The organism is Pseudomonas fluvialis (assembly GCF_014207935.1).
GTDB classification, from domain to species: domain Bacteria; phylum Pseudomonadota; class Gammaproteobacteria; order Pseudomonadales; family Pseudomonadaceae; genus Aquipseudomonas; species Aquipseudomonas fluvialis_A.
Genome location: NZ_JACHLL010000002.1, coordinates 532239 through 756953 on the forward strand (window position 1 = coordinate 532239; position 224715 = coordinate 756953).

General features: G+C 63.2%; 227 protein-coding genes and 1 other RNA gene (2 of these 228 running past the window's edge). 78 read left to right on the forward strand and 150 right to left on the reverse strand.

Annotation, left to right across the window (positions count from 1 at the left end; translation table 11 throughout):
• The 3 genes from HNP49_RS07530 to HNP49_RS07540 form a co-directional block, all read right to left on the reverse strand.
• Positions 1-569 carry the start of a bifunctional diguanylate cyclase/phosphodiesterase gene (locus HNP49_RS07530; RefSeq protein ID WP_184681992.1) on the reverse strand. Its footprint begins 1321 nt before the window's first position, so 569 of the gene's 1890 nt are visible here — the first part of the coding sequence; it begins with the start codon at positions 567-569; its stop codon lies off the left edge, out of view.
• Positions 570-719: 150 nt separating this feature from the next.
• Positions 720-2378, reverse strand: coding sequence for a cation acetate symporter (locus tag HNP49_RS07535; RefSeq protein WP_184681993.1), 1659 nt, complete (start codon positions 2376-2378; stop codon positions 720-722).
• Positions 2375-2686, reverse strand: a complete 312-nt coding sequence (locus HNP49_RS07540) for a DUF485 domain-containing protein (RefSeq protein ID WP_184681995.1) — start codon at positions 2684-2686, stop codon at positions 2375-2377. Before HNP49_RS07540 ends, HNP49_RS07535 begins: the two co-directional genes overlap by 4 nt.
• Positions 2687-2953: 267 nt before the next feature.
• Between HNP49_RS07540 and HNP49_RS07545 the strand changes: the two genes are divergently transcribed.
• Genes HNP49_RS07545 through HNP49_RS07570 form a run of 6 tightly spaced genes read left to right on the forward strand, consistent with a single transcriptional unit; the run spans position 2954 to position 8432 of the window.
• A complete protein-coding gene (locus HNP49_RS07545; protein WP_095939421.1) occupies positions 2954-3178 on the forward strand; it encodes a DUF2061 domain-containing protein in 225 nt (74 codons plus the stop codon).
• 54 nt (positions 3179-3232) lie between these two features.
• On the forward strand, positions 3233-4786 hold the full coding sequence (locus HNP49_RS07550) for a glycosyl hydrolase family 17 protein (protein WP_184681997.1): 1554 nt from the start codon (positions 3233-3235) through the stop codon (positions 4784-4786).
• A gap of 37 nt (positions 4787-4823) precedes the next feature.
• Positions 4824-5708 (forward strand): hypothetical protein, encoded by an 885-nt coding sequence (locus HNP49_RS07555; RefSeq protein ID WP_184681998.1) that lies wholly within the window; start codon positions 4824-4826, stop codon positions 5706-5708.
• Between the two features lie 39 nt (positions 5709-5747).
• Positions 5748-6755, forward strand: a complete 1008-nt coding sequence (gene yejK, locus HNP49_RS07560) for a nucleoid-associated protein YejK (RefSeq protein ID WP_184682000.1) — start codon at positions 5748-5750, stop codon at positions 6753-6755.
• Positions 6756-6786: 31 nt separating this feature from the next.
• Positions 6787-7605: a hypothetical protein gene (locus HNP49_RS07565; RefSeq protein WP_184682523.1), complete on the forward strand. Its 819-nt coding sequence runs from the start codon at positions 6787-6789 to the stop codon at positions 7603-7605.
• Positions 7602-8432 carry a DUF4344 domain-containing metallopeptidase gene (locus tag HNP49_RS07570; protein WP_184682001.1) on the forward strand — a complete coding sequence of 277 codons (831 nt, stop codon included), beginning with the start codon at positions 7602-7604 and terminating at the stop codon, positions 8430-8432. The genes HNP49_RS07565 and HNP49_RS07570 overlap by 4 nt, the downstream gene beginning before the upstream one ends.
• Here HNP49_RS07570 and HNP49_RS07575 read toward each other — a convergent pair whose 3' ends face one another.
• From HNP49_RS07575 to HNP49_RS07585, 3 genes are all read right to left on the reverse strand, one after another.
• Positions 8433-9368 (reverse strand): glutathione S-transferase family protein, encoded by a 936-nt coding sequence (locus HNP49_RS07575; protein ID WP_184682003.1) that lies wholly within the window; start codon positions 9366-9368, stop codon positions 8433-8435. It abuts the gene before it with no gap.
• Between the two features lie 71 nt (positions 9369-9439).
• Positions 9440-9757 carry a GIY-YIG nuclease family protein gene (locus HNP49_RS07580; RefSeq protein WP_184682004.1) on the reverse strand — a complete coding sequence of 106 codons (318 nt, stop codon included), beginning with the start codon at positions 9755-9757 and terminating at the stop codon, positions 9440-9442.
• A 118-nt stretch (positions 9758-9875) separates the two neighbouring features.
• Positions 9876-10352, reverse strand: a complete 477-nt coding sequence (locus HNP49_RS07585) for a nuclear transport factor 2 family protein (protein WP_184682006.1) — start codon at positions 10350-10352, stop codon at positions 9876-9878.
• A gap of 76 nt (positions 10353-10428) precedes the next feature.
• Here HNP49_RS07585 and HNP49_RS07590 point away from each other — a divergent pair, with 76 nt between their 5' ends.
• Positions 10429-11415 (forward strand): helix-turn-helix domain-containing protein, encoded by a 987-nt coding sequence (locus HNP49_RS07590; RefSeq protein WP_311772086.1) that lies wholly within the window; start codon positions 10429-10431, stop codon positions 11413-11415.
• Positions 11416-11480: 65 nt separating this feature from the next.
• Here the strand turns inward: HNP49_RS07590 and thrC are convergent, their stop codons facing one another.
• From thrC to xerD, 4 genes are all read right to left on the reverse strand, one after another.
• Positions 11481-12890: a threonine synthase gene (gene thrC / locus HNP49_RS07595; RefSeq protein ID WP_184682007.1), complete on the reverse strand. Its 1410-nt coding sequence runs from the start codon at positions 12888-12890 to the stop codon at positions 11481-11483.
• Between the two features lie 14 nt (positions 12891-12904).
• A complete protein-coding gene (locus tag HNP49_RS07600) occupies positions 12905-14209 on the reverse strand; it encodes a homoserine dehydrogenase (RefSeq protein ID WP_184682009.1) in 1305 nt (434 codons plus the stop codon).
• Between the two features lie 114 nt (positions 14210-14323).
• Positions 14324-15058, reverse strand: a complete 735-nt coding sequence (locus HNP49_RS07605) for a DsbC family protein (protein WP_184682011.1) — start codon at positions 15056-15058, stop codon at positions 14324-14326.
• Between the two features lie 93 nt (positions 15059-15151).
• Positions 15152-16048, reverse strand: coding sequence for a site-specific tyrosine recombinase XerD (xerD, locus tag HNP49_RS07610; RefSeq protein WP_184682013.1), 897 nt, complete (start codon positions 16046-16048; stop codon positions 15152-15154).
• Positions 16049-16292: 244 nt separating this feature from the next.
• Between xerD and HNP49_RS07615 the strand changes: the two genes are divergently transcribed.
• Entirely contained in the window at positions 16293-16970 is a 678-nt protein-coding gene (locus HNP49_RS07615) for a hypothetical protein (protein ID WP_184682014.1), read from the forward strand.
• 47 nt (positions 16971-17017) lie between these two features.
• Here the strand turns inward: HNP49_RS07615 and HNP49_RS07620 are convergent, their stop codons facing one another.
• The 6 genes from HNP49_RS07620 to ffh form a co-directional block, all read right to left on the reverse strand.
• On the reverse strand, positions 17018-17452 hold the full coding sequence (locus HNP49_RS07620) for an acyl-CoA thioesterase (protein ID WP_184682016.1): 435 nt from the start codon (positions 17450-17452) through the stop codon (positions 17018-17020).
• A 147-nt stretch (positions 17453-17599) separates the two neighbouring features.
• The gene (gene rplS, locus HNP49_RS07625) at positions 17600-17950 is read right to left on the reverse strand and encodes a 50S ribosomal protein L19 (protein WP_095939436.1); all 351 of its coding nucleotides are present in this window, start codon (positions 17948-17950) and stop codon (positions 17600-17602) included.
• A gap of 41 nt (positions 17951-17991) precedes the next feature.
• A complete protein-coding gene (trmD, locus tag HNP49_RS07630) occupies positions 17992-18735 on the reverse strand; it encodes a tRNA (guanosine(37)-N1)-methyltransferase TrmD (protein ID WP_184682018.1) in 744 nt (247 codons plus the stop codon).
• A gap of 5 nt (positions 18736-18740) precedes the next feature.
• The gene (rimM, locus tag HNP49_RS07635; RefSeq protein WP_184682020.1) at positions 18741-19277 is read right to left on the reverse strand and encodes a ribosome maturation factor RimM; all 537 of its coding nucleotides are present in this window, start codon (positions 19275-19277) and stop codon (positions 18741-18743) included.
• Between the two features lie 3 nt (positions 19278-19280).
• A complete protein-coding gene (rpsP, locus tag HNP49_RS07640) occupies positions 19281-19526 on the reverse strand; it encodes a 30S ribosomal protein S16 (RefSeq protein ID WP_184682022.1) in 246 nt (81 codons plus the stop codon).
• A gap of 161 nt (positions 19527-19687) precedes the next feature.
• Entirely contained in the window at positions 19688-21064 is a 1377-nt protein-coding gene (gene ffh / locus HNP49_RS07645; RefSeq protein ID WP_095939440.1) for a signal recognition particle protein, read from the reverse strand.
• 141 nt (positions 21065-21205) lie between these two features.
• Between ffh and HNP49_RS07650 the strand changes: the two genes are divergently transcribed.
• Complete coding sequence (locus HNP49_RS07650) at positions 21206-22006, forward strand: inner membrane protein YpjD (RefSeq protein WP_184682032.1); 801 nt, start codon at positions 21206-21208, stop codon at positions 22004-22006.
• Between the two features lie 12 nt (positions 22007-22018).
• On the opposite strand, the gene HNP49_RS07655 is transcribed toward HNP49_RS07650, so the two are convergent.
• From HNP49_RS07655 to HNP49_RS07675, 5 genes are read right to left on the reverse strand one after another with little or no spacing between them, the layout of a single operon-like run.
• Positions 22019-22759 (reverse strand): SGNH/GDSL hydrolase family protein, encoded by a 741-nt coding sequence (locus HNP49_RS07655; RefSeq protein ID WP_184682034.1) that lies wholly within the window; start codon positions 22757-22759, stop codon positions 22019-22021.
• Entirely contained in the window at positions 22756-23937 is a 1182-nt protein-coding gene (gene purT / locus HNP49_RS07660) for a formate-dependent phosphoribosylglycinamide formyltransferase (RefSeq protein ID WP_184682035.1), read from the reverse strand. Before purT ends, HNP49_RS07655 begins: the two co-directional genes overlap by 4 nt.
• Positions 23938-23967: 30 nt before the next feature.
• Positions 23968-24162 (reverse strand): DUF1289 domain-containing protein, encoded by a 195-nt coding sequence (locus HNP49_RS07665; protein ID WP_184682526.1) that lies wholly within the window; start codon positions 24160-24162, stop codon positions 23968-23970.
• Entirely contained in the window at positions 24162-24683 is a 522-nt protein-coding gene (locus HNP49_RS07670; RefSeq protein WP_184682036.1) for a gamma carbonic anhydrase family protein, read from the reverse strand. The genes HNP49_RS07665 and HNP49_RS07670 overlap by 1 nt, the downstream gene beginning before the upstream one ends.
• 22 nt (positions 24684-24705) lie before the next feature.
• Complete coding sequence (locus tag HNP49_RS07675; RefSeq protein ID WP_184682037.1) at positions 24706-25308, reverse strand: CoA pyrophosphatase; 603 nt, start codon at positions 25306-25308, stop codon at positions 24706-24708.
• Positions 25309-25465: 157 nt separating this feature from the next.
• On the opposite strand from HNP49_RS07675, the gene HNP49_RS07680 reads away from it, so the two are divergent.
• The 3 genes from HNP49_RS07680 (at position 25466) to HNP49_RS07690 (ending at position 26910) form a co-directional block, all read left to right on the forward strand.
• Positions 25466-25738 carry a hypothetical protein gene (locus tag HNP49_RS07680; RefSeq protein ID WP_184682038.1) on the forward strand — a complete coding sequence of 91 codons (273 nt, stop codon included), beginning with the start codon at positions 25466-25468 and terminating at the stop codon, positions 25736-25738.
• Positions 25739-25817: 79 nt separating this feature from the next.
• On the forward strand, positions 25818-26372 hold the full coding sequence (locus tag HNP49_RS07685) for an NUDIX hydrolase (protein WP_184682039.1): 555 nt from the start codon (positions 25818-25820) through the stop codon (positions 26370-26372).
• 34 nt (positions 26373-26406) lie between these two features.
• A complete protein-coding gene (locus HNP49_RS07690; RefSeq protein WP_184682040.1) occupies positions 26407-26910 on the forward strand; it encodes a murein L,D-transpeptidase family protein in 504 nt (167 codons plus the stop codon).
• A gap of 59 nt (positions 26911-26969) precedes the next feature.
• On the opposite strand, the gene HNP49_RS07695 is transcribed toward HNP49_RS07690, so the two are convergent.
• The 3 genes from HNP49_RS07695 to purL form a co-directional block, all read right to left on the reverse strand.
• A complete protein-coding gene (locus HNP49_RS07695; RefSeq protein ID WP_184682041.1) occupies positions 26970-27287 on the reverse strand; it encodes a YqfO family protein in 318 nt (105 codons plus the stop codon).
• A 157-nt stretch (positions 27288-27444) separates the two neighbouring features.
• Positions 27445-27810, reverse strand: a complete 366-nt coding sequence (locus HNP49_RS18970; RefSeq protein WP_184682042.1) for a CDGSH iron-sulfur domain-containing protein — start codon at positions 27808-27810, stop codon at positions 27445-27447.
• The gene (purL, locus tag HNP49_RS07705) at positions 27746-31642 is read right to left on the reverse strand and encodes a phosphoribosylformylglycinamidine synthase (protein WP_184682044.1); all 3897 of its coding nucleotides are present in this window, start codon (positions 31640-31642) and stop codon (positions 27746-27748) included. Before purL ends, HNP49_RS18970 begins: the two co-directional genes overlap by 65 nt.
• Before the next feature lie 215 nt (positions 31643-31857).
• On the opposite strand from purL, the gene mltF reads away from it, so the two are divergent.
• Entirely contained in the window at positions 31858-33312 is a 1455-nt protein-coding gene (mltF, locus tag HNP49_RS07710; RefSeq protein WP_184682045.1) for a membrane-bound lytic murein transglycosylase MltF, read from the forward strand.
• A gap of 11 nt (positions 33313-33323) precedes the next feature.
• Here mltF and HNP49_RS07715 read toward each other — a convergent pair whose 3' ends face one another.
• Complete coding sequence (locus HNP49_RS07715) at positions 33324-34097, reverse strand: enoyl-CoA hydratase (RefSeq protein WP_184682047.1); 774 nt, start codon at positions 34095-34097, stop codon at positions 33324-33326.
• A complete protein-coding gene (locus HNP49_RS07720) occupies positions 34094-35044 on the reverse strand; it encodes an iron-sulfur-binding ferredoxin reductase (protein ID WP_184682048.1) in 951 nt (316 codons plus the stop codon). Before HNP49_RS07720 ends, HNP49_RS07715 begins: the two co-directional genes overlap by 4 nt.
• 183 nt (positions 35045-35227) lie before the next feature.
• Here HNP49_RS07720 and HNP49_RS07725 point away from each other — a divergent pair, with 183 nt between their 5' ends.
• The gene (locus HNP49_RS07725; protein WP_184682050.1) at positions 35228-36751 is read left to right on the forward strand and encodes a fumarate hydratase; all 1524 of its coding nucleotides are present in this window, start codon (positions 35228-35230) and stop codon (positions 36749-36751) included.
• Positions 36752-36863: 112 nt separating this feature from the next.
• On the opposite strand, the gene rpoS is transcribed toward HNP49_RS07725, so the two are convergent.
• From rpoS to HNP49_RS07765, 8 genes are all read right to left on the reverse strand, one after another.
• Positions 36864-37865, reverse strand: a complete 1002-nt coding sequence (gene rpoS, locus HNP49_RS07730) for an RNA polymerase sigma factor RpoS (RefSeq protein ID WP_184682051.1) — start codon at positions 37863-37865, stop codon at positions 36864-36866.
• Positions 37866-37965: 100 nt separating this feature from the next.
• Complete coding sequence (locus HNP49_RS07735) at positions 37966-38808, reverse strand: peptidoglycan DD-metalloendopeptidase family protein (RefSeq protein ID WP_184682527.1); 843 nt, start codon at positions 38806-38808, stop codon at positions 37966-37968.
• Positions 38809-38885: 77 nt separating this feature from the next.
• Entirely contained in the window at positions 38886-39521 is a 636-nt protein-coding gene (locus HNP49_RS07740; protein WP_184682528.1) for a protein-L-isoaspartate(D-aspartate) O-methyltransferase, read from the reverse strand.
• A gap of 38 nt (positions 39522-39559) precedes the next feature.
• Positions 39560-40309, reverse strand: a complete 750-nt coding sequence (surE, locus tag HNP49_RS07745; protein WP_184682053.1) for a 5'/3'-nucleotidase SurE — start codon at positions 40307-40309, stop codon at positions 39560-39562.
• Positions 40297-41355 carry a tRNA pseudouridine(13) synthase TruD gene (truD, locus tag HNP49_RS07750; protein WP_184682054.1) on the reverse strand — a complete coding sequence of 353 codons (1059 nt, stop codon included), beginning with the start codon at positions 41353-41355 and terminating at the stop codon, positions 40297-40299. The genes surE and truD overlap by 13 nt, the downstream gene beginning before the upstream one ends.
• Entirely contained in the window at positions 41352-41825 is a 474-nt protein-coding gene (ispF, locus tag HNP49_RS07755) for a 2-C-methyl-D-erythritol 2,4-cyclodiphosphate synthase (protein ID WP_184682529.1), read from the reverse strand. The genes truD and ispF overlap by 4 nt, the downstream gene beginning before the upstream one ends.
• 58 nt (positions 41826-41883) lie before the next feature.
• Positions 41884-42729 (reverse strand): S-formylglutathione hydrolase, encoded by an 846-nt coding sequence (gene fghA, locus HNP49_RS07760; RefSeq protein ID WP_184682056.1) that lies wholly within the window; start codon positions 42727-42729, stop codon positions 41884-41886.
• Between the two features lie 9 nt (positions 42730-42738).
• Positions 42739-43851 (reverse strand): S-(hydroxymethyl)glutathione dehydrogenase/class III alcohol dehydrogenase, encoded by a 1113-nt coding sequence (locus tag HNP49_RS07765; RefSeq protein WP_184682057.1) that lies wholly within the window; start codon positions 43849-43851, stop codon positions 42739-42741.
• Positions 43852-43956: 105 nt separating this feature from the next.
• Here HNP49_RS07765 and HNP49_RS07770 point away from each other — a divergent pair, with 105 nt between their 5' ends.
• Positions 43957-44850: a LysR family transcriptional regulator gene (locus tag HNP49_RS07770; RefSeq protein WP_184682059.1), complete on the forward strand. Its 894-nt coding sequence runs from the start codon at positions 43957-43959 to the stop codon at positions 44848-44850.
• A gap of 2 nt (positions 44851-44852) precedes the next feature.
• On the opposite strand, the gene ispD is transcribed toward HNP49_RS07770, so the two are convergent.
• The 23 genes from ispD to rpsB all read right to left on the reverse strand — a co-directional run bounded on the left by ispD (position 44853) and on the right by rpsB (position 70314).
• Positions 44853-45563 carry a 2-C-methyl-D-erythritol 4-phosphate cytidylyltransferase gene (gene ispD, locus HNP49_RS07775; RefSeq protein WP_184682061.1) on the reverse strand — a complete coding sequence of 237 codons (711 nt, stop codon included), beginning with the start codon at positions 45561-45563 and terminating at the stop codon, positions 44853-44855.
• A complete protein-coding gene (ftsB, locus tag HNP49_RS07780; protein WP_095939465.1) occupies positions 45560-45841 on the reverse strand; it encodes a cell division protein FtsB in 282 nt (93 codons plus the stop codon). Before ftsB ends, ispD begins: the two co-directional genes overlap by 4 nt.
• A 60-nt stretch (positions 45842-45901) precedes the next feature.
• Positions 45902-47191, reverse strand: a complete 1290-nt coding sequence (eno, locus tag HNP49_RS07785) for a phosphopyruvate hydratase (protein WP_184682063.1) — start codon at positions 47189-47191, stop codon at positions 45902-45904.
• Between the two features lie 43 nt (positions 47192-47234).
• On the reverse strand, positions 47235-48080 hold the full coding sequence (gene kdsA, locus HNP49_RS07790; protein ID WP_184682064.1) for a 3-deoxy-8-phosphooctulonate synthase: 846 nt from the start codon (positions 48078-48080) through the stop codon (positions 47235-47237).
• A gap of 10 nt (positions 48081-48090) precedes the next feature.
• On the reverse strand, positions 48091-49719 hold the full coding sequence (locus HNP49_RS07795) for a CTP synthase (RefSeq protein WP_184682066.1): 1629 nt from the start codon (positions 49717-49719) through the stop codon (positions 48091-48093).
• Between the two features lie 156 nt (positions 49720-49875).
• Positions 49876-51195: a tRNA lysidine(34) synthetase TilS gene (gene tilS / locus HNP49_RS07800; protein WP_184682076.1), complete on the reverse strand. Its 1320-nt coding sequence runs from the start codon at positions 51193-51195 to the stop codon at positions 49876-49878.
• A gap of 58 nt (positions 51196-51253) precedes the next feature.
• Positions 51254-52204 (reverse strand): acetyl-CoA carboxylase carboxyltransferase subunit alpha, encoded by a 951-nt coding sequence (locus tag HNP49_RS07805; RefSeq protein ID WP_184682079.1) that lies wholly within the window; start codon positions 52202-52204, stop codon positions 51254-51256.
• Positions 52205-52322: 118 nt separating this feature from the next.
• Entirely contained in the window at positions 52323-55844 is a 3522-nt protein-coding gene (gene dnaE / locus HNP49_RS07810) for a DNA polymerase III subunit alpha (protein ID WP_184682083.1), read from the reverse strand.
• Between the two features lie 69 nt (positions 55845-55913).
• A complete protein-coding gene (rnhB, locus tag HNP49_RS07815; protein WP_184682084.1) occupies positions 55914-56516 on the reverse strand; it encodes a ribonuclease HII in 603 nt (200 codons plus the stop codon).
• Positions 56516-57643 (reverse strand): lipid-A-disaccharide synthase, encoded by a 1128-nt coding sequence (gene lpxB / locus HNP49_RS07820; RefSeq protein WP_184682086.1) that lies wholly within the window; start codon positions 57641-57643, stop codon positions 56516-56518. Before lpxB ends, rnhB begins: the two co-directional genes overlap by 1 nt.
• Before the next feature lie 7 nt (positions 57644-57650).
• A complete protein-coding gene (gene lpxA / locus HNP49_RS07825) occupies positions 57651-58427 on the reverse strand; it encodes an acyl-ACP--UDP-N-acetylglucosamine O-acyltransferase (RefSeq protein WP_184682087.1) in 777 nt (258 codons plus the stop codon).
• The gene (gene fabZ / locus HNP49_RS07830; protein ID WP_184682089.1) at positions 58424-58864 is read right to left on the reverse strand and encodes a 3-hydroxyacyl-ACP dehydratase FabZ; all 441 of its coding nucleotides are present in this window, start codon (positions 58862-58864) and stop codon (positions 58424-58426) included. The genes lpxA and fabZ overlap by 4 nt, the downstream gene beginning before the upstream one ends.
• Positions 58865-58910: 46 nt before the next feature.
• Entirely contained in the window at positions 58911-59969 is a 1059-nt protein-coding gene (lpxD, locus tag HNP49_RS07835; protein WP_221445130.1) for a UDP-3-O-(3-hydroxymyristoyl)glucosamine N-acyltransferase, read from the reverse strand.
• A 2-nt stretch (positions 59970-59971) separates the two neighbouring features.
• On the reverse strand, positions 59972-60475 hold the full coding sequence (locus tag HNP49_RS07840; RefSeq protein WP_184682091.1) for an OmpH family outer membrane protein: 504 nt from the start codon (positions 60473-60475) through the stop codon (positions 59972-59974).
• A gap of 45 nt (positions 60476-60520) precedes the next feature.
• Positions 60521-62884 (reverse strand): outer membrane protein assembly factor BamA, encoded by a 2364-nt coding sequence (gene bamA / locus HNP49_RS07845; protein WP_184682093.1) that lies wholly within the window; start codon positions 62882-62884, stop codon positions 60521-60523.
• A gap of 76 nt (positions 62885-62960) precedes the next feature.
• Positions 62961-64313, reverse strand: coding sequence for an RIP metalloprotease RseP (gene rseP, locus HNP49_RS07850; protein ID WP_184682095.1), 1353 nt, complete (start codon positions 64311-64313; stop codon positions 62961-62963).
• Between the two features lie 14 nt (positions 64314-64327).
• On the reverse strand, positions 64328-65515 hold the full coding sequence (ispC, locus tag HNP49_RS07855) for a 1-deoxy-D-xylulose-5-phosphate reductoisomerase (protein WP_184682096.1): 1188 nt from the start codon (positions 65513-65515) through the stop codon (positions 64328-64330).
• Complete coding sequence (locus tag HNP49_RS07860) at positions 65512-66327, reverse strand: phosphatidate cytidylyltransferase (protein ID WP_184682098.1); 816 nt, start codon at positions 66325-66327, stop codon at positions 65512-65514. Before HNP49_RS07860 ends, ispC begins: the two co-directional genes overlap by 4 nt.
• Complete coding sequence (uppS, locus tag HNP49_RS07865; RefSeq protein ID WP_184682099.1) at positions 66321-67082, reverse strand: polyprenyl diphosphate synthase; 762 nt, start codon at positions 67080-67082, stop codon at positions 66321-66323. The genes HNP49_RS07860 and uppS overlap by 7 nt, the downstream gene beginning before the upstream one ends.
• Before the next feature lie 14 nt (positions 67083-67096).
• On the reverse strand, positions 67097-67654 hold the full coding sequence (gene frr / locus HNP49_RS07870; protein ID WP_184682100.1) for a ribosome recycling factor: 558 nt from the start codon (positions 67652-67654) through the stop codon (positions 67097-67099).
• Positions 67651-68394, reverse strand: coding sequence for a UMP kinase (pyrH, locus tag HNP49_RS07875; protein ID WP_184682101.1), 744 nt, complete (start codon positions 68392-68394; stop codon positions 67651-67653). The genes frr and pyrH overlap by 4 nt, the downstream gene beginning before the upstream one ends.
• 180 nt (positions 68395-68574) lie before the next feature.
• Complete coding sequence (gene tsf, locus HNP49_RS07880) at positions 68575-69444, reverse strand: translation elongation factor Ts (RefSeq protein WP_184682102.1); 870 nt, start codon at positions 69442-69444, stop codon at positions 68575-68577.
• A 129-nt stretch (positions 69445-69573) separates the two neighbouring features.
• Positions 69574-70314, reverse strand: coding sequence for a 30S ribosomal protein S2 (gene rpsB, locus HNP49_RS07885; RefSeq protein WP_184682103.1), 741 nt, complete (start codon positions 70312-70314; stop codon positions 69574-69576).
• Between the two features lie 165 nt (positions 70315-70479).
• On the opposite strand from rpsB, the gene map reads away from it, so the two are divergent.
• The 7 genes from map (at position 70480) to HNP49_RS07920 (ending at position 78433) form a co-directional block, all read left to right on the forward strand.
• Entirely contained in the window at positions 70480-71373 is an 894-nt protein-coding gene (gene map / locus HNP49_RS07890; protein WP_184682104.1) for a type I methionyl aminopeptidase, read from the forward strand.
• A gap of 9 nt (positions 71374-71382) precedes the next feature.
• Positions 71383-74082 carry a [protein-PII] uridylyltransferase gene (locus HNP49_RS07895; protein ID WP_184682106.1) on the forward strand — a complete coding sequence of 900 codons (2700 nt, stop codon included), beginning with the start codon at positions 71383-71385 and terminating at the stop codon, positions 74080-74082.
• 21 nt (positions 74083-74103) lie between these two features.
• Positions 74104-75306, forward strand: a complete 1203-nt coding sequence (gene dapC / locus HNP49_RS07900) for a succinyldiaminopimelate transaminase (protein ID WP_184682108.1) — start codon at positions 74104-74106, stop codon at positions 75304-75306.
• Positions 75303-75650: an ArsC family reductase gene (locus HNP49_RS07905; RefSeq protein ID WP_184682110.1), complete on the forward strand. Its 348-nt coding sequence runs from the start codon at positions 75303-75305 to the stop codon at positions 75648-75650. The genes dapC and HNP49_RS07905 overlap by 4 nt, the downstream gene beginning before the upstream one ends.
• A gap of 28 nt (positions 75651-75678) precedes the next feature.
• On the forward strand, positions 75679-76716 hold the full coding sequence (gene dapD / locus HNP49_RS07910) for a 2,3,4,5-tetrahydropyridine-2,6-dicarboxylate N-succinyltransferase (protein ID WP_184682112.1): 1038 nt from the start codon (positions 75679-75681) through the stop codon (positions 76714-76716).
• 110 nt (positions 76717-76826) lie between these two features.
• The gene (locus HNP49_RS07915) at positions 76827-78032 is read left to right on the forward strand and encodes an aminotransferase class V-fold PLP-dependent enzyme (RefSeq protein WP_184682114.1); all 1206 of its coding nucleotides are present in this window, start codon (positions 76827-76829) and stop codon (positions 78030-78032) included.
• Positions 78029-78433 (forward strand): SufE family protein, encoded by a 405-nt coding sequence (locus HNP49_RS07920; RefSeq protein WP_184682116.1) that lies wholly within the window; start codon positions 78029-78031, stop codon positions 78431-78433. The genes HNP49_RS07915 and HNP49_RS07920 overlap by 4 nt, the downstream gene beginning before the upstream one ends.
• Here the strand turns inward: HNP49_RS07920 and tcdA are convergent.
• Complete coding sequence (gene tcdA / locus HNP49_RS07925; protein WP_184682119.1) at positions 78430-79239, reverse strand: tRNA cyclic N6-threonylcarbamoyladenosine(37) synthase TcdA; 810 nt, start codon at positions 79237-79239, stop codon at positions 78430-78432. The two genes, HNP49_RS07920 and tcdA, sit on opposite strands and share 4 nt — an antisense overlap.
• A gap of 117 nt (positions 79240-79356) precedes the next feature.
• Here tcdA and HNP49_RS07930 point away from each other — a divergent pair, with 117 nt between their 5' ends.
• The 5 genes from HNP49_RS07930 (at position 79357) to HNP49_RS07950 (ending at position 85648) form a co-directional block, all read left to right on the forward strand.
• Complete coding sequence (locus HNP49_RS07930) at positions 79357-80511, forward strand: iron-containing alcohol dehydrogenase (protein ID WP_184682121.1); 1155 nt, start codon at positions 79357-79359, stop codon at positions 80509-80511.
• A gap of 119 nt (positions 80512-80630) precedes the next feature.
• Positions 80631-83204: a glycosyltransferase gene (locus HNP49_RS07935; protein ID WP_184682123.1), complete on the forward strand. Its 2574-nt coding sequence runs from the start codon at positions 80631-80633 to the stop codon at positions 83202-83204.
• Positions 83205-83297: 93 nt separating this feature from the next.
• Positions 83298-84452, forward strand: coding sequence for a succinyl-diaminopimelate desuccinylase (dapE, locus tag HNP49_RS07940; RefSeq protein WP_184682126.1), 1155 nt, complete (start codon positions 83298-83300; stop codon positions 84450-84452).
• Positions 84449-85273: a putative RNA methyltransferase gene (locus HNP49_RS07945; RefSeq protein ID WP_184682128.1), complete on the forward strand. Its 825-nt coding sequence runs from the start codon at positions 84449-84451 to the stop codon at positions 85271-85273. Before dapE ends, HNP49_RS07945 begins: the two co-directional genes overlap by 4 nt.
• 3 nt (positions 85274-85276) lie before the next feature.
• Positions 85277-85648 carry a hypothetical protein gene (locus HNP49_RS07950; RefSeq protein WP_184682130.1) on the forward strand — a complete coding sequence of 124 codons (372 nt, stop codon included), beginning with the start codon at positions 85277-85279 and terminating at the stop codon, positions 85646-85648.
• A gap of 67 nt (positions 85649-85715) precedes the next feature.
• Here HNP49_RS07950 and HNP49_RS07955 read toward each other — a convergent pair whose 3' ends face one another.
• From HNP49_RS07955 to HNP49_RS07975, 5 genes are all read right to left on the reverse strand, one after another.
• Positions 85716-85925 carry a cold-shock protein gene (locus tag HNP49_RS07955; protein WP_184682132.1) on the reverse strand — a complete coding sequence of 70 codons (210 nt, stop codon included), beginning with the start codon at positions 85923-85925 and terminating at the stop codon, positions 85716-85718.
• A gap of 276 nt (positions 85926-86201) precedes the next feature.
• On the reverse strand, positions 86202-87227 hold the full coding sequence (locus tag HNP49_RS07960) for a sensor domain-containing diguanylate cyclase (RefSeq protein WP_184682134.1): 1026 nt from the start codon (positions 87225-87227) through the stop codon (positions 86202-86204).
• Between the two features lie 135 nt (positions 87228-87362).
• Positions 87363-89192 carry a Gldg family protein gene (locus HNP49_RS07965; RefSeq protein WP_184682136.1) on the reverse strand — a complete coding sequence of 610 codons (1830 nt, stop codon included), beginning with the start codon at positions 89190-89192 and terminating at the stop codon, positions 87363-87365.
• A gap of 2 nt (positions 89193-89194) precedes the next feature.
• Positions 89195-89929: an ABC transporter permease subunit gene (locus HNP49_RS07970; RefSeq protein WP_184682138.1), complete on the reverse strand. Its 735-nt coding sequence runs from the start codon at positions 89927-89929 to the stop codon at positions 89195-89197.
• Positions 89926-90849, reverse strand: a complete 924-nt coding sequence (locus HNP49_RS07975; protein WP_184682140.1) for an ABC transporter ATP-binding protein — start codon at positions 90847-90849, stop codon at positions 89926-89928. The genes HNP49_RS07970 and HNP49_RS07975 overlap by 4 nt, the downstream gene beginning before the upstream one ends.
• A gap of 231 nt (positions 90850-91080) precedes the next feature.
• Here HNP49_RS07975 and plsB point away from each other — a divergent pair, with 231 nt between their 5' ends.
• Genes plsB through HNP49_RS07990 form a run of 3 tightly spaced genes read left to right on the forward strand, consistent with a single transcriptional unit; the run spans position 91081 to position 94742 of the window.
• A complete protein-coding gene (gene plsB / locus HNP49_RS07980) occupies positions 91081-93570 on the forward strand; it encodes a glycerol-3-phosphate 1-O-acyltransferase PlsB (RefSeq protein WP_184682148.1) in 2490 nt (829 codons plus the stop codon).
• A gap of 60 nt (positions 93571-93630) precedes the next feature.
• The gene (locus tag HNP49_RS07985) at positions 93631-94035 is read left to right on the forward strand and encodes a YbaY family lipoprotein (protein WP_184682150.1); all 405 of its coding nucleotides are present in this window, start codon (positions 93631-93633) and stop codon (positions 94033-94035) included.
• Between the two features lie 29 nt (positions 94036-94064).
• Positions 94065-94742: a DUF4197 domain-containing protein gene (locus tag HNP49_RS07990; RefSeq protein ID WP_184682152.1), complete on the forward strand. Its 678-nt coding sequence runs from the start codon at positions 94065-94067 to the stop codon at positions 94740-94742.
• A 57-nt stretch (positions 94743-94799) separates the two neighbouring features.
• Here the strand turns inward: HNP49_RS07990 and HNP49_RS07995 are convergent, their stop codons facing one another.
• From HNP49_RS07995 to HNP49_RS08005, 3 genes are read right to left on the reverse strand one after another with little or no spacing between them, the layout of a single operon-like run.
• Positions 94800-95096: a hypothetical protein gene (locus tag HNP49_RS07995; protein ID WP_184682154.1), complete on the reverse strand. Its 297-nt coding sequence runs from the start codon at positions 95094-95096 to the stop codon at positions 94800-94802.
• Positions 95097-95125: 29 nt separating this feature from the next.
• Entirely contained in the window at positions 95126-98188 is a 3063-nt protein-coding gene (locus HNP49_RS08000) for an efflux RND transporter permease subunit (RefSeq protein WP_184682156.1), read from the reverse strand.
• A gap of 5 nt (positions 98189-98193) precedes the next feature.
• The gene (locus HNP49_RS08005) at positions 98194-99297 is read right to left on the reverse strand and encodes an efflux RND transporter periplasmic adaptor subunit (RefSeq protein ID WP_184682158.1); all 1104 of its coding nucleotides are present in this window, start codon (positions 99295-99297) and stop codon (positions 98194-98196) included.
• Between the two features lie 92 nt (positions 99298-99389).
• Between HNP49_RS08005 and HNP49_RS08010 the strand changes: the two genes are divergently transcribed.
• Complete coding sequence (locus tag HNP49_RS08010) at positions 99390-100031, forward strand: TetR/AcrR family transcriptional regulator (protein ID WP_184682160.1); 642 nt, start codon at positions 99390-99392, stop codon at positions 100029-100031.
• On the opposite strand, the gene HNP49_RS08015 is transcribed toward HNP49_RS08010, so the two are convergent.
• Positions 100032-100778 (reverse strand): class I SAM-dependent methyltransferase, encoded by a 747-nt coding sequence (locus HNP49_RS08015; protein WP_409372535.1) that lies wholly within the window; start codon positions 100776-100778, stop codon positions 100032-100034. It lies immediately after the preceding gene.
• Between the two features lie 132 nt (positions 100779-100910).
• Here HNP49_RS08015 and HNP49_RS08020 point away from each other — a divergent pair, with 132 nt between their 5' ends.
• The gene (locus tag HNP49_RS08020; protein ID WP_184682164.1) at positions 100911-101687 is read left to right on the forward strand and encodes a hypothetical protein; all 777 of its coding nucleotides are present in this window, start codon (positions 100911-100913) and stop codon (positions 101685-101687) included.
• 18 nt (positions 101688-101705) lie between these two features.
• Here HNP49_RS08020 and HNP49_RS08025 read toward each other — a convergent pair whose 3' ends face one another.
• The 5 genes from HNP49_RS08025 to ppc form a co-directional block, all read right to left on the reverse strand.
• On the reverse strand, positions 101706-102563 hold the full coding sequence (locus tag HNP49_RS08025; RefSeq protein ID WP_184682166.1) for a DUF72 domain-containing protein: 858 nt from the start codon (positions 102561-102563) through the stop codon (positions 101706-101708).
• Positions 102563-102904 carry a hypothetical protein gene (locus tag HNP49_RS08030; RefSeq protein WP_184682168.1) on the reverse strand — a complete coding sequence of 114 codons (342 nt, stop codon included), beginning with the start codon at positions 102902-102904 and terminating at the stop codon, positions 102563-102565. Before HNP49_RS08030 ends, HNP49_RS08025 begins: the two co-directional genes overlap by 1 nt.
• A 93-nt stretch (positions 102905-102997) precedes the next feature.
• A complete protein-coding gene (gene tsaB / locus HNP49_RS08035) occupies positions 102998-103681 on the reverse strand; it encodes a tRNA (adenosine(37)-N6)-threonylcarbamoyltransferase complex dimerization subunit type 1 TsaB (protein ID WP_184682174.1) in 684 nt (227 codons plus the stop codon).
• Positions 103682-103821: 140 nt separating this feature from the next.
• Positions 103822-104469, reverse strand: a complete 648-nt coding sequence (gene adk / locus HNP49_RS08040) for an adenylate kinase (RefSeq protein ID WP_184682176.1) — start codon at positions 104467-104469, stop codon at positions 103822-103824.
• A 163-nt stretch (positions 104470-104632) separates the two neighbouring features.
• The gene (gene ppc / locus HNP49_RS08045; RefSeq protein ID WP_184682178.1) at positions 104633-107269 is read right to left on the reverse strand and encodes a phosphoenolpyruvate carboxylase; all 2637 of its coding nucleotides are present in this window, start codon (positions 107267-107269) and stop codon (positions 104633-104635) included.
• A gap of 139 nt (positions 107270-107408) precedes the next feature.
• Between ppc and HNP49_RS08050 the strand changes: the two genes are divergently transcribed.
• On the forward strand, positions 107409-107741 hold the full coding sequence (locus tag HNP49_RS08050; RefSeq protein WP_184682180.1) for a pilin assembly protein: 333 nt from the start codon (positions 107409-107411) through the stop codon (positions 107739-107741).
• Positions 107742-107889: 148 nt separating this feature from the next.
• Here the strand turns inward: HNP49_RS08050 and HNP49_RS08055 are convergent, their stop codons facing one another.
• The 9 genes from HNP49_RS08055 to prfB form a co-directional block, all read right to left on the reverse strand.
• Positions 107890-108219: a hypothetical protein gene (locus HNP49_RS08055; RefSeq protein ID WP_184682181.1), complete on the reverse strand. Its 330-nt coding sequence runs from the start codon at positions 108217-108219 to the stop codon at positions 107890-107892.
• Positions 108220-108247: 28 nt separating this feature from the next.
• A complete protein-coding gene (locus HNP49_RS08060) occupies positions 108248-109123 on the reverse strand; it encodes an alpha/beta hydrolase (protein WP_184682183.1) in 876 nt (291 codons plus the stop codon).
• Positions 109123-109869, reverse strand: coding sequence for a TIGR00266 family protein (locus HNP49_RS08065; RefSeq protein WP_184682184.1), 747 nt, complete (start codon positions 109867-109869; stop codon positions 109123-109125). The genes HNP49_RS08060 and HNP49_RS08065 overlap by 1 nt, the downstream gene beginning before the upstream one ends.
• Before the next feature lie 47 nt (positions 109870-109916).
• Positions 109917-110315 carry a GFA family protein gene (locus tag HNP49_RS08070; RefSeq protein WP_184682185.1) on the reverse strand — a complete coding sequence of 133 codons (399 nt, stop codon included), beginning with the start codon at positions 110313-110315 and terminating at the stop codon, positions 109917-109919.
• 25 nt (positions 110316-110340) lie between these two features.
• The gene (locus HNP49_RS08075) at positions 110341-111630 is read right to left on the reverse strand and encodes a flavohemoglobin expression-modulating QEGLA motif protein (RefSeq protein ID WP_184682186.1); all 1290 of its coding nucleotides are present in this window, start codon (positions 111628-111630) and stop codon (positions 110341-110343) included.
• Positions 111631-111637: 7 nt separating this feature from the next.
• A complete protein-coding gene (locus HNP49_RS08080) occupies positions 111638-112189 on the reverse strand; it encodes a hypothetical protein (protein WP_184682187.1) in 552 nt (183 codons plus the stop codon).
• A 102-nt stretch (positions 112190-112291) separates the two neighbouring features.
• Positions 112292-112996, reverse strand: a complete 705-nt coding sequence (locus HNP49_RS08085; RefSeq protein WP_184682531.1) for a TetR/AcrR family transcriptional regulator — start codon at positions 112994-112996, stop codon at positions 112292-112294.
• A gap of 150 nt (positions 112997-113146) precedes the next feature.
• The gene (gene lysS, locus HNP49_RS08090; RefSeq protein WP_184682188.1) at positions 113147-114649 is read right to left on the reverse strand and encodes a lysine--tRNA ligase; all 1503 of its coding nucleotides are present in this window, start codon (positions 114647-114649) and stop codon (positions 113147-113149) included.
• Between the two features lie 78 nt (positions 114650-114727).
• A protein-coding gene (gene prfB, locus HNP49_RS08095; protein ID WP_184682189.1) for a peptide chain release factor 2 occupies positions 114728-115823 on the reverse strand; the annotation gives its coding sequence in 2 pieces (ribosomal slippage) (positions 114728-115750 and positions 115752-115823; 1095 coding nt in all).
• 274 nt (positions 115824-116097) lie between these two features.
• Here prfB and HNP49_RS08100 point away from each other — a divergent pair.
• The gene (locus tag HNP49_RS08100) at positions 116098-116796 is read left to right on the forward strand and encodes a transglutaminase-like cysteine peptidase (RefSeq protein ID WP_184682190.1); all 699 of its coding nucleotides are present in this window, start codon (positions 116098-116100) and stop codon (positions 116794-116796) included.
• 62 nt (positions 116797-116858) lie between these two features.
• On the opposite strand, the gene HNP49_RS08105 is transcribed toward HNP49_RS08100, so the two are convergent.
• The 3 genes from HNP49_RS08105 to HNP49_RS08115 form a co-directional block, all read right to left on the reverse strand.
• A complete protein-coding gene (locus HNP49_RS08105; RefSeq protein ID WP_184682192.1) occupies positions 116859-117452 on the reverse strand; it encodes a PEP-CTERM sorting domain-containing protein in 594 nt (197 codons plus the stop codon).
• A gap of 219 nt (positions 117453-117671) precedes the next feature.
• Positions 117672-119387, reverse strand: coding sequence for a single-stranded-DNA-specific exonuclease RecJ (gene recJ / locus HNP49_RS08110; RefSeq protein ID WP_184682194.1), 1716 nt, complete (start codon positions 119385-119387; stop codon positions 117672-117674).
• 77 nt (positions 119388-119464) lie between these two features.
• Positions 119465-120004 (reverse strand): YaeQ family protein, encoded by a 540-nt coding sequence (locus HNP49_RS08115; RefSeq protein ID WP_184682196.1) that lies wholly within the window; start codon positions 120002-120004, stop codon positions 119465-119467.
• 85 nt (positions 120005-120089) lie between these two features.
• Between HNP49_RS08115 and HNP49_RS08120 the strand changes: the two genes are divergently transcribed.
• Positions 120090-121301 carry a CaiB/BaiF CoA transferase family protein gene (locus HNP49_RS08120; RefSeq protein ID WP_409372528.1) on the forward strand — a complete coding sequence of 404 codons (1212 nt, stop codon included), beginning with the start codon at positions 120090-120092 and terminating at the stop codon, positions 121299-121301.
• 12 nt (positions 121302-121313) lie between these two features.
• Here HNP49_RS08120 and moaE read toward each other — a convergent pair whose 3' ends face one another.
• The 6 genes from moaE to dmeF all read right to left on the reverse strand — a co-directional run bounded on the left by moaE (position 121314) and on the right by dmeF (position 125567).
• Positions 121314-121769, reverse strand: coding sequence for a molybdopterin synthase catalytic subunit MoaE (moaE, locus tag HNP49_RS08125; protein WP_184682200.1), 456 nt, complete (start codon positions 121767-121769; stop codon positions 121314-121316).
• A gap of 6 nt (positions 121770-121775) precedes the next feature.
• A non-coding RNA gene (locus HNP49_RS08130) (sX9 sRNA) lies at positions 121776-121851 on the reverse strand.
• Between the two features lie 121 nt (positions 121852-121972).
• Entirely contained in the window at positions 121973-122221 is a 249-nt protein-coding gene (locus tag HNP49_RS08135; RefSeq protein WP_184682202.1) for a MoaD/ThiS family protein, read from the reverse strand.
• Positions 122218-122694 carry a cyclic pyranopterin monophosphate synthase MoaC gene (moaC, locus tag HNP49_RS08140; protein ID WP_184682204.1) on the reverse strand — a complete coding sequence of 159 codons (477 nt, stop codon included), beginning with the start codon at positions 122692-122694 and terminating at the stop codon, positions 122218-122220. Before moaC ends, HNP49_RS08135 begins: the two co-directional genes overlap by 4 nt.
• A gap of 121 nt (positions 122695-122815) precedes the next feature.
• Positions 122816-124207, reverse strand: coding sequence for a PhoH family protein (locus HNP49_RS08145; RefSeq protein WP_184682206.1), 1392 nt, complete (start codon positions 124205-124207; stop codon positions 122816-122818).
• A gap of 349 nt (positions 124208-124556) precedes the next feature.
• Positions 124557-125567 carry a CDF family Co(II)/Ni(II) efflux transporter DmeF gene (gene dmeF, locus HNP49_RS08150; protein WP_184682214.1) on the reverse strand — a complete coding sequence of 337 codons (1011 nt, stop codon included), beginning with the start codon at positions 125565-125567 and terminating at the stop codon, positions 124557-124559.
• 143 nt (positions 125568-125710) lie between these two features.
• Between dmeF and yaaA the strand changes: the two genes are divergently transcribed.
• From yaaA to HNP49_RS08165, 3 genes are all read left to right on the forward strand, one after another.
• Positions 125711-126490: a peroxide stress protein YaaA gene (gene yaaA / locus HNP49_RS08155; protein ID WP_184682216.1), complete on the forward strand. Its 780-nt coding sequence runs from the start codon at positions 125711-125713 to the stop codon at positions 126488-126490.
• A 98-nt stretch (positions 126491-126588) separates the two neighbouring features.
• Complete coding sequence (locus HNP49_RS08160) at positions 126589-127425, forward strand: SDR family oxidoreductase (RefSeq protein ID WP_184682218.1); 837 nt, start codon at positions 126589-126591, stop codon at positions 127423-127425.
• Positions 127422-127808 (forward strand): ABZJ_00895 family protein, encoded by a 387-nt coding sequence (locus tag HNP49_RS08165; protein ID WP_184682220.1) that lies wholly within the window; start codon positions 127422-127424, stop codon positions 127806-127808. Before HNP49_RS08160 ends, HNP49_RS08165 begins: the two co-directional genes overlap by 4 nt.
• On the opposite strand, the gene HNP49_RS08170 is transcribed toward HNP49_RS08165, so the two are convergent.
• On the reverse strand, positions 127805-128704 hold the full coding sequence (locus tag HNP49_RS08170; RefSeq protein WP_184682222.1) for a DMT family transporter: 900 nt from the start codon (positions 128702-128704) through the stop codon (positions 127805-127807). The two genes, HNP49_RS08165 and HNP49_RS08170, sit on opposite strands and share 4 nt — an antisense overlap.
• 139 nt (positions 128705-128843) lie before the next feature.
• Here HNP49_RS08170 and HNP49_RS08175 point away from each other — a divergent pair, with 139 nt between their 5' ends.
• Entirely contained in the window at positions 128844-129716 is an 873-nt protein-coding gene (locus HNP49_RS08175) for a helix-turn-helix domain-containing protein (protein ID WP_184682224.1), read from the forward strand.
• Positions 129717-129727: 11 nt separating this feature from the next.
• Here the strand turns inward: HNP49_RS08175 and HNP49_RS08180 are convergent, their stop codons facing one another.
• Both HNP49_RS08180 and HNP49_RS08185 read right to left on the reverse strand, forming a co-directional pair.
• Positions 129728-130216, reverse strand: coding sequence for a glutathione peroxidase (locus HNP49_RS08180; RefSeq protein ID WP_184682225.1), 489 nt, complete (start codon positions 130214-130216; stop codon positions 129728-129730).
• Positions 130217-130299: 83 nt separating this feature from the next.
• Positions 130300-130785 (reverse strand): peptidylprolyl isomerase, encoded by a 486-nt coding sequence (locus HNP49_RS08185; RefSeq protein ID WP_184682227.1) that lies wholly within the window; start codon positions 130783-130785, stop codon positions 130300-130302.
• A gap of 11 nt (positions 130786-130796) precedes the next feature.
• Between HNP49_RS08185 and HNP49_RS08190 the strand changes: the two genes are divergently transcribed.
• The 4 genes from HNP49_RS08190 to HNP49_RS08205 all read left to right on the forward strand — a co-directional run bounded on the left by HNP49_RS08190 (position 130797) and on the right by HNP49_RS08205 (position 135397).
• Entirely contained in the window at positions 130797-131072 is a 276-nt protein-coding gene (locus HNP49_RS08190) for a DUF3565 domain-containing protein (protein WP_409372529.1), read from the forward strand.
• Positions 131072-132259 (forward strand): acetate kinase, encoded by a 1188-nt coding sequence (locus HNP49_RS08195; protein ID WP_184682231.1) that lies wholly within the window; start codon positions 131072-131074, stop codon positions 132257-132259. The genes HNP49_RS08190 and HNP49_RS08195 overlap by 1 nt, the downstream gene beginning before the upstream one ends.
• A 17-nt stretch (positions 132260-132276) precedes the next feature.
• On the forward strand, positions 132277-134367 hold the full coding sequence (gene pta, locus HNP49_RS08200) for a phosphate acetyltransferase (RefSeq protein ID WP_184682233.1): 2091 nt from the start codon (positions 132277-132279) through the stop codon (positions 134365-134367).
• Positions 134368-134491: 124 nt separating this feature from the next.
• Entirely contained in the window at positions 134492-135397 is a 906-nt protein-coding gene (locus tag HNP49_RS08205; protein WP_184682235.1) for an acyltransferase, read from the forward strand.
• 405 nt (positions 135398-135802) lie between these two features.
• Here HNP49_RS08205 and HNP49_RS08210 read toward each other — a convergent pair whose 3' ends face one another.
• From HNP49_RS08210 to HNP49_RS08220, 3 genes are all read right to left on the reverse strand, one after another.
• Positions 135803-137170 carry a DUF1329 domain-containing protein gene (locus tag HNP49_RS08210; RefSeq protein WP_184682237.1) on the reverse strand — a complete coding sequence of 456 codons (1368 nt, stop codon included), beginning with the start codon at positions 137168-137170 and terminating at the stop codon, positions 135803-135805.
• 36 nt (positions 137171-137206) lie between these two features.
• Entirely contained in the window at positions 137207-138982 is a 1776-nt protein-coding gene (locus tag HNP49_RS08215) for a DUF1302 domain-containing protein (RefSeq protein WP_184682239.1), read from the reverse strand.
• A gap of 230 nt (positions 138983-139212) precedes the next feature.
• The gene (locus tag HNP49_RS08220; RefSeq protein ID WP_184682241.1) at positions 139213-140895 is read right to left on the reverse strand and encodes a fatty acid--CoA ligase; all 1683 of its coding nucleotides are present in this window, start codon (positions 140893-140895) and stop codon (positions 139213-139215) included.
• 195 nt (positions 140896-141090) lie between these two features.
• Between HNP49_RS08220 and HNP49_RS08225 the strand changes: the two genes are divergently transcribed.
• Entirely contained in the window at positions 141091-142266 is a 1176-nt protein-coding gene (locus HNP49_RS08225) for an acetyl-CoA C-acyltransferase (protein ID WP_184682243.1), read from the forward strand.
• Between the two features lie 58 nt (positions 142267-142324).
• Here the strand turns inward: HNP49_RS08225 and HNP49_RS08230 are convergent, their stop codons facing one another.
• Together HNP49_RS08230 and upp are read right to left on the reverse strand one after the other, a co-directional pair.
• Complete coding sequence (locus tag HNP49_RS08230) at positions 142325-143581, reverse strand: uracil-xanthine permease family protein (protein WP_184682245.1); 1257 nt, start codon at positions 143579-143581, stop codon at positions 142325-142327.
• Between the two features lies 1 nt (position 143582).
• Entirely contained in the window at positions 143583-144221 is a 639-nt protein-coding gene (gene upp / locus HNP49_RS08235) for a uracil phosphoribosyltransferase (protein ID WP_184682246.1), read from the reverse strand.
• 228 nt (positions 144222-144449) lie between these two features.
• On the opposite strand from upp, the gene HNP49_RS08240 reads away from it, so the two are divergent.
• Entirely contained in the window at positions 144450-145007 is a 558-nt protein-coding gene (locus HNP49_RS08240) for a hypoxanthine-guanine phosphoribosyltransferase (protein ID WP_184682248.1), read from the forward strand.
• A complete protein-coding gene (locus tag HNP49_RS08245; protein WP_184682250.1) occupies positions 145008-145496 on the forward strand; it encodes a WbuC family cupin fold metalloprotein in 489 nt (162 codons plus the stop codon). It begins immediately after the preceding gene.
• 19 nt (positions 145497-145515) lie between these two features.
• On the opposite strand, the gene dauA is transcribed toward HNP49_RS08245, so the two are convergent.
• Positions 145516-147228 (reverse strand): C4-dicarboxylic acid transporter DauA, encoded by a 1713-nt coding sequence (gene dauA / locus HNP49_RS08250; RefSeq protein ID WP_184682532.1) that lies wholly within the window; start codon positions 147226-147228, stop codon positions 145516-145518.
• Between the two features lie 165 nt (positions 147229-147393).
• Between dauA and HNP49_RS08255 the strand changes: the two genes are divergently transcribed.
• The 3 genes from HNP49_RS08255 (at position 147394) to HNP49_RS08265 (ending at position 150590) form a co-directional block, all read left to right on the forward strand.
• Positions 147394-147681: a PA4642 family protein gene (locus tag HNP49_RS08255; RefSeq protein ID WP_184682252.1), complete on the forward strand. Its 288-nt coding sequence runs from the start codon at positions 147394-147396 to the stop codon at positions 147679-147681.
• Between the two features lie 168 nt (positions 147682-147849).
• Positions 147850-149844, forward strand: a complete 1995-nt coding sequence (locus HNP49_RS08260) for an LTA synthase family protein (RefSeq protein ID WP_184682253.1) — start codon at positions 147850-147852, stop codon at positions 149842-149844.
• Complete coding sequence (locus HNP49_RS08265) at positions 149841-150590, forward strand: phosphatase PAP2 family protein (protein WP_184682255.1); 750 nt, start codon at positions 149841-149843, stop codon at positions 150588-150590. Before HNP49_RS08260 ends, HNP49_RS08265 begins: the two co-directional genes overlap by 4 nt.
• A gap of 86 nt (positions 150591-150676) precedes the next feature.
• On the opposite strand, the gene groL is transcribed toward HNP49_RS08265, so the two are convergent.
• From groL to HNP49_RS08285, 4 genes are all read right to left on the reverse strand, one after another.
• Positions 150677-152317, reverse strand: a complete 1641-nt coding sequence (groL, locus tag HNP49_RS08270; RefSeq protein ID WP_184682257.1) for a chaperonin GroEL — start codon at positions 152315-152317, stop codon at positions 150677-150679.
• 43 nt (positions 152318-152360) lie between these two features.
• Positions 152361-152654, reverse strand: coding sequence for a co-chaperone GroES (locus tag HNP49_RS08275; protein ID WP_095939555.1), 294 nt, complete (start codon positions 152652-152654; stop codon positions 152361-152363).
• Positions 152655-152854: 200 nt separating this feature from the next.
• Positions 152855-153307: an FxsA family protein gene (locus HNP49_RS08280; RefSeq protein ID WP_184682258.1), complete on the reverse strand. Its 453-nt coding sequence runs from the start codon at positions 153305-153307 to the stop codon at positions 152855-152857.
• A 63-nt stretch (positions 153308-153370) separates the two neighbouring features.
• Positions 153371-154102, reverse strand: a complete 732-nt coding sequence (locus HNP49_RS08285) for a HugZ family protein (protein ID WP_184682260.1) — start codon at positions 154100-154102, stop codon at positions 153371-153373.
• A gap of 104 nt (positions 154103-154206) precedes the next feature.
• Between HNP49_RS08285 and HNP49_RS08290 the strand changes: the two genes are divergently transcribed.
• On the forward strand, positions 154207-154965 hold the full coding sequence (locus HNP49_RS08290; protein WP_184682261.1) for an SDR family oxidoreductase: 759 nt from the start codon (positions 154207-154209) through the stop codon (positions 154963-154965).
• 74 nt (positions 154966-155039) lie between these two features.
• Here the strand turns inward: HNP49_RS08290 and HNP49_RS08295 are convergent, their stop codons facing one another.
• The gene (locus tag HNP49_RS08295) at positions 155040-156032 is read right to left on the reverse strand and encodes a DUF481 domain-containing protein (protein WP_184682263.1); all 993 of its coding nucleotides are present in this window, start codon (positions 156030-156032) and stop codon (positions 155040-155042) included.
• Between HNP49_RS08295 and HNP49_RS08300 the strand changes: the two genes are divergently transcribed.
• Positions 156031-156405, forward strand: coding sequence for an MGMT family protein (locus HNP49_RS08300; protein WP_184682264.1), 375 nt, complete (start codon positions 156031-156033; stop codon positions 156403-156405). The genes HNP49_RS08295 and HNP49_RS08300 overlap by 2 nt on opposite strands.
• 53 nt (positions 156406-156458) lie before the next feature.
• A complete protein-coding gene (locus HNP49_RS08305) occupies positions 156459-158237 on the forward strand; it encodes an AmpG family muropeptide MFS transporter (RefSeq protein WP_184682266.1) in 1779 nt (592 codons plus the stop codon).
• Positions 158238-158252: 15 nt separating this feature from the next.
• Here HNP49_RS08305 and hemH read toward each other — a convergent pair whose 3' ends face one another.
• Complete coding sequence (gene hemH / locus HNP49_RS08310) at positions 158253-159278, reverse strand: ferrochelatase (protein ID WP_184682267.1); 1026 nt, start codon at positions 159276-159278, stop codon at positions 158253-158255.
• Between the two features lie 13 nt (positions 159279-159291).
• Positions 159292-160194, reverse strand: a complete 903-nt coding sequence (locus HNP49_RS08315) for a TIGR01777 family oxidoreductase (protein ID WP_184682268.1) — start codon at positions 160192-160194, stop codon at positions 159292-159294.
• Between the two features lie 186 nt (positions 160195-160380).
• On the opposite strand from HNP49_RS08315, the gene HNP49_RS08320 reads away from it, so the two are divergent.
• Together HNP49_RS08320 and HNP49_RS08325 are read left to right on the forward strand one after the other, a co-directional pair.
• Positions 160381-161364 carry an NAD(P)/FAD-dependent oxidoreductase gene (locus HNP49_RS08320; protein ID WP_184682269.1) on the forward strand — a complete coding sequence of 328 codons (984 nt, stop codon included), beginning with the start codon at positions 160381-160383 and terminating at the stop codon, positions 161362-161364.
• Complete coding sequence (locus HNP49_RS08325) at positions 161361-161588, forward strand: TIGR02450 family Trp-rich protein (RefSeq protein WP_184682270.1); 228 nt, start codon at positions 161361-161363, stop codon at positions 161586-161588. The genes HNP49_RS08320 and HNP49_RS08325 overlap by 4 nt, the downstream gene beginning before the upstream one ends.
• Here the strand turns inward: HNP49_RS08325 and HNP49_RS08330 are convergent, their stop codons facing one another.
• Genes HNP49_RS08330 through purU form a run of 3 tightly spaced genes read right to left on the reverse strand, consistent with a single transcriptional unit; the run spans position 161589 to position 163090 of the window.
• Entirely contained in the window at positions 161589-161780 is a 192-nt protein-coding gene (locus tag HNP49_RS08330; RefSeq protein WP_184682271.1) for a hypothetical protein, read from the reverse strand.
• Entirely contained in the window at positions 161780-162208 is a 429-nt protein-coding gene (locus HNP49_RS08335; RefSeq protein ID WP_184682272.1) for a CBS domain-containing protein, read from the reverse strand. Before HNP49_RS08335 ends, HNP49_RS08330 begins: the two co-directional genes overlap by 1 nt.
• Positions 162209-162238: 30 nt before the next feature.
• Positions 162239-163090 (reverse strand): formyltetrahydrofolate deformylase, encoded by an 852-nt coding sequence (purU, locus tag HNP49_RS08340; protein WP_184682273.1) that lies wholly within the window; start codon positions 163088-163090, stop codon positions 162239-162241.
• Between the two features lie 253 nt (positions 163091-163343).
• On the opposite strand from purU, the gene mvaT reads away from it, so the two are divergent.
• Positions 163344-163718, forward strand: coding sequence for a histone-like nucleoid-structuring protein MvaT (mvaT, locus tag HNP49_RS08345; RefSeq protein WP_184682274.1), 375 nt, complete (start codon positions 163344-163346; stop codon positions 163716-163718).
• A gap of 57 nt (positions 163719-163775) precedes the next feature.
• On the opposite strand, the gene sbcB is transcribed toward mvaT, so the two are convergent.
• Positions 163776-165197 carry an exodeoxyribonuclease I gene (gene sbcB / locus HNP49_RS08350; RefSeq protein ID WP_184682276.1) on the reverse strand — a complete coding sequence of 474 codons (1422 nt, stop codon included), beginning with the start codon at positions 165195-165197 and terminating at the stop codon, positions 163776-163778.
• Positions 165198-165361: 164 nt separating this feature from the next.
• Between sbcB and HNP49_RS08355 the strand changes: the two genes are divergently transcribed.
• The 7 genes from HNP49_RS08355 to HNP49_RS08385 all read left to right on the forward strand — a co-directional run bounded on the left by HNP49_RS08355 (position 165362) and on the right by HNP49_RS08385 (position 173178).
• Positions 165362-166126, forward strand: a complete 765-nt coding sequence (locus HNP49_RS08355) for a hypothetical protein (RefSeq protein WP_184682278.1) — start codon at positions 165362-165364, stop codon at positions 166124-166126.
• 78 nt (positions 166127-166204) lie between these two features.
• Positions 166205-166924 carry an RDD family protein gene (locus HNP49_RS08360; RefSeq protein WP_184682279.1) on the forward strand — a complete coding sequence of 240 codons (720 nt, stop codon included), beginning with the start codon at positions 166205-166207 and terminating at the stop codon, positions 166922-166924.
• A complete protein-coding gene (locus HNP49_RS08365) occupies positions 166921-167898 on the forward strand; it encodes a stage II sporulation protein M (RefSeq protein ID WP_184682281.1) in 978 nt (325 codons plus the stop codon). The genes HNP49_RS08360 and HNP49_RS08365 overlap by 4 nt, the downstream gene beginning before the upstream one ends.
• On the forward strand, positions 167885-169468 hold the full coding sequence (locus HNP49_RS08370) for a DUF4129 domain-containing protein (protein WP_184682282.1): 1584 nt from the start codon (positions 167885-167887) through the stop codon (positions 169466-169468). Before HNP49_RS08365 ends, HNP49_RS08370 begins: the two co-directional genes overlap by 14 nt.
• Positions 169465-170733 (forward strand): DUF4350 domain-containing protein, encoded by a 1269-nt coding sequence (locus HNP49_RS08375; RefSeq protein ID WP_184682284.1) that lies wholly within the window; start codon positions 169465-169467, stop codon positions 170731-170733. Before HNP49_RS08370 ends, HNP49_RS08375 begins: the two co-directional genes overlap by 4 nt.
• Complete coding sequence (locus HNP49_RS08380; RefSeq protein WP_184682285.1) at positions 170730-171839, forward strand: MoxR family ATPase; 1110 nt, start codon at positions 170730-170732, stop codon at positions 171837-171839. Before HNP49_RS08375 ends, HNP49_RS08380 begins: the two co-directional genes overlap by 4 nt.
• A 7-nt stretch (positions 171840-171846) precedes the next feature.
• Complete coding sequence (locus tag HNP49_RS08385) at positions 171847-173178, forward strand: DUF58 domain-containing protein (RefSeq protein WP_184682287.1); 1332 nt, start codon at positions 171847-171849, stop codon at positions 173176-173178.
• Positions 173179-173203: 25 nt separating this feature from the next.
• Here the strand turns inward: HNP49_RS08385 and HNP49_RS08390 are convergent, their stop codons facing one another.
• Together HNP49_RS08390 and HNP49_RS08395 are read right to left on the reverse strand one after the other, a co-directional pair.
• Positions 173204-173464 (reverse strand): putative signal transducing protein, encoded by a 261-nt coding sequence (locus tag HNP49_RS08390; protein ID WP_184682289.1) that lies wholly within the window; start codon positions 173462-173464, stop codon positions 173204-173206.
• Positions 173464-173646, reverse strand: a complete 183-nt coding sequence (locus HNP49_RS08395; RefSeq protein WP_095939576.1) for a CPXCG motif-containing cysteine-rich protein — start codon at positions 173644-173646, stop codon at positions 173464-173466. Before HNP49_RS08395 ends, HNP49_RS08390 begins: the two co-directional genes overlap by 1 nt.
• Positions 173647-173784: 138 nt before the next feature.
• Here HNP49_RS08395 and HNP49_RS08400 point away from each other — a divergent pair, with 138 nt between their 5' ends.
• Positions 173785-174939, forward strand: a complete 1155-nt coding sequence (locus HNP49_RS08400) for a 1-acyl-sn-glycerol-3-phosphate acyltransferase (protein WP_184682290.1) — start codon at positions 173785-173787, stop codon at positions 174937-174939.
• An 85-nt stretch (positions 174940-175024) separates the two neighbouring features.
• Here the strand turns inward: HNP49_RS08400 and HNP49_RS08405 are convergent, their stop codons facing one another.
• Together HNP49_RS08405 and HNP49_RS08410 are read right to left on the reverse strand one after the other, a co-directional pair.
• Complete coding sequence (locus HNP49_RS08405) at positions 175025-175309, reverse strand: hypothetical protein (RefSeq protein WP_184682291.1); 285 nt, start codon at positions 175307-175309, stop codon at positions 175025-175027.
• 137 nt (positions 175310-175446) lie between these two features.
• A complete protein-coding gene (locus HNP49_RS08410) occupies positions 175447-176073 on the reverse strand; it encodes a LysE family transporter (protein ID WP_184682293.1) in 627 nt (208 codons plus the stop codon).
• A gap of 95 nt (positions 176074-176168) precedes the next feature.
• On the opposite strand from HNP49_RS08410, the gene HNP49_RS08415 reads away from it, so the two are divergent.
• The 4 genes from HNP49_RS08415 (at position 176169) to HNP49_RS08430 (ending at position 179537) form a co-directional block, all read left to right on the forward strand.
• Positions 176169-177137 (forward strand): 2-hydroxyacid dehydrogenase, encoded by a 969-nt coding sequence (locus HNP49_RS08415; protein WP_184682294.1) that lies wholly within the window; start codon positions 176169-176171, stop codon positions 177135-177137.
• A gap of 35 nt (positions 177138-177172) precedes the next feature.
• A complete protein-coding gene (locus tag HNP49_RS08420) occupies positions 177173-178171 on the forward strand; it encodes a class I SAM-dependent methyltransferase (protein ID WP_184682296.1) in 999 nt (332 codons plus the stop codon).
• Positions 178172-178412: 241 nt separating this feature from the next.
• Positions 178413-178994, forward strand: coding sequence for a TMEM165/GDT1 family protein (locus tag HNP49_RS08425; protein WP_184682298.1), 582 nt, complete (start codon positions 178413-178415; stop codon positions 178992-178994).
• 99 nt (positions 178995-179093) lie between these two features.
• Positions 179094-179537, forward strand: a complete 444-nt coding sequence (locus HNP49_RS08430; RefSeq protein WP_184682299.1) for a ketosteroid isomerase-related protein — start codon at positions 179094-179096, stop codon at positions 179535-179537.
• 34 nt (positions 179538-179571) lie between these two features.
• Here HNP49_RS08430 and HNP49_RS08435 read toward each other — a convergent pair whose 3' ends face one another.
• The gene (locus HNP49_RS08435; RefSeq protein WP_184682301.1) at positions 179572-180381 is read right to left on the reverse strand and encodes a M48 family metallopeptidase; all 810 of its coding nucleotides are present in this window, start codon (positions 180379-180381) and stop codon (positions 179572-179574) included.
• 173 nt (positions 180382-180554) lie between these two features.
• Between HNP49_RS08435 and HNP49_RS08440 the strand changes: the two genes are divergently transcribed.
• Positions 180555-182678 carry a methyl-accepting chemotaxis protein gene (locus HNP49_RS08440; protein ID WP_184682303.1) on the forward strand — a complete coding sequence of 708 codons (2124 nt, stop codon included), beginning with the start codon at positions 180555-180557 and terminating at the stop codon, positions 182676-182678.
• A gap of 61 nt (positions 182679-182739) precedes the next feature.
• Here HNP49_RS08440 and HNP49_RS08445 read toward each other — a convergent pair whose 3' ends face one another.
• The 3 genes from HNP49_RS08445 to HNP49_RS08455 all read right to left on the reverse strand — a co-directional run bounded on the left by HNP49_RS08445 (position 182740) and on the right by HNP49_RS08455 (position 184014).
• Positions 182740-183096 carry a PilZ domain-containing protein gene (locus HNP49_RS08445; protein ID WP_184682304.1) on the reverse strand — a complete coding sequence of 119 codons (357 nt, stop codon included), beginning with the start codon at positions 183094-183096 and terminating at the stop codon, positions 182740-182742.
• Between the two features lie 59 nt (positions 183097-183155).
• On the reverse strand, positions 183156-183578 hold the full coding sequence (locus HNP49_RS08450) for a DUF4124 domain-containing protein (RefSeq protein ID WP_184682306.1): 423 nt from the start codon (positions 183576-183578) through the stop codon (positions 183156-183158).
• A 64-nt stretch (positions 183579-183642) separates the two neighbouring features.
• Positions 183643-184014: a tol-pal system YbgF family protein gene (locus tag HNP49_RS08455; RefSeq protein WP_184682308.1), complete on the reverse strand. Its 372-nt coding sequence runs from the start codon at positions 184012-184014 to the stop codon at positions 183643-183645.
• A 173-nt stretch (positions 184015-184187) separates the two neighbouring features.
• Between HNP49_RS08455 and HNP49_RS08460 the strand changes: the two genes are divergently transcribed.
• From HNP49_RS08460 to HNP49_RS08475, 4 genes are all read left to right on the forward strand, one after another.
• On the forward strand, positions 184188-184982 hold the full coding sequence (locus HNP49_RS08460) for a tetratricopeptide repeat protein (RefSeq protein WP_184682310.1): 795 nt from the start codon (positions 184188-184190) through the stop codon (positions 184980-184982).
• Between the two features lie 116 nt (positions 184983-185098).
• Positions 185099-186016: a universal stress protein gene (locus HNP49_RS08465; RefSeq protein ID WP_184682312.1), complete on the forward strand. Its 918-nt coding sequence runs from the start codon at positions 185099-185101 to the stop codon at positions 186014-186016.
• Positions 186017-186095: 79 nt separating this feature from the next.
• A complete protein-coding gene (pyk, locus tag HNP49_RS08470) occupies positions 186096-187547 on the forward strand; it encodes a pyruvate kinase (protein WP_184682314.1) in 1452 nt (483 codons plus the stop codon).
• Positions 187548-187743: 196 nt separating this feature from the next.
• Positions 187744-187920, forward strand: coding sequence for a hypothetical protein (locus HNP49_RS08475; protein WP_184682316.1), 177 nt, complete (start codon positions 187744-187746; stop codon positions 187918-187920).
• Positions 187921-187923: 3 nt separating this feature from the next.
• On the opposite strand, the gene tadA is transcribed toward HNP49_RS08475, so the two are convergent.
• The 7 genes from tadA to HNP49_RS08510 all read right to left on the reverse strand — a co-directional run bounded on the left by tadA (position 187924) and on the right by HNP49_RS08510 (position 195220).
• Positions 187924-188406, reverse strand: coding sequence for a tRNA adenosine(34) deaminase TadA (gene tadA, locus HNP49_RS08480; RefSeq protein ID WP_184682318.1), 483 nt, complete (start codon positions 188404-188406; stop codon positions 187924-187926).
• Positions 188406-189776 (reverse strand): multicopper oxidase family protein, encoded by a 1371-nt coding sequence (locus HNP49_RS08485; protein WP_184682320.1) that lies wholly within the window; start codon positions 189774-189776, stop codon positions 188406-188408. The genes tadA and HNP49_RS08485 overlap by 1 nt, the downstream gene beginning before the upstream one ends.
• Positions 189777-189904: 128 nt before the next feature.
• Entirely contained in the window at positions 189905-190657 is a 753-nt protein-coding gene (locus HNP49_RS08490) for a DUF2182 domain-containing protein (RefSeq protein ID WP_184682322.1), read from the reverse strand.
• Positions 190638-191276 (reverse strand): DUF1326 domain-containing protein, encoded by a 639-nt coding sequence (locus HNP49_RS08495; RefSeq protein WP_184682324.1) that lies wholly within the window; start codon positions 191274-191276, stop codon positions 190638-190640. Before HNP49_RS08495 ends, HNP49_RS08490 begins: the two co-directional genes overlap by 20 nt.
• 166 nt (positions 191277-191442) lie before the next feature.
• The gene (gene guaA, locus HNP49_RS08500) at positions 191443-193023 is read right to left on the reverse strand and encodes a glutamine-hydrolyzing GMP synthase (RefSeq protein ID WP_184682326.1); all 1581 of its coding nucleotides are present in this window, start codon (positions 193021-193023) and stop codon (positions 191443-191445) included.
• A gap of 75 nt (positions 193024-193098) precedes the next feature.
• Positions 193099-194568 (reverse strand): IMP dehydrogenase, encoded by a 1470-nt coding sequence (guaB, locus tag HNP49_RS08505; RefSeq protein WP_184682328.1) that lies wholly within the window; start codon positions 194566-194568, stop codon positions 193099-193101.
• 100 nt (positions 194569-194668) lie between these two features.
• Positions 194669-195220: a sugar ABC transporter ATPase gene (locus tag HNP49_RS08510; protein WP_184682330.1), complete on the reverse strand. Its 552-nt coding sequence runs from the start codon at positions 195218-195220 to the stop codon at positions 194669-194671.
• Between the two features lie 100 nt (positions 195221-195320).
• On the opposite strand from HNP49_RS08510, the gene xseA reads away from it, so the two are divergent.
• Positions 195321-196700 carry an exodeoxyribonuclease VII large subunit gene (xseA, locus tag HNP49_RS08515; RefSeq protein ID WP_184682332.1) on the forward strand — a complete coding sequence of 460 codons (1380 nt, stop codon included), beginning with the start codon at positions 195321-195323 and terminating at the stop codon, positions 196698-196700.
• A 16-nt stretch (positions 196701-196716) separates the two neighbouring features.
• A complete protein-coding gene (locus tag HNP49_RS08520; RefSeq protein ID WP_184682334.1) occupies positions 196717-197538 on the forward strand; it encodes a peptidoglycan DD-metalloendopeptidase family protein in 822 nt (273 codons plus the stop codon).
• 201 nt (positions 197539-197739) lie between these two features.
• Here the strand turns inward: HNP49_RS08520 and HNP49_RS08525 are convergent, their stop codons facing one another.
• Both HNP49_RS08525 and HNP49_RS08530 read right to left on the reverse strand, forming a co-directional pair.
• Complete coding sequence (locus tag HNP49_RS08525; RefSeq protein WP_184682336.1) at positions 197740-200022, reverse strand: TonB-dependent receptor; 2283 nt, start codon at positions 200020-200022, stop codon at positions 197740-197742.
• 61 nt (positions 200023-200083) lie between these two features.
• Positions 200084-200449 (reverse strand): DUF2946 family protein, encoded by a 366-nt coding sequence (locus HNP49_RS08530; protein WP_184682338.1) that lies wholly within the window; start codon positions 200447-200449, stop codon positions 200084-200086.
• 297 nt (positions 200450-200746) lie between these two features.
• Here HNP49_RS08530 and leuA point away from each other — a divergent pair, with 297 nt between their 5' ends.
• Positions 200747-202417: a 2-isopropylmalate synthase gene (leuA, locus tag HNP49_RS08535; protein ID WP_184682340.1), complete on the forward strand. Its 1671-nt coding sequence runs from the start codon at positions 200747-200749 to the stop codon at positions 202415-202417.
• Positions 202418-202539: 122 nt separating this feature from the next.
• Complete coding sequence (locus tag HNP49_RS08540; protein ID WP_184682342.1) at positions 202540-203289, forward strand: ABC transporter substrate-binding protein; 750 nt, start codon at positions 202540-202542, stop codon at positions 203287-203289.
• Here the strand turns inward: HNP49_RS08540 and HNP49_RS08545 are convergent.
• Complete coding sequence (locus HNP49_RS08545) at positions 203279-203650, reverse strand: helix-turn-helix domain-containing protein (RefSeq protein WP_184682344.1); 372 nt, start codon at positions 203648-203650, stop codon at positions 203279-203281. The two genes, HNP49_RS08540 and HNP49_RS08545, sit on opposite strands and share 11 nt — an antisense overlap.
• Before the next feature lie 103 nt (positions 203651-203753).
• Here HNP49_RS08545 and HNP49_RS08550 point away from each other — a divergent pair, with 103 nt between their 5' ends.
• A complete protein-coding gene (locus HNP49_RS08550) occupies positions 203754-204854 on the forward strand; it encodes an alkene reductase (RefSeq protein WP_184682346.1) in 1101 nt (366 codons plus the stop codon).
• 54 nt (positions 204855-204908) lie between these two features.
• On the opposite strand, the gene HNP49_RS08555 is transcribed toward HNP49_RS08550, so the two are convergent.
• From HNP49_RS08555 to trmJ, 22 genes are all read right to left on the reverse strand, one after another.
• A complete protein-coding gene (locus HNP49_RS08555) occupies positions 204909-205367 on the reverse strand; it encodes a hypothetical protein (RefSeq protein ID WP_184682348.1) in 459 nt (152 codons plus the stop codon).
• Positions 205368-205386: 19 nt separating this feature from the next.
• The gene (locus HNP49_RS08560; RefSeq protein ID WP_184682349.1) at positions 205387-206181 is read right to left on the reverse strand and encodes an amidohydrolase; all 795 of its coding nucleotides are present in this window, start codon (positions 206179-206181) and stop codon (positions 205387-205389) included.
• Positions 206169-207317, reverse strand: a complete 1149-nt coding sequence (locus tag HNP49_RS08565) for a pyridoxal phosphate-dependent aminotransferase (RefSeq protein WP_184682351.1) — start codon at positions 207315-207317, stop codon at positions 206169-206171. Before HNP49_RS08565 ends, HNP49_RS08560 begins: the two co-directional genes overlap by 13 nt.
• 132 nt (positions 207318-207449) lie before the next feature.
• Positions 207450-208931 carry a ribosome biogenesis GTPase Der gene (der, locus tag HNP49_RS08570; protein WP_184682353.1) on the reverse strand — a complete coding sequence of 494 codons (1482 nt, stop codon included), beginning with the start codon at positions 208929-208931 and terminating at the stop codon, positions 207450-207452.
• Between the two features lie 73 nt (positions 208932-209004).
• Positions 209005-210144, reverse strand: coding sequence for an outer membrane protein assembly factor BamB (bamB, locus tag HNP49_RS08575; protein ID WP_184682533.1), 1140 nt, complete (start codon positions 210142-210144; stop codon positions 209005-209007).
• A 4-nt stretch (positions 210145-210148) separates the two neighbouring features.
• Positions 210149-210787 (reverse strand): tetratricopeptide repeat protein, encoded by a 639-nt coding sequence (locus tag HNP49_RS08580; protein WP_221445168.1) that lies wholly within the window; start codon positions 210785-210787, stop codon positions 210149-210151.
• A 30-nt stretch (positions 210788-210817) separates the two neighbouring features.
• Positions 210818-212107 carry a histidine--tRNA ligase gene (gene hisS, locus HNP49_RS08585; RefSeq protein WP_184682357.1) on the reverse strand — a complete coding sequence of 430 codons (1290 nt, stop codon included), beginning with the start codon at positions 212105-212107 and terminating at the stop codon, positions 210818-210820.
• Between the two features lie 15 nt (positions 212108-212122).
• The gene (gene ispG / locus HNP49_RS08590; RefSeq protein WP_184682359.1) at positions 212123-213235 is read right to left on the reverse strand and encodes a flavodoxin-dependent (E)-4-hydroxy-3-methylbut-2-enyl-diphosphate synthase; all 1113 of its coding nucleotides are present in this window, start codon (positions 213233-213235) and stop codon (positions 212123-212125) included.
• 9 nt (positions 213236-213244) lie between these two features.
• Entirely contained in the window at positions 213245-214276 is a 1032-nt protein-coding gene (locus HNP49_RS08595) for a RodZ family helix-turn-helix domain-containing protein (protein ID WP_184682361.1), read from the reverse strand.
• A complete protein-coding gene (pilW, locus tag HNP49_RS08600; protein WP_184682362.1) occupies positions 214276-215040 on the reverse strand; it encodes a type IV pilus biogenesis/stability protein PilW in 765 nt (254 codons plus the stop codon). Before pilW ends, HNP49_RS08595 begins: the two co-directional genes overlap by 1 nt.
• A gap of 10 nt (positions 215041-215050) precedes the next feature.
• On the reverse strand, positions 215051-216196 hold the full coding sequence (gene rlmN, locus HNP49_RS08605) for a 23S rRNA (adenine(2503)-C(2))-methyltransferase RlmN (protein ID WP_184682363.1): 1146 nt from the start codon (positions 216194-216196) through the stop codon (positions 215051-215053).
• A 24-nt stretch (positions 216197-216220) separates the two neighbouring features.
• Entirely contained in the window at positions 216221-216652 is a 432-nt protein-coding gene (gene ndk, locus HNP49_RS08610) for a nucleoside-diphosphate kinase (protein WP_184682364.1), read from the reverse strand.
• Between the two features lie 91 nt (positions 216653-216743).
• Complete coding sequence (gene iscX, locus HNP49_RS08615; RefSeq protein ID WP_184682365.1) at positions 216744-216944, reverse strand: Fe-S cluster assembly protein IscX; 201 nt, start codon at positions 216942-216944, stop codon at positions 216744-216746.
• 14 nt (positions 216945-216958) lie between these two features.
• Positions 216959-217300, reverse strand: a complete 342-nt coding sequence (fdx, locus tag HNP49_RS08620) for an ISC system 2Fe-2S type ferredoxin (protein ID WP_184682366.1) — start codon at positions 217298-217300, stop codon at positions 216959-216961.
• A complete protein-coding gene (gene hscA, locus HNP49_RS08625) occupies positions 217300-219162 on the reverse strand; it encodes a Fe-S protein assembly chaperone HscA (protein ID WP_184682367.1) in 1863 nt (620 codons plus the stop codon). Before hscA ends, fdx begins: the two co-directional genes overlap by 1 nt.
• Positions 219163-219199: 37 nt before the next feature.
• Positions 219200-219721 carry a co-chaperone HscB gene (gene hscB, locus HNP49_RS08630; protein ID WP_184682368.1) on the reverse strand — a complete coding sequence of 174 codons (522 nt, stop codon included), beginning with the start codon at positions 219719-219721 and terminating at the stop codon, positions 219200-219202.
• Positions 219722-219733: 12 nt separating this feature from the next.
• Positions 219734-220057: an iron-sulfur cluster assembly protein IscA gene (iscA, locus tag HNP49_RS08635; RefSeq protein WP_095941558.1), complete on the reverse strand. Its 324-nt coding sequence runs from the start codon at positions 220055-220057 to the stop codon at positions 219734-219736.
• A gap of 9 nt (positions 220058-220066) precedes the next feature.
• Positions 220067-220453, reverse strand: a complete 387-nt coding sequence (gene iscU / locus HNP49_RS08640) for a Fe-S cluster assembly scaffold IscU (RefSeq protein ID WP_095941559.1) — start codon at positions 220451-220453, stop codon at positions 220067-220069.
• A 22-nt stretch (positions 220454-220475) separates the two neighbouring features.
• Positions 220476-221690: an IscS subfamily cysteine desulfurase gene (locus tag HNP49_RS08645; protein ID WP_184682370.1), complete on the reverse strand. Its 1215-nt coding sequence runs from the start codon at positions 221688-221690 to the stop codon at positions 220476-220478.
• A 47-nt stretch (positions 221691-221737) separates the two neighbouring features.
• Positions 221738-222229, reverse strand: a complete 492-nt coding sequence (iscR, locus tag HNP49_RS08650) for a Fe-S cluster assembly transcriptional regulator IscR (RefSeq protein WP_184682372.1) — start codon at positions 222227-222229, stop codon at positions 221738-221740.
• Positions 222230-222365: 136 nt separating this feature from the next.
• Complete coding sequence (gene cysE, locus HNP49_RS08655) at positions 222366-223142, reverse strand: serine O-acetyltransferase (protein ID WP_184682374.1); 777 nt, start codon at positions 223140-223142, stop codon at positions 222366-222368.
• Entirely contained in the window at positions 223142-223915 is a 774-nt protein-coding gene (gene trmJ, locus HNP49_RS08660; protein ID WP_184682375.1) for a tRNA (cytosine(32)/uridine(32)-2'-O)-methyltransferase TrmJ, read from the reverse strand. Before trmJ ends, cysE begins: the two co-directional genes overlap by 1 nt.
• 142 nt (positions 223916-224057) lie before the next feature.
• On the opposite strand from trmJ, the gene suhB reads away from it, so the two are divergent.
• Positions 224058-224715: the 5' portion of an inositol-phosphate phosphatase gene (gene suhB, locus HNP49_RS08665; protein ID WP_184682377.1), read on the forward strand. The gene runs 158 nt beyond the window's last position; 658 of the gene's 816 nt are visible here — the first part of the coding sequence; the start codon lies at positions 224058-224060; its stop codon lies off the right edge, out of view.

Genomic DNA, 224715 nt, shown 5'->3' on the forward strand with positions numbered 1-224715 from the left:
TGCCTGACCCGCTGGTTTTCCTGATCCAGACGCAACAGGGCGCGGCGCAGATCATTGGCCAGCAACCAGGCCGTGGCGGCCACCAGCCCCAGCAGCACCGCGATATTGACGAAGCGCCGCAGCCCCAGCGGTTTGGCGTCAAAGCTCTGCCAGCCGGCCACCGCGGCGTAATTGAACAGGCCCTGAACCAGCACCATCAGCACCAGCAGTACCAGCAGCACTCGTGGCTTGGCCAGCAGCGCCGCCATCACCAGGATCGCCGCATAGCCGAGCATGGCGCCGTTATACGGGCCCTGATCGAACCACATGGCCAGTGAAAGGATGACGAACAGCGCCACCAGCAGAATCTGCTTAGCCAGCTCGTGCCGACCACGGCGACTGAGCAGCCAGGTGGCACCGGCCAGGCACCAGCCAGCGGCGATCATCAGCAGCACCAGGCCGCGCCCGGGAAACAGGTTGGTCGCCGCCATCGCCGGGAGGCCGGCCAGAAGCAACAGGCAGAGCTGCTCGATCCGGCGATTCTCGCCGCGTTGCAGGTCTGTCGTGGGCTCCACCGGTTCAGGCGCCATGCAGGGTTCTCCGCCGCGACAGCAGGTCAAGGAAAGAGTGTCGCAAGCAGAGCAAGACTAGCCGAACGCCACCACCGACGGCGACCCGCAGATGCGCGCATAAAAAAAGGCCGCCCGAAGGCGGCCTGAAAGTTCGGAGTCAGCGGTGGTTCAGTGGGCTACTGCACCACTGGCACCCAAACCCGTCTGCGAACGGACGAACTGCGGCAGGAAGCGGGCACGTTCTTCAGCAGCCGATGCGGAGGTATCGGTGATGGAGAAGAACCAGATGCCGGCAAAGGCAATCGCCATGGAGAACAGCGCCGGGTACTCGTACGGGAACACCGCCTGGGCATTGCCCAGTACCTGCACCCACACGGTCGGGCCAAGGATCATCAGGCCGACGGCGGTGATCAGGCCCAGCGAGCCGCCGATCAGCGCACCGCGGGTGGTCAGCTTCTTCCAGTACATGCTGAGGAAGAGCACCGGGAAGTTGCAGCTGGCCGCGATGGAGAAGGCCAGACCGACCATGAAGGCGATGTTCTGCTTCTCGAACAGGATGCCCAGACCGATGGCCAGCACACCCAGGCACACGGTGGTGATCTTCGACACGCGCAGCTCATCCTTGTCGTTGGCCTTGCCTTTCTTGAACACGCTGGCATACAGGTCGTGGGACACCGCCGAAGCACCGGCCAGGGTCAGACCGGAAACCACCGCGAGAATGGTGGCGAAGGCCACAGCCGAGATGAAGCCGAGGAACAGGCTGCCGCCGACGGCATTGGCCAGGTGGATGGCCGCCATGTTGTTGCCGCCCAGCAGGGCACCGGTACCGTCCTTGAACGCCGGGTTGGTGCTGACCAGCAGGATCGCGCCGAAACCGATGATGAAGGTCAGGATGTAGAAGTAGCCGATGAAGCCGGTGGCGTAGAACACCGATTTACGGGCTTCCTTGGCATCCGAGACAGTGAAGAAGCGCATCAGGATATGCGGCAGGCCGGCAGTACCGAACATCAGCGCCAGACCCAGGGAGATCGCCGAGATCGGGTCTTTCACCAGGCCGCCGGGACTCATGATGGCTTCGCCTTTCGGGTGAACCTTGATGGCTTCGCTGAACAGGGTGGCAAAGTCGAAGTTGACGTGCTTCATCACCATCAGCGCCATGAACGAGGCGCCGGAGAGCAGCAGCACGGCCTTGATGATCTGCACCCAGGTGGTGGCCAGCATGCCGCCGAACAGCACGTAGCAGACCATCAGGATACCGACCAGGACCACCGCCACATGGTAGTTGAGGCCGAACAGCAGCTCGATCAGCTTCCCGGCACCAACCATCTGCGCGATCAGGTAGAAGGCCACCACCACCAGCGAGCCACAGGCCGACAGGGTGCGGATTTCCTTCTGCTTGAGGCGATAGCTGGCCACATCGGCAAAGGTGAACTTGCCCAGGTTGCGCAGGCGCTCGGCGATCAGGAAGAGAATCACCGGCCAGCCGACCAGGAAGCCGATCGAGTAGATCAGGCCATCGTAGCCAGAGGTGAACACCAGGGCGGAAATACCCAGGAAGGACGCCGCCGACATATAGTCACCGGCAATCGCCAGGCCGTTCTGGAAGCCGGTGATGCTGCCGCCGGCGGTGTAGTAGTCGGCCGCCGAGGTGTTGCGCTTGGAGGCCCAGTAGGTGATGTACAGGGTGGCGCCGACGAAGGCGACGAACATCAGGATGGCGGAAATGTTCAGCGGCTGGCGCTGTACATCGCCTTCCAGGGCACCGGCGGCCCAGAGGGCCGGCGCCACGGCCATCAGGCCGAGGGTAGTAAGCAGGCGGGCGATCATTGCTGTACCTCCTCCAGGATGCTCTTGTTGAGGGCGTCGAACTCGCCGTTGGCGCGCTTGACGTAGATGCCGGTCAGAACAAAAGCAGACAGAATCAGCCCCACGCCCAGCGGAATGCCCCAGGTGGTCGGGCTGTCCGGATTGATGCGAGTGCCGAGCAGCTGCGGCTCGAAGGCGATCAGGATGATGAAGGCCAGATACAGGCCGAGCATGATGATCGACAGCAGCCAGGCGAAACGCTCGCGTTTGGCCACCAGTTCCTGGAAGCGCGGATTGGCTTGTATCCGCTCGTAGATGGGGTCGTTCATTGTTAGAGTCCTCCGCAGCGCAAGTGCTGTGAGTCCACTCTAGAACCACCAGTAAATGGCGACAGACGACCTTAGTCGTAGATTCCCGCCCGCCTCGACCAAAGTCGCAGAGCCCGCCAGCCGTGGTCTTGCGCCTATCCGACAAGGGCCGTCACGGCGCGTGATTGGCGCCGGCTATGGCGCCGATGGACAACGCCGATTTCTCCGGCAGCAGCGCCTTGACTAGGCTTGCCCATACGCAATGATTCTTGCTGGAGGCACGCCATCATGCTCAAGACCATCACCTTCACCGTCATGCACTTCTGCATCGCCTTCGGTGTGGCCTACGCCCTGACCGGCAGCGTGACCGTGGGCGGCCTGGTGGCCGCGGTCGAGCCGCTGTGCAACTCAGTGGCCTTCTTCTTCCACGAAAAGATCTGGCAGCGCGTGGAGCGCAAGAAGCAGCAGGCCAGTCAGATTCCCCGCCACGCCTGGCTGCATCATCACGCCTGAGCGGCGGGAAATCCGCTAAGATGCGCGGCCTCGTTGGACTGACGCCTAGCCGCCATGACTCAGACTCGCCGCTTCCCCCTGCTTCCCTACCTGTTCAGCACCCTGCTGGCCCTGCTCGCCCTTGCCGGCCTGTGGCTGTGGATCGGTCAACCGGTGCACCTGGCCGACGCGGCGACACCGACGCACAAGCTGCAATGCGCCTCCTACAGCCCGTTCGACAAGGACCAGTCGCCCTTCGACCAGCCCTTCGTGCTGCGTCCCGAGCGCATGGACGCCGACCTCGCCCTGCTGGCCACCCGCTTCGAGTGTGTACGTACCTACTCCATGACCGGGTTGGAGGCCATCCCCGAGCTGGCCCGCAAGCACGGCCTGAAGCTGATGCTCGGCGCCTGGGTCAGCAGCAACCCGATCGATACCCAGCTGGAAATCGACGCTCTGATCAAGGCCGCCAAGGCCAACCCCGACGTGGTCACCTCGGTGATCGTCGGCAACGAGGCGCTGCTGCGCAAGGAAGTCACCGGCGCCCAGTTGGTCACCCTGATCGAGCAGGTCAAGGCCGGTGTCGAGCAACCAGTGACCTACGCCGATGTCTGGGAGTTCTGGCTGCAGTACCCGGAAGTCGCCCCGGCCGTGGACTTCCTCACCATCCACCTGCTGCCCTACTGGGAAGATGATCCGCGCGGCATCGATGCCGCCCTCGCCCACGTGGCGCAGATCCGTCAGGTCTTCGGCAGCAAGTTTGCTCCCAAGGACATCTTCATCGGCGAAACCGGCTGGCCCAGCGAAGGCCGCCAGCGCGAAACCGCCCTGCCCAGCCGGGTCAACGAAGCCCGCTTCATCCGTGGTTTCGTCCATATCGCCGAGCAGAACGGCTGGAACTACAACCTGATCGAGGCCTTCGACCAGCCGTGGAAGCGCGAAAGCGAAGGCGCGGTCGGCGGTTACTGGGGCCTGTTCGACGCGGATCGCCAGGACAAGGGAGTGCTCGCAGGGCCGGTGTCCAACCTGCCGCACTGGCCGCAATGGCTGGCTCTGTCGCTGGCGCTGTTCGGCGCCAGCCTGCTGCTGGCCGGCAACCCAGGCAGCACCCGCAACGCTCTGCTGCTGCCGGTGACGGCTGCCCTGGGTGCCGCCTGCAGCGGGCTGTGGCTGGAGCTGGCCGGCATCACCAGCCGCTTCGTCGGCGAATGGCTGTGGGCCGCGCTGCTGGTTGTTCTAAACCTGCTGGTGCTGGCCCATGCGGCACTGGGCCTGGGCAATCGTCAGGGCTGGCGCGCCGCCGCCCATGCCTGGCTGCAGGCCCGTGGTCACTGGTGGCTGCTGGCCGCCGGTTTTGCCGGTGCCGTGCTGATGCTGGGCCTGGTGTTCGATGCCCGCTACCGCAGCTTTCCCAGCGCCGCCCTGCTGCTGCCGGCCGTGGTCTACCTGTTCGCCCCGGTGCGCGCATCACGCCGCGAAGTGAGCCTGCTGGCCGCCCTGATCGGCGCCGGCATCGCGCCCCAGCTGTATCAGGAAACCCTGAGCAACTGGCAGGCCATCGGCTGGGCCATCACCAGCACCCTGTTGCTGCTGGCCCTGCTGCGCAGCCTGCGCAGAAGTCGCGTGTAGTTCGCCAGACAAACACCCTCACTCAAGGATGATGCGAATGCGCCACTGGTTCTGGATAGGATTGCTCGGCAGCGGACTTAACACTGCTACTGCGGCAACTGACGAGCAACTGGCCATGGCGCTGCTGCTGTTTCCGCAGGCCCGTGAGTGGCAAGCTATTTCCAGCCTTCCAGTAGTCGATGACAACTGGCTGGACAACAACGGCTGGCTGCTGCGCAAACATCTGCTCGAGCAAGTGCCGGCCGCGGACAGCCTCGAATCGCCCGATTGCTCCTTTATCAACCGGGCCCTGCTGGAGGAGCATCCTCGGGCAACCATCAGACGCCTTGATTTGGACACCGACGGCACAGCCGACCTGCTCTACAGTGGCTCGGCTTACTGTCGCGAGGGCGAGCTAACCGTGTTCTGGAAGAGCGACCCCCGAGGTTTTCCCAACGGGCTGGTTACCCAACGGGCAGATGAGCTGCTGTTCGCGAAACCGGCAAAAGCCCCGCAGCTGCTCACGTTGCGCAGCGGTTGCTGCGGCGACCCAATGGATCGCTATGAACTGGCCCATGAGCAGGCCTGGGTGCCCAAACACCTGCAGGATGGCGGTGACCCGTTGCCTGTGCGACCCTCGATAACCGCCTTCGGACATCTGGCCCTGAGGCTTGCTCCACAGCTAGACAACCCCTACAACCCCGATCTCAGCCAGTTCTATAACGCAGCCGCCTTCGGCAACATCAGCAGACTGTACATGCCCGGAGCGCAAGTATTCCCGCTGAAAAGCCTGCGAGACGCTCAGGGCCAAGAGTGGCAACTGATCCGGGTCGAGGAAGGCAGTGCGTCCCTGAGCGTCCATGCACCCCTGCCAGCCAACGTCGGCTGGGTTGAGGCCCGTTGCCTGACCGAGCAGTGCCCCCCACCAGCGCTGACGCCCTGATAAACTGCCGGCTTTACGAATGAACACTGCGAGCCGCCCATGCCGATCCGCCACTGCATCGTCCACCTGATCGACAAGAAGCCCGACGGCACTCCCGCCGTGCTGCATGCCCGCGACTCCGAGCTGGCCACCAGCCAGGCCATGGAAAACCTTCTGGCCGACCTCAACGAGAGCTACAACGCCAAGCAGGGCAAGGCCTGGGGTCTGTTCCACGAGGAATCCGGTGCCTACCCGTTCAGCGGCTGGCTGAAGAGCTACCTGGCTGCCGAGCAGGACTTCACCGCTTTCAGCCGGCAGGCCGTGGCCCAGCTGCAGAAGCTGATGGAGGAATCCAACCTGTCCACCGGTGGTCATGTGCTGTTTGCCCATTACCAACAGGGCATGACGGACTACCTGGCCATCGCCCTGCTCCACCACAGCGAAGGGGTGACGGTCACCGAGGCGCTGGACGTGGCGCCGGCCAAGCACCTGGACCTGTCGCAGCTGCACCTGGCGGCACGCATCAACCTGTCGGAGTGGCAGAACAACCCCAACTCCAAGCAGTACATCTCCTTCATCCGGGGCAAGAACGGCAAGAAGGTCTCGGACTACTTCCGCGACTTCATCGGCTGCCAGGAAGGCGTCGACGCGCCGAGCGAGACCCGCACCCTGCTCAAGGCCTTCAGCGATTTCGTCGAGAGCGAGGACCTGGCCGAAGAACAGGCCCGCGCCAAGACCGAAGCCCTGGTCGACTACGCCACCAGCCAGGCCAAGCTGGGCGAGCCGATTACCCTCGACGAGCTGTCCGGGCTGATCGACGAAGACCGTCCGCGCGCCTTCTTTGAGCACATCCGCAACAAGGATTACGGCATGGCCCCGGAGTTCCCGGCGGACAAGCGCACCCTGAACCAGTTCCGCCGTTTCACCGGGCGCGCCGAAGGCCTGTCGATCAGCTTCGAGGCGCACCTGCTAGGCTCGAAGATCGAGTATGACGAAGCGCGCGACATGCTGATCATTCGCCAGGTGCCGACCCAGTTGAAGGATCAGCTCAAGCGCCGCAAGGACTGAGCGCCTGTCAACCGAGGGGAGAACGCTGATGCTGCGCCTGGCCGATGACCTGCTCGACGACTGCCTGTGCCAGCCGCAGGCCCCCTTCGGCAAGAGCCCCTCGCGCTACCTGATCGACGACAAGCATGCCGCCAAGGCCCAACTGGCTGCCCTCAAGCCCTGGCTGGCCGAGCAGCAGACCATGCTCTGGGCCAATCGCCGCGATGCCGTGCTCCTACTCCTGCAGGGCCCGGACTGCTCCGGCAAGGACGGCGTGATCCGCCGGGTGCTCAGTGCCTGCAACCCGCAGGCATTGCAGATCAGCAGCTTCCAGGAGCCTGATGCCGCGGAGAATCGCCGCGACTTTCTCGCCCGCTACCAGGCGCACCTGCCCGCACCGGGACTGCTGGGCGTATTCAACCGCAGCTACTACGAGGGACTGACCAGCGACCTGCGTGACGGTCTGTGCAGCCTTGCGGATCTGCCCGGGCGCGAGCAGCGCATTGCCGAACTGGAACAGCAGCTGGCCGGGCAGCGCATCCACCTGCTCAAGTGCTACCTGCATATTTCCCACGAAGAACAGACCCTGCGCCTGCGCAGACGTCTGGAGCTGCCCAGCAAGCGCTGGAAACTCAAAGCCAGCGACCTCACGGCCTGGCAGCAGTTCCAGGAACGCCAGCAGGAATGGACCGAGGTACTGCAGCGCAGCCACAGCGACGCGGCCCCCTGGTACGTGATTCCCGCCGAACACCGCTGGCAGCGCGATCTGCTGCTGGCGAGCCTCCTGGCCCGCGAGTTCGAACGCCTGCAGCTGGCCTGGCCGCAGCGTCCGGCGCCCTTTACTGCTCAGGACCTGGAGTTGGGGGCATGAAACGGACCTGGCTCCTGGCACTGCTGCTGGTCAGCGGCTTGAGCGCGGCCAGCCATCCCGAATTGAACGACGAGGAACTGCGCTTCATCAGCGCCAACTCCGAGTTCACCCTGCTCCATGAAATGGGCCACCTGCTGATCAGCGAGCTCAAACTGCCCGTGCTCGGCCGCGAGGAAGATGCGGCCGACCAGCTCGGCTTCATGGGCCTGTTTCTGCTGTACGAGCGCCAGCGCGATGCCGACTTCTACGCCAAGCTGGTGGACGTCGCCGACTACTGGCGCCTGGAATGGCAACGGCCCAAACAGCCCGGCGAAGAAGTACCGGCCTGGGACAGTCACGGTCTGGATGAACAACGCTTCTACAACATCGCCTGCCTGGCCTACGGCAGCGATCCCAAACAGCTGGAGTGGATCATCGAGGCCACCGGCCTGCCCGAGGAACGGGCCTTCTACTGCCCCGAGGAATACCAGCAGGCCCACCATGCCGTGACCTGGCTGATCCGGCACTTTCGCAAGCCGCAGGATCAACCGGTGCGTCATCGCATTCAGGTGATCTACGAAGCGCCCTCGGACAGCGTGGAGAACGGCGCACAGATGCTCGCCAGCATCAAGGCCACCGGCGAGCTGGAGGCGGTGGCGGCCAAGGCCAGCCACGACTTTGACCTACCCCGCGATGTGACCCTGCGCATGACCAGCTGCGGCTCGCCCGATGCTTGGTACAACGCCATCAGCGGCGAGCTGACACTGTGCTACGAGCGCCTCAGCTATTTCCGCGAGCTGGCCCGGCAACTGCCGGCCTTGCGCCGGCAGCAGCTCGAACGCCCCTGATCAGCGCACTTCGATCTTGAAGCCCAGACGCGGGAAGTGCACGTGCACACGCCCGGCACGCTCATCATCACGGGCCACGATCAGCTCCTCACCACCCGCGAAGAGCAACTCGCCCTCCACCGGATCGACACCATAGTCGGTGGCCGACACTGCCACCCGCTGGCCCGGCTGCAGGCCATTGGCGTCGGCGAAGGCTTCATCCGGCAACGCTGCCGGAGTGGCCGCGCGGGCAATCTCGATGGCCTCGGCCGCGCTCATCGCGCTGCTCGAACCGTGACCAAAGGCCAGTACCCGCCCCAGCCAGGCCGCCACCGCCGGATAGTCATCCACCAGCGGCGCCGTCACCGGCGTGCCCTTGAGGAACCACAACGGATGAGCCAGAGCAAAGTCGGCGATGGACGCATTGCCGAACAGGAACTCGCCCTCCTCGCGCTGCAGTTGCAGCTCCAGCCGCTGCATCAGCCCCGGCCAGTTGTGCTGTGCCTGCTCGGCAGGCAAACGGCTGGCCGAACCGCCGGAGAACAATCCGGCGCGATCGGCCATAAAGGCCTTGATTACCTCGGCGGGCAGCTTGCCCAGGCGCACGGCCATGGACTCGGGCTGGAACACCAGGCTCACGGCATGCTGGAACACGACCGAGTCCGCCCACTGGGCAAAACTGGCCACCACAAACTCCTGCCCCTCTGGAAACAGGCTGGGCGTGGCCTTTTCGGCCTCCAGGCGGCGGGCAATCAGCGCAGTGTCGCAATAGATATCGGCACCGACCTGCAGCACCGGGGTCTTGCGGTAGCCACCGGTCAACGCCATCAGATCCGGTTTGGGCATCATTCGCGGGATATCCACCGAGCGCCACGACAGCTGCTTGAAACCGAGCATCAGGCGCGCCTTCTCGGCGAAGGGCGAGGCGTCGTAGTGGTGCAGTATCAGTTCGTGCATGACAGGCTCCGTGTCGGTCAGGGAAAAGCGGAGCTTACCCTCAGTCCTGACCCAGGCCTACCGCCAGGGCATCAGCCTGATGACGCGCCATCAGCCGGCTGCATGCAGCCCTGCACCAGCAACTCCTTGGCCGGCTTGGCCAGACGCTTGATCGCCCGCTCGCGACGCAGCGCCGCGCCCTTGCCGGCACAGGACTCGACATACACCAGAGCCTGCGCAGGGCTGGAGTGAAAGAAACGGGCACCCTTACCACTCTGGTGCTGACGGAAGCGCCGCTGCGGGTCATCGCTGATACCGCAGTACAGCGCGCCATTGGCGGCACGCACCAGATAGACGTACCAGGGTTTGGCCTCTGACGGCTCGACAACAGGGCAATTGGCAACGGACACGAGGACTCACCTGCAAGAAGAGGCCGCCACGGTAGACCATCGGCGCCTCGCACTCCAGCCCTCACAGGCTGTTGAAGAACTACCTGCGTTGCCATCGCCAGCGTTTTTTAACGGCCTGCTAGCCCTGCTGCGCGCGCTGCCAGGCAGCCAGCCCCTGACGTGCCTGCCGGTGCACCGCGCCCTGCACGGCGGGCAGCCAGCCCAGCAACAGGCCCTTGAAGCCAAGCGCCTGGCGGGTCCAGCGCCACAAGTCGAAGTGGTCATAGTGCCTGGCAATCAGCCCGTCGCGGAAAACGAACTCGGCGTGGATATCGTTGACCACCGTGCGCCCTGTCTGGGTAAAGGTGTAGGTCGCCACCCAGTGCGCCTTACCGCGCTGGTCATCTGCGGTGATGCCATCGAAGGTCAGCGAGAAATCCTTGGCCCGCTGGCACAGCATGCGCCACATGTCAGCGGCCTCACGCCCGTGCAGCTCACCGAAAGCCGGGTCACGGAAGTGCACATCCTCCGCATAGCAGGCTGCCATGGACTCGGCATCCAGCTGTTGGAAGGCCGTGTAGAAACGGCGAATCAGTTCGGCATTGGCGTGGTTCATGGCTGGCTCCTGTGCGGTGTGAGCAGCAGTATGGTCGATGCCGCCCGGCGCCTCGATTGGCGATAAAGACAACTTTGTGTTGATATTCGCCAATTACTTTCTTCAGGTAGCCGCCGTGCTGCATATCAGCCTGTATGTGTGCCCGCAGACCGTGGTGTCCAGCCTCAGCCAGGCCCACGACTGCTTCGGCCTGGCCAATCACCTGGCCGGCAAACCTCTGTTTCGCCTCAGCCGCTGCAGCCGCGATGGCCAGGCGGTTCAGCTGCCCTACGCACGCATCGACGTGGACGGCGACCTGGTTCTGGCCGAGAGCGCCGACCTGCTGCTACCGGCCACCGGCAGCGATATCGCCCGCACACTGGCCGACAACCAGACGCTGCTCGACTGGCTGGCCCGGCGCCCTGCCAGCCAGACCCTGGCGAGCCTCTGCAGCAGCGCCTTCCTCCTGGCCGAAGCCGGGCAGCTCGACGGCGGCCCGGCCACCACCCATTGGGCCCTGGCAAGTCAGTTTCGGCAGCGTTATCCCAGAGTGCGCCTGCAAGTGCAGCACCTGCATTGCCAGCACCAGCAACGCTTCACCTCTGGTGGCGCGCAGGCCGGGCTTGATCTGTGCCTGCACCTGATCAGCCTGCATGCCGGCCCCTGGCTGGCCGAGCAGGTCGCTGCGGCGCTGGTGGTGGACCGGCAGCGTGGCGAGCAGACGCGCTTCCAGCCCCTGCTGCCCACCCCACGTCAGGATGATCCCGCGCTGCTCGACCTGCTGCGCTGGCTGCAACGCCGGCATGCCAGCAGCATCGACCTGGAGATGCTGGCCAGCCGCCTGCACTGCTCGACCCGCACCCTACTGCGGCGCTTCAAGGCAGCCACCGGGCTGACGCCCAACGACTACCTGCAACGCCTGCGCATCGTCGCGGCGCAGAGCGCCCTGCGCCAGCCGCAGCAATCACTGGAGCAGATCGCGCTGAACGTGGGCTATCAGGACCGCGCCACCTTCGCCCGCCTGTTCAAGCAACTCTGCGGGGAAACGCCCGGCGCCTACCGTCGCCGCGTACTGACGCCCTGATCCATCCCAAAACAAAAAGGCCAGTCACCTGACGGGGACTGGCCTTTTTGGCATTGCCTTACGACTTACAGCGGCTTGCCACGGTTGCCGTGGGCGGCGACGAACTGCTGCACGGTCTTCAGGTCGTTGGCCAGCACGGTGCAGCGCTCTTCGCGCTGGAACAGGTCGGCCAGGTGCGGCGGCAGCGCCGGCACCGCGTCGATGCCGGCCTTCTCCACCGCTTCCGGGAACTTGACCGGGTGCGCGGTGCCCAGGGTCACCATGGGGATGGCCAGGCTGCGGCGGCATTCGCGCGCGGCACGTACACCGATGGCGGTGTGCGGATCGAGCAGCTCGCCGCACTCCTTGTACACCTCGGCGATGGTCTCGCAGGTCTGTTCATCGCTGACGGCCAGCGAATCGAACAGCTTGCGTGCTTCGGTCCAGCGGTCTTCCTCGACGCTGAAGCCGCCACCCTGCTTGAAGGTGTCCATCAGGCCGGCGATGGCGGCGCCGTTGCGGCCGTGCAGGTCGAACAGCAGGCGCTCGAAGTTGGACGAGACCATGATGTCCATGGACGGCGACAGGGTCGGGTGCAGGGTGTCCTTGACGTACTGATTGCCGCTCATGAAGCGGTGCAGGATGTCGTTGCGGTTGGTGGCGACGATCAGCTGGCTGATCGGCAGGCCCATATTGCGCGCCAGGTAGCCGGCGAAGATGTCGCCGAAGTTGCCGGTCGGAACCGAGAACGCCACGGAGCGTGCCGGGCCGCCCAGCTGCAGGGCCGCGTGGAAGTAGTAGACGATCTGGGCCATGATCCGCGCCCAGTTGATCGAGTTGACGGCTACCAGACGGGTGCCCTTGAGGAAACCCTGGTCGGCGAAGCTGGCCTTGACCATCTCCTGGCAGTCATCGAAGTTGCCTTCGATGGCAATGTTGTGGATGTTGTCGCCGAGGATAGTGGTCATCTGCCGGCGCTGCACCTCGGACACGCGGTTGTGCGGGTGCATGATGAAAATGTCAACGTTGTCGCAGGCCTTGCAGCCTTCGATGGCGGCCGAGCCGGTGTCGCCACTGGTGGCGCCCATGATCACCACGCGCTCGTTGCGCTTGGCCAGTACATGGTCGAGCAGGCGACCCAGCAGTTGCAGGGCGAAGTCCTTGAACGCCAGGGTCGGGCCGTGGAACAGCTCCAGCACCCACTCGTTGGTGTCCAGCTGGCGCAGCGGCGCTGCCGCCTTATGGGCGAACACGCCGTAGGTTTCTTCGAGAATCTTCTTAAAATCGGCATCGGCGATGGAGCCCGCCACGAACGGGCGCATCACCCGGAAGGCCAGCTCGTGATACGGCAGATCGGCCCAGGAGGCGATCTCTTCGACCGTGAAGCGCGGCAGGTTTTCCGGCACGTAGAGGCCGCCGTCGCTGGCGAGGCCAGCCAGCAGCACGTCTTCAAAGTTCAGGGCCGGCGCCTGACCGCGGGTACTGATATAACGCATGGTGCTCGCCCTTCTTAATTCAGGTGCTCGACGCGGATACGCATGACCGGGCCGGACACATCGGCCAGGGCTTCCAGCGCGCTGATCGCGTCGTTCATGGATTGTTCGGTCACGCGGTGGGTGAGGAGAATCAACGGCACCAGGCCGTCCTGCTCCTCAGCTTCCTTCTGCATGATCGACTCGATGTTGATGCCACGCTCGGAGAGGATGGTCGCGACCTTGGCCAGCACACCCGGACGGTCCTGAACCTGAATGCGCAGGTAGTAGGCGCTCTGGCACTCGGCGATCGGCAGGATCGGGTGATCGGACAACAGGTCGGCCTGGAAGGCCAGGTGCGGCACGCGGTTCTGCGGATCGGTGGTCAGCGCACGAACCACATCGATCACATCGGCCACCACGGCAGAAGCGGTCGGTTCCATGCCAGCGCCGGCGCCGTAGTACAGGGTGCTGCCGACGGCATCGCCATTGACCATCACCGCATTCATCACGCCGTTGACGTTGGCGATCAGGCGGTCGGCCGGGATCAGGGTCGGGTGCACGCGCAGCTCGATGCCGGCCTCGGTGCGGCGAGCCACGCCAAGGTGCTTGATGCGGTAGCCCAGCGCTTCGGCGTAGTTGACGTCGGCACTGGTGAGCTTGGTGATGCCCTCAGTGTAGGCCTTGTCGAACTGCAGCGGAATACCGAAGGCGATGGACGCCAGGATGGTCAGCTTGTGCGCGGCATCAATGCCTTCGACGTCAAAGGTCGGATCGGCTTCGGCATAGCCCAGCGCCTGCGCTTCTTTCAGCACATCGGCGAAGGCACGGCCCTTCTCACGCATCTCGGTGAGGATGAAGTTACCGGTGCCGTTGATGATGCCGGCCAGCCAGTTGATGCGGTTGGCCGCCAGGCCCTCGCGGATCGCCTTGATCACCGGGATACCGCCAGCCACGGCCGCTTCAAAGGCGACGATGACGCCCTTCTCGCGAGCCTTGGCGAAGATCTCGTTGCCGTGCACGGCAATCAGCGCCTTGTTGGCGGTGACCACATGCTTGCCGTTCTCGATGGCCTTCATCACCAGATCACGGGCGATGGTATAGCCACCGATCAGCTCGATGATGATGTCGATTTCCGGGTTGTTCACCAGATCGAAGACGTCGGCGGTAATGGGGGTACCGCTGGTATCGCACTTCGGGTTGGTGTCACGCGCGGCAATCTGGGCGACTTCAATGCCACGCCCGGCACGGCGGGCAATCTCCTCGGCATTGCGTTTGAGTACATTGAAGGTACCGCCACCGACGGTACCAAGCCCACAGATGCCTACTTTGACCGGTTTCACGCTGAAACTCCCCATCATCTCTGCACGAAGCGGCCGGGCAATGCCCGGCCGATTAAAAGGACTGCACATTACGAAGCCGGCCATTTTACTGTCAAATGACCGCTTCGGCGCGGCTTATTTAGCGCTGGCTTCGATCGCCAGCTTGGCCAGCTGCGGAGCAGGCTGATAGCCCGGAATCAACTGTCCGTTGGCCAGCACGATCGATGGTGTACCGGTAACCCCGATTGCCTGCCCCAGCGCATACAGTTTCATGACAGGGTTATCGCAAGTGGTAGCCGGTACTTCCTTGCGCGCCTTGGCCAGATTCATCGCCGCCTGACGATCCTTGGCACACCAGACGCTGACCAGGGTCTTATGACCATGACTACCTTCACCCTGGCGCGGGAACGCCATATAACGAACTTCTATGCCTAGACGATTGAGTTCCGGCATTTCCGAGTGCAATTTCTGACAGTAACCGCAATCGGTATCGGTAAACACCGTAATGTGCGCCTTGGTCTCGCCCTTGGCAGGGAACACCACCATGTCGCTGACTGGCACCTTGGCCAGCAGGGCTGCAATCTCCTTGCTGGCATGCTGCTCTGTCAGGTTCTGCGCCTTGCCATCACGCACACGATACAGGTCGCCCTGCAGGATGAACTGCCCGTCCGGACTGGCATAAAGCAGACGCCCCCCCTTGAGCTGAACTTGGTACAGCCCCGGCATGGCACTCTCGGCAATCGCCTCGATCGGCAGATCGGGCTGAATGGACTGCAGGGTCTTGCGAATGGCCTGATCCGGATCGGCGGCCTGGGCAACGGCAGCGGCCAGAGCAAGGGTCAGGCCGGCAAACAGACGAGATACGCGCATGAAACACTCCTTGGATTGACGCCGCAGCCTACCACAGAAGCCCGCCGCGCTTGATGCTGCGGGCCGAGCGGATGTTTGCAACTGATGACAGGTTCAACCGCGGGGATGATGCTGCGCGTGTAGCGCCTGCAGACGCGCCTTGGCCACGTGGGTATAGATTTGCGTGGTCGAGAGGTCGCTATGCCCCAGCAGCATCTGCACCACGCGAAGATCGGCACCATGATTGAGCAGATGAGTGGCAAAGGCATGGCGCAAGGTATGTGGCGACAGGGGGGCCTGGATCATCGCCGCGCGTGCATGCAGCTTGATACGGTGCCAGAAGGTCTGCCGGGTCATCTGCTCACCCCGCAGACTGGGAAACAGCACAGCGCTGGGCGCCCCCTTTAGCAGCAAGGGTCGCGCTTCTTGCAGATAGCGCTCCAGCCACAACAGCGCCTCCTCGCCCAACGGCACCAGACGCTCCTTGCTGCCCTTGCCGAAGACCCTCAGCACGCCCTGGCGCGGATTGAGCTGTTCGAGGGTCAGCGACACCAGCTCGGTAACACGCAAGCCGCAGGCATACAACACCTCGAGCATGCAGCGATCGCGCAAGCCCAGCGGCTCGGCAATGTCAGGCGCCGACAACAGCGCTTCGACATCAGCCTCGGACAACGACTTAGGCAAGGGTCGACCGACCTTTGGCATCGCCACCTGCAAGGTCGGATCTTCAACAATCCGCCCCTGCCGCAGCAGATAGCGATAAAAACCACGCAGTGCCGAAAGGAAACGAGCTGTGGAACGCGCCTGGTAACCTGCCTGCAGGCGCCACGAAAGGTGATCAAGCAACACATCGCGCCCCGCCTGAGCGAGATCGATGCCTTGCTCATGCAGCCAGCCATGCAACTGCTCAAGATCGCTGCGGTAAGCGTTCCGACTGTGTACCGACAAGCCCTTTTCCAGCCACAGGCTGTCGAGGTACTCATCGATCAGGGGGTGTTCGCAGGCACTCATGGCAACTCTTCAGCTGAACCGATTGCGCAAAGTTTTCCACAGCCACGCCCACCGCCACCAGCGATTATCCTCGGCATCGTCGGCACCAGCCGACACACCCAGTCCAACGACGTTACCGCCAGTCATGCACATCGCGAATAAACGTGACAGTCGCGACTGACCACCTATCCTAGGTTGGGTGACACTTCTCGCCGATACAGCCATGATTTCACTCTGCCACCATCCAGCCTGCGGTCAATTGATCATGTCCAATCAGCAGCACTCGCGCCTCGGTCAGATTCTGATCAACAAGAACCTGATCACCTCCAAGCAACTGGATGCCGCCATCCAGCTGCAGCTGACCAGCAAGAAGCGCCTCGGTGAAATCCTTATCGAGCAAGGACTGGTCACCGAGAAACAGCTGCACAAAGCCCTGCGCAAACAGACCAACCTGCGCCTGGTCACCACGCTGGTGGCCGCCATGATGATGCCTTTCCAGCCACTACTGGCCAGCCAGCGCTCCGACGTCGATATTGTCGCCAGCCAGCGCATCGACAGCCTGGGCATGCAGCCGCTGTCGGAGCTGGAAATGGGTGATGTGCATGCCCAGGGCCTGGACGACACCCTGCAGCAACTGGTGCTGACCGCCAAGGATGGAGACGGCCTGGGCACCATGCAGAAACTGGCCAAGCTGGTGATACCGGTACTCGACAATCTCGAGTCAGAGTACAGCGCCCACGATGTGGTCTATGACCCCAAACAGATGACCTCGACCATCAACCCCGACGGCTCGATCAATGTGCGCCTGCCCAGCTCCATCGGCGAGATGCGCTTCGACAATATCCGCGTCGCCGGAGCACCGACCACCCAGAGCTTCGGCAGCTTGAGCATCCAGGACATCGACCTATCCCAGGCCTCGCTGACCATCAAGGTTCGTCCCTGAAAAGCATCACCCCATGAAAAGGCGCCCGCAGGCGCCTTTTCTCTGTCTTAAACACTGACCCCGGAATCCTCCAATGGATAGCCAGGCAGCACAGGAACCGGCTTGTTGTCGTCACCAATGGCGACAAAACTGAACACCCCGCTGATCGCTTTCTCCCGCCCATCCTGGGACATGCTTTCGACAAACACCTCGACCTCGACCTTGAGACTGGTACGCCCGACCTTGATCACCCGGCCCACCAGTTCGACGATGGAGCCTGCGGCTATCGCATGCTTGAAGTCGATACGATCGCTGGACACGGTCACCAGCGGCAAACGGCAGAAGCGTGTCGCCGCGATGAACGACACCTCGTCCATCCAGGCCAGCGCCGTACCGCCGAACAAGGTGTTGTGGTGATTGGTAGTGAACGGGAACACAGTCTTGGTCACGCGACTTTCCGACAGCGCCGTGCGCCGCTGGATTTCCAGCTCTCTTGGGGTCATGCCATTACTACCTGAAATGACTGCAGCCACAACGAGCGCGCCGCCTTGCTTGCTGCGGCTCGCCAATAGCGAATCGGTTCAAATGCGGAATTGATACAGACATAAAAAAAGCAGCCCGCAGGCTGCTTTTTTCGACAGGGAAGCGGATTAAACCAGCTTCTCCTTGATGCGGGCGGCCTTGCCGGACAGCTCGCGGAGGTAGTACAGCTTGGCCTTGCGCACGTCACCGCGGCGCTTGACGCTCAGGCTGTCAACCAGCGGCGAGTAGGTCTGGAAGGTACGCTCAACGCCAACACCGTTGGAGATCTTGCGCACAGTGAAGGCACTGTTCAGACCACGGTTGCGCTTGGCAATTACCACGCCTTCAAAGGCCTGCAGACGCGAACGGTCGCCTTCCTTCACTTTAACCTGGACGATTACGGTGTCGCCTGGGGCGAAAGCCGGAATCTCTTTGTTCATCTGTTCAGCTTCGAGCTGCTGAATGATCTTGTTGGTCATGCTGTGCTCCTAAGACAAACCAGCGGTTTGCCATCGATACGTTAACTATCGTTCCGCTGACGGAGATATTCCGCCAGCAGCTTTGTCTCTTCTCCAGAAAGCGAGCGGCAATCCAGAAGATCAGCACGGCGTTCCTGAGTCCGACCAAGGGACTGCATCAGGCGCCAGCGCCGGATGTGTTCGTGATTGCCACTCAGCAGCACATCAGGAACACGCTTGCCTTCATACACCTCAGGTCGGGTGTAGTGCGGGCAATCGAGCAGGCCATCGGTAAACGAGTCCTCCTCGGCGGAGTCCGCGTGGCCCAATGCACCGGGCAGCAAACGCGTTACCGCATCGATCAGCACCATGGCCGGCAGCTCACCGCCGGACAGGACGTAATCGCCAATCGACCATTCCTCATCAACATGCGTTTCAATGAAACGCTCATCAATGCCTTCGTAGCGCCCAGCGATCAGGATCAGCGACTGTTCCTGCACCAGTTCCCGCACGGACGCCTGCTTCAGCGTTTGCCCCTGCGGCGACAGGTAGATCACCTTGGCGCCCTCACCGGCAACCTGCCTGGCCGCAGCCAGCGCACGTTCCAGCGGTTGAATCTTCATCACCATGCCGGGGCCGCCACCGAAGGGGCGATCGTCCACCGTCTGGTGACGGTCATCGGTGAAATCCCGCGGATTCCAGCAGCGCAGCTCAAGGAGCCCCTGCTTCACCGCACGACTGGTAATCCCGTACTCGCTGATGGCAGCGAACATTTCCGGGAAAATGCTGATGACTGAAACATGCATATGCTTCAGAAGTCCGCATCCCAATCGACCCGCATCTCGCCAGCGGCCAGATCAATCGACAACACGCATTGCTCGATATAGGGCAACAGGCGTTCACGATCATCCAGACTGCCGATACACGGCTTGACCACCATGACATCGTTGGCACCGGTTTCCAGCAGATGGTCGATCTTGCCGAGCAATTGCCCCTGCTGATCAATGACCTTCAAGCCTTCCAGCTGATACCAGTAGTACTCGCCCTGATCCAGCGTCGGCAGCAAGCTGCGCAACACACAGATCTCATAGCCGGCGTAGGTACGGGCCACTTCGCGATCGTCGAGGCCCTTGAGCTTGGCGGTGAGCACTTTGCCATGCAAACGCCCACTGACAACCTCAACCTGCTTGCTCTCACCGTCACGCCGAAGCGTCCAGCGGCGGTAGTCCAGCAGGTTATCAAGCGGTTCCGTGAAGGAATAAACCTTCACCTCGCCCTTGATGCCGAACACCGAAACGATCTTGCCAAGAACGACGAGGTCCTCGGCGGGTGTCGGCGACTGCTGCATGGATTAGGCCTTGGCCGCTTCCTTGAGCAGTTGGGCAACGCGCTCGGACGGCTGGGCGCCCTGGCTCAGCCAGTAGCTGACGCGCTCTTGATTCACGGACAGCTTGACTTCAGCACCCGAAGCAACCGGGTTGAAGAAACCCACGCGCTCATTGAAGCGACCGTCGCGCGCATTGCGGCTGTTGGTCACGGTCAGGTGGTAGAAGGGGCGCTTTTTGGAGCCGCCACGAGCAAGACGGATGGTTACCATTGAACTTCGTTCCTGTAGTCGGTGCTTGCAAAATGAATATGCACGCTGGGCGCATGGCCCGAAAGGCCGCATATTCTAAGGATTATCCGGGCAATTGCAAATCTCTTTTTCCCACCGCTTATCGGCACCACCCCGGATATGCGCGGTGCCGGCGCTGGCAATCAGAGTTTGGGCATCCCCCCGCCCGGCAGCATGCCGCCCATGCCCCGCATGAGCTTGGCCATACCGCCTTTGGAGGTGAACTTCTTCATCATCTTCTGCATCTGCTTGTGCTGTTTGATCAGCCGGCCGATGTCCTGCACCTGGGTACCTGAGCCCATGGCGATGCGGCGCTTGCGCGAACCACTGATGATGTCGGGATCACGCCGCTCGGCCGGCGTCATCGAATTGATGATGGCTTCCATCTGCTTGAACTGCTTCTCGGCGGCACTCTGCGCACCACCCATCTGCGCCAGGTTGACCCCACCGATCGATGGCAACTTGTCCATCAGACCACCGAGACCACCCATGTTTTTCATCTGCTGCAGCTGATCACGGAAGTCTTCCAGATCGAAGCCTTTACCCTTCTTGATCTTTTTGGCCAGTTTTTCGGCCTTCTCGCGATCCAGGGTCTGCTCGGCTTGCTCGATCAGACTGAGCACATCGCCCATGCCGAGGATGCGCGAAGCCACGCGGTCCGGATGGAACGGATCCAGCGCTTCGGTCTTCTCGCCCATGCCGAGGAACTTGATCGGCTTGCCGGTGATGGCGCGCACGGAAAGCGCCGCACCACCACGGGCATCACCGTCGACCTTGGTCAGCACCACGCCGGTCAGCGGCAGCGCATCATTGAAGGCCTTGGCCGTATTGGCGGCATCCTGACCGGTCATGGCATCGACCACGAACAGTGTTTCCACCGGTTTGACTGCCGCATGGACCAGTTTGATCTCGTCCATCATCTCGGCATCGACATGCAGCCGGCCGGCGGTGTCGACAATCACCACATCGATGAACTTGAGCTTGGCCTCACGGATCGCCGCCTCGGCAATCGCCACCGGCTTCTGCGTGACATCGGAAGGGAAGAAGGTCACGCCAATATCATTGGCCAGGGTTTCCAGCTGCTTGATGGCCGCCGGGCGGTACACGTCAGCCGAAACCACCATCACGGTCTTTTTCTTGCGTTCCTTCAGGAAGCGCGCCAGCTTGCCCGCCGTGGTGGTCTTACCCGCCCCCTGCAGACCGGCCATGAGGATCACCGCCGGCGGCGCGGCATTCAGCGCCAGGTCTTCGTTGGCCGAGCCCATCATGGCTTCCAGCTCGGCCTGGACAATCTTCACAAACGCCTGCCCCGGCGTCAGGCTCTTCGACACCTCGGTGCCGACCGCGCGTTCCTTGACCTTGTTGACGAAATCCTTGACCACCGGCAGGGCAACGTCCGCCTCCAGCAAGGCCATGCGCACTTCGCGCAGGGTGTCCTTGATGTTGTCTTCGCTCAGCTTGGCCTTGCCGGTGACATGGCGCAGCGTCTGGGACAGGCGATCGGTTAGATTCTCGAACATGACGATCCTTCAGGGGATGGCTTGCGGCAGACCGCGGAGTATACCCAAGAGGCGCGCCGGCCAACACCGCCCTTGGTCTTTCGTGGGCCACCCTTGTGTGCCAAACTCAGCGCCTTCAAGCGCACGTACGCCCAAGGATTTATGACTGCATTGCTGCCCAGCCTGCTCGCCGCCCTCCTCTATCTGGCCGCCAGCACCCACCAGGGAATTGCCTTCAAGCGCCGCCAGACGCCCAATCAGCGCCTGCTAGGCGGACTTGGCCTGCTGGCACTGTTGGCCCAGAGCACCGCACTGCAACAGCAGCTATTGGGTGGCAACGGCCTGACCCTCGACTTTTTCAATGCCGCCAGCCTGATTGCAGCAAGCGTGATCGGCATAACCCTGCTGGCCAACCTGCGCATGCCGGTGAGCAACCTGTTCCTGCTGCTGTTTCCGCTGGGCGCCCTGACCACGCTGCTGGCACAGTGGGCACCCACCGGCACCAGCCAACCGATCAACGAGCAAGGCGGCATCCTCGCGCACATCCTGCTGTCGATCACGGCCTATGGCCTGCTGACCCTGGCCGTATTCCAGTCGCTGCTGCTGCTGATTCAGGATCATCAGCTCAAACACAAGCACCCCTCCGGCCTGATCCGCAACTTCCCGCCGCTACAAACCATGGAAAGTCTGCTGTTCAGCTTTCTTCTGGCCGGCTGGCTGCTACTGTCGCTGTCACTGATTTCCGGCTGGATCTACGTAGACAACCTGTTTGGCCAGCATCTGGCGCACAAGACCGTCCTCTCCTGCTTTGCCTGGGTGGTGTTCGCCGTGCTGCTCTGGGGCCGCCACCAGCTTGGCTGGCGCGGTCATACCGCGATTCGCTGGACCCTGGCCGGCTTCCTGCTGTTGATGCTGGCTTACTTCGGCAGCAAGCTGGTCCGCGAATTTATCCTGCACATTTGAGCTGAGCCCCCCCTAACGACGGGCTACTACTCCCGCCCGCTCAAGCCGCTCGGCCAGCGCCTGCGCCCATACGGCATAGCCGCGAGCGGAAGGATGATAGCCATCCGCCGCCAGGTACTCGTCGGCAAACTGCAGATCCAGCGCGCAATAAGCATGCTCACGCGCCTCCGCCAACTGGCGCAGATCGCCATCGAGCAGGCGCGCCCGCGCACCCAGCACCCGCCGCAACAAGGGCGGCAATGCGGTGAAATGCTGGATAGGCGGCACGGCGGTAAAGGCCACCTGCGCTCCCTGCCGGACAAAATGCTCGGCCAGCTCACTCAACGCCCGCTGCCAGGCACGACGCGCACTGAAGTGTGTGGTGTCGTTGACACCAAATACCAGTAACGCCAGATCAACCGCCGCCATGGCTTGCGGCAACAGCTGCTCACAGGCCTCGATGGCGGTAATGCCATTGACGCCCAGCGCCCGCCACTGCACTGGTCGCTGCAGCTGCTGTGCCAGAGACTCGGCCAACTGACCGCTGAGCGCCACCTGCTGCACCTCAACACCGACACCTGCCACCGTCGACTCACCCAGCAACAACAAACGCAGCGGAGCTCCACCCCACTCAGCGCCTGCCAACCCCTGCTGCGGTCCACCCGCAGGCGGCAGGCGCAAAGCATGCCGACGCGTGTGCAGCGCCTGCGGCAGCAACACCGGCAGCAGGGCGATGAACTGCAACCACCAACCCAGGCTGGCGCGCCGACTCACAACTCGATCTCAACCTCGGCAGCCGCGCGAGTCGCCTTGGCGCGCGCCGCATCGACGGTCACATCACGCGCCAACGCCACACCCATGCGCCGCTGCCCGCTGACTTCCGGCTTGCCGAACAGGCGCAGCGCGGTATCCGGCTCGGCCAGCGCCGCCCCGAGATTGCCGAAGCTGACCTGCTGTGACTCACCGTCCACCAGGATCACCGCCGAGGCGGCAGGGCCGAGCTGGCGGATAGCTGGAATCGGTAGACCGAGAATGGCCCGTGCGTGCAGGGCGAACTCGGACAAGTCCTGGGAAATCAAGGTGACCAGACCGGTATCATGCGGACGCGGAGAAATCTCGCAGAACCACACCTGATCACCCTTGATGAACAGCTCGACACCGAACAGGCCGCGCCCGCCCAGCGCCCCTGTCACCGCCAACGCAATGCGCTCGGCCTCGGCCTGCGCCTTGGCGCTCATGGCTTGCGGCTGCCAGGACTCGTGGTAGTCGCCCTTGACTTGGCGATGACCGACCGGCGCACAGAAGGTGGTGCCGCCACTGTGGCGCACAGTGAGCAGGGCAATTTCATAGTCAAAATCGATAAAACCTTCGACGATCACCCTCCCCTTGCCGGCACGCCCGCCCGCCTGAGCGTAATCCCAAGCCGCCTGCAGGTCGGCCATGCTTTTCAACACCGACTGCCCCTTGCCCGAGGAACTCATGATCGGCTTGATCAGGCACGGGAAGCCCAGCGCCTGGACCGCCGCCCAGCATTCCTCGAAGGAGTCGGCGAAACGGTATGGCGACGTCGGCAGCCCCAGCTCCTCGGCGGCCAGACGACGGATACCCTCGCGATTCATGGTCAGCTGCGCGGCGCGTGCCGTCGGAATCACCGTAAAGCCTTCTGCTTCCAACTCAACCAGAGTGTCGGTGGCAATCGCCTCGATCTCTGGCACGATGAAGTGCGGCTGCTCCTTGAGAATCACCGCGCGCAGGGCATCACCATCGAGCATGTTGAGCACATGACTGCGGTGCGCCACCTGCATGGCGGGGGCATTGGCATAGCGATCCACGGCAATCACCTCGCAGCCCAGGCGCTGCAGTTCGATGACCACTTCCTTGCCCAGCTCCCCGGCCCCGCAGAACAACACGCGGGTAGCCGTGGCGGACAACGGTGTTCCAATGCGACTCATGGCATTTCCTCAATCAGATAGGCAACAGATTCAACCGGCCGGATGCAACAGCCCCTGCTGGCGGGCGCGCTCATGGCAACGGGCGAGCACTTCGCGACGCTCGTGATTGTCCATGCGCCCCCAGCGGGTGATTTCAGCTGCCGTACGCTGGCAGCCGAGACAGATATCCTGCTCATCCAGCGCACAAACATGCACGCACGGAGAAGGTACGGGAGGCTCCTGGATCATTCGTCCAGCGCCAGATCGCGCGCATAGCGTTGGGCGTTATGCACGTAGTGGGCGGCGCTGCCTTCCAGCATCTTTTTCTGCGCATCGGACAGCTCGCGCACCACCTTGCCCGGCGAACCCATCACCAGGCTGCCATCGGGGATTTCCTTGCCCTCGGCAATCAGCGCATTGGCGCCGATGATGCAGTGTTTGCCGATTTTGGCACCATTGAGGATCACCGCATTGATGCCGATCAGGCTGTAGTCGCCGACCGTGCAGCCATGCAGCATCGCGTTGTGGCCGATGGTCACGCCCTTGCCAAGGGTCAGAGGAAAGCCCATGTCGGTGTGCATCACCGTGCCATCCTGCACGTTGCTGTGCTCGCCGATATGGATCAGCTCGTTGTCACCGCGCAGTACCGCGCCAAACCAGACACTGGCGCCGGCCTCCAGACGAACCTTGCCCACCAGAGTGGCGTTAGGCGCAATCCAGCTTTCGGGGTGGGCTTCGACACGCGACTGCCCCAGACGGTATTTCATCCTTTGCTCTCCTCAGCCCAGCTCAGCCGAGCTTGATAAAGTGTTCCGGCGGCTCATGGAGCGCAATGCCCGCATCGAACAGCAGGTTGACCAGCTCAACCACCATGATCGCCGTCAGCCCCCAGATCTTGAAGTCGCCATAGCGGTAACTGGGCACGTACCAGCTGCGCCCGAGGTAGTCGATGCGATGGGTCATCTCACGCGGGTCTTCGCGGAAAAAGGCCAGCGGCACGCTGAACACCTGGGCGATCTCGCCATCATTGGGCCGGTACTCGACGTAGTCCGGCACCAGACCGACGATCGGCGTGACCTTGATTCCATGCCGCGATACCAGACTGCTGAGAGGACCGAGCACTTCCACCAGACCAGGCGCCAGACCAATTTCCTCTTCGGCTTCACGCAGGGCCGTCATCACCAGATCGGTATCGGTATCGTCGCGGCGGCCACCGGGAAACGCCACTTCACCGCTGTGGGTGGAAAGACCATGGGCACGCAGAGTCAGCACCAGTTCGGGCTCATCACTGCGCGTGATCGGCACCAGCACCGCGGCCTCGGGGAAATCGCTGGCCAGGGTCAGCTGTTGCGGTTGATAGCCCTGCACGCGGCGGAGCAGTTCATCCAGCATGATGGTTCTCGGACAGACAGTCATGGGTAAATGATTGCACGATCACCGGCATCGCCCAAGGCCCCGATTCAGCCAAACTCACGCACCCGGCAAAGGTTGGCTCCCGCTACCCGGTGCTGCACTAGACTGATCTCATCACGCTGCGGAGTAGCCGATCATGCAAATCCCCGAAGATGCCCTGACCAATCATGTGGTGACTATCTGCCTGCAAGGCGGCGCCACCCTCGGCCCGTTCAACGCCACCTGGAGCAAGGACAAAGGCGGCGATGTGCGCGAACTGAGCCGCGAATACGATCGCTTCCTGCAGGGCGGAGAACAAAAGCGCTTCAAGTTCCACCTGCACGACACCTACAGCAACTCGGTGCACACGCTGATTGTCGATTTCCGCCAGATAACCGGCATTTACGACCATATCCAGCTCAGCAGTTAAGGCTTTCAACTGGCGCTCCGTGGGATAAAGTAGGCCATCGGCTGCCCTGTGCGCAGCCTGGCCATCCCGAGGAGCCCCGATGAAATTCTGCAGCCAGTGCGGCGGCCCCATCAGCCAGCGCATTCCCGCCGGTGACAACCGCCCGCGCCATGTCTGCGATCAGTGCTCCACTGTGCACTACCAGAACCCGCGCATCGTTGCCGGCTGCCTGCCGGTGTGGGGCGAGCAGGTCCTGCTGTGTCGCCGCGCCATCGAGCCGCGCCGCGGCTTCTGGACGCTGCCGGCCGGCTTCATGGAGAACGGCGAAACCCTGGAGCAGGCCGCCGCACGGGAAACCCTGGAAGAAGCCTGCGCACGCGTGGACAACCTGCGCCTGTACACCCTCTTCGACCTGCCGCACATCAGTCAGGTGTACATGCTGTTTCTCGCACAACTGCGCGATCTCGACTTTGCCGCCGGCGAAGAGAGCCTTGAGGTCAGGCTTTTCCAGCAACATGAGATCCCCTGGTCAGAGTTAGCTTTCCCCACGATCGGCCGCACTCTAGAATGCTACTTCGCCGATCGCGTGCAGCAGGTGTTCCCGCTGCGCAACGAGGCCATCGCGCCACTCTCGGCGACCCACAAGAAATCCTGACCTTGCGGTCCCAGCTTCAGGGAAATTGCGTCACATGCGTTGGTTGCTAGCTGCTTTGTGTGTCTTCTTCACCGCGTTTTCGAGCGCCAGCGCCAGCCCGACGCTGTCCGGCAGCCGTATCGACAAGGTGCTGGTGGTCAAGTCCGAGCGCACGCTGCAGCTGATCCAGCGCGGCAAGGTACTCAAGTCCTATCGTGTCTCGCTGGGCAAGCAGCCCGACGGACCGAAGATGCGCGAAGGCGACCAGCGCACGCCGGAGGGCTTCTACTGGATCGACTGGCGCAAGACCAGCAGCAACTTCAATCTGGCCATGCACATCTCCTACCCCAATGCCCGCGACGCCGCCAAGGCCCGTGCCAAAGGCGTGCCGCCTGGTGGCATGATCATGATTCACGGCACCCCGATCGACGAGGAGTACCCCGAGTGGTACTTCAACACCCTGGACTGGACCGAAGGCTGCATCGCCATGAAGAACGCCGACATGCGCGAAGTCTGGAGCCTGGTCAAGGATGGCACGCTGATCGAGATTCGCCCCTGAACCATCCAGACCCGCAACTAAAAAGGCGCCCGTAGGCGCCTTTTTTCATGACTGAATGCTCAGAACTGCAAATCAGACAGGCGCCAGACCTCGAAAGCCGGGGTCTGGTAGGGATGACTGCCCTTGAGCGCCTTGACCACGGCATGGATCAGCTCATCAACCACCACCAGCTCGACCTTCCACTCGCTGACCTGCTCAACAGCACCGACCGCCCCCACAAACGGCTCGCTACCTTCCAGCGGTCGGAACTGTCCCTGCCCCAGCACCTGCCAGCAGCAACTGTCGTACTGACCAATGCGCCCGCCGCCAGCAGCAAACACCGCAGCCTTGACGGGCTCCACATGACTATCAGGCACATAGAAGCACAGCTTGTACATCCACCCCTCCAAGATGCTGATTGCTCAACGGCGCGGTCAGCCGCAAGCGAACGACCAGGCGCAAACCTTGGAGGAATCCTGCCACAGATGCTGGCACTTTGCCTTAAATCGGAGTTAAGCCTGCTGAGAGCCAGATCACAGGAACACCCGACAAACGTCAGCGCGCTGAACCATCGCGACCGGTGAAACGGCGCCAGCGGGCCCGCCAGCCAGTAGCCGGCGGCGCATGGCTACCATCACAGTAGGGCAACCGGGCCGAACGCCCGCAGCGGCAGAGCAGCAGCAAGCGCGCCTTGTCTGCCCTGAACTGAAGGGCGGCGACACATGCCTGATTACAATCGGGAAGCGCGGACGAGCGCCCGCAGGTACATAGCGACAGGTGATCGCCCGGCTCGACCGGGCGCACCTCGGGAAGCAGGGGCGGCTGGGAATCGCTCACACCCACCGCCCCACGCGACTTACTCGACCCAGACCCGCGCGTTGCGGAACATGCGCATCCAGCCGCCGTCTTCCTGCCACTCATCCGGGCGCCAGGAGTTCTGCACGGCACGGAACACACGCTCCGGGTGCGGCATCATGATGGTCACGCGACCGTCACGGTTGCACAGGCCGGTGATACCGCGCGGCGAACCGTTGGGGTTGGCAGGGTAGGTTTCAGTGACCTTGCCATGGTTGTCGATAAAACGCATGGCCACCGTTCCGGAGAGATCAGCCTCGAGCAGGGCTTCCTCGCTCTCGAACTCGGCATGTCCCTCACCGTGAGCAATGGCGATAGGCAGGCGCGAGCCGGCCATACCGCGCAGGAAGATCGACGCCGACTCCTGCACCTGAACCATGGCCACGCGCGCCTCGAACTGCTCCGAGCGGTTGCGCACGAAATGCGGCCAGGCCTCGCTGCCCGGAATCAGCTCATGCAGGTTGCTCATCATCTGGCAGCCGTTGCACACGCCAAGAGCAAAGCTGTCCTTGCGCTCGAAGAACGCCTGGAAAGCATCACGGGCGCGGTTATTGAACAGTACCGACTTGGCCCAGCCCTCACCGGCACCCAGCACGTCGCCGTAGGAGAAACCGCCACAGGCCACCAGGCCCTTGAACTCTTCCAGACTGACGCGACCGGCTAGGATATCGCTCATGTGCACATCAATGGCGCGGAAGCCGGCGCGGTCGAAAGCCGCCGCCATCTCGACCTGACCGTTGACGCCCTGCTCGCGCAGGATGGCAACCTGCGGACGCACACCACTCTTGATGTAGGGCGCGGCGATGTCCTGATTGACGTCGAACGACAGCTTGACCGACAAGCCCGGATTGTCTTCGTCGAGCAGGTTGTCAAATTCCTGATCGGCGCACACGGCGTTATCGCGCAGACGCTGGATCTGGTAGCTGGTCTCGCTCCAGGTGCGCTGCAGCACGCGGCGCGAGCCGCTGAAAAGCTGCTGACCATTGAGGGTCAGCACTACCTCGTCGCCATTGACCGGCTGACCGAGCACGGCCACACAGTCACCCAGGCCCGCAGCACTGAACTGCGCCAGCACCTCTTCGCTGTCGTCCTGATGCACCTGAATCAGTGCACCCAGCTCTTCGTTGAACAGTACCGCCGCGGCTTCCGCCGCAGTATCGGCCAGCGCATCGAGGTTCAGATTCAGGCCGCAGTGACCGGCGAACGCCATTTCCACCGCCGTGGCCAACAGGCCGCCGTCGGAGCGGTCGTGATAGGCGAGCAGCTTGCCATCGGCATTCAGGCCCTGGATCACGGCGAAGAAGGCCTTGAGATCCTCGGCATCATCGACATCCGGCACCTGGCGGCCGAGCTGGCCGTAGACCTGAGCCAGAATCGAAGCACCCAGGCGATTCTGCCCGCGACCGAGGTCGATCAGGATCAGATCGGTCTCGCCCTTGTCCAGACGCAGTTGTGGGGTCAGGGTCTTGCGGATATCGGTGACCGGAGCAAAGCCCGACACGATCAGCGACAGCGGCGAGGTCACGCTCTTCTCGCCCTGCTCATCCTGCCAGCGGGTCTTCATGGACATGGAGTCCTTGCCGACCGGAATGGTGATGCCCAGCGCCGGGCACAGTTCCATGCCCACCGCCTTCACTGTGTCGTACAGGCGCGCGTCTTCACCCGGGTGGCCGGCAGCGGCCATCCAGTTGGCCGACAGTTTGATGTCAGACAGCTGGGCAATGCTGGAAGCAGCCAGGTTGGTCAGGGTTTCACCAATGGCCATGCGCCCGGAGGCGGCGGCATCGAGCAGCGCCATCGGCGTGCGTTCACCCATGGCCATGGCTTCACCGGTGTAGACGTCGAAGCTGGTGGCGGTCACGGCACAGTCGGCCACCGGCACCTGCCACGGGCCGACCATCTGATCGCGCGCTACCAGACCGGTAATGGTGCGGTCGCCAATGGTGATCAGGAAGTTCTTGCTGGCCACTGCCGGGTGATGCAGAACACGACTGATGGCCTCGCTCAGATCGATCTGCGCGGCATTGAACCCATCGCCCAGCGCCTCTTCACGTAAAGCGCTGCGGTGCATGCGCGGCGTTTTGCCGAGCAGTACGTTGAGCGGCATATCCACCGGCTTGTTGCCGAAATGGCTGTCGGTCACGGTCAGCTGCAGCTCTTCGGTGGCCTCGCCGACCACGGCAAACGGGCAACGCTCACGCTCGCAGATGGCCTTGAAACGCTCGAAGTCGGCGGCGTCCACGCTCAGCACGTAACGCTCCTGCGACTCGTTGCACCAGATTTCCAGCGGCGCCATGCCCGGCTCATCGTTGGGCACATTACGCAGTTCGAAACGACCACCACGACCGCCGTCGTTGATCAGCTCCGGCAGGGCGTTGGAGATACCGCCGGCGCCGACGTCGTGAATGAACTTGATCGGGTTCTGCTCGCCCAGCTGCCAGCAGCGGTCGATGACTTCCTGACAGCGGCGCTCCATTTCCGGGTTGTCGCGCTGTACCGAAGCGAAATCCAGGTCAGCCGAGCTGGCACCAGTCGCCATCGACGAGGCAGCACCACCGCCCAGACCGATCAGCATGGCCGGGCCGCCGAGCACGATCAGTTTGGCACCGACCGAAATCTCGCCCTTCTGCACATGCTCCTCACGGATGTTACCCATGCCGCCGGCCAGCATGATCGGCTTGTGGTAGCCACGCACTTCCTCGCCGCGCGGGGTCGCCACGGACTGCTCGAAGGTACGGAAATAGCCGGTCAGAGCCGGACGGCCGAACTCGTTGTTGAACGCCGCGCCACCCAGCGGGCCTTCAACCATGATGTCCAGCGCGCTGACAATGCGCTCCGGTTTGCCGTAAGGCTTTTCCCACGGCTGCACAAAGCCCGGAATCTGCAGGTTGGAAACGGTGAAGCCGACCAGACCAGCCTTGGGCTTGGCGCCACGACCGGTAGCACCCTCGTCGCGAATCTCGCCACCGGAGCCGGTGGAAGCGCCGGGGAATGGCGCGATGGCGGTCGGGTGGTTGTGCGTCTCGACCTTCATCAGGATATGCACCGGTTCCTGAGACGCGGCGTATTCGCGGGTCTCGGGATTCGGGTAGAAGCGCCCTGCAACGTTGCCGACGATCACCGCGGCGTTGTCCTTGTAGGCCGACAGCACTCCCTCGCCATGCATCTGGTAGGTGTTCTTGATCATGCCGAACAGCGACTTGTCCTGAGCCTGACCGTCGATATCCCAGCTGGCATTGAAGATCTTGTGCCGGCAGTGTTCGGAGTTGGCCTGAGCAAACATCATCAGCTCGACGTCATGGGGATTGCGCCCCAGCTCGGCGAAGCTCTGTACCAGGTAATCGATTTCGTCTTCGGCCAGTGCCAGACCCAGTTCGACGTTGGCCTTTTCCAGCGCAGCGCGACCGCCGCCGAGCACATCCACGGCCGTCAGCGGCTTGGGCTGGGCATGGCTGAACAGTGGCGCAGCCTCTTCCAGCGCACCCAGTACCAGCTGGGTCATGCGGTCATGCAGACGGGAAGCAACGGCGCTCGCCTCGGCCTCGCTCAGCTCGCCACTCACGTAATAGGCGATACCGCGCTCCAGGCGCTGAATCTTGGCCAGACCGCAGTTGCGCGCGATATCGCTGGCCTTGCTCGCCCACGGAGAGATGGTGCCAAAGCGCGGCACCACAAGAAACAGACGACCCGAAGGCTCCTGCACCGGCACACTCGGGCCGTACTTGAGCAGGCGCTCCAGCACCTGCTCCTCTTCGGCCAGGAGCTGCCCGGTCACATCGGCGAAGTGGGCAAACTCGGCGTACAGCCCGGTAACGCCAGGGGCAACCTGGGTCAGTTGGTCGAGCAGTTTGCCGTGACGGAAGGCGGAAAGGGCGGGAGCGCCGCGCAGGATGAGCATTGTCAGAACAGCCTCTGGAGACGATGACGGTGGGGGTCGACCAATTGGTGACCCTCAGAGGCCGTGCATTCTAGCCTAAAGCGCCGGCGCCGGGCACCCGCGATGCACGCTTGCCGATCAGTCGGTCTGCCGCCTGTCGCCCCACCGCACGGCTAACAGAGATGACCGTGGCTGTCGAGATATGGCCCGCCGGGGCCTTTGCGTATACTGCGGCAATGTCCGCCTATCTTGCATTACGCATGCGCCATGCCTGCCGGCTGCTGGCGACCGGTCTTCTCCTGCTGCTCGCGGCCTGCAAAGAGCCCACCACCATCGAGCGCATTCAGGAGGATGGCGCGCTGCGCGTGGTCACCCGCAACAGCCCGACCACCTATTTTCAGGATCGCACTGGTGAGGCAGGCTTCGAATACGAACTGGCCCGGCGCCTGGCCGACCGTCTGGGCGTGCGCCTGCAGATGGAAACGGCCGATCACCTCGACGACCTCTATCAACGCCTGCAGCAACCCAATGGCCCGGCACTGGCTGCCGCCGGCCTGACACCCAGCGATCAGCGCCGCCAGCAGGTACAGTTTAGCGACAGCTACCTGCCGACCAACACCCAGGTGGTCTATCGAAATGGCCGCCCACGCCCGACCCAACCCAGCGAACTGGTTGGCAAGCATATCCTGGTGCTCAAGGGCAGCAGCCACGCCGAGGCACTCCGGCAACTGCAGGCCGAACTGCCGGAGCTGCGCTGGGAAGAATCCGATTCGGTCGAGGTGGTCGACCTGCTGCGCCTGCTCGACGAAGGTCAGATCGACATCACCCTGGTCGACTCCAACGAGCTGGCGATGAATCAGGTGTACTTCGCCAACGTGCGCGTCGCCTTTGACTTCGGCGAACCGCAGGGCCTGGCCTGGGCCATGCCGCTGAGCGACGACAGCAGCCTGCGCGACGAGGTCAACGCCTTCCTCAAACAGGCCGCCGAGGATGGCACCCTGGAACGGCTGCGCCAACGCTACTACGGCCATGTCGACCTGCTCAGCTATGTCGGCGCCTATACCTTCGCCCAGCACCTGCAGCAGCGCCTGAGCCGCTATGAGCAACACTTCAAGCGCAGCGCCCAGAGCCATCAGTTGGACTGGCGCCTGCTGGCCGCCATCGGCTACCAGGAATCCATGTGGGTGCCGGACGCTACCTCCAAGACCGGCGTGCGCGGCCTGATGATGCTGACTCAGGACACCGCCCAGGCCATGGGCATCGCCAACCGCCTGGACCCTCGACAGAGCATCGAGGGGGGCGCCAAGTATTTCGCCACGCTGCACGCCAACCTCACTGAGGACATGACCGAGCCTGATCGCACCTGGTTCGCCCTGGCCGCCTACAACATCGGCATCGCCCACCTGTCGGACGCGCGCAAACTGGCCAAGGCCGAAGGCCTGGACCCGAACAAGTGGCTGGATGTGAAGCAGATGCTGCCGCGACTGGCGCAGAAACAGTGGTACAGCAAGACCCGTTACGGCTATGCCCGCGGCGGCGAGACCGTGCACTTCGTGCAGAACGTGCGGCGCTACTACGACATTCTCAACTGGGTGACCCAGCCGCAACTGGAAGGCACCCGCCTGGCCGAGCGCAGCCTGCACCTGCCGGCGGTGGACAAGACCGCGCCGGCCGATGCACCGCGCCTGTAATCACGCCCGTATCAATTGAAGCGCGAGAAATCCGGCTGACGTCGCTGCATGAAGGCTGACAGTGCCTCCAGTGCCTCGGGCGAGCGCAGGCGCCGAATGAACAGATCGCCCTCTGCCTCGATCGCCTGGCGCAACTCCTCACGTCCCGGCGTGCGCATCAGGCGCTTGCTGTCTGCCACGGCAGAGGGCGCCAACTGGGTGAAGCGCTGAGCCGCAGACGCCGCCTTGGTCAGTGCCGCAGCGCCGTTTTCCAGCGCCGCCGTGGCGATCCCCCACTGCGCCGCCTGCTCACCGCTAAAGCTCTCGCCGAGTAGCAGCAGCTCGCTAGCCCGCGCCGGCCCGAGCAAACGCGGCAGGATCAGGCTGGAACCGAATTCGGGGCACAGCCCCAGATTGACGAAGGGCATTTTCAGCACGGCATTCTGGCTGACATACACCAAGTCGCAATGCAGCAGCAGCGTGGTGCCGATACCCACGGCCGGCCCTGCAACTCCGGCGATGATCGGTTTTTGCAGCTCGAACAGCGCCTGCATGAACTGGAACACCGGGCTGTCCATTCCGGAGGGCGGTGCCTGCAGAAAGTCGGCCACATCATTGCCGCTGGTAAAGCACTGTTCGCTGCCGGTGATCAGTACCGCGCGCACCGAACGCTCGGTATCCGCCTCGCGCAGGGCTTCGGCCATACGGCTGTACATGGCCCGGGTCAGGGCATTCTTCTTGTCCGCCCGGTTCATGCGCAGGGTCATCACCCCGGCATCCACTCTCACCTGCACCGAATCCATCATTCCCCCTGCTCATTGGCACTGACAAACACATCGGCGAACACCTGGGTTCGCGGCAAACCGGCCAGGTACAGAGACTTGGCAAACGCCTCCACCCTGGCCGGGTGCGCGCAGACTAAGGCGATGCTGCTCCGCTCAACAAGGCGGAATTGCGCCAAAAAGGCGGGCAGCTCGGCCGCGACGATAAACTCCAGCCGCAGCTGCGGATGCTCCACGGCCAGCGCCAACAGTTCTTGGCGCAGGTAATGCCCCTGCGCGTCATGGGCGACGTGACACAGGCATATCGGTGCCGCATGCCCCTGGCGCAACGCCTCCCGCAACACCCCATAGAGCGGCGCCAGGCCAGTACCCGAAGCCAGCAGCAGCAACGGGCGCGATTGCCACTCGGCGTCGTAGTGCAGACTGCCGCCCTGCAGAGCCCCCAGGCGCAGGGTGCTGCCCTGCTGCAACTGGCGCGCGAATTGGGAAAAGGCGCCCTGCGTGCGGCACTGCACATGAAACTCCAGCCAACGGTCCTCGTCGGGCAGGCTGGCCAGCGAATAGGGACGCAGCAGTTCGGGGCTGGCGCAAAGCTGCACATGCTGCCCGGCCTGATAGCGCAGCGCGCGCTCCGGCAACAGGCGCAGGCGCAGCACATCCGGCGTCAGCCAGTCATGCCCGACCACAGTGGCCAGCATGCCAGCACGCGCAGGATCAAAGACTTCCACCTCAGCATCACCCGCTACCCGACACTGACAGGCCAGCCGCCAACCCTCGGCATAACGCTCGGCAGGCAACGCCTGGGGCTGAGCATCCTGCAGCTCGCCGGCCACGCAACGCACCTGACAGACCAGACAGCTCCCCGCCCGGCAACTGCTCGGCACGGCAATACCGCTCACCTTGAGGGCATCCAGCAGGTTGCTGCCCAATGCCACTTCGAATTGTTGTCCCGCCACGCTCAACTGCGGCATTGCCTGACCTCACCTGCTCCGGTTTGCCGGGCACTATAAAGAATCAACGGCTCGCACACCGCTTCTGCGTCCAAGGTATGCCCTGCCAGGTCGGCGCGTTATACTGCCGCGCCCGTTTTTCCTGCGTGCCAGCCAACGACTGGCACCCTTCAAAGTTCCTGCCCAGATAAAGGAGCGCGCCCCATGACCGTGATCAAGCAGGATGACCTGATCCAGAGCGTTGCAGACGCCCTGCAGTTCATCTCCTATTACCACCCCGTCGACTTCATCCAGGCCATGCACGAAGCCTACCTGAAGGAAGAGTCGCCGGCCGCGCGCGACTCCATGGCGCAGATCCTCATCAACTCGCGCATGTGCGCCACCGGCCACCGCCCGATCTGCCAGGACACCGGCATCGTCACCGTGTTCATCAAGGTCGGCATGGACGTGCGCTGGGACGGCGCCACCATGAGCGTCGACGACATGATCAACGAAGGCGTGCGCCGCGCCTACAACCTGCCGGAAAACGTCCTGCGCGCCTCGATCCTGGCCGACCCGGCCGGTGCCCGCAAGAACACCAAGGACAACACCCCGGCGGTGATCCACTACTCCATCGTCCCTGGCGACAAGGTGGAAGTAGACGTTGCGGCCAAGGGCGGCGGCTCCGAGAACAAGTCGAAGATGGCCATGCTCAACCCGTCCGACTCGATCGTCGACTGGGTGCTGAAGACCGTACCGGAAATGGGCGCTGGCTGGTGCCCGCCGGGCATGCTCGGCATCGGTATCGGCGGCACCGCCGAGAAAGCCGCGGTGATGGCCAAGGAAGTGCTGATGGAGCACATCGACATCCACGAGCTGAAGGCCCGCGGCCCGCAGAACCGCATCGAGGAACTGCGCCTGGAGCTGTTCGACAAGGTCAACCAGCTGGGCATCGGCGCCCAGGGCCTGGGCGGCCTGACCACCGTGCTCGACGTGAAGATCATGGACTACCCGACTCACGCCGCTTCCCTGCCGGTGTGCATGATCCCCAACTGTGCCGCCACCCGTCACGCCCACTTCGTGCTCGACGGCTCCGGCCCGGCCGAACTGGAAGCGCCGGACCTGTCCGCCTACCCGGAAATCGTCTGGGAAGCCGGCCCGAGCGCGCGTCGCGTCAATCTGGACACCATCACCCCGGAAGAAGTGCAGAGCTGGAAGCCGGGCGAAACCGTACTGCTCAACGGTAAGATGCTCACCGGCCGCGACGCCGCGCACAAGCGCATGGTCGACATGCTGAACAAGGGTGAAGAGTTGCCGGTCGACCTCAAAGGCCGCTTCATCTATTACGTCGGCCCAGTCGATCCGGTCGGTGACGAAGTAGTCGGCCCAGCTGGTCCGACCACCGCTACACGGATGGACAAGTTCACTCGGCAGATCCTCGAAAGCACCGGCCTGCTGGGCATGATCGGCAAGTCCGAGCGCGGGCCGATCGCCATCGAGGCGATCAAGGACAACAAGGCCGTGTACCTGATGGCCGTCGGTGGCGCCGCCTATCTGGTCGCTCAGGCGATCAAGAAGTCCAAGGTACTGGCCTTTGCCGAGCTGGGCATGGAGGCCATCTACGAGTTCGAAGTGAAGGACATGCCAGTGACCGTGGCGGTCGACACCAAGGGCGAGTCGGTGCATATCACCGGCCCGGCCATCTGGCAGAAGAAGATCCACGACAGCCTGGCCGTCGAGATCAAGTAAACGCCATGCAAGAAAAAGCCCGGCAATCGCCGGGCTTTTTCTTGCTCGTCATCTCTGCCAGGCAGAAATGCAAAGCCCCGCCACAGCGGGGCTTTGCGTCAGCGATGCAGCGTTACTGGAACAGCGACTCACCCGACAGACCGTTGATTTCGAAGATCTCACGCAGGCGCTTGAGCGCTTCGACCTGAATCTGCCGCACGCGCTCGCGGGTCAGGCCGATTTCCTGGCCCACCTCCTCCAGCGTGCAACTCTCATGGCCACGCAGGCCAAAGCGGCGTACAACCACCTCGCGCTGTTTCTCCGACAGGTCCGACAGCCACTGATCGATGCTCTGGCTCAGGTCATCGTCCTGCAACAGCTCACAAGGGTCAGTCGGACGGTCGTCGGTCAGGGTATCCAGTAGAGTCTTGTCCGAATCCGGGCCGAGGGAAACGTCGACAGACGAAACACGTTCGTTCAGACCCAGCATACGCTTGACCTCACCGACGGGCTTCTCCAGCAGGTGGGCAATTTCTTCTGGGGACGGCTCATGGTCGAGCTTCTGCGTCAGCTCACGAGCGGCACGCAGATAGACGTTGAGTTCCTTGACCACATGAATCGGCAAACGGATGGTACGCGTCTGGTTCATGATGGCGCGTTCGATGGTCTGACGGATCCACCAGGTGGCGTAGGTGGAGAAACGGAAGCCGCGCTCGGGGTCGAACTTCTCGACCGCGCGGATCAGGCCCAGATTGCCCTCTTCGATGAGGTCCAGCAGGGTGAGGCCACGGTTGACATAGCGCCGGGCAATCTTCACCACCAGGCGCAGATTGCTCTCGATCATGCGTTTGCGCCCGGCCGGATCGCCCTTTTGCGCCAGGCGGGCAAAATGGACTTCCTCTTCAGGCGTCAGCAGGGGGGAAAAACCGATTTCGTTGAGATACAGCTGAGTCGCGTCGAGCGCGCGGGTGTAGTCGATGTACTTGTGCTGTTTGAGTGCGGCGCTGCTCTTGCCTTTGACCGCGCCAACCTCGGCGATCTCGTCGGCATCATCCAGTTCGATGTCCTGATCCAGCAGCAGAACATCATCTTCGACATCAAAATCCGGCGCTTCTTTATTTTTATTCACAGCCATGGTCTTGCCATCCCGTACTGAATCCGATTGCGAGCACACCAAAGGCTATCCACGCCCCTGTGATGCTCGACCGACCTACGCGGACGACAAGACCCAGCGATCAGCGCTTGGGCAGGTATTGCAACGGATCTACAGGTTTACCCTGACGGCGGATTTCAAAATGCAGCTTCACGCGATCAGCACCTGTCGAGCCCATTTCCGCAATGGCTTGCCCAACCTTGACCTGCTGGCCCTCCCGAACCAATAGCCTGCGGTTATGTCCGTAGGCACTCACGTAGGTATCGCTGTGCTTGATGATCACCAGCTCGCCGTAGCCCCTCAATCCACTGCCGGCGTACACCACTGACCCGCTAGACGCAGCCAAAACAGGCTGGCCCAAGTTCCCGGCTATATCAATTCCTTTATTCAAACTGCCGTTTGAGGAATAACGGCCGATCAAGGCGCCACTGGCAGGCCACACCCAACCACTGGCGGACTTCTGCAGCGGCACGTTCGCCGGCGGAGCAGTCTGGATCGCGGGTTTTGCCGGCGTATTTGTGATCACAGGCGCAACCACGGGCGCCACCGGACGAACGGGGGGCGGCATTGCGACAGGCTTGGCATTCCCGACAGGCGGAATGGTTTTTGCGACCACCGGCACTTGACCACCCGCCTGATCGAAGCGAATTACCTGGCCGGGACGGATCACATAGGGCGCACCGATCTGGTTGCGTGCCGCCAGGGCCTTCCAGTCCCAACCGAAACGGAAGGCGATCGAATACAGGGTATCGCCGCGCTGCACAATGTACTGACCGCCGGCTGCCGGCTGACGCACTGGCGCGCCGCCATGCCCATCGATGACCTGTGCCGAACCGCTCTGCTGGCTACTGCAGCCAGTCAGCACAAGAGCCAGCGCTGCCGCTGCCACCAGCCCCAAGTGGCCAAGCGGCCGCGCCTGATGCATCGCTACACTGAGTGCCAAGAGCGCTCCCCTTCCATTCATTATTTTTCTGTTTGCCTGCCAGGCCGTGACGCACGGTCTCAGAGCAACGGCCCCTGCAGCAACGGCACAAAACGCACGGCATCCAGCACGTGGCGGCTGAAGCCATCTTCTTCGCGCACAATCAGCAGCAACTCCTGCTCATCGCCTGCGCCTACCGGAATCACCAGACGACCACCGATGGCCAACTGATCGAGCAGCGCCTGCGGCACTTCAGCCGCAGCGGCGGTCACCATGATGCCGTTATAGGGCGCCAGCGCCGACCAACCTTCCCAGCCGTCTCCCCAGCGGTACACCACATTGCGCAGGTTGAGCTCAGCCAGACGCTCCTTGGCGCGATCCTGCAGTGCCTGGATACGCTCGACGGTAAATACCCGCTCGACCAGCTGAGCCAGCACGGCGGTCTGGTAGCCGCAGCCCGTGCCGATCTCCAGCACCTTGTCCAGAGGGCCCGCCGCCAGCAGCAACTCGGTCATGCGCCCAACGATATAGGGCTGGGAAATGGTCTGGTTATGGCCGATCGGCAGCGCCGTGTCTTCATAGGCGCGGTGTGCCAGCGCCTCGTCGACGAACAGATGCCGGGGCGTGCGGCGAATCACTTCCAGCACATGCGGATTGGACAGTCCTTCCTCGTACAGGCGCTCGATCAGGCGCTCGCGGGTGCGCTGCGACGTCATGCCGATGCCGTGGCGCTGCAGGTGATCGTTACCGCGCATCAGAACAGCCCCTCCAGCCCGTTGGCCAGGCCACTGAAGGCCTCGTGAAAGGTGCGATCCAGCTGCAGTGGCGTGATCGAGACATAGCCCTGCATCACCGCATGAAAATCGGTGCCAGGTCCGCCGTCCTCAGCATCCCCGGCCACCGAGATCCAGTAGCCTTCCTTGCCACGCGGATTGACCACCTTCACTGGCGCCGCGGCACGGGCACGATGGCCCAGACGGGTCAGCTGTACACCACGGATTTTATCCAGCGGCAGGTTGGGCACATTGATGTTGAGTACGGTGCGCGGCGGCAGGTCGAGCTTGTCATGCCCCTCGACCAGCTTTCGGGCGAAATAGGCCGCCGTCGGCAGGTTGTCCGGCTGGCGCGAAATCAGCGAGAAGGCAAATGCCGGCAGATCGAGAAAGCGCCCTTCCAGAGCGGCCGCCACGGTACCCGAATACAGCACATCATCACCGAGGTTGGCCCCGAGATTGATGCCCGAAACAACCATGTGCGGCAGCTCGGGCAACAGCCCATTGAGCCCCAGGTGCACACAATCGGTCGGCGTGCCGTTGAGGCTGATGAAGCCGTTGCTCAGCGTGCTCGGATGCAGCGGACGATCCAGGGTCAGCGAACTGCTGGCGCCGCTCTTGTCCTGCTCAGGCGCAATCACCACACACTCGGCGTAATCGGCCAGCGCACCGTGCAGCGCGGCGATACCCGGTGCATTCACCCCGTCATCGTTGGAAATCAGAATTCGCATGGATTGTCCGTCTGCCCCGCCGGCACCAGATCGACAAGCTCGCGCACCAGAGCGGTGGCGAAACATCCGGCCGGCAGAACGAATGCCAGTTGCAAAATATCAGGCTCGGGATAATGCCACGCCAGGCTGCCAATGGGGAGGCGCAGGATACGCCGTTCGTGCGCCATGCCCGCCCTGACCAGCCAGTCGACCAGCTCAGGCTCAGCCGCAGCAATGCGCTGTTCCAGCGCCTGCGCAGCGCCCTCCGCGTTACTGACGCCCTCGCCCCACAGCGGACCGGTCGGATGCAGGTCGAGGATCGCCAAGCGCGGATCGCTGCACTCGGCCTCGCCGGCCAGAAAGAAACTGCGGCTGTCGGTGAACGCGAGCAGATCACCTACCTGCGCACGATCCCAGCTGGATTCGGCTACCCGCGCCGCCAGCGCCTGATTGAACAGGTAGCTGCGTGCGGCAGAAAGCAGACGCGAGCGCAGACTGCGCTGCTCGGGCAGCTCGCCACGCGCGGCATACTGACGTGCCTCGAGCACATTGCCGCCGCTATGGCCAAAGCGCTGCAGGCCATAGTAGTTGGGAATGCCCTTTGCCCTGATCTGCTCCAGACGCTGTTCCAGCAAGGCCTTGTCCGCCTGCAACTGAGTCAGGCGCAGGGTAAAGCCGTTGGCCGCGTGGGCACCGCGCTGCAGTTTGCGCGAGTGACGCACGGCCTTGAGGATACCCAGCGTCGGTCCTTCGGCTGCGGACAGATCGGGATCGCTCTTGCCCGGCAGGTGCAGGCTGAACCATTGCCGGGTCAGGGCCTGGCGGTCCTTGAGTCCGGCATAGCTGATATTGCGCTGCGAAACGCCGGCGGCGCGGGCCAGACGGCGGGCCGCTTCTTCGGTGTTCAGACCGCGTTTTTCCACCCACAGCCAGAGGTGTTCACCCTGGCCGGACAGCGGGATATCCAGCACCTCGTCGACCTGAAAGTCTTCGGCCGTGGCTTTCAGTACCGCCCGCCCACAAGGCTCGCCATGGGCGCGCGGGCCCAGCAGTTCAAGCTCGTTCATGAGCGCACCAGCAGCGCGACGGCATGCACCGCAATGCCTTCCTCACGGCCTGTGAAACCCAGCTTCTCGGTGGTGGTGGCCTTGACGTTGACCTGATCCAGCTCGACCTGCAGGTCCTCGGCGATGCACGCGCGCATGATTTCGATATGCGGTGCCATCTTCGGCGCCTGCGCCACGATGGTGGCATCGACATTGCCGACGCCATAGCCCTTGGCCTGAAGCAGCCCGAGAACGTGGCGCAGCAGGACGCGGCTATCGGCGCCCTTGAAGGCGGGGTCGGTATCGGGAAAATGCTTGCCGATGTCGCCAAGCGCCGCGGCGCCGAGCAGCGCATCACAGAGCGCATGCAGCAGCACGTCGCCATCCGAATGGGCCAGCAGGCCAGACTTGTGGGGAATTTGCACGCCGCCGAGGGTAATGAACGTACCCTCGCAGAAACGGTGAACATCGTAGCCGTGGCCAATACGCATCGTGGTCATGAATCAGGCCCTTGTCAGTAAGGGCCTGATTCTAACCGCTTTACCCGTCTCAGTCGTTCAACTGCTCGGAGTGGTGACGCAGATGATCGTCGATGAAACTGGCGATGAAGTAGTAGCTGTGGTCGTAACCCGGCTGCAGGCGCAGCCGCAGCGGATGGCCGGCGGCCTGCGCGGCCTGCTGCAAGGCCTGGGGCTTGAGCTGGGTGTCAAGAAAGTCATCCCGGTCGCCCTGATCGATCAGCAGCGGCAGTCGCTCGCTAGCCGTGGCCAGCAAGGCACAGGCATCCCACTCACGCCAGCGACTACGGTCCTCGCCCAGGTAACGGGAAAACGCTTTCTCCCCCCACGGGCACTCCATCGGGTTGCTGATCGGGGCAAAGGCCGAAACCGACCGATAGCGCCCGGGATTGCGCAGCGCACACACCAGCGCCCCATGGCCACCCATGGAGTGCCCGCTGATGCCGCGACGGTCGGATACCGGGAAGTTGGCCTCGATCAATGCCGGCAGCTCATGCACCACGTAGTCGTGCATCCGGTAATGGCGAGACCAGGGTTGCTCGCTGGCATTCAGGTAGAAGCCGGCACCCAGACCGAAGTCCCAGCCGCCGTCGGGATCCCCCGCTACCTCGGCCCCGCGCGGACTAGTGTCCGGCGCGACGATCACGATTCCCAGCTCGGCGGCCAGGCGCTGGGCGCCGGCCTTCTGCATGAAGTTCTCATCGGTACAGGTCAGCCCCGACAGCCAGTAGAGCACCGGCAAGTGCCAGCCTTCCTCGGCCTGCGGCGGCAGGTAGACGGCAAACACCATGTCACACCCCAGCACGTTTGAGCGGTGCCGGTAGCGCTTGTGCCAGCCGCCAAAGCTTTTCTGGCAGGACAAATTCTCCAGGGTCATGGCCGCACCTCAGAAGTGGATGACAGTGCGGATGCTTTTACCTTCATGCATCAGATCGAAGGCCTGGTTGATCTCGTCCAGCGGCAGGTTATGGGTGATGAAAGTATCCAGCGGGATTTCGCCCTTCTGCGCCTTTTCCACATAGCCCGGCAGCTCGGTACGGCCCTTCACGCCACCGAATGCCGAACCGCGCCAGACCCGCCCGGTCACCAGCTGGAATGGCCGGGTGCTGATTTCCTGCCCGGCGCCAGCCACGCCGATGATGGTCGACTCGCCCCAACCCTTGTGGCAGCACTCCAGCGCCGCGCGCATCAGCTTGACGTTGCCTACGCACTCGAAGCTGTAATCGACGCCGCCGTCGGTCATCTCGACGATGACATCCTGAATCGGCTTGTCGAAATCATTCGGATTCACCAGATCGGTAGCACCCAACTCGGTGGCAATGGCGAACTTGGCCGGGTTGATGTCGATGGCGATGATGCGCCCGGCCTTGGCCATCTTGGCGCCGATGATGGCTGCCAGGCCGATGCCGCCCAGACCGAAGATCGCCACGGTAGAACCCTCGGTGACCTTGGCCGTATTGAGTACGGCACCAATGCCGGTAGTCACCCCGCAGCCGAGCAGGCAGACCTTTTCCAGCGGCGCCTCTTGGGGAATCTTGGCCAGGGAGATTTCCGGCAGCACGGTGTATTCGGAAAAGGTCGAGCAGCCCATGTAGTGATAAATCGGCTGACCGTTGTACGAGAAGCGCGTGGTGCCATCGGGCATCAGCCCCTTGCCCTGCGTAGCGCGCACGGCCTGACACAGGTTGGTTTTACCCGAGGTGCAGAACTTGCATTGGCGGCATTCGGCGGTATACAGCGGGATCACATGATCGCCCACCGCCAGCGAGGTCACGCCCTCGCCTACAGCCTCGACAATACCGCCCCCCTCGTGACCAAGAATGCAGGGAAACACCCCTTCGCTGTCCTCGCCGGACAGGGTGTAGGCATCGGTATGGCAGACACCGGTAGCCACGATGCGGACCAGGACTTCACCGGCCTTGGGTGGCGCCACATCGACCTCGACGATCTGCAGCGGCTGATTGGGGGCAAAGGCAACGGCGGCACGGGACTTGATCATGAGCGGCACTCCACACGGTTCAAAAGTGGCCGGAAGTGTAGATCAAGCAAATTTGATGAATAATCCAGACCTAAGCAAAACATTATTGCCATACAGGGATAATCAATGAATCGCTGGGAAGGCCTGGATGAATTCGTCGCCGTGGCCGAATGCGGCCAGTTCAGCGCCGCCGCCAAGCGCCTGGGGTTGTCCAACTCCCAGGTCAGCCGTCAGGTGGCTCAACTGGAAGAACGCCTGCAAACCCGCCTGCTCTACCGCAGCACGCGCAAGGTCAGCCTGACCGAGGCCGGACAGACCTTTCTCCATCACTGCCGGCGCCTGCAGGATGCCCGCGAGGAAGCCCTGCGCGCCGTCGGCGATCTGGCCGGCGAGCCCAAGGGACTGCTGCGCATGACGTGCGCCGTGGCTTACGGCGAGCGCTTCATCGTACCACTGGTCAACGAGTTCATGTCCCATCATGACCAGTTGCGGGTCGAGATCGAGCTGAGCAACCAGACCCTTGATCTGCTACAGAACGGCATGGACCTGGCCATCCGCCTGGGACGCCTGCAGGACTCACGCCTGGTGGCGACTCGCCTGGCGCCACGGGTCATGCATCTGTGTGCGGCTCCTGACTACCTGCAACGCTATGGCCGCCCGCACTCGCTGTCGGAACTGACGCGGCACAATTGCCTGGTCGGCAGCAGCGAGCAATGGAGTTTCGAGCAGGATGGCCGCGAACTGGCCCTGCGGGTGCAGGGCAACTGGCGCTGCAACAGCGGCGAGGCGGTACTGGATGCAGCCTTGCGGGGTTTCGGCCTGTGCCAGCTGCCGGATTACTACGTGCGTGGTCCGCTGAGCGATGGTCGACTGATCGATCTGCTACCCCAGCACCGACCACCGCATACCGCGGTCTGGGCGCTGTATCCGCAACAACGTCACCTGTCGCCCAAGGTCCGTCTGCTGGTCGATCACCTGAAAACGCGGCTATCAGAGCGTCCCGAATATACCGGCCAGTAGCCTCAGTGCTTGTCGGCCCAGCGCCGGCGTAGCCAGTCGAGGTCTTCCGGGCGAGTGACCTTGAGATTGTCGGCGCGGCCCTCGATCAAGCGCGGCGCTTGCCCTGCCCACTCCAGTGCCGAAGCCTCATCGGTGATCGCCACCCCAGCCACCAAAGCATCGGCCAACGCGCGCTGCAGCGCGCCGAGATGAAACATCTGCGGGGTATAGGCCTGCCAGATCACACTGCGATCCACCGTTTCGCGAACCCGGCCATCTGCGCCGGCGCGTTTGAGCGTGTCGCGCGCCGGCACGGCCAGCAGGCCACCCACGGCATCGTCAGCCAGTTCAGCGAGCAACAGGTCCAGATCGGAGCGAGCCAGATTGGGCCGCGCAGCATCGTGCACCAGCACCCAGTCACCAGCCGTGGCGCCCAGCTCATGCAGACGCTGCAGGCCACTGAGTACCGAGTCGGCACGCTCGGCTCCGCCGCTGGCGCGCTGGATGCGCGGATCAAGCGCACCCGGCAACTGCGGCCAGTAGGGATCATCCTCAGCCAGGCAGACCACCAGGCCCCTGAGCCCGGGATAGTCGAGAAAACAGGCGAGGGTATGTTCGAGAATGGTCTTGCCGGCCAGCACCAGATATTGCTTGGGACGGTCGGCACGCATGCGCGAACCGATACCGGCAGCCGGAATCACAACCCAGAACGATGGAAGGGTCACAGCGCTCATTCAGCCAGCTGATAGAGGGTCTCGCCCTCTTTGACCATGCCCAGTTCGTGGCGGGCGCGCTCCTCGACGGTTTCGGTACCCTGCTTGAGTTCCAGAACCTCGGCTTCAAGGATGCGATTGCGCTCCAGCAGCTGCTCATTCTCAGCCTGCTGCTCGGCAATCTGCTGTTGCAGCGCCTGCACCTGGGCAAGGCTGCCGTCACCCACCCACAGGCGATACTGCAGGCCGGCAAGGATCAGGACCAGGAGAACGAACAGCCAGTACGGGGCTTTAGGCATCGCAGCAGTAATATCCATATGAAAAGGGCAGCTTGCGCTGCCCTTTTTACCATTCCCGGCTTAGCCGCGGAACTCGGCGCGGCCCTTATAAGGAGCCTTGCCACCCAACTGCTCTTCGATACGCAGCAGCTGGTTGTACTTGGACACGCGGTCGGAACGGCACAGGGAGCCGGTCTTGATCTGACCGGCAGCGGTACCTACGGCGAGATCGGCGATAGTGCTGTCCTCGGTCTCACCGGAGCGGTGCGAGATCACGGCGGTGAAGCCGGCGGCCTTGGCCATCTGGATGGCTTCCAGAGTCTCGGTCAGCGAGCCGATCTGGTTGAACTTGATCAGGATCGAGTTGCCGATCTTCTCTTCGATGCCGCGCTTGAGGATCTTGGTGTTGGTCACGAACAGGTCGTCACCGACCAGCTGCACCTTGTCACCGATCTTGTCGGTCAGCACCTTCCAGCCAGCCCAGTCGGACTCGTCCATGCCGTCTTCGATGGAGATAATCGGGTAGCGCTGAGTCAGGCCTGCCAGGTAGTCGGCGAAGCCTTCGGCGCTGAATACCTTGCCTTCACCAGCCAGGTCGTACTGGCCATTATCGAAGAACTCGGAAGAAGCGCAGTCCAGAGCCAGGGTCACGTCGGTGCCCAGCTTGTAGCCAGCGTTGGCCACAGCTTCGGCGATGGCGGCCAGGGCGTCTTCGTTGGAGGCCAGGTTCGGCGCGAAGCCGCCTTCGTCACCTACGGAGGTGCTCAGGCCACGGGCCTTGAGCACGGCTTTCAGGTGATGGAAGATCTCGGTGCCCATGCGCAGCGCGTCGGAGAAGGTCTTGGCGCCAACCGGCTGAACCATGAACTCCTGGATATCGACGTTGTTGTCGGCGTGCTCACCGCCGTTGATGATGTTCATCATCGGTACCGGCATCGAGTAGACGCCTGGGGTGCCGTTGAGATCGGCGATGTGTGCGTACAGCGGCACGCCCTTGGCCTGCGCGGCAGCCTTGGCGGCGGCCAGGGAAACGGCGAGGATGGCGTTGGCGCCCAGCTTGCCTTTGTTCTCGGTGCCGTCCAGATCGATCATGGCCAGGTCGAGGGACTTCTGCTCGCGAGCGTCTTTGCCCAGCAGCAGGTCACGGATCGGGCCGTTGATGTTGGCCACGGCCTTCAGCACGCCCTTGCCCAGGTAACGGCTCTTGTCGCCATCACGCAGTTCCAGCGCTTCGCGCGAACCGGTGGAAGCACCGGACGGCGCACAGGCGCTGCCGATGATGCCGTTGTCGAGGATTACATCGGCTTCTACGGTGGGGTTGCCACGGGAGTCGAGAACCTCACGGCCCTTGATGTCGACGATCTTTGCCATTCTTGTTAGCTCCAACAGTTGAAATATGCGTCAGCCGAATGCGTTACGCGGTTTCGATCGGCGCAAAGCTCTTGACCAGATCATCCAGCTGCTTGAGCTGGGTGAGGAAGGGTTCCAGCTTGTCCAGGCGCAGGGCACAGGGGCCATCGCACTTGGCGTTGTCCGGATCCGGATGGGCCTCAAGGAACAGACCCGCCAAACCCTGACTGAGACCGGCCTTGGCCAGGTCTGTGACCTGGGCACGACGACCACCGGCAGAATCGGCGCGACCACCCGGCATCTGCAAGGCATGGGTCACGTCGAAGAACACCGGATACTCAAACTGCTTCATGATGCCGAAGCCGAGCATGTCCACCACCAGGTTGTTGTAACCGAAGGAGGAACCACGCTCGCAGAGGATCAGTTGATCGTTACCCGCTTCTTCGCACTTGGCCAGGATGTGCTTCATCTCCTGGGGCGCAAGGAACTGGGCCTTCTTGATGTTGATCACCGCGCCGGTCTTGGCCATGGCCACCACCAGGTCGGTCTGCCGCGAGAGGAAGGCCGGCAGCTGGATGATGTCGCAAACTTCGGCCACCGGCGCAGCCTGGTAAGGCTCATGCACATCGGTGATGACCGGCACACCGAAGGTCTTCTTCACTTCCTCGAAGATCTTCATGCCCTCTTCCAGGCCCGGGCCACGGAAGGAGGTGATCGAGGAGCGGTTGGCCTTGTCGAAACTGGCCTTGAACACGTAGGGGATGCCGAGCTTGTCGGTGACCCGTACGTATTCCTCACAAGCCCGCATGGCCAGCTCGCGCGATTCGAAGACATTGATGCCACCGAACAGCACCAGCGGCTTGTCGTTGGCAATCTCGATATTGCCGACCTTGATGATCTTCTGTGCCATGACCTGCGCCTTATGCCTTGCCGGCTTGTTTCAACGCAGCCTTGACGAAGCCGCTGAAAAGCGGATGACCGTCACGCGGGGTAGAGGTGAATTCCGGGTGGAACTGGCAAGCCACGAACCACGGATGATCCGGCGCCTCGACCACCTCGACCAGCGCGCCATCGGCAGAGCGACCGGTGACTTTCAGGCCGGCCTGCTGCAACTGCGGCAGAAGGTTGTTGTTGACCTCGTAGCGATGACGGTGACGCTCGACGATCACATCCTTGCCATAGCACTCGCGCACATGGGTGCCGGCCATCAGTTGGCAGTCCTGGGCGCCAAGACGCATGGTGCCGCCCAGATCGGAGCCTTCGTCACGGGTTTCCACCGCGCCGGTCACGTCTTGCCACTCGGTGATCAGGCCGACGACCGGATGCTCGCTGCTGGTGTCGAACTCGGTGGAGTTGGCATCGGCCCAGCCCAGCACGTTACGAGCGTATTCGATGACCGCCACCTGCATGCCCAGGCAGATACCCAGGTAGGGGATCTTGTTCTCGCGGGCGTACTGCACGGTGCGGATCTTGCCTTCCACGCCACGCAGACCGAAGCCGCCCGGCACGAGGATGGCGTCAACACCGGCCAGCAGGTCGGTGCCCTGATTCTCGATGTCTTCGGAATCGATATAGCGCAGGTTGACCTTGGTACGGTTCTGGATGCCGGCATGGCTCATCGCTTCGATCAGCGACTTGTAGGCATCCAGCAACTCCATGTACTTGCCGACCATGGCGATGGTGACTTCCTTCTCCGGGTTCAGCTTGGCATCCACCACGCGGTCCCACTCGGAGAGGTCGGCCGGTTGGCATTGCAGACCAAAGCGCTCGACGACAAAGTCATCCAGGCCCTGAGCATGCAGTACCGACGGAATCTTGTAGATGGTGTCGACGTCTTCCAGCCCGATCACCGCACGCTCTTCCACGTTGGTGAACAGGGCGATCTTGCGGCGTGAGGACAGGTCGATCTCATGGTCGGAGCGGCAGATCAGCACGTCCGGCTGCAGACCGATGGAGCGCAGTTCCTTGACCGAGTGCTGAGTCGGCTTGGTCTTGGTCTCACCGGCGGTGGCGATGTACGGCACCAGGGTCAGGTGCATGAGCATGGCGCGCTTGGCACCCACTTCGACACGCAACTGACGGATCGCCTCGAGGAATGGTTGCGACTCGATGTCACCCACGGTGCCACCGATCTCGACCATGGCCACGTCGGCATCGCCGGCACCCTTGATGATGCGGCGCTTGATCTCGTCGGTGATGTGCGGAATCACCTGGATGGTGGCGCCCAGGTAATCACCCCGGCGCTCCTTGCGCAGCACATCGGCGTACACACGACCGGTGGTGAAGTTGTTGTTCTGGGTCATGGTGGTGCGGATGAAGCGCTCGTAGTGACCCAGATCGAGGTCGGTCTCGGCACCATCCTGGGTGACGAACACTTCACCGTGCTGGAACGGACTCATGGTGCCCGGATCGACGTTGATGTACGGATCGAGCTTGAGCATGGTGACCTTCAGGCCCCGCGCCTCCAGGATCGCCGCCAGGGAAGCTGAGGCGATGCCTTTCCCCAATGAAGAAACAACACCACCCGTGACGAAGATGTAGCGCGTCATGAAAAACCCTAGAAGTCTGTGTTTAGGCGATAGGCCGCCGGGGAAAAGCGTGGGGCGGGGCCCCGATTGCGATGCCGCTCGCAATTGAAAACACCCACTGACCTGAGGGTTCAGCGGGAGCAACATAAGACGGGAGCGTAGTCTACCGGAAAGCCCCTACCAGCTCAAACCCACGTCACTCGTCGGCGGCTCCCACAGCAGTTGCGTGCCCTCCCCGCCTACGCGGTCATAGCCTGGCAGGGCAGCCACCGCCAGCAGCTCGGAGCCCGCGTACAGCAGCGGCAAGCGGTCGCGGGCAAAAACCGGGATGCGCGCTTCGTTGAGCAGGCGTTTGAGGTCGCGCCGACCGCGCTGAGGGTGAACCAGGCTCTCTCCGCCCCGACGATAGGCCACACGCAACGAGCCAGACGGAGCTTCGCCCGACCAACGCAGCCGGCCATTACCTGGCAGCTCCAGCACCGGCGCCTGATGCTGCCAAGGCAACCCGGCAGCGGGCTGCTGCAGCCAGTCCCCACTGAGCCACCACAACCGTTCGTCAGATCGATGCAGCTCGCCGCCATGCAGACGCCAGATTGGCCGGGCACTCGCCTGTGCATCGCGCAGCGAACACCAGCCAGCCCAGTGCCGCTCATCCGGCAGCAAGGTCAGCGGCGCGAGAAAGTGACGCAGGGCGTTGCGCTGACGGGCCTCACTGAGGCCACGCAAAGGCGCGAGCAGGAGCGACGGCAATGCCTGCCAGGGCGATTCAGGAGCAAGCCTGGCTGAGGCAAGGTCCTGCTCGGCCAGTTCGCCGAGCAGCTCATCCGCCTCGCGCAGCTGACGCGCCGTGCGCTGCAGGTTGCCGTCCAGCGCCGGCCAATGCTCGCGCAACGAAGGCAGCACCGCATGACGCAGATAATTGCGACTCAGGCGGGTATCGGCATTGCTCGGATCCTCAACCCAGCGCAGCTGATGTTCACTGGCATAGCGCCCCAGCTCGCCACGCGTACAGCCGAGTAAAGGCCGCAGCAAATGACCACTCGCGAACGCACGCTGCACTGGCATGCCTGCCAGCCCGCGCACACCGGCACCTCTCAGCAGGCGAAAAAGTACGGTTTCCACCTGATCATCGCCGTGCTGGGCCGTCAGCAGCACTTCACCTGGGGCCAATTCGGCAGCCAGCGCCGCATAGCGGGCCTGGCGGGCAGCCCGTTCAATGCTCGCGCCTTCCGCCACCTGCACAGCAACCGACCGGAACGGCACGCCGAGCTGCGCACACACTGCGGCGCAATGTTCCGGCCACTGCGCCGCGACAGCCTGAAGACCATGACCGACATGCAACGCCCGCAGCGGCGGCAAAGCATGATGTCGGCGCAGACCAGCCAGCAGATGCAGCAGCACCGTGGAGTCCAGCCCACCGGAGAAGGCCAGCAGCCACCCCGGAGCCTGGCACCAGGGCTGAAGGACGGACAGCAAGGATTGTTCGAGACGGTTCATTGGCCAAGCTTAAAACAACAACGGGCCCGCAGGCCCGTTGTGTTGAAACTCAAAGCGATCACGCCACGCCATAGCTCATCAGGCGCTCGTAACGACGCGCCAGCAGATCGGCGCTATCGAGCTTGTTCAGCACCTTGAGCTGCGCCAGCAACTCCTTGCGCAATGCATCGGCCATCGCCTGCGGATCGCGATGCGCGCCGCCAAGCGGCTCGCCGACTACCTTGTCAACGATGCCCAGCCCCTTCAGACGTTCGGCCGTAATGCCCATGGCCTCAGCCGCATCCGGGGCTTTTTCCGCAGTTTTCCACAGAATCGAGGCACAACCTTCCGGCGAGATCACCGAATAGGTGGAGTACTGCAGCATGTTCAGACGGTCGCAGACACCAATGGCCAATGCACCGCCGGAGCCGCCCTCACCCACTACGGTGGCGATGATCGGCGTCTTCAGACGCGACATGACCCGCAGGTTCCAGGCAATCGCCTCGCTCTGATTGCGCTCCTCGGCATCGATGCCCGGATAAGCACCCGGCGTGTCGATGAAGGTGAGGATCGGCAGCTTGAAACGCTCAGCCATTTCCATAAGACGACAGGCCTTGCGGTAGCCTTCCGGGCGCGGCATGCCGAAGTTGCGCCGCACCTTCTCACGCACCTCACGGCCCTTCTGGTGGCCGATAACCATCACGGGCTGGTCTTCCAGACGGGCAATACCACCGACAATGGCGGCATCGTCGGAGAAATGCCGGTCACCATGCAGTTCGTCGAACTCGGTAAAGATCAGGTCGATGTAATCGAGGGTATAGGGTCGACGCGGATGCCGGGCCAGCTGGGCAATCTGCCAGCTGCTCAGATTGTCGAAGATGCTCTTGGTCAGACTGCGACTCTTGTCTTCGAGACGGGCGATCTCGTCACTGATATTCAGCGCATTGTCATTGCCGACCAGGCGCAGCTCTTCGATCTTGGCTTGCAGTTCGGCAATCGGCTGTTCGAAATCGAGGAAATTCGGGTTCATAAGCATCCGTCTGGCTGTGGGCGGTGACGCCCTGTCCGTGTCGCGCACGAGCTTGAGGTAACTACCTTAAGGGATCGTGCGCATGCGGTCGAGCAGGGCCGGGACTCTCGTCCCTGACCTAGCGGTAGTGCAAAAAGACGTTGTCTTTGCCGAACTGGTCACGCAACGCCTGAATCAGATTGTCGGCCGGATCGATCCGCCACTGCTCGCCCAGCTGCAGCAGGGCCTTGGCCTCACTGCCGGCATAGTCGACGCTGAGCGGGCAGGCACCCTTGTGCTTGCCGAGCAGCTCGCCCAGCCAGCGCAGGCGATCGGGCTTAAGCGCGTCCTGTGTGACACGCACACGCAGGCTCTCGGCCAGCGCCGTGCGCGCCTCTTCCAATCCCATGACGCGCTTGGCGCGCAGGCGCAGGCCACCGGAGAAATCGTCCTGACTGACCTCGCCCTCGATCACCACCAGCGCATCGTTCTGCAACAGCGCCTGGTTGCTGGCAAACGCATCGGCAAACAGCGACGCCTCGATACGCCCGGAGCGGTCGTCCAGGGTGACGAAGCCCATCTTGTCGCCCTTCTTGTTCTTCATCACCCGCAGGTTGACGATCAGACCGGCGACGGTCTGGGTATCGCGTGCCGGTTTCAGATCGATGATGCGCTGGCGGGCAAAACGCCGCACCTCGCCTTCGTATTCGTCGATCGGATGACCGGTCAGGTACAGACCGAGGGTTTCCTTCTCGCCACGCAGGCGCTCCTTGAGCGTCCACTCACGGGTGCGCCGGTGATTGGCATACACGTCAGCCTCCGGCTCGGCGAACACCCCACCAAACAGGTCCATGTGACCGCTGTCATGGCTACGCGCCGTTTGCTCGGCGGCGGCGATGGCCTCTTCCATGGCCGCCAGCAACACGGCGCGATTGAGGTTGACCGTGGCCTGGTAGGCCTTGAGCTCATCCTGATAATGCGGTCCCAGACGATCCAGCGCACCGGAGCGAATCAGCGCTTCCAGGGTGCGCTTGTTGATGCGCTTGAGGTCGACCCGCGCGCAGAAGTCGAACAGATCCTTGAACGGCCCGCCGGAGGCTCGGCTCTCGCTGATCGCCTCCACCGGCCCCTCGCCGACCCCCTTGATCGCACCGAGGCCGTAAACAATGCGGCCGTCGTCGTTGACGGTGAACTTGAACTCGGAGGTATTCACGTCCGGCGCATCGAGGCGCAGCTTCATGCTGCGGCACTCCTCGATGAGGATCACCACCTTGTCGGTGTTGTGCATATCCGCCGACAGCACGGCGGCCATGAACGGCGCCGGGTAGTGCGCCTTGAGCCAGGCGGTCTGGTAGGAAACCAGACCGTACGCGGCCGAGTGCGACTTGTTGAAGCCGTAACCGGCGAACTTCTCCACCAGATCGAAGATGTTACCCGCCAGATTCGCATCGATGCCGTTATTGGCGCAGCCTTCGATAAAGCCGCCGCGCTGCTTGGCCATCTCCTCGGGCTTCTTCTTGCCCATGGCCCGGCGCAGCATGTCCGCACCGCCAAGGGTGTAGCCGGCCATCACCTGGGCAATCTGCATCACCTGCTCCTGGTACAGGATGATGCCGTAGGTCGGTTTGAGCACCGGCTCCAAACCGGCGTACTGGTAATCCGGGTGCGGGTAGGACACCTCGGCACGGCCGTGCTTGCGGTTGATGAAGTCATCCACCATGCCCGACTGCAGCGGGCCGGGACGGAACAGCGCCACCAGAGCGATGAGGTCTTCCAGGCAGTCCGGCTTGAGCTTTTTGATCAGCTCCTTCATGCCGCGCGATTCCAGCTGGAACACCGCGGTGGTTTCCGCCTTCTGCAGCATCTGGTAGGTCGGCTTGTCATCCAGCGGGATGAAGTCGATGTTCAGATCCGGCAGGCCCTGCTTGGCCTGCTCGCGGTTAATGGTCTCCATCGCCCACTTGATGATGGTCAGGGTGCGCAGGCCGAGGAAGTCAAACTTGACCAGGCCAGCCGCTTCCACGTCATCCTTGTCGAACTGGGTGACCAGGCCACCGCCTTCCTCATCGCAGGCAATCGGCGAGAAGTCGGTCAGTTTGGTCGGCGCGATTACCACGCCCCCGGCGTGCTTGCCTGTGCCGCGACAGATGCCCTCGAGCTTTAGCGACATCTCCCAGATTTCCGCAGCCTCCTCGTCGGTCTTGAGGAAGTCGCGCAGCGGCTCCTCCATCTCGTAGGCTTTTTCCAGGGTCATGCCGACTTCGAAGGGAATCATCTTCGACAGACGATCGGCCAGACCATAGGACTTGCCCTGCACCCGCGCCACGTCGCGGACCACCGCCTTGGCCGCCATGGTGCCGAAGGTGATGATCTGGCTGACGGCGTTGCGCCCGTAGGCCTCGGCCACGTAATCGATGACCCGGTCGCGGCCGTCCATGCAGAAGTCGACGTCGAAGTCGGGCATGGAAATCCGTTCGGGGTTGAGAAAGCGCTCGAACAGCAGGTCATAGGCCAGCGGATCGAGGTCGGTAATCTTCAGCACGTAAGCAACCAGAGAACCGGCACCCGAACCACGGCCAGGACCGACCGGCACGCCGTTGTTCTTCGCCCACTTGATGAAGTCCATCACGATCAGGAAGTAGCCGGGAAAGCCCATCTGGATGATGGTGCCCAGCTCGAACTCCAGACGATCGACATAGACCTGCCGCTTCGCCTCGTAATCCGGCGTGTCCGTGGGCAGCAATACCTGCAGGCGCTCCTCCAGACCTTCATAGGAGGCATGGCGCAAGTAGTCGTCGATATTCATGCCGTTGGGCGTGGGGAAGTCCGGGAGGAAGTACTTGCCCAGCTGCACCTCGATATTGCAGCGCTTGGCGATTTCCACGGTATTTTCCAGCGCCTCGGGAATGTCGCTGAACAGCTCGGCCATCTCGGCCGGCGACTTGAGGTACTGCTGATCGGAGTAATTGCGCGGCCGCCTTGGGTCATCCAGGCTGCGCCCTTCGCCGATGCACACGCGGGTCTCGTGGGCCTCAAAGTCGCCCTGCTTGAGGAAGCGCACATCGTTGGTCGCCACCAGCGCCGCACCACAGCGCTCGGCCAGGGCTACCGCTGCATGCACATGCTCTTCGTCGCCAACGCGGCTGGTGCGCTGCAGCTCCAGGTAGAAACGCTCGGGGAATACCGCCTGCCATTCGGCCAGCAGGTTCTCGGCCAGGGCCAGGTCGCCGCCGAGCAGGGCCAGGCCGATCTCGCCCTCCTTGGCGCCGGACAGGGCGATCAGGCCCTCGGCCGCTTCTTTCACCCAGTCGCGCTGGATGATCACCAGATCGTTGCTCTGCCCTTCGGTCCAACCGCGAGACACCAGCTCGGTGAGATTGCGATAGCCCTGGGCGTTCATCGCCAGCAGGGTCATGCGGGTTAGCGGGCCGTCTTCGCTGTTGCTGGCCAGCCAGATATCGGCACCACAGATCGGCTTGACCCCGCCGCCCATGGCCGCCTTGTAGAACTTGACCAGCGAGCACATGTTGCTCTGATCGGTGATGGCCACCGCCGGCATACCCGCCGCCGCCACCGCCTTGATTAGCGGTTTGACCCGAACCAGACCATCCACCAGGGAAAATTCGCTGTGCAGCCGGAGGTGAACGAAGGAAACGGTCATGAGCAGCCCTTGCTGGGTAAAACGACAAGGCCCGGATTGTACCGGGCCTCGGGGGGAAACGACACGACGCTATTCTCTGTCTTCCAGCACCTGTCGCACCGGGGCAAAGGAGCGCCGATGAATCGGCGTGGCGCCAAGACGACGCAGGGCCTCCAGGTGTATCGGCGTGGGATAGCCCTTGTGCCCGGCCATGCCGTAGCCCGGATAGAGATCATCCAGCTCGGCCATTTCTCGGTCACGACTGACCTTGGCCAGAATCGAGGCCGCCGCAATCGCCGGCACCTGGCTGTCACCCTTGACTACCGGTGCGCTGGGTACAGCCAGTTTGGGACAGCGGTTACCATCGATCAGCGCCAGGCGCGGGGTCACCGACAAGCCCTCCACCGCGCGCTGCATGGCCAGCATGGTGGCATGCAGGATATTCAGCTGGTCGATCTCCTCCACCTCGGCGCGGGCAATGCACCAGGCCAGCGCCTTCTCGCGAATCTCGTCGAACAGCTTTTCGCGCCGGGCCTCGCTGAGCTTCTTCGAATCGTTGAGACCGAGAATCGGTCGTGCCGGGTCGAGAATCACCGCGGCGGTAACGACCGGGCCACAGAGCGGCCCGCGGCCGACCTCGTCGACACCCGCCACCAGCTCTTCGACCAGGGTGAAATCCAATCCCAACTGCATCAGCTACGCACCAGTTGCAGCACGGCATCGGCCGCCTGAGCCGAAGCATCCTGACGCAAGGCGCGGTGAATGGTATCGAAGCCGCGGGTCTGCGCGGCGCCATCCAGCAACAGGGTGGCCATGGTTTCCGCCAGCGCGTCAGGGGTCGCGGCCTCCTGCAGCAGTTCCGGCACCAACATGCGCCCGGCCAGCAAGTTCGGCAGCGAGACGTACGGACTCGTCACCAGGCGACGCAGGATGCGGTACGTCAGATTTGCCACGCGATAAGCCACCACCATCGGCCGCTTGAACAGCAAGGCTTCAAGGGTCGCCGTACCCGAAGCGATCAGCACGGCATCGCAAGCGGCCAGCGCTTCATGGGAACGGCCATCAAGCAGCAGGAGCGGCAAGCTGCGCTCGCTGAGCAGATCCTCAATCTGCCTGCGACGCTCGGCATTGGCACACGGCAGCACGAAACGCACCCCCGGACGCAGACTGCGCAGGCGCTCGGCGGCATCGAGGAACAAAGCGCCCAGCTTGGCCACCTCACCGCCACGACTGCCTGGCATCAGCGCGACCACACAGTCCTCGGCATCCAGGCCAAGGGCCTGTCGTGCGGCCAGCTTGTCCGCCTGCATGGGAATACTGTTGGCCAGCGGATGACCGACAAAGCGCACAGGCATCTCATGTTCCAGGTAGAACTGCGCCTCGAAGGGAAACAGGCAGAGCATCAGGTCGCAGCCCTGGCGAATCTTCAACACCCGCTTCTGCCGCCAGGCCCAGACGGACGGGCTGACATAGTGCACGGTACGGATGCCAGCCTGACGCAACTTCAATTCAATGTTGAGGGTGAAATCCGGCGCATCGATACCGATGAACACATCGGGTTTCTCTTCGATCAGGGTGCGGATCAGGCGTTTGCGCCGCGCCAGCAGTTCGGGCAGTCGGCCGAGCACCTCGACCAGGCCCATCACGGAGAGACGCTCCATGGGAAAGTAGGAGCGCAGCCCCTGAGCCTCCATCAACTGGCCACCCACACCGATGAACTCGATATCGGCATGCCGCTCACGCAAGGCCTGCATCAGGCCAGCACCCAGGATATCGCCGGACGCTTCACCGGCGACCAGCGCAACACGCAATTTGCTCATGGGAAACTCAGCGGGTGATGCCGCGGGTAGAAGCCAGAATCGAATCGCGGAATACCGCCACTTCCGGGAACTCGGCAGCAGAATCAGCCATCTCGGCCATGGCCTGCTCGACCGTCAGCCCCTGGCGGTAGACGATCTTGTAAGCACGACGCAAGGCGGCAATAGCCTCGGCAGAGAAGCCCCGGCGGCGCATGCCCTCGAAGTTCATGCTGCGTGCCTCGGCCGGATTGCCGAAGACGGTGACGTAGGCCGGCACGTCCTTGCCGATGGCGGTGCCCATGCCGGAGAAACTGTGCGCACCGATACGGCAGAACTGATGGACCAGGGTGAAACCGGACAGGATCGCCCAGTCATCGACCCACACATGACCGGCCAGCGCGGTATTGTTGACCAGGATGCAGTGATTGGCGATGACACTGTCATGCCCAACATGCACGTAGGCCATCAGCAGGTTGTGATCGCCGATGGTGGTCTCGGCACGGTCCTGAACAGTGCCGCGGTGAATGGTCACGCCTTCGCGAATCACGTTGTGATCGCCGATCACCAGACGGGTAGGCTCACCCTTGTACTTGAGGTCGGGGGTATCCTCGCCTACCGAGGAAAACTGGTAGATACGATTGTGCTTACCAATGACCGTCGGCCCCTTGATGATCACATGGGGGCCAACCACGGTACCCTCGCCGATTTCCACATCTGGCCCGATGATCGACCAGGGGCCGACCTGAACGTCATCCGCCAGCCTGGCCGACGGATCGATGATGGCGCGAGGGTCAATCAAACTCATAGTTTGCGTTCCGCACAGATGATTTCGGCCGAACAGACTTCCTTGCCGTCCACGGTGGCCCGGCAGGCAAATTTCCAGATGCTGCGCTTGGCGCTGATGAAGCTAGCCTCCAGGACCAACTGATCACCCGGGGTCACCGGCGAGCGGAAGCGTAGCTTGTCGGAACCCACAAAATAATAGAGGGTTCCATCGGCCGGTTTCACATTCATCATCTTGAAGCCGAGAATGCCGGCTGCCTGCGCCATGGCCTCAATGATCAGCACACCCGGCATGATCGGATGCTGCGGAAAGTGACCGTTGAAGAAAGGCTCGTTGATGCTGACATTCTTGTAGGCGCGAATGCGTTTGCCTTCAACATCCAGCTCAGCCACACGGTCTACCAGCAGGAACGGGTAGCGGTGCGGCAGGTATTCGCGAATTTCGTTAATGTCCATCATGATCGGGGAGAGCCTGTATCAGAAAAGGAAAGCCATCTGGCGCGTATCAGGCATCAGATGAGGCGTCACCGTTCGGGGTCACGGCAGCCAGACGATTCTCCAGCTGTTTCAGACGCTTGGCCATGTCGTCGAGCTGGCGAATGCGCGCGGCGCTCTTCTTCCAGTCAGAGGCGGTCTGCATGGCCGTACCGGACGAATAGGCACCCGGTTCAGTGATCGAGCGAGTCACCATGGTCATGCCGGTGACAAAGACGTTGTCGCAGACTTCGATGTGTCCAACCATCCCGACGCCGCCGGCGATCATGCAGTGCTTGCCGATCTTGGTGCTACCGGAAATGCCGGCACAACCGGCCATGGCGGTGTGATCACCGATCTGCACGTTGTGCGCAATCATGATCTGGTTGTCCAACTTCACGCCATTGCCGATCTGCGTATCGGCCAGCGCGCCACGGTCGATGGTGGTATTGGCGCCAATCTCGACATCGTCGCCAATGGTCACGCCGCCGATCTGGGCAATCTTCTGCCACACACCCTTCTCATTGGCGAAGCCGAAACCTTCGCCTCCGAGCACAGCCCCCGACTGGATGACGACACGCTCACCAATCCGGACATCGTGGTACAGGGTGACCCGCGGAGCCAGCCAGCCATCGGCCGCAATCGAACTGCGCGCACCAATCACACAATGCGCGCCGACAGTCACGCGCGGGCCGATCACGGCAGCTTCTTCAATGACAGCGTAGGCGCCGATGCACGCGCTGGCGTCGACCTGAGCGGAAGCGGCAACCACCGCCGTGGGATGAATCCCGGCAGCGCTCTGCGGTTTGCGATCAAACAGATGGGACAGGCGAGCATAGGCCAGATAGGGATTGGCCACGATCAGCGCGCTGCCGGCATAGCCCTCGGCATCGGCCTCAGTCAGCAGCACCGCTGCCGCCCGGCATGCAGGCAGGTGCTTGCGGTACTGCGGGTTGGCCAGAAAGCTCAGCTGATCCGCCTCTGCCTCCTGCAGCGAAGCCAGACCACGCACGGGAATATCGCTGGCACCACGCAGGGTGGCGCCAAGCTGCTCGGCCAACTGGCCGAGTGAGAACACCGGAGCCGTCATGATCAACGCAGCTGATTCATGCGCTCGATGACTTGGCGGGTGATGTCGAACTGCGGCTTGACGTCGACTACTGCACCACGCTCAAGCACCAGATCATAACCACCTTTCTTGATCACTTCCTCGACAGCCTTGTCCAGCTTGGGCTTGAGCTGCTTGAGCATGTCGCGGTCGGAAATGGCCTTGGCTTCGTTGAGTTCCTTGGACTGGAACTGGAAGTCACGAGCCTTCTGCTTGAATTCCAGCTCAAGGCGTTCGCGCTCGGCCTGCTGCATCTTGTCGCCGCCCTTGACCAGGCGATCCTGAATGCTCTTGGCGCTCGACTCGAGGGTCTTCAGCTTGCTCAGTTGCGGACCGAACTTCTTCTCGGCATCCACGGCGTACTTCTTCGCCGCACCCGACTCAAGCAGAGCCATCTGATAGTTGAGGACCGCGATGCGCATTTCGGCGAATGCCGGGGTGGCCAGCATAGCCGCGGTGAACAGAACCACTTGAGTCAACTTACGCACGATGCACTCCTGCAAAACACTTTTGTTTTAATGAGCCAAACACACTTAGAAGGTCTGACCGAGGGAGAACTGGAAGACCTGGGTATCCGCGTTATCCGGTTCCTTGACCGGCATCGCCAGACTGAAGCTCAGCGGACCGAGGGCCGTAATCCAGGTCAGACCGGCACCCACCGACATGGCCAGTTCACCGGCGTCGATATTCTGGCAATCAGGCTGCTGACCACAGCTGGTATCGAAGACGTTACCCACATCGTAGAACAGCACGGTGCGCAGCTGGCGCTGATCCTTGATGAACGGCAGCGGGAACAGGTATTCGACACCACCCTGTACCAGCACGTTGCCACCGAAGGGCAGCGGGTCCTGATCCGGATCGGTGTAACGGCCGTTCTGATCCGGACCACCGCCGGCAATATTGCTCGGCGTACTGCGAGGGCCGAGACTGGAGTCCTCGAAGCCACGTACCGAGTTGAAACCACCGGCATAATAATGTTCGTAGAACGGTAGCTCGCTGGTGGAACCATAGCTGTCGCCATAACCCAGTTCGGCATGGAAGCGGAAGGCCGTGCTCTGGGTTAGCGGGAAGAAGCGCTGGCCACGGTAGTCGAGCTTGTAGAACGACAGGTCGCTGCCCGGCACCGTGGTCTCCAGAATCAGACTCTGCGAATAACCACGGGTGGCCAGCACGCCCTTGTTGAGGGTGGACTCGGACCAGCCGGCGGAAGCCTTGAAGTTCAGGTAGCTGTCACCTTCCTGGTCGATGAAGTCCATGATTTCATCGACGGTATAGATACCGGTGTTGATGTCGTCCTGCTGGACGGTCAGACCGAAGTTAAGACGAGAGATCTCGCTCAGCGGATAACCGATGCTCATGCCTGCACCGTAGCTGTCGACGGCATAGCTGGCCACGTCGGTATCCAGTTCGTCGTAGTCGGTGGTGCGGTAGAAGGCGTTGTAGCCCAGGCTGACACCATCGACGGTCCAGTAGGGGTCAACGAAACCGAAGCTGTAGCTGGTCTGGTATTCGCTGCGGGTCAGGCCGAGACTGACCTTGTTACCGGTACCGAGGAAGTTGTTCTGGCTGATCGAACCGCCGAGGATCAGGCCGGCATTCTGAGCGAAACCAACGCTAGCGGTGATCGAGCCGGAAGGCTGCTCTTCCACGCTGTAATTCACATCGACCTGATCATCGGTGCCAGGCACCGCCGGAGTCTCGACGTTCACTTCCTTGAAGTAGCCAAGACGCTCAAGGCGGGTTTTGGACTGGTCGATCAGGTAGGTCGACGCCCAGCCGCCTTCCATCTGGCGCATCTCACGGCGCAGCACTTCGTCCTCGGACTTGGTGTTGCCACGGAAGTTGATGCGATTGACGTAGGCACGCTTGCCCGGATCGACCACGAAGGTGATGGCCACGGTGTTGTCATCATCGTTGGCCTGGGGCACGCCGTTGACGTTGGCAAAGGTGTAACCCTCGTTACCCAGGCGCCGGGTGATCAGCTCCGAGGTAGTGGTCATGACCTTGCGCGAGAACACCTGGCCTTCTTTGACCAGCAGCAGCGACTTGACGTCATCTTCCGGCACCTTGAGGTCACCGGACAGTTTGACGGCACTGACCTTGTACTTCTCGCCTTCATCGACGTTGACTGTGATGTAGACGTGTTTCTTGTCCGGAGTAATGGATACCTGGGTCGAGGAAATATCCATGTTGATATAGCCGCGATCCAGATAGTAGGAGCGCAGGCGTTCCAGGTCGCCGGACAGCTTCTCACGAGCATACTTGTCGTCATTCTTGAAGAACGACAGCCAGTTGCTGGTCTTCAGTTCGAACAGGTCGACCAGATCTTCATCCGAGAAGACGGTATTGCCCACCACGTTGATGTGCTGGATGGCTGCAACCGTACCTTCGTTGACATTGATTTTCAGCGCTACACGGTTGCGCGGCTGCGGAATCACTTCCGCTTCGATCTCGGCCGAGTACCGTCCTTGCGAAACGTACTGGCGCTGCAATTCGTTACGCACGCCTTCCAGCGTGGCGCGCTGGAAGATTTCACCCTCTTCAAGGCCGGACTGATTCAGGCCCTTGAGCAGGTCTTCAGTGGTAATCGCCTTGTTGCCTTCGATTTCGATGGTGGAAATCGATGGGCGCTCGACCACAGTCACCACCAGGGTGTCGCCGTCGCGGCCAAGCTGGATGTCCTGGAAGAAGCCGGTCTTGAACAGAGCACGGGTGGCGCTGACCAGGCTGCGATCATCGACACGTTCGCCAACGTTAAGCGGCAAGGCACCAAATACGCTGCCGGCGGAGACCCGCTGCAATCCGTTGACGCGAATATCGGAGATGGTGAAGGACTCGGCGTGAACTTCGGCGATCATCAACGCGGAGAGCGCCGCAGGCAGGAGCAGACGTTTCATGAAGTCCTTTCTTGTTCCAACTAGCAAATAAAGAATCTGCCGCTCGAAAGCGGCAGACTGGAAATTCGTTTGTGCCTTACAGACGGCTCAGGTCGTTGAACAAGGCCAACAGCATGACCCCAACTACCAGACTGATACCGACCTGCATCCCCCAGACTTGCACCCGTTCAGGAAGAGGGCGTCCACGCACCCACTCGACCAGATAAAACATCAGGTGCCCCCCGTCCAGCACCGGGATCGGCAGCAGATTCAACACACCCAGACTGATACTCAGCAATGCGAGGAAATTCAGGAACTCCGCAATACCGGACTCAGCTGAAGCGCCCGCCACTTTAGCAATGGTTACTGGCCCGCTCAAGTTTTTTACCGAAAGCTCGCCAACGAGCATTTTCTTGATCGACACCAGCGTCATGCTGGTCATCGACCAGGTTCGCCGCAGCGCTTCGGGCAGCGCATCCACGGGCCCGAAGCTGACTTCATGCAGCATTTCCGCTGGCCATTCGAAGCCCTGCACACGGGACCCGAAGAAGCCCACCCGGCCGTCACCAGCGCCCTGCTCGGCCAGCGTCACCGATACCGTTTGCTCCAGTCCGTCACGCTCAAAACGCACCGCGACCGTCTGCCCCGGACGGGCACGAACCCACTCGACCAATGCCATCCAGTCGGAAACCGGCTGATCATTGAACGCCACAATACGATCACCGGCCCGCAACCCAGCCAGAGCAGCAGGCCCCTGCGGCTCGAGATCAGCAAGCACCGGCGGCACCTGCGGACGCCAGGGTTTTAGCCCCAGCGCCGCGAGAGGATCAGGCTCATCCACGCCCTTCTGCCAGTCACGCAGCGGCACGCTGACATCGGATTCCAGACTGCCGCCCGCCTCACGCACGCGCAGCACCAGCTCGCCGGACTCCCCCAGACGATGGATCAACTGCAGGCTGACGCCCGCCCAGCCGGGCGTCGCCTCGCCATCGACGGCAATAATTTCCTGCCCAACCTGCAAACCCGCCTGCTCCGCCAGCCCCCCCGGCAGCACAGCGCCGATCACCGGCCGCGCCTGCTGACTACCCAGCAGAGCCAGCATCCAGAAGAAGGCAATGGCCAGGAGGAAGTTGGCCAAGGGCCCGGCCGCGACAATGGCGAAGCGCTGCCGCACGCTCTTGCGATTGAAGGCCTGGGCCAGCAGCGCCTCGGGCACATCACCCTCACGCTCATCGAGCATCTTCACGTATCCGCCCAACGGAATGGCGGCAATAACGAATTCGGTTCCCTGGCGATCATGCCAGCGCAGCAGGGGCGCACCGAAACCGACAGAGAAGCGCAGTACCTTCACGCCACAGCGTCGTGCCACCCAGAAGTGGCCAAATTCGTGAATAGTCACCAGCACGCCCAAGGCAATCAGGGTGCCGAACAGCATGTAGAGCCCGCTCATATTGCCTCCGCCACTCAACCGGAATGCCGCGCCAACCACTGCTGCGCCGCTTCGCGGGCAGAGCGATCGGCAGCCAGCACCGCCTCCAGGCTTTCGACCGGAGTGGCCGGCAGCGAGTTCAATACCGACTCGTTGAGCTGGGCAATCTGGGTAAAGCCGATGCGCCGATGCAAGAATGCCTCAACCGCCACCTCGTTTGCCGCGTTGAGCAGCGCCGCCGCGCTACCGCCAGCCTCGGCGGCCTGGCGGGCCAGGCGCAAACAGGCAAACCGCTCTAGGTCTGGCTCCTGGAAATCGAGGCGACCGACACGGAACAGATCCAGCGGTGCTACGCCGGAGGCCACCCGCTCGGGCCAGGCCAGAGCATGGGCAATCGGTGTACGCATATCCGGATTGCCCAGTTGCGCCAGCACCGAACCATCGACATAGTCGACCAGCGAATGGATCACGCTCTGTGGATGAATGACCACCTCGACCTGCTCCGGCCGGGCATCGAACAACCAGCAGGCTTCGATCAGTTCCAGCCCCTTGTTCATCATGCTGGCCGAATCCACCGAGATCTTGCGCCCCATCGACCAGTTGGGATGCGCGCAGGCCTGCTCCGGAGTGACGGTGGCCAACCGCTCCAGCGGCAGCTCGCGAAATGGACCACCTGAGGCAGTCAGCAGGATGCGTCGCACACCGACCTGTTCCAGGCCATCGGCAAAATCCATCGGCAGGCATTGAAAGATCGCATTGTGCTCACTGTCGATCGGCAGCAACTGCGCCCCGCTGTCACGCACGGCCTGCATGAACAAGGCCCCGGACATCACCAACGCTTCCTTGTTGGCCAGCAGGACCTTCTTGCCAGCGCGCACAGCCGCCAGAGTGGGTAACAACCCCGCAGCACCGACAATAGCCGCCATGACCACATCGACGTCCGCATGCGCGGCGACATCGCACAAGCCCTGCTCCCCAACCAGCACTTCGGTCGCCAGACCTGCCGCGCGCAAGCCGTCCCGCAGCACAGCCGCTGCAGCCTCATCTGCAACCACGGCAAACTGCGGGCGATACTGCAGACAGAGCTGCTCGAGTTCTGCCAGGCGCGAATAACCACTGAGGGCAAATACCCGGTAGCGCTCGGGATGGCGCGCCAGAACGTCCAGAGTACTGCGCCCGATGGAACCGGTCGCACCTAGAACACTGATCAGCTCGACGCTCACTGCGCAGCCCACCCAGCCAGCCACAGCAGGCTGGCAAACACAGGAATCGCCGCGGTCAGACTGTCGATCCGATCAAGGATGCCGCCATGCCCAGGCAGCAGATTGCTGCTGTCCTTGATCCCGGCCTGACGCTTGAACATGCTCTCGTTGAGATCACCCAGCACCGAAAACGCCACCACGACAGCCGCACCAAGCACTGCCAGCACGACATCGAGCGAAGACCACCCCTGGTAGATTGCCACCCCCAGGGTGATCAGCAGACTGGCGGCCATGCCGCCATAGAAACCTTCCCAGCTTTTACCCGGACTAACCTGCGGTGCCAGCTTGCGCTTACCAAAAGCCTTGCCGGCGAAATAGGCGCCGATATCGGCACCCCAGACCAGCACCATCACGGCCAGGATCAGCCAGTTGCCCTGCGGCCACTGCTTGAACAGCACCAAGCCCTGCCAGGCCGGCAGCAGCAAGAGCAAACCGATCACAACACGCTGCCAGGAACCGCTCCAGAAACGACTGGTCTGCGGATACCCCACCACCAAGACCAGCGCAACCAGCCACCAGAGCAGCGCCAGCCCCAGCACCGCAGGCGCCAGCGACGGCAGCTGATACAGCAGCCAGAGCACCCCTGCCACCAGTGCGGCATAACCAACCCGCACAGGCTGCGCAGCAAAACCTGCCAGCCGCGCCCATTCCCAGGCTCCCAGGCTCACCACCGCGCCGATGAACAGCGCGAACCAGCCACCATCGAGCAGAAAAAAACCGCCGAGGGCGATGGGCAGCAGCACCAGCGCCGTTAGAATTCGTTGTTTCAGCATTGGGAACGCGCCTCGGCCTCCACCTGCTCGCTGGTCTTGCCAAAGCGACGCTGGCGGGTAGAAAAGTCGGCCAGCGCCTTGCGCATGGCTTCGTGCTTGAAGTCCGGCCAGAACAGGTCGGAAAAGTACAGCTCGGCATAGGCCAACTGCCAGAGCAGAAAGTTGCTGATGCGATGGTCACCACCGGTGCGAATGCACAGGTCCGGCAACGGCTGACCTGCCGTGGACAGGCAGTGCTCCAGCGCATGGGCATCGATAGCCTCGACTGCCAACTCACCGGCCGCGACCCGGCGCGCCAGCTGCTGACTGGCTTGCACGATATCCCACTGGCCACCGTAATTGGCCGCCACCTGCAGAACAAAGCGCGTGTGCCCGGCGGTTGCCGCCTCGGCATCAGCCATTGCCGCCTGCAATTCGGGATGGAAACGGGAGCGATCGCCGATGATGCGCAGACGAATGCCATTATCATTCAGCTTGCGTACCTCTCGGCGCAGAGCACCGAGGAACAGCTCCATCAAAGCACTGACCTCGTCCGCCGGACGCTGCCAGTTCTCACTGGAGAAGGCAAACAGGGTCAGCACTTCGACGCCAGCCTCGGCGCACACCTCGATCACCGCACGCACGGCATCGACACCCGCTTTGTGCCCGGCCACCCCTGGCAGCAGACGCTTCTTCGCCCAGCGATTGTTGCCATCCATGATGATGGCAACATGCCGCGGCACGATCGCCGCGGACTTTTTCTGCGTCTTGTCCATGACCTTGCCTGCCGTCACACCGCCATCAGGTCGGTTTCTTTGGCTTCCAGCGCCTTGTCGACTTCGGCAACGAACTTGTCGGTGAGCTTCTGCACCTCATCGGCTGCGCGACGCTCTTCGTCTTCGCTGATTTCCTTGTCCTTGGACAGTTTCTTCAGCTCGGCCAGCGCATCGCGACGCACGTTGCGCACCGCCACCTTGGCGTCCTCGGCAACGCCACGCGCCTGCTTGGTGTAGCCACGACGAGTCTCCTCGGTCAGCGCCGGCATCGGCACGCGAATGGTGGTGCCGGCACTGCTCGGGTTCAGGCCGAGATCGGAGGTCATGATGGCTTTTTCGATCGCCGCACTCAGGGTCTTGTCGTGCGCCACGATCTTCAGCGTGCGCGCGTCTTCCACACTGATCGCCGCGACCTGGTTCAATGGCATATCACTGCCGTACGCAGGCACCTTGACGCTGTCCAGGATGCTGGGATGCGCGCGACCGGTACGAATGGAGGCCAGATTGCGGCCCAGCGACTCCAGGGATTTAACCATGCGCTCCTGAGCGTCTTTCTTGATCTCGTTGATCATTGTGCTTCCTCCTCGATCAGGGTTCCTTCGGCGCCACCCACCACGATATTGAGCAGGGCGCCGGGCTTGTTCATGTTGAAGACGCGCAGCGGCATCTTGTGGTCGCGGCACAGGCAAATGGCCGTCAGGTCCATCACACCCAGCTTGCGATCCAGCACCTCGTCATAGGTCAGGCGCTCGAATTTTTCCGCATTGGGATCCTTGAACGGATCGGCAGTGTACACGCCATCGACCTTGGTGGCCTTGAGCACCAGATCGGCATCGATCTCGATGGCCCGCAAGCAGGCGGCGGAGTCGGTCGTGAAGAACGGATTGCCGGTACCGGCAGCGAAGATCACCACTTCGCCCGTCTTCAGGTGGCGCATGGCCTTGCGGCGATCGTAGTGATCGGTCACACCCACCATGGAGATAGCCGACATGACGATGGCCGGGATGTTCGAGCGCTCCAACGCATCGCGCATCGCCAGGGCATTCATCACGGTCGCCAGCATGCCCATGTGGTCGCCGGTGACCCGATCCATGCCGGCTGCCGACAGCGCGGCACCGCGGAACAGGTTGCCGCCGCCGATCACCAGACCGACCTGCACGCCGATACCGACCAGTTGGCCGACTTCCAGCGCCATACGATCGAGCACCTTGGGATCGATACCGAACTCCTCGGTGCCCATCAAGGCCTCGCCGCTAAGTTTGAGAAGAATGCGTTTGTAGCGCGCTTGGCGACCACCGAGTTGCTGAGCCATGCCTATCTCTCCTGCGGCGTTAGAATTTGTGCGGCGCCGATGCGCCGATGACGGCAGCCTGTTGGACCAGACTAGCGGCAGGAAGTGCCACCTGCCGGGAGAAGCCGTTTTCCTTCTCCACTTTGACAAAGAGGCCGCGCGCGTGAGCGGGCGACCTCTTCGTTTTACCGCAAGCGTCGCTTACTGCTGGGAAGCAGCAACCTGCGCAGCGACTTCGGCAGCGAAGTCGACTTCAGCCTTCTCGATGCCCTCGCCCACTTCGTAACGAACGAAGGAAACGATTTCGGCACCGGCTTTCTTGGCCAGGTCACCGACCTTGACTTCCGGATCCTTGACGAAGGCCTGCTCGACCAGGCTGGCTTCGGCCAGGAATTTGTTGATACGGCCCTTGACCATGTTCTCAACAATGTTTTCCGGCTTGCCAGCGATCTTGTCGGCGTTCAGCTGCAGGAAGATTTCCTTCTCTTTGGCCACCAGTTCTTCGGAAACGTCAGCCGGGCTCAGAACAGCCGGGTTGCTGGCAGCTACGTGCATGGCGATGTCCTTGGCCAGCTCGGCGTTACCGCCCTTGAGCACAACCAGCACACCGATACGGTGGCCGTGCAGGTAGGAACCCACCACGTCGCCTTCAACACGAGTCAGGCGACGAATGTTGACGTTCTCGCCACACTTGGAAACCAGGGCCAGGCGAGCTTCTTCCTGAGCGGCGATCAGCGGCGCGGCGTCGGTCAGGTTGTCGGCGAAAGCCTTGTCCAGGCTGGCAGCCACGAAGCCTTTGAAATCGTCCTGCAGAGCCAGGAAGTCGGTCTGCGAGTTGACTTCGATGATCATGCCGGCTTTGCCGTCGGCAGCGATCTTGACGGCGATGGAGCCTTCGGCGGCAATGTTGCCAGCCTTCTTGGCAGCCTTGATGGCGCCAGCAGCGCGCATGTCGTCAATGGCCTTCTCGATATCGCCTTCAGCGGCGACCAGTGCCTTCTTGCACTCCATCATGCCCAGGCCAGTACGCTCGCGCAGTTCTTTAACCAGGGCTGCAGTGATTTCTGCCATGCTCATAATCCTCTTGAAGTGGTTGTCAAACCATCGGCCCGCCATGGCAAGCCGATCATGCAATTCAAAGTTGGCAAAAAGGGGGCCTAGCCCCCTTCTTGCTTACCGGAGTCGGATGACAGTCCGGTATCAGCCCTCAGCGGCCTCGTCAGCAGACGCTTCGACGAACTCGTCGGCGCCGCCGGCAGCGTTGCTGCGACCACGGATCACGGCATCAGCCATGGCACCCAGGTACAGCTGAACGGCGCGAATGGCGTCGTCGTTACCCGGGATGATGTAGTCAACGCCTTCCGGGCTGCTGTTGGTATCGACAACGCCGATGACCGGGATGCCCAGCTTGTTGGCTTCGGTGATGGCAATGCGCTCGTGGTCGACGTCGATCACGAACAGGGCGTCCGGCAGACCGCCCATATCCTTGATACCACCCAGGCTGCGATCCAGCTTTTCCAGATCACGGGTACGCATCAGGGCTTCTTTCTTGGTCAGCTTGGCGAAGGTGCCGTCCTGGGATTGAACTTCCAGGTCACGCAGACGCTTGATCGACTGACGGATGGTCTTGTAGTTGGTCAGCATGCCGCCCAACCAGCGGTGATCGACGAACGGCATGCCGCAACGGGCAGCTTCTTCGCGAACGATCTTGCCAGCGGAACGCTTGGTGCCAACGAACAGAATCTTGTTCTTGCCGGAAGCCAGCTTCTCAACGAAAGCCTGGGCTTCGTTGAACATCGGCAGGGTCTTTTCCAGGTTGACGATGTGAATCTTGTTGCGCGCGCCGAAAATGTACTTGCCCATTTTCGGGTTCCAGTAACGGGTCTGGTGGCCGAAGTGCACACCGGCCTTCAGCATATCGCGCATAGTGACTTGGGACATTTCTCTTCCTCGATAAGTCGGGTTAGGCCTCCATGCGCCCCAATGACCAACCCCAAAGGGCACCCAGGTCACCGTGTCGACGCATGTGTGGGTTAGTGGCTGAACCGGCACTGCCGGAAAAGCGCGGCGCTTTATATCACAACCGACGCACAAACAAAACCCGCCATGAGTCTTCCACCGGGGTGGCCGGGGCGCCACGGTCTGTTAGAATTCCGCCCTTTCCCTATTTGCCTGGGGCCGTGCACGCACCAGGAAAGTCAGCATGAGAGAGCCAGCATGACCGTCACCTTCAAGACGTCCGATGAAATCGAAAAAATGCGCGTCGCCGGCCGTCTGGCGGGTGAGGTGCTGATCATGATCGGCGAACACGTCAAGCCGGGGGTCACCACCGAAGAGCTGGACCGCATCTGCCATGACTACATCGTCAACGTGCAGCAGGCCATCCCTGCCCCGCTCAACTACAAGGGTTTCCCCAAGTCGATCTGCACCTCGATCAACCATGTGGTCTGTCACGGCATCCCCAACGACAAACCGCTGAAAGACGGCGACATCATCAACATCGACATCACCGTGATCAAGGATGGCTACCACGGCGACACCAGCAAGATGTTCATCGTCGGCAAGCCGCTGGAGTGGGCGGAGAAGCTCTGCCGCATCACTCAGGAGTGCCTGTATAAAGGCATCGAACTGGTCAAGCCCGGCACCCGTCTGGGCGATATCGGCGAAGTGATCCAGAAGCACGCCGAGAAGAACGGCTACTCGGTGGTACGCGAATACTGCGGCCACGGCATCGGCGCCGTGTTCCACGAGGAGCCGCAGGTGCTGCACTACGGCCGCGCTGGCACCGGCATGGAGCTCAAGGAAGGCATGACCTTCACCATCGAGCCAATGATCAACCAGGGCCGTGCGGAAACCCGCTTGCTCGGCGACGGCTGGACCGCCATCACCAAGGACCGCAAGCTCTCGGCACAGTGGGAACACACCATTCTGGTCACCGCCGACGGTTTCGAAGTCCTGACCCTGCGCAGCGACGAAAGCTTCCCGCGCACCAACGCATAAGGAACCGGCATGCCGCAGGTTGATCCCGAACTGTTCGACCGCGGCCAGTTCCAGGCGGAACTGGCGCTCAAGGCATCGCCGATTGCCGCCTTCAAGAAGGCCATTCGCCACGCCCGCGAAGTGCTCGACGAGCGCTTTCGCAGCGGTCGCGAGATTCGCCGCCTGATCGAAGACCGCGCCTGGTTCGTCGACCAAATCCTCACCGAGGCCTGGAAACAGTTCGACTGGAGCGAGGACGCCGACATTGCCCTGGTGGCGGTCGGCGGCTACGGCCGAGGCGAGCTGCACCCACATTCGGACATCGACCTGCTGCTGCTCATGGAGCACGAAGACCAGGAGCTGTTCCGCTCGCCCATCGAGGGCTTTCTCACCCTGCTCTGGGATATCGGCCTGGAAGTCGGCCAGAGCGTGCGCTCGGTGGCCGAATGCGCCGACGAGGCGCGCGCCGATCTGACCGTCATCACCAACCTGATGGAAAGCCGCACCATCGCTGGCCCCGAGCGTTTGCGCCAGGCCATGCTGGAGGTCACCGCCAGTGAGCAAATGTGGCCGAGCAAGCACTTCTTCCTGGCCAAACGCGACGAACAGCGGGCACGCCACGGCAAGTACAACGATACCGAGTACAACCTCGAACCCAATGTGAAGGGCTCACCCGGCGGACTGCGCGACATCCAGACCATCCTCTGGGTGGCCCGCCGTCACTTCGGCCGGCACAGCATCACCGCCCTCGACGGTCCGGACTTCCTGATTGACAGCGAGCTGCAGATGCTCGCCAGCAGCCAGGAATTCCTGTGGAAGGTGCGCTACGCCCTGCACATGCTGGCCGGTCGCGCCGAGGACCGCCTGCTGTTCGACTACCAGCGCAAGATTGCCGTGCTACTCGGCTACGAAGACAGCGACGGCAAGCTGGCGGTCGAGCACTTCATGCAGAAGTACTACCGCGTGGTCATGGCCGTCTCGGAGCTGTCCGACCTGATTCTCCAGCACTTCGAGGAAGTCATCCTGCGGCATGACGAGAACGGCACCCTGACGCCGCTCAACAGCCGCTTCCGGGTTCGTGACGGCTACCTGGAAGTCACCAGCGCCAGCGTGTTCAAGCGCAGCCCGTTCGCCATCCTCGAAATGTTCGTGCTGATGGCCCAGCATCCGGAGATCAAGGGTGCCCGCGCCGACACCATCCGCCTGCTGCGCGACTCACGCCAGTTGATCGAAGACAAGTTCCGCCAGGACATCCGCAACACCAGCCTGTTCATCGAACTGTTCAAGTGCCACGAGGGCATTCACCGCAACCTGCGGCGGATGAACCGCTACGGCATCCTTGGCCGCTACCTGCCGGAGTTCGGCCTGATCGTCGGGCAGATGCAGCACGACCTGTTCCACATCTTCACCGTCGACGCGCACACCCTCAATCTGATCAAGCACCTGCGTAAGCTGGGCAAGCCGGGCGTGAGCGAGAAGTTCCCACTGGCCAGCAAGGTCATCGCACACCTGCCCAAGCCGGAACTGATCTACCTCGCCGGCCTCTACCACGACATCGGCAAGGGCCGCGGCGGCGACCACTCCGAACTGGGCGCCGTGGACGCCGCCCAGTTCTGCGAGCGGCACAAGCTGCCGGCCTGGGACAGTCGCCTGGTGGTGTGGCTGGTGAAGAATCACCTGGTGATGTCGACCACCGCCCAGCGCAAGGACCTCTCCGACCCGCAGGTGATCCACGAATTCGCCCAATTGGTCGGTGACCAGACCCGCCTCGACTATCTCTACGTGCTGACCGTGGCCGACATCAATGCCACCAACCCCAGCCTGTGGAACTCCTGGCGGGCCAGCCTACTGCGCCAGCTCTACACCGAGACCAAGCGGGCCCTGCGCCGTGGCCTGGAAAACCCGGTGGACCGTGAAGAGCAGATCCGCCAGACCCAGGTCGCCGCACTCGACGTACTGGTGCGCAGCGGTATCGATCAGGACGACGCCGAGCAGCTGTGGTCGCAACTGGGCGACGACTACTTCCTGCGCCACACCTCCAGCGACGTGGCCTGGCATACCGAGGCGATTCTCCAGCACCCGGCCGGCAAAGACCCGCTGGTACTGATCCGCGAAACCACCCAACGCGAGTTCGAAGGCGCCACGCAGATATTCATCTACGCGCCCGACCAGCACGACTTCTTCGCCGTGACCGTGGCTGCCATGGACCAGCTCAACCTGAGCATTCAGGACGCGCGCATCATCACCTCGACCAGCCAGTTCACCCTCGACACCTACGTGGTGCTCGACGCCGAGGGCGGCAGCATCGGCGACAACCCGCAGCGCACGCAGGAAATCCGCAACGGACTGGTCGATGCACTGAAGAGCCCTGAGGAATACTCGAACATCATCCAGCGCCGCGTGCCCCGGCAGCTCAAGCACTTTGCCTTTGCCCCACAGGTCAGCATTCACAACGATGCCCAGCGTCCGGTGACGGTTCTGGAAATCACTGCGCCAGACCGCCCGGGCCTGCTGGCACGGATTGGCAAAATCTTCCTCGACTTCGACCTGTCACTACAGAACGCCAAGATCGCCACCCTCGGCGAGCGCGTGGAAGACGTGTTCTTCGTCACCGACAACCATGGCCAGCCACTGGCTGACCCGGACCTGTGCCAGAAACTGCAGGACGCCATCGTCGAGCAGTTGGCACCATCCGCCCAGGACAGCGGCCCCAGCCGCCTGACCTTCTAGTTTTGTTTTCCCGGAGTTTGCATGAACCGCGCCCTTGACCAGCTGCAGCCCTATCCCTTCGAGAAGCTGCGCGCCCTGCTCGCCAACGCCCAGCCGCCGGCGCAGCTCAAGCCGATCGCCCTGTCCATCGGCGAACCCAAGCACAAGTCGCCGGCGTTCGTCGCCCAGGCGTTGGCCGACAATCTCGACCAGCTCGCTGTTTACCCCACCACCCTGGGCCTGCCGGCACTGCGCGAAGCCATTACCGGCTGGTGCGAACGCCGCTTCGGTGTACCGACCGGCTGGCTGGATGCCGCCCGTCATGTGCTGCCAGTCAATGGCACCCGCGAGGCGCTGTTCGCCTTCACCCAGGCCGTGGTCAACCGCACAGACGACGCCCTGGTGCTGTCGCCCAACCCGTTCTATCAGATCTATGAGGGTGCAGCCCTGCTGGCCGGCGCCACCCCGCACTACCTGCCATGTCTGGCTGAGAACGGCTTCAACCCGGACTACGACGCCGTACCGGAAGAAATCTGGCAACGCACCCAGATCCTCTTCATCTGCTCCCCAGGCAACCCCACCGGCGCGCTGACGCCGCTGGAGACGCTGAAGAAGCTGATTGCCCTGGCCGACCGTTATAACTTCGTGATCGCTGCCGACGAGTGCTACAGCGAGCTGTACTTCGACGAGGAAAATCCGCCACCTGGCCTGCTGACCGCCTGCGCCGAACTGGGCCGCCAGGACTTCAAGCGCTGCGTGGTGTTCCACAGTCTGTCCAAGCGCTCCAACCTGCCCGGCCTGCGCTCGGGCTTCGTGGCCGGCGACGCCGAGATCCTCAAGGCCTTCCTGCTCTACCGCACCTACCACGGCTGTGCCATGCCGGTGCAGACCCAGTTGGCCAGCGTTGCGGCCTGGAACGACGAAGCCCACGTGCGTGAAAACCGCGATCAGTACCGCGCCAAATACGACGCCGTGCTGGACATCCTCGCACCTGTGCTGGACGTGCAGCGCCCGGATGGCAGCTTCTACCTGTGGGCCCGCACGCCGACGGATGACACCCAGTTCACCCGTGAGCTGTTCGCCCAGCAGCACGTTACCGTGGTTCCCGGCTCGTACCTGTCGCGTGAAGTGAACGGCCTGAATCCGGGGGCCGGGCGCATCCGCATGGCGCTGGTCGCGCCGCTGGCCGAGTGCATCGAAGCCGCCGAGCGCATCCGCAGCTTTATTCAGGGGCAGCCGGCATGAGCATCACCCTCTACGGCATCAAGGCCTGCGACACCATGAAGAAGGCGCGCACCTGGCTCGACGAGCACGGCGTGATCTATGCCTTCCACGACTACAAGGTCAGCGCCATCGACGCCACCAGCCTGCAGAAATGGTGCGACGAACACGGCTGGGACAAGGTCCTCAACCGTGCCGGCACTACCTTCCGCAAGCTCGACGACGCGGACAGGCAGGACCTCGACCAGACCAAGGCCATTGCCCTGATGCTGGCCCAGCCTTCCATGATCAAGCGCCCGGTCCTCGATCTGGGCGAGCGCACCCTGCTCGGCTTCAAGCCCGAGCTGTATGCCCAGGCCCTGGCCTGATCCGATTTAAAGACCCAAGGAGCTATTCATGTCACAGCAACTGTTCGCCCTGGCCTTCGGCATCGGCACCCAGAACCTGCAGGGCCAGTGGCTCGAGGTGTACTACCCGCAGCCGCTGCTCAACCCGCCGGCAGAACTGGTCCATGCCGTCATCAGCAAGATCAACTATCAGGGCGGCAACCAGGCCATCAGCATGGACATCGGCACCGTTGCCGGCCTGGCTGAAGCCGTACAGGCTGCCGGTTTCATCGAGCAGGCCGCCGTTCTGGAATGCATGACCCAGAGCCACAAGCCGCTGGTGGTCACTCTGATCGCCGAAGACAAGGAACTGGCCAGCACCCCCGAGGCCTACCTCAAGCTGCACCTGCTGTCGCATCGCCTGGTCAAGCCGCATGGTCTGTCCCTGGCTGGTATCTTCCCGCTGCTGCCGAACGTGGCCTGGACCAGCCAGGGCGCAGTCGACCTCGCCGAGCTGGGCGAGCGCCAGCTGCGTGCCCGCCTGCGTGGCGAGCTGCTGGAAGTGTTCTCGGTGGACAAGTTCCCGAAAATGACCGACTACGTGGTGCCGAGCGGCGTGCGCATCGCCGATGCCGCCCGTGTACGCCTGGGCGCCTACGTGGGCGAAGGCACCACCGTGATGCACGAAGGCTTCATCAACTTCAACGCCGGCACCCAGGGCCCGGGCATGATCGAGGGCCGCATCTCCGCTGGCGTGTTCGTCGGCAAGGGCTCCGACCTGGGCGGCGGCTGCTCGACCATGGGTACCCTGTCCGGTGGCGGCAACATCATCATCAGCGTGGGTGAAGGCTGCCTGATCGGCGCCAACGCCGGCATCGGCATTCCGCTGGGCGACCGCAATACCGTGGAGTCCGGCCTGTATATCACCGCCGGCACCAAGGTGGCCCTGCTCGATGACAAGAACACCCTGGTCAAGGTGGTCAAGGCCCGTGATCTGGCCGGCCAGCCGGACCTGCTGTTCCGCCGCAACTCGCAGACCGGCGCGGTGGAGTGCAAGACCAACAAGAGCGCCATTGAGCTGAACGAGGCCCTGCACGCCCACAACTGATTGTGGAGCTGAACGCTTCATTGTCATGTTGACGTTTGCAGGCGACAGGCCGGGCCCATGCCCGGCCTGTCTATTTATACTCAAGCCCACCGCCTGAGACCTTGAATCCCATGCAACTGACCTCCCCCTGGCGCGCCGACTTTCCCGGCATCCTTGCCCTCGCGGCCGAGGGGCAGACCTATCTCGACAGCGCCGCCACCTCGCAGAAGCCGCAGGCCGTACTCGACGCCCTGCAGGCCTACTACACCGGCGGCGCCGCCAATGTGCACCGCGCCCAGCACCTGCCCGGAGACCGAGCTACCCGCGCCTTCGAGGCCGTCCGCAGCCAGGTGGCCGGCTGGCTGAATGCCGCCGGGAGCCAGGAGATCATCTTCACCCGCGGCACCACCGAGGCGATCAACCTGCTGGCGTATGGTCTGGAGAATCACTTCCAGGCCGGCGACGAAATCGTCATCAGCGCCCTGGAGCACCACGCCAACCTGCTGCCCTGGCAGCAACTGGCCCGACGCCGCGGCCTGACTCTCGTAGTGCTGCCGCTAGACGAACACGGACAGATCGATCTTACGCAGGCACGGCAGCTGATCGGCCCGCGTACCCGTTTGCTGGCCGTGAGCCAGCTATCCAACGTGTTGGGCGCCTGGGCACCTCTCGACGAACTGCTGTCACTGGGCCGCCAGCACGGCGCCCTGACGCTGGTGGATGGCGCCCAGGGTGCCGTGCACCAGCGCCCGGATGTGCAGGCGCTGAACTGCGACTTCTATGTCTTTTCCGCCCACAAGCTCTACAGCGCCGAAGGTTGCGGCGTGCTCTACGCCAGAAGCGCCGCGGCCCAGCACCTGCAGCCCTGGCAGTTCGGTGGCGAGATGGTGCTCGACTGCGATTATCAACAGGCCCGCTTCCGTCCGCTGCCTCTGGGCTTCGAGGCCGGCACGCCGGCCATTGGCAGCGTTCTGGCGCTGGGCGCTGCGCTGGATTACCTGAGCTGCCTCGACCCGGTCGCGGTGAGCACCCATGAACAGGCCCTGCACGATGCCCTGCTCGCCGGCCTGACCCAGATCCACGGCCTACGCCTGCTGGGCAGCCCACAACTGGCCCTGGCCAGCTTCACCGTCGATGGCGTACACGGTAGCGACCTGGCCCATCTGCTCAGCGAACAGGGTGTGTGCGTACGCACCGGCCATCACTGCGCCATGCCCCTGCTCAAGCAGCTGGGTTTGAGCGGCGCCACGCGGGTTTCGCTGGGGTTGTACAACGATGGAGGCGACCTGCAGCGCCTGTTCACCGCCCTCGATCAGGCACTGGAGCTACTGCGATGAGCCTGCCGGCCGCCGCCATGCAGGCCCGCGAAGCCTTCACCGCCTGCGCCGGCTGGGAGCAGCGCGCGCGCCTGTTGATGCAGTGGGGCGAGCGTCTGGAACCGCTGCAGGAAGCCGAACGCAACGAGCACAACCGGGTTCAGGGCTGCGAGAGCTTGGTCTGGCTGGTAGCCGATCAACGCACCCCGGCTATGGCGTTTCGCGCGACCAGCGACGCCCGCCTGCTACGCGGGCTGCTGGCCGTGCTGCTGGTGCGGGTCAACGGCCTGTCCGCCGCGGAGCTGGCCACGCTTGACCTGCCGGCCTGGTTTAACGAGCTGGGGCTTGGTCGCCAGCTCTCGCCGTCGCGCAGCAATGGCCTGAATGCCGTGCTGCAGCGGATGATCGCCCTCGCCGACTAGTTTGCCGACTGGCGCTCCGCCGGACGGCGCGCGCCAGCCACCAGCTTGTCGATGGTCTTGGCCGCTGCCGCCATGCCGAAGCTGGCCGTGACCATCATCACCGCGCCAAAGCCGCCGGCGCAGTCGAGTTTGACCCCTTCACCAACGAAGCCCTTGGCCTGACAGACCGAGCCATCGGGCTTGGGGTAACGCAGCTGCTCGGTGGAAAACACGCAGGGCACGCTGTAGTGCCGCCCCGGCGTACGCGAGAAGTTGTAGTCCCGGCGCAGGGTGCTGCGAACCTTGGCCGCCAGGGGATCGTTGAAGGTCTTGTTGAGGTCGGTGACCTGGATCTGGGTCGGATCGATCTGCCCGCCGGCACCGCCAGTGGTGACGATCTGGATCTTGCGTCGCTTGCACCAGGCAATCAGCGCCGCCTTGGCCGCCACGCTGTCGATGCAGTCGATCACCGCGTCGAGCTGCTCGGTGATGTACTCGACCATGGTTTCGCGGGTGACGAAGTCCGCCACCGCATGCACCACACAGGCCGGGTTGATGGCGCGGATACGCTCGGCCATCACCTCGACCTTGGCCTTGCCCACCGCGCCCTCGATGGCGTGCACCTGACGATTGGTGTTGGTGATGCACACGTCATCCAGGTCGAACAGGGAAATCTCGCCCACCCCGGAACGCGCCAGCGCCTCGGCCGCCCAGCTGCCCACGCCGCCAATGCCCACCACGGCCACATGCGCCGCCTGCAGGCGGGCCAGGCCATCACGGCCATACAGACGGGCAATGCCGCCAAAACGCTGATCGTCAGTACTCATGCCATCCCCTCGCGAAGCAGGCGCGCATTATGAATGATCCACCATGCATACCGGCAATCGCTGCGACCGCTATAGTGCCCCGATAACAACAGTAGCGACCCTCAGGAGCACCCGGCCATGCGCAACTTTTCCTTCTATAACCCCACCCGCATTCATTTTGGCGAGGGGCAGATCGGCAAGCAGCTGGCCCGCGAGATCCCCCCGGGCAGCCGCGTACTGGTGACCCACGGCGGCGGCAGCATCTTCAGCAACGGTATCTGGGACCAGGTCGAGCAGGCCCTGGCCGGCTACCACTTCAGCCGTTTCGCCGGCATCGAAGCCAACCCGCAGTACGATACCCTGCTCCGCGCCGTGGCCCAGGCCCGCAGTGAGCAGTGCGACTTCATCCTGGCCGTGGGTGGCGGCTCGGTCATCGACGGCAGCAAATTCATCGCCGCCGCCCTGGCCTACCCCGGCGAGCCCTTCGATCTGCTCAGCGGCAGCAAGCCCAAGGCCGCCGTGCCCATGGGCTGCGTGCTGACCCTGGCCGCCACCGGCTCGGAGAGCAACCCACACGGCGTGGTCACCCATGTCGAACGCCAGGAGAAGCTGCCGTTCTCCAGCCCCCTGCTGTATCCGCGCTTTGCCATCCTCGACCCCACCACCACCTACAGCCTGCCGCCCCGGCAGATCGGCAATGGCGTGGTCGATGCCTTCGTCCACACCACCGAGCAGTACCTCACCTACCCGGCCGAGGCGCCACTGCAGGACCGCTACGCCGAAGGCCTGCTGCGCACCCTGATCAAGGAAGGCCCCAAAGCCCTGGCCAACCCGCAGGACTATGCGGTGCGCGCCAACCTCATGTGGTGCGCCACCCAGGCCCTCAACGGCCTGCTCGGCTGTGGTGTGCCGCAGGACTGGGCCACCCACATGATCGGCCACGAGCTGACCGCCCTGTATCACATCGATCACGCCCAGACCCTGGCCGTGGTGCTGCCGGCCCTGCTGGCCGAGCGCCGTGAAGCCAAGCGCGGCAAGCTGCTGCAATTCGCCGAGCGGGTGTGGGATATCCGTACAGGCGATGAGGACGCCCGCATCGATGCAGCCATTGCCGCCACCCGCGCCTTCTTCGAACAGATGGGCCTGCCGACCCGCCTGAGTGGTCATGGACTGGATGCCGATGCGGTGCCGCAGGTGCTGGCGCAGCTGGAACGCCACGGCATGACGGCACTCGGCGAGCAGCGCGAGATCGACCTGGCCTGCAGCGAGCGGATTCTCCTGCGGGCCCTCTGAGTCAGCCCCGCAACGCCGGTTGGGCGGCGCTGTACAGCCCGGTTGGCGCGGGGTAGGATGCGCGCCGACCGGCATCCGCCGGCGTTTCCCTGTTCCTCCCTGCGGAACCCTGATCGCCTATGTCATCGCGCAAACTTGGTCTCAACCTGGTGGTTTTCGTGGCAGTCGCCGCGCTGTTCACCGGTCTATGGGCTCTTTACAACCGTCCGGTCTCCGCCCCCGAGTGGCCGGAGCAGATTTCCGGTTTCTCCTTCTCGCCGTTCCGCGCCGGGCAGAGCCCGCAGGAAAACATCTATCCGACGCCGGAGCAGATTCGCAGCGACCTGGAACTGCTCAGCGAGCGCACCGACAACATCCGCACCTATTCGGTGGAAGGCACCCTGGCCGACATCCCGCGCCTGGCCGAGGAATTCGGTTTGCGCGTCAGCCTGGGTATCTGGATCAGCCCGGACATCGAGCGCAACGAACGGGAAATCGCCAAGGCCATCGAGCTGGCCAACAGCTCGCGCAGCGTGGTACGGGTGATCGTCGGCAACGAATCGCTGTTCCGTGAGGAAGTCGAACCTGAACAACTGATGGGCTACCTCGACCGCGTGCGCGCCGCGGTCAAGGTGCCGGTCACCACCGCCGAGCAGTGGCACATCTGGGACAAGTACCCGGAACTGGCCAAGCACGCCGACCTGATCGCCGCCCACGTGCTGCCCTACTGGGAATTCGTGCCGATGGAGGACTCCACCCAGTTCGTCCTCGACCGCGCCAAGGAAATGCGCAAGCTGTTCCCGAAAAAGCCCCTGCTGCTGGCGGAAGTGGGCTGGCCGAGCAACGGTCGCACCCGTGGTGGTGCCGAAGCCGACCAGGCCGAACAGGCCATCTACCTGCGCACCCTGGTCAACACACTGAACGCCAAGGGCTACAACTACTTCGTCATCGAGGCCTTCGACCAGCCGTGGAAGGCCACCGAAGAAGGTTCCGTGGGCGCCTACTGGGGCGTCTACAACCTGGCCCGCCAACCCAAATTCAGCTTCGACGGCCCCATCGTCGCCATTCCGCAATGGCGCCTGCTGGCCATCGCCTCAGTGGTCATGGCCCTGCTGGCCCTGGCGCTGATGCTGATCGACGGCTCGTCCCTGCGCCAGCGCGGCCGCACCTTCCTCACCTTCGTGGCCTTCGCCGGCGGCACCGCGCTGGTGTGGATCGCCTACGACTACAGCCAGCAATACAGCACCTGGTTCAGCACTATCGTCGGCGTGCTGCTGGGCATCGGCGCACTGGGCGTGTTCATCGTTCTGCTCACCGAGGCTCACGAGCTGGCCGAGACCGCCTGGACCCGCCAGCGCCGCCGCGCCTTCCTGCCGGTACTGGCCGACAGTACCTACCGGCCCAAGGTGTCGATCCACGTGCCCTGCTACAACGAGCCGCCGGAGATGGTCAAACAGACCCTCGACGCCCTCGCTGCGCTGGACTACCCGGATTACGAAGTCATCATCATCGATAACAACACCAAGGACCCGGCCGTGTGGCAGCCGGTGGAAGCCTACTGCGCCGAACTCGGCCCGCGCTTCCGCTTCTTCCACGTGGCACCGATCGAGGGCTTCAAGGGCGGCGCGCTGAACTACATCCTGCCGCACACCGCGCCGGACGCCGAAGTGGTGGCGGTGATCGACTCCGACTACTGCGTCGACCGCAACTGGCTCAAGCACATGGTGCCGCACTTCAGCGACCCGAAGATCGCCGTGGTGCAGTCGCCGCAGGACTACCGCGACGGCGACGAAAGTGCCTTCAAGAAGCTCTGCTACGCCGAATACAAGGGCTTCTTCCACATCGGCATGGTCACCCGCAACGACCGCGACGCGATCATCCAGCACGGCACCATGACCATGATCCGCCGCAGCGTGATGGACCAGCTCAAGTGGGCCGACTGGACCATCTGCGAGGACGCCGAGCTGGGTCTGCGCGTGTTCGAGCACGGTTACTCGGCCGCGTACGCCCACCAGAGCTATGGCCGCGGGCTGATGCCGGACACCTTCATCGACTACAAGAAGCAGCGTTTCCGCTGGGCCTACGGTGCCATCCAGATCATGAAGGGCCACGCCCGCAGCCTGTTCCTCGGCAAGGACAGCGCGCTGACCCAGGGCCAGCGCTACCACTTCATCGCCGGCTGGCTGCCGTGGATCGCCGACGGCCTGAACATCTTCTTCACCCTCGGTGCCCTGCTCTGGTCGGCCGGCATGATCATCGTGCCGCAGCGTGTCGACCCGCCGCTGATGATCTTCGCCATCCCGCCGCTGGCGCTGTTCTTCTTCAAGTTCGGCAAGATCATGTTCCTCTACCGCCGTGCGGTCGGGGTCGATCTCAAGCGCTCGTTCCAGGCGGCCATCGCCGGCCTAGCGCTGTCGCACACCATCGCCAAGGCCGTGCTGTACGGGGCGTTCACCAAGACCATCCCGTTCTTCCGCACGCCGAAGATGGCCAGCAACCACGGCATCCTGGTCGCCCTGGCCGAGGCCCGCGAGGAAGTCTTCATCATGCTCCTGCTGTGGGGATCGGCCTTCGGCATCAGCGTGGTGCAGGGCTTCCCCAGCCCGGACGTGAAGTTCTGGGTCGGCATGCTGCTGGTACAGTCGCTGCCCTACCTGGCCGCGCTGATCATGGCCCTGCTGTCGTCGATGCCCAAACCGGCCGACCCGCAGTAAGCCAGAGCACCGAGCAACGGCGGCCTCCAGGCCGCCGTTTTGCTTTAAGATAACCGCCCTTTTTCCGCCGTCCTTTTCACCCGGAGTTTCTCCATGACCACTCTCTCCCCGACCCTGGAGCTGGCCTGCGACCTGATTCGCCGTCCCTCGGTAACCCCCGTGGACGAAGGCTGCCAGGAGCTGATGATGCGCCGCCTGGGCGAAGCCGGCTTTGCCGTCGAGCGCATGCGCATCGAGGAAGTGGAGAACTTCTGGGCACGTCGTGGCGGCGGCTCCTCAGAAAAGAATGGGCCGGTGCTGTGCTTTGCTGGCCACACCGACGTGGTGCCGACCGGTCCGCTGGAGTCCTGGCAGTACCAGCCGTTCGACGTGCGCATCGATGAGGACGGCATGCTCTGCGGCCGTGGTGCGGCGGACATGAAGGGCAGCCTGGCGTCGATGATCATCGCCGTCGAGCGTTTCGTCGCCGATCACCCGAACCACAAGGGCGCCATCGCCTTCCTGATCACCAGCGACGAGGAGGGCCCGGCCCAGCACGGCACCAAGGCCGTGGTCGAGCGCCTGCGCGAGCGCGGCGAGCGGCTGGACTGGTGCATCGTCGGCGAGCCGTCCAGCACCACCCTGGTCGGCGATATGGTCAAGAATGGCCGTCGCGGCTCGCTGGGCTGCACCCTCACCGTGCGCGGCAAACAGGGCCACGTGGCCTACCCGCACCTGGCGAAGAATCCGATCCATCTGGCCGCACCAGCTCTGGCCGAACTGGCCGCCGAGCACTGGGACAACGGCAACGCCTACTTCCCGCCGACCAGTTTCCAGGTCTCCAACCTCAACTCCGGCACCGGCGCCACCAACGTGATTCCGGGCGAACTGAAAGCGGTGTTCAACTTCCGCTTCTCCACCGAATCCACCGTCGAGGGCCTGCAGCAACGCGTCAGCGCCATCCTCGACAAGCATGGCCTGGACTACAGCCTGGACTGGGCGCTGTCCGGCCTGCCCTTCCTGACCCAGCCGGGCGAGCTGCTCGACGCCGTGGCCGCCGCTATCCGCACCGTCACCGGCCGCGAGACTGAGCCTTCGACTTCCGGCGGCACCTCCGATGGCCGCTTCATCGCCACCCTGGGCACCCAGGTGGTCGAGCTGGGCCCGGTCAATGCCACCATCCACCAGATCAACGAGCGCATCCTCGCCAGCGACCTCGACCTGCTGACCGAGATCTACTACCAGACCCTGGTGAAACTGCTCGCATGAGTCTGATCTGTCCGATCTGCCAAGCGCCGCTGACCTCCGCCGACAATGGCCTGGCCTGCGCCAACCGGCACAGCTTCGACCGCGCCCGTCAGGGCTACTACAACCTGCTGCCGGTGCAGCACAAGAAGAGCCTGGACCCAGGCGACAACGCTGCCATGGTCGAAGCTCGCCGGCGCTTTCTCGATGCCGGCCACTATGCCCCGCTGGCCCGACGCCTGGCGGAACTGGCGGCCGAGCGCGCGCCGCACAGCTGGCTGGATATCGGCTGCGGCGAAGGCTATTACACCGGCCAGCTGGCCGCTGCTCTGCCGGAGGCCGAGGGTTACGCCCTGGATATCTCGCGGGAAGCGGTCAAGCGTTCGGCCAAGCGCCATCCACAAGTCACCTGGCTGGTGGCAAGCATGGCCCGCCTGCCGCTGGAAAGTGCCAGCCTGGAGCTGATCGCCAGCGTGTTCAGCCCCATCGACTGGAACGAGGCGGCCCGAGTGCTGCGCACTGGTGGCGGCGTGCTGCGCCTGGGCCCGGCACGCGATCACCTGCTGGAGCTGCGTGAAAAGCTCTATGACGAGGTGCGCGAGTACCAGGACGACAAACACCTCAATGATCTGCCGGCCGGTTTCAGCCTCGCCCACAGCGAGCAACTGAGCTTCCGCCTGCCTCTGGACAGCCGCCAGGCCCGTGAGGATCTGCTGTCGATGACCCCGCACGGCTGGCGGGTGAATGCCGAACGCCGCGAACAGGTGCTGGCCGAGGCCTTCGAAGTCACGGTCGCGGTACGCTACGATTGGATCGTCAACACCTCCACCCCTGCCCAGGACTGAGCCATGCGCCAACCCGATATCGAGATTTACCTCAAGGACGCCGAGCTGGACGCCATCAGTGCCTGGCTGACGGCAGCCCTGGGTGATTGTGGCGAGTGGCAGGCACGCGGCCAGACATTCAAGACCCTGGCCGGCGGCATTCCCGCCACCTGGCTGCCGAAAGCCGTGGGCAAGTGGCACAGCCTGCTACTGGAAAGCGATGCCACCCCCTGGGCTACCGACCGTGACTGCGCCGAGGCAGCCTGTGCCGCCCTCGGCGTGGAGGTACGCTGCGCCATCGGCGGCTGGAGCGAGGATGAAAGCGACGAAGCCGCCGACCGCTGGCTGCGCGTCACCGCCGAAGGCGTCAGCGAGATCACCTGGCGCACCGGCTGAGCGGCAGTGTCATGCACAACAAAAAGCCCGGCAATGCCGGGCTTTTTGTTGTGCATGACGCGGGGAATCAGAGCTTGGCCACGTCCTCGGCCTGCAGCCCTTTCTGGCCCTCGGTCACGGCGAACTCAACCTGCTGCCCCTCGGCCAGGGTGCGATGCCCCTCGCCGCGAATGGCGCGGAAGTGCACGAACACATCGGCACCGCCGTCACGTTGGATGAAGCCATAACCCTTGGCATCGTTGAACCACTTGACGGTTCCGATCTCACGATCTGACATTTCCCATCTCCACTGCGAAATTGATTTGGTTTTGCCCCATTCGGGGGGCCGGAGCAACGCGGCACAAAACGTTCTTCTTGTTATCCACAGGCACCCTTGCGGTAACCTGCGGCATTTCGAGAGGCGTTCCTGGAACGACCGCACAGCGAGTATAAAAAGCAAATCGCGGGCCTGACCAGACCCTCCCCCACCCGGCGCACAAGCCCGCAGACCGGGGTCTGCAACGCTTTTCGGCGTGCATTGAAATGGAACGGAGAACAGGACGCGCGCGCCGCTTCAGGTCGTGACCCGCGCCCTCTGCTTGCGCTCGCGCTTGTCCTGGTACATGGCCTGGTCGGCACGGTCGAGTACCGCCTCCAGCTCGCTGCCCTCGGCGGGAATGAGTGCCGCGCCAATGCTGATTTCCAGCGGCAGCTCCAACTGCCCGAAGGCAAACGGCTTGCAGATGGCCTCGCGCAGGCGTCGCACACTGTCCTGCAGCGCCGCTTCGCCCTCGACCCGCTGCAGCAAAACGGCGAACTCGTCGCCGCCCAGGCGGGCGGCGGTGTCGCACTGGCGTACCACCGCCTTGAGGCGCTCGGCGCAGGCGCGGATGGCAGCGTCGCCGGCACGGTGACCTAACTGGTCGTTGATCGGCTTGAGCCCATCCAGATCGAGCATCAACACACCCGCCATGTCGCCGTCGCGCCGCGCCTGGGCCAGGCGGTTGCGCAGGCGGTCGAGGAACAGCGCGCGGTTGGCCAAGCCACTCAGCTCGTCGTGGGTGGCGCGGTAGAACAGGTCGTTCGCTGTGTACTTGGAAGCGAAGAACATCTCGGCGCCCAGCAACTCGGTCAGCAGCGACAGCACCGACTGGGCGGTTTCGCCGAACGCAGCGGGCTGGGGCGACATCACCTTGAGCACGCCGACACAGCTTTCACGATACTTGAGCGGCAGCACCAGCATCGAGCGCACGCCAACCCGACGGCAGGCGATGCGGTCAACCCGCTCGTCCGTTTCGCTGTCGTCGCAGCGCAGCACCTCGCCACTGCGCACGCACAGGCCCGTGAGGCTGCCATGGATGTTCAGGCGCAAGCCCAGTTGCCCGGCAGCCATGCCGGAGGCGGCGCGGTAGACCATCTCCTCTCCGTCGGCCAGCTCGATGGCCGCGCCCTCGGCCCGGACCAGGGTCAGGCAACGCTCGACCACCAGCTCCATGACCCCGGAAAGATCGAGGCCGAGCTTGGCGATTTCACTCTGGATCTGGATGATTGCCAGCAGTTGCTCACGGGATGCGAGCCTGGCTTCAGCAGGAGTATTCATGGACGCGCCTCCGATCAAAACCGGATACCACGGCATCCTGCCGGTCCTTTCAGCCTAGCAGCCGTGGGGGCCGAGCGCCCAAAAGAAAGGGGCGCCCGGATAAGCGGGTGCCCCTCTCGTGTCACGCGGGGAGGCTCAGCGCGCGCGGCGGCGCCACAGCCACAGCAGCAGCACGCCGAAGGTCAGCAGCAGCGGCACCAGCGCCACGTTGGCCAGTTTGAGTACCCGGCCAAGGTCTTCGATATCGGCATTGAGCTGGTAACGCACCTCGCGCAGTTCCTTGCGGATGCGCAGCTTCTCCTGCACGAACTGCTGCAGGGTGGCCTGCTGCTCGGGCGTCAGCTCCAGGCTCTTGGCCGGATCGTCGCTCTTCTGCAGGGCCGCCAGTTTCTGCTCGGTATCGGCCAGGCGCTTCTGCAGCACTTCCTCGCTCTCGCGGAACTTCACCTCGGCCTCGCGCTGCAGGCTCTCCACCACTTCAAACGGACGGGTGAAGCGACCGCGCGAACGCACGCTGATCAGCGCCTCGCTGCCGGACAGGTTGTCCAGCGCGTTGATCGCCAGGCCCGCGTTATCCGCCCAGGGCTGTGGCATGCGCTGACCGAAGAAGTCCTGTACCTGCACCCACATGCGGTCGGTCAGCAGGTCGGTATCGGCCACCACCACCACGTTGATGCCATCAGCCTGCTTCAGACCATCCTTGCGACCCTCGATGCCCTCAGGGAAGGCCGAAGCCGCCGGACCGCTGATGCGCGCCGCAAGGGTATAGCGCTCGCCCGTCGGGCTGAGTTCGCGCAGCAGTTCTTCCGGGTTGGCCAGCATGCCGAAGCGGTTGGCGTCGAAGGGCATGGCGTATTCCGAGCTCTGCAGCAGCGGCACCAGCTTGGTCTTGGCACCTTCCAGCGGCTCCAGAATACCCGGTGTGGCCAGGGTGACATTCTCCAGCGCGCTGGTGATCACGTCGCTCTGGTCCAGGGCACGCTTGGGCAGATTGAGCCAGGCCACATGGCGCACCGGGCGCTGCTCCTGGCCGACACCAACGGACATGGCATAGGAATGGTCACCCAGCACCTTGCCCGGCACCAGACGCAGGCCCCAGGCCTTGAACAGCGGCTCCAGATCGGAAGCCTTGTCCGGCGCCTCGCCGGGCATGGCCATGCCGGTATCGGCTTCGCTGAACGGGTCGACGAAAGCCAGCAGCTTGCCGCCGCGCAGGACGAACTGGTCGATGGCGTACAACGTCTGCTGCGGCAGCTGCTTGGGATGAATCAGCAGCAGCACCGAGACCTTCTCCGGAATCTGGTCGATATCGGCCTTGAGGGTCTCGACCTTGAACAGCTGGCGGATCTGCTCCATCACCATCCACGGCGGGGTCGGCTGGCGCTGCATCATGTCGAAGCCGCCATTGACCTGCAGGCCCGAGAGCAGACCGACCACCGGCCGCTGCGGATTGGCCAGGCCCTGGATCAGGCGGCTCAGTTCGTACTCGAGGAACTCTTCCTGATCGAGCTGGAAGAACGGGATGATCTGGCTGTCCTTGGCCGCGTTGGTGCCGGCCAGGCCGAAGTAGATCGAGTCGCCGCCTTCACGCAGCGGGATCGCCTGCAGACCGAACTCGGCGGCCTTGTCCTCGTCCTCGGAGAACGGCTCGGGATCGACGATATGCAGCTTCAGCTTGCCGTCGGCCACCTGCTCGTAGGCCTTGAGCAGCTCCTCCACGCGCTTGGCGTAGTTGCGCAGGCCCACCAGATCGCGGGCGGTCTTGTCCGAATAGAAGAAATACAGCTCCACCGGCTCCTTCAGCTCGCCAAGAATCTGCTTGGTGCCGTCGGAGATGGTGTAGAGCTTCTGCTCGGTCAGGTCCAGACGCGCGCCGGTCAGGGTCAGCGCGCTGAAGCTGTTGAAGGCAAGAAAGGCCAGGGCGATCAGCAGCAGCCCGGCACTGGAATACATCAGTTTCTTCATGGTCAGTCAGCCTTCTTCAGATCAACCACCACCGCGGTGGCAGCCAGCCAGGCGGCAATCAGGGTGACGAAATACAGCAGGTCGCGCAGGTCGATCACGCCCTTGCTGATGGCTTCGAAGCGGGTCAGGAAGCTCAGCGAGGCAATCGCATCCAGCACCAGTTGCGGTGCCCAGGCGCTGAAGGCATCCAGCACCAGCGGGAAGCCGCTGACAATGAACAGGAAGCTCACCACCACCGCGAGGATGAAGGCGATCACCTGGTTCTTGGCAAGCGCCGACATGCACGAGCCGATGGCCAGGAAGCCGCCGGCCATCAGCCAACTGCCTAGGTAACCGGTGAAGATGGCGCCGTTGTCCGGCTGGCCGAGGTAGTTGACCGCGATGATCATCGGGAAGGTCAGCAGCAGCGCGATGCCGGCGAACACCCAGGCGGCGAGGAACTTGCCGGTAACCGCTTCGAAGCGGGTGATCGGCAGGGTCATCAGCAGTTCGATGGAGCCGGACTTGCGCTCCTCCGCCCACAGGCGCATGGCGATGGCCGGCACCAGGAACAGGTAGAGCCAGGGGTGGAAGTTGAAGAACGGCGAAAGGTCCGCCTGGTTACGCTCGAAGAAGCCGCCCAGGTAGAAGGTGAACACCCCGGACAGCACCAGGAAGATCACGATAAACACATAGGCCAGCGGAGTAGCGAAGTAACTGCCCAGCTCGCGCTTGAAGATCACCGACAACTGTTTCATTGCGCCGCTCCCCGGGTCAGCGTGCGGAACACTTCATCCAGACGTCCGCGTTCGACGTCCAGCTCCTTGATCGACCAGCCGCGCTCGCGGATCAGCTCGTTGACTGCGCTGAAGATCACCGCGCCCGGCTGGGCCAGCACGGTCAGGCTGTGCTCGCGCTCGTTGCGCTCGACCCCTGCCACGCCCGGCAGTGCAGCCAGCGCCGCTTCGTCGAGGGCATCGGCACCGACCAGGGTCACCGCCTGGTGGTAACGGGAGCGGCTTTCCAGCTCGAACGGCGTGCCATCGGCCACCAGCTTGCCGCCGGCGATGATCACCGCGCGGGTGCAGACCGCCGAGACTTCTTCGAGGATGTGAGTGGAGATGATGACGATCTTGTCCTTGGCCAGGCCCTGGATCAGCTCGCGCACCTGATGTTTCTGGTTCGGGTCCAGGCCGTCGGTGGGCTCGTCGAGAATCAGCACCTGCGGATCATGCAGGATCGCCTGCGCCAGACCGACACGGCGCTTGAAGCCCTTGGACAGGGTCTCGATGCTCTGTTCCAGCACAGCGCCCAGCTCGACCTTGGCCGCCGCGCTGATCACTTTCTCGCGCTTCTCGGCGCCACGGAAACCGCGGATCTCGGCGATGAATTCGAGGAAGCCGCGGACCGTCATGTCGCCATAGCAGGGCGCGCCTTCGGGCAGATAGCCAATCTGCTGCTGCGCCTTGAGGGTCTGTTTCTGGATATCGAAGCCGAGCACGCTGGCGCTGCCGGAAGTCGGGGCCAGGAAGCCGGTGAGCATTTTCATGGTGGTGGACTTGCCGGCGCCGTTAGGGCCGAGGAAGCCCAGCACCTCGCCGCGCTCGACCCGGAAGGACAGGTTGTCCACCGCCGTGTGCTGAGCAAATCGCTTGGTCAGATTTGTTATTTCGATCATGGTCTCTCGCCACTCCGGATAACCCGCCGCACCGCCTGCATGGCCGCGCGACCAGGGATTCAACGCCGCCGGACTATATGAGCACGGGCGGCGGCTATGCAAGACACTTGCAGCCCGCAAAAGTTGCAAAAGAAAACCGTAAATTCAGACAGTTAGCTGCGTTTTGCGGGCAAGCGGCGAATCCGGCACACTTAGCGCCCCTGAGCTTCGGCTATCCTGATCAGAATTCGTATGACCCGCTCCCCGCTTCGTCGCCTTGCCTTCGGTACCCTTCGCCGCCTGATGGCGCCCTTTGTGCGTTCCGAAACCATCAACCAGTCGGCCTTCACCCTGAAGATCGACCCGGCTCGTCCGGTCTTCTACGTGCTGCAGCAGCCCTCTGCCAGCGACCTGGCGGTGGTCGATGCCGAATGCCGCAAAGCCGGCCTGCCACGCCCGGTGCTGCCGATGCCGATCAGCGGTCGCGAAGAGCCCATGGCCTTCTTCTACCTGACTCCGGGCCCCGGCTGGTTCGGTGGCCAGGACAAGCGCGGCATCTCGCCGACCTTGCAACGTCTGGTGCAGTCGCTGGAGCTGAACAGCGAAGCGCAGGCGCAGATCATTCCGGTCAGCGTGTTTTGGGGCCAGTCGCCGGACAGCGAATCGAGCCCGTGGAAGCTGCTGTTCGCCGACAGCTGGGGCGTGACCGGGCGTCTGCGCAAGCTGTTCCGCATTCTGGTGCTGGGCCGCAAGACCCGCGTGCAGTTCGCCGAGCCCATCCAGCTGCGTGAGCTGGTCGACCAGAAGAAGGACGGCGAGCGCACCCTGCGCATGGTCCAGCGCATCCTGCGGGTGCACTTCCGCAACCAGAAGACCGCGGTGATCGGCCCCGACCTCTCGCACCGCCGTACCCTGGTCAAGGGCCTGGTGCATGCACCGGGCGTGAAGGCGGCGATTGCCGAGGAGCTGGCGCGCGAGCCCAAGCTGGATCAGGAAAAGGCAGAAGCCCTGGCGCTCAAGTACGCCAACGAGATCGCCTCGGACTACTCCTACCCGGTAATCCGTTTCCTCGAAGTCGTGCTCTCCTGGTTCTGGAACAAGCTCTACGAGGGCATTCAGGTCAACAATATCGCCGGCGTGCAGGAAGCCGCGCATGGCCATGAAGTCATCTATGTACCCTGCCACCGCAGCCACATCGACTATCTGGTGCTGTCCTACCTGCTGTTTACCAACGGCCTGACCCCGCCGCACATCGCCGCCGGGATCAACCTCAACATGCCGATTGTCGGCGGCATCCTGCGCCGCGGCGGTGCCTTCTTCATGCGCCGCACCTTCAAGGGCAACCCGCTGTACACCGCGGTATTCAACGAATACCTACACACCCTTTTCACCCGTGGCTTCCCGGTGGAGTACTTCGTCGAGGGCGGCCGCTCGCGCACCGGGCGCATGCTGCAGCCCAAGACCGGCATGCTGGCCATCACCCTGCGCAGCTTTGCCCGCGACTCGCGCCTGCCGATCGTCTTCATACCGGTTTACATCGGCTACGAGCGCGTGTTCGAGGGCCGCACCTACCTGGGCGAGCTGCGCGGCGCGACCAAGAAGAAGGAGTCGCTGCTGGACCTGTTCAAGGTGTTCAGCGCCCTCAAGCAGCGCTTCGGCAAGGTTTCGGTGAACTTCGGCGAGCCGATCAAGCTGGCCGAGTTCCTCGACCGCGAACAGCCGGACTGGCGCATACCGCAGACCGACCCGCTGGCCCGCCCGGCCTGGCTGAGCCAGGCCAGCAACCGCCTCGCCGACGAAGTGGCACGCCACCTCAACGACGCCGCCGCGGTCAACCCGGCCAACCTGGTCGCCCTGGCCCTGCTCTCCACCAGCCGCCTGGCGTTGGACGAACAGGCCCTGCTGCGCGTGCTCGACCTGTTCCTCTCCCTGCTGCGCCAGGTGCCCTACTCGCCCTATGCCACCCTGCCACAGGGCAACGCGGCCGAACTGATCGAGTATGTGAAGAGCCTCAAGCTGGTCTCCGAACAGCAGGATGCCCTCGGCCGCATCCTCTATCTGGATGAGCAGAACGCGGTGCTGATGACCTACTACCGCAACAACATCCTGCACATCTTTGCCCTGCCGGCGCTGCTGGCGAGTTTCTTCCACAACACCGCGCGAATCAGCCGCACCCAGCTGCTGCGCTTTACCCGCGCGCTGTACCCCTACCTGCAGTCCGAGCTGTTCATGCGCTGGAAGCTGGAAGAACTCGATGGCGTGGTCGATCAGTGGCTGGCTAGCTTCGTCGAACTGGGCCTGCTGACCCGCGACGGCGACAGCTACGTGCGCCCGGAGCTCAGCTCGCGGCAGTTCGTTCTGCTCAGCCTGCTGTCCAACACCATCGTGCAGACCCTGCAGCGCTTCTACATGGCCATCGCCCTGCTGCTCAAGCAGGGGCAGAACCAGCTGAGCGCCGAGGAGCTGGAAAATCTCTGTACGGTCATGGCCCAGCGCCTGTCGATCCTGCATGGCCTCAACGCACCGGAGTTCTTCGACAAGAGCCTGTTCCGCCACTTCATCCAGAGCCTGCTGGAGCAGAAGGTGCTGGCCCAGGACGAGGCCGGCAAGCTCGGCTACCACGAGGGTCTGGGCGAGCTGGTCGAAGGCGCCGCGCAGCGCGTGCTGCCGGCCGAAGTACGCCTGTCGATCCAGCAGGTCACGGTGGAAGGCCCGGCCGAACCGGCTGCCAAAAACGCCTGACTATGGCACTTTGTCGGGGTGAAGCCGGTCCAATCCGGCACACCCCCACAAGGATGCCCGATGAACCGTCTGCTCACTTTCTTTGCCGCCCCCTTGCTGACCGCCGGTCTGCTCAGCGCCTGCGCCAGCCAGGCGCCCACCGCCAGCGTCACGGGCGAGGTGTTTTACCTGCAGCGCATGGCCCTGCCGCCCCAGGCCGTACTGAGCGTCACCCTGCAGGATGTCTCCCTGGCCGATGCCCCAGCCATCGAACTGGCCCGCCAGCAGGGTCCGGTAAGCGGCCAGGTGCCTCTGCCCTTCCATCTCGACTACAACCCGCAGCAGATCGACCCACGCCACCGTTACAGCGTCAGCGCGCGGATCGAGCTGGATGGCCGTCTGCTGTTCATCAGCACCCAGCATTACGGAGTCAAGCTCGACGGCAGCGACCAACCACTGCGCATCAAGCTCGACCCGGTTCGCTAAACCCTTACTGCCACTTACAAGGAATCGTCATGCGCCAACTCACTCTCCTCGCCGCCGGTCTGCTGTTTGCCGGCGCCAGCCACGCCCTGTCGCTGGCCGATCTCAGCCAGCAGGACGCTACCGGCGGTCTCAAGGATGCTCTCAGCCAGGGCGCCAAACTCGCCGTGCAGCAGTTGGGCAAGCCCGGCGGTTTCAGCAACGATCCAGATGTGCGCATCGAGCTGCCAGGCAAACTAGGCCAGGCCACCAGTGCACTGAAGATGATGGGCATGGGCGAGCAGGTCGAACAGCTGGAAAGCAGCATGAACCTGGCTGCCGAAGCGGCCGTGCCCCAGGCCCAGGCCATCCTCATCGACGCGGTCAAGCAGATGAGCGTGCAGGACGCCAAGAGCATCCTCAGCGGCCCGAATGATGCCGCCACCCAGTACCTGAACAAGACCAGCCGCGAGCAGATCCGCTCCAAGTTCCTGCCCATCGTCAAGCAAGCCACCGCCAAGGTCGGCGTCGCCCAGCAATACAACGCCCTCGCCGGCCAGGCCGCCAGCCTCGGCGTGCTCGACGCCAAGAGCGCCAATGTCGAAGGCTACGTCACCGAGCAGGCACTGAACGGCCTGTTCGCGATCATCGCCGAGCAGGAAGCCGGCATCCGTGAGAACCCGGCCGGCGCCGCCACCAGCCTGGCCAAAAAGGTATTTGGCGCGCTGTAAGCACCATCGACAAAAAAGCCCGGCATTTGCCGGGCTTTTTTGTGTCTCAGAACGTACTCAGGGCTGAACTTGCTTGAGCAGTTCAAACGCCTCGACGCACGATGGTAAATCGGTGAACAGACTGGGCTTGTTCCATCCATAGTGGCGCACTTGCCGGTCGCACCAACCGGGATCCTTCCCAGAGTCCTTACATTCCTGAGCCAGGCGGGCCTGGATCGGCAGGATCCGGGCCGTGCGCTCCTCAAGACATTGACGATCCAGCTCCTTCCGACGCTCCAGCTGATCATCCCCAGCGTACAGCTGTTGGGCAAAAAGCCCTGCCAGCAGCACTGACAACAATCGAACTAGCCTCATAACACCTCCTTGTACATAACGATAATGACTTAGCTCTCTACTTCCTTGACCCGGAACCACGCCGCATAGAGCGCCGGCAGGAACAGCAGGGTCAGCGCCGTGGCGACGATCAGGCCGCCCATGATGGCCACGGCCATCGGCCCGAAGAACACGCTGCGCGACAGCGGGATCATCGCCAGCACCGCGGCCAGAGCGGTCAGCACGATCGGCCGGAAACGCCGCACGGTGGCCTCGATGATGGCGTGCCAGCGGTCCAGGCCGCTGGCGATATCCTGCTCGATCTGGTCAACCAGAATCACCGAGTTACGCATGATCATCCCCGCCAGGGCGATGGTGCCGAGCATGGCCACAAAGCCGAACGGCTGCTGGAACACCAGGAGGAACAGGGTCACGCCGATCAGGCCCAGCGGCGCGGTGACGAACACCATGGCCGTGCGCGAGAAGCTCTTGAGCTGCAGCATCAGCAGCGTCAGCACCACCACAATGAACAGCGGCACACCGGCATTGACGGATTTCTGCCCGCGCGCCGAGTCCTCCACGGTGCCGCCCACGTCCAGCAGGTAGCCATCCGGCAGCTTGGCGCGGATCGGGTCCAGGGTCGGCATGATCTGCTGGACCACGCTGGCCGGCAGCGCCTTGTCGTAGATATCGGCGCGCACAGTCACGTTGGGCAGGCGGTTGCGATGCCAGATGATGCCCTCCTCGAAGCCGTATTCGAGCGTGGCCACCTGCGACAGCGCCACACTCTTGCCGTTGTCGGTAGGCACCGCCAGGCTCGGCAGCAGGCCCAGCTCCTGACGCTCGCGCACGGTGCCGCGCAGCTGGATGTCGATCAGCTCGTTGCCTTCGCGGAACTGGCTGACCACCTGGCCGGACAGCGCGCTCTGCAGGAACTGCGACAGGTTGGCGGTGCTCACGCCCAGGGCGCGGGCACGGTCCTGGTCGATGATCAGGCGTACCACCTTGCTCGGCTCTTCCCAGTCCAGGTGCACGTTGACCACATGGGGGTTGTCACGCACCTTGTCGGCCACCTGACGAGCCAGCGCGCGGACTTCGTCGATGTGCTCACCCGACACGCGGAACTGCACCGGATAGCCCACGGGCGGTCCGTTCTCCAGACGCGACACACGCGAACGCAGGGTCGGGAACTGCTCACCCATCACGCCAATCAGCCACTCACGCACTGCTTCGCGGTCCTTGATGCTCTTGGTCAGCACCACGAACTGGGCAAAGCTGGCGGCCGGCAACTGCTGGTCCAGCGGCAGGTAGAAGCGCGGCGAACCGGTACCGACATAGGCCACATAGTTGTCGATGCCCTCATGCTCCTGGAGCATTTTCTCCAGACGCGCCACCTGGGCCTCGGTGGCCTTGAGCGAGGCGCCCTCGTTGAGTTTGAGGTCGACCATGATTTCCAGACGCCCGGAGGCCGGGAAGAACTGCTGCGGGACGAAGCGGAACAGCAGCACCGAGGCGACGAACGCCCCCACGGTGAGCATGATCACCAGCCGGCGACGACGCACGCACCACTCCACCAGCGTACGCACGCGGCGATAGAACGGCGTGCCGTAGGGGTCCTGGCCATGACCGTGCTTGGCCGCATGCAGCTTGGCCAGGTCCGGCAGCAGGCGATCGCCCAGGTAAGGTACGAAGACCACGGCGGCGATCCACGACACTATCAGGGCGATGGTCACCACCTGGAAGATCGAACGGGTGTACTCGCCGGTACCGGACTGCGCGGTGGCAATCGGCAGGAAGCCGGCGGCGGTAATCAGCGTGCCGGTGAGCATGGGGAAGGCCGTACTGGTCCAGGCATAACTGGCCGCCTTGAGTCGGTCGTAGCCCTGCTCCATCTTGATCGCCATCATCTCCACGGCAATGATCGCGTCGTCCACCAGGAGGCCCAGCGCCAGCACCAGCGCGCCGAGGGAAATCTTGTGCAGGCCGATGCCGAAGTAATGCATGGCGGCGAAGGTCATCGCCAGCACCAGCGGGATCGAAAGTGCTACCACCAGGCCGGTGCGCATGCCGAGGGAGAAGAAGCTCACCAGCAGCACGATGATCAGCGCCTCGGTGAGCACGCGGACGAACTCGCCAACACCGGTTTTCACCGCCGCCGGCTGGTCGGACACCTTGCGCAGCTGCAGGCCGGCCGGCAGGTTTTCCTGCAGGCGGGCGAACTCGGCCTCCAGGGCTTCACCCAGCACCAGAATGTCACCACCGGTCTTCATCGACACGGCAATGCCGATGGCATCCTCGCCCATGAAGCGCATGCGCGGCGCGGGCGGGTCGTTGAAGCTGCGGCTGACCTCGGCCACGTCACCCAGGCGGAAGGTACGGTCGCCGACGCGAATGGGGAACTCACGAATTTCCTCGACGGTCTTGAAGTTACCGCTGACGCGCAGCTGCACCCGGTCCGAGGGGGTTTCGAAGAAGCCGGCGGCCGCCACCGCATTCTGCTCCTCCAGCGCCTTCTGCACGGCCGCCATGGGCAGGCCGAGGGTGGCAGCCTTGACGTTGGACAGCTCGATCCACACCTTCTCGTCCTGCAGGCCAACCAGCTCGACCTTGCCGACGTCCTTGACCCGCTGCAGCTGCAGCTGCACACGGTCGGCGTAGTCTTTCATCACCGCGTAGTCGAAACCTTCACCGGTCAGCGCGTAGATATTGCCGAAGGTGGTACCGAATTCGTCGTTGAAGAACGGGCCCTGGATGCCCTGGGGCAAGGTGTAACGAATGTCGCTGACCTTCTTGCGCACCTGGTACCACAGCTCGGGAATATCCCGCGAATGCATGGAGTCGCGGGCGAGAAAGGTCACCTGGGACTCACCCGGGCGGGAGAAGGAGACGATCCGATCGAAGTCGCCAGTCTCCATCAGCTTCTTCTCGATGCGCTCGGTGATCTGCCGCGAGACTTCCTCGGCACTGGCGCCCGGCCAGTTGGTCTTGATCACCATGGCCTTGAAGGTAAAGGGCGGGTCCTCGCTCTGGCCCAGCTTGGTGTAGGAGATGGCCCCGACTATGCCCAGCAGGATCATGACGTAGAGAACTATCTGGCGGTTTTTCAGCGCCCAGGCGGAAAGGTTGAAGCCCACGAGCCTTACTCCCCGGCAACCAGTTGGACGTTGCGGTTGTCGCGATCGACCGGACGCACCTTCTGCCCTTCACGGAGCACCTGGACACCGGCGGCCACCACCCAGTCGCCTGGGCTCAGGCCGTCGAGTACCGGCACGCGCTCTTCGCCATAGGCGCCGACCTTGACAGCCACGCGTTTGAGGCTGGAGGTTTTCGGATCGACCACCCAGACATAGGGCTGGCCCTTTTCGGCGGTCAGCGCTGCCAGCGGAACGGACAGCGGCACATGCTCGCCGGAGCGGATGAACACCCGCGCGCTCTGGCCCAGCTCGGCCGGCACCTTGGCTTCGCTGAAGGCCACGCGGGCGGCGAAGGTGCGCGACAGCGGATCGGCAGCCGGTGACAGCTCGCGGACCAGGCCGGCATAACGCTTGCCCGGCTGCGACCAGAGTTCGACGGCCACCACCTGGCCGATCTTGAAGCGTTCGATGGCATGCTCCGGCAGGCTGATCACCACCTCGCGATCGCCATCGGCTGCCAGGGTGAACACCTGCTGACCGGCAGCCACCACCTGGCCGACCTCGGCCTTGCGAGTGGCAATCACCCCATTCTGCGAGGCACGCAACACGGCATAGCCGGCCTGGTTGCTGGCCACGTTGTACTCGGCCTTGACCTGCTTGAGGCGCGCCTCACCGGCGCGATAGAGGTTCTCGGCATTGTCGTACTGCGAGCGACTGACCATCTGCCGTGCCATCAGGGTCTTGTAGCGGTCGCGCTCGGTGCGCACCAGCTGCAGATTGGCCTCGGCGGCGGCGACCTGGGCGCGAATGGCCTCCAGCTGCAGACGGACGTCCTCGGGGTCCAGCTCGGCAAGCGGCTGGTCCTTCTTCACCCGCTCACCCACCTCGACCAGGCGCCTGCTGATCTTGCCGGCAATGCGGAAGGCCAGCTCCGGTTCCAGGCGCGCACGCACCTCGCCCGGATAGGTATCCACCGCATCCCCCGCCGGAATCGGCTGCACCACCAGCGCCGGGCGCGCCGGCGGCTCGACTTTATCGCCGCCACCACAGGCGGTCAGGCTGGCAATCAGGACAAACGGCAGGGCAACAGGCAAGGCTCGACGCAACATGATGGTGACCTTTTCACAAACAAGGTTTTGAATATTTATACTGCCGGGTATAGTAAAAATAGCAAACTCACCAGTCCAGTATTTCCTAGAAAATGTCTGACAAAAGATTGCCGAGTACCGGCCCCGGTCGCCCGAAGGATCAAGCCAAGCGTCTGGCCATCCTCGAAGCGGCAAAAACCCTGTTCATGCGCAACGGCTACGAAGGCAGCAGTATGGACGCCATCGCCGCCGAAGCCGGGGTTTCCAAGCTCACGGTGTACAACCACTTCACCGACAAGGAGACACTGTTCTCGGCCGCGGTAAAGTCCAAGTGCGAGGAGCAGCTGCCCGAGCTGTTCTTCGACCTGCCCGACGGTGCGTCACTGGAAAAGGTGCTGCTGAATATCGGTCGTGGCTTCGTGCAGTTGATCAACAGCCGCGAATCCGTCGAGCTGCTGCGGGTCATGGTGACCCTGGCCACCACCGACCCGACCCTGGGCCAGCTGTTCTTCAATGCCGGCCCGCAGCGCGTGCTGAATGAGCTCGAAGGGTTGCTGCGCAAGGCCGCCAGCCAGGGCAAGCTGCAGATCGACAATCCGCACAACGCCGCCGAACACTTCCTCAGCCTGCTCAAGGGCGGCTGCAACTTCCGCCTACTGGTCGGCTGCTGCAGCGCACCGACGGTCGAGGAAGAGGCCAGCCATGTGGCCGAGGTGGTGCAGCTGTTCCTGCGCGCCTATCGCACCGGGCCTTGATCAGGCCTTGAGGGCCTTCTTCGGGTAGATGTCGTAACGACTGGATTTGCCTTCCAGCACATAGCCCGGCTTGATTCCCTCGATGGCTGGCGCCTTGCGCGGGCGCTTGACCACCACTCGGTGGCTGGCCAGCTGCAGGGCTGTCGCCAGCAGCTCCGGAGCATCCAGATCGTCGCCGACGAAGGGCCGGAACAGGCGCATTTCCTTCTTCACCAGCGCGCTCTTGTCGCGATGGGGAAACATGGGGTCAAGGTAGATCACCTGCGGCGCCTCGTCCTGCCACTGCTGCATCAGTTCGATGGCATTGCCACACAACAGGCGCATGCGCGCGGCAATCAGCGCCACCTCGGCATCACGCTGGGCGCGGGCCAGGCCGTCTTCCAGCAGAGCGGCGATCAGCGGCTGGCGCTCGATCAGGGTCATGGCGCAGCCCAGCGCCGCCAGCACGAAGGCATCGCGACCGAGACCGGCCGTGGCATCCAGAACCGTCGGCCGCACACCGGGCTGCACCCCAACAGCCTTGGCGATCATCTGCCCACTGCCACCGCCAAACTGGCGCCGGTGCGCCACCGCGCCCTCGACAAAGTCCACCCGCACCGGACCCGGCGCCCCAGGGCCGAGCTCCAGCAGCTGCAGGCCGGCATCGCCCAGCTGCAGGGCGAAATCGGCCTCGCCCTCCAGTCTCAGACCCAGGCGCTGTGCCCACTGCCGAGCGGCCTGATCATGCTGGGGCGCCAGGGAATCCATACGCAGTGAAGCCGCCTGCCGTTCGTCGCTCATCTCTGCCATCTGCTCAAAAAACACTCAAAAAAAGCCATGCCCGGCCGATGACCAGGCGAATGCGGCGCAATTGTGCCAGAGCCACCAGCAGGACACGCCATGTTTGATGTCATCCACGCCCCGCGCAGCGCCCAGGCAAGTCCGGCGCGCGACCTGCAGAGCAGCCTGGAACAGGCGGTTGCCGAGTCGATCGACTACCAGATTCTGCGCCGCACCCTGATGCCGGATGCCGAGCCGGAGAAGCCCGTCGCCGTCGAAAGCGCCGAGGCGACCAGCGTCAGTCTGGACGGCGAGCTACCGGCCGCCGCCACCGAAGCGGTAGTGCGCGCAGAGCAAACTCTGGAGCAACGCTCCCTGGAGCTGAATGTCAGCAGCCAGCCGCCCAAGCAGAGCGACCCGCTGGTGCTCGACCTGGCCAGCAACGGCCTGCGTACCCGAGGCCTCCTGGATACAGTGAGCTTCGACCTGGATGCCGATGGACGCCGCGACCGGATCAGCGCGCCAGCCGGCGACGATGCCCTGCTCGCCCTCGACCGCAATGGCAACGGCCGCATCGACGACGGCCGCGAGCTGTTCGGTGACCAGAACGGCGCCACCAACGGCTTTGCCGAACTGGCCCGCTACGATGACAACCGCGATGGACAGATCGACCAACTGGATGCGGTGTTCAGCCGCCTCAGCCTGCTGCGTTTCAGCCAGGACGGCCAACAGCAGCAGATCAGCCTACAACAGGCGGGTGTCAGCAGCATCAGCCTGAACAGCCGCGACACCGACCTGGCGTTGGGCGCCTACGATCGCATCGCTCAGCTGGGCAGTTTCAATTTCAGCGACGGCCGTCATGGGCTGGCCGCCGACCTGTTGCTGGCCCAGCGCTAGCAGGCACTCAGCAGCCTGTTAAAGCAGCGCCAGCTGATCCCGCCGCGCACCTGGCAGCTCGGGCAAATCCACCAGGCCCGGCAAGCGCTGCTGGAGTTGCCGATGAAACAGGCAGGCCAGTTCCGGCGCACGGTGATTATCCGGCGTATGCAGGAATACGTGAGGCCATTTGCCCGCCTCTATCCACTGCGCGACCTTGTCCAGCCAGGGCTGCAGAAACGGCAGATTGGCCTCCAGCAGCGGATGGCCGATGAAGCGCAACTGGGGGAATTCGCTGAATGCCGCAGGGCGCAATGGCAGGCGCGGTTTCTTGCCCTGGGCATGGCGAATGGCCGGGCTGTCATCGGTGCAGCTGAACAATGCCCGAGAATCCAGACAGATACGCTCCACCCCGCGCTCCAGCAGCAGCCGGTTGAGCGCCCGCTCGGCCTCACCTCGATCGAAGAACTGCGCATGGCGCACCTCGACCGCCACCGTTCGGTCAGCCAGCTGCTCCAGCAGCCACGCCAGCTCGGTCAAACGTGAAGGACCGAAGCTGGCCGGCAGTTGCAGCCACAGTGGCGCCACCCGCGAGCCCAGTGGCGCGAGCAGCTGCAGGAAGTCGGCAAGGGCTGCGCCCTGCTCAAACAGACTGGAACTGTGACTGATTTCGCGGGGCAGCTTGGCGCAGAAATGAAAGTGCGCAGGCATCTGCTCGGCCCAGCGTGCCAGAGTGGCCGGCGCTGGCCGAGCATAGAAGGTGGTGTTGCCCTCGACCGCATTGAAGACCTGAGAGTAGGTCGCCAGGCTCGCCGCTGCCGGCATGTCGGCGGGATACAGCGAGCCGCGCCAGGCGGCCTCGCTCCACGACGGGCAGCCAAGAAAATACGGCAGCATCAGGCGTACAGATCGAGTCCGAGCACTTCCGGCGCATCGGTATCGCGTACCAGATTGGCGGTGCTGGTGTAGCTGGCCAGCGCCTGCCCTACCCGGCCGCCAACCGGCTGCTGGTAAGCATAAGCCTGGCTGCGCGCGGGCAGGTTCTCACTGCCGGCATTGCTGGCCTGCACCTTGCGCGGCTGCGGTTGCGCCTCGAAGCCCTGGCTTGCAGATGGACTGGCCGGTACCTCGCCGCGCTGCTCCAGCTCACGCTGGCTTTCGCGCAGGGCCGTGCTCGCCGCCCCGGGACGGGGACTGCGTTCGGCGCTGTAGCCTTGCAGTGGCGAGTCGATACGCATGATGGAGAACAACAACCTCGGGCTGGTCAGGAAAATCTAGTCAAGGCACGCACGGCTGACAATCGGCAGATGACAGCCGGCCCCAAAAGGCTCTCAACGCGGCGCCTTGGGCGTGGCTACGTTATCACGCAGATAGATCGGCTGGGCCTGCTCAGCCGCCACCGCCTCACCACGCGACCAGGCCGGCAGGGCCAGGGTCAGCAAATCCTCGGCATGCGGCAGCAGGTCCGGCGCCTGCCCGGCCAGCCCCTGCGGCAGACGACTGGCAAAGGTGCCCCAGCCGGTGCCGGCGGCAAACCAGTCTGCCGGCAAGGCCTGAGGCGGCAGCTCGGCGCGCTCGGGAGACAGTACCGCCTCGCTGCCGCACAGGCGCATCTCTCCCTCGTCCAGGGAGTAGCAGCCCCAGTACACCTCATCCATCCGCGCGTCGATGGCCACCGCCACACGCTCGGCACCCTGCTCGCGTCGCGCCCGCTGGGCCAGCACGGCCAGGTCGGAAATCAGCAGCACCGGACGCTCCAGGGCAAAGGCCAGGCCCTGAACCACACCGATGGCAATGCGTACGCCGGTGAAGGCTCCCGGCCCACGGCCGAAGGCGATGCCATCCAGCGCGCTCAGGGCGACGCCGGCCTCACCCAGCAATTGCTGGATCATCGGCAGCAGGCGCTGGGCATGCAGGCGTGGAATCACCTCGTAATGGCTGTACACGCGGCCGTCATGCAGCAGGGCAACGGAGCAGGCTTCGGTGGCGGTATCCAGGGCCAGCAGCGTGGTCATGTCAGAGTGCTCATATCAGTGGGCTGGGCAGGCAAAGGCGGCGATTTTAACCCGGCAAGCCGGCTGTTTGGCGGGATTATCCGCCACACGGAAACGCCAACGGCCCGCAAGCGGGCCGTTGGCTGAAGACACAGGCTAACTCAGCTGAGCGCGGCCAGTACCTTGGCGGTGATTTCTTCCACCGAACCCACGCCTTCCACCTTGCTGCACTTGGGCGAGCCAGTGGCCGCGGACAGCTTGGAGTAGAAATCAACCAGTGGCTTGGTCTGCTCGTGATAGAGGGCCAGGCGCTTGCGCACGGTTTCTTCGCTGTCGTCCGGACGCTGGATCAGCTCTTCGCCAGTCTCGTCATCCTTGCCAGCCACTTTCGGTGCGTTGTGGATGACGTGGTAGACACGACCAGAGGCTTCGTGAACGCGGCGGCCGGAGATGCGCTGGACGATCTCCTCGTCTTCCACGGCGATTTCCAGCACGGCGTCAAGCGCCACGCCAGCCTGCTGCAGGGCTTCGGCCTGGGGAATGGTGCGCGGGAAACCGTCGAACAGGAAACCGTTGGCGCAATCCGGCTGAGTCAGACGTTCCTTGATCAGGGCAATGATCAGGTCATCGGAAACCAGACCACCGCTGGCCATCACGTCCTTGACCTGCAGGCCCAGCGGAGTGCCGGCCTTGACCGCCGCGCGCAGCATGTCGCCAGTGGAAATCTGCGGAATGCCGAACTTCTCGGTAATGAAGCGAGCCTGGGTACCTTTGCCGGCACCGGGCGCCCCGAGCAGGATCACGCGCATGGTCTAACTCCTCAAGCTGGTGTAAATCGGGGTGAGATTCGCCGCGGCGGGCCAATCTGCGGAAATAGGTTCAGCCCTGCATGTCGCATTGCTGAAAAAAGGTGACCACCATACACAGCACCCGGTGGCCAGACAAGCAGCCGAAAGTCGCATCTGTGCCAGCCTAGCCGGTATTGCGCAGGCCTGCCGCAATGCCCGCCACCGAGACCAGCAACGCCTGCTCCAGCGCCGCCGGCTCTGTGCCGGAGAAGCCTCTGGAACGGGCCAGAAGCTCGACTTGCAGCAGATGCAGCGGGTCCAGATAGGCATCGCGCACACTGATCGATTCACGGGTCTCGGGACTGTGCGAGAGCAGCTGCGACTGAGCAGTCAGCCCCAGCACCACGGCCACCGACTGCGACAATAAGTCGCGAAGATGTTGCCCCAGCGGTCGCAGTTCATCACTGACCAGTCGCTGGTCGTACAGGCTGGCGATGCCGGCGTCGGCCTTGGCCAGCACCATCTCCAGCATATCGATGCGGGTACGGAAGAACGGCCAGTGCGCGCGCATCTCCCCCAGCAGCGCCTGTTCGCCACGCGCCAGCGCCTGTTGCAACGCCGTTTCCCAGCCCAGCCACGCCGGCAGCATCAGGCGCGTCTGGGTCCAGGCGAAGATCCACGGAATCGCCCGCAGGCTTTCCACGCCCCCCTCGCGGCGCTTGGCAGGCCGACTGCCCAGCGGCAGGCGACCCAACTCCTGCTCCGGGGTGGCCTGACGGAAATACTCGACGAACTGCGGATGCTCACGCACTACCGCGCGGTAAGCCGTGACGCCATCGGCCGCCAGGCGGTCCATGGTTTCACGCCAGGCCGGCTGTGGTGCCGGAGGCGGCAGCAGCGTCGCCTCGAGCACGGCCGCCAGGTACAGGTTGAGGTTCTGCTCGGCCAGAGCCGGCAGGCCGAACTTGAAGCGAATCATCTCGCCCTGCTCGGTGGTGCGGAAACGCCCGGCCACCGAGCCCGGCGGCTGCGACAGAATCGCCGCGTGCGCTGGCGCACCGCCACGGCCGATGGTGCCGCCCCGGCCATGAAACAGCAGCAGCTCGATGCCCTCGGCGGCGCAGATGGCCACCAGACGTTCCTGCGCCCGGTACTGAGCCCAGGCCGCGGCCGTGGTGCCGGCATCCTTGGCCGAATCGGAATAGCCGATCATGACCTCCTGCGGCCCCTGCAGACGGGCGCGATAACCCGGCAATGCCAAGAGCTGCATCAGCGTCGGCGCGGCATTGTCCAGATCGGCCAGGGTCTCGAACAGCGGCACCACCCGCAGCGAGCGCTGTACGCCGGCCTCTTTGAGCAGCAGTTGCACCGCCAGCACATCGGAAGCGGCACCGGCCATGGAGATAACGTACGAGCCGATGCTGGCCGCCGGCGCCTGCGCCACCACCCGACAGGTGGCCAGCACTTCGGCGGTGTCCGCCGAGGGTCGATGGGACTGCGGCAACAGCGGCCTGCGGCTGTCCAGCTCGCGCTGGAGAAAGGCTACCCGCGTCGGCTCGTCCCACTCGGTGTAGTGTCCCAGCCCCAGGTAGTCGGTGATTTCGCCTAGGGCGGCGGCATGCCGACTGGAATCCTGGCGAATATCCAGGCGCAGCAGGAACAGGCCAAAGGTGGCGGCCCGGCGGATGGTATCGAGCAGATTGCCTTCGGCGATCACGCCTAGGCCGCACTCGTGCAGTGAGTGATAGCAAAGCTCCAGCGGCTCCAGCAGCTCGCGGTTGTCGCCCAGTACCAGCGGCCCCGGCGCCACCTCCTGCTCCAGCGCCTGTTCGGCCCAGCGTCGGGTCGCACGCAGACGCTCGCGCAGCTGCTTGAGCAGGCAGCGATAAGGTTCGTCGGACTCCTCGCTGCGTGCCAGCAGCTCCTTGCTCGCCGCCTGCATCGACAGATCAGCCGCCAGCTGTTCGATGTCACGCAGGTACAGGTCGGCCGCCATCCAGCGTGCCAGCAGCAGCACCTCACGGGTCACCACCGCCGTGACATTGGGGTTGCCGTCACGGTCACCGCCCATCCAGCTGGCAAAACGCACCGGTGCGGCAGACAGCGGCAAACGCAATCCGGTGGCGGCCTTCAGCTGTCCGTCGACATGGCGGAGAAAGGCCGGCAGCGCCTGCCACAACGAATGTTCGATCACCGCAAAGCCCCACTTGGCCTCGTCCACCGGTGTCGGGCGGCTGCGGCGAATCTCGTCGGTGTGCCAGGCCTCGGCAATCAGCCGACGCAGACGCTGGAGCAGCTGCTCACGCTCCTCGGGCAACAGATCGGCGTGATCCTTGTCCGCCAGGGCGGCGGCAATGCCATCGTATTTCTGGATCAATGTTCGCCGCGCCACCTCGGTGGGATGGGCGGTCAGCACCAGCTCGATATCCAGGCGAGCGAGCTGCCGGGCCAGGGCCTCAGCACTGTGCCCGCCCGCCAACAGGCGCTGCAGCAGCTCACCCAGCGCACGACTCGGAAAGGGCAGAGGGTCCTGCGCACGGCGGCGGCGAATGCTGTGGTGCTGCTCGGCGATATTGGCCAGGTTGAGGAACTGACCGAAGGCCCGGGCCACCGGCAGCAGTTCGTCCTCGTCCAGAGCGGCCAGGCTGCTGTGCAGTTGCTCGCTACCCTCGCTCGAACCACGCCGGGCAGCCTTGGCGCCCTTGCGGATGCGCTCGATCTCGGCCACGAACTCGGCACCGAACTGGCTCGCAATGGCCTCACCGAGCAACTCGCCCAACAGGTGCACATCCTCGCGCAAGCGTGGATCGATTTCCGCCATGAGTCATCACCTCGCTGATAACGACAAGCCAGCACGCTGGTCAGTCCGCCCGCCTGTCGCCATCCGGCGAACTAGGCTGGTAATACAGCCCCGCGCAAACAAGCAGCCTGCGCTGAGAAAGGCCTGTATCGAGGTATATATGAAGATTCGCGAACTTGCCCGGCACTGGCAGAGCCATGCCACCGAACAACTGGCACCCACACGCTATCAGCTGCGCCTGGACCCGGAGGCCAGTGCGCGCCTGGCGGCACTGACGGAGATGTATCCGCTGCGCAGCGCCGAGGAACTGCTGGGCGAACTGGTCGGGGCGGCACTGGAAGAGCTGGCGGCGAGCTTCCCCTACGTCAAGGGCAGCCAGGTGATTGCCACTGATGAACAGGGCGACCCGCAATACGAGGACATTGGCGCCACCCCGCGCTTTCTCGCGCTGACCCACAAGCATCGACAGGCCATGCGCGAGAAGGGTGGCTAGCAGGCCGTTGAAAACCGTTGGCGAGGCCGCCAGCGCAAGGCAAAAATAGGCGAAAAAGCGCAGTTTACGAGTGGTAAATGAGCATTTTTAGCCTGTTTTTAACGCCGCGATGGCAACGCAGGTAGTTTTTCAACAGCCTGCGAGTCGATCAGGGCTTGACCTGTTGCGGCACTTCCTGCCCGGCACAACGCACGGCCTGCTTGCGGTTATCCACCAGCACGCCGGAAAGGCCCTTCTGCTCGGTATCGAACAGCACCAGCACGCCATCGATGCACTGGGCGACCTGCTTGGCCGGCTTCAGGGACAGCTTGTAGTCCTCGCCCGGAATGCTCTTGAGCATGGTGAAATCGGCCAGCAGCAGGGCGTCCTCTTCCTTGGCGAAATGCACATAGCCGTAGTACCAGAGGGTCAGCACGGTCACCGCAATGGTGCCGAGGCCGGTGAGGATCAGGGGGATGACATCGCGTTCTTGGCTCATGGCGTTCTTACTGACTAAAGGTTCAGGACTAGGGATTCTCGGGAGCGGGCGCTTCCGCCAGACGCCGCAGGCCGGTAAAACCCTGCGGATCATCGAGAAAGCGCAGCAGCACTTCACGCCACACGGGTTCGTTGAAGGTCTGCACATGCTCGCCACGGGTCGGCTGCAGCACCCGCGGCGGAGGCGCAGCCTGATACAGCTGAACGCCGTTGGCAAGAGGCACCACCTGGTCATCCAGGCTGTGGTAGATCAGCTTGGGTAACCCCTGCAGGCGCGGCATGGCCTGCAGGGCGCTGTCATCGTCCGGCACCAGGGCCGCCAGCGGCACCTGCAGCGGCCAGGTCAGCCAGCTGCCTGCCAGCAAGTGCCGGGCCACGCCCCGGTAACTGGCCGGTACGCCATCGAGCACCAGCGCCTGAACCTGAGCCCGACGCTGCGGATGCTCCGTCAGGTAATGGCTGGCTAGGGCGCCGCCCAGACTCTGCCCGAGCACCACCAGCGGCTTGCCCTGCACGTCGGGCTCCTGCTCAAGCCAGGCAAAAGCGGCTTCGATATCCTCGTACACCGCCGGCAGGCTTGGCTCACCAGCGGACAGACCATAGCCGCGGTAATCCAGCAGCAGCACCTGATAGCCCTGCTCCGGCAGCCAGTAACTGCCCACCAGATGCCAGGCCAGATTGCCGCCGTTGCCATGCAGGTGCAGCACCGTGCCCTTCACCGCCACGCCGGCCTTGGCCGGCAGCCACCAGGCATGCAGGCGAGTGCCGTCGGTGGCCGTCAGCGAGATATCGCGATAGGCCAGGCCCACCTTGGCAGGTGTGATGGGCAGGCCCGGCTGAGGGTAGAACAACAGGCTGCTGCAGCCCTGAACGAACAGCAGCACAGCCAGAAAAAGCGCGCGCATTACTGGCCGCCGGCGCGGACTTCCTCGCGCGCCTTGACGGTGGCGTCGTAGATGCGCTCGGCCAGGCGCGAGAACGGCAGGCTCTGAATCCACACCGTACCGGTGCCCTTGAGCGTGGCCAGGAGGATGCCCTCGCCGCCGAACAGCATGCTCTTGAGGCCACCCGCCAGGCCGATGTCGTAGTCGATGCCGCTGGTGAAGGCCACCAGGCAGCCGGTATCCAGGCGCAGGGTCTCGCTGTTCAGCTCCTTGCGGATCACCGTCCCGCCGGCATGAACGAAGGCCAGGCCATCGCCTTCCAGCTTCTGCAGGATGAAACCTTCACCACCGAAGAAACCAGCACCGATACGCTTGTTGAAACTGATGCCGATCTGCGTGCCATAGGCGGCGCAGAGAAACGCATCCTTCTGGCAGATCAGCGAGCCTCCGACCTCGCTGAGCATGACCGGCACCACGCTGCCGGGATAAGGCGCAGCGAAACCGACCCGTGCCTGGCCCTGGCCGGCATTGCTGAAGTGAGTCATGAACAGCGATTCACCGGTCATAAGGCGCTTGCCCATGCCCCACAGCTTGCCCAGCACCCCGCCCTCGGAACCATCGCCCATTCGCGTCTCGAAACGGATGCCCTCGGTCATGTAATTCATCACGCCGGCCTCGGCGATCACCGTCTCGCCCGGATCGAGAATAATTTCCACGGTCTGCGCCGAGGCGCCGAGAATTTCGTAATCGAGTTGATGGCTGGGCATAGGCTCTCCTGATGACGACGCAGGTGGTTTTTAACAGTCGGCTAGTGTTACGGCATGCTGGCGGCATAGTGCGGCACGCCGTCATCCTCCTGCCACCAGTTGGCTCGGGACTCACAGTAGATGTGCGCACCGATCTGCGTCGGCAAGTCACCCAGCAAGGAGCCGGCCCGCAGACGCAAGACTCCCGGCAAATTGTCCTTGCGACTGAACAGCGGTGAGCCACAAACCCGACAGAACACCCGCAGCTTGCCCGGCGAAGACTCATAGGCCTGGAACAGCTCCTGTCCTGACAACCACTGCACCTGCGCTTCACTGACCGGAATATTGGTGGCAAACGGGCCACCCTGAGCCTGCCGGCATTGGCCGCAATGACAGACCTGGATCGGCGGCAACTCGCCACTCACATTGAAGGTGACGCCACCACACAGACAACGGCCGCGCTGCATATCAACTCCTTGAAGAGCGAGTACCTCAGAGGATATTGGCGTAGTCCGCTTCGATGCGATCCAGGCTGAGGTGGTTGAGGAAGTTGGAGAAGCACATCCAGGCCGACAGAGCGTTGAGATCGCGGAACTGCGGCGGCAGGTACTTGGGCGGCGCCACCAGCCCCTCGTCGACCAGCTGGCGCAGGGTGCGCATGTCTTCCAGGGTGGTCTTGCCGCAGAACAGCAGGGGAATCTGCTCCAGCTTGCCCTTGCGCACCGCCAGCTGGATGTAGTTGTAGATCAGGATGAAACCCTTGAGGTAGGACAGGTCCTTGGTGAATGGCAGCCCGTTTGGCAGCGATCCACGGAAGGCACGACTGGCATTGCTGTAGCTGTCTTCCAGGGTGAAGCCCTGCTCGCGGTAGAACTCGTAGACCTGGAGGAAATCGGCGCCCTCCTCGGCCATGTGAATCGCACGAGTACGATTGGTCAGCTTGCGCAGGCGAGTCGGGTAGGAGGCAAAGGCAATCACCTCCATCAGGATTGCCAGGCCCTCCTGAGTCACCGTCGACGAAGGCGGGCCCTTGGCCAGGAAGGTGCAGATGGGCTGGCTCAGGCCATTGAGGGTGGTGCCGACATGCACCAGGCCTTCATGCACCTCCAGTGCGCGCACATCGCGCTCGTTGAACAGCGCGTCACTACGGATCTTGATGTAGTCGGCCCCTGCCGCCGCATCGGCGACGATGCCGTCGGACTCGAACACGCGGATGGTCTCGTCACCGAACACCCCGGCCAGCCGTGCCTGCAGCATTTCCACGGCCTGCGGGGCGGTGAGGGTCTTGGCTTCGTCCTTGAGGTCGCCACGGTTGGCGATATTGTTCAGATAGTCCGAGAGCATCAGCCCCAGATCGGCCAGGGTCGGATCGCCGGCATGGAAGGCATCCGAGGCCGCGCCGTAAAGCTCCTGGGAAATCAGGCCGAAATCCTCGGTGCCGCGCGCTTCGAGCATGCGGATCACCATGCGGTATTCCTTGCACATGCGCCGCATGATCTGGCCGACCGGGTTGAACTGGCCGAGCTGGCGGGTGATATCCCGCTCGATATTCTGGAACTCCAGCTTCTTGGCCGCCGAATCGAAGGCCAGTGGCCGGCCTTCGTAATAGGCGCGATCCACCGCCGGCATCTGCCGGCCCTTGCCCTGGATGAAGGCCTGGCGCACGCCGTCGTCCCACTTGATCGCATCCAGTACGCGGATCGGCGTCTGCGCCGCGACGATACGATCAGACAGCGCTCGAATGACCTGGTGGTAGTCCTCGCTGGCCTTGCGTCGGGTCATCGTCGTCTCACTCGACAGCGCGCTGGTAGCGCGCTACTTCGACAAACACATCGGAATTTGCCGGATCGTCCAGATACGCCAGCACCTGTTCCAGCGAACTGTTGATCAGCGCGCCGTCACCGTGCGGAGTGTCCACCACCTCGCCCTGCAGGCCACCGGCTTCCAGCTCCTGCAGGATGCGGTCGACATCGAGGTTGTACAGCACCAGCTCGCCGTCCTTGGTCAGCTCGAAACCAGCGATGGCAAAGTTGCCGCCCAGCACCTTGGGCAGGCCGGCCGAGAGATACCAGCGGCGCCCGTGATGGGCGACGGTAAAGCCATACTCTTCATGGCTCTTGAGGTTTTCCGGGCTGCCCACATACGCCAGCGCCTTGTACTGGTTGGTGCCGGCCCGGGTGATGTCGAGAAACAATTGTTCGCCCCACTCGTCGGTGCGCGTCCACTCGCCCAGCAACGGCATGGGGGCGGGCTCGTTGGCCGGAATCGGGTCCTTGAAGCTGACCAGGCAACCGCTCAGCAACAGGAAGGACAAGGCGACCAGTACACGCCAGGCTTTCATTACGCTCTCCTTGTGATGAAAACCGCCAGGCACCTGTGCACCCGGCAGCAGAAAACCGCACAACCTAGCCTGGACATGTAACAGAACAATGTCAGGCCGCCGTCAAAGCCCCATGACCAGGTACAGATAACGACGCAACTGCACACGCATGGCAGCCACATCCAGCTGTTCCACGCCGTCCAGCAGGCCCTGATATTCCATCTGCAGAATCAGCGCCGTCAACAGTCTGGCATCGCCCTCCGGCTCCACCGACCCGAGCACCGAGAAGAAGTGCGCGGCACCCTGGGAAAGAATCTGCCGGTGCGCCACCGCCAGTTCGCGCAAGCCCGGATTGAGCAAGGCCTCCTGGCGGAAGGCCTGCTCGGCCAGCAACTGCTCGCGGTTGTCCTGCAACTGCCGCTGTACATAGAGAATGGCCAGTTCGACCATCTCGTCGGTCACCGCCTGGCGCTCCTGGACGTCACGTTTGAGGCGCTCGGCCATACGCTGCAGCTCTTCCTCCATGCTGCCCCAGAACTCGGCCTGCCCCTCGGCGCTGCGCTCTACGAAGAGCGCGAAGGCGTCGGTGATCAGGTCATTGATGTCCTTGAAGTAATAAGTGGTTGCCGACAGCGGCACCTCAGCCTCGGCGGCCACAGCACGGTGCCGCACGGCACGCACGCCATCACGCACAATCAGGCGCAAGGCGGCTTCGAGGATGCTCTGGCGGCGCAGTTCGCTACCCTGCCGGCTGGCCTTGCGCCCCTGGTACTGGACACTTTCGGCGACCGCACTGGCCACCTGGGCCGCCGTCTCTGGCTGATTCATGGACTTGGGGGACACGAGAACCTCATTTGTACGTCAGTGCTAAGAGCTCAGCTTGTACCTCAACCCTAGCAAACAGTAACAACGCAGCTGTGTAAGCAGACATTTGCGGCAAGAAAAAGCCGCCCGAAGGCGGCTTCTGCACCAGCCGAATCAGACTTCCGGACGCATGTGCGGGAACAGGATCACGTCGCGGATCGACGGCGAATTGGTCAGCAGCATGACCAGACGGTCGATACCAATGCCCTCGCCAGCAGTCGGCGGCATGCCGTATTCCAGGGCACGGACGAAGTCAGCATCGAAGTGCATGGCTTCGTCGTCGCCGGCATCCTTGTCCGCCACCTGGGCGTGGAAGCGCTCGGCCTGGTCTTCGGCATCGTTCAGCTCGGAGTAGGCGTTGGCGATTTCACGGCCGCCAATGAACAGCTCGAAGCGGTCGGTGACGTTCGGGTTCTTGTCGTTGCGACGCGCCAGAGGCGACACCTCAAAGGGATACTCGGTGATGAAGTGCGGCTGCTCCAGCTTGTGCTCGACCAGCTCCTCGAAAATCATCACCTGCAGCTTGCCCAGGCCTTCATGGCCGAGCAGCTTGGCCCCAGCCTTCTTGGCGATGGCACGGGCCTTCTCGACATCGTTGAGGTCTTCGGCGGTGATGTCCGGGTTGTACTTGAGGATCGAGTCGAACACCGACAGGCGCGCAAAAGGCTCGCCGAAGTGGAATACCTTGTCGCCATAGGGCACATCGGTGGTGCCCAGCACGGTCTGAGCCAGTTCGCGGAACAGCTCCTCGGTCAGGTCCATGTTGTCTTCGTAGTCGGCATACGCCTGGTAGAACTCGAGCATGGTGAACTCGGGGTTGTGCCGGGTCGACACGCCCTCGTTGCGGAAGTTGCGGTTGATCTCGAAGACGCGCTCGAAACCACCGACCACCAGACGCTTGAGGTACAGCTCAGGGGCGATACGCAGGAACATCGGCATGTCCAGCGCATTGTGGTGAGTCTCGAACGGTTTGGCCGCGGCGCCACCGGGAATGGTCTGCAGCATCGGCGTTTCCACTTCGAGGAAATCGCGCTCGCGGAGGAACTGGCGAATATGGGCGATCACCTGGGAACGCACGCGGAAGGTCTCGCGAACCTCCTCGTTCATGATCAGGTCGACATAGCGCTGACGGTAGCGCTGCTCGGTATCGGTCAGGCCGTGGAACTTGTCCGGCAGCGGGCGCAGCGACTTGGTCAGCAGGCGCACGTTGGTCATTTCCACGTACAGATCGCCCTTGCCGGAACGGGCCAGGGTACCCTCGGCCGCGAGAATGTCGCCCAGGTCCCAGGTTTTCACCGCTTCCAGCGTCTCGGCCGGCAGCGTCTTGCGGTTGACGTAGACCTGAATGCGACCGGTCATGTCCTGCAGGACCATGAACGCGCCGCGGTTGAGCATCAGACGACCGGCAACCTTGACCGGAATGGCTGCAGCTTCCAGCTCTTCCTTGGTCTTGTCGGCATAGGTCTTCTGCAGGTCGGCGCAGTAGTTGTCACGACGGAAGTCATTGGGGAAGGCATTGCCCTGCTCACGCACGGCAGCAAGCTTTTCCTTGCGCTGGGCAATCAGCTTGTTCTCTTCCTCGTGGATCGCGTGCTCGTTCAGCGGTTGTTCGCTCATGGTGGTCTATCTGCCTGGCGTCAAAATCAGAAAAGTTACTAGCGGCAGCGGGTCAGTGCCCGCCACAGTGTGTGCGTATCACAGGCCCTGTTTCAGGCTGGCCTCGAGGTAGCCATCAAGGTCACCATCGAGCACCTTCTGGCAATCACTACGCTCGACGCCAGTACGCAGATCCTTGATGCGCGAGTCATCGAGCACGTAGGAACGGATCTGGTGCCCCCAGCCGATATCCGACTTGGTTTCCTCAAGCGCCTGGGCCGCCGCGTTGCGCTTCATCATCTCCAGCTCGTACAACTTGGCCCGCAGCATTTTCATGGCGGTGTCCTTGTTGGCGTGCTGGGAACGCTGGTTCTGGCAGCTCACTACGGTATTGGTCGGCACGTGGGTGATCCGCACGGCCGAGTCGGTGGTGTTGACGTGCTGACCACCGGCACCGGAGGAACGGTAGGTATCGATGCGCAGATCGGCCGGGTTGATCTCGATATCGATGTTGTCATCGATTTCCGGCGAGGCGAACACCGCGGAGAACGAGGTGTGGCGACGGTTACCGGAATCGAACGGGCTCTTGCGCACCAGGCGGTGCACGCCGATCTCGGTGCGCAACCAGCCAAAGGCGTATTCGCCGCGCACATGCACGGTGGCGCTCTTGATGCCGGCCACTTCGCCCTCGGACAGTTCGACGATCTCGGCGTCGAAGCCGCGCTTGTCGGCCCAGCGCAGGTACATGCGCAGCAGGATGTTGGCCCAGTCCTGAGCCTCGGTGCCGCCGGAGCCGGCCTGGATGTCCAGGTAGCAGTTGTTCTGATCCATCTCGCCGCTGAACATGCGGCGGAACTCCAGCTTCTCGAGAATTCCGCGCAGACGCTCGACTTCGGCGACGATGTCGTTGACCGCGCCCTCGTCGTTTTCTTCGGCAGCCATTTCCAGCAGGTCACGGGAGTCGGCCAGGCTGCCGGTAAGGTCGTCGATGGTTTCGACGATCAGCGCCAGCATCGCGCGCTCGCGACCCAGGCTCTGCGCGTATTCGGGCTTGTTCCAGACGCTGGCGTCTTCCAGCTCTCGGTTTACTTCGACCAGACGATCATGCTTGTGATCGTAGTCAAAGATACCCCCGAATGGTCTGGGTGCGCTCGGACAGGTCCTTGATGCTGTTGAGGATCGGATTGATTTCCATGGCGGGCAGCGCTCTCAGGCAAAACTTTGTGAAAAGCCCGCGAGTATACCGAAGTTGACCGCCCCTGGCAGCCGCAGCACATGCCCAGACGGCGCCTTGCGTCGCAAGGTCGCATGATTCTCAACCTCAGCCTCAAACAGCCCATGCCTTTTTGGCGAGTCGCGCACACTTCTTGCAAACAGCACTGGCGCCAAGGAACAAACTGCTAAAAATTTGACATGCAGGCCAACGCGCCTGGGTCGAGTCCCGACAAAACGATAACAGGGCCGCAGTCTTGACCGCACCGCATCACACATCCAAAACCGCTCAGCGTCTCCGCCACTGGCTGCCCCTGGCAGTTGCTATTGCCTGCGCGCTACCCAATGGCAGCGAACTGGCGCATGCCGACTATGGTCAGACCGATCTGGAACAATCGATCGCTGCGGGTCGCCTGGACAGCTGGCATAACCTGATCGAGCACGGCAGGCAGCTGGATGAGTCGCAGAAGCTGCAACAGGTCAATCGCTTCATCAACCGCGCACTGAGCTATGCCAGCGACCAGCAGGTGTGGCAGAGCAAGGATTACTGGGCTACGCCAAGCGAGGCACTGAGTCGCGGCCAGGGTGACTGCGAAGACTACGCCATCGCCAAGTTCTTTGGCCTGACCCAGATGGGCATCCCCAGCGAACGCCTGCGCCTGACTTACGTGAAAGACCTCAAGCACAACCAGGCGCACATGGTGCTGGCCTACTACGCCCCGGGCGCCAGTCAGCCGCAACTGCTGGACAGCCTGCAGGACAGCATCGAACCGGCCTCGGCCCGCCGCGACCTGCTACCGGTCTATGCCTTCAATGATCAGGGCATCTACCTGGCCAGTTCGCCCCAGCGCAAAGCCAAAAGTGATAGCAGCCAGATTGCCTTCTGGAGCGAAGTCCGCGAGCGCGCTCTGAGCGATGGCTCTCTGCGCGAAATCGCCCACTCCCCCGCTGGCTGAGCGAGAACCTGCCGCAAAGAAAAGCCCCGCAATTGCGGGGCTTTTCAGTCAACCGGAAAAGATCAGGCTGCGTTTTGCTTGCGACGACGCGCAAAGGCACCCAGCAGACCCAGACCGACCGCCAGCATGGCGTAAGTCTCCGGCTCCGGAACCGGGCTCAGCACTTCGTTGTAGGTGAAGTTATCCATGGCGAAGTGTGTGCCAGCCCCATTCAGGCCAGGAGCCGGAGTCCCGCCTGCGGTAGAGAAGGTCAGGCTATCAACGGTCCAGCCGAAAGATCTCCACAGCGGAGCATTGGTACTGACCAGGAAGGTCTCGCTCAGGGTCTGCACACCGCCCAGGAAACCATTGACAGTGATGCTCAGGCCGTTGTTCCAGGCACCAGTGAAATAGGCGCCATTGAACACGAAGCTGCTGAAGGACGCCAAGGAAGCAGAAGTACCATTAGCGTTATAAGCCACATAAGAACCGCTGACGGTTCCATTCTCATAGCCCGACTGGTCATAAACAGACCCTGTGCTATTGAGTGTGTAGAAATTGTTCCAGGAGAACCCCCCACCAAGTCCGCCGCCCTCAAAGTCGAGAACCGCAGCATTGGCCCCCACGGAAGCAGCCAAGGCAATGCCGGCGGCCAGAAGTTGCATGGTCTTTTTCATGAATCATTCCTTTGCACTGAGTTCGGATATCGCTAGCAGGCTTGCCGGCCTGCAGGCGTCGCTTTATTGGCACTCCCTACCACCCGCGCCTCGACGCAGCGCGAGAATAGACATCGCGCTTTACAAATTCAACCGAAACACCTTGAAATACGCGGCCCGCAGGGATTAATCCTACCCCTGAGCAACCCGTCAAAAAACCGTAATCCGCAAAAGACGCATTCAGCGTGGCGCAATATGGGCAATCAGCAACTGCACACTTTCCTGTCCGCGAAACTCGTTGAGATCGAGTTTGTAGGCCAGCTCGACCCAGCGCACCATCGGATTGGGCCATTGCTCGCGGTCGATATTGAACGCAATGCCATCCAGCGTCTGACTGCCGCATTCGGTCTTGAGCGTCAGTTTGAGGTGCTTGTCGCCGACCAGGCGCTGCTGAACGATCTGGAAAGCACCGTGGAACAGCGGCTCGGGGAAGTGCTGCCCCCAGGGCCCGGCGTGGCGCAGGGCGCGGGCCAGCTCCAGATTGAACTCCTCGACCGAGAGCTGACCATCAGACAGCAGCCGCCCGGCCAGATCCTCTTCCTGCAACTGGCGGCGCACCTCGGCATCGAAGGCTGCGGCAAAGGCGCCGAAGTGCTCCTGCGGCAACGACAGCCCCGCCGCCATGGCATGCCCGCCGAACTTGCTGATCAGGCCCGGATGACGGGCCGCCACTGCGTCCAGCGCATCGCGGATATGGAAACCGGCAATCGAGCGAGCCGAGCCCTTGAGCAGCCCATCCCCCGCATCGGCGAAGGCGATGGTCGGGCGGTGATAGCGCTCCTTGAGCCGCGAGGCGAGGATGCCGATCACCCCCTGGTGCCAGTCCGGCTCGAACAGGCACAGGCCGAACGGCAGGCTGTCCAGCGGCAGGTCCTTGAGCTGAGCCAAAGCTTCGCGCTGCATGCCCTGCTCAATGGCCTTGCGGTCCTGATTCAGTGCATCCAGCTGCTGGGCCATGTCGGCGGCCAGCGCCGCATCGTCGGTGAGCAGGCACTCGATACCCAGGCTCATGTCATCCAGGCGGCCCGCCGCGTTCAGCCGCGGGCCGAGAATAAAACCGAGATCAGTCGAGGAAATCCGTGCCGCCTGCTTGCCGGCGACCTCCAGGATGGCCTTCAGCCCCGGTCGGGCAAATCCCTTGCGAATACGCGCCAGACCCTGATGCACCAGAATACGGTTGTTGGCATCCAGCGGCACCACGTCGGCCACGCTGCCCAGCGCCACCAGATCCAGCAGCTCGGCGAGATTGGGCTCGGCCAGCCCGGTACGCGCAAACCAGTCCAGTTCACGCAGCCGCGCGCGCAGTGCCAGCAGCACGTAGAAGATCACCCCGACCCCGGCCAGCGACTTGCTGGGAAAATCGCAGCCAGGCTGGTTCGGATTGACGATGGCATCGGCCGCCGGCAACTCGGGGCCCGGCAGGTGGTGGTCGGTGACCAGCACCTTGAGCCCGGCCGCCTTGGCTGCCGCCACACCCTCGACACTGGAAATGCCGTTATCCACGGTGACCAGCAGATCCGGCTGGCGCTGCAGCGCCACGGCGACGATCTCCGGGGTCAGGCCGTAGCCATACTCGAAGCGGTTGGGCACCAGATAATCCACATGGGCCGCGCCCAGCATGCGCAGCCCCAGCACCCCGACCGAACTGGCGGTGGCGCCATCGGCGTCGAAGTCACCGACAAAGAGAATGCGCTGACGCTGCTCCAGCGCCTCGACCAGCAGCGCCACCGCAGCCTCGATGCCCTTGAGCTGGCGGTACGGAATCAGCCGGGCCAGGCCCTTGTCCAGCTCCTCCACCGATTGCACCCCACGGGCGGCATACAGGCGGGTCAGCAGTGGCGGCAGGTCGCCCAGCTGGGGCAAAGTGGCGGGCAAGGGGCGGTGTTCGATACGCATGGCAATCCGGGTCTTGAGCTGGCGAGGCAAATCAGGCGGCAGCTATAAGCCTGGCTGCCACGAAGGAACGACAAGGCTCAGCGCGCGCCGGCCAGCCACTCCAGACGAATCTCGTGCTGACCACGCTCGTCGGTCACGAACAGCTCACCATCACTGATCATCACGCTCCAGCTGATCGAGCGCGGCAGATCGCGGGCCAGATCAGCCAGGGCTTCCTGCTCGATACCGACCACATTGATGTTTTTCAGACTGCGTACGGTGTCGAGCACCTTGGTCTGCCACACCCGCAGGTTGCCGTAGGCCACCAGGCTGAACTTCTCGGTACGCCGCGAGCACCAGGTGATGCGCTCGGCATCCGGCTGACCGACTTCGATCCAGTGCAGCACGCGGTCATCCAGGCTTTTTTCCCACAGCGCCGGCTCGTCGACATCCGACAGGCCGCGACCGAACGCCAGTTGCTCGTGATAGAACAGGGCGTAAGCGATCAGGCGCACGGCCAGGCGCTCCTCGGTTTCCGACGGATGCTTGGCCACGGTGAAACGCAGGTTCTCGTAGATGCTGCGATCGATGTCAGTGAGGTTCAGTTCGACTTTATAAGGCGTGGCTTGCAGGGCCATGGGCAGACTTCTTGGCTGGCGAAAAAGGCCGCCAGTCTACCCGATAGGCCGCCTGCGGGTTAGAGTCGCGGCCATTGCCAGCCTGATGGAAGCCCGTATGTCCCTGCCCAGCAAACCCCTCGCCGGCCTGAAAGTGGTCGAACTCGGCACCCTGATCGCCGGCCCGTTCGCCTCGCGCATCTGCGCCGAGTTCGGCGCCGAGGTGATCAAGGTGGAGTCGCCCGATGGCGGCGACCCGCTGCGCAAGTGGCGCAAGCTGTACGAGGGCACCTCGCTGTGGTGGTTCGTGCAGGCGCGCAACAAGCAGTCGATCACCCTCAACCTCAAGCACGAGGATGGCCGCGAGGTACTGAAGAAGCTGCTGGCCGAGGCGGACATCCTGATCGAGAACTTCCGCCCCGGCGTGCTGGAAAAGCTCGGCCTCGGCTGGGATGTCCTGCACGCACTGAACCCGAAGCTGGTGATGGTGCGCCTGTCCGGCTTCGGCCAGAGCGGCCCGCTGAAAGACCAGCCGGGCTTTGGCGCCGTCGGCGAATCCATGGGCGGCCTGCGCTACATCACCGGTTTCGAGGATCGCCCGCCGGTGCGCACCGGCATCAGCATCGGTGACTCCATCGCCGCGCTGTGGGGCGTGATCGGTGCGTTGATGGCGCTGCGGCATCGCGAGGTCAACGGCGGCCAGGGCCAGGTGGTGGACGTGGCGTTGTACGAGGCGATCTTCGCCATGATGGAGTCCATGGTGCCGGAATTCGACGTGTTCGGATTCATCCGGGAAAGAACCGGCAACATCATGCCCGGCATCACGCCCTCCTCCATCCACACCTGCGCCGACGGCAAGCACATCCAGATCGGCGCCAATGGCGATGCCATCTTCCAGCGCTTCATGCGCGCGATTGGCCGGGACGACCTGGCCGATGCACCGGACCTTGCCGACAACGCCGGCCGCGATGCCCGTCGCGACGAGCTGTACGGCATTATCGACCGCTGGGCCGGCAGCCTGCCGCTGGCCGAGGTCGAGGCCACGCTGCTGCGGGCCGAGGTGCCGGCAAGTCGCATCTACTCGGCCGAAGACATGTTCGCCGACCCGCAATTCATCGCCCGCGAGATGTTCCTCGCCGCCAAACTGCCGGACGGCAAACCGTTCAAGATGCCGGGCATAGTCCCCAAGCTGTCGGAAACGCCGGGCGGCGTGGAATGGACAGGCCCGGCGCTGGGCGAGCACAACGACAAGGTGCTGGGCCAGCTGGGCTATTCGGCCGAGCAGATCGCCGCGCTCAGGAACGGCGGAGTGATCTGACCGGGCGGCGCCTCAGAACTTGTCCCAGCGCTGCGCGGCCTGCTGGTCGCTGCAGCGCCCCTCGACCCAGCGCTCGCCCTCTGGCGTACGTTCCTTCTTCCAGAAGGGCGCACGGGTCTTGAGGTAATCCATGATGAAGGCGCAGGCGTCGAACGCCGCCTGACGATGGGCGCTGCTGGTGCCGACGAAGACAATGGGCTCGCCCGGCTCCAGCACCCCGACCCGATGGATGATCTCCACCGTCAGCAACGGCCAGCGCTCGCGGGCCTCAACCTCGATCTTCGCCAGTGCCTTCTCGGTCATGCCGGGATAGTGCTCAAGCAGCATGCCGGCCACCGCCTGGCCGTCGTTGAAGTCACGCACGTAACCAACAAAGCTGACCACCGCGCCAATACCGAGATTGGCCGCGTGCAGGGCATTAAGCTCAGCACCGGCGTCGAAGGCCTCGACCTGAATTCGAATGCTCATCAAAATTGTCCTCAAAGCGTAGCCAGCAGGTGTCAGCTCGGGGCGGACGGAGCACAGGAAGCGGAATGTACAGCTAGTACATGTGGATGACTCGTTTCACTCGCTCTGACGAGCCGCACTAGCGTGCGTTCAGTCGAAAATCCAACTGTCCGAGCACCGCCCAACTCGAGATCACACACGCGCAGTAGCTTTCAAGATGATTTTCAGCCGCCGGTGACGGTGGGGAAAAAGGCCACCTCATCGCCATCAGCCAGCTCGGTGTCCAGCCCACAGAGTTCCTGATTACGCGCGCACATCAAATTCTGCTCAGCCAGCACCGCCCAGACGCCGCCGCGCGCCAGCAGGTGTTCGCGCAGGGAGTCGAGGTTTGCCAGCCCCGCCTGCCAGGCCAGTTGCTCGCCGCCGATACCGAGCGTCTCGCGGTAGCGGGCGAAGTACTGCACATGGATCATGCCTGCTCCTCCAGCCGGTAGTGGCCGCTCTTACCGCCCTGCTTCTCCAGCAGGCGCACGCCCTCGATGGTCATGCCGCGATCAACCGCCTTGCACATGTCGTAGATGGTCAGCGCGGCAACGCTGGCGGCGGTCAGCGCCTCCATCTCGACGCCGGTCTGTCCGGCCAGCCGGCAAGTGGCACGAATGCGCACCGTATCGCCGCCCTCCGCCTGCAGTTCGACCTTGACGCTGGTCAGCAGCAGCGGATGGCACAGCGGAATCAGCTCATGGGTCTTCTTCGCCGCCTGGATACCGGCAATGCGCGCCACGGCAAACACATCCCCCTTGGGATGACCGCCGTCCTGAATCAGCTGCAGGGTCGCCGGCAGCATGCGCACGCAGGCCTCGGCGGTGGCTTCGCGGGCGGTCACGGCCTTTTCGGTCACATCGACCATATTGGCCCGGCCCTGGGCGTCGAGATGGGTCAGCACTGGGAATATCCAAAAGAGTGGCTATGACCCGATTGTACCCCGCCGCGCCCTGGCCGAAAGGGCTGAATGATCGGTCATCAGGGGGAAGGCGGCCGGGCGGTTTCCCGCCCGGCGCCGGGGCTTACATATGCGCTTCGGCGTACTCGGCCAGCACCGAGCGCGGCACACCCTGCAAGGTGATATGCACGCCGTGGGGGAAGTCCTTGAAGCGTTCGGTCAGGTAGGTCAGACCCGAGCTGGTGGCGGACAGGTAGGGAGTATCGATCTGCGCCAAGTTGCCCAGGCAGACCACCTTGGAGCCGCTGCCGGCACGGGTAATGATGGTTTTCATCTGGTGCGGGGTGAGATTCTGGCACTCGTCGATCAGGATCAGGCTCTGCTGGAAGCTGCGCCCGCGGATGTAGTTGAGCGACTTAAACTGCAGCGGCACCTTCTGCAGGATGTAGTCGACACTGCCATGGGTCGACTCGTCGTCCGAATGCAGCGCCTCTAGGTTGTCGGTGATGGCGCCGAGCCAGGGCTCCATCTTCTCCGCCTCGGTGCCTGGCAAAAAGCCGATGTCCTCGTCCAGACCCTGCACGCTGCGGGTGGCGATGATGCGCCGGTAGCGCTTGCTGACCATGGTCTGCTCGATAGCGGCGGCCAGCGCCAGGATGGTCTTGCCCGAACCGGCGGCTCCGGACAGGTTGACCAGGTGGATGTCCGGATCAAGCAGCGCATAGAGCGCCAGCGACTGGTAGATGTCGCGCGGCTTCAGCCCCCAGGCCTCCTGATGCAGCAGCGGTTCCTGGTGCATGTCGAGCAGGGTCATCTCGCGCTCGTTCACCTCCTTGACCCAACCCACAAAGCCCTGCTCGTCGATGATGAACTCGTTGACATGTACCGCCGGCAGCTCGCTGCTGCGCGGCACCATGTGCCAGGTGCGGCCATGGCCCTGACGGGTCTCGACCTTGCTCACACGGTCCCAGAACGAGCCGGTGAGCGTGTGGTAGCCGCGCGACAGCAGGGCCACGTCGTCCACCAACTGGTCGGTGTGGTAGTCCTCGGCGAAGATCCCGCAGGCGCGGGCCTTCAGACGCATGTTGATGTCCTTGGTCACCAGCACCACATCGGTGCCGGGGTGGCGGCTGCGCAGGTCCACCAGCTGGTTGATGATCTTGTTGTCGTTGAGGTCTTCCGGCAGCCAGGTGATCGGCTCGGCACGCTTGTTCATCAGGATCGACAGACTGCCCTTCGGCGCATTCTTGCCGCGACTGATGGGCACGCCGCTTTCCACCTCTTCCGGTGAGGCGCCGCCAAGGACCTGATCGATCAGGCGGATGGCCTGTCGGCATTCGGCAGCCACGCTGTGTTTGCCGGTTTTGAGCTTGTCCAGCTCCTCCAGCACGGTCATCGGAATGACCACGTGATGCTCCTGAAAATTCAGCAAGGCATTCGGGTCGTGAATCAGCACATTGGTGTCGAGCACGTAGAGGATCGGCTTGCCGGGATTGGAACGTCCATGGTCAACCATATCGCGATCACCTCTGCAGGACCGCTGTCCGGGGCACCACGGCCACTCGGCAGCAGCTCATTGGACTGGATGGTGAAACGTCCCAAGGGCGCTCCACCAGGGGAGGCCACCCACCGGATGTGCTATCCGGCCATGCACACAGAAGGCGAGAAAAACGCGCCACCTGTGAGGCAGGTTTCGGCGGTCTAGCTTTGTTAATAGCGCATTAATGATGAAGAAAAAACGTCTTTTTCAGGCCCACCGGTTTTTTTTCATCGCCTGACCGATAGCGCTTGGCGAGCCCCTGCCGCGCCGTTAAAGTCAGAAGTCCTCCCCAGCAAAACTGGCCCCGCCGGCAGCCCTCTGACGGCTAGCTGCGCGCCCTGCAGCGGTTGACCTCGACCGTCACATGCACCAGCTGACTGAACTCACGCAGACGGGCCTTATAGCCATCGGCGCTGCCCTCGCCATGGGTTACCAGGCTGACGATGCAGGCATACTGCGCCTGCCCTACCCGCCACAGATGCAGGTCGACCAGCTCGGCATCCGCCTCTTCGGCCAGCGCCTCGCGCACCTGTTCGACCAGCGGATCGTCCATCTCGCGATCCAGCAGCACCCGCGCGGTTTCCAGCAGCAGGCCACGCGCCCAGATGCCGATGATCAGCGCCCCCACCAGCCCCATCAGCGGATCCAGCCAGTTCCAGCCGAAGTACTTGCCACCCAACAGAGCCACAATGGCCGCCACCGAGGTCAATGCATCGGCCAGTACATGAATGAACGCCGCATGGCGGTTGAGATCACGCCCGCCGTCGGCCGGACTGGTCATCCCGGCATGGTCGTGATCGTGATCGTGATCGTGATCGTGATCGTGATGAGCATGCGACGAAGCATGCGAATGACCATGCCCATGGTCGTGGCTGTGATCGTGGTGCTCATGCAGCAGGAAAGCCGAGGCCAGATTGACCAGCAGCCCGATAACCGCCACCCACAACGCCTGATCGAAACCGATATCGGCCGGCTGCCACAGACGCAGAATCGACTCGAGCGCCATTAGTGCCACCACCACGGCCAGCAGCACCGCGCTGGCAAAACCGGCGAGCACCTCGACCTTCCAGGTGCCGAAGGCATAGCGTTGGTCATTGGCATGGCGGCGGGCGAAGGCATACGCCAGGGCCGCCAGGCCGATCGCCACCATATGGGATGCCATGTGCCAGCCATCGGCAAGCAGGGCCATGGAGTTGAACCAGTAGCCGGCCAGGATCTCGACCAGCATGGTCAGCCCGGTCAGTGCCACCACCAGCCAGGCCTGGCGTTCAGCCGTGCGGGCCACCGGGCGGAAGTGATGAGAAGACTGCCATTGCTGATGATTGCAGGCGCTCATGGAAACTCCTCGGTATGTGGATGCGCAGAGCTTGTGCCTTGCCACCGGGGCAAGGTCAAGTCCCGACCAGCAATCAACGTGATAGGTGGAGTCCATGCCCCGGCCGCCACTACAATCGCCCCTCGTCCAGAGGAGACCGACTGATGCTGCTGGTGATTTCCCCCGCCAAGACGCTTGACTACGACACCCCGCCGGTAACGCCGCGCTTTACCCTGCCGGCTCACCTGAAACAGGCCAGCGAACTGATCGAGCGCCTGCGTGAGCTGAGCCCGGCGCAAATCAGTGAGTTGATGGACCTGTCAGACAAGCTCGCCGGCCTCAACGCCGCCCGCTATGGCAGCTGGACGCCTGACTTCACTCCGGACAACGCCAAGCAGGCACTACTGGCTTTCAAGGGCGATGTGTACACCGGCCTCAACGCAGAGGATTTCAGCGAGGCGGATTTCGACTTTGCTCAGCGCCACCTGCGCATGCTCTCCGGCCTCTACGGCGTGCTGCGACCACTGGATCTGATGCAGCCCTACCGCTTGGAAATGGGCACCAAACTGAGCAACGCCCGCGGCAAGAACCTCTACGAATTCTGGGGCGAACGCATCAGCCAGTGGCTTAACGAAGCCATGGCCGAACAGGGCGACAACATCCTGCTCAACCTCGCCTCCAACGAGTACTTCTCGGCGGTCAAGCGCAAGGCACTCAACGCCAGGATCATCGACACCGAGTTCAAGGACCTGAAGAACGGCCAGTACAAGATCATCAGCTTCTATGCGAAAAAGGCCCGTGGCCTGATGGCCCGTTACGTGATCAAGGAGCGCCTGAGCAACCTCGAGGACCTCAAGGCCTTCGACTATCAGGGCTATCGCTACAGCGCCGAGCAGTCCAAGCCCGATAGCCTGGTGTTCCTGCGCGACCAGCCGCAGGACTGAAATGGCCTTCTACTGGCCTTACCGGCCAGTACAGGAGTCGATTGGCCCGTTAGGATGCTGCCCTACGATCAGCGCCCATCAGCAGACAAGGAGTTCACATGAGTCAGCCCGTCGCCTTCATTACCGGATGCTCCAGCGGCATTGGCCGCGCTCTCGCCGATGCCTTTCAGGCCGCCGGTTACAGCGTGTGGGCCTGTGCGCGCAAGGCTGAGGACCTGGCCACGCTCAGCGCCGCCGGCTTTGTCGCGGTTGAGCTGGACGTCAACGATGCCGCCGCCGTGCAACGCGCCAGTGCGCGCCTGCAGCAGGAGGCTGGGCGCCTGGACGTGCTGATCAACAACGCTGGCTACGGCGCCATGGGCCCGCTGCTCGACGGCGGTGCCGACGCCCTGCGTCGGCAGTTCGAAACCAATGTCTTCAGCCTTATCGAGCTGACTCGCGCCTGCTTCCCGCTGCTGCGGACCAGTCGCGGTCTGGTGGTGAATATCGGCAGCGTCTCGGGCGTCATGGTCACGCCCTTCGCCGGTGCCTACTGCGCGTCCAAGGCTGCCGTACATGCCCTCTCCGACGCCCTGCGCATGGAACTGGCACCCTTCGCCATCGAGGTCATGGAAGTGCAGCCGGGGGCCATCGCCTCCAGCTTCGGCAGCAATGCCAGCCGCGAAGCCGAGACACTGATCGCTGAAACTTCGGCTTGGTGGCCGCTGCGCGAGGGCATCCGCGCCCGCGCCAATGCCTCGCAGGATCATCCGACGCCAGCCAGCGAATTTGCCGCCGTGCTGCTGGCCGCCGTGCAACAGGGCAAGCGCACGCGCCTGCTGCGCATCGGCAATGGCAGCCGGGTCATGCCACTACTGGCCGCCCTGTTGCCCAAGGCGTTGCTGGAGAAGGTTCTGATGAAACGCTTCGGCCTCAACCGGCAGCTGGCTCCATGAGCGGCAGCGCCCCGCTCGCCCTGCGCTATTACGCCGGCGGCGCCGTGGTCGCCGTGATGGCACTCAACCTGCTGGTACGCGCGTTATTCAAGCTCGGCGGCGTCAGCGCCACCCTGCTGGTGGCCACACTGGTGGCACTGGGGGTCAGCCTGATCTTTGCCCGCCGGGAAAAACGCCTGCCGACGCTCGCCGAGCGCTGGCGCCTGGTCGGTCTCTACGGCCTGATCCTGGGTCTGCTCTACCTCGGCCTGTTCGGTCTGATGCTGCTCAAGGACGAGCCGGGCCATATGGGCCAGCTGCTGTTTGTCCTGCACGCCCTCAGCTATCCGACCCTGCTGGCGCTGTGCTTCACGCCCAAGCTGATTCGCCACTGGCTGCCTTAGATTGACTCAGCAGTTTTGACCGGAGGCGTACGCGGTTTACGGAACACCAGCCAGTTGCCCAGCATCACCAGCACCAGGCCGGCCAGCGCCGGCGCTGTCCACTCATAGCCCTCCAGCCAGGCCGAGATATTCAGCGCCACCAACGGGAACAGCACCGTGCAATAGGCCGCCTTCTCCGGCCCGAGGCGGCCGACCAGGGTCAGGTAAGCGGTAAAGCCGATCACCGAGCCGGGAATGGCCAGGTAGAACAAGGCCCCGACGTAACGCAGGCTGCCCTCGAAGGCAAAGGGCACGCCCTGCAGCAGGCAATACCCAGCCAAGAGCAGAGCGCCATAGAGCATGCCGTAAGCATTGGTGCTCAGCGGCCGCCAGCCAGCCTTCTGTTGCAGGCTGGAGAGCAGGTTGCCGGCGGAAAAGCTCAGCGTACCGAGCAAAGCCAGCACCAGGCCCAACCAGGTCTGCGGCGAGGCGTCATGGCTGATCAATTCCGGCCAGAACAGCAAAGCCAGGCCGAGCAGACCACAGCCCCCGCCCGCAAGCACATTGAGCGCCAGCCGCTGACCGAAAAACAGCCGGGCATTCAGCGCGTTCCACAACGTAGCGGTGGAAAACACCACGGCGATCAGGCCGCTGGGGACCCACTGGCTGGCATGGTAGAAACAGACAAAGTTGACGCAGAACAGGCATAACCCCTGAGCCAGACACAGCCCCTGTGCGCGCCGGTCGAGCCGCTGCAGGCGCCCCGTGATCAGCAGGCCGGCGAACAGCACCAGCGCGGCCAGGGCAAAGCGGTAGACGATCGACACCTCCGGCGGCACCAACCCCAGTTGCCAGGTGATGGCGATCCAGGTAGTGCCCCAGATCAGCACGGTCAAAAGGTAGAGAAACAGGTTCATGCAGGCCTCCTTTGGGCTTGCAGTGTCACGCCTGCAGCCGCTCGGCACTTGCACAATCTTGCGCATTTGCGCGCCAGAGACTGGGAGCCGACCGCTCGCGGGGTTAGCATGCAAGCCAGTATTTATCGGGCGTGCCGACATGAGTCAGTCGCTGCAACATCAGGTTTTTCAGGCGCTCAACCGCTCCCGTGCGCAACTGGAGCGCAGCGTGCAGCTGGCCGACGGGCTGGCCCTGGCGCAGTGGCGAAACGCCCATGACGCTACCCAGTACAACACCCCCGGGCATCACACCTTCGGTTGCTACTTGGAAGGCGGCTACGGCACCTTTCGCCGCGACCTGCCACAACTCAAAGGCGCGCCGCAGCGCCTGTGCATCCTGCCGGCCGAGCACCAGTCGGCCTGGGTGGTCAACGGAGAACTGCGCTTTATCCATCTATATGTCAGCCCGCAGCCGTTTGCCCTCGGTGCCGTGCAGTTGCTCGACCGCGAGCCGCGCGAACTGCAACTGCAGGAGCGCACCTTTATCGAAGACCCGCAGCAGGCCGGCCGTTTTCGCCAGCTGGCCCTGCTCGACTGGCAGGAGCCAGGCGAACGGCTGCTGTGTAGCAGCCTAAGCCAGGCCATCCTCGACCAGGCGCTACTGACTCAGGTAGGACGCAGAAACGGGCTGCAACTCAAAGGCGGCCTGGCGCCACAGACGCGGCGCCGGTTGCAGGAATACATTGAGGCACATCTCGAGCAGCCACTGGGGCTGGCTGAGCTGGCCGAGCAGGCCGCGCTATCGAGCTACCACTTCGCGCGCATGTTCACGCAGAGCTTCGGCCTGCCGCCGCACCGCTATGTGCTGATGCGCCGCCTGCAGCGGGCGACCGAACAGCTGACCAGCAGCCCGCATGAACTGGGGGATATTGCCCTGGCCTGCGGCTTTGCCAGTGCCAGTCACTTCAGCACGCGCTTTCGTCAGCACTTCGGCGCAACACCGAGCCAGTACCGAGCGGCACGATGCATCTGAGCCTGTACGGCTCAGAGCTTGTCCAGCGCACCTTCAATGGCTTGCAGCAGCGCTGCATCATCCGGCGCCGTGCGCGGCGAGAAGCGCGCCAGCACGCGACCATCAGGGCCCAGCAGAAACTTCTCGAAGTTCCAGGTGATGTCGCCGGGAAACTCGGCGCCCTCACCGGCCAGCAGGGTGTACAGCTGGTGGCGATCCGGACCATTGACCTCGAGCTTGGCGCTCATGGGGAAGGTCACGCCGTAGTTCAGGCTGCAGAACTGGGCGATCTCCGCCTCGCTGCCCGGCTCCTGCCCGGCAAACTGATTGCACGGCAGGCCCAGCACGCTGAAACCGCGGGCACGGTAGCGCTGATAGAGCGCCTCCAGCCCGGCGTATTGCGGGGTCAGACCACACTTGGAGGCCACGTTGACCACCAGTACCACCTGACCTGCCAGCGGCGCCAGCGGCAGCGCCTGGCCATCCAGGCCTTGCAGGGTCAGTTCATGAAACATGCTCATGAGTCACTCCTTGTGAAAACAACCGGGACGGAAAAGGCGCCCCGTGGGCGCCTTTCCTTATCAGCCTAGCAAGGCCGACCCCATCAGTGGTGGTGACCACCTTCGCCATGGATGTGACCATGGGCGAGTTCTTCAGCATTGGCTTCGCGTACGGCAACAACCTTGACCTTGAAGTTCAGACGCTGGCCGGCCAGCGGGTGGTTGCCGTCGACGGTCACGTCGTCGCCTTCCAGATCGCGGATGGTGACGATCTGCATGCCGCCATCCGGACCGGAGGCGTGGAACTGCATGCCGATTTCCAGTTCCTCGACACCTTCGAACATGCTGCGGTTAAGCACGGCGACCAGCTCGGCGCTGTACTCGCCATAGGCTTCTTCCGGCTCCACGGCCACTTCCAGCTCGTCACCAACCTGCTTGCCTTCCAGCGCTTTCTCCAGACCGGCGATGATGTTGCGAGCGCCGTGCAGATACACCAGCGGCGCGCCACCAGCGGAGCTGTCGATCACCTCACCGGCATCGTTGGTCAGGGTATAGTCGATGGAAACCGCCTTGTTGGCCGCAATCTGCATGGTTGAAACCTTTGGATAGAGAAAAAAGAGCCCGCAGTGTAGCGCCGCGACCGGGCGAAAGCGACCCGAGCGCAGACGGACGGAAGCTCTGCCGGCTGCTCGGATGGCATCAGGATGAACACGACCACTGGGTCGCCGAGCTGTCTTGCGGGCATACTCAACACCAGCGCCATCAGCCGCCCTGGCAGAACCGCGCCTGGGTCCTGGACGCCGAGCAGCGTCAGGCCAGTATCGGTCAGCCCTTCGCCTGCGGCTGGTGTGCCCAATCGTCTGACAAGGAGGCCTGATGGCCAGTCGCAATATTCTGGTAATCAACTGCGGCAGCTCGTCGATCAAGTTTGCCCTGATCAACGAAGACCACGGCGCGGCCACGCTGCAGGGGCTGGCCGAACGTCTTGGCAGCCCCGAAGCCGAGCTTCGCTGGCAGCAAGGTGATGCAAAAGACAGCCTGATGATTCCCGACGCCGACCACCGGGCCGCCCTCGCCCAGTTGCTGCCACGGGTGCAGCAGGCCGCAGGTGGCGCCCTGCATGGCATAGGCCACCGCGTGGTGCACGGCGGCGAGCAGTTCACCAGCGCCTGCCGCATCGATGCCGCGGTGCTTGAAGCCATCGGCAGCGCGGCCGTGCTTGCTCCGTTGCACAACCCGGCCAACCTGCAGGGGATCGAAGCGGCACTGGCAGTCTTTCCCGATCTGCCGCAGGTGGCCGTCTTCGACACAGCCTTCCACCAGAGCCTGCCGGAACATGCCTTCCGCTATGCACTGCCCGAGTCGCTATACCGCGAACAGGGCATCCGCCGCTATGGTTTCCACGGCACCAGCCACCGCTACGTCAGCCAGCGCGCGGCCGAGATGGCCGGCCTGGCCTATGACGACAGCTGCTGGCTGGTTGCCCACCTCGGTAACGGCTGCTCGACCTGCGCCGTGATCAACGGCCAGAGCCGCGACACCAGCATGGGCCTGACGCCGTTGGAGGGCCTGGTGATGGGCACGCGCAGCGGCGACGTCGACCCCAACCTGCATGGCCATCTGGCACGCACGCTGGGCTGGGACCTGCCGCGCATCGACAGGCTGCTCAATCACGAAAGTGGCCTCAAGGGGCTTTCCGGCCTGTCCAACGACATGCGCAGCCTGGAGCAGGCGCGCGAGCAGGGGCATGCCGGCGCGACCCTGGCCATCGAGGTGTTCTGCTACCGCCTGGCCAAATCGCTGGCGGCCATGGCCTGCGCCCTACCGCGCCTGGATGGCCTGCTGTTCACCGGCGGCATCGGCGAGAATTCGGCGCTGGTCCGCAGCAAGACGGTCGCCCACCTGCAACTGCTCAACCTGAAACTCGACCCGGCGGCCAACGCCCGCTGCGTGCGCGGCGTGAGTGGCACCATTCAGGCCGAAGGCCACCCGCGCATACTGGTGGTGCCGACCAATGAAGAACGGCAGATCGCCCTCGACACCCTCGCCCTTCTGCCGAACTGAAACGCCAAGGAGTTAGCGTGCATACCTTTTTCATCGCCCCCACCGGTTTCGGTGTCGGTCTGACCTCGATCAGCCTGGGGCTGATCCGCGCCCTGCAACAGGCCGGCCTGCGGGTCGGCTTCTACAAGCCGGTCGCCCAACTGCATCCCGGAGACCACGGCCCGGAACGCTCCAGCGAATTGGTGGCGCGCACACACGGCCTGTGCGCGCCGGCACCCCTGCCGCTCAGCGAGGTCGAGCACATGCTTGGTGACGGCGAGTTGGATGAACTGCTGGAGAAGGTCGTCAGCCAGTTCCAACAGGTCGCTGCCGACAAGGACGTGGTCATCGTCGAAGGCATGGTCCCAACCCGCCAGGCCAGCTACGCAGCCCGGGTCAACTTTCACCTGGCACGCAGCCTGGATGCCGAGATCATTCTGGTGTCAGCCCCCGAGCAGGAGAGCCTCACCGAGCTGGCCGACCGCATCGAGATTCAGGCCCAGATGTTTGGCGGCCCCAAGGACCCCAAGGTTCTGGGCGTGATCCTCAACAAGGTGCGCCATGCCGACGGCCCCGAGGCCTTCATACAGGAGCTGCGCGAACATTCATCGCTGCTCAAGAACGACGACTTCCGCCTGCTCGGCTGCATTCCCTGGCAGGAAGCACTGAACGCGCCACGCACCCGTGACGTCGCCGACCTGCTGCATGCCGAGGTACTCAACGCTGGCGACTACGAACAGCGCCGCGTACACCGCATCGTCCTGTGCGCGCGAGCCGTGCCCAACAGCGTGCACCTGCTCAAGCCCGGCGTACTGGTGGTCACTCCGGGTGATCGCGACGACATCATCCTCGCCGCGAGCCTGGCCGCGATGAACGGCGTGCCCCTGGCCGGCCTACTGCTGTGCAGCGACTTCCCACCCGACCCGCGGATCATGGAGCTCTGTCGCGGCGCTTTGGCTAGCGGCCTGCCGGTGCTGACGGTAGCCACCGGCTCCTATGAGACGGCAACCAACCTCAACCGGATGAACAAGGAAATCCCCATCGACGACCGCGAGCGGGCCGAACGGGTGACCGAGTTCGTCGCCGGCCAGGTCGACCTGCCCTGGTTGCGCAGCCGCTGCGGCACTCCGCGTGAACTGCGTCTGTCACCACCGGCCTTCCGTTACCAGCTGGTGCAACGCGCCCAGGCTGCCAACAAGCGCATCGTCCTGCCCGAAGGCAGCGAGCCGCGTACCGTACAGGCCGCCGCCATCTGCCAGGCGCGTGGCATCGCCCGCTGCGTTCTGCTGGCCAAGCCCGAGGACGTTCAGGCGGTCGCCAAGGCGCTGGCCATCGAGCTGCCGGCCGGCCTGGAAATCCTCGATCCGGATGTGATCCGTGGCCGCTATGTCGAGCCCATGGTCGAACTACGCAAGGGCAAGGGCCTGAACGCACCCATGGCTACTGCACAGCTGGAAGACACCGTGGTGCTGGGCACCATGATGCTGGCCCTGGACGAGGTCGACGGTCTGGTCTCCGGCGCCATCCATACCACCGCCAACACCATCCGCCCAGCCTTGCAGCTGATCAAGACGGCACCCGGCTACAACCTGGTGTCCTCGGTGTTCTTCATGCTGCTGCCCGAGCAGGTTCTGGTCTATGGCGACTGCGCGGTGAACCCCGACCCGAATGCCGAGGAACTGGCGGAGATTGCCCTGCAGAGCGCGGCATCGGCCCAGGCCTTTGGCGTACTGCCACGAGTTGCCATGATCAGCTACTCCACCGGCGACTCCGGCACCGGGGCGGAAGTGGAAAAGGTCCGCGAAGCCACACGTATTGCCCGCGAACGCAACCCGCAGCTGGCCATCGACGGCCCGCTGCAGTATGACGCCGCCGCCATCGCCAGCGTAGGCCAACAGAAAGCGCCAAACAGCCCGGTGGCCGGCCGCGCCACGGTGTTTGTGTTCCCCGACCTGAACACAGGCAACACCACCTATAAGGCCGTACAACGCAGCGCCGAGTGCATCAGCGTCGGCCCGATGTTGCAGGGGCTGCGCAAGCCGGTGAACGATCTGTCGCGCGGCGCGCTGGTCGACGATATCGTTTTCACCATTGCTCTGACGGCCATTCAGGCCGACAGCACACACTGATAAGTACCGCCGACTGCCCAGTCACGCGGCCGGCGGGGCTTACAGCTCAGTGCACAACTGTTAACCTAAACAATTCAGGCGCCCTACAACAACGCCTCATCAATCTTGGAGACCCGCTTCGCTCATGCTCAGCTTTCTGCCTGCCCCGCTGCGCGGGACCCTTGCCGGCCTCACGCTGGTACTCAACACCCTGATCCACTGCGTCCCGCTCTTTGCCGTCGCCCTGCTCAAGCTGCTCGTGCCGATCCCTGCCATCCAGCGGCTGCTGCGCTATGTGATGCACGGCATTGCCGAGAGCTGGATCAGCGTTAACAAGTTTTGGATGAATCTGGTCTACCCGACCCGCTGGGACACCCAGGGGCTGGAAGGCCTGGACATGCGCCACTCATACCTAGTGACTAGCAACCACCAGAGCTGGGTGGACATCCTCGTCCTGCAGTACCTGCTCAACCGGCGCATGCCACTGCTGAAGTTCTTCCTCAAGCAGGAGCTTATCTGGGTCCCGGTGATCGGCCTGTGCTGGTGGGCGCTTGAGTTCCCTTTCATGAAGCGCTACAGCAAGGAGTTCCTGATCAAGTATCCGGAAAAGCGCGGCCAGGACCTGGCCACCACGCGCAAGGCCTGCGAGCGCTACAAGACCAATCCAGTCTCGGTGTTCAACTTTCTCGAGGGCACTCGCTTCACTCCGAGCAAGCATGAACAGCAAAATTCGCCGTTCCAGCATCTGCTCAAACCCAAGGCCGGCGGCATTGCCTTCGTGCTGGACGCGATGGGTGAGCAACTGCATGCGCTGGTCAATGTCACCATCCACTACCCCCAAGGGCGCCCGACATTCTGGGACCTGCTCAGCGGCCAGGTCAAAAGCGTGGTGGTGCGTTTCGAGAAGATGGAGATTCCCGCCAGCTTCATCGGCAAAAACTACGATCAGGACGAAGCTTATCGCCTGGAATTCCAGCAGTGGGTCAACCAGCTGTGGGAACAGAAGGATGCCGAGCTAGGTGCGCTGAAAGAGCAGTTCCCCGCGACCTGACAGCCAGTTTGCCGCTTTACCCCAGGCAACCGACGCGGGATAAGCGCGGTTGCCCAGGATCTAGGATACGCGCCACCACTCCTGAGCTCGATCGGAATAACACCGCACCACAAAGAGCATCGCCAGGCGTTTACACCCGCGCCCTTGCCCATTGGCGACCCGCAGTTCTGCAGGCTCTCACCAACACGCAACAACCTACCCACCACGACCGCCAGCGAGCACGAACACGCCAACCCAATCAAGTGCATCGCTTGGGGCGCGCATCTAGTGTCGCCCTGTCAGTCATGGCATCGAGCACTTGCCCACCGCATAAACAACAAGGCCCGTATCTCACGATACGGGCCTTGTGATGGGAGCAAGCTCCCAGAGGCTATGCAGGCGACTATAGAGCCGCCTGTTGGCGAATTAACGCACGCCAGCCTGGCGCAGAGCAGCCGGGGTGAAGTCCGAGGAAGCAGCCTTGTAATCGAAGTTATAAGACTGTTTCTCTTCGTTCTTCATACCCAGAGCCAGGTAACGACCAGACAGCAGGTCGTTCAGCGACTCCAAGGTGTACCACGGTACTTGCTTGTTGTAGTAGTACTGCGAGTGAGCTTCAGCTACGCGCCACAGCGTGCCACGGCCGTCGTAATGGTCGATGGCAGCGGCTTGCCAGGTGTCCTCGTCGAGGTAAAAGTCACGCTTGGCGTAGATGTGACGCTCGCCGGCTTTCAGGGTCGCAGTCACGTGCCACACGCGGTGCAGCTCGTAACGGGTCAGATCCTGATTGATGTGGCCAGGCTTGATGATGTCGGCGTACTTGATGGACGGCGAGTCCAGCTTGTAGCTGTTGTAAGGAATATAGATTTCCTTCTTGCCGTTCAGCTTCCACTCGTAACGGTCCGGAGCACCGTTGTACATGTCGAAGTTGTCGGAGGTACGCAGACCATCGGAAGCGGTACCCGGACCGTCATAGGACACCTGCGGCGCACGGCGCACACGGCGCTGACCAGCGTTGTACAGCCACGCAAGACGCGGTTCCTTCACCTGGTTCAAGGTTTCGTGTACCAGCAGCACGTTACCTGCCAGACGCGAAGGAGCAGTCACCTGCTGCTTGAAGTAGAACAGCACATTGCTTGCCTGAGCCGGGTTGTAGTCGGTCAGGTTGGTGCGGAAGGCAAATTCGTCCTGGAAGTACACCAGCGAGTAGGAACCGTTCTGCTGCGGAGCAGCCTGGGTCACCAAGCGCTGCACGCTACCGCCACGATAGCGGGTAATGTGGTTCCAGATCGCTTCCAGACCGTTCTGCGGAATCGGGAACGGGTTAGCGAGATCGAAGTTCTCCAGACCGTTACCGCCTTCAACCAACTTGGTCGCCGTGGCGTTCTTCTTGGTTGCCGCCAGGACATCAGCAGGCAGGGTAGCGCTGCGATGGGTCGGATAGACCGGCATCTTGAAGGTGTCCGGATAACGCTTGAGCATGGCCTGCTGACCCGGGGTCAGCTTGTCCTTGTACTGATCAACGTTCTGCGCGGTGATAGTGAACTTCGGCTGTTCGCTGGCAAACGGATCTGCCAGGAAGCCCTTGGCATCCACAGCACCGGCGTTAGCCGGAAGGCCGCCAGTCCACTCGGGAATGGAGCCATCGGCGTTACCGGCTTTTTCCGCGCCGACCGGTGTCAGGGTAGTGCCAAGCTTGGCTGCTTCATCGGCAGACACCGCTGCCATCACGCTGGTAGCCAGCATGCTCAGCGCCAGGGCGCCGGTTTGCATCAATTGCTTGCGAATTTTCATCTGTAGCAATTCCTTAATTCAGTACGTTCCGTGTGCTTAGAAGTTCACGCCGAAGCTCAAGGCTACGAAATCACGATCAATGTTGGTGTTGTATTCACCACCAAAGAAATCGGTGTAAGCCAGGCTGGCGGTATAGGTGTTCAGGTAGTCGGCATCCACGCCCAGGCTGACGGCCTTGTTGCCTTCGTTGAAGGTCGGACCATAGCCATCGACGTCATGCGCCCAGGACATGTTCGGCTTGAGGTTTACACCGGCGAATACGTCGTTGTATTCGAGGATGGCGCGCGCGCGATAACCCCAAGACGTATTGGTATAGAAGCCCTTGTCGTTACACTCGTCCGGGTTAGCGGTGTTGAGCAGACCGCGGCAGAGGCTTTGAGTCGGAATGGCACCGTTGCCGAACTCCGGCGCGCGACCAAAGCGCAGCTCGTTGACGTTCAGATTGCTCACATGGGAGTAACCCACTTCACCGACCACGGTCAGACGCTCGGCACCCATCACCTGATCGAAGAACTGGGTAACGGTGACCTGAGCCTGGGTCAGAGGTTTGCGCACATAACCGGTCAGGGTTTCGCCAGCACCGTAAGCGGCATGATCGGCGAGATAGATCGGGCTGTTATTGGTGATCAGCGCACCCGCCTGAGCCACCGAAGCAACGGTCAGGTCAGTGGTGTTGATCTGCATCGGCATATTCGGGCGATAGCTCAACTCACCATTCACGGCCGTGGAGCCAATGTTGGTGGAGAAGCTCACGCCGTGCAGACGGATGTCTTCCGGATACTCGAGGAAGTACTTGCCACTCAGCTCACCGGTAGTAGCGTCCTCAAGCGTGTACAGACCCGGCTGGCCGGCCACATAAGAGAGGATAGGCGTACGGCTGTGATAGTTCATGGTGTAGAAGCCGAACTCGGTATCGTTCAGCTCTTCGGCAAACCAGCGCAGGGCGATACCATATTGGCCGCTATCACGGGCATCTTCGTCACCAAGGCGACCTACATAGCGATAGTTGTTGCTAGCACTGCGTGGCGACAGGTCGGAACCCTGAACACCCAGACGATCGGTACAGCCATCCTGAACCACGTCTGCGGCGAAGAAGGTGCCACAGTTATCCAGAACGGTCTGTTCCCATTCCAACTGATAGAAAGCTTCAGCCGAGAGGTTGTCGGTCAGGCTCTGCGATACGTAGAACATGTTGACCGGGATCAGGCCTTCCTTGATCTCGGCGCCCGGACGACGGAACGCTGCAGCATCGACCGGGTTGATGGCGTTGATACTGTTGAAAATGAAAGTGCTTTCACCCCAGCTGACTACCTGCTTGCCCAGACGCACGGAGCCCGGCAGATCGGCAATGTCGTAGTTGTGGTAGATGAAGGCATCGAGAATTTCGGCACCGGAAGACTGCGCAGCCTGCTTGCGGTTGCTGTCGTCGATATCGTAGAGCAGACGGCTTTCGTCCTTCAGCTCGAAGTCGTACCAGTACTTGCCGCGCACCAGTACGCCGGTATCGCCGTACTTGAGTTCAAGGTCGTGAATACCCTTGAAGATCTTGGAGAAGGTCTCGCCCTTCTTGAAGTTCAGACGACCATCGTCGCCGGTTTGCGAGGAGGCCTGACCGCCGTTACGGGCACCCACCAGATCCGGATCGGCGCCACGCACCGACCAGCTAGCCCCCACGGACAGCGAGGAGTCGAAGGAACCTTCGATTTCACCCATATTGAAAGTCACACCGAAGGCCGGAGCGGCCAGGGTGGAGGCGAGGCTTACGGCCAGTGGCAGCTTGGCCAGACGCCAGGTCTGTTTGAATGTGGTCATCGACGCTACTCCATATGTACTTTGTTGTTATGGATGCGGGGGACTATAGCCAGCAGGGCTGACGACCTGATCCCCCTAAAGTGTGATTTGCAGTCCCCAATCAGTCTGCTCCGGCCCTTCCAGCGAACTTAACCCGGCTGGACCGGTCACAAATCCCGTTTAGGTCAGCAATTAGCAGGCCAAGCAACTCCTGACCTATCGGTTCTCACCGCGACCGCCCTACAGGCCGCCTACAGCGTAGACAGAAACGGGCTGTTCGCCGCCTGCCACTGGCCGATATCCACGCGGATGCGCTTCTTGTCCAGCTTGCCGACGCTGGTCTTGGGAATATCGGTAACAACGGCAATCTGCGTGGGTATCGCCCACTTGTTGATATGCCCTTCTTCAACGAAAGGCTTGAGGTGCTCCTTGAGGCCCCTGGCATTCAGCGCCTGGCCATCACGCAGCACCAGCAGGGCAAACGGACGCTCGCCCCACTGCGGGTCGGCGATCCCCACCACTGCCACTTCCTTCACCGCCGCATGGCGACTGATCAGATCTTCCAGCTCCAGCGAGGAAATCCACTCACCACCGGTCTTGATCACATCCTTGATACGGTCGCGGATATCGATGTAGCCCATGCTGTCGAGGGTGGCGACGTCACCGGTGTGCATCCAGCCGTGCTCCCAAAGTTCCGCCCCCTTCTGCGGCTCACGGAAATACCCTTGAGTCAGCCAGGGCGCACGCAGCACCAGCTCGCCCTGAGTCTCGCCGTCCACCGGCAGCATCTGGCCATTGGCATCCATGATCGCGGCATCCACCAGCGGCACCGGCACGCCAGCCTTGATGCGGTAGGTAATGCGCTCGTCTTCGCTGCCGGCCAGCAGCTCCTCGTTCATGTGTGCACAGGAAATCAGCGGGCAGGTCTCGGACATGCCGTAGGCAGCGGTGAGCTGGATACCGCGCGACTTGGCAGCCTTGTACAACGAACTGTTCAGCGCACTGCCGCCGATGATCAGCTTCCAGCCGCCAAAATCCACGCCCTCGGCGGCCTTGGCGTGCATCACCATCTGCAGGATGGTCGGCACGCAATGGGAGAACGTGACCTTCTCGTCGCGCCACAGCTTGACCAGCAGTTCCGGATCGTAACGCCCCGGGTACACCTGCTTGATACCGAGCATGGTCGCCACATACGGCATGCCCCAGGCATGCACGTGGAACATCGGGGTAATCGGCATGTACACGTCATCGGTGCCCATCAGGCGGATGCTGTCCAGGCTGCCGACCACGGTCGCCATGGACAGGGTGTGCAGCACCAGTTGGCGATGGGTGAAGTACACGCCCTTGGGGTTGCCGGTGGTGCCGGTGGTGTAGAAGGTGGTGGCCACCGAATTCTCGTCGAAATCGGCAAACTCATAGCTCGGACTGGCCGCCGCCAGCAGGCTCTCGTACTCGCCAACCAGATTGGGCAGATCGGCCGTCTTGTGCGCGGTATCGGTGAGCAGAATGGTCTTCTCGACCGTGGTCAGATGGCCCTCGATACCCTTGTACAGCGGCACAAACTCGCTGTTGACCAGCACGAACTTATCTTCGGCATGGTTCATGGTGTAGAGAATCTGATCCGGCGACAGGCGGATATTGATGGTGTGCAGCACCGCACCGAGCATCGGAATGGCAAACATACATTCCAGGTAACGGTGGCTGTCCCAGTCCATCACCGCCACGGTATCCCCTGCTTTCACTCCGGCCGCACTGAGCACATTGGCCAGCCGCGCCACACGCTCATTGAAGGTGGCGTAGCTGAAGCGCAGCTGATCACGATAGACAATCTCGCGGGTCTTCTCGTAACGCGCACCGGACATCAACAGGCGCTTGATCAACAGTGGATACTGGTAGGCGTTGTCGGCGGCGGGGAGGATCTTGGTCTTGAGCATGGCGATACCTGTGAGGTTTCTAGTTATGGGCAGAACGGGTTATGGATAGCACTGGGCCGCACTCTAGAGCCTTGAACCGCCTCATCCATCGACCCAAAGGATGATTTGCCGCATGACTCTTTGGCGTTATTCGGTCACACGGTAGAATCGACTTATCCGGCCAGTCACGGCCTGTCACCCGTCGAGGAATTTCAGATGTCCGATATCGTTATCGTCAGCGGCGCCCGCACCCCCATGGGCGGCTTCCAGGGCAGCCTGTCCGGCGTATCCGCCGTTGACCTGGGCGCCATCGCCATTCGCGAAGCAGTGGCCCGCGCCGGCATTGCTGGCGCCGATGTGGAAGAAGTGATCATGGGCTGCGTGCTGCCCGCCGGCCTCAAGCAGGGCCCGGCCCGCCAGGCATCGCTGAATGCCGGCCTGCCCGCTGCCACCGGCTGCACCACCATCAACAAGCTGTGCGGCTCGGGCATGAAGGCCGTGATGCTGGCGCATGACCTGCTCAAGGCCGGGACCAACAGCGTGATGGTCGCCGGCGGCATGGAAAGCATGTCCAACGCGCCCTATGTAATCGAGAAGGCCCGTACCGGCCTGCGCATGGGTCATGGCGAGATCAAGGACCACATGTTCCTCGACGGCCTGGAAGATGCCCGCACCGGTCGCCTGATGGGCTCCTTCGCCCAGGAAACCGCCGACCAGTACGGCATTACCCGCGAAGAGATGGATGCCTACGCCATCGAGTCGCTCAAGCGCGCGCAGAATGCCATCCACAGCGGCGCCCTCAGCGCCGAAATCGTGCCGGTCACCGTCACCAGCCGTAAAGGCGAGGTGGTGGTCAAGGATGACGAGCAGCCGCTGACCGCCAACCTGGACAAGATCCCGACCCTGCGCCCGGCCTTCCGCAAGGACGGCAGCATCACCGCCGCCAATGCCAGTTCGATCTCCGACGGCGCCAGCGCCCTGGTCCTGATGACCGCCGAGGAAGCTGCCAAACGCGGTCTCAAGCCGCTGGCCAAAATCGTCGGTCATGCGACCCAGAGCCAGGACCCGAGCGAGTTCACCATCGCCCCGATCGGCGCCATGAGCAACCTGTTCAAGAAAACCGGCTGGAGCAAGGACGACGTCGATCTGTTCGAGATCAACGAAGCCTTCGCCATGGTCACCATGCTGGCCATGCGCGAACACGGCCTGGACCACGCCAAGGTCAACGTCTACGGCGGCGCCTGTGCCCAGGGCCACCCGGTTGGCTCCACCGGTTCGCGGATCATCCTGACCCTGATCCACGCCCTGAAGAACACCGGCGGCAAACGCGGCGTGGCCTCGCTGTGCATCGGTGGCGGCGAAGCCACTGCGGTAGCGGTCGAGCTCATCTGACGCCTGACTGAGTACAAAAAAGCCCGGCTACTGCCGGGCTTTTTTGTTGGAGGAACAGCTAGCCCTGCGCCCGCTTCCAAGCATTGCCACCCGGCAGCAAGCCATTGAGCAGCAGCGCAGCCAGTGCGCAGAGCGAAATGCCCGAGAGAGCGAACTCGCCTCCGCCCACCACCATGCCACCAATGCCGAACACCAGGGTCACCGAGACGATGATCAGGTTGCGCGCCTCGGACAGGTCGACCTGATGGCGGATCAGGGTATTGAGGCCCACCACCGCGATCGAGCCGAACAGTAGACAGAGGATGCCACCCATCACCGGCACCGGAATACTCTGCAACGCCGCGCCGAACTTGCCGACAAAGGCCAGACCAATGGCAAACAGCGCCGCCCAGGTCATGATCTTCGGGTTGTAGTTCTTGGTCAGCATCACCGCCCCGGTCACCTCGGCATAGGTAGTATTGGGCGGCCCGCCGAACAGGCCGGCGGCCGAAGTGGCCAGACCATCACCCAGCAGGGTGCGGTGCAGCCCCGGCTGCTTCAGGTAATTCTTGCCGGTCACGCCGCCCACTGCCACCACGCCGCCGATATGCTCGATGGCGGGTGCCAGCGCTACCGGCAGCATGTAGAGGATCGCCCCCCAGTGCAGTTCGGGCGCGACGAAGTTGGGCAGCGCCAACCAGGGTGCGGCCGCAATCGCCGCCGTGTCGATCACGCCAAACAGCAACGCCAGGCTGCAGCCCACGGCAATACCGGCCAGGATCGGCACCAGACGGAAAATACCCTTGCCCAGCACCGCCACCAGCACGGTGGTGACCAGCGCCGGCATGGAGATCAGCATGGCAGTGTTGTACGGCACCAGTTGCGCCGCGCCATCGCCGGACTTGCCCATGGCCATGTTCACCGCCACAGGCGACAGCGCCAGACCAATGGAGATGATCACGGGGGCGATGACCACCGGCGGCAGCAGGCGATCGATGAAGGCCGGCCCCTTGAGCTTGACCAGCCCGCCAAGCAGCACATACACCAGCCCCGCGGCGACCACACCGCCCAAAACCGCCGGCAAGCCGAAGCTGGCCTTGGCGGCGATGATCGGCGCGATAAAGGCAAAGCTCGACGCCAGGAACACCGGCACCTGACGCCCGGTCACCGACTGGAACAGCAAGGTGCCGATACCGGCGGTAAACAGCGCAACGTTCGGGTCCATGCCGGTAATCAGCGGCATCAGCACCAGGGCGCCGAAGGCCACAAACAGCATCTGCGCCCCGGACAGCAGCTGGCGCCAGAGCGGATCATTGAAACCGTCTGCTGGCTGCATCTCAGGCGTCCTTCTGCTGGGTGCCAAAAATCTTGTCACCGGCATCGCCCAGGCCCGGGAGGATATAGCCATGTTCGTTCAGCCGCTGATCGACCGAGGCGGTAAACAGCAGCACATCCGGATGCGCGGCCTCCACCGCAGCAATGCCCTCGGGTGCAGCCACCAGCACCATGGCGCGGATTTCCCTGCAGCCAGCCTTCTTCAGCAGGTCGATAGTCGCGACCATGGAACCGCCAGTGGCCAGCATGGGGTCGATGATCAGCGCCAGGCGCTCGTCGATTTCCGGCGCCAGCTTCTCCAGATAGGTATGCGCCTGCAGGGTCTCTTCGTTGCGCGCCACGCCCACGGCGCTGACCTTGGCCCCGGGAATCAGGCTGAGCACGCCATCCAGCATGCCGATGCCCGCGCGCAGGATGGGCACCACGGTGATCTTCTTGCCGGCGATCTTCTCGACCGCCACCGGGCCGGCCCAGCCGTTAATCTCATACGACTCCAGCGGCAGATCGGCAGTGGCTTCGTAGGTCAGCAACGCACCGACCTCCTGGGCCAGCTCGCGAAAGTTCTTGGTGCTGATATCGGCACGGCGCATCAGCCCCAGCTTGTGACGAATCAGAGGGTGGCGAATTTCGCGCACGGGCATGGCAGGTTCTCCGACGGGAAAAGTTGCGTTTGATTAAAGCACTGGCTATGCCATCAGAGCGGCCGGCGATACGGATCGACACACAAGCTGATCAAGGCGTCAGGATTCTACCCGTTTCAGGCAGCCTTCGGACACACGGAGCTTGCCGCCAACCGGCCATATCAGTACCTTTGCCGCCTTTTATTGACGGCCCGGTCAAGCCGCGCCCTTCTCTCAGGAGTACCTGCCATGTCCGCCGATCTCGCCCACATCCGCCAGGTAATGGCCGAAGCCGACTGCCTGTACAGCAACGATCAGGTTGAAGCAGCGATCACTCAGGTCGCCAAGACCATCAACGGCGAGCTGGCCGAGCGCAACCCGGTGGTGTTCTGCGTGATGAACGGCGGCCTGATCTTCGCCGGCAAGCTGCTGCCTTTGCTGGATTTCCCGCTGGAGCTTTCCTACCTGCACGCCACCCGTTACCGCAGCGAAACCACCGGCGGCGAGCTGTTCTGGAAGGCCAAGCCGGAAGTGTCGTTTATCGACCGCGAAGTGCTGATCATCGATGACATCCTCGACGAGGGCCACACCCTGGCCGCCATCATCGACTTCTGCCAGCATGCCGGCGCCAGCGCCGTGCACACCGCCGTATTGATCGACAAGACCCACGACCGCAAGGCCCGCCCGGACCTCAAGGCAGACTATGTCGGCCTGCCCTGCGAGGACCGTTTCATCTTCGGTTACGGCATGGACTACAAGGGTTACTGGCGCAACGCCGCCGGCATCTACGCAGTCAAGGGCCTGTAAGTGGCTGGGGCGCGCTTTCTCGACCAGGCCCTGTTTGCCGAACTGACCCAGGCGGCTGGCGCCAGCCCCCGGCAACGCCAGCACCACAACCTGCATGAGATGAGCGAGCCCTGCCACCGCCTGCTGGTGGGCCTGCAGCCGGACACCTACATCCCGCCGCATCGCCACCTTAGCGCCGACAAGGCGGAAACCCTGATCGCCCTGCAGGGCCGCTTCGGCCTGCTCCTGTTCAGCGAGCAGGGCGAGCTTGAAACGACACGAGTGCTTCAGGCGGGCGGTGAATGCAGTGGCGTGGACCTGGCACCCGGGCAGTTCCATGCCCTGGTGGTACTCAGCACCGATGCCGTGCTGTTCGAGTGCAAGGCAGGCCCCTACCGGCCACTGGGCGATGGCGAATTCGCCAGCTGGGCACCGTCCGAAGGCTCCGCCGAAGCCGCCGGCTACCGCGACTGGATGCGCGCCTGCTTCAACAATCACCCCGCCCGCTAAGCGCCCTTCAACTCTCCGCTCAGCTCGCCTCGCCCAGCCAGCGCAATGCCCTGGCTCTGGCCTGCGGCAGATCACGCACATAGGCCAGTTGCCGCTGCGCGCGCAGGACACCGGCGCGGCGCAGCTTCAGGCGCACCCGCGAGGAAGGCCCGCAGAGAATCAGGGCGATCCCCTGAGCCCGGTAGTCACGTAAAACGTTCTCCAGCGCCGCCAGCGCGGTCATGTCCAGAAGCGGCACCGCGCTCATTTCGACAATCACCACGCGTACCTCGGGATTGAAGCGGCGCAATACGCTCAGTGCCTTCTCCGCCGCGCCAAAGAACAGCGGCCCGCGAATCGCGTACACCGCCACCTGCGGCGGCAGGTCGGCCAGCGCCACGTGGGCATCGCCCGTCAGCTTTGCGGTATCGGTCAGCTCGCTCATGCGTTTAATGAACAGCCCCGCCGCCAGCAGCAGCCCCACCCCGACCGCCAGGACCATATCGAACAGCACCGTCAGCAGCAAACAGACCAGCAGCACCAGCACGTCATTGCGCGGGGCAATGCGCAGGGTGTGCCACACATGCGCCGGCTCGCTCATGTTCCAGGCCACCATCAGCAGCAGCGCCGCCAGGGCCGACATCGGCAGGTAACTGAACCAGGGCGCCAGCACCAGCATGGCCAGCAGCACCACGCCGGCATGCACCATGGCCGCCAGCGGCGAAAACGCCCCGGCGCGCACACTGGCCGCCGTGCGGGCGATGGCTGCCGTGGCGGTAATGCCGCCCAGCAGCGGCGCCAGCAGATTGCCGACGCCCTGGCCTACCAGCTCGGCATTGGGATCATGCTTGCTGTCGGCCATGCCATCGGCGACCACCGCGCACAGCAGCGATTCGATCGCGCCGAGCATGGCTATCGCCAAGGCAGAAGGCAGCAACTGGCGCACCAGTTCAAACGACAGGCCGATCGGTTGCCCCTGGGCATTGGCCAACTGCCAGGGCCAGGCAAAGGCCGGCAGGAACGGCGGAATGCCCGGCAGGCTCTCTCCGCCCAGGCTGTAGCTGAAGCGCTCACCGAGGGTCGCCACCGGCAGCCCCAGCCGGTCAAGCCACAATCCCAGCAGGCAGCCCACCAGCAGGGCCACCAGATGGCCCGGCACCCTAGGCACCAAACGCGGCCAAATCAACAGGACCGCCAGCGTGGCTACCGCCACCAGGCTATCGCCCGGCTGCAGGCTTGGCAGGGCCTGCCACAACAGCTCCAGCTGGCCCAGCACATGGGCCGAGTTGGCCGGCACGCTGAGTCCGAATAAGTCCTTGATCTGCAGGATGGCGATGACCACGCCGATACCGGCGGTAAAGCCCAGGGTCACCGGATAGGGAATGAACTCGATCAGCCTCCCGGCCCTTGCCCAGCCGAGGGCAATCAGAATCACTCCGGCCAGCATGCTGCAAAGCAGTAGCCCGCCGATGCCGTGCTGCTGGGTAATCGGCAGAAGAATGACGACAAAGGCCGCGGTGGGGCCGCTGACATTAAAGCGCGAGCCGCCGCACAGGGCGATCAGCGGCGCGGCCACCAGCACGGTATACAGCCCATGCTGCGGCGGCACACCGACGGCAATCGCCAGCGCCATGGCCAGCGGAATGGCGATGATGCCCACGGTCAGCCCGGCCGTCAGATCACCACGCAGATGACGCACGGAGTAACCGGCACGCCAGGCCTGGCGCCAGGCGGAAAACAGCGGCGGCAGCATGCTCCCGGCGCGCAACCTGTTCACAACACGCAGCTTGCTCACATCACTCTCCTTGGCCCTGACCGCAGTATAAGAGCCACGCTCGGGCGCGGGCAGGCTGCCGCCTTCGACCTTGGTCGTGGTAAAGTGCGCGGCCAAAACGTGCCAGCCGTGGAGAAATGGGCAATGCGTAAAGACAAGAAGCAGGTCATCGGCGAAGAGATCAGTGACGAGGCGATCCAGCTGTTTCTGACCGTCGAACCGGCCGACGACACGCCGCCTTCCCTGCACAAACTGATCAAGGCCTACCGTGGCCTGCGCGTCGACGACTTCGAGCGCTTCCTCGGTTTCTTCAAAGCCGCCGGCTATGACCTCAATGCCCGCAACGCTAAAGGCGAGGACTTCGTCGCGCTGATCCAGGACCAGCGCCTGGCCGAGCCCTACATCGAAGTGATCAGCGCCGCCCGCGCCTGATCCACGCCTGCGACACCCGACAACCCGGCTCCGGCCGGGTTGTCTGTTTCTGCCCTCCAGAGCGGACAGAAAAATCGGCGTTTTGACGCTTTTTCCACACTTTCTTCACGAGTAACCGACGTCCGAGCTCGGACAATTTCGCCATCTCCACCGATTGCGGAATTGATCATGCTCGCCCTGCGCAACGCCCCTGCCCGTTACCTGCTGCTCACCGGCGGCCTGTGGCTGACGGTTTTCTTTTTCAGTCGCAGTTTGTTGCTGCTCACTCACTGGCCGGAAGCCAATGCCAGCGCAGGCGATGTTCTGCGCCTGTTCGGCATCGGCCTGCTCTATGACCTGGCCTTCCTCAGCTATGCATTGCTACCGCTGGGGCTCTATCTGGCGCTGTGTCCGCCCCGCCTGTGGCAGCGACGCGGGCACCAGCTGTGGCTGCAGGGCCTGCTCGGTGCCACGGTCTTCGTCATGCTGTTCAGCGCCGTGGCCGAGTGGCTGTTCTGGGATGAGTTTGGCGTTCGCTTCAACTTCATTGCAGTGGACTACCTGGTCTACTCGGACGAAGTAATCCAGAACATCCGCGAATCCTATCCGGTAGGCAGCCTGCTGACCCTGTTGGCGCTGCTCAGCGCGGCCCTGACCTGGAGTCTGCGCAAACCGCTACAGGCCATCCTGCAGGCGCCTGCAGCATCGCGTAGTGCACGCCTGGGCAGCATCGCCCTGCTGGCCGGCATGGCGACAGCCGCCCTGCTTCTGTTGGATCAGGAGATGCCCCGGGGCCAGGGCGGCAATACCTACCAGCACGAGCTGGCGAGCAACGGCCCCTACCAGTTCTTCGCCGCCTTCCGTAACAACGAGCTGGATTACGATCAGTTCTACAGCAGCCTGCCGGCAGAGGACGCTGGCCGCCAATTGCGCGCCGAACTGGCAGAGCCCAATAGCCGCTTCCTCAGCACAGACCCACTGGATATCCGCCGAAAAATCGACAATCCCGGCCAGCCGCGCCCGCTGAACATCGTTCTGGTGACCATCGAAAGCCTCTCGGCCAAGTACCTCGGCAGCTTTGGCGACAACCGCGGACTAACCCCCAACCTGGATCAGCTGCGCCGCGAAAGCCTGGCCTTTACCAACTTCTATGCCACCGGCACCCGCACCGACCGTGGTCTGGAAGCCATCACCCTGGCCATCCCGCCCACCCCCGGGCGCTCCATCGTCAAGCGCATCGGCCGGGAAAACGGCTATGCCAGCCTCGGCCAGCAGCTCAGCGCCAAAGGCTACGACAGCGTGTTCGTCTACGGCGGGCGCAGCTACTTCGACAATATGGGCGCCTTCTTTGGCGGTAACGGCTACCGGGTCGTCGACCAGAGCAGCGTCGACGAATCCGACATCCACTTCAAGAATGCCTGGGGCATGGCCGACGAGGACCTGTACAACCAGACGCTGAAACTGGCGGATGCCGACCATGCCGCCGGCAAACCCTTTCTGCTCCAGCTGATGACGACCTCCAACCACCGGCCCTATACCTACCCGGAAGGACGGATCGACATTGCCTCGGGTGACGGCCGCGAAGGTGCGGTGAAATACACCGACTGGGCCATCGGCGACTTTCTCGCCAAGGCCAGGCAGAAACCCTGGTTCAACGACACGCTGTTCGTCTTCGTCGCCGATCACTGTGCCGGCAGTGCGGGGAGCGAGGATCTGCCGGTGGCCAACTACCACATCCCACTGTTCATCTATGCGCCGCAGCAGATCGCCGCACGCGAGGACGCCCAGTTAGCCAGCCAGATCGACCTGGCGCCGACACTGCTCGGCCTGCTCAATCAGGACTATGTCTCGACCTTCTACGGCCGCAACCTGCTGCAGGCCAATCAACTGCCGGCACGCGTGCTGATCGGTAACTACCAGCACCTCGGGCTGTTCGACGGCAAGGACCTGGCCATCCTAAGTCCGCGCCAGGGCATGCGCCGCCACGACGATGCCCTGGGGCAAAGCATCGAGCGCCGCGTGGACCGCAGCGACCCGCTGCTGCAACGCGACATCGGCTATTTCCAGGCCGCCAGCCATGCCTTTCGCCAGCATCTGCTCGGTTGGCAGGGTAGCCAGCCGGATCAGCGCGTAACCCAGCACTGCCCGGTCAACCAGCCTCAGTGCGCCAAGGCCCGCTCATGAGCCAGGCCAACACTGCGGCCAGTCGGCCCTATAACCGCTGGCTATTTCTCGGTCTGCCCATCGGCCTGGGGCTGCTGATGCTATTGCCGTCCTTCACCCGCCTGGATTTCGCCCTGGCCGAACTGTTCTACGTGCCGGGTGATGGTTTTATCGGACGCCACAGTGCCTTTATCGAGGACTGGCTGCATGACCGGGCCAAGCAGCTGGTAATCATCCTCGGCGTGCTGGTCATTGCCGGTTTTATCGGCAGCCTGTGCCTGCAACGGCTGCGCCCCTGGCGCCGCCGGCTGGGTTATCTGGTGCTGGCCATGGCCCTGTCCACCAGTTTCGTGAACCCGCTGAAGACCCTGACGCGCATGCACTGCCCGTGGAGTCTCAGCGAGTTCGGCGGTGTGGAGCAGTTCAGCGAGCTGCTCGGCCCACGTGCTCCGGCAGTCGAGAAAGGTGGGCGCTGCTGGCCGGGCGGTCATGCCGCCGCCGGTTTTACCCTGTTTGCCTTCTTCTTCGTCTGGCGCGACCGCCAGCCACGCCGCGCCCGTGCGGCCCTGGTCAGCGCCCTGCTGCTGGGCGGAGTGTTCTCCCTGTCACGCATGATCCAGGGCGCGCATTTCCTCTCACACAACCTGTGGACAGCCCTGTTCTGCTGGCTGATCTGCCTTGGCTGCTACCACCTGCTGCTGTACCGCCGCGCCGCCCTGAGCCGAACGGCTCCAGCTATCGCCCTTAGCAACCCGCAACTGCCCTGACATACCATCAGCCGAGCCAAACAGCGCCCATAAAAAAGCCCCGCACACTTGGCGGGGCTTTTTCGTTACACCAGGAGCCGGGTGGCTTACATCATGCCGCCCATGCCGCCCATGCCACCCATGTCCGGCATGCCGCCAGCCGGTTTGTCTTCCACGATCTCGGCAACCATGGCTTCGGTGGTAATCATCAGACTACCGATGGAAGCCGCAGCCTGCAGAGCAGTACGGGTGACCTTGGCCGGGTCCAGAATGCCCATCTCGATCATGTCGCCGTAGGTGTCGGTCGCGGCGTTGAAGCCGAAGTTGCCCGCCCCCTGCTTGACCTTGTCTACCACTACGCTCGGCTCACCACCGGCGTTGGCCACGATCTGGCGCAGCGGAGCTTCAACGGCGCGGCGCAGCAGAGCGATACCGACGTTCTGGTCTTCGTTGTCACCCTTGAGGTTTTCGATGGCCTGCAGAGCACGTACCAGAGCCACACCACCGCCAGGTACCACGCCTTCTTCAACGGCTGCGCGGGTTGCGTGCAGAGCGTCTTCAACGCGGGCTTTCTTCTCTTTCATCTCGACTTCGGTAGCAGCACCGACCTTGATCACGGCAACACCGCCGGCCAGCTTGGCCAGACGCTCTTGCAGCTTCTCTTTGTCGTAGTCGGAAGAGGTTTCTTCAACCTGCTTGCGGATCTGCGCCACGCGAGCTTCGATGTCAGCCTGCTGGCCGGCACCGTCGATGATGGTGGTGTTTTCCTTGTTGATGACCACGCGCTTGGCGTTGCCCAAGTGCTCCAGACCGGCACCTTCCAGGGACAGACCCACTTCTTCGCTGATCACGGTACCGCCGGTGAGGATGGCGATGTCCTGCAGCATGGCCTTGCGACGGTCGCCGAAGCCCGGAGCCTTGACGGCTGCCACTTTAACGATGCCACGCATGTTGTTGACCACTAGGGTAGCCAGGGCTTCGCCTTCGACGTCTTCAGCCACGATCAGCAGCGGACGGCCAGCTTTGGCCACGGCTTCCAGCACCGGCAGCATTTCGCGGATGTTGGAGATCTTCTTGTCGACCAGCAGGATCAGCGGGCCGTCGAGCTCGGCCACCATGGTGTCCGGCTTGTTGATGAAGTACGGCGACAGGTAACCGCGGTCGAACTGCATGCCTTCTACGACGGACAGTTCGTTTTCCAGGCCCGAGCCTTCTTCAACGGTGATCACGCCTTCCTTGCCAACTTTTTCCATGGCTTCGGCAATGATGTCGCCGATGGAGTTGTCGGAGTTGGCGGAGATGGTGCCGACCTGGGCAATGGCCTTGGTGTCAGCGCACGGCTTGGCCAGTTCCTTGATCTGGGCAACGATGGCGATGGTCGCCTTGTCGATACCGCGCTTGAGGTCCATCGGGTTCATGCCGGCAGCAACCGACTTCAGACCTTCGTTGACGATGGCCTGGGCCAGTACGGTGGCGGTGGTGGTGCCGTCACCGGCAGCGTCGTTGGCCTTGGAGGCCACGTCTTTCACCAGTTGGGCGCCCATGTTCTCGAACTTGTCTTTCAGTTCGATTTCCTTGGCCACGGACACGCCGTCCTTGGTGATGGTCGGAGCGCCGAAGCTCTTGTCCAGCACCACGTTGCGGCCTTTCGGGCCGAGGGTGGCTTTGACGGCGTCTGCCAGGATGTTCACGCCAACCAGCATCTTCTTGCGAGCGGAATCGCCAAATTTGACTTCTTTAGCAGCCATGTTCTTGAACCTCTATGGAATTCGTTAACGGAGCGGGAGGCGCTTAGGCTTCCAGAACGGCGAGAATTTCGTTTTCGGCCATGACCAGCAGGTCTTCGCCATCAACCTTGATGGTGTTGCTGCCGGAATACGGGCCAAACACCACTTTGTCACCGACCTTGACGGCCATCGGACGGACTTCGCCGTTGTCCAGCACGCGACCGGTGCCAACAGCAACGACTTCACCCTGATTCGGCTTCTCGGCAGCGGAACCCGGCAGCACGATGCCACCAGCGGTCTTGGTTTCTTCTTCGCTGCGACGAATCACGACGCGGTCATGCAGAGGACGAAGCTTCATTGTCGATCTCTCCTTGGAGGTGGTTTCAACGGCCGGTGCCTGCACCGGCGGGTTAGTAAAGTCCGGCGGGGCCGGGAGCGGCAGGCAGTGCCCACCGCGGAAGTCTGATCTGCCGACGTGGCAGAAACCTTGCGGTGACAGCTACATAAGGGCATATGGAGGCATTTCAAGGGCTGGCCGAAAAAAATTTCGCACAGTACTCAGTCGTCTCGGCGCTGAAACTCGCCTTCAATCACGTTCGGCCGGGTCTGCCCATGGCGTGCCTGCGGATCATCGAAGAAGGCCCGCTGGCGCTCTGCCTGGGCAATCATGCGCTGGCGCAGATTGCCGATCAGCAGGCGCCGGGTGAAGGGCAGCAGGCACAGCAGGCCGAAGGCATCACTGATGAAGCCCGGCAACAGCAGCAGACCGCCACCGACAGCAATCAGCAGGCCCTCGAGCATTTCCTGCTCGGGCAATTCGCCACGCGCCAGACGCTCACGGGCACGCCAGGCGGTGGCCAGGCCCGCCACGCGCAGCAGCACGCTGCCAAGGATGGCGGTGCCGATTACCAGCAAGAGGGTTGGCAGCACACCAATGGCACTACCCACCTGAATCAGCACGGCCAGTTCGATGACCGGGAACAGCAACAGCAGAAAAAGAAAGAATCGCATCAGGGTTTCCTTGCGCCACAACGGCTAGCGGTATTCAGCAGATGGCGGCGGGACCCGCCAAGTTCAACCCTCGACGTCGCCGCCGGTCGGCCAGACTTCGGCGCGGGCCAGTGCCACCAAGGCCTGGCGCACGTCCAGCGGGCTATTACAGGATGTTGCGAAGGGCAGCCAGTGCAGCGCCGCCCCGAGCCGCAGATGGAAACCTTCACTGTCGATACCGACCAGCTCGGCCGGCTCATCCGCCTGCAAGCCGGCCAGAGTCACGTAATGAGCCAACGCGGCAGAATGATCGGCATTCATATGCTCGACCATGCTCGCCTCGCTCTCGCCGACAAAGGGATTGGCCAAGGCCACCTGCTCCAACCAGTGAATTGCCCCGAAACCGCCGATGAAACGCCAGCGCACCGGTTCAAGCCGCCAGAAATCAAAGTCATGGGCGCGGTGGTAGTCTCGCGACAGGGGAAAGTAGCGGTAGTAGCGGGCAGCAGCCGCCTCGATGGCCGCCTCATCCATCAGTTTCCGGGCTTCGGCCAAGAGGGTCAGACGCCCGGCGGCCTGGACGTCGGCAGCACCGCGCTCGCCGACCAGCAGCGAACACTTGTCATCCTGCTGCAGGTTATGGGTGTGCTGGGCGATGCGGCTGATCAGGATCAGCGGGCAGCCTTGCGCGTCCAGGCAATAGGGCACTACGGAGCCGAAAGGGAAGCCCGGCATGGCCTTGGAATGGGTCGAGAGCACGCCGTGGTATTCCTTGAGCAGCAATTCTCGGGCATGCTTGGCCGGCTTAATGCTCACCTTGTGACTCCTTGACCAGAATCCGTCATAAACGGACGGGTGTTCGCCTGATTATCCACGGACACCGGCAAGGCTCTTCGTAGACGTTTGTGGGGGATTTAACCATGCAATTGCAAGATAAAGTCATCATCATCACCGGCGGCTGTCAGGGTCTGGGCCGCGCCATGGGCGAATACCTGGCCGCCAAGGGCGCCAAGCTGGCGCTGGTTGACCTCAACCAGGAAAAACTCGACGAAGCCGTAGCCGCCTGCAAAGCCGCCGGTGGCGATGCCCGTGCCTACCTGTGCAACGTGGCCAACGAAGAGCAGGTGACCCACATGGTCGCCCAGGTCGCCGCCGACTTCGGCGCCATTAACGGCCTGGTCAACAACGCCGGCATCCTGCGCGACGGCCTGACCATCAAGGTCAAGGACGGCGAAATCAGCAAAATGAGCCTGGCCCAGTGGCAGTCGGTAATCGACGTCAACCTGACCGGCGTGTTCCTCTGCACCCGCGAAGTGGCGGCCAAGATGATCGAGCTGAAGAATCAGGGCGCCATCATCAATATTTCCTCCATCTCCCGCGCCGGCAACATGGGCCAGGCCAACTACTCCGCGGCCAAGGCCGGCGTAGCCGCCGACACCGTGGTCTGGGCCAAGGAACTGGCACGCTACGGCATCCGCGTGGCCGGTGTAGCCCCGGGCTTCATCGAAACCGAGATGACCGGCAGCATGAAGCCGGAAGCCCTGGAGAAGATGACCGCCGGCATCCCGCTGCGCCGCATGGGCAAGCCTACCGAAATCGCCCACTCGGTGGCCTACATCCTGGAAAACGACTATTACACCGGTCGTATCCTGGAGCTGGACGGCGGCCTGCGCCTGTAACGGCTGCCTGTCAGCAAAAAAAAGCCCCGCTCAGGCGGGGCTTTTTCATACTCGTCATTTATTCGTACCGGGCATTACCAACCAACCCCCAGTCCAATCAGATAGCGCCTCTCCGAATAGGTTTGACCCAAACCACGCAACTGATCCAGCTCGTAGAGCAGTGACAACCGTGCCCATTCATTGACCCGATAGCGCAGCCCTGCCTCGGCATCGATGATGTAGTCGATTTCCTCAATGGTCGGAACCTGCACCTCGGCCTTGCTGTAGAACTCCAATCGAGTGCCCCAGAGCAGCCGCTTGTAATCCATTTCCGCCGACCACAGATCGAACGCCAGATCGCCGTTGCGCGCATCCAGTTTTGCCCGATTGAACTGACCGACCAGCTCAAAACGCCCCAGCTCGTTGTCCCAGAAGCGATAACCCGGGCCGGCGCCGAACAGCCGCTGCCGATAGATATCCTCGAACTCGTCCTCCTGCTGGTCATAGCTGGTCCGCCAGTACCAGTCATCCGTGATGAAGCGGTCGAGGTCGTATTCCAGTTCCCAGTTGTCGTCCTTTTTCACGCCATTCTTGGTTTCATGCTCCAGCTGGCCGCTGGCCACATGGCGCCACAGGCCGTGGCTGATCCGCGTATCGCCCTTGATTTTGAACTCGTCGGTATCATCCTCGTTGCGCTCCAGATCGAGCTTGGCATCCAGGTTACCCTCCCAGACCCTGTCCTCGATCAGGGCGCGCGGCGGAATCAGCTGGTGAATATCGGCCAACGGCATCACCTGTTCCTTGCCATTGACCACCCGCACCATGCCCGTACCGGCGGCCTCCAGGCGTTCACTGGCCAGGGTTTCGGTGAGGTTGCGCTTGACCAGCAGCGGCTTTTCCGAGCGCAGCGTGTCAATATCCTTCCAGTCGATGGTCACCTGGCCTGCATAGCGGGTCTTCAGCACCAGCTTGCCGCCATCCATCAGCACGATCTTGCCGGTCATACGGTCGCCGTTGTCCAACCATACGGTGTCGGCCCACAACGCTCCCGACAGACACAAGCCCAGCAACAACAGAATTCCACGCATGCTTATCGACCACGATTCCAGCAAGAACACAGCGCGCAAGAATGCCCTCGCCAGCACGGCGGCAGCAAGCACCGCCCAGCGCCGAGAAGCGCTGTATCTGGCGCTTGGGCAAATACCAAGAGGCCAGGTCACCAGCTACGGCGAACTGGCGGCACGTGCCGGACTGGGCAAAGCCGCACGCTGGGTCGGCCGCACCCTCAGTCAACTGCCCGACGACACATCCCTACCGTGGCATCGCGTGGTCGCGGCCGGTGGCCATCTGAGCCTGCCGGCTGGCAGCCCTGCCGGAGATGAGCAGCGCGCCCGCCTTAGAGATGAAGGCGTAAGCATCCACAACGAACGGGTGGACATGCGTCGGCACGGCTGGCGCTGAGTATTCCCAGCGGTTAGAGTGCGCCCTTTGTTTTTGCCTGTAGCTTGAAGCCCATGCCCCGTCGCTCCTGGCGCGCCGCCCTCGCCACCTATGCCAATCCGGCCACTCTGGTGCTGCTCATTCTGGGCTTCGCTGCGGGCCTACCGTACATGCTGGTGTTTTCCACCCTCTCGGTGTGGCTGCGCGAAGCCGGCGTGTCGCACCAGACCATCGGCTACGCCAGCCTGATTGGCCTGGCCTATGCCTTCAAATGGGTGTGGTCGCCCATGCTCGACCAGTGGCGGCTCCCGGTACTCGGCCGTCTGGGGCGCCGCCGTTCATGGCTGATCCTTTCGCAGGTGCTGGTAGCCGGCGGCCTGCTGGGCATGGCCCTGATCGATCCGCGCGAGCACCTGTCCTGGCTGATTGCCGTGGCCGTGGTTGTGGCCTTCGCCTCGGCCACCCAGGACATCGCGATCGATGCCTATCGCCTGGAAATCGCCGACGACACTCACCAAGCCGCCCTCGCCGCCAGCTACATGGCGGGCTACCGTGTCTCCGCCCTGCTCGCCACCGCCGGAGCGCTGTACTTCGCCGGCTGGTTCGGCTCCACCGGCAACAGTTACTCCTACAGCGCCTGGGCCGGCACCTACGCCCTGTTTGCCCTGCTGATGCTGCCCGGCCTGCTGACCTGTCTGTGGATGCGCGAGCCACCAGCAATCCTCGCGCCGCCGTCCAAGCACGGCTTCCTCCATCAGTTGCTGGCGCTCATGGCGGCCATCGTTCTGGCGATTTCAGTGCCCAACCTGTTCATTGAGCTAAAGGAGTTCTACCAGAGCGAACTGGTGACGATGATGCAGAGTGTGGTCACCATGCGGGATCTGCTTAACACCGACAGTCACTTCAAACTGGCCCTGCTCTATACGGCCTTAGCCTGCGTAAGCGCCTCAGGGCTGTTCTGGGGCGGCCTGGTCCAGGTACTCAAGAACGGGTTCTTCCACCACCTGCTGTCGGTACTGCTGCTGATCACTCTGCTGGTGTCGGTGCCGGCGTTCTTTACCCAATTGCTGCGCAGTGAACTGTTCAGCGGCACTATCAGCCTAGAGCAACTGGTGCTGGAAGACCGCGCCTTCCTGCGTGCCCTGCTGTACGGCGTGCTGACTGCCCTGTGCCTGTCCAGCCTCGGCCGTCGCGGCCTGGCCCCGGTGCTGACGCCGGTCAACGACTTCGTGGTGCGCTATCGCTGGCAGGCACTGGCCCTGCTGGGGCTGATCGCCACCTACCGGCTGTCGGACACCGTAATGGGGGTCATGGCCAACGTTTTCTACATCGATCTGGGCTACAGCAAGGAACAGATCGCCAGCATCAGCAAGCTGTTCGGCCTGCTCATGACCCTGTTCGGTGCGGGCCTTGGGGGGGTGCTGATCGTGCGCTTCGGCATCCTGCCGATCCTGTTCATCGGCGGTGTGGCCTCAGCAGCCACCAATATCCTGTTTGCGCTGATGGCGGGCATGGGCGCCAACGTCGACATGCTGGTGCTCACCATCGGCTGCGACAACTTCAGCTCAGGCCTGGCCACGGCGGCTTTCGTCGCCTACCTGTCGAGCCTGACCAGCCTGAAGTTCTCTGCCACCCAGTACGCCCTGCTCAGCTCGATCATGTTGCTCCTGCCGCGCCTGATTGGCGGCTACTCCGGAGCCATGGTGGAAAAACTCGGCTACAGCCAGTTCTTCATGGTCACCGCACTGCTCGGCATCCCGACCCTGCTACTGATTCTCTGGCAGTGGCGCCAGCCGGCCGAAGCTGTTCCCGAGCCTGCTGCGCCCGCCAGCAATGGCGAGCACAGCGCCTAACGCCTGAGCCCGGGCTCAGGCCGGATGAGGGGCTCGCTGGCAGATCGCGGCCAGGGCCCTGACCCAGGATTCATGGGTATTCAGACAGGGCACCAGCACCAGATCCTCACCACCCGCGGCAACGAACTGTTCCTTGCCGCGCTGACCAATCTCTTCCAGGGTCTCGATGCAGTCCGCCACAAACGCCGGACACATCACCAGCAGCTTCTTCACGCCCTGAGCGGCCAGTTCGTCCAGACGCGCCTCGGTATAGGGCTCAATCCACTTGGCCCGGCCCAGGCGTGACTGGAACGCCACCGACCACTGCGCAGGCGTAAGTCCGGCACGTTCGGCAAAACCTTCACTGACGCGGTAGCACTGGGCGCGATAGCAGCTATCCAGCACGGCTCCCGTGGCACGCTGGCAACAGTCGGCACCCTTCAGGCAATGACTGCCCGTGGGGTCGGTCTTGTGCAGATGGCGCTCCGGCAGACCGTGATAGCTCAGCAGCAGGTGATCAAAACCCTGTTGCAGATACGGCCGCGCGCTCTCGGCCAGCGCATCCAGGTACTCCGGCTGGGCATAGAACGGCGCAACGATGGACAGCTGCAGAGGCAGCTGGTGCGCGGCAATCACCCGCTGCGCTTCGGCAATCGCGGTAGTCGTGGTGCTGTCGGCAAACTGCGGGTACAGGGGAGCAAAGGTCACCTGGCGGATACCCTGGGCAGCCAGGCGCTTGAGGCTCGACTCAATGGACGGCTCACCGTAGCGCATCGCCAGCTCCACCGGTCCCTGCGGCCAGTGCGGCTTGATCGCTTCGCACAACTGGCGGCTGAGCACCACCAACGGTGAGCCCTCCTCCCACCAGATCGACTGATAGGCATGGGCCGATGCCGCCGGGCGCTTGATCAGAATCAGCGACACTAGCAGACGGCGCACTGGCCAGGGCAGATCAATGACATAGGGGTCCATCAGGAACTGGTTCAGGTAGCGCCTCACATCGGCCACTTCGGGGGAAGCCGGCGAACCCAGATTGACCAGCAACAACGCCTGTTGAGTCATGCAATTTCCTAATTCAGTTAGGCCCGAGGAGATCATCCAGGGCACTGTCCAGATCGGTAAACGAAAACCTGAAACCCGCTTCCAGCAGACGTCGCGGCACGGCACGCTGGCCGCCCAGCAACAGCACCGACAACTCGCCCAGGCCGACACGCAGCAACAAGCTCGGTAACGGCAGGAAAGCCGGACGACGCAGCACGCGGCCCAGCGCCTGGGCGAAGGCCTTGTTGCGTACCGGCTGCGGCGCGCAGGCATTATAAGGACCGCGCGCCTGAGGATGGTGCAAGAGAAAATCGATCAGGGCTATTTCATCCTGCAGATGAATCCACGGCATCCACTGCCGTCCCGCGCCGATCGGCCCGCCCAGGCCGAGGCGAAACGGCGGCAGCAGGCGCTGCAGAAAGCCGCCATCAGCCGCGAGCACCAGGCCGGTTCGCAGCAATACCACGCGCAGTCCCAGTGTTTCGGCGCGCAGCGCGGTTTCCTCCCAGGCGCCACAGAGCTGACTGGCAAAGTCCTCGCTGACCGGCGAATGCTGCTCATCCAGCTCGCGCTCGCCACCGTCGCCATACCAGCCCACCGCCGAACCCGACAGCAGAACCTGCGGCCGCTGCGGCAACGCCTCCAGCCAGGTCAGCAATTGCTCGGTCAGTTGAATCCGGCTGGCCCACAGCAACGCCTTGCGCTTGCGCGTCCAGGGCCGGTCGGCAATCGGCGCTCCCGCCAGGTTGACCACCGCGTCCGGCACGTCCTGATCCAGCTCATGTAGATCACCAATACCGCGCACTGCACTGCCGCACAGCTCCGGGATCCGTTCAGGCGTGCGACTCCACACCGTCAGACGATGGCCAGTCGCCAGCCAGTGACGGCACAGCGCCCGACCAATCAACCCGCTTCCACCGGTCAGCAAGATATGCATGGCATCCTCCTCGCATGGCGTGAACTGGCACTAGTCTAAGTATTGACGCCCCTGTGCCTCATGCCAGGCGCAACAGCGTCATTACTGAAAGGCAGGCACCTGCACCGCACATTCCTGTACATTAAATACGAATTGTACAGGTAACGTCCAACCAATACGCCTGGACGATTGATTGCGAGGTCAACCATGAACACCCCGATCGCCATCATCGGCACCGGACTCGCCGGGCTCTCTGCGGCCCAGGCCCTGAGTGACGCTGGTTTGTCGGTAACGCTTTTCGACAAGAGTCGCGGCAGTGGCGGACGCATGGCCAGCAAGCGCAGCGAAGCCGGCTCCCTCGACCTGGGCGCACAATACTTCACCGCCCGCGACCGGCGCTTTGCCGAAGCCGTGCAGCAGTGGCGGCAGCATGGCTGGGTCGACAACTGGCACCCCGCACTGTATCAGGCCCGCAACGGGGCGCTCGCCCTGTCCGCCGACGAACAGGAGCGCTGGGTCGCCACACCGCGCATGAGCGCCCTGACCCGCGCCCTGCTCGGCGGCCACCAGGTGCATTTCAGCTGCCGCATCAGCGAGGTATTCCGCGGCGAGCAACACTGGACCCTGCTCGATACCGAAGGCAACAACCACGGTCCTTTCAGCCACGTGATAGTTGCCACGCCGGCACCACAGGCCAGCACCCTGCTCAGCGCCGCGCCCAAGCTGGCGGCCGTCGCGGCCAGTGTACCGATGGAGCCGACCTGGGCTGTGGCGCTCGGCTTTGCCCGGGAGCTGGATACACCGGTACAGGCCTGCTTCGTCGAGGACAGTCCGCTGCAGTGGTTGGCACGCAACAACAGCAAGCCCGGTCGCCAGCACCCGCTGGATTGCTGGGCCCTGCACGCCACCAGCAGCTGGACACGCCAGCATGTCGACAGCAGCAAGGAGGCGGTGATTGATCAACTGCGCGGCGCCTTTGCCGAACTGATCGGCTGCGCCGTTCCCGCCCCCAGCCTGAGTCTCGCCCATCGCTGGCTCTATGCGCGCCCGACTCAGGCCCATGAGTGGGGAGCCCTGGCCGACAGCGATCTGGGGATTTATGCCTGCGGAGACTGGTGCCTGTCCGGCCGGGTCGAAGGCGCCTGGCTGAGCGGCCAGGAGGCCGCACGCAAGTTGCTGGAGCAGCTGTGAAAACGGCAAGAAACCGCTTCAATCCGGAGAAGCTACTGCTCTCCAAATGGACCGCCCGTCAGCCGCAGAACCGTGAAAAGCACTTTCTGGTCAGCGAGCTGCTGCGTAGCGAGGAAGGTGAACTGCTGCAGGTGGAGTTGCAGGCAGTGCTGAGCCGGCGCAGCGAACTGATTGACTGGCGTGATTTGCGCGACAGCGAACGCTGGCAAATCGGCTGGAAGTGATCAGTCCTGCTTCGTCGGTGACTGAACCTGCGCGGGCCCATCCTGAGCTTGTAGTTGCCGCCAGAGTTCAGCCGCCTCGCTGAATTCTGTCCCCGCTTCGGCATCCAGCGCATCCAGATCGTAGCGGCTCAGGCAACCCTCACCGAGGGTAGCAGGCGCCTGCGCGGCGGCCTTGTCCAGAGGGCCGGCCATCAGTACACCACATCCGGCTGATGGCGGTCATGCTCGGAAAACTGACACATCGCCCGCAGCACATCATGCCGGCTGATCTCGCCGACAAAACGGCCATCCTCCAGAACCGGCAGACGGCGGCGATGCTCATGGCTGAACAGTTCGGCCACATCGAGAATGCTGCTTTGCGCCGAAACGGTTTCGACCTCGACCGTCATGCAACTGCCCACCTGCCCTCCCGCTTCCTCGTGATAGAGCCCCGTGAGAATGGCACGCAGACAGTCACCGTCGGACAGATAGCCAAGCAGACCGCCATGCTCGTCCAGCACGGCCAGCCCCGACGTGCGATGCTCGAGCATGCGCTCGACCGCCACGAACACATCCTGATCGGCACGCAGGGTTGGCAGATGGGTCGACATGTAGTCCCGCACCCTGAGCGACTTGAGCATGACGCACCTCCCCAGGCAGACGATCTGGCGTCAGTCGAACACCACCGTCTTGTTGTCGTGCACCAGTACACGATCTTCCAAGTGATAGCGCAGGCCGCGCGACAGCGCCATTTTCTCCACATCCTTGCCCAGGCGCACCATGTCTTCGATGCTGTCGCGGTGGGTCACGCGCACCACGTCCTGCTCAATGATCGGCCCGGCATCCAGCTCGTCGGTGACGTAATGGCAGGTAGCACCAATCAGCTTGACCCCACGCAGCGAGGCTTGGTGATACGGCTTGGCTCCGACGAAGGATGGCAGGAAGCTGTGGTGGATGTTGATCACCCGCTGCGCATAGTCACGGCACAGCGCCGGCGGCAGGATTTGCATGTAGCGCGCCAGCACCACGCAATCGGCGGCATGCTCGCCGATCAGGCGATTGACTTCGTCGAAGGCCGGCTGCTTGTTCTGCGGATCGACCGGGACGTGGAAATAGGGGATGCCGTGCCATTCCACCATGCTGCGCAGGTCGTCATGGTTGGAGATCACGCAGGGAATCTGGCAATCCAGCTCGCCGCTATGCCAGCGGTGCAGCAGGTCCGCCAGGCAATGCGACTCCTTGCTGGCCATCAGCACCACGCGCTTCTGCACCGCCGAATCAGTCACCCGCCACTGCATGGCGAACTCCTTGGCAATGGGAGCAAAGGCCTGGCGGAAACCCTCGAGATCAAACGGCAGCGAGTCGGCACGAATTTCATGACGCATGAAGAACCAGCCACTCTGATTATCCGAGTGGTGACTGGCTTCGGTAATCCAGCCGTTATAAGTGGCGAGAAAGTTACTCACCTTGGCGACAATACCCACGCGATCAGGACAGGCAATCACCAAACGAAAAGTGCGCATGCACAAACTCCAGATTCTTCAGCAAGGCGGCCATTCTAGCCAGCCCCAGGCTTTTGTGCAGCACTGAGCGCAGACAATTCCTCCAATCCTTGTGTGGGAATCTGTCACCAGATGACATCGATTAACTTCTATTAATAAGACATTAACTTCATGTCAGTTCCGGAAAAGTTAAAACAGGGAATTTACATGACACTGAAGCCTGTCTACTATGCATAACACTTGACCACCCTCCATCGAATCATTAGGTGCATACATGTCGCTGATTAATGAATACCGCGCTACCGAAGAAGCCATCAAAGAACTGCAAGAGCGCCTGAAGAACCTGTCGCAAGACGACAAACTGCAGAAAGAACTGGAATTCGAAGGCAAGCTGCGTGGCCTGATGGCCGAATACCAGAAGTCGCTGCGCGACATTATTGCCCTGCTCGATCCAGAATCCCGCAGCAGCAAGGCTCCACGCGCCGCCAAGGCCACCGGCAGCAAGCGTGCCCGCAAGGTCAAGCAATACAAGAACCCCAACACCGGCGAAGTGATTGAAACCAAAGGCGGCAATCACAAGACCCTGAAAGAGTGGAAAGCCAAGTGGGGCAATGACACCGTGGAAGGCTGGATGACCCTGTTGGGTTAATTCACCGCCACAACAAAACGCCAGCCTCTGCTGGCGTTTTTTATGCCTGCCGATAAATCAGGTAGCAACCAACTGACGGGCGTAATCGCGCCACGCCGCCAACAATTGCTGCTGCTCCGGCGTACAGTCCGGCCAGACTTTTTCGACCGTCTGTTCAAATTCGGAAAAGAGCAAGGGCGCCCCTAATTCAGGTTGCCGCAGACGGTCCCGACAGAACTGCTGCCACTGTTCACTCTCTGCAGCACTCAGAGTATGTGGAAAGTTACGCGCCCGATAACGGAACAATAGTTCCGGTAAACGCACATCGCCGAATGGCCAGACTTCGCGGGCCAACTGCTCGGCACTGGCCTGACGCACTCGTTCGCACAACCGGCGATCCCGGTCGCCAATAAAACCGTCATACAGTTGCTGTTCGGGATCTTCACTGGCGGCAAATTCGCTGCCGGCATATACCTGCGGCAACTTGTCCTGCCACAGCGACTGCTGTTCACGCAGTTGGTCACGGCGCTGCTGATAGAGCGGCATATCCAGCCCCAGTCGCTGCTGATCCTGCTCACGCAAGACGGAGAGCGGCGCCAGCACCGGACAACGGTTGATATGCACCAGTTTCAGCGGCACTGGCAACTCCCCGGCCGCCAGATCATCACGCCGGGTATAAAGACGCTGGCGCAACGCCTCGCCATCCAGTTCAAGCAGCGGCGCGGGATCAGCCTGCAGGTCGCAGACGATCAGCGCATTGCGATTGGTCGGATGCCAGGCCAGCGGCAGAACGACCGACAGGTAACTGCGCTCACCAGCAAAACGGCCGGACACATGCACCAGTGGCTCCAATAGGCGAATCTGCTTCTGCACTTCCTGCTTGCTGCGCAGCTTGTAGATGAAGTCATACAGTTTTGGCTGGCGCTCGCGCATCAGTCGCGCCAGAGCAATGGTGGCGCGCACGTCGGACAGCGCATCGTGGGCCTGGCCATGTTCCAGGCCATTGGCCTGGGTCAGCAGCTCCAGACGCAGGCTGACGCGACCATCGACCTGCGGCCACTCGATGCCTTCGGGGCGCAGCGCATAGGCACAACGCAGCAGATTGATCAGATCCCAGCGACTGTTGCCACCCTGCCACTCGCGACCATAGGGATCGTAGAAGTTGCGATAGAGGCTGTAGCGCGTCACCTCATCGTCGAAGCGCAGGCTGTTGTAGCCAGCCGTGCAAGTCCCTGGCACGGCCATCTCGGCATGCAGACGGGCGATGAACTCGGCCTCCGGCAGGCCGCGTTCGGCAATGACCTGCGGACCGATGCCGGTGACCAGACAGGCCTGTGGATGAGGCAGGATGTCCGGAGATAAGCGGCAGTAGAGATTCAGCGGCTCGCCGATTTCATTGAGATTCTCATCGGTACGTATGCCGGCCACCTGCATCGGCCGGTCGCAGCGGGGATTGATCCCGGTGGTTTCAAAGTCGTACCAGAACAGACTTGCAGTCACTGTGGCTCCTTGTGGCCCGAGGCCTGGGCGGCGAGGCGGCAGTCTAGCAGGCCGCCACTCCCCCGCAGAAACCTGACCGGATGCACAAACCCGCGCGCCGTGCTTGCCGCCACTGGCATACCACCACTAGCATGCAGGTCTTCCCTCAACCAAGGACGGTCATCATGAGCGACACCCTCGCGCAAAACCCCTACGCGGCACCCAGCAGCGCCCTGCAGGAACAGCATGGCAATCAGGTACCGAGTATCGAAGAAGCCCTCAGCCGCGGCTACGACTTCAGCATCGGCGGCCTGCTCAGCGAGTCCTGGGGCCTGCTCAAGGGCACCAAGGGCATCATCCTCGGCGGCTTCATCGTCTTCTACATCGCCATGTTCGTCATTGCCTTCGTCCTCGGCATGGGTACTGCCCTGCTCGGCCTGGCCGGCGGGGAAGAAAACATGGGGATGATGATCACCAGCCAGATCGTCAGCACCCTGCTGATCACCGCACTGACCTACCCCTTCATGGCCGGCCTGATGATGATCGGCATTCGCCGCGCCGCAGGCCAGCCACTGAGCTTCAACGAGATTTTCAGCCACTTCGGCCGTGCCGTACCGCTGATCATCACCGCGCTGGTCATGACCCTGCTGGTCTACCTGGGCATGCTTCTGCTGCTCATTCCTGGCATCTACCTGAGCATCGCCTACCTGCTGGCCATCCCGCTGGTGGTCGAACGTGGCCTGTCGCCCTGGCAGGCGCTGGAAGCCTCGCGCAAGGCCATCACCCAGCACTGGTTCAAGGTCTTCGGTCTGTTCTTTGTGCTCATGCTGATCATGCTGCTGAGCATGATCCCGCTGGGCATCGGCCTGATCTGGACCCTGCCACTATTGATCGTGACCATGGGCGTGTTGTACCGCACCATCTTCGGCGTGCTGCCACCGTCCAACTAATGGCCGACGGGCCGCAAGGCCCGCTTGTCCTCCCGCCCGGGGCTGGCTAGCATCGGGTTTTCACCAAAAGCAGTGCCCATGTCACCTTCCCTTCAGCCCTCGCTGCCCACTTCCACGTTGCTGGACAACCGCCACCACGTGGAAACCCCGGAAGGTATCGACCTGCTGCTGCGCCCGGCCGGAGTCATTCCGCGTGCCCTGGCCTTCACCCTCGACCTGTTGATCCGCGGCGCGCTGTTACTGGTGCTCGGCCTGCTGCTCAGCCTGCTGGGTAACCTGGGCAGTGGCCTGCTGCTGATCGTGCTGTTTCTGGTCAACTGGTGGTACATGGTGCTGTTCGAGGTGCTCAATCAGGGGCGCTCGCCCGGCAAGCAGATGCTCGGCCTACGCGTGGTACATGACGATGGCACCCCCATCAGCTGGGGCGCATCGCTGCTGCGCAACCTGCTGCGCTTCGTCGATATGCTGCCGTTTGCCTACTGCCTGGGGCTGATCAGCAGCCTGGCCCACCCGGCGTTCAAACGCCTGGGCGACATCGCCGCCGGCACCCTGGTGGTCTACCGCGAACAGGCCGAACCCCGGCCCAATCTGCCGGATGCCGAACCAGAGCGCCCGCCCATGCGTCTTGATCTGCAGGAACAACGCGCCATCCTGGCCTTTGCCGAACGCGCCGGCAGTCTCTCTCAGGCGCGCCGTGAAGAGCTTGCCGGCCTCCTGGCCGAGCCGTTGCAAGTGCTGCCGGAACAGGCCGAGGCGCGCCTCAACGGCATCGCCCGCGGCCTGCTGGGGGCGTCATGAAACAGCAGCAGTTCGAGCAGCAATGGCAGGATGACTGGGCCCAGTTCGAGCAACGCTTGGTGCAACTGGAGCGGCGCAAGACCGAGGATCAGGGACAGAACAGCTACTGCGCCGAATACCGCCGCCTCTGCCAGCACCTGGCCCTGGCCCAGGAGCGCGGCTACAGCAGCCACCTGATCGAGCGCCTGCAGCAACTGGCCCAGCGCGGTCACCAGCAGCTCTATCGCCAGCGCAGCCAGCTGGGCGGTCAGTTGCTGGCCTTCCTTTTCAGCGGCCTGCCGCAGACCATCCGCCAGCAGTGGCGCAGCATCGCCGTGGCCAGCCTGTTGTTCTACGGCAGCCTGATCGGCATGGGCGTGCTGGTCTATCTGTTCCCCGAACTGGTCTACAGCGTGGTCGACCCGGAACAGGTCGAGCAGATGGAGTCGATGTATGACCCGGAGGCGCGTCGCCTCGGTCACTTCAGTGAACGCAACTCCGGCGATGACTGGCAGATGTTCGGTTTCTACATCATGAACAACATCGGCATTGCCTTTCAGACCTTTGCCAGCGGCCTGTTGTTCGGTCTGGGCAGCCTGTTCTTCCTGTTTTTCAACGGCCTGATGATCGGCGCCGTGGCCGGTCACCTGAGCGAGATCGGCTACGGCTCGACCTTCTGGTCGTTCGTCATCGGCCATGGCGCCTTCGAACTGACCGCCATCACCTTCGCCGGTGCTGCCGGTCTCCAGTTGGGCTGGGCGCTGCTCGCCCCCGGCCGGCACAGCCGCAGCGAAGCCCTGCGTCTGGCCGCCGCCGAAGCGGTGAAGCTGGTCGCCGGGGTGATCCTGTTCCTGCTGATTGCCGCCTTCATCGAGGCCTACTGGTCATCGATGACCTACACCAGCGCCCAGGTCAAACTGGTGGTGGGCGCAGCCCTATGGCTGCTGGTGGCCAGCTACTGCATCTTCGCGGGGCGTCAGCATGCGCCTGACTGAAGCCAGCGTTACCATCCGCCCGCGCAGCGCCTGGGAGGCACTCGACCTCGGCACCCTGCTGGCGCGCCGGCATGCGCCACTGCTGATGGCCAGCTGGGCACTGCTGACCCTGCCGCTGTTCGGGCTGCTCAGCCTGCTGCTGTGGCAGCACCCCAGCTGGGCGCTGTTTCTGTTCTGGTGGCTCAAACCGCTATACGAACGCCTGCCCCTGCACATTCTGTCGCATGCCCTGTTTGGCGACACGCCTGGGCTCAAGGCCAGCCTGCGCGCCCTGCCCCGCCTGCTGCGCCCGCAACTGCTGGCCAGCCTGACTTGGCGCCGTTTCAGCCCGACGCGCAGTTTCGACCTGCCGGTTCTGCAGCTCGAAGGCCTCAGCGGCAAGGCCCGCGGCCAGCGGCTGATCGTCCTCGGTCAGCGCGATGGCAGTGCCGCCACCTGGCTCACGGTGGTCGGCGTGCATATCGAAAGCGCACTGACCCTCGGCCTGCTGGCCCTGCTTTACCTGCTGATTCCGCAGCAGCTGCAGATCGACCTGGACTGGAAACAGCTGATCGCCCCCAACGATGGCGAAGGCCTGTGGCTGGAGCACCTGAGCAACCTGCTCTACGCCCTGGTGCTGGTGGTCTGGGAACCGATCTATGTGGCCTGCGGTTTCACCCTCTATCTCAACCGGCGCACCGCGCTGGAAGCCTGGGACATCGAGCTGGTATTCCGTCGCCTGCGCCAGCGCCTGACCGGCGTAGCCTACGCCCTGCTGCTCGGTTGTGGTCTGCTGCTCAGCCAGCTGCCGCAGTCCGCCATGGCCGCCGAAAGCAGGCAATGCCCGGTGCCGCGCCTGGACAGCTTCGGCCCCAACGCCGAGCGCCTGCTCAATCAGCCACTGACCAGCCAGGCGGCCAATCAGGCCATTACCCACTTGCTCGACCAGCCGCCGTTCAGCCACAGGGAAACCGTCACAGAATGGCGCTTTGGCGAAGAAACGCCGGACAAGCCGAAAAGCGAGGACGACGCCAAGGCCTTTATCGAACTGCTGGAAGCCTTCGCCAAGCTGGTGAAGCTCTGGGACAGCCTGGATACCATCGCCCTGATCTTTGAAGTGCTGCTCTGGTCAGGCCTGCTGCTGATCGTGGCGCTGCTGCTGTGGCGCTACCGTGAATGGCTGCAGACCTTCGCCGGCCGCCTGAATCTGCCCCGCCGTCATCGCGAAGAGGCCCCTACGCAGCTGTTCGGCCTGGAAGTGGCGCCGGAAACCCTGCCGGCGGATGTCGCCAGCAGCGTCGAAGCCCTGTGGGACAGCCAGCCTCGCGAAGCCCTCGGCCTGCTCTACCGTGCCCTGCTGTCACGCCTGCTGCATGAGTTCCGCCTGCCCCTGAAGAGTTCGCACACCGAAGGCGAAGTGCTGCAGCTGATCCAGGGGCTTGAGCAGGATGCCCTCAGCCAGTTCAGCAGCGTGCTGACGCGCCACTGGCAGAACCTGGCCTACGGCCACCGCCTGCCGCCAGCCAAGCTCAAGCCCGCCCTGTGCGACGGCTGGCGCCGCCTGTTCCCGCGCGAGGAGGCTCGCCCATGAGTCGCCGTGCGCTGTTCATCCTCGGCTGCGGTCTGCTGCTTGGCGGTGGCCTGCTGGTCATCTACCTGCTGCAACAGCTGCACCCCTACGACAAGCTGGTCAACCATGGCCCCGCCCCGGAGGCACGGGCCAACCCGTATCTGGCCGCCGAACTGTTCCTCCGCCAGCAGAAGCTGGAGGTGCAGCGCGCCGACGGCCTGGACGAGTTGAAAACCCTGCCCAGCGCCGGCCGCACCTTGCTGCTGCTGGGCAGCCGCAACCGCATGACGCCCGGGCAAAGCAAGCGCGTGCTGGAGTGGACGGCCCAGGGCGGGCACCTGATCTTCGTTGCCGAGGAAATCTGGGACGAAGACAAGCAACGCAGCGGTGACCTGCTGCTCGATCAGCTCGGCATCCAGCAGTTGCTCAGCGAAGACCTCGACCAGCAGGACGCCAGCGAAGACGCCGAAGACGCCGAAGACGCCGAAGACGCCGAAGACGCCGAAGACGCCGAAGACGCCGAACAGGTTATACCGCGCCAGCGCCTGCGCAAGCCGGCCCGCTCGCCGGAGCACGACTACCCACAGCTGACCAAGCTCTACCTGGAGAACGAGAAAGCGCCGGCCTACCTGGACTTCGACACCGACTATCACCTGTACGACAGCCAGAACCGCGCCCACGCCTGGGCCAACAGCGACGGCGCCACGCACATGCTGCAGCTCAGCCACGGCGATGGCCTGGTCACGGTACTGACCGACTCCTGGCTATGGCAGAACGACGAAATCGGCGAGTACGACCACGCCTGGCTGCTCTGGTACCTGACCCAGGACACCGCCGTAACCCTGCTTTACCGCGCCGACCGCGACGACCTGCTCAGCCTGCTGCTGCGCAACTTCCCGCTGGCGCTGGCCACACTGGGCCTGCTGATCCTCTTCGGTCTCTGGCATGTCGGCCTGCGCCACGGCCCACTGGCCGAAGTCGCCAGCCGCAGCCGCCGTCAGCTGGAAGAACACCTGCGCGCCAGCGCCGCCTTCCTGCTCCGCCACCATGGCCAGGCCCACCTGCTGCAAGGCCTGCAACGCGACATTCAACGCCGCGCGCGGCGCCGCCACCCGGGCTTCGAACGCCTGCCGGTGGCCGAACAATGGCGCGTGCTGGGACAACTGACCCGCCTGCCCGCCAGCGCCGTGGCCAAGGCCATGCGCCCGGCACAGCCGACAAAACGCTCCGCCAGTGAATTCACCCGCCAGGTCGCGCACCTGCAAACCCTCAGGAATGCCCTATGAGCGAAGATATCCAGCCACAACCAGCCGCCGAAGAGCCCGTTGCCACGCCGGTAGCCGACAGCACCGACACGGCGGCTCCCGCCGCTTCGCCAGCACCAGCGCCGGCAGCCCAGGCGGCCCCGGCAGCGGCGGTCAGCGCCGGCAACGCCCAGCGCCAGCGCGCCAGCCAGTTGGCCCAGGCCCTGCGCCTGGAGCTGAAGAAAGCGGTGGTCGGTCAGAGCGCCGTGATCGACGATGTACTCACCGCCCTGCTGGCCGGCGGCCATGTGCTCCTCGAAGGCGTTCCCGGACTGGGCAAGACCCTGCTGGTCCGTGCCCTGGCCAAGTGCTTTGGCGGCGAGTTCGCGCGCATCCAGTTCACCCCCGACCTGATGCCCAGCGACGTCACCGGTCATGCCGTGTACGACCTGGCCAGCGAGCAGTTCAAACTGCGCAAGGGCCCGGTGTTCACCCACCTGCTGCTGGCCGACGAGATCAACCGTGCTCCGGCCAAGACCCAGGCCGCCCTGCTGGAAGTGATGCAGGAACGCCAGGTCACCCTCGAAGGTCGCCCGCTGCCGGTGCCGCAACCCTTCCTGGTACTGGCAACACAGAACCCCATCGAGCAGGAAGGCACCTACCCGCTGCCGGAAGCCGAACTCGACCGTTTCATGCTCAAGCTGCGCATGGACTACCCGGAAGCCGACGAAGAACTGGAGCTGGTGCGTCAGGTCACCCGCTCGGCCAAGGCCGATATGCTGGAGGTGGCCAGCCTGCGCACCCTGCTGCAGCCACGCGACGTGCTGGCCCTGCAGAAGATCGCCAGTGAACTGGCCTGCGACCAGCAGGTGCTCGATTACGCCGTGCGTCTGGCCCGTGCCACCCGCACCTGGCCGGGCCTAGCCCTCGGTGCCGGGCCGCGCGCCTCCATCGCACTGGTGCGTGGTGCCCGCGCCCGCGCCCTGCTGCGCGGCGGCGACTTCGTCATTCCGGATGACGTCAAGGCCTGCGCCCTGGCCGTGCTGCGCCATCGCGTGCGCCTGGCACCGGAGCTGGATATCGAAGGCCTGTCGGTGGATCAGGTGCTGCAGCAGCTGATCGAACAGATTCCGGCACCGCGGATGTAAGCCCCGGATGAAACCCTCGCGTCTGCTGCTCGCCCTGCTCGCCACCCTGCTCGCCCTGGCCATCGGCCTTGGCACCCTGGAGGCACTGGCCATTGGCTACCCGCGCCAGCTGCGCGCCCTGAGCTGGGGCCTGCTGCTGTGCCTGCTGGTGATTGCCGCCGTGGACGCCCTGTGGCTGCGCCGCCTGCCGACTCCCGAGCTGCAGCGCCAGCTGCCGGGCAATCTGCCGCTGGGCCGCTGGAGCGAGGTGCGTCTGACCCTGCACCACCGCTTCGAGCGCCCGCTGGCCATCGAGCTGTTCGATCATGTGCCGGCCGGCATGCAGTTCGATGCCCTGCCGCAACGCATTGCCCTGCACCCGGGCGAGCACACCGAGTGCGGCTATCGCCTGCGCCCAACCCGCCGAGGCCATTTCCTGTTCCAGCGCTGCGAGCTGCTGCTGCCCAGCCCGCTAGGCCTGTGGCAGGCCCGCCGTTACCTGCCAGCGACGGGAGAAACCCGCGTCTATCCGGACTTTGCCCGTGTCTACGGCGGCCAGCTGATGGCGGTGGACGACTGGCTCAGCCAGCTCGGTGTGCGCCAGCGACCACGCCGCGGCCTGGGCCTGGAGTTTCACCAGCTGCGCGAATTCCGTGATGGCGACACCCTGCGCCAGATCGACTGGAAGGCCACCGCGCGCAAGCGCACACCGATCGCCCGCGAGTACCAGGACGAGCGGGACCAGCAGATTATCTTCCTGCTCGACTGCGGCCGGCGCATGCGCAGCCAGGATGGCGATCTGGCCCACTTCGACCACGCCCTTAACGCCTGCCTGCTGCTGGCTTACGTCGCCCTGCGCCAGGGCGATGCGGTGGGTCTGGCGACCTTCGCCAGCGACCAGCCACGCTTTATCGCCCCGGCCAAGGGCCAGGCCCAGATCGGCCACCTGCTCAACGGTGTGTACGACCTGCAGAGCACCCAGCGCCCGGCCGACTATGCCGCCGCCGTCGACCAGTTGCTGGCCCGGCAGCACCGCCGCGCCCTCGTGGTGCTGGTGACCAACCTGCGCGACGAGGATGACAGCGAACTGCTCGGTGCCTGCAAGCGCATCGCCCGACAGCACCGCCTGCTGATCACCAGCCTGCGCGAGGAAGTACTCGACCGGCTGCGCCAGCAACCGGTACAGAATTATCAGGATGCCATCGGCTACTGCGGCACCCTCGACTACCTGCAGGCCCGCGACGCCCTGCACGAACGTCTGCAGGCGCACAATCTGCCGGTGCTCGATGCCCGCCCCGGAGAGCTGGGGCCGCAGCTGGTGAGCCAGTATCTGGCGTGGAAAAAAGCCGGCGTCCTGTAACGCTCAACCGGCGACAACAGCAGCCTCAGCAGATCAGCACATCCGGCCCCTGCAGCGGCACCTCGCCGGGCAGGGGCGAGGCGCTGTTGTAGCTGGCAATCAGTTGCCGTGCCCGCTCGGCCTCGGCATCAGCCACCAGCAGCCCGAGCAGACCGCCCACCGGCAGCTCGCCGACCGCACCGAGCAGATCGCGCCCGACCAGATGCACCTCGACGCCCTCACTACCCAGCATGGCGCACAGCAGCTCGGCTTCCAGCAGATCCTGCGGCTCGTAAATACGCTGCATCAGTCATCCTCCCGGCGTACCTGCAGCTGCCAGCTCTGGCCGTCGGTCCACAGCTGGAACAGAATCGGCCGGCAGCACACCGGACAGTCCTCGTAGTAGCACTGTTCACCGGCGGACAGATCCAGCAGCGCCTCGACCTGCTCACCGCAATAGGGACACTGATAGCACTCTGTTTCCAGCATCATAGCCTCCGCGAATCCCCCGCCACCGCGACAAAACGCCAACCGATTCAGGTGTGACTTGCGCCTATAATCGGCGGTCAACTGATGTACCCGGCTGCCTCAAGAGGCGCCCTTCTTCCGGCATAACATGAGATCCCGATGGTCGATTTCGAATCCATCCGTCCTTACCGCGATGACGAAGTAGCCGCCGTGCTGGCCCGCCTGCTGGCTGACCCGGCCTTTCTGCAGACCTTGCTGCGCTTTCGCTTTCCGCGCCTGGCCGGTCCGCTGGGCTGGCTGCTCAAACCTGTTATAGCCCATCGGCTGCGCCGTGAAGTCGCCGGCATCAACAGTGTCGATGCCCTGCAGAGCAAACTGGAGCCCTACGTCGACCGCGTCATCGAGCGCGCCAGCGACGGCATCAGCTACTCCGGCCTGGAACAGCTGCAAAGCGGCCGCCCCTACCTGTACATCGCCAACCACCGCGACATCGTGATGGACCCGGCCTTCGTCAACTACGCGCTGTACCATGCCGGCCAGCCGACGCCGCGCATCGCCATTGGCGACAACCTGCTGCAGAAGCCCTTCGTCGGCGACCTGATGCGTCTGAACAAGAGCTTCATCGTGCAGCGCTCGGTGAGCGGACGGCGCGAAAAGCTCGCCGCGTACCAACTGCTCTCGGCCTACATCAACCACTCGATCCGCAATGAGCAGCAGTCCGTGTGGATCGCCCAGGCCGAAGGCCGGGCCAAGGACGGCGACGACCGCACCGACTCGGCCATCCTCAAGATGTTCCACATGGCCAACAAGGAGCTGCCATTCGAGCAGGCCCTGGCCGAGCTGCACCTGATTCCGGTATCGATCAGCTACGAATACGACCCCTGCGACCGGGCCAAGGCCCGCGAACTGCGCATTCGCGCCGAGACAGGCGACTACCAGAAGGCCGAGGGCGAGGACGACCTGAGCATCGCCCAAGGCATCACCGGCCACAAAGGCCGCGTGCACGTCAGTTTCGGCAGTGAAATCACTCAGCCCAGCGCCGATGCCAAGCAGCTGGCGCTGGCGGTGGATGCGCAGATTCTCGCCAACTACCGGCTGTTCCCGGTGCACTACCTGGCCTATGCCCAGTGGGCGGAGCGCGACAACTCAGTGGCGGTACCCAGTGCCGAGCAATTGTTCAGCGCCACCGAGCTGGCCACGGCGCAGCAACAGTGGCAGCAACGCCTGCAGGCCTGTCCGGCCGAAGATCAGCCCTATCTGATCGGCCAGTACGCCAGACCGGTAGCCAATCACTACCGGCTGCTTCAGGCCTGATGGCCAACCGGCCACCTGAAACAGAGTGGCCTGAAATGCAAAACGGCGAACCTGGGTTCGCCGTTTTTGCTTGCTGCGCTGGCGCTTAAAGCTGGGTGCTGTACCAGGACAGGCACAGGGCCCCTGTCAGCACCGCCAGACCGAACCGGCTGAAAAATCGGTTGAGCTGCGTCGTCGCCTCGTCCAGCTCGCCGTCAGCCTCGATGCCGTCGAGAGCAACAGCCGCACTGAGGCGGGTCATAGCGCGCTGCTGGCGCATACGGGTGGCCAGCAACAACCAGCTGCCGGCGATGGCAAAAAACAGCGCCAGACTATTGAGCGCCTGCGCCGGGTGGGCCAGACAGCTCAGATACAACGCCTGCAGCGACATCACAACCTCCACCGGGGGCATCAAGCACCCTATCGTCACGACTGCATCACCGGCCTCAACCGGCGACCTCTCAATGGCGGCGCAGTCTACCGATTCGCGCACAGGCTGTATGGCTATTCCGACGAACGCACGTGCCTTCAGCGCAGCTCGCTGAAGGCGATCTTGATCCCGAGCAGCACCAGCACGCCGCCCATCAGCCGGTCGAACCAATGCCCCAGCCGGGCAAAGCCCCGGCGCACGCGGTCATGACTGAACAGCAGGGCCACCAGGGTGAACCACAGTGCCGTGGCCACGGCCAGATACAGGCCATAACCCGCCTGCACCGTCAGCGGCGTGTGCGGGTTGATCACCACGGTAAACAGCGAGAGGAAGAACAGCGTGGCCTTGGGGTTTAGGCCATTGGTGACGAAACCGGCGACGAAGGCGGCCCGCGCCGTACGCAGCACCCCATCGGCCTGCGGCAGCGCCAGCTCGGGCGCCGGCCTCGCGCGCAAGGCGCGGATGCCGATGTATACCAGATACCCCGCCGCCAGGTACTTGAGCAGGTTGAACAGCAGTACCGACTGCGACACCAGAAGACCGATACCCAGCAGCGAGTAGGCCACGTGCAGGAGAATCCCCGTGCCCACGCCCCAGGCCGTGAACAATCCAGCGCGCCGGCCGTGGGCGACACTCTCCTTGAGCACCACGGCAAAATCCGGCCCCGGACTGGCCACCGCCAGCAGGTGAATCAGGGCCACCGTCAGAAATTCCGTCCAGTACATACCACCTCCGCCAGACTTCGGGACTCACTACACAGGACTTTGTTAGGCTCGCCACCTTACCCTCTGCGGGCGCCCCACAACAGGTACAGCTACCCATGAACAGTCGTCATGCCGTCTTTCTCGACTGCGCTTCCCTCGATCTCGGCGATCTCGATCTGGCCCCGCTCCGCGAGGCCTTCGCCAGCCTGACCTGCCACGACAGAACGAGCCCCGAGGAGCTGGTCGAATACCTGCAGGGTGCTCAGGTCGCCATCAGCAACAAAGTGCCGCTGACTGCCGAAACCCTGGCGGCTCTGCCGGACCTCAGACTGATTCTGGTGGCCGCCACCGGCACCAACAATGTCGACCTGCACGCCGCGCAGCGCCTCGGCATTACCGTGTGCAACAGCCAGGGCTACGGCACGCCCTCGGTCGCCCAGCACACGCTGATGCTCATGCTGGCCCTGGCCACCCGCCTGCCCGACTATCACCACGCCGTACAGGCCGGGCGCTGGCAGCAGGCCAGCCAGTTCTGCCTGCTGGACTTCCCCATCTGCGAACTCAGCGGCAAAACCCTCGGCATTCTCGGCGCCGGCGAGCTGGGCAGCGCCGTGGCAAGGCTGGCCGAGGCCTTCGGCATGCGCGTGCTGCTCGGCCAGTTGCCTGGGCGGCCGGCACAGCCTGATCGCCTGCCACTGAACGAGCTGCTGCCACAACTCGACGTGCTGTCCCTGCATTGCCCGCTGACACCGGCCACCGCGCAACTGATAAACCGTCAGCACCTAGACCTGCTCCCGCGCCATGCCTGGCTGATCAACACCGCCCGCGGTGGTCTGCTCGACGAGCAGGCCGTGGCCGATGCCCTGCGCGAAGGACGGCTGGGCACCGCGGCGCTGGATGTGCTGAGCGTCGAGCCACCCACGGCCGACAACCCGCTGCTGGCCGGTGACATTCCGAATCTGCTGATCACCCCGCACTCGGCCTGGGGCAGCCGTGAAGCAAGGCAGCGCATCGTCGGGCAACTGGCCGAAAACGCTACCGCCTTCTTCGCCGGGCAGCCGCGGCGGGTGGTCACACCGGGCTGATCCGGTTAGCCTTGTCGCCTTTTTCAGGAGCGCCCATGGATCCGCGAAGCGAAGTGTTGCTGCGTCAGGCCGAACTGTTTCAGGGTCAGGTTCTGCTCGCCGGTTTGCCGGCCGACGATCTGCTCGGCAAGTTGCCCGCAGCCCGTGGCTGGAGCTGGCATGCCGGCGAGCAGGCCGGGCTTGAACAGCGCTTTGCCGGGCGCAGCGAGTTCGGCACCACAGCGCCGGCCAGCCCCTTTGCCAGCGCCGTGCTGTTCCTGCCGAAATCCCGCGAACTCACCGACTACCTGCTCGACAGCCTGGCCGCGCGCCTGCCCGGCGCCCTGCTGTATCTGGTCGGCGAAAAACGTGCCGGCATCGAGCGGGCCGCCAAGCAGCTGCAGCGTTTCGGCAAGCCACGCAAGCTCGACAGCGCCCGTCACTGCCAGCTCTGGCAGGTGCAGGTCGACAACGCCCCCGCCGTACCGCAACTGGAAAGCCTGGCCGAGCGCATCAGCCTGCCACTGAGTGACGGCCCGCTGGATGTGATCACCCTTCCCGGCGTGTTCAGCCATGGTCGACTGGACCGCGGCACTGCCCTGCTGCTGGAGCACCTGGACAAGCTGCCCTCGGGCCATCTGCTGGATTTCGGCTGCGGTGCCGGCATCCTCGGCAGCGTGCTCAAGCGGCGCTACCCGCAGAGCCGGCTGACCCTGCTGGATGTCGACGCCTTCGCTCTGGCGGCCAGCCGCATGACCCTGGCAGCCAATGGCCTGGAGGCGGAGGTACTGGCCAGCGACGGTATTCACGGCGCGCCCGGAGGTCTCAGCGCCATCATCAGCAACCCGCCGTTCCACAGCGGCGTGCACACCAACTATGCCGCCAGCGAAACCCTGCTGCGCGAGGCGGCCCGCCACCTGCTGCCGGGCGGTGAGCTGCGCATCGTAGCCAACAGTTTCCTGCGCTACCCGCCGCTGATCGAAGAGCACCTGGGCACCTGCCAGACCCTGGCCGAGGCCGAGGGCTTTCGCATCTACCAAGCCCGCAAAGGCTGAGTGGCTTGCCAGAAAGAAGAGGCAAAGGCACAATGCGCGCGTCCTAGGGGAGTAGTCTCCCGTGAGCGCTCGCTCACCCGGCACGCGTCAACACACTTGCTCCACAGAGCATGGCGCCTGCGACCTCCGGCCTGATCCAGGCCTGTGGTTTGACAAGACCTATGACACGCACACCTCACCCGGGGCGGGAAGGTAGTACGTGTCATAGCCAGTCGTCGAACCCGCCCCTGAGGAATCCCTGATGCTCGAATCCTTCGCCGTCTCCACCGGTATCGTTGCGCTCGCCGAAATCGGCGACAAGACGCAATTGCTCGCACTGGTCCTGGCTGCCCGTTTCCGCCGCCCCTGGCCGATCATCTGGGGCATCGTCATCGCCACCCTGGCCAATCACTTCGCTGCCGGTGCCGTTGGCCACTGGGTTGCCGGGCTGTTCAGCCAGACCACCCTCAGCTGGATTCTCGCCGCCAGCTTTGCCGCCGTAGCGATCTGGACGCTGATCCCGGACAAGCTCGACGATGACGAGGAATCCACGCTCAAGCGCTATGGCCCATTCGTCACCACCCTGATCGCCTTCTTCCTGGCCGAGATGGGCGACAAGACGCAGATCGCCACGGTCATGCTGGCGGCGCAATACCAGCAACTGAGCATGGTCGTCGCCGGTACCACCCTGGGCATGCTGATCGCCAACGTACCGGTAGTACTGGCCGGGCATTTCGCCGCCGACCGCCTGCCGCTGACGCTGATCCATCGCCTGGCCGCACTGTGCTTCGCCGGTCTGGCGATCTACGCCGCCTGCCAGGCACTGGGTATCGTCGCCCTGTGATGTGACGCACCCGGGCAAAACCTTTGTCCGGGTGCACTGCCCCCTGGCCGGACTGCTAAGCTCTGCGAGTATTAATTCGCCCTCTCCAAGGAGCTGCAAATGTCACTGGATGACATGAAACGTACCGTGCGCCAGCATATCGACCTGTCGTGGAACAAAGGCCGCCTGGCCCTGGCCGAACGCCTGCACAGCAAGGATTTTCTCTACAAAAGCTCGTTCATGGGTCGCCCACTGAACGGCAGCGACTACTGCGCGATGGTCGAGGAAATCCGCAGCGCCATGCCCGATCTGGAAGTAGTCATCGAAGAATGCCTGGCCGAAGGCAACAAGGTGGTCACCTGGAGCACCCTGATCGGCACGCTGGAAAAATCGGCGCTGGGCTACCCGGCCAGCGACCGGGTGCTGAGCATCTCGGCCATGGCCTTCTGGACGCTCAATTCGGTGGGTGAAATCCAGGAAATCTGCACCATGTTCGACATGGAGAGCTTCCGCAGCCAGCTGGGGCTGGAAACCCGCCCCTTCGCCGAAAAGGCCCTGCCCTGATAAACGCCCGGCAGCCGAAGCTGCCGGGTTACCCTCAGCGACGCGCCTGCTGATACAGCGGCATCACCTTGGGGATGGCCGCCTGCAGCGCACTTATGCGCGAGCCGGATGACGGGTGCGTGCTCATGAACTCCGGTGGCGCGCCGGCGTTGGCTTGCGCCATCTTCTGCCACAGGCTGATCGCCGCGTTCGGGTCATAGCCAGCCCGCGCAGCCAGTTCCAGACCGATCAGATCGGCCTCGTTTTCATTGCCACGGCTATTGGGCAGGGTCATCAGGTACTCGACCCCGACATTGGCCACCTGCATGGCATCGCCAAAACCCAGGGCACCGCCCAACTGGGTGGCCATCTGCACACCGTAGGCCTTGGACATCGCCTCGCGCCCATGTTCGCGCAGTGCGTGGGCAATCTCGTGCCCCATCACGGCAGCGATTTCATCGTCACTCAGCTTCAATTTGTCGATCAGGCCGCTGTAGAAAATGATCTTGCCGCCTGGACCACAGTTGGCATTCAATTCCGGGCTATCGACCAGATTGACCTCCCACTGCCACTGCGCGGCATCGGCGCGAAATACCGGCGCCTGGGCAATCAGGCGCTGGGCAATCGCATTCAGGCGCCGGCTATCAGCCGTGCCGTGTTCCAGAACGCCCTCGCTGGCGGCCTTCTGCACCGTTTGCTGGTACGCCTGGGCGTACTGCTGGTTGACCTGTTCGGTGGACACCATGCTGAACATGTACTGTTTGCGGTCGACACCCACCGCACCACCCTGGGTGGTATTCACCGCCTGACAGGCACTCAGGCCAACCAGCGACGTCACCAGTACCACACGCCACACACCACTCATTGCATCACTCCTTGGCCACATGAGGCCGGCCATCCTAGGCAACCGTGCAAACACCAGCAAGCTGAGCTTGCGTGTGGCACGTTCTGCATCTTTGCTAAGTAAAGAAATTAAGGAAATTTGCCACCCTGGCCGATATCACGGAAACAGGCCTACCTGCGACTTGCGGAGTCACTATGAAGTTCCGATCGATCCAGTTTTCCGTTGCTGTTCTAGCCGGAGCCAGCATTCTCGCAGTGGTGATAGCACTGGTGCTGTATGCCGTGATTTCGACCAATCGAACGCAAGAGCTCGTTCAAGAGCGCACGAGCGTCCTGCTGGAAGAGGAAATCAAAGAGCGCCTGACGATACTGGCAGAAGCGCAGGTTCGTCAGTTCCAGTCCCAGTTCGAGCACGCCATGAACATGGCACAGGCCTTGGCCACAGTGAACAGCCAGATTGGAACCGGCGCCATCAGTATGAGCCGCGAAGAACTCAGCGCCCTTACGGCGGAATTCCTGCGCAGCAACCCGAGCCTGATCGACTTTTACATCGGCTGGGAACCCAATGCCTTTGATCAGGATGACGACCTATACAAAGGCCAGAAAGAAAATGGCTATGACGACACCGGGCGGTTCATGCCTTGGTGGTATCGCAACGGCAACAAGCTGGAAATGGCTGCATTAACCGTTGCCCAGATGGAAAGTGAAAAGATTCTGCCAACTGGTGTGCGGGAAGGTGAGTACTACCTCTGCCCGAAGAAAACCAAGGCCACCTGCGTAATTGATCCAGCTCCGTTCGAGATCGCAGGCAAACCGGTACTCATGTCGTCCTTCAATGCCCCCGTTATGGTCAATGGTGAGTTCAAAGGGATCGCCGGCAACGATCTGGCCCTGGACTTTATTCAGGAAATGCTCAGCTCGGCCAATAAGTCGCTTTATGAGGGCGCCGGCGACATGATTCTTCTTTCGTCCAAGAATCGCCTGATTGCCTACACTCGCGACGCCAAAAAGCTGGGCGAAGCGGCAGACGCCGTGCTGGATACAAATGAGAAAAACAACCTGACCCGGCTAAGTGGCACTACACCACTGATTGACGTGGACAAAACCGGTGGCCACATTGAGCTTTACCTGCCATTTGATGTAGCAGGCAGCAGCACGCGCTGGACCCTGGTGCTACGTCTGCCATTGAACGTAGTCATGGCGCAGCTGCAGGAGTTGCAGGGCGAATTGAAGGAGCAGGGCCAGGCCAATACGCTGGGCATGACGCTGGTCGGGCTGATCATTGCCGCCATCGGCCTGCTGGTCATCTGGCTGGTGGGCTACGGCATCGCCAAGCCGCTCAAGGAAATGGTCCACATGCTGGACGACATCGCCAAGGGCGAAGGCGACCTCACCCATCGCCTGGAGGTGTCCCGCGCCGACGAGTTAGGCTCGATTGCCGGTGGTTTCAATACCTTCCTCGGCAAGCTGCAAACCATGATCAGCCAGGTGGTGGCCTCGGTGCAGAAGGTCAGCGACTCCTCGGAAAACACCGCCGACATCGCCATCCGCACCAATCAGGGCGTGCAGCGCCAGCTCTCGGAAATCGAGCAAGTGGCCACAGCAGTGCAGGAAATGTCAGCCACGGCACAGGAAGTATCACGCAGCGCCACCCACGCTGCCGATGCCGCCAACAATGCCGATGCAGCGGCCAACCATGGCAAGCAGGTGGTGCACAGTACGGCGGCCTCCATTGCCGGCCTGGCCAGCGAGATAGGCCGCGCGGTGGGCGTGGTGCAGAACCTGGCCAAGGACAGCGAAAACATCAACGCCATTCTGGTGGCTATTCGGGGTATCGCCGAGCAGACCAACCTGCTGGCACTCAACGCCGCCATCGAGGCCGCCCGCGCCGGCGAGCAGGGCCGCGGTTTTGCCGTTGTGGCCGACGAGGTGCGCAACCTGGCGCAGAAGACCCAGCAAGCCACCGAAGAAATCCAGACCATGATCCAGCAACTGCAGCATGGCACCCGCGAAGTGGTGAAGGTGATGCAGGAAAGCCAGGAGAAAACCGACGACAGCGTGCAGCACGCACGCCAGGCGGCCGAAGCGCTGGAGACCATCACCCAGGCGGTATCGGTGATCAGCGAGATGAACACGCATATCGCCACCGCTGCCGAGGAGCAGAGCGCGGTGGCCGAGGACATCAACCGCAACGTCACCAATATCGGCATGGTCGCCCAGGAAGTGGCCAGCGGCGCCGACGAAGCCAGCGCCGCCAGCTCCGAACTGACCAAACTGGCCGAGCAGCAACGCCGGCTGATCAATCAGTTCAAAGTCTGAAAGGCCCCGTCATGCAAAAGGCCCCGCAAGGGGCCCTTTTGCTGTCTCGCCGGATCCTAGTTCAGGCCGAAGCCGCCAGATGGTGGAAGCTGAAATAGAAGCGCAGCGCATCGACCAACTCGACGAACTCCGCTGGCGGCGCGACCAGGGCAAAGCCCGAGTCGTAGCTACCTGGGGTGACATCCTCTCGCGACCATTGGCACGTGGCCGCAAAGTCGATGACATGCACACCGTCAGTGCCGGGAATCTTCAGGCGCATTTCAAAGCGCGCACCCACCAACATCGGCAACTGGCTGATCAGCATCAGGCCGTCCAGAGAGATATTGCCGATAGAGCCCATAGGCTTGTCGGTGAGGCGGTTGAACACCTTCAGGTAATACGGCAGCTGATGGCGCTCAATGCGACGCTGGCTTTTCATGGCGACCTGGCAAGAAGTAAGGACTGTTAGTATGGCTGGCGATTGGCCAGCAGCCAAACTTATGGACAAGCGGCAGCGACCTCGCCACGCAGCCGGTCACGGGTGGCCACCACCTCGGCATCGCTGACGTATTCGGTGCTGCCATCGGCGCCGCGTCGATAGAAGCGCCCACCCTCTTCCAGTTGCGTCAGGCGCTTGCGCAGCTGCGAACATTGCTGCTCCTGCTCGGCGCGCAGCCTGGCCGTCTTCTCGGCGGCCTGTTGCTGCTCGGCACGACGCGCCGCCTGCAGTTTTTCCAGGCGCTCTTCGCGGGCTCGGGTAGCCGCATCGCGCTCCACCACCTGTGGGCGAACCTCGATCTGCTCGGCGCTGGGCGCCTGCGGTTTTTCCGAGTAATGCACCTGACCGCGCTCGTCGGTCCAGCGATAGATCTGCGCCGACGCCAGCGCCGGCAGCATCAGAAGCAGCAATAGTGCACGCATAAGACCTCCTGTCAGGCCTTCAGCTTAACCCGAGGCGCGCAGGCGGTCATCGACCTTCCAGCCGCTACAGACCAATCGCCACCGGTTTGGCCACCGGCTCGCGCAGATGCCCCAGCTGCTCCAGAGTGTCCAGGCGGGCCTGGGCGCGGAAGGCATACTCACTGCGCGGGTAATTTTGCAGCACGAAACGGTAGGTCTGCGCCGCATCGACATAGAGCTTCTCGCGCTCCAGACACTGGCCGCGCAGCACAGAAATCTCCGGCTGCAGGTAAGGCCTGGAGCGGATGTTGCGCTCGGTCTGCGACAACTCCAGCATCACCCGCCCGCACTCGCCCTCGGCATAGGCCTTGTAGGCATTGTCCAGGTGATAGTCGGCGGTGGTGCGGGTGCAGCCGTGCAGGCTCAACAGGGCAACAATCAGCAGTGATAGGCGCATGACGAAATCCTCCTCATTAGGGGATATATCGACTGCGTGCAGTAAAGCTAAAGGTAGGCCCGCCTACCAACCTAGGTTGGGAAGTCACGGCCCGCCAGCCACAGTCCCTGGGACGGCTGATAGACTCCGGCGAAGCCCTGCATTTTCCGTCCCCTGCACGACCTGGAGTCGCCATGCGCCACGCCCGCTACAGCCTGATCGCCCTCGCCCTGCTGGCAGGCTGCTCGCCGACCACGCCGCTGTTCATTGCCCAGGTCGCCACCCATGAAGTGGTGGACTACAAGACCATGAAGAACAACCGCATGGTCGCCGCCATCGAGGACGAAGGTGATCTGCTCACCTTCAGCGCCATGGCCATTCGCGATGCCCACAGCGAGCAGGCGGAAGAGACCTACCTCGCCGGCTACCACGACAGCAAGCTGAGCAATGAAGTGCGTGCCATCGCGCTGTATCAGATCGGCCTGGTCTACATGAGCCGCTACAACGACCAGCGCAACGACACCAAGGCGCTCAACTACTTCTACCAGGTTCTCAACGAATTTCCCCAGACCCAGGCGGCCACGCGTGCTGAGGCACGCATCATCATGCTGCGCAAGCGCGCCGAGGAGCCGGTACAGAAGAACTCGCGCGAGTTGCTAGCAAACTGGAAGCCGCAGCAGACTCTGGATCTGTACAAGCCCAGCCTCGATCCGGACATGACCCTGCTATCACGCCGTGCCGTGCTCAAGGATCGCGTCGGCGAAGCCGAACAATTGTACATGCTGGCCGTGGCCGACCCGGGCGTACCGCAGGACATCAAGGAAAAGGCGCTGTACCAGCTCGGTCTGATGTATCTGGCGCCGGACAACCCGCAACGCAACCGCGACAAGGGCATCGGCTACCTGCGGCGACTGCTGGTGCAGTTCCCCAATAGCGATCTGGCCGGCAAGGCCTCGCGCCACCTCAATGCCGGACTCAACAGCCAGTAACCGCATCCGGCTGCGCCGCGCTATGCTGAGCGGCGCAGTCTTCTCCTGACCCGGATCAACACGCGGCCAGCGCCTGCAGGCTGCAATGTATGCAACGGATCAAGGAGACCGCTCCCATGCAACTGCGCCAGCTACTGGTCGTCATCACCCCACACCGCGACGAGCAACCCGCCCTGATGCGCGCCCGCTGGCTGGCCCAGCAGACTGGCGCCGCCATCGAGCTGCTGCTGGCCGAGCATCACCCGGGGTTCGAACAGACGCTGCTGCTGGCGCCGGAAATTGCCCTGCAGGCACGCGACACCTACCTCAAGCAACAGCAGGAACGTCTAGAGCGGCTAGCCGCACCGCTGCGCGACGAAGGCCTGAACGTCAGCTGCTGCCTGCGCTGGGGACAAACCCTGGTCAGCCATGTGCTGGAACGGGTCGAGCAGCTGCAGCCCGATCTGGTGCTCAAGTCGGCTCGCCATCACGGCCTGCTCAGTCGCCTCTTGCTGGGCAATTCCAGCTGGCAGTTGCTGCGTCACTGCCCGGTACCGGTGTGGCTGGTACAGCGCGAAGGCCAGCAGCCCAAGCGCCTGTGTGCGGCCCTCGACCCCACCCACAGCGCCGACAAGCCTGCCGCGCTGGAACATGAACTGATCCTCGCCAGCCGCGAGCTGAACGAAAAGCTCGGCCTCGAAGCCGACTACCTGCATTGCTTCGCCCCGCTGCCGCACAGCCTGATGTTCGACGCCGAACTGGTGATCGACTACCCCAGCTATGTCGCACAGACCGAAAAGGCCCACCGCGAAGCACTGACCAACCTGTGCAGTCACTACAGCCTGCCCCAGGCCAACACCCACCTGCTCAGCGGATTTGCCGAACAGGTGATTCCCGATTTCGTCCGCGCTCAGCACATCGACCTGCTGGTGATGGGCGCTATCTCGCGCAGTCAGCTCGACAGCGCACTGATCGGCCATACCGCCGAACGCGTGCTGGAGGCCGTGGATTGCGACCTGCTGGTGATGAAACCACCGGCCTTTGCCGAGGTTTGAACAGGTAGTGAAGGCCGTGCATGACTACAGCAAACGCCCGTAGTAGCCTCTCGCATCGTTCAAGATCGGGAGCCTTAGCATGTCGTTTCGCCGTACCAAGATCGTCGCCACCCTCGGCCCAGCCAGCAGTTCACCGGAAGTCCTCGAGCAGCTGATTCTCGCCGGCATCGACGTGGCCCGTCTTAACTTCTCCCACGGCTCAGCGGAAGACCACAAGGCCCGCGCACAACTGGTGCGCGACCTGGCCGCCAAACACGGCCGCCATGTCGCCCTGCTCGGCGACCTGCAGGGGCCGAAGATCCGCATCGCCAAGTTCGAAGGCAAGCGCATCGAGCTTAAGGAAGGCGACCTGTTCCGCCTGTCCTCCAGCCACTCGCGCACCGCCGGCAATCAGCAGGTGGTCGGCATCGACTACCCAGCACTGATACAGGACTGCAATGTCGGCGACGAACTGCTGCTGGATGACGGCCGCGTGGTCATGCAAGTTGAACTCAAAGGCGCCGACGAGCTGCATTGCCGCGTGACCATCGGCGGCCCGCTGTCCGACAACAAGGGCATCAACCGCCGTGGCGGTGGCCTGACCGCGCCGGCCCTGACCGACAAGGACATGGCCGACATCAAGCTGGCCGCCGAGATGGAGCTGGACTACCTGGCCGTGTCCTTCCCCCGCGACGCAGCCGATATGCAACTGGCCCGTCGCCTGCGCGACGAAGCCGGCAGCAGCGCCTGGCTGGTGGCAAAGATCGAGCGCGCCGAAGCGGTCGCTGATGACGCCACCCTGGACGGTCTGATACGCGCCAGCGACGCGGTGATGGTGGCACGCGGCGATCTGGGCGTGGAAATCGGTGATGCCGAGCTGGTCGGCATCCAGAAGAAAATCATTGCCCACGCCCGTCGCCTGAACAAGGCGGTGATCACCGCCACGCAGATGATGGAGTCGATGATCCACAGCCCGATGCCGACCCGCGCCGAAGTTTCCGACGTGGCCAACGCCGCGCTGGACTACACCGACGCGGTGATGCTCTCGGCCGAAAGCGCCGCCGGCGAGTACCCGGTGGAAGCCGTGCAGGCCATGGCCCGCGTGTGTCTGGGCGCTGAAAAACACCCAACCAGCCAGAAATCCAGCCACCGCATCGGCCGCACCTTCGAGCGCTGCGACGAGAGCGTGGCCCTGGCCACCATGTACACCGCCAACCACTTCCCCGGCGTCAAGGCGATCATCAGCCTCACCGAGAGCGGCTACAGCCCGCTGATCATGTCGCGCATCCGCTCGTCGATCCCGATCTACGCCTTCACCCCGCACCGCGAGGCCCAGGCTCGCGTGGCGCTGTTCCGTGGCGTCTACACCGTGCCGTTCGACCCGGCCGCACTGCCGGCCAACAAGGTCAGCCAGGCGGCCGTGGACGAGCTGCTCAAGCGTGGCGTAGTCGAGCCGGGTGACTGGGTGATCCTGACCAAGGGCGACAGCTACCACGGCACCGGCGGCACCAATACCATGAAGATCCTGCACGTCGGCGACCCCATGGTCTAAGCGCTTCTGGCCCGAACGAACCCGCCACCCGGCGGGTTTTTTATGCGCTAGGGACGCCTGGCAACAGCCGCCAGTCGGTGAAATCAGTGCGTAGAACAAGCCGCGCTATCGTTAACAGCAAGGAGTTATCAGGACATCGCGGAGACGAACCCGCCCGGAAGCACATGGCCTTCTGCCGCAAGCGAGCGCACAGCCCATGAGCGAACACCGACAGTTTCTTGCCCTACGCGCCTATGTGGATCTGCTTCTGCAGCACGGCGCCTGCATCCTGGCCAGGGAGCCGCTGCTGATCCGCTACGGTGAACGCACCCTGCACTACTCCTGCGGCATGCTGCTGTGCGACGACGAGATCGAGGTTGTAGAACTGGCCTGAACCTCAGGTCTTCTGCCGGCGCGCCTTGAAGAAGTCGCTGAGCAGACTGCTGCAGGTCTCTGCCAACACCCCGCCTTCGACCAGCACGCGATGATTGAGGAAGTCCTGCTGAAAGAACTGCCCACGGCTGACCGCCACCCCGGCCTTGGGCTCGGTGGTGCCGTAAACCACCCGGGCGATGCGCGAATGGACGATCAGCCCGGCGCACATGCTGCAGGGCTCCAGGGTCACATACAGGGTGCTGCCGGGCAGGCGGTAGTTATCCAGCTTGGCCGCTGCCGCACGGATGGCGACCATCTCGGCATGGGCGCTGGGGTCGCTGGTCGAGATCGGGCAGTTGAAGCCACTGCCGACCACCTCGCCCTCCTGAACCACGACCGCGCCCACCGGCACCTCGCCCCGCAGCGCACCGAGACGGGCCTGCTCCAGCGCCAGCTGCATGAAGCGCTCGTCGCGCGAGCGGTCGATGATCATGGGCTTACGCATTACACCACCGCGATGGCGGCCATCAGGCCGGTTTCCATGTGATCAATCACATGACAGTGAAACATCCACACGCCGGGATTATCGGCGACGAAGGCTATACGCGCCGTCTCGTTCTTGCCCAGCAGGTAGGTGTCGGTGAAATACGGTTCAATGGAGCGCCGATCGGAGTCCAGCACCTTGAAAGCCATGCCGTGCAGATGGATCGGATGCTGGTACTGGGTCAGGTTGCGCAGCTCGAAGATATAGTGCTCACCGAGCTTGAGGGTAGCGATGGGCCTATCGGCACAGCCCTTGTTCTGGATGTCCCAGGCCTGGCCGTTGATCTGCCAAAGCTTGTAGGCAGCGCCCTGCTCGATGTTCTCCGAGAGCATGGCCGCCCACTCGAAGTTGAACCTGAGCCTCTGCGCGCGGCCGAGGTCCGGTTCGGCAATCGGGTTGGCCGGCAGCGCGGCCGGCCAGTCGCTGCCCGTTGACTCTGAGGATTCACCAGCCAGGGTCGCCAGTCGTAGCGGACCATTGCGCAGAGATAGCTCGCTGCCGGCGGCTGGTACGCGGAGCGCCAGATCGATACGCATGCCTGGGCCCAGCCAGTACTCCTTGCCCAGCGGACGCGGGGTGATGGGGTTGCCGTCCAGCGCATAGATGCGCACCTCTGCACCCGGCAGGTTGAGGCGATAAGTGATGGTGCTGTCCAGGTTGAGCAGGCGCAGACGTACCACCTGCCCGGCCGGCAGGCTGATGCGTGGATTGTGCTGGCCATTGATGCTCGACAGTCGCCCCGGCGTGCCGCCACGGGCCGCCTCGCGCGGCACGCTGAAGGCGGTAAAGGCACCCTGCCCGTCTACCGACCAGGTCTTCAGGCACAGCGTACGCTCGTGGACGAAGCCACTGCCTTCGGCCTCTTCGACGATCAGCGGGCCAACCAGCCCGCGGCCAAGCTGGTCACTGCTGGCCATATGCGGGTGATACCAGTAGCTGCCGGCATCCGGACAGATGAAGCTGTAGTCGAAGAACTCGCCCGGCAGCACCGGGGCCTGCGAAACATAGGGCACACCATCCATCTCGATGGGCAGGCGGATGCCGTGCCAGTGGATGGTCGTGGGTACGCTCAGGCGGTTGACGAAGCGCACGCGCAGGCGCTCACCCTGTTTGCAGCGCAGTTCCAGACCGGGTGCCTGTCCGCCGTAGGCCCAGGCCGGGGTCTTGTGCCCCGGCACCAGTTCTACATCCAGCGGCGCGGCGATCAACTCATAGTCGTGGCTCGCCACATTTTCCGGACGGCCCAGCCAGTAGCGTACGCCACCGGCGCCCAGGCCGACCACGCCAAGGCTGGCAAGACCGGCTAGCACCTGTCTGCGAGTCAGATTCATCGTTCACCTGAGGATAACGAAAGGCCCTGGACCTTGCGGCAAGAGCAAATGGGAAGCAGGCTCATTTTAAGCGGCACGCTCAGGGCAAGTCGAACGGCGCAGTGTCGCAGCCCTCACCAGAGCACTTTCTACCAGATCAACAGTGCCAGGCCGGCGGCAATCAGCAACCCGGCACTGCCACGGCGCCAACCGATGCCCAGTGGCAAGACTTTTTCCGCCAGGACCAACAGGCTCAGCATGGCCATGCCCCACAGGTTCATGGCACCTACCACCAGCAGCACCAGCATCAGCGCCCAGCAGCAGCCCAGGCAGTAAAGACCGTGGTGCAGCCCGGTCCACCAGGCGCCCGCCAGACCAGGTCGGCCATGTCGCTGGAGGAAGCCCAACGGGCTCTGGCAGTGGGCCAGACAGCTGGCCTTGGCCGGACTCAACTGGTACAGCCCTGAGAGCAGCAGTGCCGCGGCCCCTAGCTTTGGCGGCAGACGCAGACTCATGGGCTCCAGCACCCGCAAAAGCTCTCCCAGTGCCTGCAAGCCCGTCAGTAACGCGGCAAAAGCCACCCACATCAGCGCATACGCTGCACCAAACAACACCAGCTTCGCTCGGCGCTGGCGATCCGAGTGCAGGCAACGGCGATACAGCAGCATCACGGGTAAAGCAGTCGGCAGCATCATGGCCTGCATCATCGCCAGCCACATGCCGAAGGCGAACAGCCCCTGAATGGAGAGCCAGTTGGTCGGCGGCATCCACATATCGCCCATGGCCGCCATCTGCGCCGCCTCGTGCGCCGACCATAACCACGCCAGCGTACTCAGCAGCAACACACAGGCTGCCGCCGCCAGCGCCCCCCAGTCGAACCGGCTAGGCGCGGATGATGCCATGGGGCCCCATGTGCAGCTCGTAGAGCAGGGCGTTAGTACCGGTATGGCTCAGTGCAATGGCGCCCCAGGTATCAAAGGTCGCGCTGGCACAGTCGGCCTCGCCGAACTCGAACCCCTCCGGCAGCAGCAGGCTGACACGATGCACTGCCCCGTCCATGGGATTGCGAATTGGCTCGACCCGACCGTCGATCAGCCCCGGCACGCGGATGCTGGCCGTCAGGGCGGCGCGGTCGGTATGCACTTCCACCGGCAGGAACTGCGGCTCGTGGAGGGTTTCCAGGGTACTGGCGAAGATGGCGAAGAAGGCCGTGGGCTCCTGCTCCTGGCCGCTGAGGATGGTCAGCAGAGCCTGGCGCTGCTCGGCGGTGGCACGTTCATCGATAAAGGGCTGACACTGGCCATGCCCTTCATGAATAGGCCCAGGCCAGGCAAAGGTGCAGGCCACATGGAGATTATCGAGGCGCACCTTACCGAAGTGCCCTACGACGATATGAAAGCCCACCGCCGCCTCACAACCATCGTGCGTGGGCAGGGCATTGAACTGGCAGGGGCAGCCGTAATCGCAATTGCACAGATCCACACCGGGACCACGCAGGCGCCAATCGACATAAGAAGTCATGATCGTATCCTCGCCCCCTGCAAACTCCCCCTTCTTCCCATACTAGGGCGGAAAGAGCCGAGGCATTAGACACAATTCTCATCTGCCCACTTGCCATGAGCTGCTGGACGAATAATCGCGGACAGCAAAAAGGGCAGCTCGCGCTGCCCTTTCTGGCCCTACCGGATCATTCCCACTCGATGGTCGCCGGCGGCTTGCTCGACACGTCGTAGGTCACGCGGGAGATACCCGCGATCTCGTTGATGATGCGATTGGAAACCTTCTCCAGCAGCTCGTAGGGCAGGTGCGCCCAGCGCGCGGTCATGAAGTCGATGGTTTCCACGGCGCGCAGGGCGACGACCCAGGCGTAGCGACGGCCGTCGCCAACCACGCCGACCGATTTCACCGGTTGGAACACCACGAAGGCCTGGCTGGTCTTGTGGTACCAGTCGAAGTTGCGCAGCTCTTCGATGAAGATATGGTCGGCTTCACGCAGCAGATCCGCGTATTCCTTCTTCACTTCGCCGAGGATGCGTACGCCCAGGCCCGGGCCCGGGAACGGGTGACGGTAGACCATGTCGTAAGGCAGGCCCAGCTCCAGGCCGATCTTGCGCACTTCGTCCTTGAACAGTTCGCGCAGCGGCTCGACCAGCTTGAACTGCATGTCTTCCGGCAGGCCGCCGACGTTGTGGTGGCTCTTGATCACGTGGGCCTTGCCGGTCTTGGCGCCGGCCGATTCGATCACATCCGGGTAGATGGTGCCTTGGGCGAGGAACTTCACGTCCTTGAGCTTGGTGGCTTCTTCATCGAACACTTCGATGAAGCTGCGACCGATGATCTTGCGCTTCTCTTCCGGATCGCTGACGCCGGCCAGACGGCCGAGGAACAGCTCTTCGGCGTTGGCGCGGATCACCTTGACGCCCATGTTTTCGGCGAACATGGCCATCACCTGATCACCCTCGTGCAGGCGCAGCAGGCCGTTGTCGACGAACACGCAGGTCAGCTGGTCGCCGATGGCGCGGTGCAGCAGCGCGGCAACAACCGAGGAATCCACACCGCCGGACAGGCCCAGCAGTACCTTGGCATTGCCCACCTGGGCACGCACGGTCGCGATGGCGTCTTCGACGATGTTGGCCGGGGTCCACAGGGCTTCGCAGCCGCAGATATCGAGGATGAAACGCGACAGGATGCGACCACCCTGCTTGGTGTGGGTCACTTCCGGGTGGAACTGCACGCCGTAGTAGCCGCGGCTGTCGTCGGCCATGGCGGCAATCGGGCAACTCGGTGTGCTGGCCAGGACATGGAAGCCTTCAGGCAGACGGGTGACCTTGTCGCCGTGGCTCATCCATACATCCAGCCCCAGCACGCCGTCGGCGTCCACATGGTCTTCGATACCGTCGAGCAGGCGGGCCTTGCCGACCACATCGACGCGGGCATAGCCGAACTCGCGCAGATCGGAACCTTCCACCTTGCCGCCGAGCTGCTCGGACATGGTCTGCATGCCATAGCAGATGCCGAACAGCGGGATGCCCAGATCGAACACCGCCTGCGGCGCGCGCGGGCTGCCGGCCTCATGCACCGACTCCGGACCACCGGCGAGGATGATGCCGCGCGGCGCGAAGGCGCGAATGGCCGCATCATCCATGTCGAACGGGTGGATCTCGCAATACACGCCGATTTCGCGCACGCGGCGGGCAATCAGCTGGGTGTACTGGGAACCGAAATCCAGAATCAGGATGCGGTGGGCGTGAATGTCATGATGGGCCATGGCCGTCTCTCGTAGCGGAATTCACAAATGACAAGGGGCTGATCAGTCAGCCCCAGGTCGATTCAATGCAGTGGATTAACCCACGCGGTAGTTCGGGGCTTCCTTGGTGATCTGCACATCGTGCACGTGCGACTCGGCCATGCCGGCACCGGTGATGCGCACGAACTGCGGCTTGCTGCGCATTTCCTCAACGGTGGCGCAGCCGGTGTAGCCCATGGAGGCACGCAGGCCGCCCATCAGTTGATGGACGATGGCCGCCATGGCGCCCTTGTACGGCACACGGCCTTCGATGCCTTCCGGCACCAGTTTCTCGGCGCCAGCCGAGGAGTCCTGGAAGTAACGGTCGGAAGAACCCTGGGCCTGAGCCATGGCACCCAGCGAGCCCATGCCGCGATAGGCCTTGTAGGAACGGCCCTGGAAAAGCTCGACCTCGCCCGGAGCTTCTTCGGTACCGGCCAGCATGGAGCCGATCATCACGGCGGAGGCGCCAGCGGCGATGGCCTTGGAGAGGTCGCCGGAGAAACGGATGCCACCGTCAGCGATCAGCGGTACGCCGGTACCTTCCAGCGCGGCGGCGACATTGGCCACGGCACTGATCTGCGGCACGCCGACGCCAGCGACGATACGGGTGGTGCAGATGGAGCCCGGGCCGATACCGACCTTGACCCCGTCGGCGCCGGCTTCGGCCAGGGCACGAGCGGCATCGCCGGTGGCGATGTTGCCGCCGATCACCTGCACCTGCGGGAAGTTCTGCTTGACCCAGCGCACGCGGTCGATCACGCCCTTGGAGTGACCGTGGGCGGTATCGACGATGATCACGTCAACGCCGGCGTTGGCCAGTGCGGCCACGCGGTCACCGGTGTCGGCACCGGTACCAACGGCGGCGCCGACGCGTAGGCGGCCCTGCTCGTCCTTGCTCGCCAGCGGGTAGGCCTTGGCCTTCTCGATGTCGTTGACGGTCATCATGCCCTTGAGGGTGAAGGCGTCGTCGACGATCAGCACGCGCTCGATGCGGTGCTTGTGCAGCAGGGCGCGCACGGTGTCCTTGTCGGCGCCTTCGGCGACGGTGACCAGACGCTCTTTGGGCGTCATCACTTCGCGCACCTTGGCGTCCAGGCGATTCTCGAAACGCACGTCACGGGAGGTGACGATGCCGACCAGGTCGCCATCGGACAGCACCGGCACGCCGGAGATGTTGTTCTGCCGGGTCAGCTCGAACAGATCGCGCACAGTGGCGTCGGCGTCGATGGTGATCGGGTCGGTGACCACACCGGCCTCGAACTTCTTGACCTTGCGCACCTCGGCAGCCTGCTGCTCGATGGTCATGTTCTTGTGGATGATGCCGATGCCGCCTTCCTGAGCCATGGCAATGGCCAGACGGGCTTCGGTCACGGTGTCCATGGCGGCAGAGAGCAGCGGAATGTTCAGCTCGATGCCACGGGTCAGACGGGTTTTCAGGCTGACGTCTTTCGGCAGGACCTCGGAATAACCGGGGATCAGGAGAACATCGTCGAAGGTCAGTGCTTCTTGGCTGATACGCAGCATGGCGGGGCTCCCAAGCGGGAAAAATAAGAAGCGCGGCATTATACCCAGCGCCCCGCCTTCGCTCAATGGCAACGCACCAGAGGGCGCGGATGTTTCTCCGTTACTCGCACTGCGCCGTCACCAGGCGCACCGGATAGCCCAGGCGCTGGGCAAACTCGGCCAGCAGGGCCGGGCTGAAACATTCGGCCGGCCAGTTGTTGAAGATGAAACCGAGATTGGAGAATCCGCACGGCTGGAGGAAGAGAAAGCCGTTGATATCGTCCTCGAAGCCGCATTCCGGGCAGACAAAGGTATCGGTTTGCCGCGGCATCCACTCTTCCAGGCTGTCGAACAGGGCTTCACCAATCTCCTGGCGGCACTGTGGGCACCCGGCCTCTTCGAGAAACCCGTGACTGGGCGTGTAGATACAGCGTTTGGTAACGATCTCAAGGCCATTGCACGGCTGGCCGAACGGCAGGCGCTCGGCATGTGGCAGCCGCCGCGCTCCTTCTGCGATGGCATAGGCCATGCGGTTGCCCAGGCGCCCGCAGGTACTCAACTCGGCCGCCACCAGCTGGCGCTTGTGCAACCAGCGCAGCACCTGGCGCGCCTTGCCTTCGGCATCCGGGAAGGTGGAAATCTGCGGAACGATGATGCTCTGCTGCTCGCTCATGGCCGTCATGCTGCAAAAAGAATGACGCCAGTTTAATCGCCCGGTGCCGGACCGTCAGTCGCGGCTTTGGCCGCGCCAGGCAAACCGCTATGATGCCGGCATGATCAAAGACCCCTTCCAGCGCCTCAACCTCGACCGCGACGTGCTCAGCGTCAGCCAGCTCAACGGGCGCGCACGCCTGCTGCTGGAAGACGTGTTCGCCCAGGTCTGGGTCGAGGGCGAGATTTCCAACCTGGCCAAGCCCGCCTCCGGCCATCTGTACTTCACCCTCAAGGACAGTCAGGCCCAGGTGCGCTGCGCGCTGTTCCGACAGAACGCCACGCGGGTGCGCCAGGCCCTACGCGACGGTCTGGCGGTGAAGGTGCGCGGCAAGGTCTCGCTGTTCGAGGGTCGTGGCGACTACCAGCTGATTCTCGATATGGTGGAGCCGGCCGGCGATGGCGCCCTGCGCCTGGCCTTCGAGGCACTGAAGGAAAAGCTGGCCGGCGAAGGGCTGTTCAGCGCCGAACAGAAGATTCCCCTGCCCGCCCACCCGCAACGCATCGGCATCATCAGCTCACCGACCGGCGCAGTGATCCGCGACATTATCAGCGTGTTCCGCCGCCGCGCGCCGCAGGTGGCGCTGACCCTGATTCCCACCGCAGTGCAGGGTCGCGAGGCCACCGCGCAGATAGTCCGCGCCTTGCAACTGGCCGACCGCCAGGGCTTCGACGCCCTGATCCTGGCCCGCGGCGGCGGCTCGCTGGAGGACCTCTGGTCCTTCAACGAGGAGGCCGTAGCCCGCGCCGTGGCGGCCTGCGCCACGCCCATCGTCAGCGCCGTGGGCCACGAGACCGATGTGTCGATCAGCGACTTCGTCGCCGACGTGCGCGCGCCCACGCCATCGGCTGCCGCCGAGTTGCTGGCGCCGGACAGTTCCGACCTGCAGCGGCGCCTGGACAGCCTGCGCCGCCGGCTGATCCTGCGCATCCAGAGCACGCTCGCCCACCAGCGCCTGCGTCTGGACAGCCTGACCCGCCGCCTGCGCCATCCCGGTGAGCGCCTGCGCCAGCAGGCCCAGCGCCTGGATGATCTGGACCTGCGCCTGCGCCGCGCACTGGAGCAGCAACTGCACAACCGTCGCGAGCGACTGGCGCGCCTGGACACCCGCCTGGCCGCCCAGCATCCGGGCCGCCAGCTGGCCCTGCTGCGCCAGCGTCTGGACGGACTGGCCGAACGCCTGCCACGCGCCATGGAGCATGAGCTGCGCCAGCAACGCCAGCAGCTCGCCGCTCTGGCTCACAGCCTGCAGCTGGTCAGCCCGCTGGCCACCCTCAGTCGCGGCTACAGCATCCTCCTCGACGAGCGTGGCAACGCCATTCGTCAGGCCGCCCAGACCCAGCCCGGGCAACGGCTCAGGGCCAGGCTGGGCGAAGGCGAGCTCGAGGTACGGGTAGAGGACAATCATCTGGCGCCGGTCACCCTGTCGCTGCTGGACTAACACCTTCGGATTCCTTATGCGCCTGCTTGGCTTCCTGCTGCTCTGCCTCGCCCTGCCCATCCAGGCCGAAGGCTTTCTCACCCGCCTGCTGAACAAACCGGTGTCCGGTGGCGTGGCCGTGGTCGCCCTGCCGGAACAACCCCAGGCGCCGCAGGCCCGCTATCAGGGCAAACCGGTGCTGGTGGTGCGCGAGGACGGCCGGCGCTGGATTGCCATCGTCGGCATCCCGCTGACGGTCAAGCCAGGCCAGCAGCAGATCGAAGTCGAAGGCGCGCAGGCCATACCCTTCCAGGTAGGTAGCAAACGCTACCAGGAGCAGCGCATCACCCTGAAGAACCAGGAACAGGTCAATCCGAGCCCGGCCAATCTCAAGCGCATCGAGCGTGAGCTGGCCGAACAGACCCGCGCCTACCAGCAGTTCAGCCCGGGCACGCCGAGCAACCTGCTGCTCGACAGACCGGTCAATGGCCCGCTGTCCAGCCGCTTTGGCGTACGTCGATTCTTCAACGGCGAGGAACGCAATCCGCACGCCGGCCTGGATTTCGCCGTGCCCGCTGGCACACCGGTCAAGGCCCCGGCGGCCGGCAAGGTCACGCTGATCGGCGATTACTTCTTCAACGGCAAGACGGTGTTCGTCGATCACGGCCAGGGGCTGACCAGCATGTTCTGCCACCTGTCGAAGATTGATGTCCGCCTCGGCCAACAACTGCCACGCGGCGCCGTGCTCGGCCGGGTCGGCGCCACCGGCCGGGCCACCGGGCCACACATGCACTGGAACGTCAGCCTGAATGATGCGCGGGTTGATCCGGCCATTTTTATCGGTGCTTTCGAACCCTGAGAGCCCGCCCAAAACCTGCTGCGCGTCGGCCCTGCTGCGTTAAAAACAGGCTCGGAATGCTCATTTACAACTCGTAAACTCCGCTTCCTCGCCCATTTTTGCCTTGTATGACTCTAGCTCGCGGGGCTTTGAACAGACTCTGAAGAGCAAACAAAAAAGCCCCGCCGAAGCGGGGCTTTTCTTTGGACTAACAACAGCTAATCAGAAGCTGACCGTCACACCCGTGTAGTAGGAACGCCCGATGCCCGGCACGGCGGTGCCCCAGGCGATGCCGTTCATGCTCATGGTGCGACCCTGGGCGGTGTAGGCGCCGCCGGCGGGCAGGTAGTAGAACTTGTCGGCCAGGTTCTCCACGCCCATGTCCAGGCGCACCTGATCCCAGCTGTGACTCAGGCGCAGGTTGAACAGGGTGTAGCCGGCGGTCTCGATCTCGTTGCGCACATCGGAGCCGTCGTTCTTGGCCTGCACCGTGACCATTTCCAGGCTGTTGCGCCAGTCGCCCAACTCCTGCGTCAGGGCAAAGGTCGCGTTGAGCGGCATGATGTTGTACAGCTCATCATGGGTGTCGCGGTTCTCGCCGTTGCTGTAGTTGACCAGCGCCTCAGCGCCCCACTGCCCCAGCTCATTCTGCGCCAGCGGCATGCGCCCGGACAGGTCCACCCCATAGATGCGCGCGGACTGGTTGGCGTACTGCAGCACGTTGTACTGCTCGGCGACCACTGTCTGCCCCGGCAGTGCCACGGCATCGATGTAGTTATCGACATGGGTATAGAACGGCGTGACCTTCAGTTCATGACGTCGATCCGTGCTGTGCCAGTCGAAGCTGGTGGAGATGATGTGGGCAGCCTCGGGCTTGAGGTCGACATCACCGACATAGCCATTACCATCGCCCACAAAGTTGTTCATGGTGGCCGCCATCGGCCAGGTCGACCAGGTGTAGCGTTCGTAGAGGTTGGGAGAACGCACCTTGCGCGCCAGGCCGAACTCGATATCCAGATTGGCATCATGCTGGTAGCGCGCCAGAGCCGTAGCATCCCAGTTGTTGTCGCTCTGGCTGCGATCACTGGCATTGAAGGCCGCGGAGTCGCGACGCTGGTTGCTGACCATCATGCCCATGCCGTTGGTATCGGCATAACCATGCACCTCGCCGGCATCGGTGGTGACATGCTCGTAGCGCACGCCCAGCTGGGTGGTCCAGGCCTGGTTCAGCTCACGCTCCCACTCGGCAAACAGCGCCGCGCGGTCGCGCTCGCCATCGTTGATGTTCTCGAAGGTATTGGGCGACATGCCGCCAGTGCCCGAAGCCGGCCAGTAATCATCCAGGCGATAACGCTGGTATTCGCTGCCCAGGCGCAGCAGATCGCTGGGTGACAGGTCGATCTCCGCCTTGACGCTGGCACCCAGGGTCTTGCCGTCGCTGTTCATCGGCATACCCGGTGCGGTGCCGTACAGGAACTGCTTGTCCGGGCCGAAGTTCATCTCGTGTTCGACCTTCTCGTGGTAGACGGCCGTCTCCAGGCTGCCCCAATCGAATTCGCCGAGATAGCGCAGGTTCATACGCTTCTGCGTGTTGTCGGTCATGTCCATGCGCTGATTTGGGAAGAGCTCCTGCGGTACCTTCTGCTGGCCCAGCGAAAGCTCGAGCAGGTCCTCGCCTAGCTTGAGCGCCATGCTCAGTTCGTCATTGCGGGTTTCATAGGCGCTCGACGCCACCTCGTCCAGCGGCGAGCTTTCGCCCGGGCGACCGGTCGCGGTATCGGTCTTGAAGTCATCACCGGCCATGTAGTTGTTTGCCTTGCTGGTGCTGCCGGCATAGCGGATGTTGAACACATCGTCGGCATGCATCAGCGACACATGCCCGCCGCGCGCATCGTTGTTGCTACGCACGTAGGCGCCCACTTCCCCCTTGTTGAGGCTGGCCGCACCCGGTTCGGCGAATTCCGGCGCCGCACGCTCGGCGACGATGCTGCCACCAATGCTGTCGCCGCCGACGCTGACCGGGGTAACACCGGCATACACCTTGAGCGAACCCAGGTTGCTCGGGTCCACATAAGACAACGCTGGATTCATGTGATTGGGGCAGGAGGCGATCAGGTCCATGCCATCGACCTTGATGCGCAAACGGTCATCGGCCAGGCCGCGAATCGACGGCAGGCTGGAGAGGCCACCGGCCGCGTTGAGGCTCACACCGGGCACACCGCGCAGGAGGGCAGCACTGTCATCAGTCAGCGTGGCCGGGCTGGCCGCGGTGCCCAAATCGACATCGGCCGATGCCGGAGAAGTGGCTGCGGTTTCGGCGGTAATCACTGTCGGTTCGAGCACAAGTGCTTCGCGGGCAGCCGCCGGTTCTTTTACGGACTCTTCGGAGGCCAGCAGCGGGCCGGCGAGCAGCAGGCCGAGCAGTGCGGCATGGGCCGCCTGCCAGCGCTGAGTGATTTTCGACAGGGCAAAGGACGAGCAGGAAGTAGCAACAATTCTGGACATGAGGGCATTCCACACGGACAACGCAGGACTGCACGCGGTCGTATGGCCGCGTGCGCTTCGATCAGGCGGTGATCGACTGCGGTGGTGCGCGTGGCGGGGGCAGTAGCTGGGCGCGGAGGCCTGCCGCATCGACAGCAGCCGGCAGGCTCGGCGCCGGCGCGGCAAGCAGAATCGGCAAGCCGGACGCCGGCACAGGCACGGCGGCAAAATGCGCCGCCAGCTGGCAGTAGCCGCACTCCACATGGGACAGCGGTGCCTGCTTGTCCGGTCCAGGAGCGGAATCATCCGAATGACAGCTCAGCTCGCTCTGCACCTGGGCCAGCGCAGAGGCCAGATCGAGGTTCTGCGCCTGGGTCAGCAACGGACCGGCGAACAGCATGAGCAGGGCAAAGATGCCCAGCCAGGCGCCAAAGCGCGATGTGCTCATGCGTGGATGCAAACCGCTAACTCCATCAAATAGCTGGTCCTTAAAGATGCGCCGCGATTCTAATGACCGGCTGTCGCCCAGTCTCTGCGACAAGGGCGCGCAGCGGCGCTGACACAGATCAACCCCGCGCAATCAATCGACACTTTACGGGCACATGGCGCAAAAAATCTTCACGACAGGTACGCAAGCGAATGAAAATTCCAATTTTAAAAACATGCTTGCAATGATTAACCCATAAATAGACGATTCACCCTGACAAAGCGCCAAAAGCGCCCCCTTTTCGAGCAGGAAACAGCCATGAGCATGCTGAAAGACCCTTCGAGCAAGTACCGCCCCTTCGCCCCGATCCAAATTCCGGACCGCACCTGGCCGAACCAGCAGATCAGCAAGGCGCCCATCTGGCTGAGCTCGGACCTGCGCGATGGCAACCAGTCGCTGATCGAACCGATGGACGCCGAGAAGAAGATGCGCTTCTTCAAGTGCCTGGTCGCCGTGGGCCTCAAGGAAATCGAAGTGGGCTTCCCGTCCGCCTCGCAGACCGACTTCGACTTCGTCCGCGAACTGATCGAAGGCGGCCACATCCCGGATGACGTGACCATCCAGGTGCTGACCCAGGCCCGCGAGGACCTGATCACCCGCACCTTCGAGTCGCTCAAGGGCGCCAAGCAGGCCATCGTTCACTACTACAACGCCACCGCACCGAGCTTCCGCCGCATCGTCTTCAACCAGGACAAGGCCGGAGTGATCGAGATCGCCGTGAATGCCGCGCAGATCATCAAGCGCCTGGCCGTCGAGAACCCGGACACCGCCTGGCGCTTCGAGTACTCGCCGGAAGTGTTCAGCTCCACCGAGACCGAGTTCGCCGTCGAGGTGTGCAACGCGGTGATCGGCGTGTTCCAGCCAACCCCGGCGAACAAGCTGATCCTTAACCTGCCGGCCACCATCGAGGCCGCCACGCCGAACATCTACGCTGACCAGATCGAGTGGTTCTGCCGCCATGTCGACCGCCGCGACAGCGTGCTGGTCAGCCTGCACACCCACAACGACCGCGGCACCGGCGTGGCCGCCACCGAACTGGGCCTGATGGCCGGCGCCGACCGTGTCGAAGGCTGTCTGTTCGGCAATGGCGAGCGCACCGGCAACGTCGATCTGGTCACCGTGGCACTGAACCTCTACACCCAGGGCGTCGACCCGCAACTGGACTTCTCCGACATCGATGCCGTGCGCAAAGTGGTCGAGGAATGCAATCAGCTGCCGGTGCACCCGCGCCACCCCTACGTCGGCGATCTGGTCCACACCGCCTTCTCCGGCTCGCACCAGGATGCCATCCGCAAGGGCTTCGCCCAGCAGGATGCCAACGGCGTGTGGGAAGTGCCCTACCTGCCGATTGATCCGGCCGACATCGGCCGCAGCTATGAGGCGGTGATCCGCGTCAACAGCCAGTCCGGCAAGGGCGGCATCACCTACCTGCTGGAGCAGGAATACGGCATCAGCCTGCCGCGTCGCCTGCAGATCGAGTTCAGCCAGGTGGTGCAAAAGGAAACCGACCGCCTGGGCCTGGAGATGAGCGCGGCGCAGATCTACGCCCTGCTGGAAAGCGAGTACCTGCAGGCTGACGAGCCCTACGCCCTGAAAAGCCACCGCCTGCAGGAAGAGCACGGCACCACCGCCGTCGATGTCAGCGTCGACGAAGTCGGCGAACTGCGTCACTGGCGCGGCATCGGTAAGGGCCCGCTGGAAGCCTTGGTGGCTGGCCTGCCGGTCGGCGTGGAAATCGTCAACTACGCCGAGCACGCCATCGGTTCCGGCACCAACGCCAAGGCCGCAGCCTATATCGAACTGCGCCTGAATGGCGGTCGTGCGCTGCACGGCATCGGCATCGACGAGAACCTGACCACCGCCAGCTTCCGCGCCCTGTTCAGCGCCATCAACCGCGCACTGCGTCAGGCCGAGGCCCAGGCCGCCTGAGAACGAATCGTCTCGACCAGATAGTCCCTTGGGGAGCCTCGGCTCCCCTTTTTTCTGCCCGCCTATCAGGCAGTCTCTGCGGTAGCTTCTAGACTCGAACTATCACCGTGCGAGTCACTGCCATGTCCGCCCAGTCATTCTGTCGCCGCCTGCTTCTTGTCCTGTGCTGCTGCAGCAGCGCCAGTTGGGGCGCGGACGTGCTGATGGCCTTTGGCGAGAAAATCCCCCCCTACTGTTTTCCGGAAAGCGACAGCGGCATTGAGCTGGAAGTGATTGGCGAAGCCCTGGCGTTGCGCGGGCATCGCCTGAAACCGCGTTATTACCCGCTGGCCAGGGTGCCTCTGGCTTTCCGCCATGGCGAAGTGGATGCGGCAATGACCGACCTTGGCCAGGACCTGACCGACCAAGGCGGCCACTACGGCGAACCGGCGGTGATCTACCAGAACGTGCTGGTGACCCTGCGTAACCGCCAACTCAACCTGCAACGCCCGGAGGACCTCAAGGGCCTCAGCGTGGTGGCTTTTCAGGGCGCGGCTAAACGCTATCCCGAGTGGCTGGGCGCCACCCAGGCCGCCGGCCTGTATTTCGAGCAGAACAATCAGGAGCTGCAGGTGCTGGGCCTGAACAAGGGGCGCTACGACGTGGTCCTGAGCGACCGCAGCATCTATCACTACTTCGAGCAGCTGCTGTCACGCACCGCTCTGTTCAAGGCCAAGGCGGTCGACATGCACAGCTTTACCGAGGAGGACCCGCAGAACTATCGCCCTGTATTCCGCGACGCGCAGGTGCGTGATGACTTCAACGCCGGCCTGCAGCAGCTCAAAAAAAGCGGCCGCTACCAGCAGATCTACGACAGCTATCTCAAGCCGTAGGCTGCTGCTGCCAGTGGCTGCGGCCCCACTGGCACATGGCTTCCAGCACCGGTTTGAGCGTGGCGCCGTGCTCGGTCACGCGGTACTCGACCCGCGGCGGAACCTCCGCGAACACCGTGCGACTAAGCACACCATCGCGCTCCAGCTCACGCAGCTGCTGGGTCAGCATCTTCTCGGTTATATCCGGCACCAGGCGCTTAAGCTCGGAAAAGCGCAGCGCCCCCTGCAGCAGGTGATAGACCAACAGGGATTTCCACTTACCACCGATCACCTCCAGGGTCACTTCCACCGGCGTGTTGTAGACCTTGTCGCCCTGCACCAGACGTTTGCTTTCGGGGGACAGCGCCGGTTGATCGCTCATGATAATTACCAAATAGTAAGTGACTGCCTAAATCGTACGTACTTGTATAAAAGTTTGCCACCCCCATAATCGACGGCACACGTCAGCCACCCAGGATATTTCCATGAGCCTCGATCACCTGTTTTCCCCAACCCAACTCGGCGACCTCAACCTGCCCAACCGTCTGGTCATGGCTCCACTGACTCGCCAGCGCAGTCTGCCGGGCAATGTGCCGGGCGAGCTGAACGCGCTCTACTACGCCCAGCGCGCCAATGCCGGCCTGATCATAAGTGAAGCCAGCCAGGTCTGCCCGCAAGGCCAGGGCTATGCCTGGACACCTGGCATTCACAGCGCAGAACAGGTTGCCGGCTGGCGGCAAGTCACCCAGGCCGTGCACGAGGCCGGCGGTCGCGTCTTCCTGCAGCTCTGGCACGTCGGGCGTATCTCCCACCCGCTGCTGCAGCCAGGCGGTGCCGACCCGGTAGCCCCGTCGGCCATCCAGGCCAACGCCGAGTGCTATGTGGTCGAGGCCGATGGCAGCCACCACAAGGCCGCGACCGCCAAACCGCGCGCTCTTGAGCTGCATGAGCTGCCGGGAATCGTGGCCGCTTATGCCCAGGGCACTGCCAATGCCATCCAGGCCGGCTTCGACGGTGTGGAAGTGCATGCCGCCAATGGCTACCTGCTCGACCAGTTCCTCTGCTCCAACAGCAACCAGCGCAGCGACGCCTACGGCGGCTCGGTGGAGAACCGCGCACGTCTGGTCCTGCAGGTCGTCGATGCCGTGGTGGCGACGGTGGGTGACAGCCGCAAGGTCGGCATCCGCATCTCGCCAATGGGCACCTTCGGCGACGTCCACGACGCCAACCCGCTGGAAACCTTCAGCTACTTGGTCGAGCAGCTCAACAGCCGCCAGCTGGGCTACCTGCACGTCAATCGCCCGGACTGGCTGGGCGGCACCTTCGAGGGCTATGACGCACTGCTGCGCAAACTGCGTCAGCTGTATCAGGGCACCCTGATCATCGCCGGCGGACAAACCGCCGAGAGCGGCGAGCAGGCCATTGCCGAAGGCCTGGCCGATCTGGTGGGCTACGGCCGCCCGTACATCGCCAACCCGGACCTGGCCGCACGCTTCCAGGCCGGCGCCGAGCTGAACCCGCTGAATCCCGCCACCCTGTATGGCGGCGGCGCAGAGGGTTACACCGACTACCCCGCACTGGGCTGATCGGTAGAAACGCAAACGCCGGGCAATGCCCGGCGTTTTGCTATTGGCGATCCATCAGGCCAGATCGAAGACCATGATCAGCGGCACAGCCACGACCAGAATGGCCAGGATGAACAGCAGGCCAATCCCCACAGCCCGCCAGTTGGAGTAGAGCGCCCCCTGCCCCGCCGCGTGCTGCTGCAGACGCGAGCCCAGCAGGCTCTTGGCGTACTGATACATGGCAATCACCTGCACCACAGTAAAGGCGGTGCCAGACACGTTGTCCGGCAACAGAAAGCCCAACGCGGTGACCACGACGAAGATGCCGATCGCCAGCCACCAGGTCTGTTGCAGTTCCTTGTGCAGACCATACTGGCGCAGGTTGTGCGCCAGTACATAGGCACCGGCCAGTGGCGTACCGAAGAAAGTGGCCCAACCGACGGCACCCAGGCTGTAAAGCGGCTGAGTGGCATCCGGCGCGCTGACCAGATCGGCTTCCGGGGTTTGAAAGGGGTTGTTGGCAGGTGCTTCCATGCGGGATGACTCCAAGGATTCAAAGGTTCAGCGAAAAGCTATCAGCATCCAGATGAGCCGGGAAGCGCTGGCGATAAGCCGCCAGTTCCGCCGCACTGAGACTGACACGAAACACGCCATCGACGTCCTGCGCCGCCAGCAGGGATTCACCCTGGAAGTCCAGCACCTGACTGTCACCGCTGTAAGCAAAACCTTTGCCGTCCTCACCGACCCGGTTGACCGCCGCGGCGTAACAGAGGTTTTCGATGGCCCGCGCCGGTAGCAGACGATTCCAGTGGTGACGACGTGCGGCCGGCCAGTTGGCGGTATACAGCAACAGGTCGGTGCCACCGGCATCACGACTCCACACCGGGAAGCGCAGGTCGTAGCAGATCAGCGGGCGCACCCGCCAACCCTTCAATTCCAGCACCACCTGCTGCTCGCCGGCACTGTAGTGCTTGTGCTCACCGGCCATGCGGAACAGGTGACGCTTGTCGTAGTGCGCCTGCGAACCGTCCGGGCGCGCCCAGAGCAGGCGGTTGCGGTAGCTGCCATCAGCGGCCTGGATGATCAGGCTGCCGCAGACCACCGCGCCCAGGTCCTGAGCCTGCTGGCGCAACCACTGCGTAGTCGGGCCGTCCTCGGGCTCGGCCAGGGCGGCCGAATCCATGGAGAAACCGGTGCTGAACATCTCTGGCAGTACGACCAGGTCGGCGCCATGGGCCTGCTCCAGCAGGCGGGCGAAATGCTCACGGTTGGCGGACGCATCCTGCCAGACCAGCGAGGTCTGGATCAGTGCCAGTTGCAGGTCAGGAAAGCTCGTCAGATCGCGCATAGTTTCGCTCCCGCAGCCAGCAGGGTCTCCTCACGTTTGGCAAAGCAGAAGCGCACCAGACGCATCCCCGCAGGCGGCTGCTGATAGAACACCGAGACCGGAATGGCCGCCACGCCCTGCTCGCGGGTCAGCCATTCGGCCATGGCGACATCGTCCAGATCGGGGCGAATGGCCGAGTAGTCGACGATCTGGAAATAGGTGCCCGGCGTGCGGGTAAAGGCAAAGCGCGAACCGGCCAGTTGGTCGCAGAACAGGTCGCGTTTGGCCTGGTAGAAGGCGGGTAGCTCGGCAATATGCTCTGGATGCTCAACCATGAAATCGGCCAAGGCATGCTGCAACGGGGTGACGGCCACGAAGGTGACGAACTGGTGCACCTTGCGCAGCTCGGCCGTGAGCGCAGGTGGCGCCACCACGTAGCCGGTCTTCCAGCCGGTGACGTGGTAGGTTTTGCCGAACGAGCTGACCACGAAGGCCCGCGCATACAGTTCGTCGTGGGCCAGCACGCTGGCGTGGCTGGCGCCGTCGAATACCAGATGCTCGTAGACCTCGTCGCTGATCAGGTAGATGTCGCGATCACGGATCAGCGCTGCCAACTGGTCGAGGTCGGCTCGCGACAGCAGCGCACCGCTGGGGTTGTGCGGCGAGTTGATGAAGATCAGCCGGGTACGCTCGTTGATGGCATCACTCAGCCGCTGCCAGTCGACCGAGAAGTCCGGCAAGTTGAGCGGCACATGCACACAGCGGCCACCAGCCAGCTCCACCGCCGGCTCATAGCTGTCGTAACAGGGATCGAGCACGATGGCCTCGTCGCCCGCGCGGATCAGCGCCTGTACCGCGCAGAAAATCGCCTCCGTGGCCCCGGGCACGATGGTGACCTCGGTGTCAGCCGACACCGAGCGCCCGTAAAGCGCGGCGACCTTGGTTGCCACCGCTTCGCGTAGGCGCGGCAAACCGGTCATGGGCGCGTACTGGTTATGCCCGGCTTGCAGATGACGCACGGCGGCATCCAGTAACGGCTGCGGGCTGGGAAAGTCGGGGAAACCCTGGGACAGATTGAGCGCTCCGACCTCGGCGGCCAGTTGCGACATACGGGTAAAAATAGTGGTGCCAACGGAGGGCAACTTGCTGACAAGCATGGCGCTACCTGAAACGAGAACGGCGAAGGAATCGATCGGCAGGATAGCCGAGCGTCCCGCGCGCTGGCCATCCGGCGCCCATGAAAAAGGGCGCGCAGTCTGAACTGGGCGCCCTCTTCACAACGGTCGGAATCAGCGTTTCTTGTCGCGACGCTTCTTCTCGGCCTTCTTGTGGTGGCTCATCAAACGGCGCTTCTTGTTCACCTGGCGTTCGGTGAGGACGTTCTTCTTGCCCTCGAACGGGTTTTCCCCGCCCTTGAACTCGATCCGCAGCGGCGTGCCGACCAGCTTGAGCACACGACGATAGGTGTTCTCGAGATAGCGGACATAGGAGCGCGGCACAGATTCCACCTGGTTGCCGTGGATGACGATCAGCGGCGGGTTGGCACCACCCAGGTGGGCGTAGCGCAGCTTGATGCGACGGCCGTTGACCAGCGGCGGCTGGTGCTCCTGCACGGCGTCTTCGAGGATCTGGGTCAGACGGCTGGTCGGCCAGCGCGTGACCGCCGAGGCGAAGGCGGTCTGTACCGACTTGTACAGATGACCGACGCCGGTGCCGTGCTTGGCCGAGACGAAATGGATATCGGCCCAGTCGACGAACATGAGCCGGCGTTCCAGCTCGGTCTTCACGTAGTCCTTCTCGCCCTGCTCCATGCCATCCCATTTATTCAGGGCGATGACCAGCGCGCGGCCGCTTTCCAGGACGAAGCCGAGTAGGTTGAGGTCGTGCTCGACCACGCCTTCGCGGGCATCCATCACGAAAATCACCACGTTGGCGTCCTGGATGGCCTGCAGGGTTTTCACCACGGAGAACTTTTCCACCGCTTCGAAAATCTTGCCGCGACGACGTACGCCGGCGGTGTCGATCAGGGTGTACTTCTCGTCACCGCGTTCGAAGGGGATGTAAATGCTGTCGCGGGTAGTGCCGGCCTGGTCATAGACGATGACCCGCTCTTCACCCAGCATGCGGTTGACCAGCGTCGACTTGCCGACGTTGGGGCGACCGATAATGGCGATCTTGATGCCGTCCTTCTCGCTCGGGCCGGGAATGCGCTTGGCTTCCTGACCTTCGGCGACGACTTCCTGCTCACCCTCGGCGCCTTCCTCGGCTTCGGCGTTGTCCTTGGGGAAGATACCCAGGGCCAGCTCCAGCATGTGGCTGATGCCACGGCCGTGGGCGGCGGCGATCGGCACGGCGTCGCCCAGCCCCAGCGGGCTGAACTCGGCACGTGCGATATCCGGGTCGACGGTATCGACCTTGTTGGCGATAAGGAAGCAGCGCTTGTTACGCTTGCGCAGGTGCTCTGCAATCATCTGGTCCGCGGCGGTCATACCGGCACGCGAGTCGACCATGAACAGCACGGCATCGGCTTCTTCGATGGCCTGTAGCGACTGCTCGGCCATCTTGGCGTCGATGCCCTCCTCGTCACCGGAGATACCACCAGTATCGATCACGATATAGGTGCGGCCCTGCCATTTGGCCTCGCCGTACTGACGATCACGGGTCAGCCCGGCGTATTCGGCCACGATGGCATCACGAGTTCTGGTCAGACGGTTGAAAAGGGTGGACTTGCCGACGTTGGGGCGGCCCACCAGGGCGATCACGGGAACCATGTTCTCTCCGGTTCAGAAAATGCGACGGCCGCTGCCAGCAAAAAGCGGCAGCGGCCGGGCGGACAAGCTCAGCTTAGCGGATCGTGTAAGCGACCAACTCTCCGCTGTTGCCATACACATACAGCCAGTCGCCTACCACCAGCGGGCGCGCACGCACACCGGCACTGTCGACCTTCTCGCGGCCGACGAAGCGGCCGTCCACCTGACTCAGCAGGTGGATGTAACCTTCCAGATCACCGACCACCACGTAGCTGGACAGCACTTCTGGCGCGGACAGCTGGCGACGGGCCAGGGACTCGTTGCTCCACAGTGCCGAAGCCGAACGCTCGTCGATGCTTTCTAGCGTACCGTTAGCCTGGCTGACATAGACGTTGCCATAACCCTGGGCGATGCCGGCATAGCTGGATGCCTCGCGCTGCCACAGCACGCGACCGGACTCCAGATCCAGGCCGGCCACTCGGCCCTGATAGCTCACGGCATACACGACACCGCCGGAAAGCAGCAGCGAGCCGTCAATATCGACCACGCGATCCAGTTCGGAACGGCCCTGCGGCACGGCTACGCGCTGTTCCCAGACTGGCAGGCCGCGACGGGCATCGAGGGCTAGCACGGTACCGGTGGAAAGGCCGGCCACCACCAGACGGTTGGTGACGATCGGCGTGCTGGTGCCGCGCAGGGTCAGTACGGCCGGGGTGTTTTCGTAGATCCAGCGCTGCGAGCCGGTAGCGGCGTCGAAGGCGATCAGGCGGTCGTCCTGGGTCTGCACCACCACCACATCACCATTGGTCTGCGGCGCTGACAGCACCTCGCTGGTGACCTGGGCGCGCCATTGTTCCTCGCCGCTGCCGGCATTGAGGGCAATCACCTGGCCCTTGAGGGTGCCGACCACGACCAGACCTGCACCGGCGCCGATGGCACCGGAAACCGGCAGTTCCAGATCCTGTTCCCACAGCACATCGCCACTGGTGCGCTCGATGGCCTTGACCACACCAGTGACATCGGCGGCGAACAGCGTTTCGCCATCGACGGCCGGCACCAGCATGTTGAAGGTTTCGCCCTGGCCTTCGCCGATGTTGCGGCTCCACTGCTCGTCGAGACGAACCTCTTCCTCGAAGTCGGTCAGTTCGGCGGGTTCCTGCTCTTTATCGCTATCGCTGCTGCAGCCTACGACCAGCAAGGCCATGGCCAACAGTGCGGCATTCTTCCAAACCATCACGTCAGGCTTCTCCCTTGGCCAGGTCATCCAGCTTCATCTGCAAACCGCCGACAGCAGCATCCTCGGCCAGCGCGGCCTTGGCTTTCTCGTAGGCGGCACGCGCCTCGTCGGCCTTGCCCAGCTGAACCAGCAGATCACCCTTGAGTTCTTCGCGGCTGGCCAGGTACACCTGATCGGCATCACCTTCCAGCAGTTTCAAACCTTCTTCCAGCTTGCCCTGGGCGGCCAGCACGCGGGCCAGACGCTGACGCGCCAGCTCGGCCAGATTGGCATCGACCGGTTTGTCCAGCACGGCCTTGAGCTCGGCCGCGGCGTCATCCAGCTTGCCCGCTTCGACGGCCACCTTGGCGACGAACAGACTGCCGTACTGTGCGTAATGGGTACCGGCATACTCGCTCTTGAGTTTTTCAGCCAGCTCGCTGACCTTGGCCGGATCGACCTCCCCGGTCTGCGGCAGGCTGCTTTCCAGCAGCTGCTGGTACAGCGCCGAGGCGCCCTGAGCCTGACCGGCCTGATAGTTCTGCCAGCCCTGCCAGCCGATCACCACGGCCAGTGCCAAGACGCCGCCAGTCAGCAGGGGCTTGCCGTTGCGCTGCCACCAGTCCTTGATCTGCGCAATCTGTTCTTCTTCGGTCTGCATGCTCACCCAGGATTCCCCTTCGCTAAATGCTTACGCCTGCTGCAGGCAGGCACCCAGACGCTCAACGAGAGCGTCCCAGGCAATGGTCTGTTGTTCACTGTCATCGCGCAGCGGCTTGCACCCTACCACGCGGGCGGCCAGCTCGTCCTCGCCCAGGATCAGGGCAAAGCGGGCACCGCTCTTGTCAGCCTTCTTGAACTGGCTCTTGAAGCTGCCGGCGCCGCTGTTAACCAGCAGGCGCAGACCAGGCAGTGCATCACGCAGCTGCTCGGCCAGAGTCAGGCCGGCCAGCTCGGCGGCTTCGCCGAAGGCACAGAGATACAGGTCGGCAGGACGATGCAGCTCTTCCGGCACCAACTGCAGGGTCTCCAGCAGCAGAACCAGGCGCTCGACGCCCATGGCAAAACCGACTCCCGGAGTCGGCTTGCCGCCGAACTGGGTGATCAGGCCGTCATAACGACCACCGGCACACACGGTGCCCTGGGCACCCAGCTTGTCGGTGACCCACTCGAACACGGTGCGACCGTAGTAATCCAGGCCGCGCACCAATTTCGGGTTGATCTCGTAACGAATGCCGACCGCATCCAGACGCGCCTTCAGACCCTCGAAATGCACGCGGGACTCGTCATCCAGATAGTCGTGCAGGGTCGGCGCGCCCACCAGCAGGGCCTGAGTCTGGGCATTTTTGCTGTCGAGGATGCGCAACGGGTTGGTGGTCAGGCGACGCTGACTATCCTCGTCGAGCTGCTCGAAGCGCTCCTTGAGGTAGGCCACCAGCGCATCACGGTAGTTGGCTCGGGCCTCGCTGGACCCCAGGCTGTTGAGCTGCAGGGTTACCGCATCGCTCAGACCCAGCTGTTTCCAAAGGCGCGCCGTGAGCACGATCAGCTCGGCATCGATATCAGGCCCTGGCAGGTTGAAGACTTCGATACCGATCTGATGAAACTGACGATAACGGCCTTTCTGCGGCTTCTCGTAGCGGAACATCGGACCGGCGTACCACAGTTTCTGCACCTGACCACCGCCAGTGAGGCCGTGCTCCAGTACCGCGCGGACGCAACCGGCCGTCCCTTCGGGACGCAGGGTCAGCGACTCCTCGTTGCGGTCGAGGAAGGTGTACATCTCCTTGTCGACCACATCGGTGCCCTCACCGATGCCACGGGCAAACAGCTCGGTGAATTCGAGGATCGGCAGGCGGATTTCCTTGTAGCCATAGCCGTCCAGCAGCTCGGCCAGAGTGCTCTCCAGGTAACGCCAGGCTGGCGTCTGCTCCGGGAGGATATCGTTCATGCCACGAATGGCTTGCAGGGACTTGCTCACAGAAATTCCTAATACTTAGCCGCGGGCGATTAGCGCCGCGTCGGCCTCGGCCTTTTCGGCCGCCTTGCGACGGATGAGCTTTTCCAGCTCGTCCACCAGGTTGTCGTTGCTCAGCTTGCTGGCCGGGGCACCATCGATATAGACCAGATTGTTCGGCGTACCGCCGGTCAGGCCGATATGGGCTTCCTTGGCTTCGCCTGGGCCATTCACCACGCAGCCAATCACGGCAACGTCCAGCGGTACCAGCAAGTCTTCGACGCGCTGTTCCAGCTCGTTCATGGTCTTGACCACATCGAAGTTCTGCCGCGAGCAGCTCGGGCAGGCGATGAAGTTGATACCGCGCGAGCGCAGGCGCAGGGACTTGAGAATGTCGAAACCGACCTTGATCTCTTCCACCGGATCGGCGGCCAGGGACACACGGATGGTGTCGCCGATGCCATCAGCCAGCAACATGCCAAGGCCGACCGCGGATTTCACGGTACCGGAGCGCAGACCACCAGCCTCGGTAATGCCCAGATGCAGTGGCTGCTCGATCTGAGTAGCGAGCAGGCGGTAGGCCTCGACGGCCATGAACACGTCGGAAGCCTTCACGCTGACCTTGAAGTCGGGGAAGTTCAGGCGATCCAGGTGCTCGACATGGCGCAACGCCGATTCGACCAGCGCCTGGGGCGTTGGCTCGCCGTATTTCTTCTGCAGGTCCTTTTCCAGGGAGCCGGCATTGACACCGATACGGATCGGAATGCCCTTGTCGCGCGCAGCTTCAACCACGGCCCGCACGCGGTCCTCGCGCCCGATATTGCCCGGATTGATACGCAGACAGTCGACACCCAACTCAGCCACGCGCAGGGCGATCTGGTAGTCGAAATGGATATCGGCCACCAGCGGCACCCGCACCTGCTGCTTGATCCTGCCGAAGGCCTCGGCGGCATCCATATCAGGTACGGACACACGGACGATATCGGCACCGGCATCTTCCAGTCGGCGGATCTGCGCCACGGTGGCGGCAACATCACAGGTATCGGTGTTGGTCATGCTCTGCACCGAAATCGGTGCATCGCCACCTACGGCCACCGAGCCTACCCAGATTTTGCGGGAGACACGGCGTTTGATCGGAGATTCACAATGCATGGCTTGGCTCTATTGCCCCAGCTTCATACGGGCGGTTTCGCCACTGGTGAAAGGCGCGACATCGACCGGCTGGCCATTTAGGCTGACCTGGGCGCCGCGGGCATAGCCCAGGCGCAGCTCGAACGGTGGTTTGCCGGCCAGTTCAAGGGTGTCGCCTTTGCGCTTGAGCGCACTGAACAGCACCTTGCCGTCGGCATCGGTCAGTTGGGTCCAGCAATCGGCGCTGAACTGCACCTGTACCAGCGCCTGACCAGCAGGAACTGCCTGCACTACCGGGGGCTGAGTTGCCAGAGGGGCTGCCGCCACGGGAGCGGCTGGAGCAGAATCTGGGACAACAGGGGCGGCTGCCGGTGGTACCGCAGCAGCCGGAGTGGCCGCTGCAGGAGTAACCGGGACAGCGGGTACAGATGCAGCAGAAGCAAGCGGCGCTGTTATTTCGCCAGCTGCTACAGCCGGACTAGCCGGCGCGCTCAATTCGGCAGCGGCTGGAACCGGCTCAACCTCAGCGGGTTTGTTCGCCTCCGCCACCGCCTGGTCTTCCGGCTCGTCGAGCAGGTGAATCTGCGTGGTGCCATCGGCCGATTCGACTTCCACATGCTCGATACCGATTTCACTGACGGCCTTTTCCGCGGCCTTTTCCGGCCAGACCAGATAGGTCAGCAACGCACCACCCGCCAGCACGGCCACACTGAGCATGCGCATGAGGTTCTGCGAAACCCGCACAGGCTCTTCGAGACGCCCGAGGGTGCGCACTTCACTCCCTGTGGCATCCGTGCCCGTATAGCGATCGAAGGCTGTGACCAGTTGTTCCTGATCCAGCCCCAGCAGCTTGGCGTAGGCACGCACATAGCCACGGGCAAAGGTATGACCGTTGAGTTTGTCGAAGGCTCCAGCCTCGACATTGCGCAGCATCGACTCACTCATGTTCAGTGAGCGAGCCGCATCCGCTACTTCCATGCCCTTGGCCTCACGCGCCATGCGCAAGGTTTGCCCAGGGTTGATCTGTACCGCCGCAAGCACATCCGAAGGCGACGCGTTCATTACTGCTCCGACTGATATTGCCGATATTCGGGTGAGCCGGGATACAGGCGTTTGAGCTGCAAGCCGTAGCTGGCCGCGGTATCCCGATCATCAAAGATGTTGGCCAGACGAATGCCCAGCAGCAAGCCGCGGGCATCCTGTTCTTTGACCATTTTGCTATAGCGCTGGTAATAGTCCCGCGCTGGGACATACATTTTTTCGTCGAAGGCTATCTGCGCCAGCTCGAATAGTACCTCTGGCTGGTTTCGGCTCAAACGCAACGATTTCTCGAAGTGCTGCTTGGCTAACTGAGGCTTATTCAGCTTTTGCGCTGTTCGCCCGAGATTTCCGAAAACTTTGGCCCGCTCTGGGTACATGTTGTCGCCGGCGGCAGCAGAATAGGCCTCGTAGGCATCCTGGTAGCGCCCCTGTTCAAACAGGAAGCTGCCATAGTTGTTGCGTATGCGCGAATCGCCATCGCTGTTGGACAGGGCTTTCTTGTACTCCTGTTCAGCCAGCTCCGGCTCCATTTCAATCTGGAACGCAACCGCCAGAGCCGCATGGGCATTGGCGTTTGAAGGGTCAAGCTCCAGGGCTTTCTGCAAAGGCCGCTTGGCGCGGCTGGCATCCCCGCTTTGCAGATAGCCGATGCCCAGCTGGATATAGGCGTCCCGTGCGGCATCCCGACCTTCATCACTTTTCAACGGATCAGGCTTGCCACCCTCAGTCACGCAGGCGGTCAACAACGAAAAGAGCAGAGCAGCGAGCGCAGCACGCACAATCATGGAATTCCCCTCAGCTTTGGCTTGCGGCTGGCTTGGCAGGTGCCTCGCCAGTCAGATCACGCACAGCAATGTAGCGTTCACTCCGACGGGTGCGATCCATGACCTGGCCAACCAGTTGGCCGCAGGCGGCATCGATATCTTCACCACGCGTGGTGCGTACCGTTACGTTATAGCCAGCCTTGTGTAACAGGTCCTGGAAACGGCGGATGGCATTATTGCTCGGCCGCTCGTAACCGGAGTGCGGGAAGGGATTAAACGGAATCAGATTGATCTTGCAAGGAGTATCTTTGAGAAGTGCGGCCATCTGCGCAGCATGCTCAGGCTGGTCATTGACATCCTTGAGCAGGGTGTACTCGACCGTCAGCACGCGCTTCTCTCCCAGGCGGGAGATATAGCTGTTGCAGGCCGGCAGCAGCACTTCCAGCGGATACTTCTTGTTGATCGGCACCAGCACATCGCGCAAGGCGTTGTTCGGCGCATGCAGGGAGATGGCCAGCGATACGTCGATCACCTTGGCCAGCTCCTCGATCATCGGCACCACGCCCGAGGTCGACAGCGTGACCTTGCGTTTGGAGATGCCATAGCCGAGGTCGTCCATCATGATGCTCATGGCGGCGACCACATTGTCGAAGTTCAGCAGCGGCTCGCCCATGCCCATCATCACCACGTTGGTGATGGCACGGTCGATTTTGGCCGGCACGGTGCCGAACGACTTGTTGGCAATCCACACCTGACCGATCACTTCGGCAGCGGTGAGATTGCTGTTGAATCCTTGTTTGCCCGTGGAGCAGAAGCTGCAATCCAGGGCACAGCCGGCTTGCGAGGACACGCACAGGGTGCCACGCCCGCCTTGCGGGATATACACGGTCTCGACGCAGCTGCCGGAGGCCACGCGCACCACCCACTTGCGGGTGCCGTCGCTGGAAATATCCTGGCTGACAATCTCGGGACCGCGAATCTCGGCAGAGGCCTTGAGCTTTTCGCGCAAGGCCTTGCCGATATTGCTCATGGCATCGAAATCATCGACGCCAAAGTGGTGAATCCACTTCATGACCTGACCCGCACGGAAGCGCTTTTCCCCGATAGTCTCGAAGAACTGCTCCAGTTGCGGCTGGGTCAGGCCCAGCAGATTGGTCTTGGTAGTCATGACGGTCATGGATTCACCCTCGCGCGTTCACTATTAGCGAATGCGAGCGCACACCTCGGTGACGGCAAAGAAGTAGGCGATCTCGCGAGCAGCGGAAGCTTCGGAGTCGGAACCGTGAACGGCGTTCTCGTCGATGGAAACGGCGAAATCGGCGCGAATGGTGCCGGCAGCAGCTTCTTTCGGGTTGGTGGCGCCCATCAGCTCACGGTTCTTCAGAACGGCGTCTTCACCTTCCAGGACCTGAACGATGACCGGACCGGAAGTCATGAAAGCAACCAGATCCTTGAAGAAGCCGCGCTCGCTGTGCTCAGCGTAGAAGCCGGCAGCTTCGCGCTCGGACAGCTGAACCATCTTGGAGGCGACGACGCGCAGGCCGGCTTTTTCAAAGCGGGTAGTGATCTCGCCAATTACGTTCTTGGCGACGGCATCGGGCTTGATGATGGAGAAAGTGCGTTGCAGGGACATGGATAGCTCCAGAGAGATGTAGATAAAGCAGAAAATAAAACCCGCGAATTATACGCGGGTTGGGCAAAAATGCGTAGCAGCAGGACGGACGTCAGTCCAGCTCCTCGATCCAGGCCGCCTGGATAGCCTCCAGAACTTTCTCGCCACCCCGCCCCTGCTCATCGGCGAAGTCCGGCAGTTCCAGCACCCAGCGATGCAGATCGACGAAGTTGACGTAACGCGGATCGACTTCAGGTTTGCGCTCAGCAAGCTCGATGGCGATATCCAGTACATCGGTCCATTTCAGGCTCATGTCAGCTCCTTGAATCAGTGCGGCGCTTCAGCGGCATGGTTAAGCGAGTATTTCGGGATTTCGACGGTCAGATCTTCCGTCCCGACTATCGCCTGACAGGCCAGACGCGACTGCGCCTCCAGCCCCCAGGCCCGATCGAGGAAGTCCTCCTCTAGCTCATCCGCCTCTTCCAGCGACTCGAAACCCTCGCGAATAATGCAGTGGCAGGTCGTGCAGGCGCAGACGCCACCACAGGCATTTTCCATCTCGATGTGGTTCGCGTGGGCCAGCTCGAGAATGGAAACTCCGGGCTCAGCCTCGACAACCATGCCTTCCGGGCAGAATCGCTCGTGCGGCAGAAAAATGACCTGTGGCATCAGTTATCCTCGATTTCGTGCAGGCTGCGCCCGGTCAGCGCCGCCTTGACTGTTGCATCCATCCGCCGCGCCGCGAAGGCATCGGTCACCTGGGTCAGACGCTTGATCTGCTGCTCGATCACAACATGATCGACACCGGCAGCCACCTCAACCAACGCCTCGATAGTAGACTCGATGGCAACGCGCTCCTCATCATCGAGCAGACGCTCGCCATCGACCTGCAACGCCGCGCGCACTGCCTCGACCAGTCGCTCTGCTTCGACCTGCTGCTCACGCAAAGCCCGCGCATTGAGATCATCCCCCGCATGCTTGAAGGAGTCCTGCAGCATGCGAGCGATCTCGCCATCAGTCAGCCCGTAGGACGGCTTGACCTCGATACTGGCCTCGACGCCAGAGCCCAACTCACGCGCCGAAACACCCAGCAGACCATCGGCATCAACCTGGAAGGTCACGCGAATCTTCGCCGCCCCAGCCACCATCGGCGGAATGCCACGCAGTTCGAAACGCGCCAGCGAACGGCAGTCCTTGACCAGCTCACGCTCGCCCTGCAGCACATGAATCATCATGGCCGTCTGGCCATCCTTGTAGGTGGTGAAGTCCTGCGCCCGCGCCACCGGAATGGTGGTATTGCGCGGCACGATCTTCTCCATCAGCCCGCCCATGGTTTCCAACCCCAGGGACAGCGGAATCACATCCAGCAGCAGCAACTCTTCGCCACGTTTGTTGCCGGCGAGGGTTTCCGCCTGGATGGCAGCACCGATGGCAACCACCTGATCCGGGTCGATATCGGTCAAAGGCTCGCGGGCAAACAAGGCCCCCACCGACTGGCGCACACGCGGCACGCGAGTCGAACCACCAACCATGACTACCGCCTCGACCTCATCCAGCTCGATACCGGCATCGCGCACCGCGCGGCGACAGGCCTTGAGGCTGCGCTGCAGCAGCGGCTCGATCAGCGCATTGAAGTGTTCGCGGGACAACTGCCCGCGCCAGGCACCGTAGGCCACGTCGACAGTTTCAACATCGGTCAACTGCTCTTTGGCGGCACACGCGGTCTGCAGCAGCTGGCGCTGCTCAGCGGGCGACAGGTCCGAGGACAGACCGGCCTGCTCGATGATCCAGCCGGCAACGACATGATCGAAGTCGTCGCCGCCCAGCGCACTGTCGCCGCCCGTGGCCAGTACCTCGAACACGCCACGGCTCAGTCGCAAAATCGAAATATCAAAGGTACCGCCACCCAGGTCATAGATGGCAATGACGCCCTCGGCGCCTTTGTCCAGACCGTAGGCAACGGCCGCCGCAGTGGGCTCATTGAGCAGACGCAGCACGTTCAGACCCGCCAGTTTGGCGGCATCCTTGGTCGCCTGGCGCTGCGCCTCGTCGAAATAGGCCGGCACGGTAATCACCGCGCCTACCAACTCGCCACCCAGACTCTGCTCAGCCCTTACGCGCAGCGCACGGAGAATTTCTGCCGAAACCTCTACGGGGCTCTTGGGGCCCTGCACGGTTTCCAGAAACGGCATCTGCGACTCTGCGCCACTGAAGCGGTAGGGCAACTGCTCACCGAGCTGCTTGACGTCGGCGATACCGCGGCCCATCAGGCGCTTGACCGAGATAATGCTGTTCAAGGGGTCCTGCGGCGCCGCCAGTTTGGCGGCCTCACCGACAACAATCGAATCCGCCAGATAGCGGACAGCGGATGGCAGGATCACCCCGCCCTCGGCATCCGCCAGGCACTCGGTGACGCCACTGCGCAGGGCGGCGACCAGGGAGTTGGTGGTACCCAGGTCGATACCCACCGCCAGCCGACGCTGATGCGGCTTGGGGCTGAGACCGGGTTCGGCAATCTGCAGTAGGGCCATGTTGTTTCGACTGTCAGGCACGCCAGGGGCGCGCGGGTTAATCGTCCAGACGCTCTTCCAGCTGACGCACTTCGCGCATCAGCTTGTCGAGAAACTGCATGCGGCGTACCAGGCGCTCGGCCTGTTCGCGCTCGTCCACCACCTGCCAGCAGGCGGCGAACTGTTGTTCCAGATGATCCTGTGCGCCCTTGAGGCGCTGCTTGAACAACGCCACGCCCTCCAGATCGGCACTGTCATGCAGATCCTCGAGCTCCTCGCGCAACTGCATCTGTTGCAGGAGGAATTCAGGATCCTGCACTGTCGCTTCCAGCGGCAACTCGTGGCCTCGCAGGGTCAACAGGTAAAGCGCCCGCTGCGGAGCGTTCTTCAGCACCTGATAGGCATCGTTGAGCTGCGCGGCACGCTCCAACGCAAGACGCTGGTCACGCGCATCGGCATCGGCAAAACGATCCGGATGGACGCTTCTGGCCAAGGCCCGGTAGCGCTCACCCAGCTGTGCGAGATCAACCCGGAAGTCAGGCTGCAGATCGAACAGGGCAAAATGGCAGGGAGCGCCCACGGCAACCTCGACTCAGACGTTGAAGCTCTCGCCGCAGCCGCATTCGCCACGCACGTTGGGGTTGTTGAACTTGAAGCCCTCGTTTAGGCCCTCGCGGACAAAGTCCAACTCAGTGCCATCGAGGTAGGCCAGGCTCTTCGGATCGACAATCAGCTTGACGCCGAAATTCTCGAACACCATGTCCTCGCCCGCCACTTCATCGACGAACTCCAGCACATAGGCCAGCCCGGAACAGCCGGTGGTGCGCACGCCAAGACGGATGCCCTCACCCTTGCCACGCCCTTCCAGCGAGCGACGCACATGCTGCGCCGCGGCTTCGGTCATGCTGATCGCCATGCCAACTCCTTAAAGCAGACCTTTCTTCTGCTTGTAATCGCGTACTGCAGCCTTGATCGCATCTTCGGCGAGAACCGAGCAATGGATCTTGACCGGCGGCAAGGCCAGCTCTTCGGCGATCTGGGTGTTCTTGATCTGCTCGGCTTCGTCCAGCGACTTGCCCTTCATCCACTCGGTGGCCAGGGAGCTGGAGGCGATGGCCGAACCGCAGCCGTAGGTCTTGAACTTGGCGTCTTCGATCAGCCCCTGCTCATTGACCTTGATCTGCAGGCGCATCACGTCACCGCACGCCGGCGCACCGACCATGCCCGTGCCGACATCCGGATCTTCCGCGTCGAGCTTGCCGACGTTGCGCGGGTTTTCGTAGTGGTCGATGACCTTTTCGCTGTATGCCATGTCGCTTACCTCATCGAAACGGTTAGTGGGCCTGCCATTCGACCTTGGACAGGTCGACACCCTCTTTGTACATATCCCAGAGCGGCGAGAGTTCGCGCAGCTTGGTGACCGCCTCCATGACTTTGGCGGCGGCGTAATCAATCTCTTCTTCGGTGGTGAAGCGACCGAAGGAGAAGCGGATCGAACTGTGCGCCAGCTCGTCGTTGCGGCCTAGGGCACGCAAAACGTAGGACGGCTCCAACGACGCCGAGGTACAGGCTGAACCCGACGAAACCGCCAGATCCTTGAGCGCCATGATCAGCGACTCACCCTCGACATAGTTGAAACTCAGGTTCAGGTTGTGCGGCACGCGCTGGCTCATGCTGCCGTTGACGTAGAGTTCTTCCAGGCCGTCGAGCTGCTTGAGCAAGCGATCGCGCAGCGCGGTCACACGCAGATTTTCTGCAGCCATCTCTTCCTTGGCGATGCGGAAGGCCTCGCCCATACCGACCAGTTGATGGGTCGCCAGGGTGCCCGAACGCATGCCGCGCTCGTGACCACCACCATGCATCTGCGCCTCCAGGCGTACGCGCGGCTTACGACGCACATACAGAGCGCCGACGCCCTTCGGGCCATAGGTCTTGTGCGCGGAGAAGGACATCAGGTCGACCTTGAGCTTGTCCAGATCGATCTCGACCTTGCCGGTCGATTGCGCCGCATCGACATGGAACAGCACGCCGCGGGGACGGGTTAGTTCACCGATGGCAGCAATGTCGTTGATCGTGCCGACTTCGTTGTTCACATGCATCAGCGACACCAGCACGGTGTCATCACGCAGCGCCGCCTCGACCATGGCCGGGGTGATGATGCCGTCTTCGCCTGGCTCCAGGTACGTCACCTCGAAACCTTCACGTTCCAGCTGGCGGCAGGTATCCAGCACTGCCTTGTGCTCGATCTTAGATGTAATGAGGTGCTTGCCCTTGCTTGCATAGAAATGCGCCACGCCCTTGATGGCGAGGTTGTCCGACTCGGTAGCACCGGAAGTCCAGACGATTTCACGCGGATCGGCGTTGACCAGCTCAGCCACTTGGCGACGGGCATTCTCGACCGCTTCTTCGGCCTTCCAGCCAAACACATGGGAACGCGAAGCCGGGTTACCGAAATTGCCTTCCATCAGCAGGCAGTCGCACATTTTCTGCGCAACGCGCGGGTCGACCGGCGTAGTCGCGGAGTAATCCAGGTAAATCGGCAGCTTCATCAGTGCTCTCCTATCGGCGTTCAGGCCCGGCTGGCCGGCGCCACCACTCAATCGAGGGTGGACGCTTCAATCTTGTCGAGGAATGGGGTTTTGCCATTGCAGCGGCGCTGATCCTGGCGCAAAGCCACTTCCTGTACCTCGCGACGGGTAACCAAGTCCGCAAGGCTGATGCCACTCAGAAACTCATGGATCTGCTGACTCAGATCGCACCACAAATGATGAGTCAGACAGGTGTCACCACTGTGGCAATCGCCCAAGCCCTGGCAGCGCGTTGCATCGACCGATTCATTGACCGCATCGATCACCTGCGCCACCTGGATGCCCGTCATGTCGCGAGCGAGCTGATAGCCGCCACCCGGACCACGCACACTGCTCACCAGATTGCCACGACGCAGCTTGGCAAACAGTTGCTCGAGATAAGACAGGGAAATGCCCTGACGCTCGGAAATATCCGCCAGGGAAACCGGCCCCTTCTGCGCGTGCAGAGCGAGGTCGAGCATGGCGGTCACGGCGTAGCGGCCTTTGGTGGTGAGTCGCATGGAAGTACCACGGATTCGCTGAGTTGCAGCGAGTATGCAATTTCCGACTAATTAAGTCAACTATAAGACCTAGCCAGATAGTCGGATATGCCATGAGTGCGGGCGCAAATTGTAACAAGCCCGCACCCACATAGCATCAGCGAGGCGACGACTCACCCTCGCCTTTAACCCCGGCAAAGTCTTCATCGCGCAGCTCCGGGAGCTTCTTCGCGCAGTAATCGCTCCCCAAGGCCGTCAGCGCCCTGCACATCCCTTCTAGGCGTTCATCCACCGCCTGCAGATGATCGAGCAACTGACCGATGGCCCGCGCCACCGGATCCGGCATGTCCTGCCCCAGACCATAGGCATCGAATCCATACTTCTCGGCAATCGCCTGGCGCTTGGCCTCCTGCTCATCCGCCTCCTTGGCAATGATCCGCCCCGGAATGCCTACCGCAGTAGCGCCAGCCGGCACCGCCTTGGTCACCACCGCATTGGAACCGATCTTGGCGCCCGCACCAACGGTGAAGGGGCCAAGCACCTTGGCGCCAGCCCCCACCACAACCCCATCCTCCAGGGTCGGATGCCGCTTGCCCTTGTTCCAGCTGGTTCCACCCAGCGTCACCCCCTGATAGAGAGTGACATCGTTACCGATCTCGGCTGTCTCGCCGATCACAATGCCCATGCCGTGATCGATAAAGAAGCGGCGACCGATCTTGGCGCCCGGGTGAATCTCGATCCCGGTCAGCCAGCGGCTGAACGTCGACACCAGACGACCCAGCCATTTCCAGCCCATCCCCCAGCAGGCATGCGCGACTCGGTGCAGCCAGATCGCATGCAGCCCCGGGTAGCAGGTCAGCACCTCAAAAGCATTGCGCGCAGCCGGATCACGATGAAATACGCTCTGAATGTCTTCCCGCATACGCTCGAACATCACTCTTCACCTTTTTTGCAAGCAGCGCCGTCGACGACTTTCTGCGTCTCGGTAAGGATGCCGCGAAGAATATTCATTTCCAGACGACTGATCGCACAGCGCCCATACAACCGACGCAGGCGCGCCATCAGATGACGCGGCTTCTCCGGATCGAGAAAGCGAATGGCGATCAGCGTCTGCTCCAGATGGCGAAAATAGGCTTCCAGCTCCTCGACCGTCACCAACTGACTATTGAGCATGGCCGTGGTTTCCAGCTTGGCCATCTTGGTCGGCTGCCCCTGCTGAGCCAGCCAGGCCATGCGCACCTCATAGGTGAGTACCTGCACCGCAGCCGCCAGGTTCAGCGAACCAAACTCGGGATCGGAAGGAATGTGTACATGAAAGTGGCAGCGCTGCAGCTCCTCATTGGTCAGCCCGGCGTATTCGCGACCAAATACCAGCGCGACCTGCCCACCCTGCTCCAGATGCTCCAGGGAAGTACTCGCACACTCACGCGGATCCAGCAGCGGCCAGGGAATGCGCCGATCCCGGGCACTGGTACCCAGCACCACGCTGCAGCCGGTCAAAGCCTCTTCCAGGGTATCCACCACCAGCGCCGCATCGAGAACATCGGTCGCACCGGAAGCGCGCGCAACCGCCTCGCCACTGGGAAAGTCTTCAGGCTGCACCAGCACCAGCTGCGACAGGCCCATGTTCTTCATGGCTCGCGCAGCGCCGCCGATATTGCCGGGATGACTGGTATTAACCAGCACGACTCGAATGTTCTGCAGCACCACAGGCTCTCACACGGCATTGAACGAGCGGCGATGTTACCGAACGAAGCGGAGCAACGCACGCAACAGACGGAGCAGCCTGCATGACCTACGCTTTTCTGGTAATATGATCGGCTTTCTTTAACGCCCCAGGTAAATTGCCATGCAGCCCATGCTGAATATCGCGCTGCGCGCGGCCCGCAGCGCCGGTGAACTGATTTTCCGTTCCATCGAGCGCCTGGACGCCATCTCCGTCAACGAGAAGGACGCCAAGGACTACGTCACCGAAGTAGACCGTGCGGCTGAGCAGACCATCATCGCAGCACTGCGCAAGGCCTATCCGAACCACGGTATCTACGGCGAGGAAAGCGGCCTCAGCGAAGGCCAGGGCGAGGGCAAGGATTACCTGTGGATCATCGACCCGCTCGATGGCACCACCAACTTCGTGCGTGGCGTGCCGCATTTCGCCGTGAGCATCGCCTGTAAATACCGCGGCCGCCTTGAGCATGCGGTAATTCTCGACCCTATCCGCCAGGAAGAATTCACCGCCAGCCGTGGTGGCGGCGCAGCCATGAACGGCCGCCGCATCCGCGTAAGCAATCGCAAGAGCCTGGAAGGCGCCCTGCTGGGCACCGGCTTCCCCTTCCGCGACAGCCAACTGGACAACCTGGACAACTACCTAGGCATGTTCCGCAGCCTGGTCGGCGAAACCGCCGGCATCCGCCGCGCCGGCGCAGCGAGCTTGGACCTGGCCTACGTGGCCGCCGGCCGCTTCGACGCCTTCTGGGAGTTCGGTCTGTCCGAATGGGACATGGCTGCTG

Bases quoted from the DNA above. Each gene is read 5' to 3' on its own strand.
- HNP49_RS07535 (WP_184681993.1), bottom strand. From the start codon at position 2,378: ATGATCGCCCGCCTGCTTACTACCCTCGGCCTGATGGCCGTGGCGCCG.
- HNP49_RS07540 (WP_184681995.1), bottom strand. From the start codon at position 2,686: ATGAACGACCCCATCTACGAGCGGATACAAGCCAATCCGCGCTTCCAG.
- HNP49_RS07545 (WP_095939421.1), top strand. From the start codon at position 2,954: ATGCTCAAGACCATCACCTTCACCGTCATGCACTTCTGCATCGCCTTC.
- HNP49_RS07550 (WP_184681997.1), top strand. From the start codon at position 3,233: ATGACTCAGACTCGCCGCTTCCCCCTGCTTCCCTACCTGTTCAGCACC.
- HNP49_RS07555 (WP_184681998.1), top strand. From the start codon at position 4,824: ATGCGCCACTGGTTCTGGATAGGATTGCTCGGCAGCGGACTTAACACT.
- yejK (WP_184682000.1), top strand. From the start codon at position 5,748: ATGCCGATCCGCCACTGCATCGTCCACCTGATCGACAAGAAGCCCGAC.
- HNP49_RS07570 (WP_184682001.1), top strand. From the start codon at position 7,602: ATGAAACGGACCTGGCTCCTGGCACTGCTGCTGGTCAGCGGCTTGAGC.
- HNP49_RS07575 (WP_184682003.1), bottom strand. From the start codon at position 9,368: ATGCACGAACTGATACTGCACCACTACGACGCCTCGCCCTTCGCCGAG.
- HNP49_RS07585 (WP_184682006.1), bottom strand. From the start codon at position 10,352: ATGAACCACGCCAATGCCGAACTGATTCGCCGTTTCTACACGGCCTTC.
- thrC (WP_184682007.1), bottom strand. From the start codon at position 12,890: ATGCGTTATATCAGTACCCGCGGTCAGGCGCCGGCCCTGAACTTTGAA.
- HNP49_RS07605 (WP_184682011.1), bottom strand. From the start codon at position 15,058: ATGCGCGTATCTCGTCTGTTTGCCGGCCTGACCCTTGCTCTGGCCGCT.
- xerD (WP_184682013.1), bottom strand. From the start codon at position 16,048: ATGAGTGCCTGCGAACACCCCCTGATCGATGAGTACCTCGACAGCCTG.
- HNP49_RS07615 (WP_184682014.1), top strand. From the start codon at position 16,293: ATGTCCAATCAGCAGCACTCGCGCCTCGGTCAGATTCTGATCAACAAG.
- HNP49_RS07620 (WP_184682016.1), bottom strand. From the start codon at position 17,452: ATGACCCCAAGAGAGCTGGAAATCCAGCGGCGCACGGCGCTGTCGGAA.
- rplS (WP_095939436.1), bottom strand. From the start codon at position 17,950: ATGACCAACAAGATCATTCAGCAGCTCGAAGCTGAACAGATGAACAAA.
- trmD (WP_184682018.1), bottom strand. From the start codon at position 18,735: ATGCATGTTTCAGTCATCAGCATTTTCCCGGAAATGTTCGCTGCCATC.
- rimM (WP_184682020.1), bottom strand. From the start codon at position 19,277: ATGCAGCAGTCGCCGACACCCGCCGAGGACCTCGTCGTTCTTGGCAAG.
- rpsP (WP_184682022.1), bottom strand. From the start codon at position 19,526: ATGGTAACCATCCGTCTTGCTCGTGGCGGCTCCAAAAAGCGCCCCTTC.
- ffh (WP_095939440.1), bottom strand. From the start codon at position 21,064: ATGTTCGAGAATCTAACCGATCGCCTGTCCCAGACGCTGCGCCATGTC.
- HNP49_RS07650 (WP_184682032.1), top strand. From the start codon at position 21,206: ATGACTGCATTGCTGCCCAGCCTGCTCGCCGCCCTCCTCTATCTGGCC.
- purT (WP_184682035.1), bottom strand. From the start codon at position 23,937: ATGAGTCGCATTGGAACACCGTTGTCCGCCACGGCTACCCGCGTGTTG.
- HNP49_RS07670 (WP_184682036.1), bottom strand. From the start codon at position 24,683: ATGAAATACCGTCTGGGGCAGTCGCGTGTCGAAGCCCACCCCGAAAGC.
- HNP49_RS07675 (WP_184682037.1), bottom strand. From the start codon at position 25,308: ATGCTGGATGAACTGCTCCGCCGCGTGCAGGGCTATCAACCGCAACAG.
- HNP49_RS07680 (WP_184682038.1), top strand. From the start codon at position 25,466: ATGCAAATCCCCGAAGATGCCCTGACCAATCATGTGGTGACTATCTGC.
- HNP49_RS07685 (WP_184682039.1), top strand. From the start codon at position 25,818: ATGAAATTCTGCAGCCAGTGCGGCGGCCCCATCAGCCAGCGCATTCCC.
- HNP49_RS07690 (WP_184682040.1), top strand. From the start codon at position 26,407: ATGCGTTGGTTGCTAGCTGCTTTGTGTGTCTTCTTCACCGCGTTTTCG.
- HNP49_RS07695 (WP_184682041.1), bottom strand. From the start codon at position 27,287: ATGTACAAGCTGTGCTTCTATGTGCCTGATAGTCATGTGGAGCCCGTC.
- HNP49_RS18970 (WP_184682042.1), bottom strand. From the start codon at position 27,810: ATGAGTGGCAGGAAGACGGCGGCTGGATGCGCATGTTCCGCAACGCGC.
- purL (WP_184682044.1), bottom strand. From the start codon at position 31,642: ATGCTCATCCTGCGCGGCGCTCCCGCCCTTTCCGCCTTCCGTCACGGC.
- mltF (WP_184682045.1), top strand. From the start codon at position 31,858: ATGTCCGCCTATCTTGCATTACGCATGCGCCATGCCTGCCGGCTGCTG.
- HNP49_RS07715 (WP_184682047.1), bottom strand. From the start codon at position 34,097: ATGATGGATTCGGTGCAGGTGAGAGTGGATGCCGGGGTGATGACCCTG.
- HNP49_RS07720 (WP_184682048.1), bottom strand. From the start codon at position 35,044: ATGCCGCAGTTGAGCGTGGCGGGACAACAATTCGAAGTGGCATTGGGC.
- HNP49_RS07725 (WP_184682050.1), top strand. From the start codon at position 35,228: ATGACCGTGATCAAGCAGGATGACCTGATCCAGAGCGTTGCAGACGCC.
- rpoS (WP_184682051.1), bottom strand. From the start codon at position 37,865: ATGGCTGTGAATAAAAATAAAGAAGCGCCGGATTTTGATGTCGAAGAT.
- HNP49_RS07735 (WP_184682527.1), bottom strand. From the start codon at position 38,808: ATGCATCAGGCGCGGCCGCTTGGCCACTTGGGGCTGGTGGCAGCGGCA.
- HNP49_RS07740 (WP_184682528.1), bottom strand. From the start codon at position 39,521: ATGACGTCGCAGCGCACCCGCGAGCGCCTGATCGAGCGCCTGTACGAG.
- surE (WP_184682053.1), bottom strand. From the start codon at position 40,309: ATGCGAATTCTGATTTCCAACGATGACGGGGTGAATGCACCGGGTATC.
- truD (WP_184682054.1), bottom strand. From the start codon at position 41,355: ATGAACGAGCTTGAACTGCTGGGCCCGCGCGCCCATGGCGAGCCTTGT.
- ispF (WP_184682529.1), bottom strand. From the start codon at position 41,825: ATGCGTATTGGCCACGGCTACGATGTTCACCGTTTCTGCGAGGGTACG.
- fghA (WP_184682056.1), bottom strand. From the start codon at position 42,729: ATGACCCTGGAGAATTTGTCCTGCCAGAAAAGCTTTGGCGGCTGGCAC.
- HNP49_RS07765 (WP_184682057.1), bottom strand. From the start codon at position 43,851: ATGATCAAGTCCCGTGCCGCCGTTGCCTTTGCCCCCAATCAGCCGCTG.
- HNP49_RS07770 (WP_184682059.1), top strand. From the start codon at position 43,957: ATGAATCGCTGGGAAGGCCTGGATGAATTCGTCGCCGTGGCCGAATGC.
- ispD (WP_184682061.1), bottom strand. From the start codon at position 45,563: ATGAGCGCTGTGACCCTTCCATCGTTCTGGGTTGTGATTCCGGCTGCC.
- ftsB (WP_095939465.1), bottom strand. From the start codon at position 45,841: ATGCCTAAAGCCCCGTACTGGCTGTTCGTTCTCCTGGTCCTGATCCTT.
- eno (WP_184682063.1), bottom strand. From the start codon at position 47,191: ATGGCAAAGATCGTCGACATCAAGGGCCGTGAGGTTCTCGACTCCCGT.
- kdsA (WP_184682064.1), bottom strand. From the start codon at position 48,080: ATGGCACAGAAGATCATCAAGGTCGGCAATATCGAGATTGCCAACGAC.
- HNP49_RS07795 (WP_184682066.1), bottom strand. From the start codon at position 49,719: ATGACGCGCTACATCTTCGTCACGGGTGGTGTTGTTTCTTCATTGGGG.
- tilS (WP_184682076.1), bottom strand. From the start codon at position 51,195: ATGAACCGTCTCGAACAATCCTTGCTGTCCGTCCTTCAGCCCTGGTGC.
- HNP49_RS07805 (WP_184682079.1), bottom strand. From the start codon at position 52,204: ATGAACCCGAATTTCCTCGATTTCGAACAGCCGATTGCCGAACTGCAA.
- dnaE (WP_184682083.1), bottom strand. From the start codon at position 55,844: ATGACCGTTTCCTTCGTTCACCTCCGGCTGCACAGCGAATTTTCCCTG.
- rnhB (WP_184682084.1), bottom strand. From the start codon at position 56,516: ATGCAGTTGGGATTGGATTTCACCCTGGTCGAAGAGCTGGTGGCGGGT.
- lpxB (WP_184682086.1), bottom strand. From the start codon at position 57,643: ATGAGCAAATTGCGTGTTGCGCTGGTCGCCGGTGAAGCGTCCGGCGAT.
- lpxA (WP_184682087.1), bottom strand. From the start codon at position 58,427: ATGAGTTTGATTGACCCTCGCGCCATCATCGATCCGTCGGCCAGGCTG.
- fabZ (WP_184682089.1), bottom strand. From the start codon at position 58,864: ATGATGGACATTAACGAAATTCGCGAATACCTGCCGCACCGCTACCCG.
- lpxD (WP_221445130.1), bottom strand. From the start codon at position 59,969: ATGACGGCTCCGGTGTTCTCACTCGGCCAGTTGGCCGAGCAGCTTGGC.
- bamA (WP_184682093.1), bottom strand. From the start codon at position 62,884: ATGAAACGTCTGCTCCTGCCTGCGGCGCTCTCCGCGTTGATGATCGCC.
- rseP (WP_184682095.1), bottom strand. From the start codon at position 64,313: ATGAGCGGGCTCTACATGCTGTTCGGCACCCTGATTGCCTTGGGCGTG.
- HNP49_RS07860 (WP_184682098.1), bottom strand. From the start codon at position 66,327: ATGCTGAAACAACGAATTCTAACGGCGCTGGTGCTGCTGCCCATCGCC.
- uppS (WP_184682099.1), bottom strand. From the start codon at position 67,082: ATGGACAAGACGCAGAAAAAGTCCGCGGCGATCGTGCCGCGGCATGTT.
- frr (WP_184682100.1), bottom strand. From the start codon at position 67,654: ATGATCAACGAGATCAAGAAAGACGCTCAGGAGCGCATGGTTAAATCC.
- pyrH (WP_184682101.1), bottom strand. From the start codon at position 68,394: ATGGCTCAGCAACTCGGTGGTCGCCAAGCGCGCTACAAACGCATTCTT.
- tsf (WP_184682102.1), bottom strand. From the start codon at position 69,444: ATGGCAGAAATCACTGCAGCCCTGGTTAAAGAACTGCGCGAGCGTACT.
- rpsB (WP_184682103.1), bottom strand. From the start codon at position 70,314: ATGTCCCAAGTCACTATGCGCGATATGCTGAAGGCCGGTGTGCACTTC.
- map (WP_184682104.1), top strand. From the start codon at position 70,480: ATGAGTCTTCCACCGGGGTGGCCGGGGCGCCACGGTCTGTTAGAATTC.
- HNP49_RS07895 (WP_184682106.1), top strand. From the start codon at position 71,383: ATGCCGCAGGTTGATCCCGAACTGTTCGACCGCGGCCAGTTCCAGGCG.
- dapC (WP_184682108.1), top strand. From the start codon at position 74,104: ATGAACCGCGCCCTTGACCAGCTGCAGCCCTATCCCTTCGAGAAGCTG.
- HNP49_RS07905 (WP_184682110.1), top strand. From the start codon at position 75,303: ATGAGCATCACCCTCTACGGCATCAAGGCCTGCGACACCATGAAGAAG.
- dapD (WP_184682112.1), top strand. From the start codon at position 75,679: ATGTCACAGCAACTGTTCGCCCTGGCCTTCGGCATCGGCACCCAGAAC.
- HNP49_RS07915 (WP_184682114.1), top strand. From the start codon at position 76,827: ATGCAACTGACCTCCCCCTGGCGCGCCGACTTTCCCGGCATCCTTGCC.
- HNP49_RS07920 (WP_184682116.1), top strand. From the start codon at position 78,029: ATGAGCCTGCCGGCCGCCGCCATGCAGGCCCGCGAAGCCTTCACCGCC.
- tcdA (WP_184682119.1), bottom strand. From the start codon at position 79,239: ATGAGTACTGACGATCAGCGTTTTGGCGGCATTGCCCGTCTGTATGGC.
- HNP49_RS07930 (WP_184682121.1), top strand. From the start codon at position 79,357: ATGCGCAACTTTTCCTTCTATAACCCCACCCGCATTCATTTTGGCGAG.
- HNP49_RS07935 (WP_184682123.1), top strand. From the start codon at position 80,631: ATGTCATCGCGCAAACTTGGTCTCAACCTGGTGGTTTTCGTGGCAGTC.
- dapE (WP_184682126.1), top strand. From the start codon at position 83,298: ATGACCACTCTCTCCCCGACCCTGGAGCTGGCCTGCGACCTGATTCGC.
- HNP49_RS07945 (WP_184682128.1), top strand. From the start codon at position 84,449: ATGAGTCTGATCTGTCCGATCTGCCAAGCGCCGCTGACCTCCGCCGAC.
- HNP49_RS07950 (WP_184682130.1), top strand. From the start codon at position 85,277: ATGCGCCAACCCGATATCGAGATTTACCTCAAGGACGCCGAGCTGGAC.
- HNP49_RS07955 (WP_184682132.1), bottom strand. From the start codon at position 85,925: ATGTCAGATCGTGAGATCGGAACCGTCAAGTGGTTCAACGATGCCAAG.
- HNP49_RS07960 (WP_184682134.1), bottom strand. From the start codon at position 87,227: ATGAATACTCCTGCTGAAGCCAGGCTCGCATCCCGTGAGCAACTGCTG.
- HNP49_RS07965 (WP_184682136.1), bottom strand. From the start codon at position 89,192: ATGAAGAAACTGATGTATTCCAGTGCCGGGCTGCTGCTGATCGCCCTG.
- HNP49_RS07970 (WP_184682138.1), bottom strand. From the start codon at position 89,929: ATGAAACAGTTGTCGGTGATCTTCAAGCGCGAGCTGGGCAGTTACTTC.
- HNP49_RS07975 (WP_184682140.1), bottom strand. From the start codon at position 90,849: ATGATCGAAATAACAAATCTGACCAAGCGATTTGCTCAGCACACGGCG.
- plsB (WP_184682148.1), top strand. From the start codon at position 91,081: ATGACCCGCTCCCCGCTTCGTCGCCTTGCCTTCGGTACCCTTCGCCGC.
- HNP49_RS07985 (WP_184682150.1), top strand. From the start codon at position 93,631: ATGAACCGTCTGCTCACTTTCTTTGCCGCCCCCTTGCTGACCGCCGGT.
- HNP49_RS07990 (WP_184682152.1), top strand. From the start codon at position 94,065: ATGCGCCAACTCACTCTCCTCGCCGCCGGTCTGCTGTTTGCCGGCGCC.
- HNP49_RS07995 (WP_184682154.1), bottom strand. From the start codon at position 95,096: ATGAGGCTAGTTCGATTGTTGTCAGTGCTGCTGGCAGGGCTTTTTGCC.
- HNP49_RS08005 (WP_184682158.1), bottom strand. From the start codon at position 99,297: ATGTTGCGTCGAGCCTTGCCTGTTGCCCTGCCGTTTGTCCTGATTGCC.
- HNP49_RS08010 (WP_184682160.1), top strand. From the start codon at position 99,390: ATGTCTGACAAAAGATTGCCGAGTACCGGCCCCGGTCGCCCGAAGGAT.
- HNP49_RS08015 (WP_409372535.1), bottom strand. From the start codon at position 100,778: ATGGATTCCCTGGCGCCCCAGCATGATCAGGCCGCTCGGCAGTGGGCA.
- HNP49_RS08020 (WP_184682164.1), top strand. From the start codon at position 100,911: ATGTTTGATGTCATCCACGCCCCGCGCAGCGCCCAGGCAAGTCCGGCG.
- HNP49_RS08025 (WP_184682166.1), bottom strand. From the start codon at position 102,563: ATGCTGCCGTATTTTCTTGGCTGCCCGTCGTGGAGCGAGGCCGCCTGG.
- HNP49_RS08030 (WP_184682168.1), bottom strand. From the start codon at position 102,904: ATGCGTATCGACTCGCCACTGCAAGGCTACAGCGCCGAACGCAGTCCC.
- tsaB (WP_184682174.1), bottom strand. From the start codon at position 103,681: ATGACCACGCTGCTGGCCCTGGATACCGCCACCGAAGCCTGCTCCGTT.
- adk (WP_184682176.1), bottom strand. From the start codon at position 104,469: ATGCGCGTGATCCTGCTCGGGGCGCCCGGTGCCGGCAAAGGTACCCAG.
- ppc (WP_184682178.1), bottom strand. From the start codon at position 107,269: ATGGCGGAAATCGATCCACGCTTGCGCGAGGATGTGCACCTGTTGGGC.
- HNP49_RS08050 (WP_184682180.1), top strand. From the start codon at position 107,409: ATGAAGATTCGCGAACTTGCCCGGCACTGGCAGAGCCATGCCACCGAA.
- HNP49_RS08055 (WP_184682181.1), bottom strand. From the start codon at position 108,219: ATGAGCCAAGAACGCGATGTCATCCCCCTGATCCTCACCGGCCTCGGC.
- HNP49_RS08060 (WP_184682183.1), bottom strand. From the start codon at position 109,123: ATGCGCGCGCTTTTTCTGGCTGTGCTGCTGTTCGTTCAGGGCTGCAGC.
- HNP49_RS08065 (WP_184682184.1), bottom strand. From the start codon at position 109,869: ATGCCCAGCCATCAACTCGATTACGAAATTCTCGGCGCCTCGGCGCAG.
- HNP49_RS08070 (WP_184682185.1), bottom strand. From the start codon at position 110,315: ATGCAGCGCGGCCGTTGTCTGTGTGGTGGCGTCACCTTCAATGTGAGT.
- HNP49_RS08075 (WP_184682186.1), bottom strand. From the start codon at position 111,630: ATGACCCGACGCAAGGCCAGCGAGGACTACCACCAGGTCATTCGAGCG.
- HNP49_RS08080 (WP_184682187.1), bottom strand. From the start codon at position 112,189: ATGAAAGCCTGGCGTGTACTGGTCGCCTTGTCCTTCCTGTTGCTGAGC.
- HNP49_RS08085 (WP_184682531.1), bottom strand. From the start codon at position 112,996: ATGAATCAGCCAGAGACGGCGGCCCAGGTGGCCAGTGCGGTCGCCGAA.
- lysS (WP_184682188.1), bottom strand. From the start codon at position 114,649: ATGAGCGAACAACCGCTGAACGAGCACGCGATCCACGAGGAAGAGAAC.
- HNP49_RS08105 (WP_184682192.1), bottom strand. From the start codon at position 117,452: ATGAAAAAGACCATGCAACTTCTGGCCGCCGGCATTGCCTTGGCTGCT.
- recJ (WP_184682194.1), bottom strand. From the start codon at position 119,387: ATGCGTATCGAACACCGCCCCTTGCCCGCCACTTTGCCCCAGCTGGGC.
- HNP49_RS08115 (WP_184682196.1), bottom strand. From the start codon at position 120,004: ATGGCCCTGCAAGCCACGCCTTATAAAGTCGAACTGAACCTCACTGAC.
- HNP49_RS08120 (WP_409372528.1), top strand. From the start codon at position 120,090: ATGGAAGCCCGTATGTCCCTGCCCAGCAAACCCCTCGCCGGCCTGAAA.
- moaE (WP_184682200.1), bottom strand. From the start codon at position 121,769: ATGAGCATTCGAATTCAGGTCGAGGCCTTCGACGCCGGTGCTGAGCTT.
- HNP49_RS08135 (WP_184682202.1), bottom strand. From the start codon at position 122,221: ATGATCCATGTGCAGTACTTCGCCCGCTACCGCGAGACGCTCGGTATC.
- HNP49_RS08145 (WP_184682206.1), bottom strand. From the start codon at position 124,207: ATGGTTGACCATGGACGTTCCAATCCCGGCAAGCCGATCCTCTACGTG.
- dmeF (WP_184682214.1), bottom strand. From the start codon at position 125,567: ATGAGCGCCTGCAATCATCAGCAATGGCAGTCTTCTCATCACTTCCGC.
- yaaA (WP_184682216.1), top strand. From the start codon at position 125,711: ATGCTGCTGGTGATTTCCCCCGCCAAGACGCTTGACTACGACACCCCG.
- HNP49_RS08160 (WP_184682218.1), top strand. From the start codon at position 126,589: ATGAGTCAGCCCGTCGCCTTCATTACCGGATGCTCCAGCGGCATTGGC.
- HNP49_RS08165 (WP_184682220.1), top strand. From the start codon at position 127,422: ATGAGCGGCAGCGCCCCGCTCGCCCTGCGCTATTACGCCGGCGGCGCC.
- HNP49_RS08170 (WP_184682222.1), bottom strand. From the start codon at position 128,704: ATGAACCTGTTTCTCTACCTTTTGACCGTGCTGATCTGGGGCACTACC.
- HNP49_RS08175 (WP_184682224.1), top strand. From the start codon at position 128,844: ATGAGTCAGTCGCTGCAACATCAGGTTTTTCAGGCGCTCAACCGCTCC.
- HNP49_RS08180 (WP_184682225.1), bottom strand. From the start codon at position 130,216: ATGAGCATGTTTCATGAACTGACCCTGCAAGGCCTGGATGGCCAGGCG.
- HNP49_RS08185 (WP_184682227.1), bottom strand. From the start codon at position 130,785: ATGCAGATTGCGGCCAACAAGGCGGTTTCCATCGACTATACCCTGACC.
- HNP49_RS08195 (WP_184682231.1), top strand. From the start codon at position 131,072: ATGGCCAGTCGCAATATTCTGGTAATCAACTGCGGCAGCTCGTCGATC.
- HNP49_RS08205 (WP_184682235.1), top strand. From the start codon at position 134,492: ATGCTCAGCTTTCTGCCTGCCCCGCTGCGCGGGACCCTTGCCGGCCTC.
- HNP49_RS08210 (WP_184682237.1), bottom strand. From the start codon at position 137,170: ATGAAAATTCGCAAGCAATTGATGCAAACCGGCGCCCTGGCGCTGAGC.
- HNP49_RS08215 (WP_184682239.1), bottom strand. From the start codon at position 138,982: ATGACCACATTCAAACAGACCTGGCGTCTGGCCAAGCTGCCACTGGCC.
- HNP49_RS08220 (WP_184682241.1), bottom strand. From the start codon at position 140,895: ATGCTCAAGACCAAGATCCTCCCCGCCGCCGACAACGCCTACCAGTAT.
- HNP49_RS08225 (WP_184682243.1), top strand. From the start codon at position 141,091: ATGTCCGATATCGTTATCGTCAGCGGCGCCCGCACCCCCATGGGCGGC.
- HNP49_RS08230 (WP_184682245.1), bottom strand. From the start codon at position 143,581: ATGCAGCCAGCAGACGGTTTCAATGATCCGCTCTGGCGCCAGCTGCTG.
- upp (WP_184682246.1), bottom strand. From the start codon at position 144,221: ATGCCCGTGCGCGAAATTCGCCACCCTCTGATTCGTCACAAGCTGGGG.
- HNP49_RS08240 (WP_184682248.1), top strand. From the start codon at position 144,450: ATGTCCGCCGATCTCGCCCACATCCGCCAGGTAATGGCCGAAGCCGAC.
- dauA (WP_184682532.1), bottom strand. From the start codon at position 147,228: ATGCTGCCGCCGCTGTTTTCCGCCTGGCGCCAGGCCTGGCGTGCCGGT.
- HNP49_RS08255 (WP_184682252.1), top strand. From the start codon at position 147,394: ATGCGTAAAGACAAGAAGCAGGTCATCGGCGAAGAGATCAGTGACGAG.
- HNP49_RS08260 (WP_184682253.1), top strand. From the start codon at position 147,850: ATGCTCGCCCTGCGCAACGCCCCTGCCCGTTACCTGCTGCTCACCGGC.
- HNP49_RS08265 (WP_184682255.1), top strand. From the start codon at position 149,841: ATGAGCCAGGCCAACACTGCGGCCAGTCGGCCCTATAACCGCTGGCTA.
- groL (WP_184682257.1), bottom strand. From the start codon at position 152,317: ATGGCTGCTAAAGAAGTCAAATTTGGCGATTCCGCTCGCAAGAAGATG.
- HNP49_RS08275 (WP_095939555.1), bottom strand. From the start codon at position 152,654: ATGAAGCTTCGTCCTCTGCATGACCGCGTCGTGATTCGTCGCAGCGAA.
- HNP49_RS08280 (WP_184682258.1), bottom strand. From the start codon at position 153,307: ATGCGATTCTTTCTTTTTCTGCTGTTGCTGTTCCCGGTCATCGAACTG.
- HNP49_RS08290 (WP_184682261.1), top strand. From the start codon at position 154,207: ATGCAATTGCAAGATAAAGTCATCATCATCACCGGCGGCTGTCAGGGT.
- HNP49_RS08300 (WP_184682264.1), top strand. From the start codon at position 156,031: ATGCTTATCGACCACGATTCCAGCAAGAACACAGCGCGCAAGAATGCC.
- HNP49_RS08295 (WP_184682263.1), bottom strand. From the start codon at position 156,032: ATGCGTGGAATTCTGTTGTTGCTGGGCTTGTGTCTGTCGGGAGCGTTG.
- HNP49_RS08305 (WP_184682266.1), top strand. From the start codon at position 156,459: ATGCCCCGTCGCTCCTGGCGCGCCGCCCTCGCCACCTATGCCAATCCG.
- hemH (WP_184682267.1), bottom strand. From the start codon at position 159,278: ATGACTCAACAGGCGTTGTTGCTGGTCAATCTGGGTTCGCCGGCTTCC.
- HNP49_RS08315 (WP_184682268.1), bottom strand. From the start codon at position 160,194: ATGCATATCTTGCTGACCGGTGGAAGCGGGTTGATTGGTCGGGCGCTG.
- HNP49_RS08320 (WP_184682269.1), top strand. From the start codon at position 160,381: ATGAACACCCCGATCGCCATCATCGGCACCGGACTCGCCGGGCTCTCT.
- HNP49_RS08330 (WP_184682271.1), bottom strand. From the start codon at position 161,780: ATGGCCGGCCCTCTGGACAAGGCCGCCGCGCAGGCGCCTGCTACCCTC.
- HNP49_RS08335 (WP_184682272.1), bottom strand. From the start codon at position 162,208: ATGCTCAAGTCGCTCAGGGTGCGGGACTACATGTCGACCCATCTGCCA.
- purU (WP_184682273.1), bottom strand. From the start codon at position 163,090: ATGCGCACTTTTCGTTTGGTGATTGCCTGTCCTGATCGCGTGGGTATT.
- mvaT (WP_184682274.1), top strand. From the start codon at position 163,344: ATGTCGCTGATTAATGAATACCGCGCTACCGAAGAAGCCATCAAAGAA.
- HNP49_RS08355 (WP_184682278.1), top strand. From the start codon at position 165,362: ATGAGCGACACCCTCGCGCAAAACCCCTACGCGGCACCCAGCAGCGCC.
- HNP49_RS08360 (WP_184682279.1), top strand. From the start codon at position 166,205: ATGTCACCTTCCCTTCAGCCCTCGCTGCCCACTTCCACGTTGCTGGAC.
- HNP49_RS08365 (WP_184682281.1), top strand. From the start codon at position 166,921: ATGAAACAGCAGCAGTTCGAGCAGCAATGGCAGGATGACTGGGCCCAG.
- HNP49_RS08370 (WP_184682282.1), top strand. From the start codon at position 167,885: ATGCGCCTGACTGAAGCCAGCGTTACCATCCGCCCGCGCAGCGCCTGG.
- HNP49_RS08375 (WP_184682284.1), top strand. From the start codon at position 169,465: ATGAGTCGCCGTGCGCTGTTCATCCTCGGCTGCGGTCTGCTGCTTGGC.
- HNP49_RS08380 (WP_184682285.1), top strand. From the start codon at position 170,730: ATGAGCGAAGATATCCAGCCACAACCAGCCGCCGAAGAGCCCGTTGCC.
- HNP49_RS08385 (WP_184682287.1), top strand. From the start codon at position 171,847: ATGAAACCCTCGCGTCTGCTGCTCGCCCTGCTCGCCACCCTGCTCGCC.
- HNP49_RS08390 (WP_184682289.1), bottom strand. From the start codon at position 173,464: ATGCAGCGTATTTACGAGCCGCAGGATCTGCTGGAAGCCGAGCTGCTG.
- HNP49_RS08395 (WP_095939576.1), bottom strand. From the start codon at position 173,646: ATGCTGGAAACAGAGTGCTATCAGTGTCCCTATTGCGGTGAGCAGGTC.
- HNP49_RS08400 (WP_184682290.1), top strand. From the start codon at position 173,785: ATGGTCGATTTCGAATCCATCCGTCCTTACCGCGATGACGAAGTAGCC.
- HNP49_RS08405 (WP_184682291.1), bottom strand. From the start codon at position 175,309: ATGTCGCTGCAGGCGTTGTATCTGAGCTGTCTGGCCCACCCGGCGCAG.
- HNP49_RS08410 (WP_184682293.1), bottom strand. From the start codon at position 176,073: ATGTACTGGACGGAATTTCTGACGGTGGCCCTGATTCACCTGCTGGCG.
- HNP49_RS08415 (WP_184682294.1), top strand. From the start codon at position 176,169: ATGAACAGTCGTCATGCCGTCTTTCTCGACTGCGCTTCCCTCGATCTC.
- HNP49_RS08420 (WP_184682296.1), top strand. From the start codon at position 177,173: ATGGATCCGCGAAGCGAAGTGTTGCTGCGTCAGGCCGAACTGTTTCAG.
- HNP49_RS08425 (WP_184682298.1), top strand. From the start codon at position 178,413: ATGCTCGAATCCTTCGCCGTCTCCACCGGTATCGTTGCGCTCGCCGAA.
- HNP49_RS08430 (WP_184682299.1), top strand. From the start codon at position 179,094: ATGTCACTGGATGACATGAAACGTACCGTGCGCCAGCATATCGACCTG.
- HNP49_RS08435 (WP_184682301.1), bottom strand. From the start codon at position 180,381: ATGAGTGGTGTGTGGCGTGTGGTACTGGTGACGTCGCTGGTTGGCCTG.
- HNP49_RS08440 (WP_184682303.1), top strand. From the start codon at position 180,555: ATGAAGTTCCGATCGATCCAGTTTTCCGTTGCTGTTCTAGCCGGAGCC.
- HNP49_RS08445 (WP_184682304.1), bottom strand. From the start codon at position 183,096: ATGAAAAGCCAGCGTCGCATTGAGCGCCATCAGCTGCCGTATTACCTG.
- HNP49_RS08450 (WP_184682306.1), bottom strand. From the start codon at position 183,578: ATGCGTGCACTATTGCTGCTTCTGATGCTGCCGGCGCTGGCGTCGGCG.
- HNP49_RS08455 (WP_184682308.1), bottom strand. From the start codon at position 184,014: ATGCGCCTATCACTGCTGATTGTTGCCCTGTTGAGCCTGCACGGCTGC.
- HNP49_RS08460 (WP_184682310.1), top strand. From the start codon at position 184,188: ATGCGCCACGCCCGCTACAGCCTGATCGCCCTCGCCCTGCTGGCAGGC.
- HNP49_RS08465 (WP_184682312.1), top strand. From the start codon at position 185,099: ATGCAACTGCGCCAGCTACTGGTCGTCATCACCCCACACCGCGACGAG.
- pyk (WP_184682314.1), top strand. From the start codon at position 186,096: ATGTCGTTTCGCCGTACCAAGATCGTCGCCACCCTCGGCCCAGCCAGC.
- HNP49_RS08475 (WP_184682316.1), top strand. From the start codon at position 187,744: ATGAGCGAACACCGACAGTTTCTTGCCCTACGCGCCTATGTGGATCTG.
- tadA (WP_184682318.1), bottom strand. From the start codon at position 188,406: ATGCGTAAGCCCATGATCATCGACCGCTCGCGCGACGAGCGCTTCATG.
- HNP49_RS08485 (WP_184682320.1), bottom strand. From the start codon at position 189,776: ATGAATCTGACTCGCAGACAGGTGCTAGCCGGTCTTGCCAGCCTTGGC.
- HNP49_RS08490 (WP_184682322.1), bottom strand. From the start codon at position 190,657: ATGGCATCATCCGCGCCTAGCCGGTTCGACTGGGGGGCGCTGGCGGCG.
- HNP49_RS08495 (WP_184682324.1), bottom strand. From the start codon at position 191,276: ATGACTTCTTATGTCGATTGGCGCCTGCGTGGTCCCGGTGTGGATCTG.
- guaA (WP_184682326.1), bottom strand. From the start codon at position 193,023: ATGGCCCATCATGACATTCACGCCCACCGCATCCTGATTCTGGATTTC.
- guaB (WP_184682328.1), bottom strand. From the start codon at position 194,568: ATGCTGCGTATCAGCCAAGAAGCACTGACCTTCGACGATGTTCTCCTG.
- HNP49_RS08510 (WP_184682330.1), bottom strand. From the start codon at position 195,220: ATGAGCGAGCAGCAGAGCATCATCGTTCCGCAGATTTCCACCTTCCCG.
- xseA (WP_184682332.1), top strand. From the start codon at position 195,321: ATGATCAAAGACCCCTTCCAGCGCCTCAACCTCGACCGCGACGTGCTC.
- HNP49_RS08520 (WP_184682334.1), top strand. From the start codon at position 196,717: ATGCGCCTGCTTGGCTTCCTGCTGCTCTGCCTCGCCCTGCCCATCCAG.
- HNP49_RS08525 (WP_184682336.1), bottom strand. From the start codon at position 200,022: ATGTCCAGAATTGTTGCTACTTCCTGCTCGTCCTTTGCCCTGTCGAAA.
- HNP49_RS08530 (WP_184682338.1), bottom strand. From the start codon at position 200,449: ATGAGCACATCGCGCTTTGGCGCCTGGCTGGGCATCTTTGCCCTGCTC.
- leuA (WP_184682340.1), top strand. From the start codon at position 200,747: ATGAGCATGCTGAAAGACCCTTCGAGCAAGTACCGCCCCTTCGCCCCG.
- HNP49_RS08540 (WP_184682342.1), top strand. From the start codon at position 202,540: ATGTCCGCCCAGTCATTCTGTCGCCGCCTGCTTCTTGTCCTGTGCTGC.
- HNP49_RS08545 (WP_184682344.1), bottom strand. From the start codon at position 203,650: ATGAGCGATCAACCGGCGCTGTCCCCCGAAAGCAAACGTCTGGTGCAG.
- HNP49_RS08550 (WP_184682346.1), top strand. From the start codon at position 203,754: ATGAGCCTCGATCACCTGTTTTCCCCAACCCAACTCGGCGACCTCAAC.
- HNP49_RS08555 (WP_184682348.1), bottom strand. From the start codon at position 205,367: ATGGAAGCACCTGCCAACAACCCCTTTCAAACCCCGGAAGCCGATCTG.
- HNP49_RS08560 (WP_184682349.1), bottom strand. From the start codon at position 206,181: ATGCGCGATCTGACGAGCTTTCCTGACCTGCAACTGGCACTGATCCAG.
- HNP49_RS08565 (WP_184682351.1), bottom strand. From the start codon at position 207,317: ATGCTTGTCAGCAAGTTGCCCTCCGTTGGCACCACTATTTTTACCCGT.
- der (WP_184682353.1), bottom strand. From the start codon at position 208,931: ATGGTTCCCGTGATCGCCCTGGTGGGCCGCCCCAACGTCGGCAAGTCC.
- bamB (WP_184682533.1), bottom strand. From the start codon at position 210,144: ATGGTTTGGAAGAATGCCGCACTGTTGGCCATGGCCTTGCTGGTCGTA.
- HNP49_RS08580 (WP_221445168.1), bottom strand. From the start codon at position 210,787: ATGCAGACCGAAGAAGAACAGATTGCGCAGATCAAGGACTGGTGGCAG.
- ispG (WP_184682359.1), bottom strand. From the start codon at position 213,235: ATGCATTGTGAATCTCCGATCAAACGCCGTGTCTCCCGCAAAATCTGG.
- HNP49_RS08595 (WP_184682361.1), bottom strand. From the start codon at position 214,276: ATGAACGCGTCGCCTTCGGATGTGCTTGCGGCGGTACAGATCAACCCT.
- pilW (WP_184682362.1), bottom strand. From the start codon at position 215,040: ATGATTGTGCGTGCTGCGCTCGCTGCTCTGCTCTTTTCGTTGTTGACC.
- rlmN (WP_184682363.1), bottom strand. From the start codon at position 216,196: ATGACCGTCATGACTACCAAGACCAATCTGCTGGGCCTGACCCAGCCG.
- ndk (WP_184682364.1), bottom strand. From the start codon at position 216,652: ATGTCCCTGCAACGCACTTTCTCCATCATCAAGCCCGATGCCGTCGCC.
- iscX (WP_184682365.1), bottom strand. From the start codon at position 216,944: ATGAGCCTGAAATGGACCGATGTACTGGATATCGCCATCGAGCTTGCT.
- fdx (WP_184682366.1), bottom strand. From the start codon at position 217,300: ATGCCACAGGTCATTTTTCTGCCGCACGAGCGATTCTGCCCGGAAGGC.
- hscA (WP_184682367.1), bottom strand. From the start codon at position 219,162: ATGGCCCTACTGCAGATTGCCGAACCCGGTCTCAGCCCCAAGCCGCAT.
- iscA (WP_095941558.1), bottom strand. From the start codon at position 220,057: ATGGCGATCAGCATGACCGAAGCCGCGGCGCAGCATGTGCGTCGCTCG.
- iscU (WP_095941559.1), bottom strand. From the start codon at position 220,453: ATGGCATACAGCGAAAAGGTCATCGACCACTACGAAAACCCGCGCAAC.
- HNP49_RS08645 (WP_184682370.1), bottom strand. From the start codon at position 221,690: ATGAAGCTGCCGATTTACCTGGATTACTCCGCGACTACGCCGGTCGAC.
- iscR (WP_184682372.1), bottom strand. From the start codon at position 222,229: ATGCGACTCACCACCAAAGGCCGCTACGCCGTGACCGCCATGCTCGAC.
- cysE (WP_184682374.1), bottom strand. From the start codon at position 223,142: ATGTTCGAGCGTATGCGGGAAGACATTCAGAGCGTATTTCATCGTGAT.